Raw genomic sequence first — 230,686 nt, 5'->3', positions numbered from 1 at the left:
GAACCGAGTAGTGAAGTTGAAGCAGGTGGCAATTTCATATTGGCGATGCCCTCAGATCCTGTAACGTTAAATCCTCACGCAGCGACGGATATACCTTCAACCATCGTTTTTACGAACATTTATGAGAATCTTGTGATGAATGATGAGAACATGGAATTACAACCTGCGTTATCTGAATCTTATGACCAGATCGACGATTTGACATGGGAATTCAACTTACGTGAAGATGTTTCATTCCATGACGGGGAGCCATTTAACGCCGATGCCGTTGTCACAAATTTCGAGCGATTCCTAGATCCTGACACCGCATCACCACGCGCGTCTTTATTTGAACTCGTTGAAGACATTGAGGCGGTTGATGAGTACACCGTCCATTTCAAAACGTCGGCGCCATTTGCACCTCTTCCCGCTCACCTTGCTCACGGATCAGCTGGAATTGTTAGCCCAAAAGCAATAGAGCAAGATGAAGCAGGTGAATCAGATCTAACGATGAATCCAGTTGGGACAGGTCCTTTCGAATTCGATTCTTGGGAACAAGGAAATGAACTCGTATTATCCGCAAATGAATCCTATTACGGAGAAGTTCCTGCAATTGACCAAGCAACATTCAAAGTTGTACCTGAACAGTCAACTCGTATTGCCATGATGGAGCAAGGAGAAGCTCATTATATGCAACAAATAGAACCTGCAAATGTCGGTCAGTTTGAACATATGGATGACGTTTCTGTAATCACTCAAGAACAATTAGGCTACGAATACATCGGCTTTAATACCGAGGTGGAACCGTTTGACGATCCACTCGTTCGCCAAGCGTTAACAATGACCGTAAACCGTGAAACGTTACTTGAAGGCCTTTACGATGGGTATGGACTTGTCGCTGAATCACCACTTACTGAGAATACGTTTGGGTATTCAGACAACATTGAACCGTTAGAATACAACCCTGAAAAAGCAAAAGAGTTACTAGCAGAAGCAGGCTATGAAGATGGATTTGAAGCAACGATCTTAACGAACGATGCGAACCCATTACGTGTTCAAGTCGCAGAACTTGTACAAGATTACTTCCAAGAAGTTGGCGTAACGTTGTCCATTGAATTAATGGAATGGGGAGCTTACCTCGATGCAGTTGGTGAAGGGAATTCAGACATGTTCGTTCTAGGCTGGTCTTCAGCTACAGGGGATGCGGATTATGCATTGCACCCTAACTATCACTCTGACAACCTAGGTTCAGCTGGCAACCAGACATTCTATCAAAACGAAGAGGTTGACGAGTGGCTCATTCAAGCACGTGAAGAAACAGATGAAGATGCAAGACTCGCACTCTATGAACAAATTGAACAACAAATTGTAGATGATTCACCTGCAATTTTCACCGTTCACAACGACTATATCGTCGGCTTGTCTGACCACGTTGATGGCTTTATTCACTTGCCAAACGGAGTATTGCAATTAAAGAATGTAAGTCTTAGTGAAAGTGACAGTGGTTATTAAAAAAATCCAATTTAGGGTGAACTTTTAGTCACCCTAGATTGGATTTTTTGTTATTTATTACCTGAACTTATAATTACATCCCCGCAAGTAATGCAAGGATTCAATACACTTACCATTAATTAAAGCAAATATCACTTTTTTTCTCAATAGCTTCTAAATGTTCGTTACCAATCCCATCAATTCTTATCAAATCCTCAAATTCGTTAAACAGTTTTTGTTCTCTCAAATCTAGTATTTGCTCTGCTCGTTCTTCGCCGATTTGATAAATAGTCATAAGCTTATCTTTCTGGTCTTTATTTATGTAAATACTAGCAGCAGTACAATTATCGGTTTGCTCTTCTTTCGAGAATGTTATAGAAGTATTATTCTCTGAACCTAAGGTGCAACCAAATAATAAAACTATCATGATAAAAATCGGTGAAGACTTTAACAACCTATTATTAATTAATAACAAAGCACTACACACCACCCTATGATTGATTATTTAGAATATAAAATTTACTAAACTATACTATACAACATATTACCTAATAAATCCATAAAACAATGACTCGAGAATTAGACCTCAAGTCATTTTTAGATGATAATTAATTTTAACTACCATTATATTGATAATTCCACTACCGGCGCTTTTCGTTTTACGATGACTTCTCCGTTTCGAATTGAATAAAGGACAATTGCTTCTTTGCGTACAGCTTCGTATTCGTCTTCTGCATCAATGATGAGTAAATTCGCTGCATGCCCTTCTTCGATTCCGTATTGCTTAAGGTTCAACGCCTTTGCTCCGTTCAAAGTAATGAGTTCAAGTGATCGAACAATCTCGTTGTACCCAGTCAAATGAGCCACGTGAATGCCGGTATCGAGCACGCTCATTAAATTGCCATTACCAAGTGGATACCAGGGATCTTGGATCGAATCGAGTCCGAAAGCAACGTTCATATCTGCTTCGAGCAACTCCTTCACACGCGTTAGACCTCGCCGTTTCGGATACGTGTCAAACCGACCTTGCAAGTGTAAATTCGCTTTTGGTAGAGAAACGAAGTGAATGCCAGAGCGCTTTAATTTTTGAAATAACTTGTAGGCATACGCATCGTTATAAGAGCCCATGGCAGTCGTATGACTGGCAACAACACGCTCCCCCATCTGCCTGCGATCTGCCTCTCTTGCGATGACTTCGACAAAACGAGATTGTTCATCGTCAACTTCATCGCAGTGAAAATCGAGCAGTTTGTCATATTTCTCAGCAAGATCAAACGCTTTCTTAATGGATGCAACGCCTTCTTCATACGTCGGTTCGTAGTGTGGAATTCCACCTACAACGTCCGCACCGAGCTTTACTGCTTCTTCAACGAGCGCATCGCCACCACGATAACCGTACATTCCTTCTTGAGGAAAAGCGACAAGTTGTACATCCACCCATAGCTTCATTTCCTCTCGTAGCTCAAGTAATGCATGTAACCCGGTTAACGATGGGTCTGTCACATCAACGTGCGTTCTGACGTATTGGACACCATGTTCGATTTGCATGAACAACGCTTGTTTCGCCCGCAATTTTATATCTTCTTTCGTTTCATGAACAACTTGTTTACGTTCGGACCAGAGCTGTATCGCTTCAAACAACGTTCCTGATTCATTCCATCTTGGTGTGCCAGCGGCGAGTGCATAATCAAGGTGTATGTGAGGCTCCACGTATGGTGGAATGACCAACTTTCCTTGAGCATCAATCTCCCCTTCATTTAGCTCGCTAGAAGCAGGCGAAATCTTCTCAAAGATTCCGTTCGTCATCACAAGGTCAACTAGCCCACTTTGACCATACAATTTAGCATTTCTAATGATCATGACTTTGATCTCCTTTCGCTGGAAATAATAGATCTCGATTTGGTTGGTCCATAACTGGAAAAGACAATTCTCCTGCTTGCCATCTAAGCGCAATCTCATCAATGGTCGTAAACCAGACATGGGGCTTTGATTTCATATGTGTAATTAACTGGTCAAGCAATTGAGCGCGAGAGGCTCGTCCCATTAATTGAGGATGCATCGTTAAATGAAACATTCGCCCTTCTTCATAAAGTGCATCAAACTCCGCCTTCCACAATCGATACACTTTGTCAGGCTCCTCGATGTGAAACGAACTTCCCCAATCTCCTGAGAATGCAAACTGCTCCCAATCATCTAAGACCCATGTTCCAGGAACTTCGAGCAATTCCCCACCTTCTATCTGGACCTCGTAAGGGATGTCGTTTGCTTGCAAGCTTGCATCATATAAAAACCCATACTGCTTAAGAAGGGAAAGAGAACGGTCATGCATTTCCCAAAGTGGCGCACGATAACCAATCGGCTTTTTTCCCATCGTTTTCTCAAGCATTTCGATTCCTTTTATGAGTTCTGCTTCTTCTTGTTCCTTTGTCAACTGATCATTTGGCTTATGCAAATAACCGTGATGTCCAATAGCATGGCCTCCGCCAATGATCCGCTCTACGACTGTCGAATCCATTTCTGCGATTGCCCCCGGCACAAAAAAGGTTGCGAGAACGTCATGTTTACGAAGAATCAACAGTAAACGATCAAGTCCAATTCCACGACCATATGTGCCCATGGACAACAATGATGGACGATCTTGATTACGTGGCTCTGCTAAATGTGCCGTCTCTCCATCTACATCAAACGTCAAAACAGCAGCTACTGTTTGGCCACCTGGCCAACGGACCGATTCAATCACCATGACCACCTCCGATCGATTTACGTCTACTGTATACCATATTTTAAAATAAGTAAAATAAATATTTACTAATAATAAAATATAAATGTGATACACTCTCATTGAATGACTAGAAAGGGGTTGAAGCAATGGTTACCATTCGACCTGAACTTGCAAGCTATGTACCGATCGCGAACATGATTGCAGAGAACTTCGGTGATCAAGGAGAAGTTGTCATCCACGACTTTGCCGATGTAAGCGCATCTCTCGTTTATATAAAAGGAAACGTCACCAATCGAAAAGTTGGCGCACCGATGACCGATCGCATGTTTCAAGATTGGCGAAAGTACGGGAATGAAATTGAAGATAACTACGGATTTACGACCCGGACAAAAGATGGCCTTTGGCTAAAAGCTTCACTCTCTTACATCCGCAATTTAGAAGGACAGGTAATCGGTTGTCTCGGCATTAACCTTGATATCACAGCACTCATTTCAACCTCAAAGTTTCTTACTACACTTATCTCCTCAAGCGACGATCAAGCTCCAGTAGAACAAGAGTTTTACGGCAAAGATATTCAAGAAATGTTCCATGCCCTTCTTGAAGAAGCAAAGCAAACGATCGGTATTTCGATAACTTCAATGAAGCGTGATGACAAAATTGCGTTTGTTAAACATCTCGACCGTAAAGGCGCCTTTCTTATTCAAGGTTCTGCAGAGCAAATTGCTGATTACCTCCGTGTTACGAAACAAACGATTTATAATTATTTGGATGAAATTCGCAAGTAAGATGCCACGCCTATGTGGCATTTTTTTACTTTCACAAAGCTTTTTTGACAGATCAGTCACTAGAATGTGACTATAATTGGAACAATAACGATGAATAAGAGCTAAGGATTGTGAAAGTCTTCACATAAGAGATACACTAGAGCTAGAAAGAAACGTTTAGGAGGACTTCTGTTGAACGAACACTTGCGTCCTAGTCGTACACACCTTACTACGATGACACTACTTACCGTCATTACAGGGGTTGCGATCATAGTTCAAGCCTTTATGATTGTTTCAATTATTGATCGGTTATTTCTTCAATCACTTTCTTTTCAAGAAGTTATGCCCCAATTTGTCACGTTACTGATTGCGTTGTTCGTGCGCATTTTCAGTCGATTTCTGATTGATCGACTGGCGAACACCATGGCCACAAACGTTAAAATCACACTGCGTGAACGACTATTGCGTCACTTTTCAAATCGCACCCTTACCTCATCTAAGAAAACAAAAACAGGTGAGACGACGAGTTATTTTCTAGATACGGTCGATGAAACGGCTGCGTATTTTAATCAATACATTCCACAAATGATTCAATCAACCATTATCCCAATCATGCTTTTATTGGTGATTTTCTATGAACATTGGGCATCAGGTGTCATTATTCTCATTACAGCGCCGTTTATTTTCGTCTATATGATTATTATTGGTATGCGTACCGGTGATCAGTCGAAACAACAAGTTGAGAAAATGGCTGACTTTTCAAGTGTGTTTCTCGACACACTTCAAGGATTGTCCACGATTAAGTTCTTTGGACGGACAAAGCAGCAACATCAACGAATTAAAGATAAGAGTATTGAATTCCGTGACGCTACGATGAATGTCTTAAAAGTCGCGTTCACAAACTCCCTTGCACTTGAATTCATTTCAATGTTAAGCATCGGAATTATCGCTTTAGAAGTTGCCATTCGTATGATCATCGTCCAAGACACGACCTTTTATTCAGGGTTCTTAATGTTGATTCTGGCACCTGAACTGTTTAATAAGCTAAAAGACCTCGGCTCCGCATTTCATTCAGGAAAAGTGAGTAAAGGAGCTCTGGAAAAAACTGAAGCATTGCTCGAAGAATCCGATGAAGAGCAAACATTCGGTTCGAACGCACTTGATCCGACAGAACCACCGACACTTTTAATGGATGATGTACAGTTTTCTTATCCTGAAGGCTTCCAACTATCCCACATCAACTTAGTTGCCAAACCGTATGAAAAGATTGCTTTGATCGGTGCTACAGGGTCAGGAAAGACGACCCTTCTGCACATCTTAGCTGGATTGCTGCCCCACACAAAAGGAAGTTATCAGTTAGGGAACATGCATTTACATGAGATTGAAGCGTCTTCTTGGTACGACCAAATGACGTTGATCTCTCAAGATGGCTATTTGTTTGCAGGGACGATTGCGGAGAACATTACACTTGGTTCCAAAATGAAACCAACTGATGAAGCGGTTTTAAATGCGGCAACAGAAGCTGGAATTATCGAGTGGATCGAGCAATTGCCTGATGGCATCCACACCCTTGTTGGTGAAGGAGGACGAGGCCTGTCTGGCGGGGAACGTCAACGAGTGTTTATGGCTCGAGCGTTTTACAAAAAACCAAACGTCGTGTTTTTCGATGAACCTACAACGGGTCTTGATCTTCGAACGGAAGCGATGCTTCAAGCATCACTCAAAAAACTGAGCGAACAGTCGACCGTAATTATTGTCGCTCACCGACTTTACACGATTCGAGAAGCAGACCGCATCTACTTGTTAGAAAACGGAACCATTCGTGTAAGCGGCACCCATGAAACGCTTTGGAATGAAGATGATTTATACCGTAACATGATCACAACGCAGCAAGGAGGCACTCAGTCATGAAAGCACTCACACCTTTTATCAAACTCATTTTCGCTGAAAAAAGGGACCTCTTTCTTTCAATCCTTGCTGGTTTTATCGCAGGAATAACGGCCGTCGGTTTGTTTTCTGCTAGCGGGTATTTAATTTCTCACGCTGCACTAACTCCTCCCATTGCAACGTTGATGGTCATCGTTGCGATCGTAAAGTTACTCGGAATCACATCCGCTGTCAGTCGTTTCGGTGAACGCTATTATTCTCACCGAGCGACGTTTACGATGCTTAGCAACATTCGCTTACGTGTATACGAAAAACTAGAACCTGTCTCAAATCGAATTCTTAACCGCTATACGAGTGGAGATATTCTCTCCAGGATTGTCGGAGATGTTGACGCTCTTCAAAACGTCTTACTCCGTGTCGTCTATCCACCGATCGTAATGCTTTCAGTATTTCTTGCAACCATTGCATTTACGACATTGTTCTCAATCGGCACTGCTGTACTAATCATACTCGGTTTAACACTCTCATTACTCGTCATCCCTGCACTATTCTTTCTCAGCCAACGGCGAGTCAACGACCAGATTCGAGAAACACGTGGAGAGCTTTCTTCTATGTTTGCGGAATACGTTTACGGTTTTCGAGAACTGACCATTCACCAAGCCCGTCAACAACGGGAGCAACAGGTGCGTAACACGATTAAGCAATACGAACAGCAAAAGCAAAAATCACAATCAGTTCAAATGTGGAGCGATGCAACAATCGGCTTGCTCTCCTTTCTCGTTTCAGTTACCGTCTTGTTTTATGCTGGTTTCCAAGTGGCCGAAGGTAATTTGGCAGGCATTCTACTGGCGTTACTGCTCATGATTACGCTCACCGTCTTTGAACAGATTACACCGATGGCAACCTTACCGTATCATTTGCAAGAAAGCGCTCATGCAGCAAAGCGAATTGAGTCCCTTGAAGAGGAGAACAATCGCGTTGAACCCGATGTTGACGTTCAATTCAACGAAGCCTTAGGCATCCAGTTTCAAGACGTTACGCTTCAATTTGCGGACCAACTTCGCCCTGCAATCCAACGTGTGAACATCCAAATTCCATCAGGAAGCAAAACTGCGATTATCGGTGCAAGTGGCTCGGGTAAAACGACTATCGCGAATGTACTACTAAAAGCACTGCCTTATGATCAAGGCACTGTCAAAATCGATGGGCACGAGCTATCCACGATCTCAGAAGACACACTTTGGAAGAACACAAATGTCTCATTGCAATCAAATCATTTCTTTGTCGGTACCGTTCGAGATAATCTACTCGTTACAGAAGAGACGACAGACGACATTACTCTTCAAAAAGCGTTACACGCAGCGGAATTGCCCCACCTTAAACTCGATAGTCGTGTTGAGGAAAAAGGACAAAACCTCTCTGGTGGTGAGAAACAGCGACTCGCAATCGCTCGTCTGCTCCTTCGAGAAGCCCCGCTCTGGGTGCTCGACGAACCAACAACATCACTTGATGCACTTACAGAAGAACGTATGCTGCGCCTTCTTCTTGAGCGCGCAAAAGATGCCACTGTTATCCTAATTAGCCACCGCTTAACTGGACTTGATCAAATGGATCAGATTATCGTCGTAGATCATGGTCAAATTATTGAAAGTGGAACGTATGATGAGCTCATACAAAAGGACGGCTACTTCAAACAGATGAAGGCGCTAGAAGAGCAATTATTCATGAATGAATAAAGCGATCAGGCTACCCGAAGTAGCCTGATCGCTTTTACTTTTAGCTTCGCTCAATAAAAATAAACAATTTCCCAAATATGACCATCTAAGTCTTTAAAGTGACCTGAATAGCCCCACTCATAATCCTTCGGCTGACGAGGCAAAATTGTGCCTCCGAATTCCGAAACTCTCCTTAAAGTTTCATCGACCTCTTCTTTACGATCAGCAATACTACTCAAAATCACTTCAGAAGATCTCTCTGAATCAGCGCTCCTTTGATCAATTTCCTCAAGTTCAGTTCGAAGATTTAATACGAGTGTGATTCCATTTTCTAATTCAAACACGACTTGATCTGAACCTTGAACGAGCCCTTCTGCTGAAAATCCTAATCCATTTTGATAAAAGGCGGTTGATTTTTCTAAATCATCAACAGCAAGTGTGATGATCGTAATTCTTGGTTTCATAACAGCTTTGGCCTCCTTGTTTATACCAAAGTTACTAGGTTCAGTGCCTACTTCGATAACTAGACTTACCTACACAACAATGAACCTGCCTCATATAAATATACAAGAGGTGATACTATGTCAAAACATGGAAATTGCATTAACATTAACAACAACTTGATTAACGGACCTGGATTCATTGGTAACGGAGGCACTCCCACTATACCGACTGTCCCTACAGCGCCAACCGTTCCAACAGGCCCAGGAGAAGAAAACATCGGTATTTTCACAACAACCCCGTTCATAACTGCTCCAGGTGGATCTGGTGTTCCTCTTGAGACGAATCAAACGCTAATAGGCACTGCGATTACGCACACAGAAGGCGAAGCAGAGATTATCCTCGTCGAACCTGGTACGTATACGGTTTCTTATTCAGCAAATGCATTCGCTATGAACGGCTCTACAATTGCTCTACAAATCGAACAAGATGGCATCCTCGTACCAGGTACGTACGCTGAAGGTACAGAAGTTACTCTGTTAGCCGCTTCTGGAAGTCTGACGGTTACCACAACACCATCTGTCCTCACATTAGTACCTCCAGATTTCACGATTGGTACTGAGAATGTTGAAGTGACTGTCGTTAAGACTGCTTAGGAAATATGTAAACCTACTAGCCCGCAGCCTCATGCATGCGGGCATTCATATTGGCGTTATACCTTCAAATTGGGGACAGGCAGTTCATTTCCAAACTGTACATTAGTCGTCAACTGCTACTCTTTCACGCTGCGAAGCAGGTCCTTTCTCTTCATACCATCTAATCATTCTCCATACCCCGTCACATTCTTTCTTCCAGACCTCTAGCGACAGTGCCTTTACTTGCATATCTTGCTCTTTAAATAGAATTTCATAAGAAACCGCCGCTTGCCCACTCGCTTGAGGCATAATCGTTAATTCAGAGTACTCAAATTGAATGTCTTTCCCCTTATAGAAGTTCACAGCATTGCTATTTCCTTTGGTAATCGCTTCGTAATTCATCTGTTCAACGCCACCAGCTTTAGGCATATAAAGATATCCAATAAAATCCTTTGAATAATACGTATTTAATTCTTCAAACTCTCCTCTTGCCATTTGCTCATGCAATTCACGCATTTTTTGCACTTGAGCTGTGATTTCCTGCGTAATTTGATTCATCATAACCTCCTCTTCAATTGTTTCTAGTAGTGATATAACCATTCCATTAAAACTTTTCACTTTCCTGCTACATGTATTCGATTGACTCTCCCCTATAGGGGAGGCCTTACACTACAAGTAATCAATCAAAGGAGGCAATAACATGAACGTTGAGATTAGAGAAGTAAGAAAAGAAGATATTGAACCGATCAAAACGATTACCATCGAAGCTTTTGCTAAAGGGTTTATTGAGGATGAACAGTTATTGGATGCTGCTGTTACGATGATGTTTGTAAGTCCAATCTTAACTAAAAGCAGCTTCGGAAGAGTTGCGACATTAGACGGAGAAGTTGTTGGTGTGATTTTTGGTTCAAGAGTTGGCGAGGCACCGACATATCGCATGTTGCAAGAAGATTATACGAAGGAAATGCTACACTTACTCAACCAAGAAAACGACGACCGAGATTTGTTCGTTCAATTAACGAACTCAACGAATGAGGCCTACAAGAAATTAATACAAGGCAAAGAACATGAATTCCAAGGTTGTTTAGAATTCTTTGCTGTATCTGAACAAGCTCGAGGAAAAAAAGTTGGAAAGAAATTGCTGAATGAGCTCTTTTCATATTTCACCGAAACGAACACAGACAAGATCTATGTCTATACCGACACGATGAGTAACTACGGTTTTTATGATCATAACGGCTTTGTTTGTCTAGACGAAGAAGTCACCGTGTTTGATCTCCCTGATGGTGCATTTAAGAACACAAATTTCATTTATGAATATACGTTTTAAGCGCATCAAATTTAGTCCACCTCATGTCATGGGGTGGGCTTTACGTTTACTTGGAATTGAGCATGATAATTATCTTGATTAAATACGTCCGTCACTAAGTACAACATGTATAGATCATGGTATTCCAGATCGTTCGTCTTTAAATAGTCTACCAACAATTGTAGCACTTCTTCCTCAGATTCCTTCGTACAATTTACCGTTACGTACTGTCCGCTTGGCAATACTGAAACCGTTGCAGTTTCTTTTAGCAATTGATAATCTTCTACGTTGATGATTCGAAATACGTCACGAACGTTAAGATCGTCGTGCAAAAATGTATAAATTAACCCATACTCGAATGTATGATTCGTAAATTCAGCTAACTGCTCGTCTAACTGATCAAATGATAAAACCTCATTTAGTTCGCCTGCTTGTGTAGGTGAACGTAAAAGGTACCGCTCTTTAAATGTTTGTACGTGAATACCATCTTTTTTACGTTCAACTTCTGAAGAATGAATGGTGCGCTGCAATAAGCTTATTCGTTTTTGAAGCTGCTCTAGACTTACCATCTCTTCTTCAATTTCTTTACTCTTCTTTTCTAAGAAAAGCTTAAGTTCATTCGTATCTGCTTTTTCAAATAAAACTTTAATCTCTTTGATTGTGACATTGCTTTGTTGGCAAAGTTTTATAATGTCTATGTAAATGAATTGACCCATCGTATAATATCGATAACCATTGTCAGGGTTGACATAAACTGGACTAAGCAAACCAATCGTATGATAATAACGAAGCGCCTTAATGGTTACATTTTTTAATTTTGATACCTCACCAATGGAAAAATACCTACGTTGATCCATAACTTCCTCCATTCGAACTAAAAACACCCTTACTATATCCAAATATCGTACAAGTCATTACGATCATTCAAGTACGTAGGCATCTGAATCGTTCCTTGTTTATATCGAGTTATTTTATAACGCCTGCAAATAACCCCGTCATGACTTCAATGTGATCTTGATTGATACAACGAAATGAAGCCGTTATTGATCTACGACCATTGTCTTTCTTTGTATAGTGATCAATGGTCACCACACATGTAATCGTATCTCCGGTAATGACTGGCTTTAGAAAAGTAAAGTTCATCGTATGCGCAAGAACGTCATTTTCTCCCCCAATTTTCGTTGGTAGCGTTGCAGTTAATAGCCCTTGAACAATTACGTTCCCGTTTTCATCTGGATTTACATGATGAACACCTTCATCAAGAGAAAGCTTCGTGAACGTATCAACATCTTCTTTTGTAAATGTACGACTAAAACTAAGTGTGCTGCCAACTTCTAAGTTCATACTCAAATCTCCTTTTTAAGTCAGACTACTAAATAGAGACGTTCTTTTAGGTGAGGCTAATGAAATATGTAAAAATAGCGTCATATATAGCTGGCAGAACTGTTAAAACAACGATCCAAACGATCGTACTCAAAGTCGCCATAGAAGCGAATTGACGTTTAGAAATTTCTTTTCTTTGGTGTGCAATGAGTAATACTTTAATGATTGAACTTACTGTGATTGCAATAATTATTCCAGAAAAAAGTACCGCTAAGAAGATTTGCATCACTGAATTCCTTTCAGTCATTCCAAGTTGACGATCACGCATCGTTTCATCAACTGTTCCGACAAGTCTTTTTACTTCGTCCAAATGTCGAATACTAAAGTTCCTTCACAAACATTACCCGATCTTGACCAGGTCCATCGTAATCTGACTTAACGTGTACATGATCAATTTCTTTGTCGCCTTGTTCAATGTAGAATCCCATCGTTGTATGGTACGCAATCGATGTTTTATTTACAGGCGACGTAATACAGCGCACGATCGACCGCTCTTCTTTTAGGACGTAAGTAAAGAACGTATGGTAAAGCTCCTTGGCAACCCCTCGATTGCGATGATTTGGATTCACACCAACGAAATGAATGTACGCTTGATCCTTATGAGTCTGAGAAAGGAAACCTATTAGAAAGCCTATGACCTCCCCTTCAACTTCAGCAATAAAACTCGAATCATTAAAATGGTCAAAAAATAACTTCGGCAACATGTCCGACATTTGCCTGCCACCCCACCACTCATTTAATCGCGGCGATACGAGTTCATAATCTGAACGTATGACATTTCGAATGATCATCCTTTGTCCTCCGATGTATTTTTGTCTCTTTATACTAACATGTTCACCCATTGCTTCTGGTAAAACCTCATAGATCTTCTCATAAAAAATACTCTCTAAAAGCGTCTTCCTGACTTTGTAGAGAGCTTATCAACAATTAAACTAGAAATCTCTTTCAACCCAAAACATTCCTACTTTAAATGATTTTCATTATTTGACGATGCTAACACCTTGGCTTGTTGCTTAAGCTCTCGCTTTAATATTTTTCCTGCTCCACTCGTCGGTAATTCTTCTGTAATAACAAGTTCACGGATTTTTTTATAGGGTGTCACTTGTTCATTAACAAATGAAAGAAGTTCATTTGTTAAACACTCTCGCTCTTCTTCAAGGAAATCCTTTATAACAACAAAAGCTACAGGGAGCTCTCCATGCAGTTCATGTGGCACCCCAACTACCGCTGCTGAAGATACTCGCTCATAACGGTACAACCAATCTTCTAATTCACCAGGATATACATTATAACCTTTGTATAAGATCATATCTTTTTTCCGATCAACAATATACAAGTAACCATCTTCATCAAATGTTCCTAAATCGCCAGTACGAAGCCATCCGTCTCTTAAAGCGATTTCAGTTTCTTCAAGTCGATTTAAGTAACCTTGCATCACCTGAGGACCCTTTGCACAAACTTCTCCGACTTGACCCGTACTGACTTGTTGATTACTCTCATTCATCAAAATCACTTTAGTGTCATAAGTTGGTATGCCTACAGAACCAATTTTCCGTCGAGCCGAGCGTTCACATGGATTTGCCGTCAACATCATGGACGCTTCTGTTAAGCCATACCCCTCAGATATGATTGCATTTGGGAAGATCCGACCAAGTTTTGTTAACACCGATTGCGCGATTGGTGATGCACCTGAGATTACTTGTTTCACACAAGTGAAATCCATATCCTCAATGTTTGGAACCGTAACAAGAGCATGGAATAAAGGAGCTGCACCGCCTACTGTTGTCGCTTGATGCTGTTCGATCATTGATAAATATTGTCTAGGTTCAAACCACTTTAACAGTACAATCGTCGCTCCTTGAAATAGAATATTATTCAGGTAACCAATTGTACCCATTGCGTGGTACCAAGGCGTAACTGTCAACGTCACACCAGTTCCAAAGGGAATTAAATAATGGTCTTCGTCTGACGGATTCTGAGATAAAACAACGGTTTCATTCACTTCTTCTACCGTTCCACCGTTACGAAAACATGTCGCTTGGATGATATTTGCCACAACATTTGCATGTGTTAGCATGACCCCTTTGCTTCTCCCTGTCGTTCCACCCGTATAAGCAAGATGAGCAATGTCAACATCTGGGTCAAAGGTCAAATCAAGTTCTTTGGCTTCTTCTTCCTCCAATAGATCTTTAAACTGATACGTATGATCCGACAACTTACTTTCACCTGAAACAATAATTTCTGCCACTGCTGTTTCTTTGACGACACTTGTTACAAGTGATTCCGTTGCGCCCGTCGTCACAACGATTCTTGCCGAGCAGTCATTCAACTGATGAGTGAGCTCAGCTTCTGATAACAAAGGGTTTGCAGGAGAATACGTTGCACCACTCATTATAATTCCATAATATGCAACAAGATACTCGACCGAGTTCGTAAGATGTAAACAGACGACATCACCTTTTTCAATGCCAAGCCGATGAAGTGCTTGAGCAAATTTCAGGCTTTTTGAATATATTTCTTCATACGTATAGCTGTCCTCACCATCAACGAGTGCAACACGACTAGGGTAGATCCTAGCACTCCCTTTAAACAGCGCTTGTATTGGCACTTTTGGATAATTTATTTGAGTCACATTAATTCCCTCCATTTTCTATTGATATATAAGGTCTGGGAGCCACAAAGTGATTTGGGGGAAAATCATAACGAGAATCGTTAATAACACATACAAACCAACAAATGGCCATACAGCAGTATATAGTTCTTTCATCGAGACATCTGGGGCAACAGATCGCAAAACAAATAGGTTGAAACCAAATGGCGGTGTGAAATAAGCCATACACATATTGATGACAAAAAGCACACCAAACCAAATCGGATCAAAACCAAGTGCATGAACAACCGGTAAAAATAGTGGTGCAGTCATTAGAAGAATACCTGCAGGATCCAAAAACATTCCAAGCACGAAAAATACAATTAAAATCCCAGTGAGAATAACCCATCGATTCACATCAAAGCTCGTAACAAAACCTGCAAACCAAGAACCAACACCTGTTACCGTTACAATCTTTGAATACGCAATGGCACCGATAATAAGCCAGAAGACCATCCCAGTTATTTTCACTGTCATCATCATAATTTGCTTTATATTAGGTATATTTAATTTCTTTTTAATTCCGGCACTAACCAATGCTCCAACCACACCAACAGATGCTGCTTCTGTTGGTGTAGCAAAACCCGTATAAATTGATCCTAGAACGAGGATGATGACAAAAAGCGGTAATGCAATATTTTTTAATGAGATGATTTTTTCTTTTAAACTGTATCGGTCTTTTTTATCCACAGCAGGTCCTGCCCCTTGTTTGATATAACAATAAACAATGGCATAGGTCATAAACAAAATTGCTGCTAGAATGCCTGGTCCAATACCAGCCATGAACAAACGCCCTGTTGATACACCTGCTTCATTCGCGTATATAATCATAATGATACTTGGAGGAATTAATAGTCCTAGTGCCCCTCCTGCAACGATGACACCTGAAACGAGCTTACTATCATACCCACGTAACATCATTGACGGTCGAGCCGTTACTCCAAGTGTTGCTGTAGCTACTGTGGCAATCCCTACCATTGCGCCAAATATTGCAGAGATTAATGTTGTCCCTGCTGCCAATCCACCCTTTAAACCACCCATCCAACGGTAGATCACCTCATACAAATCATCAGCAATTTCACTATACCTAAGAATAGCTGCCATTAAGATATATAACGGTAACGCAGATAAAGTAAACTCGGTCACTTTACCATATGACCCAAATAAAAACGCATCCAAGCTGAGAAAGCCACCCCAAAAAAATATGCTAAAAACAATCGACAAACCACCTAATGCAAACGCAACTGGTACCCCTAAAAATATAAACAGAAGCAGAGACCCAAACAGTAATAAAGCGATTAAACTCACGTCCAATTTAGCCCTCCACCTCCCAAAGTTTATGTCCCTTCACGATCGTATGAATGTCATTAATTAAATCAACAATGGCTTGTAGTAACAGGAGTAAGCCTCCAATCGGTACCATGATCCATTTAATCCAAAGGCTAATGTTAAGTCCAGTTGAGGCGACAGCTCCAAGCTCAATAAGATGAATTACATAAGCGCCACCGTAAACAATAAACACACCAGAAATTAAAAAGATAAACAACGCAGTAAACAAATCAATAACGCTTCTCTTTCTCTCGGAGAACTTTTCATAAAAAATGTCTACACGAACATGTTCACGATGAAGCAGGCAGTAACCTCCGGCCAAAAATGCCGTTAATCCTGTAAACCAAGCAGTCAAATCATAGTTCCAAACGGAAGGGCTATTGAAGAAGTAACGTAAGATTACATCTGTAAATAAGAGAAGCGCCATAATAAATGCAATACTGCCTACAACCCATAACATTGAATTGTTAATCATGCGTATAAGAGCTACAAATCTCATCTTCGTCACTCCTTTTTACTCTCTTCTTTACAAATTGTTACTCCTCTAAAGGTAGCTCTTCTCTAATTACTTCAACCATTCTTTTCGTATCATCACTTATTGACGCGAATTCATCCCATACAACGTCGCTACTATCACGAAAGCGTTGCCATTCTTCATCTGAAAAATGGGTAACCGTGACATCTTTTTCTTCAGCAATTTGCAAAGAGTCCTTAGTTTGAGCTTTAGATGCTTCAATGGCTTTGCCTTCCATTTCTTCTCCCACATCGAGCATAATTTGTTGCAAATCTTCAGGTAATGTATTCCATTTATCTAAACTAATTGTCGTAAAGGTCATAACAGGATCAATAACAGGTGGATATGTAGCATAGTCTACAACTTCATGATAATTGTTCGTATCCAACGTGTAATATGGATAAATCGTCCCGTCCATCGTTCCCCTTTGTAACGCTTCATAAATCTCTGAAGCTGCTACATTCGCAGGTGCAATACCTAATTCTTGAAACCATGTTAACCAAAGTCCAGTTGGCAGTCTCATCATCGTCCCATTCAAATCTTCCGGTACACGAATTTCTTGATTCGTCATAAATGAATTTGCACTTGAGGGCCAGTAGAATAATGGTTTTACACCGTACTCCTCCAAATTCTGTTCAAAAATCTCTCCTACTTCTGTATCCCTCACAAGATGCATCAGTTCTTCTTCCCCGTCTGAAATATAAGGAAGCCAAAAAACATCATTGGTTGGAATCATATCTCCCCAATATGAACCATGTCCCCCCATATCAATTGTTCCCGACGCAATAGCGTCCAGTAAATTTCCTTGTGGAACCAACTGATTACTATAATAAATATCGAATTGAATTCGACCTTCGCTACGCTTTTCAACTTCTTCAGCAAATAGATCAATCCCGTAATACTTAGGTTCATATTCATTGGAGATGGGGCTGAAGGCACTACTAAATGTAAATGTAAAACTCTCCTCTTCTACCTCAGAAAATGTTGAAGCAGTTTCTGAAGTACAAGCGATCAACAAGGAACTCATCATTAAAAGTACGAATGCTCGACACCTCAATGTTTTTCCTCCCCATTCATCATAGTTAATAATTTCTCAAGTACTATAATGGTAAAACTCTAAAAATCCAAACGATAAAACGCCACACAATTGATAACGCTTTCAAAATTGATTAATGAGAATCTCAAAAGTTCCAATCTGTTACACTGCTACTCCTATGTGAATAAATCCTAAAGGTTCACTTTTTAAATGTCAAGTTAAATATTAGAAAATTTAATCACTTCAGGTGTTGTTTAATTTTTGACTCAAAGCATATAGATATTTACATGCTTTATTTTCCACAAACGTAAATTCTCACATATAGCAATAATTATATTACTTATACATGGCAGATTATATGCACTATATTAAAAAACCAACTTGGAGATCCAAATTGGTAAGGGTCACAATCTATTTATTATTTTGATTTATAAACGCAAGTCCGTGCTTTCGACTGTGAATGCTGTGCTTAATAGTGATGAACCACTGAGGACCTGGAGATAACACTATTAACAGTCCGACAATTAGTACAGTAAAGAACGTATCAATATTCACGATTTGCTCCTCTCGACAATATAACTACGTAATTACTTGACCACACCTATCATTATTCATTTAAAGCCTAATAAATCTCATTCACCTAAATATTTTGTTGGCATAATTTCTTCCACTAAACGATCTCCCATTACTACCCGATAAGACTTCGAATGTTTCCTTGAACTGACGATATCAAAAATCTCATTATCAATATAATGAATAGCTACTCCATCGTCGGTCGCAACACCAGGAGAAATAACACGTGACTCCACCATATCGTGATAAGCAGGGCGTCGATCCTTTTCTCCATCATAATGGGGGCAGTTGCTACCTTCAATGAACCCTAAACAACGGATGGATTCTAACTTTCCACCAAAAGAGTCTGTGACACCCTCTTCATACCAACATATTGAACCCGCACTAATTCCAGCCAGAACTTTGCCCTCTAGCCACGCTGTTCTTAAAATTTTATCCATACCCCAATCTTTCCAAATAGCTAACAAATTTTTTGTATTTCCACCACCCACATAAATAATGTCATTTTCCATTACAAAACTTTCTATATCTCTCATTGGGGGTTCGAATAAAGACAAATGGTTTGGACGACATTCATGCTGGTTGAAGAAGTTATAAAACCTAGAAATATAATTCTCTGCATCGCCACTCGCAGTGGGAAGAAAACAAATTTTAGGTGTATTTTTGTGAGCTTGGTCTAAAATATACTGGTCAAGAAGTGGATTTTCTGGTTCCATTGAAAACCCACCCCCGCCTAAAGCAATAATCTGCTTCATTAAAGCACCCCCTTATTCTTACAAAGAGATTGATTAACTCTATTTACAATACACTAGGCTCCACCAACCTGATTCGCTTCTCTTCACAGTTGACCTCAGTACGAATTCCAATTGGCAAAATGAACATCGGATCTGTGTGACCGAAATCAACATTCGTGATGATCGGCAACATATGGTTTTGAAATTCATCCCGAACGACGCTAATAATCGCATCATCTAATTGTTCCTTTTTTTGATCTGAATAGTCCCGAGCTCTCCCAATTAAGAGACCTTGAATTCGTTCCAGCATTCCTTGCATGCCATAGCTACGAATAATTCTTCTGATTTGCTCAACCGTTGTTGTTTCTTCAGCATTCTCTAGGAATAAAATCTTATCGTTAAAAAACTCAACGTCACAAAAGTACCTTGTCCCTTTTAACATTTCCAATACTTCAATACAGCCTCCATACAACTTCCCGCTGTTAATCCCTTCACCTTGTAACCAACGCCATCCCTCTGTATTGCGTTTATCTTCATTGATTTTACCTGTGTTGTTTGGATCTGCCCAATCAGGATAGCCTTCAGACCAGCGTGTATACGGTTGAAAATCATACGTATCACTTGGGTTAAATAACATATTAAGAATATGACGTTTATAATTATCTTCTAAACGACTAAGCTGCGAAATACCAGCCATTACCGTAGGCCCGTAATACGTCACCATCCCTAATTGATTCAAATACGTTAAAAACGTCGTATTATCCGACGCTCCCATGATAATCTTAGGGTTTTTCATTATTAAATCCGTGTTTAAATAGGGGAGAATTCTTATTGAATCATCGCCACCAATGGAACAAAAAATTGCTTTTATCTCTGGATCAGCAAATGCTCGATTGATATCTTCCGCTCTCTGTCTCGGGTTTCGATGTAGTTGTTCAGCAGCTGCACGGGCAGTATCCATTTCCTTAACTTTTAAATTGAGTTCCTGTTCTAGAATTTGTATTCCTTGATCAAAGATATGTGGGAATACGCTCGGCACCCCTGCTGATGGGGACAATACGGCAACCGTGTCACCCTTATTTAAACGTTGTGGCGTTATCATTTCCATATCCTTTTACCCCCATTTAAAATGTTAGGTCTATTCTATCACACTAATTTCACACAACATGGAACATTCGAACATCACGCCGTCTAGCATTTTATAAAGGAGTTTTTTCTACCCACTCTATAAAACTCTTTGGTATGATTAAAGACACAGCACGTATTTATAGAGGCAACATAAAGACACTCTCAGAAATTGCTGTAGCGACAATGACAAATCAAGATGTGACGTTGCACGTACACTCATTTTAAACACTTAATAAAACGAGCACTTAACCCTTACAAAATGGAGAAAAGGAGTGTCCAAGTTATGAAGAAGAAAATTCTCATGTTTTTATCTTTCGGTTATGGATTCTCTACTGCTGTTTTCTTCTAGAATTCATGATATTGGTGAAGTCTATCTTTTTTAAGAAATCGAGCAGAAAAACTCTAGAAGTGAGGGTATACAATGCAAAACATCAGTAGGAAAAATCCAGATTCAATGGCTAAGCCCGTGGGGAATTACAGTCATGTGACACGAGTTCCAAAAGGTGCCGATTTAATCGTCACATCAGGTCAAATCGGAACAGATTCACATGGCAATCTCCCACCTAAATTCAACGATCAAGTCACAAATACATTTTCAAACATACAGAAAATCCTAACATCAGAGACTTTAAGTGAAAAAAATATTATTAAAGTTAACATTTGGGCGACCGAACAAATCGATTGGAACTTCTTAGACGCTCAATGGGATGAACTGTTCCCATCAGCATACCCAGCCATGACTGTGGCTTACATCTCAGCATTAGGATTACCCGAGTTAAAAATTGAAATTGAGCTTTGGTGTGCTGAATTTTGATAGTAGCAACGATTCAAAGCATACAGCTTTTTATCAAATGAACGTTCCCTTGTTACGAAGACAGGGAAAGTAATAGATATCGTTTAAGGCATAGCTTATAGAGGCTATGCCTTTTTGCACGAGGCTAGAATTCAGGGGCATTGTGCAAAAGCTCGTGACCGCGGTGCAAGAGCTCAGGACCATGGTGCAAGAGAACGGGACCGTGGTGCAAGAGAACAGGACCGTGGTGCAAGAGGCCAGGACCGTGGTGCAAGAGACCAGGACCGCGGTGCAAGAGACCGGGACCGCGGTGCAAGAGAACAGGACCGCGGTGCAAGAGAACAGGATCGTGGTGCAAGAGAACAGGATCGTGGTGCAAGAGACGGGACCTCGGATTAAATCCATAAAATTTTAGTCCTCTTGACCAACAAAACGCCCTTCAAAGTTCACTTTGAAGGGCGTTTTCGAATTATAATGTCTCTTGTTTTTCAGCTTGGAACGAATCAAGGAGTGACCGTACTTCATCTGTTGAACTTGAGTTCATCAATTGATTTCTTAACTCACTCGCTCCACGGAAATCGCGTACATAGATTTTGAAGAAGCGGTGAAGCGGTTTAAACGCACGGGATTCAATCTCGTGATATTTGTCGTGTAGGTCAAGTTGCAACCGGAGCAGATCGAGTAACTCTTCACTGCTATGCTCTCTAGGTTCTTTTTCAAATGCAAATGGATTCGTAAAGATTCCTCGTCCAATCATGACACCGTCGACTCCGTACTTCTCAACGAGTTCTAAGCCGACTTGACGGTTAGGAATATCACCATTGATCGTCAACAGTGTGTCAGGTGCAATCTCATCTCGGAGTTTTTTGATCTCTGGAATGAGCTCCCAGTGCGCGTCGACTTTGCTCATTTCCTTCTTCGTACGTAAATGGATAGACAAGTTCGCAATGTCTTGCTTTAGTACATGTGTTAACCACTCACGCCATTCATCCACATACGTATAGCCAAGTCTCGTCTTCACACTTACAGGCAGTCCCCCAGCTTTGGCTGCTTGAATGAGTTCAGCAACAACGTCTGGGCGGCGAATTAATCCGCTTCCTTTTCCGTTCCCTGCCACATTTTGAACCGGGCAGCCCATATTAAGGTCGATTCCTTTAAATCCTTCTTTTGCCATGCCAATACTCATTTCCTCGAAGAATTCAGGCTTGTCACCCCAAATATGAGCAACCATCGGCTGTTCGTCTTCTGTAAACGTCAAACGACCGCGAACACTTTGCTTGCCATCTGGATGGCAATAACTTTCAGAATTCGTAAACTCCGTAAAAAATACATCTGGTCTCGCGGCTTCACTTACGACGTGACGAAACACAACGTCCGTAACGTCTTCCATCGGAGCTAATATAAAGAATGGACGTGGTAAATCACGCCAGAAATTTTCAGTCATCGTACTTCCCTACCTTTTCGTCTCTCGGTCTTTCTTATCCCACATATTCACGACACGATTTATAGCAACTACTCCATAATAATATAGGAAGTAGCACTATGACAATTGAATAAATTTCCCTCATGATCATAATCAAAAAAAAGAAAGGTCTCGCCCTTAGTACTTCAAGGCAAGTCCTTCCGAATAAAATAAGCACTCAAAATCTCAATTGATCTTCACTAGATAACTCCATCAAAAATGGATACAATGACATGAAAAGCAAAGAAACAGATAAGAAGATCATGATAATTGCTAAGAAGCCTAAATTTGTTAACAAACTTAATAATGGAACGAGCAACGGTAAAAATGCTAAAAATGACGTTTTTCTTTTCGCATTTCTAGATAAATACTGTACCTGACAATGAGGGCAACTCATCCCATAAATTGAGAATGACTTTTTGATGGATAACCTCCATCCCCACCCTTGCTTGCAGTTTGAGCACGTAGGCATGACATGACCTCCTTAACACTTTAATATCACAACAAACACACCATTCTATGGATTCATCCGCTTTTAAGAAGCTGTTTAACATTACCCCTAACTCTATCCGGCAATGGCTGTCTGCACGCTTCGATCAACAATTGCTTATTAGAAATGCCATGCGCCTGAAAATAACGAAATAAAAGCAATTCTTTCTCTTCTTTATTAGGCATCAAACTGTATAAGATGTACCAATCTTCTAACGTACAGAGTGGAATGCTTACACCGTTAATTTGTGTACACGAAACAATTGAATTTGGGGTTAGCGAGAGTATGTATACGCCATTTTCGTGTTCCAAGGAGAATCCACTCATAAGGTCAACTTCGACATCATTCATCGTGTATTTATAGAAATAACTGGTCCGAAAAGGTGAATACTTTTGAGCTTCCTTTTCATTCCCAATCGTATCAATGATTGTCTTCTTACGACCTACATCTTTCTCAGACACTAACACATCGATGTCATTCACTTTCTTTACAATCCCGTATTGCAAAAGGAGAAATGACCTCCAATCGCCCGAGTAATATTGTTTTCATTAAGCTGCTTAGCTAAGCGTGCTAATTGCTCACGCAATTGTGTATTGTGACTTTGATGTAACGTCATCCACTTTACTCCCTATCAACCAATAAAAAAAACAGACTCAAAGAGTCTGTTTTAATCGGGTATTAGCCTTCTTTTGAAACGTTTGCAGCTTGAGGTCCACGGTCACCTTGAGTGATTTCAAAGCTAACTTTTTGACCTTCATCTAAAGTTTTGAAGCCTTCAGTTTGGATTGCAGAGAAGTGTACGAATACGTCTTCGTTACCTTCACGCTCAATAAATCCAAAACCTTTGTCTGCGTTAAACCATTTTACTGTACCTTGTTCCATGATTGTTGCCTCCTAGTGCTTTGCACATGCATTACACGATATATTACTATTCTTGCTCAAAGTGAAACTCTAGATGAAAGTTGCTTGCTTTCTGTTTTCTTCGTAACAAAACTAGTTAATAGTAATCGTAACATATAAATAAGCACCTTCCAAGTTTTTTATGAAATTTTGGATTGTTAAGCGAATTAGATGATTCTTAAGTATCATCCTTTTCCTTTTTAATGAAGAACAGCAGCCAATTGATCGAACAGAGGTTCAAGCTGTCTTTTTCTATAACATAGCTTTGATTCGTATTCTTGATAACAAGATCAAATACCTCATGATAAGTATGCATAAATAATTCATATTGAATTCTTCGTTGGTTATGAGATTGCTTTAAATACTCAATATTCATACCTCTTTCGGACACATCTCGAATGCCCCTTCTCATAAACTCAGTTTCTCCATCTGTATAAAGGTAAATCTTCAAATCAAATAAACTTGGATCTACAAATGCAGTACTCATCCCTTCCACAATACTAACTTTGTTATCAGATGATACTAACGCACTTTCCATATAATGCGTTTTTATCGTATTAAAATCTAATCCCTCTCGAATCATCGTAAGATCTCTTTCTAAGGAGACGACATGGTGGGCTGCTGGATGGCACGCTGTCATTTTAGACGCATGTCGTTTTTGATCATATTCATACTCGATTGTTGTGTACTTTCTAAGCTCAGAGCCAATGATGTAAGGGTCCGTGTTCATATAATTGACATGTTGCTCCCCAATCAACTCTCGAAGACGATTCGCAAATGTTGTTTTCCCTGAAGCACCATGACCCGAAATTCCGATTACGATTTTTTTATCAAGATGATTAATATAGTTGGCAACTTTATTTGCTATGTTATCCATAACTTCTCCTTCAATAAGTAATGTCTATAAAAACGAATCTATATTCACTCTAAAGATTCAAGATGACTTGCTTTTGGAACTGCAAAATCGGGTAAACATATTAAAAAAGATCGGAGGTCCCCATGGCTAAAAAAGCTCTATTCATCGGGTTATGCCTATTTTTCATTATGATACTTACTGAACTGATTAGCCGTAACACCATAAATCTCACGACCCTGCTCGGTATGTTAACTGTGTGTACGATTATCTCATTAGTAATCTACGCTTCACTTAAGTATAAACAAACCAAAGATAAATAGCAGTGACTTACAGGAAGACATTAAAGAAGGAAGTCATTGTTTTATAGACCTGTGAAGAAACACCTTCATTTACTAAAAACTCTCACGCCTTACGCTTCGTGCCTTTGGTTTCTACGTTTTCGAGTTCCCCGCGCGCTAAGTACTACGTATTTCATAAGGATCCCTATAGGATAAAATACAATTACTACAGGAACAATCACTGTTAACAATATAAGTGATAAAAATAAATCGTTTGCCACAATAGAAAAATTCCCTGAATCCAATAGCGTCGTTCCTAGCACTAGATCAGAAAATGCTCTTATTAACGGATTCAAAAATGACACAACGATTGAGAATAAAATCGCCAATCCGATAGCCGCTAAATAATAAGAAAACTCTTTCAAAAAAACTCTCATGCCTTATAACGACTCCCCTAAGTTAAAAATACTGTTAGCAATTACACCATATTCACCGTAGTGTTTCAATAACGTTCGTTTTTAAGGACTATAAAGACGGGTACATGTACTGAAGAACACTAACGCCTCTGGAAATTGTATGAACGAACGTATTATAGGAGTGTTTCGAGATGACCAATAATTCAGATTATCATTCGAAGAGGAACGAACCGAAAGAAAAGATCGGTGAATCCGTTGATAAAGGGATCGTTGGAAGACCTGAAACGTTCGCTCAAGGAAGCTGCCTTTCAAGAGTCTTCACCCTCGCATTCATCATCGTGCTATGTATCATACTCTTTTACTTTTTCTTCTAGGCTTTTGCAGGTTGATATTTTGATTAAGAGGGGTTCGTATTAGATATGTCATGAAAACTTTATCGAGCATAGCTGCTTTTTTCTTACTTAATGGATGTAGCAATGCCACGGAAGAAATTGAAGGAAGAAGGACGTCATTCACTTTAAGAGAACGACGTCCATTTATTAATCTCTACTCAGTCTTTCTCTTCTTAAATAAAATCGTTGCGACAATAAACGAAATGATGAGCAATCCCCCGAACCAAGCAATGGATAACCACAGGTTCGTGCCAATCGGTGTACCGAGAAGAAGTCCGCGTAATGTCTCAATTAACGGGGTCATCGGTTGATTTTCTGCAAAGGTGTGGAGCCATGAAGGCATCGTTTCAGTAGGTACAAATGCGCTACTCACATAAGGCAGAAACAACATCGGAAATGTGATCGCGTTGGCTGTTTCTACATTTTTTACAAGCAATCCAAATACGACAAATAACCAATTAAGAGAAAGCATAAATAAGGTTAAGATACCAATAACTCCTAACCACTCTACTACCCCTGCCTCTGGCTGAAAACCAATCAGTAGTGCGACTAGAATGACGACAGTCGTAGCAATCGCATTCCGAACGAAGCCACCAATCACATGGCCGACCATTAACGAAGATGGATGAAGTGGCATGCTGCGTAGGCGCTCAAATAACCCACCAATCATGTCTTGTGTAACACTTACTGCGATAATCGAACTTCCAAAGCCTGCACACGTAATAATGACACCTGGAACAACGTAATTGACATAGTCCGTTCCCGTTTGAATTGCTCCTCCAAATACTGCAACGAACATAATCATAATAGCAACTGGTAATCCAATAGCCATCATTAGGGATTCCTTTTCTCGAACGATATGTTTTATGCTACGTCTCGTCATCGTCCACCCGTCCATCGCAGCCCAATACAATCTTGAATTAGTCATTTGACGAAACTCCTTTTGTTGATTTGCCTGTAATTTCAAGAAATACGTCGTCCAATGTCGGTTTACGGAAATGCATTGCAACGGGTTCTATTTGATTTTCATGCAACGTATTCAAAAGGCGACGTAAACTTTCCGTTGAACCTTCCGTCTCAACAGAAATGACCTTCTCACTTTCGTTTATTTGCCCTTTGATGACTTTACTCGCTTCATCGAAAGAAGCTTGGTCTTGGAACGTTAACTCCAGCTTTTCCTTTCCAATGATGCTTTTTAATTGTTCTGAGGTTCCCGTTTCAATGATTTTCCCGTTATTCATAACCGCAATTTTATCCGCAAGCTGATCTGCTTCTTCCAAATACTGCGTTGTTAAGAAGATCGTCACGCCACGATTAGCCAGCTTACGAATTAATTCCCACATGTTTTTGCGGCTACGAGGGTCCAGACCGGTAGTTGGCTCATCTAAGAAGATTACTTCAGGATTCGCAAACAAGCTGATTGCAATATCAAGTCGACGGCGCATTCCTCCTGAATACGTACTTACTCGTTTTTTTGCAGCACCACTCAAGTCAAATTGTTCGAGTAGCTCTACTGTGCGTGCTTTAACCGTACGGTGATCCAAGTGATTTAACCGGCCGATCATTTGCAAATTCTCTTCACCAGTGAGCAACTCATCAACTGCTGCGTATTGTCCAGTCAAACTTATTAATTTCTTTACAGACACGGATTCACTGTCGGTATCATATCCCCCGATTTTTGCAGAGCCGCTGTTAGCTTTGATCAACGTCGCTAAAATACGAACCATCGTCGTTTTCCCAGCGCCATTTTCGCCTAATAAAGCAAAGATTGAACCTCGTTCCACATGAAAACTCAGTCCGTCTAGCACGAGATGCTCACCATATCTTTTCTTAATGCCCTGTACCGAGATGACCTGATCAGTCATGAAAGATCTCTCCTTTTATGTTGATTGACTAATTCAGTCAATTTAACAACAAAATTTTTTTGACTGACTCATTCAGTCAATTTTATAATACGTACGCTTTATTTTTATGTCAATCTTTTTTATCACAATTACCTTTCCGAGATCATCCTAGTTAAAATGCCAACTTTTTGCTCTGTATTATCCTTCCAAAACGCTGGATCATCTGCCATTATGCCGGACAATACTGTCAAATAAATACCCAACAATTCTTCCGCATCACCCTTAATAATCTCTCCAGAATTCTGTCCTTCAACAAAAAGAGGATACAAAGATTCGATGTAGAATTGTCCTGCTTTTTCTACGAATTGCACTAAATGTTCAGGTAGGTCGTTCGTAGAACTTAAATTCTGGATAATCCGAAACACGCCATTGCTAATTTCTGTATCACTCTCTGTAAATGCAAATAAAGTGAACTGCTTAATTTGTTCAAGCGGACTAACCTCATGATCATTCAGTTCTTGAAAAAGCTTTGCAGATTTATGCTCTTCAACCGCCCAATCTAAACTTGCATACAAGATCTCATCTTTAGAAGTAAAATAATGATAGACGAGCCCGTGGCTCACTTTCGCTTCTTTTGCAATCATACTGATTTTTGTCAGTTTAATCCCGTTTTCAGCAAATACTTTAATCGCAGCACGCATAATTTGTGCTTTGCGTTCATGTTTCTTCTGATCGAGTTGTTCTTTATTTTGTGGTGCCATAGATCCCCAGTCCTTCTGTACTTATATGTAGTCTCGTTCATTTAGCTTCCTTGTCTTAAAGGTATGATTAACTCGTAGTTTTGTCAATTGACTTCAATCTTAATCGAAGATGTATACAAACAATATGTCCCCTTTGTTCGTAGCGAATAAACCCGTTGCAACTGCCAAACACTACAAAAAATCTTAAAACCAGACCTTGCCATTCATAATCCCCTCACTGCTATTCCCCAAATTATTGACCTTTCTTTTCAACAAGTGTTTATCAAAAAATGGTAATTCGCAACATCACACTTTACAAGATGACCTTTCGGATGTATAGTTGATTACACGACTAATCAACCACTCAACATAGAAGTGAGGAAGGAGCGTTTAGTGAAGTCTGTTCTAGATGAGTCAAAACCAATTTTCCAGCAAATCTTCGATATGATTGCTGATGATATCGTTGATGGCGAATTGCTTGAAGGAGAGCAAATTCCATCAACAACAGAGATCTCTAAGTTTTATCAAGTGAACCGGGCAACCGTACAAAAAGGACTATCCATGCTTGTTGAGGCCGGTTATGCCTATAAACAACGAGGTGTTGGGATGTTTGTCGCAGAAGGAGCCAAGAATGAGCTGCTAACGAAGCGTAAAGAAGAGTTTTATATTCAATACGTTAAGCCCACACTGAGCGAAGCTAAGCGACTTCAAATGTCGAAAGAAGAATTTATACAATTGATTGAGGAGGATTATGATGATTAAAATCGATAACGTATCGTTTTCATATGGGAATGCAAAAGCCTTGCAAAAGGTTTCGTTACACGAGAACGAACCGATGATCATCGGATTATGGGGGCGCAGTGGCTCCGGGAAAACAACGTTGATGAAGTTGCTTTCCGGTATGGAACAACCAAATCAAGGAACAATTAGCGTAAATGGGGTCAGCCCATACAACAATCCAGAAGCAATGAACCACGTAACCTTTATGCAAGAAGACCATCCATTTTCAGATTTATGGGATGTTGATGATGCACTCCGTTTCGGTTCTTATTTCAATGAAAATTGGGACCAATCATTTGCCGAACATTTATTGGATGTGTTTGAGTTACCGAGGAAAAAGAAGATCAGAAACTTTTCAAAAGGCATGAAAAGCATGATTAAAATCACGCTAGGACTTGCGAGCAAAGCGCCCGTTACGATTATGGATGAGCCAGCAAACGGGCTCGATGCGAGTATGCGTAAAACCTTTTATGATGTGTTGTTGGATACGTATGAAGACTCTCCACGCCTGATCATGTTGTCGACTCATCACATTGATGAAGTTGAGCCACTCTGTGAAAAAATCGCCTTGATCAATCAACACACCATCACTCGCTATGAAGATACAGAGAAATTAAAGCGGCAAGGAGTACTCCTAACAGGACCAGCGGAAGCTGTCAAATCGGTGATCGGAACGAGCATTGTTCTTGAGGAACGCAAAATCGGCAAACAACTTCACGTCATGATTGACGACGATTATGACGAAAGCTTAATCACGCGCACGGAAGCAACAGGTATTAAGATTGAAAAAGCACCACTTCAAGACTACCTCGTGAACCTAACAAAAAAGGGGACGATGAAAGCATGAATACACTCAAAGGACCATTCAAGATTATCATTAAAGAAATGAATCCAACGTTCTTCTGGAACGTTGGTATAACAATCGCTTTAATGGGGTTGTTTATTATTTTAAGCTTCTATACCGATGGCAATGAGCAGTTGGGAATCACGTTCGGCCCGTTCTATGTCATTTTTCTTGTGTATCCTTTTATCTTGATGAAAGCTTACAAATGCATACTCTCCTTGGGAGGCACGAGAAAGCAATATATGATCGCAACTTTTCTATCCATTGGAATCTATCTTGTACTAAGCGCAATCATATTAAATGGGCTCTATTCTTTAAGTCCATACGTACTAAATCAAGGATATATCTTTCACATGGGAGACCTTGTGAATGAATCAAATCCCTTCTTATATGTGTGGATTGACGTATTATGGATGTTCATTCTGTTCGGTATTGGAGTGCTCGCACAAACGGTTTACTTTAACCTCGGTACAGTACGAACGTTAAGTGTAGGTGCTGTTCTGTTAATTGGTTCGCTCGCGACGGTCTTTTTTGCGGACCTCGGTCCCCTCTTCGAATTCTTCATTACTGAACAACTCGCATTCGTTCACATCCTGGCAGGTATATCTGCACTATTTGTACTGCTTTCTTATCTGTTTATGAAAAACGGACCGCTAGAAAAAGGCGATCGCTATTTATTTAGCAGAGGCTGGAAAGAACCTAAACCAGAATAACACGATTGATAAAAGGCTACTTTAGGTCATGATTAGACCTGAAGTAGCCTTTGCTTTATTCTATGATACTGATTTGCATTAAGATTAATTTAAATTGAACCAACGATTAAGAAGTCCATCGGAGTCGATTTGAGAGTATATAAAATCTGCGCCAACAATTGAAAGCACAGCAAAAACAATCGCCCAAACGATGATACTTCCACCGATCCATAATGTTGTGGACTTTTTAGAGGCTCCTAATGAACGAGCAATTAAAGCCGTTGCATGACTACTTCCAACCGTCACAGGATGAATGGCTGCAAGACCAGGTAATCCGTATCGTTTCAAAAGTTTAACTGCTTTTTTCTTTTTATCGCTCTTTTCATTCTTTTTGTTTTTCGGTCGATTTTCTAACCATTTTATAAATTGCTCAGACAGGGTAATTGCGATTAAAAAGGTCATTAAATTCCCAATGATACTAATCATGGTAACACTCCATGGATTAAGGCCTGCCAATATCCCTATAGGAATAATTAACGTCGATTCTAAAAAGGGTGTAGCTGCAATAATGAAAACAATGATATACAAAACGATTGCTGACATAAAATTCTCCTTTCACAATCAAATAAACTGACCGTACGGTTTATTAACTTCGGGAAAAATAGCCTCACGATTATGAGGCATAGGGTTTATTTTTCAATCCCATTCAAAAAGATTTCGATCGCATTCTGATAAAGCAAATAGAACTTCTCCTCATCGTAACCAAGGAACTGTGTAATACTCATACCTGTGAGTGTACTATAAAGAATATGCGAGATATCTTCGACCGTTTTATTACTCACAAACTCTTGATTACGTATACCTTCATTTATAATTTCATAAAAAACATCATACTCCGGTTGAACAAGATGGATCAGCTTTTCTTTCACCATTTCTTCGATATTCTCCGAACCCATATATTCAGGTACAATTTTTGAAATTGGATTTTGCATATCCGAAGCATAAAATCGAGCGAGAAGGTATAGTTTCTCGGTTGCTGTAGCAAGTTGATTGGCTTCTTTCTCCCACTCCATTCTCCATGATTCAGACGCCTTCTCAACGGTATACAAAAAGAGCTCTTCCTTACTCTTAAAATGATAATAGATGCTGCCTTTGCTTATCTGAGAATACTCACGAATATCTTCCATCGAAGTTGCCGCGTACCCTTTACGTTCAAAAATCACCTTTGCTTTTTCCGCAATACGTTTCTTTGTCTGTTCTCCTTGTCCTACTGGTCGAGCCATAATGAATATTCCCCTTCAATGTTAATGACTAGCATAGTAAACTGACCGATCAGTTTATTAAATATTAATACATTATTTTAGAAAAAGCAACGATACCTAATTAAGCTCCCGGTGTCGTTGGCTTGTTTTAAAACAAGGGATGACCTTTACAGACGACTTCTTCTCGAGGTTATTCGGTAGCATCATCATGATTATTGGAGTTATTGTCATACTACTTCCACTACTCTTAGGTATAGAGAGCATGAACCTTTCAAATCGTCCCTTTCTAGATCACCGATAAAACACATAACCATATTCTTGTTTGTTACAATTATCTCAATGATTCGTTCGAAAGGAGAAGATAAAATCGAAGTATTAAGTACTGGCATTGACTGGGGAGCCGTCATTACTTCAGTGATCGCTTTCATAATTCTTATCCTAATTATCGTCCTCATCATTCGATTATATCGATATTATGTTAAGCAAAAGTAAGCAAGCTACTCCGTAATTTTCTTTGCACTCATACTTGGTCCTTTGCTGTTATCAGCCATAGACTTTGGAGGTGTTCCTATTCTTAGATCTCCTCTAAGATTTCTAGAAGATGACCGTAAAGCATTCGTCTTTGGCGTATTATCTTTACTCATCCCTTACATTGGAATCGTTTTTGGCATTAAAGCCATTACGTATTCTAACGGAAAGAAGACTTCAGCTGCGATCGGTGGGGAAATATTAGGGATTCTTGGTGTGGTTATGAATACGTTCTTACTTCTAATCATCACCCTCTATGTGAGCACCTTTTTTATTAATGTCGAATAGCCCTGCTAATGGACTAACAAAGAAGCAAGTCATTCAATAATGAATAACTTGCTTCTTTGCCTTACGTAGTTAACTTTTCTAAAGTTGCTTACGAACTATTATTATTCTCTAGGACCACTTCTGGATAATGCTTTTCAACCAGCAGATACAACTCATCTAGAAGCAACTCCAATTCTAAGATACTGTCTTCAAGTGGGCTGAAATTAATCCTTTCTAGTCGCTCTTCTAAGTTGTTAGGTTTGAGCCTGAATTGACTGGTTACCTGACTGTTCCATTTAAAGACCGGGTGTTGGATGTATTCTTGATTGATGGCATAGAACATATAGTTATAATTCAGTTGAACTGAACTGATGACTTGTTTCAATATGAACCAATCATCTCTTTTCATCAACGCTTCACGATGATTCCATTGATTCGTTAGTTTCATATACTTATGTATCATCGCCATCGTTAGTTCTCTAGGGTATGGGGTTACTTGTGCTACAAGTTCACTGTACAATTCATTCCCTAAGACTGGAATGCCACTTTTAATACTCGAGACTATTAATTGCTTATTTATTGAAGTGTCATATTCCTTTGTAACTTCGTGTACAATTTCTCGTACACGATAAGTTAAAAAGTTGCTAATTTCATACTTCACATGCGAACTCACATAACTTTCTGACCATTCATCTTCTTCAAAGGGGTGAAACTCGATTAATTCTCCTTGTAATTCTTTTATTGGCTTCTTTCGATCATCGTCTGTTGGAGCTTCATTCCAAAGCACATAGATCTCAATATCCGATAAGTGATCCGCCCAGCCTCGTGAAACCGAACCTGCAATCATGACTAAATCAACATTTTGATTGTTACGATAATACGCGCTGATTGCCTTACCTTTTTCAAGTAATTCCATGACATCACCCCTATTACATTATGCCGTTAAATCAATCAAATAATAAGCGCAACCAGGCTCTTAAGCCTTACTTGCGCTCAGTTGCTGAATGTGTTTAATTTACGGTCGCCTTTTCTTTTATTAAACGTCTAATTAATTTTATCTGACCTCTATGACTGATTTCATCTTCAATAACATGAAACCATAAATAATAGTTATTGTACGGTGTTCCATCTGGAAAATGCCTTTCTTCATAAAGCCATTGGTCATCTTGCTCTTTAAGGAAATCGTAAGTCACTTGCCTTACCTTACTCAGCTTTTCTAAATAGTACGGTTAATCATTAGAATGAATCTCTGTTCTTCCTTGCTCGCCCATCTGTAGGGCCGCTGTCCATTCTTTCTCTTCTTGCTCATTGAACATGCGATCTTCAAACGACATGACTTGGTGTAAATATTCAATCGATGCCATATGTGAAAGTAACATGCCAATTGAGTTACTATTTTGATCATGAAGAAAATCCAATTCATTCGTTGTTAACTCAGCAAGTTCAAATTCTGTCATCGTTCTTGTTAATTCGAGCATGTAAACGAGTTCTCCAATTGCTTGATCGTAACCTTCTTTTGAGTGAAATTTAGGGTTAAACATCGGATCATCCTTTTCATAAAATACACTACTATACTACCATTCATTGTTTACGCAATGAGAATAGTAGGATGAATCCGATTAACCAACTGCTTACCCGTAATGTTCCATATGTTGACGATAAAGCTTCCAGCCTGTCGTTTCTTTTTTGAATACCTCCACTGTCAACACAGTCGTTTGATTCTGACCTTCAAGATAGAAATCAATCGTTGCTGTCAGAATCAATTCATCGTGCTTACGTAGATTATATGTAAGGTCGTTATACTCGAATGTAGGATTTTTTCCTTGGTATCCTATAAATGTTTGTACATTGTCATCACGATACTCTTGCCCTCTATACACACGATAATCAACGTCATTGTAATATCCAAAATACCCAATAAAGTCATCTGAAACCCAACCATTAATTCTCTCCACATCTCCAAGATTCAAATCAGTACGGTAGTTCGTGATCGCGTCCCATACTTCCATTTTCACGTCTCCCTTTTATATGATGTTAAACATAATAAAAATCGCGCCAATAAAGTTGCCGACTGAATGGATTAACCAACTCGGTAAAATCGATCCTCCAGACTTCATTTCGTTCATCCAACCTAAAAGATAAGCACAAACGCCTGTTACAGTAATAATCATCATTGCTACTAAGAAGTTAGTGATAAAAATAAACATGATGCCGTGCACGACTCCAAAAATGAATGCTTGCACGAAGTTGCCTAAACGAAAACCTAGCTTGTTTATAAGCCTCTTCGCAACAAATCCACGAAAAAAGATCTCTTCGGATAAACCAGTTTGGATAAATGCATAAAACAACGCCGGGATGATTGCTACGATACCGTATCCTGCGAATTGTGCGATTGCAATGTCACTGGAGTCACTCAATCCACTGACTGCCATCAACCCGATAATAGCTAGCATAAGGAAAATCATTCCTATGAGGTACGCACTATATTTTAAAACAGACGTATTCATCTTTATTCGATGTAAGCCGATGTAGCCAAAGAACTTTACGTCTTTTCTTGCGGTTAACAGCCAAAAAATAAATGGAATAGAAGTAAAGAGCAACACTTGCAAGATGGAGCTTAAGATTAATGATGTTAAATCCATTTTTACCCCCTAACAAAATTGCTGAGACCTACAAGCATAGCTACATCGTTTTTTCGAACAACTTCCTTTCAAATAAAAATCACTGCAGTACTTTAAACAGTGATTTTCATTACGATTCGATTGTTACTTAAAGAAACCACGAATAAACATTCCAACATAAAAGGCCATTTCAGCAAATACAAAGAACCAATCCTTTTTTTAGCCTTTGCTTATTTGTTTGTTGCGTTACTCATCTGTTTATACCTCCATAACTAAAGGGTTATCTGAATAAAATTGACAGAACATTCTTTTATTTTATCTTAACATATGAAGCTAAGTAACTAAAGACTTAAGAGCCTACGCAGGAGTCTTACAGCTCGTTCCTTCATTAAAAACAGCTGTGAACAAACACAGCTGTTTCTAATACCTTTATAACCATTCAGTTGTGGTATTCGCTAATTCTTGCAATTGATTCATAAATGACGCTGCATGATAGCCATCACAAACCGCGTGATGCACTTGCAATGAAACCGGCAAGTACGTTGCTGTACCTTTAAAATAATATTTTCCCGCTGTAATAATTGGCAATAAAAAATCGCCACCATTACCGATATTCAAATTAAATCCACTAAAAGAGTTCCATGGAATCATTGATATCGGAAATGTATTAGCTGGAATTGGGCTTTTAGGAAATAGACCACCAATGTGGTTGTACTCGGCTACATCACGAGCATAGTCTTTTTGAAAAGTTAAAACGTTACCTGTTGATTCTGTCCAAAGATTAGAAAACGATTGCTTTTGTTCATCAAAAACAGTATAGAAAGGAATCAATTTCTCCCAATAACCGAGCTTACCTTCATTATTGAAGCTTATTCGAAAAGATTCATTTGCATTGATCACTTCTGTCACCATGTAAATAAATGTTGGGTAGAATTTGGATCCTTTTCTTTTAATTGCTGCTTTTAACGAACTAATCTCTATATCTGTTGTCATGCTAAATGTCGTTTGTTGATTTAAATAGTGATTAAAGTATTCTTTGCGTTCCCAATTCTCTAGGGTAATTGAATTAAATGTCATTTTATTTACCTCCTAAATTAGTGCTTTACAATGATTTAGGAGGCCGTTTCATCTGTTTTCTTCAAAATGGTTCACCCTTATATGAGTCGTACTCTTGATTGTATAGTAGGTTTCTTGTCAAAATCAACGCGTACCATGCCGTTACACCTGAATCATTTGTCGAATTGTTATGACATTGTTTCAGTGTACTCGGGTATTGGATAACAAGAGGTGATCGTATGAATCGTTTTCTGACCGTTCTTCTTTTTATTCTGATCCCAACAATTGCAATGCCACTACTGTATATGATTTGGTCTATGCTTTTTGGTGACGCACTATCTGTTACTTCGATTTTAGTATATGTACTGACAGGTGTTATTTTCGGTCTCATTTTTGTCGGTTTACGGTTTTTACTTGTCGGCAAGTTATGGGGTGAATAACAACGCTTTCTGAATTTATGAATCACACCAGAGAGATTGAATACACTAGCAAACTAGCTTTAATTGCTATTGATAGCATAATGAGTATCGATGATTGAAGTTTTGATATGTGCCACATTGCACCAAAGTCTCCCCAAGGATTCCTCGTTCTGATCGTCATAACAATGCTCATCCCTAAATAAACAAAGTAGATAACAAGTGCTGTTAGAAGTAAGGAGATGCTTAACGGAGGATAACCTATAACAACATTGAAGATAGGTACACAAACCAATATAAATACCAATTCCGCAATAAATCCCGCATTGATAAAACGAAATGAATAATGATCGTCTCGATCGTATTCGAAATAAGCCTCTTTATATGCTTCATACTGGACAGGTGAAATCCAATTCCCATGTTTCTTAATCGCTACATGAGGTAAAAGCGTTTTCATCTTAATACGTATCGCCTCTTTTGGAATTCCTATATACCTACCAAGAAGGTAATGCCCGGTTTCATGAACAAAAGTAAGTACGATACAAAACAAGCTATTGAAGATCAAATAAAAGACAAATGAGCCAATCTTTATCCACCCCCATAGTTCATAACGCTCTACTCATTGGACAACTGGGTAACTTTCAACATGATCATCTCTAACTCGTTAGGAAATTATTTATTGAAACGTACAATGAAAAGAGTGCTACTAGGAAGCAGAAAATCGCAAAAAATTACGATCTTTTTTAAATTCATCGACTCCCATTATGATAAACATAATCCCTAAAAGCCCTATTGTATACTTGCCAAAATCATAGTTTTCAGTAATGATACTAATTACCGATAATACGACAACTACGATGGCTATCACAAGTCTTAAAATCAGTAACAATGGTGTACCTCCAATCCTTATTTATGAAGATTTCCTTATAACTCATTGTAAAAATCAATTACGGAATTTGCTAACGATACCACTTTACTTTTCAAATCCTTTGGGGCAATAATCTTCATTTTATTCGCAAACCCTACGATATACTCAACGGCTTCTTGTTCTGCATTAAATCTTAACGTTGCCTCGATCCACTGATCTGGACTTGAACTTTCTTTTTTTATCACTTGAACAAACTTACTCGTAAAATATAGCCGCTTCATCACGGATGGATGAATTTCAACTTGGACGTCGTAGGCTGGTAAACGTTGAATGAATTCTTCCTTTGACTGTTCCCAGTACCCAGCCAATATGAAATTAGCTGGTCTTATAAAGGTTTCGTTTTCAACAATGGCCTTGTGTATGCGGGACACTCTGTAATTACGAAATTCCGAATCTCTTATTGCAACGAGATACCAAGTATCCCCCTTTGCTACGAGCCCTAATGGTTCAACCACTCGTTCATTTTGTTCCCCATCTGCTTGTTCATAGAGAATGGTTAACTTCTTACTTTCCCAAACCGCCTGTTGGACGGTCTTTAATGCATCAAGGTTCTCTTTGGACGCTCGCCACGTACTTGAATCGATATGAATTCTTTCCCAGATCGCTTCTGCTTCGCCTCGAAATGTTCCTGGGATCGCCGCTAATAACTTCTGGCGAGTGTCTAACGCTCCACTATGTAATCCTAAGTCTTCAAGTACTTTTCCTGAAGGGAAAAGAAATAACGATTTCAAGTCGTCCATTGTGAGCCCACTTAACTGACTACGAAAGTTATCTACTAAACGCCAACCTCCGTCTTTTCCCCGATCAGAGACAACAGGAATTCCTGCTGTGCTTAGTGCATCCATATCTCTTAGAATTGTTCGATCTGACACCTCTAGTTCTTCAGCCAATTCCTTTGCTGTCATTTTCCCTCTGTTTTGCAACAAAATCATAATTGTCATCAATCGATCTGCTCTCATACGATTAATCCCCTTAGGTAATACTATGAATAAGCCACTTAATATGACATAAGGTGTCATATTTTAATTGTATACTTAATCTACAACTAAAAGAAAGGTGATGATTATGAATCGAAAAGTCGTGGCATTTATTGCATCTAGTTTAGATGGATACATTGCTACAGAAAATGAATCTCTAGAATGGTTATTTAACGTAGAGGGCGAAGGGGATAATGGATTTTCGGAGTTCTACGAAACCATTGACACTGTTGTAATGGGGAAAAGAACGTACGACTGGGTCATGTATCAAGAAGCTGGAGAATTCCCATATAAAGATAAAAAGTGCTACGTATTCACACGCTCATCCGCTACTGATACTGAACATGTAACGTTTGTTAATGAAGATGTCTATCATTTTGTTCAAAAGCTAAACCAACATAAAGGCAAAAACATTTGGCTTGTTGGTGGAGGAGAATTACTATCTGGCTTTATTCAAGAGAAGTTAATTGATGAATTCATTATCACAATTGCACCGACGATTATCGGTAAAGGAATTCCATTATTCAAAGCTGGGGATTTTACGTTAGACCTTTCATTGAAAGGCACTCAACACTTTAATCAATTTGTGGAATTGCATTATGAAGTAAAATGAATTAGCAAACAACCTAAAAAAGCAGCTCATTTCATCAGAGCTGTTTTTATTTTTTAGGATTCACACTTGATGTCTTTCTTGCTTCTCTAAATGTACCTGTCGGAACAGGAGAAATAGGGGCAAGGCCAGGGAAACACCAACCGTGAGTGAAGCAATAATTGGAATCCAAAGATGCCTCATTCCCTTACGCTTTCCTTCGTAAATGATAAAACCGATAACGACAATAATTGAGATGATTACATCCCACCAAGCAAATGCTCCCATTCTCGATTGGTTCATTTCAGCAAAAAATTGCGTCAAATTAAAACCATAGTGATATAACCACGGTAACAACTGAGAATAAGGAAGTATTGTCCCAAGTACTGCTAATGCGCCATAAAAATACTTCATTTGTTCCCCTCTCTTCAAGGTCATTCACATTAATAGATTGATAAAAGTGTGCTACAACCCTCTTGCATTGTCCCGAAACTCTTTATCATCTGGCGAATAAAGAAAGACATGAAGACTGTAATGTTCCAACTTCTCTTTAGAAAGATTCTGTTCAAGATACTTTTCTACTTTTGCTATCTCTTCTTTATCAAAGATCGATACAGCAATTACAGAATCTGTGTCACCAACGTGTATACTCTGCACATGATGGTTTTCCCACAATGAATCCATAACAGCTTGCATGCTTGATGGTTCCTTATGTAGTAACGTTTGTAATGCGAATATAGAAACTACACAGACGATCCCAGTGATTGCTAATTTACTTTTTCTCATTTATATCACGCCCCATGCAAAGGTCACCTTAGACCAACATAATTTGCACATTATTCATTCAATTATTGATACAACCTTTGTTTCTTCACAACATTATATAAGCAAAGATTCAACATTGCTGCTAGTCCTATTAACATACCTGTTGCAATAATAAATGGAAATGCTCGTTCGATGATTCCTATGAGACTCATCAACTGCAATGCCACAAGTGTACAGCCTACGATTGTTAAAAGTATTGATAAACAAATCAGCCAAGGATTTTTTCTGCGCGTTTGCAATGTTCCTCACCCCTCTGTCAATTAGTTTAATCATACCATCGACGATGCACGTAAGATGACAACTTAATTTTCTTGTAAACCAAACAACGTTACCTAGCCATCATTCATTCCTATGCTCAAAATAATGTTCCATTTTTTGCTCAATTCCCTTTGGATCCAACTCACCAGAAATAGCATCAATAACAATGTGATCTTCGTCAATAAAATACGTCGTAGGAACCCCCGTTAAGTAAGGATAACTTTCTTCAAACAGCTCATTACTTTTTAAAAATGGTATAGTGTAGGGGTGCTCAAGTAAAAACGATAACACTCCATGATCATTAAATTCCAGACTATCCACATTAACTGCTAGAACCTTTAATTGTTCGTCACCATACTTGTTGTCCAATTCCTCTAATAACGGAAAGTTATCTTTGCACTGATCACACCATGAAGCCCATAAATTTACGATAATAAAGTTATCATCATAATCTTGAAGCGCTACGGTTTGCTCTTGATTTATCATAGTTAGTTGAAATTCAGGTGCTGCATAGCCCACTTGTGCGCTCTTTGGAGCGGAATATTGTACTATCAATACGATTACTACTACCATAAATAAACTTACAAAAACAGTGGTTACCGCTTTTTTCATAGAGAGTACCCCTTCAGTTAATTGGTTATACCAAAGCATCTATAACCATTGTAACGCTATCCGGTTTCTGAATTCACCATTTTTGGTATTTTTATGAAGTCAGCATGAGCGCGTTATAACATTGAAGGGAGGGAATGTTATACTGTCTGGTGGGGAAATGATTTCCGTAAAAGGAGTTGACGGGATGTTATGTTCAGTTATGAACTAATTTGTTACAGTTGCAAGCGAACGTTCCATGTCTATGAAGGATCTACTCTTTATAAGCTTGTCAAAGAACGAAAAGGCACTAAATTCACATGTGAGGATTGTCATCATAAAGCACGTCTTGAAGCGATTAAACGTTTTATGAATTAATTATTGACTCATAATTCTTTATATAACCTACGCGTAAAAAGGCGAAATCCCTTTTTGAACAGGGATTTCGCTCGGCACTCCAAATTAAACCCGTTTACTTTGGAGGGTCTGATTCTACGACTTCACCATTATTATAAACATCATAATATCCAACTGTTCCACTTCCACCATTATCAATCAATTCTTGGCTTTTTGCTTGAACTTTATAATAGCTTCTATTTTCTGGTATCACGTCTTTGTATCCAACGATTCCGAATCTAAGATCATCATTATCTAAAGCCTCTTCTGCAAAGGTAATAGCTTTCTCTTCCGTAAAGATCTTCTTTCCGTACTCTTCTTGCAGAATCATCCAAGTGTCAACGTCAACAATTCCACTTTGAGTAATTCCCTGATCTGCTTGCAAATTCTTCACTTGTTGTTCAGTATGTTCACCAAAAATCCCGTCAATGTCCGTTTCAAATCCGAAATGCGTTAACATGACTTGTAAAAACTCTTTTTCAAAGGACTCTCCAGGTCCCTTTGTGAGTATTGGTTGCTCTTCAGGAGTCCATTCGAAAATTGGACTATATCCTGGTGTAATTAAAGGATCAGATCCCTTTGATTGTTCAACTTCTAGTTCATTTCCTGATGATGCCTCTACAGATTGCACAGCGAATGGCATCGCTACAAGCGCAAACATGGGTACTAGGATTAACAGCTTCTTCATACGAATCTCCTCCTAAAAATTGAGTATCTTACTTCTTTCAGTACGGATCATCCAATGATTTTCACTGTTCGTCACGTCACATCTTTTTTTATTTGCGTCGCACCTCCTGGAAATCATTTCTGCAGCTGCGTTACTTATAGGTCGGGAATTAAACAGCGCGGTTACAAATAAATCATAATTAATTGTATATTCATTTATTAGTATCGAAACTGATCATTGAATAAGGTGCAATAAAAACAACTCCAAGATGCTCTCTTATCAATACATACCGATGATAAAAAAACTAAACATCAATTCGATTAAGTTAATCGATAAATTCTAACTAAACGCTTTCTTTAGTGCATTGATACGTTTCTTTTTGTTTGAAATGACGATCTTGCTATTCTCCACCATATCATAACCATGTACAGTACCTTTAGTGTCATTCAACTCAACTTGTTGTCCATTAGATATCAGTTTATTTGCATAGTTCAGCCCTTCATCATGCAAACAATCATATTGTGCAACCTCGATATAAGCATTAGGTAAGCCTGCTAAGGAGTCATTTTCCATCAGGGATGCATAATTTCTTAGATCTCCAACTCCATCCTGTAAATAGAGATCCCACATTTTTTTATTTAGCTTAGAATTCCACATAGGGGTGTCCACATAAACCTTCATTGAATTTGTATTCTGCCTCGCATCTGTAACCGGATAGATTAACATTTGAAAACAGAGATTTAGCGTCCCACGATCTCTAGCCATTAGAGTCACTCCAGTAGCCAAAGCACCACCAGCACTATCCCCACCAACTGCGATCTTATTCTTATTAACCCCTAAATCTTCGGTATGATTTCGCACCCAATCATACGCACTGTAGCAATCTTCTAAACCTATTGGGAAGGGACTCTTAGGCATTAACCTATAATTTACAAATACCACTTTACACTCTGCTTCAAGTGCATATTCAGTTACTAAATTTATATGATATGGGGCTTCTTTAATAGCAAAACCACCACCATGATAATAGATTAAACACGGTAAATCATCTTTAGGTGTTTCTAATAAAGGTTCATATACAGTCACAGTAATATCTTCTAATTGGTAACCGTCAATAATATAAGATGTTGTTTTGATTTGTTTTGGTAATTTAATTCTTTTATTTTTCCTGTCCACCAATCTATTCAAAGTTGGAAGTAGCTTTGGATATAAAGGTAACTTTTTATTTTTTAAAGAATCGAAATCGGTGTGTATATTGTATTTACTCATTGTCATTCTCCCATCCTTTTAATTATGTATAGTATACTAACAATGTGTTCGATAAAAAACATCAAGTTCGCTATATATGATACTTAACGAACGTTTATGCTATTTATGTTCGTTAATCACACAATGTTTACATTTATAGGAGGAAAAGATCTTGGTTAAACATGATGATAGACGTGTCAAATACACTAAACTAGTGCTAAAAGAAAGCTTATTACAGCTACTGAACGAAAAGTCTATTCTCGATATTACAGTTACAGAACTTTGTAAGAGAGCAGACATTAATCGCAACACTTTTTATACTCATTATCAATCCCCTCATGAATTATTACGAACGATTGATAACACATTTACGAATACATTTATTAGCAAAGTTGAAAAGTCTATGATCCACGGCAATTATCATCAGCTTTTTTATAACCTTTGTTTACACCTTCAAGATAATAAAGAATTATGCCTAACGCTCATATGTAATGGGAAGCGTGACCTTTTGACAAATATCATTAGCTACTTCAAAGAAGATATCGTAGAAAAATGGAAACAACAAAGTAGCATGGATCAATCAAAAGTTGAGTTATTGTATACTTTTGTTTCTGGTGGTAGCGTATCTGTGTTAGAAGAATGGATTCGCACTGACTTTCAAAAAAAACCTGAATTAGTAGCTGATGAAATCAAGGAGATATTAGTTGTTATTAATAAGAAGTTTATTAATAAAGTCTAAAATATTAGGCATTATTAAAGGAAGCATTCAATGAACGCTTCCCCAGTTTCTAGAATAGTCACTATTCGTTTACGATTTCTAAAAAGTAACTGGTAAAGAATTTAAACTTTGAGACGATAAGGCAATATCCCAATCCAACTCATCTCTTTTGACGTTCAATTCTATATTAGGAATACGCCTCAACATCGTAGTAAAAGCAATGTCTCCTTCAATTCTTGCTAATGGCGCTCCAAGACACATATGAATGCCTTGTCCAAATGCTAAATGCCTGTCAATCTCACGCATCACATTTAATTCATCCGGCTGATAAAACTTCTGCTCATCACGATTTGCCGATTTGACCAAAACCAATAACATGTCACCTTTGTTTATCTTTTGATTATTAATGATGATGTCTTCTTTGGCAAAGCGAGGACCTACACTTGTAGAAGGACCATTAAATCGTAATAACTCTTCTACAGCTGTAGGAACTAAACCTAAGTCTGATTTTAGATGCTCTAATTGTTTTGGGTGATCAAGTAGCATCATCGTCCCTGTGGCGATGAGATTTGAAGTCGTCTCGTGACCTGCAAAAATGAGTAATGTAATCATGGATATTAACTCTGATTCACTAAGACGATCGCCTTCTTCTTCAATTATTATTAATTGACTAATGAGATCATTCCCTGGATTTTTACGCTTCTCTTCGACGAGTTGTTTCGTGTAGTTTCCAAAGCTATTTAAACTATAAGCGATACTTGGGTCTTGTCTCCCCCACCCTAATCCTTTCGCAATTGCTGATGACCATGTTTGTAAGTCCTTACGATCTGATGTCGGTACTCCTAACATTTCACTAATCACATTAATTGGTAATGGATAAGCATAATCTTTGACGATATCCATTGCACCCTCTTCAATTACCTGATCTAATAACTCGTCTGCAATTTGCTGAACACGAGGTCGTAATTCTTCCATGTATTTAGGGGTAAAAGCTCTAGAAACTAATTTTCGCAGTCTTTTATGGTCTACCCCATCTACAAAAAGCATTGAATTACCCGTGAAAAATGTGTCAGGTGTTGAAGAGTCTAGATTATTCGCAAGATCTTCTCGTAAGTTGTTATCTTCTAGGCCCTTTGGATCTACTGTAAACCTTTTATTGTCTTTAAGCACATTCATTGCTTCGTCCATGTCCGTAATCATCCATGCTTGTTTATTGCTATCCATAGGATTAGGCACAGAAACTACAGATCCTATTGATCGAAGCTTAGCAAATAATGAAAAAGGATCTTCACTGCTTTTTCCACTCAGAAAATTTAATGTTTGTTCTTTTACTACTTCTTCAGTGTTTGTCATTATCTTACACTCCTCACTAAAAATAGCTTTTTAACTTGCGTCTTTAGATTACTGAAATTTCCTTGTAGTATGAACAGGACGTTTGAAGCAAAACACTATTTATCGAACAATTTCTGAAGAACTTGTTCGTTATTTTCTTAAAAAGAGATAATATAAGAATACTACTTTGCGGATACACGATACCTTTATAAATGTTATTTCCCCTTAATTCTTAACCAACTTAAGCTTCAGTAGTAAAAAACCCACACCACAAATAAGGCATGAGCTTTTCACTAATTACTGACGTCGATTTCATAGATAAAATGAGTACCATTCTAATTCAGCTCTTCGTATTCTTCTTTTCGATCTTCATGGAGCTGGAATGGCCTTTCACTAATTTGGTCTCCTATAAACAGCGGACCATCAAATTCTTCCCCGTTGATAAGAATTTGCCGACCTTATGGTCCGGGTCGCTTGCCCACGTATGAATCGCCGCCCAATACAATTCATCTTTACTAGCTGCATAGATCGTCGTATGTTCTTTGTACCTTTGGGCATCACTTGCTTCAGTGTTCTCTGTATAGTAAAGGTACACAGTTTCACTAACGGCATCCTCTTCATCAGAAGAAGCTTCCTCAGTGTCTAAATCACTTTCCGTTAGGTCTTCTCCTTCCACATCCAATGGCTCATCGTCGACATTATTCTCCTCGTCATCTTCAGGCAACTCTTGATCTTCCTCCAGATTGTTATCCGTACCGCTCTCTTGTGAATTCTCTTTTCCACCTTCGCAAGCAGGTAGGAATAAGAATCCAATTAAAGGAGTATATACAATAGGATGCTTCTTCATAACAGCCTCCTAGTTACACCTTATTTGATTTTTATTATTCGTAGCATTCACTATATAAGGAGCTTTTCTTGTCACCAAGAGTTGTGCCCTGCATACAGCTCTTACAGGCCGTTGACTTTATCGTTATATATTTCGCTCTTCTTCCAACTTCTTTAAGATCTGCTCTAACATCTTTTTGGTATCAGAATTATCAATCCCCCTTTGCGCTGCTGATTCTACAACAAAGTAAAGAATAAACAGAAAAATAACCAGTGCGGCTAATAAGATACCTAAGTTTATGTTCATAATTAAAACCTCTCCATCGTTGAATTTACGCCACTGACTGTCACACAGGCTCTACTATACAATTCCCTTAAAGATATCATTCAACTTATCTGGTCATGGAAAAAGGCACAAGCAGGCTGGTATGCCTGACTTGCACCCACATCCTGTCCAAAGGAATCCTAAAGGTTATACAAATCAAATCCTTGTAATTTCAGTAAACCTTCTACATGTGCAATCTCTTCGTCCACCATGTTCACGTACGGACAATCATCTGTAATTCGATGCTTTACTTTAATTCCCTTAAATTGCTCCAAACTAATGATTTTACACTGAGCTTCGCATTACGTTAAGGTCTTCATCATTCTTTGATCTTACTATTAGACCCCTAATGACGAGTGATAAAAACAGAATCGTATTTCATTAAACGCAATTGTAACTTACGTTACTACTCCAGTTTCTCAAGTGCAGTTTTGACGTCTTGATATACTTCTAAGTGTGCAAGCTTAACGCCAAGTTGAACTGTTGTTTGTGCCATATCAGGGCGGACTCCTGTAATAATTGTTCGAATTCCTAAAAGGCTTAGGGTACCCGTAACAGTGAAAAATCGTGATGCAGCATAGGTATCAAACATATGAATTGCGGATAAATCCAAGATTAACGTTTCAACTCCCTGTTCAGAAACCATTGGTACAACATTGTTTAGAATGTGCGTTGCACGATCATCACTCATTACACCTATAATAGGCATAATTGAAATGTTCTCTTTTACAGGTACAATAGGTGCGGATAAATCTAATAATTCCTCTTCCAATTTGACTAACCGTAATTGGTGACGGCTATTATAGTATTCCGTGGACTGAGCAATTGCTTGGTCAAAGATCTCAGTAATTTGATATAAAAACTGGAAAATTTGCTCTCCTTGATTACTTTCTTGAAAGGAATCCAACGAGCGTCTTAACTCATGTTCAACCTCTTGTAATGCATAAATACGAAACTTTGATAGCAATTGAATAATGTACTCTAACTCATAACCTTGCTGTGCTAGCTCATTCGTTGCATCGTAATCTAGATTCAATTCTTCAGTCGAATCCTGATTCAGCAACGCCTTTTTTACTTTTTGAAGAAGGCGGAGCAAAAGTTGACGGTGAAGTTCTTTTTCATTCTCAGTCAAGGCTTCTTCAGAGTTCTCTGAGGTTGCTTCAACAATCCCCTGTACCGTCTGTTCCAATCCTTCGAAAAAATGTTGATACAACAAACTAGTTTTGTCGGACATTTAAATACCCTCTTTCTAACTATTTAATCCAATACTCGCTATTGTTCAGTACGTGCTCATTTATTCAAAGCTCCCCATACCTGAATAAATATAAATTAAGTACTGTAGATTGGCTGTGTTACATTCTTTTTCAATTTGAACAAACGTGAATCGAATCTCACAATAAGTTGCAAATGTTTCTTGAAACTTTCTTGAAACTCATTATATCAAGTACTATTTATTATACCTGACAGCAACCTGTTCTAGTAAGAGAAAATGCTACACCGTTTAGACCATTATGTAGAAAGCACAAGAAAGTTCTTATGCCATATTTTTTATGCGCAATTCAATTTCCACGTTTCTGCTCAGTTTGTTTGAAACCATATAAACAGTGGAATGTGATTAGAACAATTCTTGGGGGTGTAGGGCATTAGATTTTTTCTTAATCGTATTTTTCCAGTAATCGCTATGGGGTCATTTCTGTTAGCTGTTTGGTTAAGATCTCTTCCAGCTTTTATAAACTCAATTGTGATTATGGTATTAGCTCTAGGACGTAACATGTTGAAAATGTTTAGGAGAGGTGAACGCGCCAAAGCTACCTTAGCATTATTCTTATTCATAGTTATTGTAGTGGTCTTCTTCCCAATCTTTCTTTAGATTAATAAAAAAAATTCAATTATGTATGTCAGCAACTTTGAAAACTATATATTGACCCAATCTGACATAACAACCTTTGTTTTATTCAGTCTCACCTTATTCAACTTCTTTCAGTCACATCTTCATTTTCCCCAGCTTCATTTCCTGATGCACTTTGTTCATCACTTCCACATGCCGTTAGCACCGCTATACTGAAAAAAAGTGTAGGCATCGTCTTACCAAACGCTTTCATGTAATCCACCTCCTAAATTAATGACGTATTTAAAATGGTTAATTGTGCAATCACATACTTTTACCCTAAGTCATTTGGGAGTAATCTGATATTTACTCAATGCCGCGTTTACATCTTTGTTTTCAATCGATATTCTAATAAAACCAACGTGTTTAACTGGTTACACCCATTTGATAACATGACATTCTTCATTGGTTTGTTTTTTATAGTCGTAATACCTACATACGTCTTAGCATGAAAATCAATTTGTAACCGATACAAACCTAATTTATGTAACAAAGCACCATAACCGATCCCTTTATAGTTTGGATGAACTCCGATCCAAAACATACGTCCCTCTTGATCTGTATTAGGTTCAATATGGGGTAAAACAATTCCCACTGGAATTCCGTCAACGATATAAACTGTAAACATCTCATGATATTGTGATGGGAGTTCAACTTTCATGCTCTGAAGAAATTTCTTTGACTCACCTTTATCGACGTCCATAATCGTTGCTAATAGCCTTATTGAACGATCTTCAAAAGGAAGCCACACCTCGTAGTGAGCTTTATCTATTGTAATTTCATTTATCAATTGGGATGTGTACAGGACTCTTTCTCCAATGATTCTCATTTTCTCTCGAGTTTTATTAAGCTGGTTAAAAAGTTGATTCGTGCATTCAAGTGTTACACGTTTATACCCATAAGTATGCGCAGTTGAGAATAGTTCAATGATCAAATGATCGACTTTGGAAATTTCTTTAGGTGCACCATGAAAAACTTCTAACATAATTTGTTCATCGTTTTTCAAAACATGAATATCATGTTCTTTTAACTCTTGAATCAGAGAATTCATACACTCCCCACCTCTATAACAGTAAAACTCTACTCTTATGCCCAATAAAAACTTGCAACGTATTACCGTCCAAATCATAGAAGTCAAAGAACTTCTTCACATCGTCACTTTCCAATTCACTAACCGTCACACCATTTTCTTTTAATACTTTATACGTCTTCTCAAGTCTTTAGAGAAAAATGGGATACACTTTATGATATGATTCGCTCACTTCACCTTCTTCAATCGTTACAGGCATCTCACTATGGCCAATCGATAAGATTCGATAGTTATCTCCTACTAAGCACTTGCCTTCTCAACATTACTAACACATAAACCAGTAGTGTCAATTCGTTCAAGTAAACTCATTGATTTTTCACACTCCAATTTTATTTGCTTCATCCTTTAATTACATAATAAAGCACAAGCAGGTTGCTATTCCTGACTTGTGCCCTTAAAGATGTTGCTCTAATTGTGGTTTGAATGAATCTTTCGGTCATTCACGAACGCTTGTAGAAAGAACGCTTCATTGAAATTCGGTTCTCTACGATATTCTTTCTTAAAAGAATCAAGAGCTTCCTCCATTGAAGTCGAGTCTACAACACGGCTTGTAGAGGTCAGTTCGTTCCAATATACATTCATTTCATTTTGGTCACATATGGATTCGTGTCCAAGTAATGAGTCGTTTGCTTCATACTTTGTAATGCTTTCAATCATAGGTAGTAAATGAGATTGTTTATAATGGAATAAAGAGTTTGTTGTCGTTCCATAAGCACAATCGCCTAAATAAATGACTTTATCATCGGGAACGTAAACAATCGTAGAATCATCGGTATGTGTCTCTTTGATCGTTTCAAGCAGACAAACTTTGTTTCCTAAATCAATTGTAAATTGATTCTGAAAAATGATATCCGGTGAAACTAATTTAAATGACTCCCGCTCAGGAATTTCATCCACAATTACTTCAACACACTGATCCGTAATCAAACTAGAATCTTTGTACCTTTGTAGAGATTCGTCGTCAAACGAATATCTTTGCCATTGTTTGATCGTTTCATTTGTCAGGCTATTTACGATTATGCTAGCATCTTCAAACTCATTCATCCCTAAAAAATGATCCCAATGACCGTGCGTAATCACAACATATTTCACTGGGGGAACATTTAATGCTCTTACTTCTAATAAAAATTCTCTTGCATGTTGAGCAGAATTTCCAGCATCAATAACCAGACTATACTTATCACCACAGACCAACCCTAACGCAGGTCTTTCTCTTGCGTCATCATTCGCTAAATAATAATTGCTTTGATTTATTTGGTTTAGCATCATAGATCTCCTCTATAATTTGATTTAATAGTTCGAATTATATTACGTTGTAGGTTTTCGTTTAGTTTCGTTTTGCCATTGGACTGTTACCTCCTAACTTTTGTAAAGTGATTTGGTCCTAGATGTGATATGATCATGAAAATAAATGAAAAACAGTTGAGAACATCTTGTTCTCAACTGCTTGGTACGTTATTCACTAATAAACATCTGAGTCCAATAATTGCCGTCTTCTTCATACCCAACACCGATATGAGTAAGCTCTGGGTCAAGGATGTTTTGACGATGTCCGTCTGAGTTCATCCAACCATCCATCACTTGTTCGGAAGTCTGCTGTCCCATTGCAATATTCTCAGCTGCACGCATGTACTCAATACCAAATTCACTCATCATCCCAAATGGCGAACCATAAACCGGGCTCACGTGGCTGAAGTAGTTGTTCTCATTCATATCCTCAGATTTCACTTGAGCAACTTCAGATAAATCTTCATCCAATTCCAAAGGGTCGAGACCTCTCTCTTCTCTCTCCTCATTAACAAGATCGGCTACCTCTTCTTGTTCAGCAGCATCGGCATCATTTATTCCAAATACACCGATCAGCGCCAAAGACGTAAACGAAAGTAAAAATTGTTTCATGCTTTAACACCTCCGTCTACGAATCTACCACATATAATTGTCACTAAAAATGAACCTAAGACTCAAGTTTAAAGGGGGAAAAATCACGAAAATAGACGTGTAATCCATAACTCAAGTCCAGGTTCCACACGTTCACAACCTTCTAACCCTTCCATTTTAATCCTGATGAGTAGGATGTATGAATGATATGACTGCCCATTCGCAAATTAAAACTAGTACATTCTGAAACAACTCACACTTAAGCATGATTTTATAACGAATAGCTTCTAAATTGTAAGTCATCATTTTCACCATAATAATTCCATTCGTTCCAAAGCCAACCTGTAGATCACTACAGGTTATACTTGAAGAACATTCAATGCTCTTATTTCTCTTAAAAACTCTCGTGCATTCTAAGTAGAATTTCCAGCATCACAACTTAATTCGCTTGCCTAAAAAAACGCAAAAAGTACTTTCACTTATTTTGCGTCCGTTCATTCTAACTTAGCAGGAATTCAATTCATTAAACTTCTTTAACGAATAACCTCATTATAAATTTGTCCTTCGCCATTCTCCCCAATGCTAATAATTTTCAAACGTTCTTCATCTAGAATATAGATTGATTTATATTCTGCATTCCCATCATTTTCGTAAAGGAGTACCCGACTGTTGCCTTTATCATTTTCCAGATTGACCTCTTCAAAATCCGAGCCAATTTGATTCTCGATCACAGTTAACTCAGGCCATTTATTTTTATTTTCTTCAAAAAAGCTTGTACCACCCTCATCATTGTTACCACAAGCGACTAACAATCCAACAAGTGCAATAAAAGCCGCTGTTACTGTCGCAACTCTTCTCATAAGCAACCTTCCTTACATTCACCATTTCTGTGTTCTAGTCCATTATGATATTTCACAAACACCCTCAACTTCACAGTGAGGTTCAAGCCAAATACCGTGCACAGTAAAAAAGATACCACAATTTCATAATTAAGATTCAAAAGTACAATCACATGTAAACTTAACTTGACATAATGTAAGGTTGAGTTTACATTGCAACTAAGGTGATCATTATGAAAATAAACAATCGAGTCAAAGAAATGCGGGCTAGACATAACCTCACACAAGAGAAGCTAGCTAAATCGGTAAACGTCACTAGGCAAACCATTGTTGCCTTAGAGAAAGGAAGTTACACACCATCTCTTTTACTCGCCATGCAAATTGCGAGCGTCTTTGAGTCTCAAGTAGAAGAAATCTTTACGATTGAGGAGGAATAACAATGAAATTGTTTTGGGGAGTTTTCAGCTCAGTGGGAATTATTATTTTGTTCGGTTGGTCATTAATTGAATTTTATCAATTCACTCAATTGATTGCCTCACAAGGGTTAAATCCACCTTGGTCTGCATCCTTAAACTTATTGCCCTTCTTGCTTTTTAGTTTATTTTCACTCATTACATTCATTATTTATAAAAAGAAAAAGAAATCCTTACTTTTTCCTGCAGAGATTGAAGAAAACGACGAGCGTGAACAGTTTATTACTTCTAAAGCAACACGATTCGCCTATATAAGTATCTTTTATAGCTTTCCTTTCATTACAATCCTAATGCTTTTGTATCCATTTATTTCTGAGTCTTTTCCGTACTACCCTATAGTGATTATGTTGCTTTTTCCAATTTCCCAAATTCTCGTCTATGCTTTTGCTTGGCAACGGGCGTATACTTCATAATATTACAGTCATTCGCAACAGCTTAACGAGTAATCTATATAAGCTGTTGTTTTATTTAAAACTTATACTTTTCTCTGATGAAGGCTTAATTTCTTTCACCTCAGCTTCTCAAACTTCGATCACCTGACTGGTCACTGTGTAAATTCAAATCTCTGCTCTTAACTTGTATAAAGCGAACATTCCTTTGAAACACTAACTTTTATAATTATATAAAGGAGTGTTTGGCTCACGTGGACGAAGAAAACAAGTTTAATGAAAACAGCAAAAACGAACAGATGGAACAGTTTCGCAGTGCAGATAACGAAGACAAGGCAATGACTACAAATCAAGGATTGAAGATCTCAGAAGACGAATTTTCACTCAAAGCTGGTGAACGTGGTCCGTCCTTGATAGAAGATTTTCATTTCCGAGAAAAAATGACACACTTTGATCATGAGAGAATTCCAGAGCGAGTTGTACATGCCCGCGGCTTTGCAGCTCATGGTGAATTTGAATTATATGAATCGATGAAGCCTTATACAAAGGCAAAATTTTTACAAAATCCGAAAGTGAAAACCCCAGTTTTCGTGCGCTTTTCAACCGTTGTTGGATCACGTGGTTCATTGGATACTCCTAGAGATGCCCGTGGTTTCGCTACAAAATTTTATACCGAGGAAGGGAACTATGATTTAGTAGCGAACAATATTCCGGTTTTCTTTATTCAAGATGGAATTAAATTCCCTGATGTTGTACATGCCATTAAGCCGGAACCTGATAGTGAGATGCCTCAGGCCAGTGCCGCCCATGATACATTCTGGGACTGGGTCTCTCAAAACCAAGAAAGTGCCAATATGATCATGTGGCTAATGAGTGATCGAGCGATTCCTAGAAGTTTTCGGATGATGGAAGGATTTGGTGTACATACGTTTCGCTTAGTGAATGATGAAGGAAAAGCTCATTTCGTGAAGTTTCACTGGAAACCAATCCTCGGTACACATTCACTGGTCTGGGATGAAGCACAAAAGTTAGGAGGCAAAGACCCTGATTTTATACGTAGAGATCTGTGGGATGCGATTAATCTAGGAAACCATGCTGAATATGAGCTTGGCGTTCAAATTATTGAAGAAAAAGACGAATTTGCCTTTGACTTTGATATACTCGATGCTACTAAAATCTGGCCTGAAGAAGACGTGCCTGTCCGCATTATTGGTAAGATGACATTGAATCGAAACGTCGATAATTTCTTTGCTGAAACAGAACAAGTCGCTTTTCATCCAGGAAATGTCGTTCCAGGAATCGATTTCACGAATGACCCTCTCTTGCAAGCCCGTTTGTTCTCTTACACTGATACACAGTTACTCCGTCTTGGGGGTCCGAATTTTCACGAGCTCCCTATTAACCGTCCTGTCTGTCCGTTTTATAATAATCAGCGTGATGGGTTCCATCGTCAAACGATTAACAAAGGGAAAGTTTCTTATCACAACAATTCACTCGCAAACAATTCACCACACACAGTAAATGAAGCAGAGGGCGGATACGTTCACTACCAAGAAAAAGTCGAAGGACGTAAAGTACGTGCTCGAAGTGAGAGCTTTAAAGACCATTTCTCTCATGCGACACTTTTTTGGAACAGCATGAGTGAATCAGAAAAACAACACATTGTCGATGCATTTCGCTTTGAACTTTCTAAAGTGAAAAGTAAAGATATTCAACAGAATGTGGTCGATATGTTTGCAAATGTTGATGTGGAAATGGCAACAAGCTTTGCGAAAACACTCAACGCCACTCCACCTTCATCACAAAAACCAACCGTGACGAAATCTTCCCCGGCACTTAGTCAAGAAAACACTCCGAAAAAAGCAACTACAAGGAAAGTCGCTGTGGTCATCGCTGACGGTTTTCATGGAGGCAATGTAAAAGAAATGGTTGAGGCTCTGCAAGGCGCTGGTGTACAAGTTGCCATTCTAAGCGATAAACTCGGACCGATTCATTCATCAGATGGAAAGGAAATCGAGTCCATGCATACCTTTCTTACCGATGGATCTGTCGCTTTTGACGCAGTTTATATCGCTGGAGGGGCAAATGCTGACAAACCGTTTAAAGAGAATGCAAAAATGTTTATGAAAGAAGCATTCACGCATTTTAAACCGATAGCTGTAACGAATGAGGGCAAACAATGGTTTGACGAACAGCAGCTCAGTGATGAGACCGGCATTATTTCAGACGTTGGCGAAACAACTGGTTTTGCATCTCAATTTGTTGATGCCATTGCCTCTCACCGATTCTGGAAAAGGAACATTTCATAATCGTAAAAGCAATTTAATCGATATTTGAAATAAAATGGTGAAATCCTGAATTAGGATTTCGCCATTTCATTTGTCACAATTGTGTAAGTAATGCTTCATCATCTAGCATTCTCTGTGTAGCCAACCTATAAGTTTAGCTATAGCCATGCTATTTTAATTTTCCCCTTCATTTTCATTTACTTCGATCCTCTCAACGCCATCTTGTGTCGGTGGTAACGAATCTTCTCTAAAAGCATCCGGATCATAATAGACAGAGACCTGATCTCCTACTTCGACGCTTTCATTTACATCATTTGGTACGGTAAAAATGATTGTGTCTTCATCTCCACCTATGGATCCTTCAATCGTTATACGTTCGTAACCATTATTACCGTTTGTTATTTCTGTTATCGTTCCGGAGTAACGGTTTAGCTCGCTGTTACTACAGCCTATCAATAAAATAATCAGTAGTATAAGGCTCAGCGACTTACGCATACGAAACCTCCCAATATTAACAGAATTTTTGGTGTTTAGTACTGTTTCTCATACCACAACTTAAATCTCTGAAGTAAGTGATGGTACTTGTAATTGTCCAGCACTTCTTCTGTTTCATAAAATAAGTGAAGCTCTTCAACGATTGCTTCATTCGTGAAATATAGAGATAGAATTTCTAAATTCTCATTTGTTCTTGTCGACCAGCTTTCATCTTGTACATTTACCGTTAGATATGCGCCCCGGATCAGTTTCTTTAGAACACTACGTTTTTCAAGTATTGATATCTCTTTATCACTTTTTAAATCCTGAATTTGTCCATTGATTGTTGGAACGAGGTCTTTATTAAGTGCACGACTAATCATGCGATTAGGTTTCATTGCAGGGAATTTTGTTGATAGATCTTTGCCGTAGATACAATAGCACATGTGCCTTAACCAAAATCCCCACTCATAATAATTATCTGAATCTACGACATCGATTAAATCTCCAATATCGTAATCAACTTTCTTTATTACATGGTTATCTTCAAGAAGTTTACTAGTTTTGTGCTCAATCCTATCTTTCTCTAGTGTAGTAACCGATGAATGTAAAATAACAGTTACGTCTACATCTGATTTAAAAGGAATCGCTTCACCTCTTGCGACACTTCCATAAACATAAATGCTGTGCAATTTATACTCAAATACACTTCGTAGCAATTGTACTATGATTTGAAGGATCGGTTTAAATTCATCTTGTAGTTTATTTTTAGTTGTTTGATTACTAATAAATCCCTGATTATCCGTACCTAACCTCGTTGGCACTTTCACTGCCTCAACCCCTTACGTATGAGTAACCGTAAAACGATCTTCAGTAATTGTCACAAAAGTAAACGTAATTACGCCTTTGCTACAACTATACTTCATTACTGTTTAACCTTTATTTGAATTTCTTCCCCTGTTAATCGTTTATTAATCTCTTCTATAGCTTCGCCTTCCCTGCCTGATTTGACAATTGGAGTCAATGTCAACTCTTCGATATGTTCCGATAATCGTCCATATTGCCAGAATGAATTTTCACTCAACGTCTGACCAGCCTCAGGTGGAATAAGATTCCCATCTTGATCAGACATTTCAAAGATGACATCATACTCCCAATCAAATGGTTTAGCTTCTTCATTATTGTACATTGTATAGTGTAGTGTCGAAGATCCTGGGCTAATTGCAAATGAATCCACGTCAACAACTTGTCCATTATCGAGTTTGATTGTTTCATTAATATCAATGACTTTCGTATCTTCAGATAGTTCTGCACCGGATGTTTTAAATGCAAATGACCACTCTCCTTCAATCACATGATCTGTCGTCTGATGAAGAAAATGAGAGTATGTAATTTCGATTGGTTTTTCATATAATATGGAAGAGAATTCTTCGTCAATATGGACCGAACTAATCATGGTCACTGTATGTTCATCAACAATGTCCCGCTGACCGGATGCACCCTGTGAAACTTCTTCGCCATTTACTTTAAGATGTGGCATTGGAAGCATATAGTCAGTTAAATCTACTTCTGTGGAATAGAATGTTGTGCTTACAATCAGACGATGGTTATCATACATCACCTCATTAAGTGAGACTTCTATGTCTTTGTCTTCCACGTGAGTGCCTACGACTGTCACATAATCATCAAGTACATGTTGTTCATCATCTTCATCTAATAAAAACCCACTGATTGTCGACCCAATCCACGGCACATTAGCGAGAACTCGCGGTTCAATGGTTCCAATTAGAATGATCGCAGCCATAAGAGATGTCACGGATAGCATCACTACATGTTTAGATTTACGAATCGGTTTTTTTGTTTCAATATGCTTTCTAATTCGTTCTTTCTCAGAAAGACTTAATGCTTCTTCATTTTGTAAGTTAGAAAAATTGGCTCGATTTAATTTCCTATACAGCTTGTTCATGGTTTCATCTCTTTTCTAATTTTTAAAAAGCTTGCGAAGTTGTTTTCTGCCTCGTGACAAGCGATTGTATATTACGGATGACGAGAGTCCCAACTTCTTTTCTAAAGCTCTTGTCTGTTCTCCCTCTAAATAATAATTACGAAAAAGATTCCGATCCTTTTCTGGTAAATGATTGAGTAACTCTTCAACTTCTTCCTGTAATGCTCTTTCTTGCTTTTTCAAGTCATCATAGTATGTTATTTTTCCATCATCATCTGTACTTGACTCCCTAGCAAGTAACCTTAACTTCTTACGCTTATAATCAATCGCTTTGTGGGAAGCGACTGCGGCAATCCAATTTTTTAGGCTGTTCTTCTTCGGATCAAATTCACTAATCTTATCCCAAACGACCCAGAACACATCATTTATACACTCTTCTCGTTCTTGAGGGTATTTGTAGAGGTACTTGTAGACGATATGTTTTACGAGGCCGCCGTAAGTATCAATCACATATTGCAGTGCCTTCTCATTCTTTTTCTTTAGCTGTTTGACTGCGTTTTTTTCACTGATCTCCACTTGCTCCCTCCTTATACCCTCTAATACGTTTTCACTTTTTAATTCCTATCATTTTTGTGATATAAACGCACAAAACAAAAAAAGCAGCATGAAATAGCTACTTAACGACTCTTAAAAGCGAAAGATCGTGAGTTATAAAGACTTCTCTTCTTCCTTTTGTTTATCCGCTCTATACTTACTCATTTTATAAATACAGCACCACTACCTGATGTTCAACCATACAATCATTTCAAAGATTCATATCCTAATGATAAAGGAGTGAGAATATGAAAAAGCGAATTACAATTAATAACAATTTAATCAATGGTCCAGGGAATATTTCTCCGATTCCTCCATTACCACCAACGTCTCCTACTTTTCCAACACAACCGACTCAGCCCACCCCACCAGTTCCGCCTCTTGAAGATTTATTATTTATTGGACGCTCTGGTGGAATTACTGTATATGATGTATCACGAAGACGTGTTATCACTGAAATTGAAAATGTAGGCACACCAAATGATATTTTTATCAATTCCGAAATGAATTTGCTTTATGTAACATCTTCATTAGGATTAAGCGTTTTAAATTTATCAGATTATCAATTAATTGCACAAACACCTGTACCATCGGGTATTAACGAAATTGGATATAATCCAACCAATAACACCGTCTATGCCGGTGCAGACTTTAGGGCTTTTGGATTTGATCCCGATAACAACTATCAGCTAAGTACGACGATTGATGTCACTCCAAGCGGTGCCAGTAGCGGAATGTTTGCACTAAACCCATTGACTAACAGAGGGTATTTACCGATTGGCCTAGCTGATAATGTGTATGTTCTTGACCTACTCACCAATACTTGGGTAGATACTGTCATTACTTCTCCTAGTGCATCAGGTTTAGTGGCTGTAAATTCAACAACAAATCGAATTTATACTTCAAACAGTTCAACACCAAGTCGAACTATTCTACTCGACATCATTGATGGCAATACCAACACTGTCACAACTACGATTGCCCTCGCCGAACCTGAGAATTTATCCACAGGTATAGCCATAGACGAGATCAACAATCGAATTTATGTTTCAAATCGAAACACGAATAACGCATCAAACGTTCTTGCCTATGTTGTAGATGGAAACACGAACACTTTACTAGACACGATTACGATTGACCGAAACGTAAATACTAGTTCAATCACCGTTAACCCAAGTGTACGTCGCGCGTATATCTCTGATGCTGGTAATGACATTATTTATGTAATTGACACCATTTCCAATACTGTAGTTGAAGAGCTTCCATTCCAAAGTTTTGTTCTAGCAGCCTATACACCTTAATCATCGAATTGGCACTTATATTTGATCTAAAAGGATAGAAAAGGAATAACAATCCTCAGGCTGTTGAGAAACTTAAACGGACCAAAAGCGTACTCGTAAATGAGTAAGCGGCTTCTGTGGCTACGCTTGCCGCGGGCGTCTTCGCCACGACAGCCGCTTTTATACAGCTTATTGAGTTTGTAAAAGCAAAAGTAAAATGTATAACTTCAATACTTTAAAATCTACAAGTTCATTAACTCTTTACTTCATTTATATAAGAACAGCACTTTTTCGACAATCTGAGGAATAACAATCCTTTTCTATCCTTTTAAAGCAAAATATGAAGTAATTACTTTGGGATTATTCAAGTGAAACAATTAACATTAACCTGCCAAGTATACTTTAAGAATCGCACCTTCACCAGCATTGTCGAAAACTTCAATCCAACTTTGACCCGAAGACTCGTCATATCTCGTTTCAAGTCGTTTCCCATGAATCATAATAGTTTGGCCAACTTCTTCATTTTCCAAAGCTTTCATAAACGCTTCTAAGTCCTCTTCGTCAGTAGTTGGCGGAGGTTCATTTGTCTTTGATGGTGAGGATTTCAACTCAATCTCTACGATACCATCCCACGTATGAAGACGAACTGTTTCAGACGTGATCCATTCTGCTGTATGCAAACCGAGAACCTCTTCAGCATCTATACCTGATGGGAAGTTTCTACTCATAATAGTCATAGATTGGTCCTCAAGAGATCTTCCTAAAATCCCGAATTTCGTCTCATAAAAGCTATAAAAATAGGTCGTTTCCCCAAGCGTGAAATCTCTATATTCGACGACGAGCGATTGTTGATCATGCGGAGAGTCTATACGCGCATAGCTACTCTCTGTGATCCAAACGATAAAACCATGTACTAGCAATACTACAAAACTAAGAACTAAACTTATAAAAACCCAACCATTATGTAGAGATTTAGAACAAATCCCTAACACAGATAGAACAACGATGTTGATGACAATCGGAATAATGTACCCCGTCGGTTTTATAAAAAGAACATGAAATTCTGAAAAATGGATGATGACAAGCAACACGTTCATTATCCCTAATACAACGAGAAGACCTTTAGTTTTTGTCATATAAAAATTCCTTCGTTCTCAACTTTCCAAAGAAGCATTTAATCTTTAATAATCAACATATTTGAATCATCAAATTCCCATAATGATCCGTAGGCGACTTCCCAATAATAGCCATCAGGATCGATGAAATATCCTCCATAACCGCCCCATGATAATTTCTGTGGTTCTTTTACAACGTTGGCACCAAGCTCTTTTATTTTATGAATAATTTCATCAACCTCGTTTTCAGACTTTGCATTATAAGCAAGAGTGAAACCGGAAAAGCCTCCATTTGATAATTCAGGTGGATTTTCTTCATTGATGTCTTTCGCTAATTCTTCAATTGGGAATAACTCTAGCTTCGAACCTTCATTTTTGAAAAATACAATAACAGGATTGTCTTCGCCTCCAGTGACGGATGCTTCAAAGCCGATCTTTCGGTAAAATTCAAGCGATTCCTTAATGTTTTTCACACCTAAAGTAATGAGGTTAATTCGATTCATACATCAACAACTCCTTAGGAAATTTCAACGACAATCCATCGTTAATTATCATTTAGTTAACCTCCCTGAATTCACTTCCGTCTGCCGATATAAAGCAAATGGGAAGAGATTCCTAACACATGAGGATCTTCGGCTCGTTCAATCAAGAGACCGATTAACTTCCTTACTTCTTCCTCTCCTTTACCTTCCCAATAATTCCAACTCTCTTGATTTAAAATTGCACCTACATTTGAGCCAATGAAATTAATCGTTTCAAATCCGTTGTTTTCCATGAATGGCTTTATATCCTTAACCTCGAAGTAATACGCACCGGTAAAACGACCCTCATTGGAATGATCGAAACAACCTGAACGTGAAAACGCATCGATTGCCTCCATGTTGTCATTCGGCTTCCAACTACGAGGATTTAAAAGAGAAGTAAGAATATGCCTCACTCGTGGCATAAAAGCGACAAACACCAGCCCATCACGCTTCGTCACCCTTCTTAATTCCGCTATCGCTTTTAAGCGATCTTCTTCTTGTTGTATGTGATACATCGGTCCAAGCATCAACGTAGCGTCAAATTGTTCAGAGTTAAACAAAGACAACGCTCTAGCATCCGCCTCGTAAAATCCATCAAACTGACCTTCTACGTTTCGTTCCTTGGCCTTGGACTTTGCCATATCCACAAATTTAGGAGTGAGGTCCGTTAATGTCATATGATAACCTTCTTGCGCAAGCGCTACCGAATATTTCCCTGGCCCTGCTCCGTTATCAAGAATACTGCCCGTTCGTGGTAAATACTTCTTTATGTAGTGACAATTTACTTGAAATTCGATCGGTTCACGATCAAGTCTTCCCCATTCGTCAAATTGGTTGTAATAGTTGATGACCTCACTCAAATCATTCACCTACATCCTTCGTCATTAGGCTCAAGAGATGAAACATTCCATGATGATCATTCTCTACAAAATCTTTAAGTCTAAGATGAGTTGCTCACCGATTTTGCCGATTTTTCTTCTTCCTGTATCTTGAAAGCCAACACTTTTGTACAGGTTCTGGGCAGGGATGTTTTTATGGTTAACTGCCAATACAACTTCATCGATCTTCTCAAAGGTCGATGTTATGAATGTTTCTAATTCCAGCATTGCTTTTTTCGCATACCCTTTTCCTTGTTGTTTATAATCGACTGATAAAGCGGTTAATAGTATCGCTTTAGGGTTCGGTGTATAGTCACTTACTCGGTTCGTCGTATGCAATAAGAAGAACCCTACTGGCTCCTGATTCGCAAGAATAACAATTCGATATTGTCCTTCTGATACATTCATTAGTTCTTCTGGTAAGGCAGTAAATTGCGCTTGCGCCTCTGGGAGTTCGAACTTTTCTAACAATTCAAGGTGCTCATTTTTGAAAAACGTTAACTGAATATCTTCGCTATGGTTCATGAATGTTCTCTCCTTTTCAGTTTATATCTTACCATGAGAACATATGTTTTTATACGATTTTCTAAAACAATCCATAAAAAACTAGAGCGACAACTGCCGCTCTAGTTTTGAAAGTTATTTCGTTTTATCTTTACTTGCTACGATAAAGGCAACGATGATCGCTCCGATGAGTACGAGAAACGGAGCTACTAAGATTAAGAAATCATCCAACATAAGCTCACTCCCTTTTTCCTTTTACGTACTTCGGATCGAATAAGAACAAGCGTAACAACAAGTACAAGGAAGGCAATAGTAACATCATACCGAGAATAAATACGACAATGAGACTAATCGCCATCGCTTCATTTGTAAAGCCGTCGTAAATGGTTAGATAAGGATACAGCAAGTACGGATAGTGCGAGATTCCATAACCGAAAAAGGCAAAGGCGAACTGACCGATCATGAGCCATACTGCAAGGCCATACTTTCGTTTGTTCCAGATTAACCAAAGCGTGACCGCCCATAACACGAATGAGAGGGCAAACATCCACCAAAGGTTTAGAATGCTATCAAAGTGAGCGGAGTTATGGTTTTGCAATTCAAAAATAATCCCGCCAGCTGCAACGATCAGTGGAACCGCCCAAATGAGTACGTACTTCCTCATGATGCCCGTCGCTTCTTGATCTTCAGTCTTACTCGCATACCACGTGAGGAACACCGACGAAATGTAGAGCACGGCAACGATACTCAAGACAACAATTGCCCACGTTAACGGACTTGTAAACAATAATTCATAACTTAGAACTGGTTGACCGTCATCCATGTAGACGAATCCACCTTCTGAGATGGTGAGCACGACCGATAAGGACGCCGGAATTAAGATCCCTGTTGCTCCGTACATAAATGCATAACCTCGGTGACCCTGAGAGCCGTAGGATTCAAACGCATAGTACGAACCCCGAAGTGCGAGTAAGATAATCGAAATACTCGCAGGTACTAATAGAACGCTACCGAATAAAAACGCACTGTCTGGAAAGAAACCAATAATCCCAACGAAGAAAAAGACGAAGAAGACGTTGGTCACTTCCCAAACGGGTGACAAGTAACGTTGAATGACCTTACTTAAAACGTGCTGCTTCCCATTTATAATACTGTGAGCGTTAAACACACCCGCTCCGAAATCAATTGATCCAACAATGATATAAAAGAAGAGAAAGAGCCACAACACCGTAATGCCGATGATTTCTAAACTCATTGCTCATCCCCTCCTGCATAAGACTCTAATTCTTTCTCTACGGGTTTGTCTTTGAACATCTTGCGAAGAACAACGATCGTACCAACTCCAAGAATCAGATACAACAACACGAAGAAAAAGAAGACTAAATCTACGTGACTGGCTGTAGTAGCCCCTTCATCAACCGTCATAATGCCTCTTAAAATCCACGGTTGGCGACCAACTTCAGACATCCACCAGCCGGCTTGAATTCCTAGGAATGATAGAGGTGCACCCATAACGATTAACCAGCGGTACCATTTCTTATCGACAAATGTCCAATTTCTCCAGCGAGCGACGAGGAAGACGAACGAGAGTGTCAGCATAAACATGCCGATCGTAATCATCGTGTCAAAAAAATAGTGAATAATGAGTGGTGGATGATGCTCTTCTGGGAATTGATCTAGACCAATCACTTCTGCATTTGGATCGCTATGTGCAAGAATGCTTAGCGCAAATGGAATTTCAATCCCATACTTCACTTCATTATTCTCATCTAAGATTCCCCAAAGAATAAGTGGGGCTTGTTCATCCGTTTCAAAATGCCACTCGGCAGCTGCCAATTTCTCAGGCTGATGTTCTGCAAGGTATTTCCCTGAGAAGTCTCCAATGATTGCTGCAGCAATCGCAAAGACGAAACCAACTTTCATCATGACGTTTAGTGATTTCTTGTAATACGCTTTGTGACTGCCTTTCATTAAGCGGAATGCAGCGATTGCCGCAAGCGTAAAGGCGATCGTCATATAAGCTGTTGCTAAGACGTGCGTCACCTTCGTTGGCATCGCAACAGTAAACATCGCAAGCAATGGGTTTACGTTGGCAAGTTCACCATTAATCATTTCAAACCCACCCGGCGCGTTCATGAACGAGTTGACGACAGTAATGAAAAATGCGGACATCGCACCACCAATCGCAACTGGGACGAGTAGTAAAAGATGCTTTTTCTGATTATCAAAGCGGTCCCACGTATATAAGTAAATACCGAGGAAGATCGCTTCAAAGAAAAACGCGAACACTTCCATGAAGAGTGGAAGGGCAATAATATGACCGGCAAGTTGCATAAAGTTCGGCCATAGTAACGCTAATTGAAGACCGATCGCAGTACCGGTTACTACACCAACTGCTACGGTAACGACAAACCCTTTCGCAAGTCTTCTTGCCATTAAGATGTAGTGAATGTCGTCTTTTTTGATCCCCAACCAGTGGAACAACATAATCATAAGTGGCAAACCGACACCTACGGTTGCGTAAAATATGTGAAACGAAAGCGTAAGCAACGTTAACAATCGACTCATCAATACGGGATCATCAATAAACATGTGCTACCCCCTTTTTGAACAACACAAATAAAGTATGTTCACTACTTCACAAACTTTCGACTTCATTATAACAACGATTAAAACCTATTGTAATACGTGCATGTTAACATTTTATGAAGAACGCTAACCTGTCACGTCTCGGTCACAATTCAGACAATGCAATGTCAAAATAAAATCAGTATTTTCTTACCATAACCACACAACAATGGGTTAGTTGAGGTCTTTCCCCTCCCCTTTAATGCACTAAAAAACATTTCTTTGACTTTCCGTTCCCGAAAATCATTTGCTTTACACTTGTACGTTACAAAAAGACACAGTACTTAGCACTGTGTCTTTAACTATTGGATTGAGAGACTTCAAAGTACTACTATGTACATAGATAATAAGCGGCTTCTATGGCTTCTGTGGCTTCGCTTGCCGCGGGCGTTGCCTCAGCTATCGTGCTACGCACGATGATCTTCAGCTAACGCTACTCCCGCAGGCGTCTTCGCCACTACAGCCGCTTGTCTGTCACATATTCCCTTAAATTATAATTCTAAATATTTAAAAATATTATCGTAGGAACTTAGTGTTTAAATGTAATATTAAATCTATATTTTACATTCTCTCAAGTTAATTTATAAATGAGTTCCGTTCGGTTTTTGACATCACACTTTTGATACATATTTTGTAGATGTTTTTTCACCGTATTCACACTGATCCAAAGCTGAAACGAGATTTCTTCATTTGTTTTCCCTTGCACAACGAGTTGAAAAATTTCCTTTTCTCTCGTTGATAATGTCACTGTTTCCTCATTACTTACAAGCATACGCTTTAGGTAAACTGATAGTGTTTGCAAAATCTCTTGATCTTTCTTTGAAAATGGCCGGTCTCCACCAAACCTTGAAAAACCGATTCCTCCTAAAATTCTATGTCTATCAATGAAGTAAAGTACCATTTGATCTTTCATTTGGTAAGACGAATAAAACGGATAATAATCGCTCTTTCTTAATGTGTCAAAACTTGCAATATCATTAATTGTAAATACCGTTTGTTGACACATAGACTCAACGAACAATAGTTTTTTAGGGTGCATTAAATCTTTTGACATATATACCGATTGATAAGCTTGATTAAATGGTGTAGCAGTGTTGTAAAACTTTAAATCATACATGTTTTGTTCTTGGTCACTACGCCAACACATTGAATAGTGAAGACCGAATTTCTCTGATAGCCCTTTCTGAATCGATTGTTCGAGTTGCTTACTATTCCAATCAAGATTAGTCATAAATTGAATCATACTCGTATAATCACGATTCGTTAACATGTTACAATCCCTCACTTAATAGATTGCATATTCACTACTTTCATTCCATTATACCGATTTCTTATATCCGCACAATTATAAGATTATCCTTTCGGGTAATTGTTACCATCATGTGAACCCGTAATAATACAAATACATAACATCTATAAGGAGGGTACATTTATGAAGAAATCAACAGGATTTATTTATGATGAAAGTTACTTTTGGCATGACAATGGTTCTGGTGCATTAAACATGCCATCTGGCGGCTGGGTACAGAGCCATACGTATGGAGAAGACCCGGAAACAAAGCGACGCTTCAAGAATTTGATGGATCGTTGCCAACTTACACCAAAGCTTACATCTATTCGCCCTAAACCAGCCACTCGTGAAGACCTAGAACGCTTTCATGATACTCATTACATTGATAGAGTAAAAGAATTAAGTGATCATAACGGTGGCGATGCAGGAGATCACGCAATAGTAGGACGAGGTTCTTATGAAATTGCCTTACTGTCGGCAGGTGGGGCAATAACTGCGGTTAATGCAGTCATGAATGGCCATGTTACCAATGTCTACGCCTTAACAAGACCACCTGGTCATCATGCAGAGGCTGATCAAGGTATGGGTTTTTGTCTTTTTAATAACGTAGCAATTGCTACAGATTATGCAAAAGAAAAATATAACTTAAAACGAATTCTCGTTCTAGACTGGGACGTTCATCACGGAAATGGAACTGAGCAAGCATTTTATTCTGATAATGAAGTTCTTTTTATTTCATTACATCAAGACCGTCTTTATCCCGCAGAGCGTGGTTACATCGAACATATAGGAGAGGGAGCCGGCAAAGGTTACACCGTAAATATCCCGCTTCCTGCAGGTACGGGGAACGCTGGTTACATGAATGCCTTTGAAAAAATTGTAGAGCCAATTGTTAATGAGTTTAAGCCTGAACTGATCATCATCTCTGCAGGACAAGATCCTAATTTCTTCGACCCACTTGCTAGGATGATGGTAACAACTACAGGGTTTTATCGATTTTCTGAATTTATGAAAAAGCTTGCAGAGAAACACTGCGACGGTAAGCTTGTTCTCTGTCACGAAGGCGGATATAGTGCTGCTTATGTTCCATTTTGCTCACTTGCCATTGTTGAAGCGATGAGTGGAATCTCAACTAGAGTCGATGACCCATTCACTAACAGTCTCGGAGCACCTGTGGACACACTATTTCCTCATGAAGAAGAAGCTGTTAATCGTGTTGTACAAGAGCAATCTCACTTCTGGTCGATGGAACAAAAATCGAGTCAAAGATAATAAGGCATATGAAAGAATGGGTCTCATTGTGGCTCATTCTTTCCTTTTCTCTCCATAAATTTGTAATCGTCCCTTCCAATTATCTATTTACATAGTGAATATACTGTACTCTGGATATAAACGCTCGAGCTTAATACTTTATAAGAAACGATACATCTACTCCTTTCTATTGTTATCATCCAAATATTAGAAAAAATCGATTGACATAGTTAAACAATAAGAATAGTATGATAAAAAAGAAAACCCTACGAGCTGACCGGACAACCGAAGGCCATTTGAGGAGAGGTTTTAGTTAAACCTTTGCTTTTTTTACTCGTTTAATTCAGAGTATTTACATTTGAATTATATCTTTTATAAGGAAGGATGATGATTGTGAAGTATTATTCTTACTTTCTTGGAGGAGTAACGGTTGTTTCGATTCTTTCTGCATGTAACGTAGGTGGATTTGATGAAGATCAAAGTGGTGAAGTCATCCAAGACAATCCAACGGCTGACGGAGATGTCATCGAATTGCTAAATGTCTCTTATGACCCTACTCGTGAGTTTTATGATGACTACAATGAAGCTTTTCGTGCGTATTGGCAAGAAGAAACCGGCGACACGGTCACTGTAAATCAGTCCCACGGAGGTTCAGGTAGTCAAGCACGTTCAGTATTAGATGGACTACAAGCTGATGTTGTGACGTTAGCGCTCGCTTACGATATCGATGTTTTGCAAGAACGCGAATTACTGGATTCCGAGTGGCAAAGTGACTTCCCAGACAATGCCTCGCCTTATACGTCAACGATTAACTTTCTAGTACGTGAAGGCAATCCAAAAGACATTCAAGATTGGGACGATCTCGTCCGAGAAGATGTAGAAGTTGTAACTCCAAACCCTAAAACATCTGGTGGTGCACGTTGGAATTACTTAGCCGCTTGGGGATATGCCGAAGATACATATGGCGAAGAAGAAGCGGAGGATTTCGTCACGAACATCTATGAGAACGTCACCGTATTGGATTCAGGAGCTCGTGGATCGACGACATCCTTTATTGAACGCGGCATCGGAGATGTGTTGCTCGCATGGGAAAACGAAGCATTACTTACTGTGCATGAATTGAATGCTGAAGATTTTGAGATTATCACGCCCTCGGTATCAATACTAACTGAGCCACCTGTCGCAATTGTCGACTCGAACGTACAACAGAAAGGCACAGAAGAAGTCGCTCATGCCTACTTGGATTATTTATATTCTGACGAAGGTCAAACGATTGCAGCTGACCATTATTACCGACCACGAAATGAAGACATCTTAGCTGATTACGATGACTACTTTCCAGACGTCGAGTTATTTACGATTGAAGAGAGATTCGGAAGCTGGGACGAAGCACAAGAAAGACATTTTTCGGATGGTGGCGTTTTTGATCAGATCTACGCGCCATAGTCAGGAGGAACTACGATGAAACGCACACTTCCAGGCTTCCCGCTTTCTTTCGGCTTTATGATGTTTTACATGAGCTTTATCGTCTTCATTCCTTTAATTGCATTGGTTTGGTACACGATGGGAAGCGGGTGGGAAGCGTTTTGGAATGCCATTACTGATCCTAGATTATTTGCAGCACTTCGACTAAGCTTTTCTGCTTCTTTTATTGCGGCAATAATTAACGGCGTCTTCGGTTTACTCATTGCCTGGGTACTCGTTCGGTACGACTTCTTTGGAAAACGTATTATGGACGGAATGATTGACCTCCCATTCGCTTTACCGACAGCAGTTGCAGGCATCGCACTCACGAGCCTTTATGCCGAGAATGGCTGGATCGGTTCATTGCTTGCACCACTTGGAATTCAAGTCGCATTCACACCGATTGGCGTGACGATTGCCCTTACGTTTATCGGCTTACCGTTTGTCGTCCGCATGGTTGAACCGGTATTGCGTTCACTCGATCAAGAAACAGAAGAGGCGGCAGGATTACTCGGCGCTTCTCCTTTTACAATTTTTAATACTGTATTATTACCACTTTTAACACCGGCAATTTTAGCGGGCATGACGCTTGCATTTGCACGGGCACTTGGTGAATACGGTTCCGTCGTCTTCATCGCTGGAAACATCCCGATGCAAACGGAAATTGTCCCTTTACTCATCATGAATAAGCTTGAACAATTTGATTACGCGGGAGCGACGGCGATTGCAACGGTAATGCTCGCTCTTTCATTTCTTTTGTTGCTTGGAGCGAATATCCTGCAATGGTGGCTTTCTAGAAAATTAGGGCAAAAGGTGGTGGATTCTTCCCGATGAACACAAAAACCTACAAGCCCCTCTTAATTTTCATTGCTTTTCTTTTTCTAACGCTGTTTTTGTTATTACCTTTACTTATTATTTTCATCGGTGCATTTAGCCAAGGATTTGAAGTGTTTTGGTATTCCATTACGGAGCCTGCGGCTAGGCACGCGATTTTTCTAACCTTGCTCGTTGTTGTCGTTACCGTCCCACTTCACACGTTGTTCGGGTTATCTGCTGCTTGGGCACTCACGAAATATCGCTTTCGTGGTCGACAATTGTTAATTACGTTAATTGAGATTCCTTTTGCCGTCTCCCCAGTTATTGCGGGCCTTGTGTTTATTATTCTTTACGGAGTAAATGGCTTTTTAGGGGAATGGTTACATGCAAATAATTTGCAAATCATCTTTGCCGTACCTGGAATTATTCTTGCGACGATGTTTGTCACGCTACCGTTTATTGCCAGGGAACTGATTCCTTTAATGGAGGCTCAAGGAAGCGATGCTGAAGAAGCTTCTCTCACACTTGGTGCAGGTGGTTTCAGAACGTTCTATCACGTGACCCTCCCTGCAATTAAATGGGGACTACTGTACGGAGTGATTCTTTGTAGTGCCCGTGCCATCGGAGAATTCGGGGCTGTCTCTGTCGTGTCTGGACGAATTCGCGGGGCGACAAACACGATGCCGCTTCACGTGGAAATCCTTTACAACGAGTATCAATTTGCTGCCGCTTTTTCCGTTGCATTGCTCATGTCGTTGTTCGCAATCTTTACCATTGTCATTAAGCAAGTCGTCGAACGAAAACAACAACTGGGGTGAATACGATGTCGATCACAATTACAGGTATTACAAAAGACTTCGGTAAAACTAAAGTGCTAAAAAACATTAATCTCACCGTGAAGGAAGGCGAATTATTAGCACTACTTGGCCCTTCTGGTTCTGGAAAAACGACTTTGCTTCGTATGATTGCAGGCCTTGAACACGCATCTAAAGGAGACATCTTCTTTGATGGCAATAACATGACCAACGTGAATGCCAAAGACCGAAATGTAGGTTTTGTGTTTCAACATTATGCCCTGTTCTCACATATGAAAGTCAAAGACAACATCGCCTACGGCTTACGTGTAAAAAAGAAAAAGGATCGACCAACAAAGTCACAAATCGATTCAAAAGTAAATGAGCTACTTGAACTTGTAAAGCTTGAAGGATTGGGCGAACGGTACCCTAGTCAACTTTCAGGCGGTCAAAAACAGCGCGTAGCCCTTGCTCGCTCACTGGCGATCGAGCCTTCGGTTTTATTACTTGATGAACCTTTTGGCGCTCTCGATGCCCAAGTTAGAAAAGAGTTACGTCGCTGGTTGCGAACGCTCCATAAACAAACCGGTGTGACGACCGTTTTTGTGACACACGACCAAGAAGAAGCGCTCGATGTTGCTGATCAAGTCATCGTCTTAAATGACGGAGAAATTATCCAAGAAGGAACTCCGTCCGATATATATGATTCACCTAACAGTCCATTTATGTACCGCTTTTTAGGAAATGCAAATGAATTAAAGGGAACCGCAACAAAAGAAGGAATTTCAATAGGAGGCGTAACACTTGCAAGTGGAGAACCACTTGCAGATGGCGAAAACGTAGTGAGCTATGTTCGACCTCATGAAATTTCGCTCGCGCACACTTCTGGAAATGATCATCGCTTAGAAGTCGAAATTACGAAAACTCATCCTGTCGGTCCGATCGTATTCATTGAAGCAAGACGACTAGATCGTGCTCAGGAGCACATTGAAATTGAGCTTTCTAAAGGTACGTTTGACAACTTGTCCATCAAAGTTGGCGACATCATGTACGCTCATGTAGAGCGTTTCAGAACATTTCAAGCTAATGAATATATGATTTAACTCGTACAGGAGGTTCAATCGTGAAACAAAACTATAGCTACTTTACACACCTCGAATGTCCAAAATGTAAGGAAGAGTATGACGGGTCCACCGCTACACATTTATGCGTATGTGGATCCCCGCTTCTAGCACGTTATGATTTGCAGCGTTTAAAAGAACATTGGTCAATAGAACAGCTCAAAACACGCGAACCAACGCTTTGGCGTTATCACGAAGTACTTCCTGTGTTGAGTCCAGCAAATCGTGTATCGCTCGGAGAAGGAATGACACCTCTCGTTCATATGGAGACACTCGGTAAAACGTACGAGTTACCGAACCTTTACATGAAAGACGAAGGTCTACTCCCTACAGGTTCCTTTAAAGCTAGAGGTGCTGCGGTCGGCGTTTCGAAAGCAAAGGAAGTCGGGGTCCAGACACTTGCAATGCCAACAAACGGGAATGCAGGAGCCGCTTGGGCGTTATACGCTTCTAGAGCGGGTATTCAAGCGCACATCGTGATGCCACTCCAAACGCCTGAAATTACTAAACGTGAAGTCATTGCAGCTGGAGGGACACTTTCTTTAATTGACGGACTCATCCATGATGCTGGACATGCCGTATCAGAAGCTTCTAAAGAACACGGTTGGTACAACGTAAGCACATTAAAAGAGCCTTACCGAATCGAAGGTAAGAAAACGATGGGCTATGAGATCTTTGAACAATATGGCTATCACCTCCCTGATGTGATCCTTTATCCAACAGGTGGAGGTGTCGGTTTAATTGGCATTTATAAAGCGTTTCTAGAACTCAAGACACTCGGATGGATCCCTAACGATGCCACTCTGCCACGCCTCGTCGCTGTTCAATCAGAAACGTGTGCACCCATCGTTAAAGCGTACGAACAAAGAAAAACACATGCTGAAGTTTGGGAAAACGCAGAAACGATTGCATTTGGCATTAATGTTCCGAAAGCGATAGGAGATTTCCTCGTGCTTGAAGCCATCTACGAAACGAATGGATGTGCCCTTGCCGTAACCGACGACGAGTTGTTAGCGGAACAAAAACAAGTCGCAGAGCGTGAAGGGAATTGGATATGCCCCGAAGGCGGTGCGACGTTTGCCGCAGCGAAAAAGCTTCGACAATCAGGATGGATCCAAGAAGATGAACACGTTCTTTGTTTGAATACTGGAATGGGAATTAAATACCCCGATACGGTCACGTATCACGATGAAGATTACCTAAAGCATTCAATTACTATAAAGCATTAATACCATAGGAGGGAGACTTGATGTCAGCCAGTCATCCACAAATTGAAGAAGTTAAAGAAACCGTAGAACAGATGTTAGCCACGCTTCAATATGGTTCTGTTACGATCATCGTCCAAGATGGCCATGTCGTACAAATTGACAAAAACGAAAAGCACCGAATAAAATGACACTGCCTTTCTGGCTGTCATTTTATTCGGTGCTTCACTTTATCCACACGTTTAGAACTCATCACTCCATTGTTTCGCGAGCAACTCGAACGCTTCCTTACGATTTGGATCGTTCAAAAAAGATTGTGCCGAAATTCTCTTTAGCAATTCCGAACGCATCGTTTGCGACATCGTTTGTTGCTTCAATTCCGTACGAGCTTCTTCCAAAAAAGCTAATTCTTCTTCTACTGCTCTTGGCAACATCTCACGGATTTCACGTTCCAAGCGTTTTGCATAATGAGGACTCGATCCATGCGTTGAAAGAGTGATCGTTAAATTTCCTCGTTGAATCGACGTAGGAAAATGAAAATCACTTTGCGCCATCTCTTCCGCTCGATAAATCAACTGACGTGGTGCTCGATTTCGCATTAACTCATCGTGTAGTTTTGGCACATTTGTACATAACACGAGTATACTCGCAAGAAAACATTCCGAATCTCTCACCCGGCGTTTTTCCCAACGCACCTTGCGCAAAAGGCTTTCTGGCAATTCCGGCGAGATCACGACAATGTCTGAATGGTAATCGAGCAATTGTTCAATTCTTCTCGTTCCAACCTTTCCTGCACCAACAACAACAACTTGTGCATCTTTTGGATGCATCATTATGGAATAACTCCTTGTCATACGTGACCACCCCAAGCTAATGCCCGAGAAACGATCACCGGCGCTAACTCATGATCCGCACCTAAAAACTCACACAACGTGTACGTTGTCCCACCTTTTCGGCATTGTAGTTTTTGTTCTAACTCATTCATAAGCACACCTGTAAATAGTAAGTAAGGCAACACTACCGTATGCTCGGATCGTAAACGTTCAACTTTCTCTAACCCTTCGTCAACAGTCGGTGTTGTTGCTGCTAAAAAGCAAGTCTCTACATAACGGCAGTCCACACGCTCATAGATAAGGCGAGCAATCTTCGCTACGTCACTCGGTTGGTACCCATCACTGGATCCTCTTCCAACGATTAAGACGTCTACATCTGTTCGTTTTGTCTTATCTGCTAACCTAGACACCCCCACTGCTTCTAAACGTTTGACCGCTAGTTCAACGACCTCCTCACACACCCCGATCGTTTCCCTGTAGTGGATACGTATCGTCGGATAATTTTTTATTGCTTCCTTCACTTGCTCAGGAATATCAACCCTTGCATGACCCGCTGTTAAAAGCAAAACCGGCACAACTGTAATCTCAGTTGCACCGTTTTGCACGCAGTGATTCATTGCCTCTTCAATCGTCGGGGAGGACAATTCTATAAACCCGTACGTCTGAAACACCTCGGGTTCAGGGTAAAGTGCCATGACTTCATGAATAAACCGCTCGAACTGTTCGATCCCTGCTTTCACCCGACTGCCATGACCGACGTACAAGATCGCTTTCATGTTCTTCCTCCTTAATCGCAAAATACGGCTTTACTACTGGCTCAACTTCCCGATCCTTACAAATGGCATCAATGTAGTCGGCCACCCACTCAATTCCTCCCTGCCTTAAACTATCCATGAAAAACGAAACCGATGCGACAGTCGGAAAATGGACGGTTTGTCGCTCACCACTCCCAAATTGTTTCGCGAGACAATCATGGCTCATTGGGTGATACGTATGAGTGGTCGTTCCAATCTGTTCAGTGCCTGGTAGACCAGAGAGCGAAACTTCCGCTTCTCTCGTATCATCCTGCATTGATGAAAGACCAAACTGTTCGAGTTGTTTAGCCGCAAGCTCTGTTCGAACAATCAACTCGGCACGTAGCTGTCTAATATCCACGTTACATTCACGAAGCCAGACAATCCAATGACGAACCGCTTGAGCATCTTCAAAACAAATACTCGTCACGTCGTGCCAATAGTTCGTTGGGGACGGCTTAGCGATTGACGTCACGTGAGGATATACGAGCACATTTGCTCCTGTTTCTTGTAACTCTTGTTGAATTCCTTCATTATAATGTTCATCATATGCAACGATATAGGATTGTCCAAAGCCACTCTTTCTCTCCCACCAGCTTTTCGTTTCGTATACGTGATTCACTCGACCGACTAATGTAATCGCTGGATTAGAAATACTAGCTTCTTTCGCAGTAAGCGCTAGCGTTGCTAGACTTGCCTGAACCGTTCGTTGCCTTCCTGTTGTCCCCCATTCGATGATGAGTGCAGGTTCATCATGAGACCTCCCGTGCGCGAGCAGTTGATCCGTAATTTGCTGTAAGTTGTTCACCCCCATATAAAAGGCGATTGTCTCAATTCCAGCTAACGATTGCCAATCTAATTCGCCTTCTGTTTCTTTCTTACGGTGACCTGCTGCGATTGCGAAGCTTGCTCCATAATCACGGTGAGTAACGGGAACACCCGCATAGAGAGGAGCTGCAATTCCCGCTGTAATACCAGGAACCAAATCATAGGCAATCCCTGCTTTATCTAACGCTTGCGTTTCTTCGCCAACTCGCCCGAACACACCTGGATCGCCACCTTTTAAGCGCACAACCGTTTGGCCATTTTTCGCATAACGAATGATTTCTTCTTGAATTAACTCTTGCCGTAACGTATGGTGCTTGGGGAACTTACCAACGTAGATAAACTCAGCAGTCGGTCGAGCATGAAGCAATAGCTTTGGATTGACGAGCCGATCGTATAGCACCGCATCGGCGCGCACTAGTGCTCTAATACCCTTTTCTGTAATTAACCCTTCATCTCCTGGGCCTGCACCGATAAAATACACCTGACCATTATTCATCGGCTTGCCTCGAAATGTAGTTGTGTTGATCTAAGTACTGAACGATCTTCAAGACGCCTTCTTCAACACTTAAAACGTCTGTATTGATTGTAATTTCGGGCTGTGTAGGCGGCTCATATGGCGAGCTAATTCCTGTGAAATTCGGGATCGTTCCCTCTCGTGCTTTTTTATATAACCCTTTCACATCTCGCTCTTCACATGCATGCAATGGGCATTCGACATAAATTTCAATAAATTCTTCTTCCTTAAAACGTTCACGAACGAGGTGACGATCCTCTCGAAACGGTGAGATAAACGCCGTAGATACGATAACTCCTGCATCCACGAACAACTTCGATACCTCTCCAATGCGTCGGATGTTCTCAACTCGGTCTTCATCACTAAATCCGAGATCAGCATTTAATCCATGCCGTACGTTATCCCCGTCTAACACATATCCCGCCAAGTTACGTCGAAAGAGTTCTAGATTAATCGCATTTGCAAGCGTAGATTTCCCAGAACCAGACAGACCGGTAAACCACAGCACACAGCTCTTCGCTCCGCTTCGCTGTTGACGCTCTTCCTTTGTAACACTCGCCTCATGCCATACGATGTTTTGGTCAGTCATGATCTCACCTCTTTGTTCGTTTCTCCTTTTATTAGTACTTCAATCACTTCTTTGCGACTGAATTCTTTAGGGGGCAGAACTTGGTTACTAAGCATTTCGCGAACTTTCGTACCCGATAGAATGACATGTTCTGAGCTGTCATGCGGGCATGTTTTGTGTGAAGCCATGTTATCGCATGCTTTGCAGTAAAAACTATGCTCGAAAAACAATGGAGTAATTCCTAATTCCCCTTCTTCAAATTCTTTGAAAATCTCTTGCGCATCATACGTTCCGTAATAATCACCGACTCCTGCATGATCACGACCGACAATAAAATGTGTGCATCCGTAATTTCTGCGAACGAGCGCGTGGAAAATGGCTTCTCTAGGGCCCGCATACCTCATGGCAGCCGGAAAAACAGACAAATGAACACGGTTTTGAGGATAATATCGTTCTAATAACACTTTGTAGCTTTCCATTCTTACGTTTGCTGGAATGTCCCCTTTTTTCGTTTCCCCAACGAGCGGATTTAAAAATAAGCCATCAATCGTCTCTAATGCGGCTTTTTGAATATATTCATGCGCACGATGAACCGGGTTCCTCGTTTGAAAGCCAACGACTGTTTTCCAACCGTACTCATGAAAAGCCTGCCGTGTTTCCTCAGGAGTCAAATAATCTTCCGCAAATTCGTCACGTTCGATTTTTTTCGTGAGGACGATTTCTCCTCCAACGTAAACATTCGGTCGAGCATATAATTTTGCAACACCAGGATGTGCATGCTCAGTCGTTCGATAGACTTGTTCTGCTTCTACTGTTTTATCAGGTTCATAGATTGATTCAACAGTGAGCACCCCATACGTCACATCGTTGTAGACGAGTCGCACCTCTTCTCCTACATGGATGGAAGAAGCGTTTGAAGCAGGAAGTGTAATTGGAACACTCCACGGTTCACCGGATGCAAGTCGCATTGATTGAACAACGGTTTCATAATCATCCTTATTAAGGAATCCTGTTAAAGGACTAAAGCCACCAATGCCAAGCAATTCTAAATCTGAAAGTGCAAAAGCGTCCAAATCAATTGTTTTTGTAATGTGCTGAACATCTTTATTCGGTTGATATCGATTTACTAACTTCACGTCTGACGTCCTCCTTCTGTATGCAAACCACATTCTGTCTTGCCAGTACCTGCCCATCGTCCTGCACGCTCATCTTCACCGGGTAACACGGGTCGAGTACAGTGAGTACACCCAATACTTGGGTAATGCTGATCATGAAGCTCGTTGTAAGGAAGTTGATGCAAACGGATGTACATCCAAATTTCTTCTTCTGTCCAATGAATGAGCGGACAGACTTTGATTTTCTGGAACTTGTGATCTGCATTTACATATTCCGTATTCGCACGCGTTGGCGATTGCTCACGTCTTAGACCAGATAACCAAGCGTCGTAGGGCTGTAAATGATGTTCAAGCACGTCTAATTTCCTCATTTGGCAACACAAGTCTGGGTTCGTCTCCCACAACCGTTCTCCATAGGCAGCCGCTTGCTCTACTGGTGTTAGCGCCGGCTTCGCTTGTGTGATCTCAAACGATGGGTAACGCTTTTCCACTCGTTCAATCAGTTGTTTCGTCTCTTTGAAATGAAAGTCCGTATCTAAAAACAAGATCCTTGCATCTTTTTGCACTTTAGAAAGTAAATCAAGGAGCACCATCGCTTCTGCACCAAAGCTACACGCATAGACGAGCCGGTTTCCAAATGAATGATCAGCCCATTTCAGCACATCTAGACTATCTTTGTTATGAAGCTTTCGATTCAACGTTTCATAGTCTTTATGTTGAGCGGTATGATAGCGAACACTCATGAACTTCCACTTCCTCACAATATTCTTAGTAAATGGATATGTTTTACAGTGATTCTACATTCCTAAGCAATCTTTGTCAAAATAAAATGTAAATTCAAACGAAAAGAATTTCTTAATTCTTCTCATAAAAAGGCTTATAACTATGAAATTCCCTACTATGATCACATCTTAATCTACTCCCATACTCATTTGTATGCCTGCTAAGTCGTCTTCACTCTCTTAATATTGCATAAAACCAACTTGACAACTTTGTTTAGTTAGCATAATATTGTGCTAAATTTCTAATTGTAAGAACATTCCATTTCATCTTCCGGAATTCGATCTCGATTAAGGGGGAACTTCATTGCATCTTAAGACAACTTCTAGTCCTTTTACAGATGAACAAGTACAACTGTTAAATCAATTGTTACCAACATTGTCAGCAGAACAGAAAATTTGGTTGAGTGGTTACATAAGCGGGCAATCTTTCCCGAGCGAAGCACTACCCACTCCTTTAACCGAAGCTGTGGTCAACGATCACAACCCAATCAATGCGACCGTTCTCTATGGATCACAAACGGGGAATTCACAAAGTGTTGCTGAAACACTTGCTCTCCAATTCAATCAAGCCGGAATTAATGCAGATCTACATTCAATGAGAGATTACAAAACGAAAGAACTTAAGTCTGCGGAGCGACTTTTCGTCATCATTAGTACCCACGGCGAAGGTGAACCTCCAGACAATGCGATTGGATTTTATGAACATGCATTTAGCCGCAAAATGCCGAAGCTAGACGGCGTGCAATTCTCCGTTCTATCACTTGGCGACGAGTCGTATGAGTTCTTTTGTCAAACAGGAAAAGAATTGGATGACTTATTCGAAAAACTCGGCGGAGAACGCGTCGTACCACGAGCAGACTGTGATGTCGATTTTGAAGAAGTGGCAAATGAATGGATCGATGAAGTCGTCACAAAAATGGCTGAGAATCGACAATCAGCTACAGCTCCTTTTGCTTCACCGACGTCAATAATCGGAGACTCACCGAGTCCATATTCTAGAAGCAACCCATACCATGCTGAAGTGCTTGAGAATATTAATCTAAATGGACGAGGATCGAACAAAGAAACACGACACATTGAGTTGTCCCTCGAAGGCTCTGGTTTTACATTCCTACCAGGCGATAGCATCGGTATTTTCCCAGAAAATGATGAGTTAATCGTTCAGCAATTACTGGAGCTTACGAATTGGGACGGTAATCTTGACGTGTCCATCAATAAAAATAACGATACTGTCCCGCTCAAAGAAGCATTACTTAAACACTATGAAATTACTGTGTTAACGAAGCCACTTCTTACAAAAACGAAACAGTGGATGAATGAAGAGGGCGTAGAGGAATTAATCCAAGAAGGGAATCAAGATCAATTGCGCGACTACCTAGAAGGTCGTGATCTTATTGATTACATCAAAGATTTCGGACCCATTCAAACGTCTGCAGAAGAATTCGTCGCCACACTTCGAAAAATTCCGCCTCGTCTTTATTCCATAGCAAGTAGTCATCTGGCGAATGAAGATGAAGTTCATTTGACGGTCTCTGCCGTTCGTTATGATTTTAATGAGCGAGCGCGAAGTGGCGTTTGTTCTGTTCAATGCGCAGAGCGTACAGAAGTAGGCGGTGTTCTTCCAATTTTCGTACAAAAGAATGATAATTTCCGTCTACCTAAAGACCCTGAAACCCCGATTATCATGGTAGGACCTGGGACTGGCGTGGCACCATACCGAAGCTTTCTTGAAGAACGCGAAGAACTTGATGCTTCAGGCAAATCGTGGTTATTTTTTGGTGATCAACACTTTGTGACTGACTTTCTATATCAAGTGGATTGGCAACGCTGGCTATCAAACGGGACGCTTACGAAAATGGATGTCGCATTCTCACGAGATACTGATAAAAAAGTGTATGTTCAACACCGTATGAAAGAAAAGGCAAAGGAATTGTATGAATGGATTGATGCGGGCGCAACAATTTATGTTTGCGGAGATGAAAAACAAATGGCACAAGACGTCCACGATACGTTGGCTGAGATTGTCGCTGCAGAAGGCAATTACACGACAGACGAAGCCGAAACCTTCTTAAAAGAGTTGCAACAAGAACAACGATATCAACGAGATGTCTATTAATTGAGGTGAAAAACAATGGCGAACGAGAAAAACGTACACATTCAAAATGGCCCTCCTAGTGATGTTGAAGAAATTAAGGAAAAGAGTAATTATTTACGAGGCACTCTTGAAGAGACGCTCGCCAATTCAATTACCGCTGGCATTCCCGACGAAGACAACCGCCTAATGAAGTTTCACGGCAGTTACTTACAAGACGACCGAGACCTCAGAAACGAACGTCGCAAACAAAAGCTTGAACCAGCTCACCAATTTATGGTGCGTGTTCGCGCCCCTGGTGGGGTTGCCACACCTAAACAATGGCTCGCCATGGATGAGTTAGCCACTCAATACGGAAATGGGACGCTAAAACTAACGACGCGTCAAGCGTTTCAAATTCACGGCATCATCAAGTGGAACATGAAAGAAACCGTTCATGCTATTAATAAATCGTTAATGGACACGTTAGCTGCCTGCGGTGATGTCAACCGCAATGTGATGTTGAACCCAAATCCAGACCTCTCTTCGGTTCATCAAGAAGTCTATGAATGGGCGAGCAAACTGAGTGAATACCTCTCTCCAAGAACGAGAGCTTACCATGAGATCTGGCTTGGAGAAGAAAAAATAACGAGCAGTAAAGAAGACGAGCAAGAACCGATGTATGGAAAACTGTACTTACCTCGTAAATTTAAAATGGGGATCGCGATTCCTCCTTCGAACGATGTGGATGTATTCTCGCAAGATATTGGTCTAATCGCCATTATTGAAAACGACAAGCTGACTGGATTTAACGTAAGCGTTGGCGGAGGAATGGGGATGACTCACGGAGATGATAACACGTACCCCCAACTGTCTCGAATGATTGGTTTTTGTACTCCTGAGCAAGTCACTGACGTCTCTGAGAAACTGATTACGATTCAACGAGATTACGGTAATCGCAACGAACGAAAATACGCACGGTTCAAATATACGATTGATGCTCGGGGACTTGATTGGTTAAAAACCGAATTGCACGAACGTCTCGGGTATGAACTCGCTGAATCCAAACCGTTTGATTTCACTCATAACGGCGATCGTTACGGCTGGGTTAAAGGCGCGAACAACCGCTGGAACTACACGCTGTTCATTCAAAATGGTCGTATTAAAGATGATGACGATTACCGTTTAATGACTGCTTTAAGAGACATTGCTCACATTCACACCGGGGAATTCCGATTATCTGCAAACCAAAATCTAGTCATCAGTAACATCACCGCTCCAAAGAAAAAAGCGATTCGTGACATCTTCGAGAATTACAACATTGTCGCCGAGGATCAGCTATCCGCTTTACGGAAAAGCTCCATGGCTTGCGTTTCTTTCCCTACTTGTGGACTCGCAATGGCAGAATCAGAACGCTACCTTCCTAGTCTCGTCGACAAACTCGAAGAGACAGTTAATGAAGCGGGGCTCAGGAATAAAGAGATTGTCATCCGGATGTCCGGTTGTCCAAACGGTTGCTCTCGAGCAGCTCTAGCTGAAATTGGCTTTATTGGTAAAGCACCGGGCAAATACAACTTATACCTTGGTGGAGGCTTCAAAGGAGAACGATTAAGCAAGATGTATAAAGAGAATATTGGCGAAGAAGAGATTCTCTCCATTCTTCGTCCCCTTCTCATCGACTATGGCAAAAACCGAGAAACTGAGGAACATTTCGGTGATTACGTGATTCGTGCCGGGTATATTAAAGAGACGAGTGACGGAACGAACTTTCATCAATAACCGAAAGAAACCGCCGAGCGAGCACGTATTCTCGTTCGGCGGTTATTCGTTTAACGCTTCCTCCACAATCTCTAACATCTCTTGTGATTCCACTTTATAAAGCGGATAGATATGATCGTTGTCTCGTTGATCTTGAAACGATCCACCACTCTCACTTAACCAGACATAATAGTTCAACTTACCAAATTCAATCTCATAATCAGGGTCAATCACATCGCTAATTGATGGTTGCCGAGAATTCTGTCCCTCACCAATAATTGATTGCATCGTTTCAACATCTTCTTGATCATCGATCACAACTGTTGAGTCTGGTACGCTCTCATTGAACGTTTTCATCTCAGTAATACTAATCGTTTCAAGGTCTTTTTCTAGCAAGCTAATGTCCTCTCGTACTTCTCCAACATCTTCACTTCCATTACAAGCAGTCAACATGATTAGAACGATCGCGCACGTCACAACGTATCGAATCGTTTCACCCCTCCACCATTCATTTCAAACGTAGACGTTACTCCACGAATTTTGTTTCAAAAGAAATTAACGCTAAGCTCTTGTATCCAACCGCAACAATTTCAGAGCGAGCTGAAGCTCAAAGGCTTCACGGACATTTCTAGGATTCAACTTCGTTTTCTCTTGAATGCTTTCGAGCCGGTATTTGAGCGTGTTGCGGTGGATTTTCAACCGTTTTGCCGTCTGTTCGCTACTACCGTTCTCAGCAAAAAACGCTTCAAGCGTCGCAACTTCTTTCTCTTTCAACGATGCAAATAGGCGATACGTAAAATGGTGAGCCCGTTCTTCGGTGACGTCTGCCAATAAGACGTCCATTTCATAATCTTCATAAGCAAGCATGCCCGGTACGTTCCTTTGATTCGCAAACACGATACAACAGTCATCAAAGAGACCTTTCGTCTCATCTAATCGGTGAAAGGTTGGACTATACATCATTCGTAGTTCAGGGTAATGCCGATGTAAATCTGTGTACAATTTTTTCGCACTCGTGACGAGCTTTTTAGATGAGATCGATGACGTTAACACAGCAAATCGATTAATCTCTGTGCACGTTACAAAGCTTTTTGTCGTATCGATAAACTGCTCAACATGTGTTAAAAAGTCTTTTCTATTTAGACCTGCGACATTCGGTTCAATCATGATCAGTAAATAAGGGGATTGAAGCTCGTATCCTAGAATTTCTAATTTACTCGTAATATCCGCTAATGAACCTTTATAAAGTAGAATTTCTTCTAGAATCGTTTGCTTAGAATTTTGCAACCACCCTTTATGCGAAATCAAGAAGTTCTGCTTGATTAACAGTTCAGTCGTTAACTTTGCCATTTCTGAGAGTTCCTTGATTTGTTCTGGTTCCCCAGTAATCCCAACAACCCCAACTAACTCATCTTGAAAGTAAATCGGCATATTGATGCCCGGCCGTACATCTTGGTAATGCACTACATCTTCGCTCGTTACGATGAGAGGAGTGCCTGTTTCCAGCACAGATTGTGCACCTTCATGAACGGTATAAAGACGGCGGTCATCAGTACTCGCAATGATGACACCGTTCACATCCATAATGTTCATATGATAATGCAATTTAGATGCTGTTTCTTTAATGATGGAATTGGCAATATCGACAGTAAGCATGTCTTCCCCTCCTCTTTTGTTCCTATTATACAATTTTGTTAATAATTTTGTGAGTATTTTGTGCATTCGTGCTGATTTATTTATGGACACCCTCTTGTATAATGACTGAAAACGCTCTCAAAAAAAACAAAGATGGGGGTTGCAAACATGCAAATCAAGAAGACGATTGAAAAAGTACCAGGGGGCTTAATGGTTATTCCACTGCTTCTCGGAGCAACGCTAAACACCGTTGACCAATTGCAAATTCCGTGGATTGTTGATTTCCTCCAAATGCTCGGAGCAGAACAACAAGAAAACGGGAACTATGAGTTTTTGAGACTTGGTGGTTTTTCTGAATGGCTCTTTAAAGACGGGGCTATGGTTTTAATTGCTTTGTTTCTTTTTTGTTGCGGTAGTCAAATGAACTTGAAAATTGGCGGAAAAGCGTTAAAAATCGGTACATTACTCCTCGTCGCGAAATACGGCTCTGGGGTAGCTGTAGGTTTTGCATTCGCTTCGATTTTCGGCGTAATGGATGGGTTACTAGGATTATCACTTATGACCATTGTTGCAGCCATGACAAATGGTAATGGTGGAATGTACGCTGCACTAACGTCTCAATATGGACGCCGTTCAGATGTTGGTGGTGTAGCCGTCCTTTCTTTAAATGACGGACCGTTCTTAACGATGGTTGCACTAGGTGTGATCGGTACTAGCTTTCCATTTATTGCATTTGTAGCCGTGCTTTTACCGATTCTTATTGGTATGATATTAGGTAACTTGGATGAAGACATCCGAGAATTTCTAAAACCAGGTGAGATTTTACCAGTACCATTCTTCGCCTTCGCACTCGGTGCAGGCATGAACTTAGCTTTATTCTTTAATCCAGAAGTTGTTGGAGCAGGTATTTTACTTGGGGTACTTACAACTGTAGTGACTGGTTTCGCAGGTATGCTCATATTTAAATTATTTAAAGAACGAAGTTATATTGCCCCATGGGCAGAAGCATCGACCGCAGGGAACGCCACAGCAACACCAATGGCAATTGCAGCGGCTGCTAGTTCTTCTGGTGCTGCAATGAGTGCTTCACAAGTGCAGGCCTATCAAGACTTAGTACCGCTGGCAACGGCGCAAATTTCACTTGCCGTTATCGTAACTGCCCTGCTCTGTCCAGTTGCCGTTATCATCGTTGATCGCTGGCAACGAAAACGCGGAATTGACGGTCGCCTTGAAGATGATGAGATGGACGAACTAGACGCTAACAAAAATGGCAAGGAGGCATCCTAATGAAACAAACCTTACTCTATGGACAAGAAAACCTTACGATTGATGTACCTGACCACGCCCATATTATTGAACCGAAACATATACCCGCCGTTGACGATCAAATGGGAGCTGTGCTGAAAAGCATGGCTTCTCCTATTGGTACAAAGCCGCTCAATGAGATGGTCAAAAAAGACGATACGGTAGCGATTGTGATTAGTGACATTACACGCCCAACACCGAATCATATTCTTGTTCCGGCAATCTTGGAAATGCTTGATCACGTGCCTCATGAACAATTTGTTATTATTAACGGAACGGGTACACACCGTGATCAAACGCGCGAAGAATTTGTAGGTATGCTTGGAGAATGGATCGTTGATAACATTCGAATTGTGAACAACCAATGCCACAACAACGATGAACTCGTTAAAGTTGGTGAAAGCAAATACGGCTGTGACGTCTATTTAAATAAGGATTACGTTGAAGCAGATTTTCGAATCGTAACAGGCTTTATTGAACCTCACTTCTTTGCAGGGTTCTCTGGAGGACCGAAAGGAATTATGCCCGGCATTGCTGGTATTGAAACGATTATGACGTTCCACAACGCCCGCATGATTGGAAACCCGAAAGCAACGTGGGGCAACATGGTCGATAACCCTGTTCAAGACATGACACGAGAAATTAATGCGATGTGCAAACCAGAATTCATGCTCAATGTCACATTGAATGGTGATAAAGACATTACTGCCGTTTTCTCAGGTGAGCTTTATGAAGCGCATGACGCTGGCTGCGCCTACGCCAAAGAGCATGCGATGGTAAAGTGTGACGATCGCTTCGATGTGGTCATCACATCCAATTCAGGCTACCCTCTTGATCAGAATTTATATCAAGCCGTCAAAGGGATGAGTGCTGCTCATAAGATTGTGAAAGAAGGCGGTACGATTATCGTCGCTTCTGAATGTTCCGATGGGCTACCAGGTCACGGCAACTATGCCGATATCTTGAAAATGGCAAGCACTCCGGCTGAACTCCTTCAAATGATTGAAGATCCTGAATTTAAAATGTTTGATCAGTGGCAAGTCCAAAAGCAAGCCGTCATTCAAGTATGGGCAGACGTTCATGTGTACTCCAAGTTGAGCGATGAGCAAGTGAACACGGCCATGCTAACACCGAGCCACTCTATTACAGATACGTTAGACAAACTTAACCATACGACCGATCGTGAATTAAGCGTAGCCGTCCTCCCTTTAGGACCACTGACGATCCCTTATGTAGAAGAAGATTAAAGGAGAGATACGATGCACAGTGACGAAAAGCTCTTGCAGTTAGAAGAGATCTTGCAAGAGATGGGCACCGTAGTTGTCGCATTTTCAGGAGGGGTCGATAGTTCGTTTTTGCTTGCTGTTGCCCTTAAAACACTCGGCCCAAAACACGTACTGGCAGTTACCGCCAATTCCGAGACACTTCCAGAGCGCGAACTCCAAGATGCGATTCGAATTGCAAGCGAACTCGGTGCACCTCATCATATTATTGAAACGTCTGAGCTTGCCGTTGAGGGGTTTGAAGACAATTTATCGAACCGCTGTTATCTTTGCCGTGACAACTTGTTCCATAACTTAAAGCCAATTCTCGAAGATCAAGGCTTTGAGAACATTGTCTTCGGCTTAATTGCTGATGATATGGGTGAACATCGCCCTGGTGTGATCGCGGCACGTGAGCACGGTGTTCGAGGACCTTTGCAAGAAGCGAATCTATTTAAAGAAGAAATTCGAAGCTTTGCACGAGAGATGGGAATCTCTGCTTGGAACAAACCATCGTATGCGTGTCTTGCTTCTCGTATTGCTTTTGAAGAGAAAATTACGATTGAAAAGTTAGAAAAAGTTGACGCTGCTGAACACTTTATTCAACACTTAGGCGTTCAACAAATTCGAGTTCGCTCCCACGACAACATCGCACGTATTGAAGTTGATCCTAATGAAATGGCCATTGTTTTACAACATCACAAAGTCATCCACGAAAAATTGCAAGAAATCGGTTTTCTCTACATTACGTTAGATCTTAAAGGATACAAAAGCGGAAGCATGAACGCAATGATTAAAGGAGTCCCATCATGAGCAATGAACATCACGTCGACTTTGACCGGGAAAACCGCACTGGTTTTCCCGAGATCATTTACGGAGAAGGCAAAACCTCCACACAAATCATCAACATTATTCACGAGCTTCTTCCACGACATCACAAAGCATTAATCACTCGTATCGATGAAACAAAAGCCACAGAAGTCTTGCATCACATCCCAGAAGGTCGCTATAACGTTGCTGCTAGAACGCTCGTCTACGGGCAGTGCGATCCAATTGAACTTGGGCATGTACTCGTCGTTAGCGCAGGTACATCTGACGTCCCTGTTCGAGAAGAAGCTGTAGAAACAGGCCAATGGCTAGGTTGTCGCGTTGAGACGATGACCGATGTTGGGGTTGCGGGCATCGATCGCTTATTATCCCAAAAAGAAACGTTGCAAAACGCAAGTATCGTCATTGTGATCGCAGGCATGGAAGGTGCCTTAAGTTCTGTTGTGGCTGGACTCGTCAAGCGGCCCGTACTTGCAGTTCCTACTTCAGTTGGATATGGAGCGAATCTTGAAGGGATTACACCGCTCCTCGCAATGGTAAGTAGTTGTGCGTCTGGAATGAGTGTTGTAAACATCAACAACGGTTTTGGAGCGATGTATCAAGCCGCACAAATCTTGAAGCTTGCAGCTGATTTAAGCGAAGAAAGGTAGTTACAGATGAACACGTTATATATTGATTGCGTTTCTGGCATCGCCGGTGACATGATGCTCTCTGCCCTTGTTGACGCTGGCGCTAATGAAGAAACGATTATTTCCCAACTTAACACATTACCTATTGATCATTTTCATATGTCCTTTGACAATGTTGTCAAAATGGGAATCTCTTCAAAGTACTTACAATTAGATGTTCATGATCACGGGCATGCCCACGACCATAGTCATTCCCACGACCACAATCATTCGCATGAACACGGTCATGATCACGTACACCGAACGGCAAAAGATATTTTCCATTTAATCGAACAGAGCGAGCTATCAGAACGAGTGAAAGAAAGAAGCATTGCTGTCTTTACTGCAATTGCTCATGCTGAAGGAACCATTCATGGCATGAACCCTGATGACGTTCACTTTCACGAAGTTGGAGCGATGGATTCGATTATTGATATTATCGGGATCTGTATTGCTCTTGAAGATCTGAATATTGATCAGATCATCTCGTCACCTGTTCCAACAGGATCAGGGAAGTTGCATATGGCACACGGATTGTACCCAATCCCTGCCCCAGCGACAACCGAATTGTTAAAAAGCATCCCACTCGCACCACTTGAAGCGAAAGGCGAACTCACAACACCAACCGGTGCGGGAATCTTAAAGGCACTGGCATCCTCCTTTGGCCAAGTTCCTGAAGGGATCATTTCAGCAATTGGATACGGCGCAGGCAAAAAAGATTTCCCGAAGCATCCCAATGTCATGCGCGTGCTCGTCATGAATGATGTCCCAAAGCACCGTGAGCGCCTCGTGATCTCACAATGTCAAGTTGATGATATGACTGGCGAAGCGCTCGGCTTTGCGTTAGAAAGATTGTTTGAGCATGAGATATTTGATGCTTACTACACACCCGTGTACATGAAGAAAAATCGCCCTGGCGTTTTAATTACCGTCATTTCAAAACCCGGGCAAGCACAAGTAGTCGAACAAACGCTACTTAAAGAAACGAGTACGCTTGGCGTCAGACAAAGTACAGCAACGCGTAACCCGATGAAGCGTACGATGGAAACGCTCGACACACCACTCGGTGCGATTAACGTAAAACACGCAAGCACAGAGGACGGAATTGTAAAAAAGTCGTATGAATACGAAGACCTTAAACGAGCAGCGAATGAACATCACTTGTCATTACAACAAGTAATTGAAGCAACTTACGATTGGGAACGCGAGAATTCAAAGAAGTAGTAGACTTCTGCTCTCAAATCTATTGTTTGAGAGCAGAACTTTAGAGCGTCTACTTTCTAATCAAGAAACCGTGCCACTACAGGTTGTCGCCCTAACTCTCTAGACCAAATGGAAAGCTGACCGCTATGATGAATCTCGTGGGCGACCATATGATGTAGAATATCATCGACGGTCTGAACAGAATTGTCCCAAGAAACACTTACTTCATTATCTAGATCTCGATTGGTTAGGGAATGCAATCCTTGCTTGATCTCTTGATGAAAGCGATTGGATAACGCTTGAATTTGATCCAAAGATTGATGATCCGCATACTTCACCACTATGTCCTCTCCACATCGGATTACACGCAACCAACTATATTCCACTTCAACGATATGAAACAATGTATATAGTATACTGCCAACGCCCCCAACTCGATCTATTGTTAATTCTTCATGAGGCACTTCACGGCACCAATCAAACCACGCTTCTCGAATTCTCCAGTTGTACTCAAACAGCTTTAGCATCATGATCCCCCTCTTTTGTAATCAAACTATACCTCTGTACGATCAACACGACCCCAAAACAACTCTGTTTCATATAAGAACGGAACTTTACCATCTTGCTCATATCGGTTAAAAAGGCGCTGTAACTCAGCCATCATTGGCTCATAGTTCTCATGTTCAGGCATCGGTGTGTACGATGATGACATAATCCTCCCACGTAACCCTTCAAAATCAAACGTTTGCTGCATCTGAAAACGTGTTTTATGCATCGTGTTATCAGTAAAAAATGCCCGCAAGTCTTCATCAGCAATGTTCTTATGATTAACTTTAAAGTAGTCAATACCATAATGGTGCCATAGCCTCTCTAACTCTTCCATAAAAGGCGTTCCTGTTACTTGGCGCTTATTCCATATGAGAGCGACAGTTCCACCAGGTTTTAGTATTCGGCTAAACTCTTCTTTTACGGCTACTCGATCGAACCAATGAAAAGACTGAGCACATGTAATTGCGTCAACGGACTGATCTTCTAAACCGGTCGTTTCAGCAGAGCCTGCTGTCGTGTTAAATGCTTGATCGCCTCCGATTGCTTTTATTGATGCGTTACGCATGACCGGGTCAGGCTCTACCGCAATAACATGCGTCCCTCGTTCAACGAGCAACTTAGAAAATATACCAGTTCCCGCTCCAATGTCGGCTACTGTTGAATGATCTGAAACAATTTGATGTTCATATAAATAATCAATTGCTTCACGTGGATAGGTTGGACGATACTTCACATAATCTTCTACTCGCTTTGAAAACTTGTGTTCCATGTTCAATTCCGCCTCTCTTGTTCAGTAATCGAAGTATTATTATGGTAGAATACTTATATAACTTATTATTTTTTATTTTCTATCTATTCAAAAGTTAAAGATCAATTAAACCGTTGCTCAAGTGCCTACGAATCTCTTTTAGAAATTGCTCATCTTGTTGAGGCGAGATCCGCACACTACCAAACCATCCATTAGAATAATAGATTTCAAATCCATCTCCTGCCAAATGAAGCTTGTATCCACCTGAAGTATATCCCATCCCTCGAAAGCGCTCAATGCGAGTGATCTTTTCATATGGAATCGTACTTGTAATAGGTCCTGCTTGTACGTTTAATTGTTGCGCTGTGATTACATACTTCACCGTCACCAACATCCAAAAGCAAAGTGCAACGACCACGACTAAAAAGATGAACGGCAACCATTCCCAAATTGTTGTTGCACTAAATAGCAATGTACCACCAGCAAAGCAGACGACACTCAACATTACTAGGATAATGAAAGAGACAAAACGTTTGTCAATTCTAGATTGAAATGTCATGTTTCACCCACTCTCTTGAAAACTAAATTAAAAGGAAGTCACGATGCACAATATCATCGCTACTTCAGTTATGTTTCTATTAGGCATGTTATTTATCGGTGTAAGCTTACCTCTCTATTACAAGAAGATTAAACCGAATTACTTTTATGGGATCGTCCCTAACATTTATGAGTGCGATACAGATTGGTATGCTAAAAGCAAGCGAGGCGCTAAGAAAGTGATTGTCCTTTCAACGGCGACCTGTGTCATTAGCTTTATTCCATTAGTAATTCCAGATTTCTCTGCAACTATAGCAGCCATTTGGATCGTCGGATCTTGTACTGCAATTGTTATATCATTGCTACATACGTCCATCTCTGAATGGAAATTCAAGCGTTCGCTTTAAATAATCCCAATTAACGGTGAGAACCCGCCTTCTGACATGAAGAATACAAAGCCTGTAAACACAATTAACACAAAACAAACCGATGCCGTTAGTAAGTTTTGCGATAACTTGAATGCGTTTTCTCCTTTTTTGAATGCCCACAATGACATCACTAAACCGCTTACCGATAGTGTTAAACATAAAATGAACGCGACCCAAGGTAGAACTTCGGCAAGAAATGCTAAACCTGTGGAAAAAAACATCACCAAATAAAGAAATGCAAATAATGTAGCGAGATTCGATACACGATTTACCTTGGAACTCATGCCGCTCTTCTCCCCTTCCCCCGTTAAATGTCTTTACGCCATTCAAGAACGTATTCACCCTCATTCGTAGGCTCGTCAATCGCTTCCTTCTTCACGAGAAAACCGTTCTTCTCGTAAAAACGAATCGCTGATTTGTTCTTCTTGTATACGTTTAGAGTCACGACATCGTTCTGTTGCTTGGCGAAGTTTAGTAGCTCTTTTCCATACCCTTTCTTTTGTTTCGTAACATCAACAAAAAGTGCTGCAATGACGTGATCGACCATTGATAAAAATCCGACAATGTGCGATTGATCCCTAATAACATACGTCTTTGATTGCGGCAAATACGTTTCTTTCATTGCTTGCTTTTGCGACTTCCAATATGACTCGTCAATAAAGTCATGTGCCTGTACTGAACCTTCGTACCAAATGTCGATGAGTGTATCTAATTCTTCTTGTTTCGCAACGTTAATCTCCATTTGAATGATCCTCACTATTTGATTTGTCTACATCAACAACCTCAACACCGATCGCTAACGCACCGTAAGCTTTCTCTTCTTCAGCAGTATACAATTTATACGTTGCTTTCATCATCTCGTCCATCGTCCAGCCGCTACAGTCCATTTGCTCAAATGCAATGTCTTCGTATAAAGCGAGAAATAATTCGTATGAATTAAGAGTCGTCACCTTGCACAAAACAGTTCTTGCCAGATCGCCTTCAAGAAAAAATCGAATGCAATCACCAACTTGAACTGTACTTACTTGCTGATCATTTAATCTTACTTCGACTGTTTTGGTCTGATACACAATGGATTGAAAAGGTACGTTAAGCTTAAGTTATGGTTCATTTAGGTTCCCCCTTTATCGCTTCTGTAAAATGATACCAAGGATTAAACGAACCACGCGCAATGTACTTAAATTCAAATTGCGGTTAGTGAACATTTAAACTCCGATCAGAAGCGTCTTACTGCCTATAAGAATAATCTTCCTGTTTCTAACAAAGCCTAACTGCATTAGGAAACGGGAGGATTATGATGACTCGAACATCGGCTACTTATAATTTATGGTCCGGGCTGCTATTTGGACTCGGTATGATTGCGTTTATTGACGAAGTTTTATTTCATCAACTGCTTCATTGGCATCACTTTTATGACAAGTCTACGACCGATGTTGGCCTCGTATCAGATGGGTTGTTTCACGCCTTTAGTTGGTTTTCAACGATCGCTTCGTTATTTATGCTCGCTGGTCTTAGAAAAAATCACAGCTTTTGGCTAAAACGATGGCTAGGTGGCGTTTTTCTAGGCGCTGGCGTCTTTCAGCTCTATGATGGGGTTGTTCAGCATAAATTGATGAGAATTCATCAAATACGTTACGTAGAAAATGTCGCTGTTTATGATTGGATCTGGGGAATTGTTGCCGTATCTATGATCATTCTAGGTGGCTTCCTCATACTACAAACACGACGAGGATCAAGATGATGCTTTTGCTCGTAACGGTCGTCTCAATCATGCTTTATTGTTGGTATGGAATACGGACAAGCCACTCCACGAGGCTACGTAACTGGCCAATTTCCCGTTATGTTTTGTTCGCAGCTGGCATTTGCTCAATCTCTGTCGCTTTATCCTTTCACGCGCAAAGCCATCATAACTTTCAAGTACACATGTTCGTCCATTTACTTCTTGGTATGCTTGCCCCACTACTCCTCGTCTTAAGTGCACCAGTCACTTTGCTGTTAAGGGCTTTACCAGTTTCCTTTGCCCGATTCTTAACACGACTGTTGAGGCTGCGTTTCGTCAGTATCGTTACAAATCCTTTTGTTGCCATGCTATTGAACTTCGGAGGGCTTTGGATCTTGTATCAAACGATCCTGTTTGAATGGATGCACACGTTCTTCATTGTTAATGTAGCCGTACATGTGCACCTATTCATTGCTGGCTTTGTTTTTACGTCTTCCGTCCTTTATATTGATCCTGTCCCTCATCGCTTTTCCTTTCGCTTTCGAGCACTCGTTATGATCATTGGTTTCACTTTGCACTCTATACTTTCGAAAATCATTTACTCAGCGTCACTTCCCGGAGTTCCATTAGCTGATGCAAAACAAGGTGCAGTTTTCATGTACTATGGAGGAGATCTCATTGATGCATGTCTCATCGGAGTATTTTGTTTTCAATGGTACCGGAAATCGATGGTTCACGTGCCTTTAAACGAGTCGCTTAGCAATACGTAAGTTTGTTCAACAGAATTAGCCAAAAATGTAGATGAACAAACGTAAAACAATAATGATGACCGACCAGATGAGTATGAATTCAATGATTTTTCTTTTTCTCGTTTTTCTCGCTTTCTTCTCTATCCATCGGCGCTCCAACTCTACGTTTCTTTCTTCTGACCTAAACATCCAACCGAGCGTTGTTCCGATGTATGTGAATACGAAAAAGAATAGTAAATATCGAAAAGGAGGTAATTGAAAATAAATTAGAAAATAACCAATCGCGACAACAATGATAGTGGATAGAGGTATAGTTAGAAACGTACGCTTCTTCGATATTCTTCTTAACTCTTCGTAAGAGAGATCCACATTCATCAATTAGTTCACCTCTATACAACAATATTCTAAATTATTATTTCAATCTTAATTTATAGATATATTAACGCATTTTAGGAATACATAAACCGTCTAAGACAACTCCCACTTAATAATTAGATCTGTAGGCGTCTGTTTATAAAAATCCCGATATTCTTGAATGACTAGTGTTAATTGAGATAAGTCATCTGGTAAGGCAGGTGTAACAATATATTCGTAATGTCGGTGTCCTTGCGTTCCACCCCCACCCTTTCTTCTAACTTTATAGCCCTTTCCAATGTCCAATTCCAAATGAGAAACTTTTGATGATATAAAGCCTCGCTCTTCATTACTCGTATCCCAGTCCACTGTTAACTTAATCACGCTGGCATTTGTGTATTGAGCCACATAAGTCGTCGAATACACATAATCATCTTTCTCGAACCACTTCATTAATGGTACGTATTTTCTAAACTCTTTAGGCTCAATTTGAGGGCGGTACCTTTCTTCGTCCCAAGCATCCTTAAACAACAATTCCAAAAAGCGTTGAGCTAGATGAAACCGGTCGGCCCATTCACGCACATCATTCAATGGAGGGCATCCAGGATTGTTATTGGTCATCGCCTTACGCTGATGCAATAGGGCACAGATCTGTTCATCAATGTGATAGATTCTTTCATCGTAATAATTAACCGGTGGGTAATGACTCATGTTTCCTCCTCCTTTATGATTAAACGAACTTTTTATAGATTATATTAAGATTTCATGTGTGATTGCGGTGACTCATGTAAAGTTATGGAAAGCATTGCCTTGCCGGTAAAACGCCCTTATACTAAGTCTAACATGAAACGCGTGATCCCAAAGGGGAGTAGCATAAAAGCAGCTGTCGTCATTACGGGAGAGATCCTCGGCACTGCTGGCAACGATTTTGTTGCTTGCGAGACCTTTGTCCATCCAACGGTGGGCAAAGGTCTCTTTTTGTATTCCTTTGCCGCCATTCGTAAAGGAGTCTGTTCAATGAGCAAGCTAATGAAGCTACTTAAGTCAAAAGCCGTTCGTCAAGGAATTAAAGAGGCACAAAAGCACGTCGTTCCCTTCGTTAAAAAGGAACTGGCAAAAAGAAATGGGACGAAGAAAAGATAATGGTGTGCCTAGCTATAGATTACGAGCAATACGCGAGTAGCGTCACTTTCAAACAACTAAGATCATCCTATATAGTGGCAAGCGCCCATCCAGATTTATCAATTTGTGGAATTGGAAGAAGTGCTGTCGTGTTTAAGATTAAAGAACAAAAACGTGTAATAAAAGTGTATTATCCACCGTATCAACATGTTGCAAAAAACGAACAGATAAATTATAAGAAAGTCGCAGGAGATCCTCGTTATCCTAAGCTCTATGAAGTAGGTGATGACTATATTGTTCTCGATTACATTGAGGGGAAAACGTTTTTTCAATGTTTACAAGAAGGGATTCCTATTCTCCCTGAGCATGTGAAACAAGTCGACGATGCACTGCTCTTCGCTCGTAACCGCGGGCTTAATCCATCGGATATTCACCTACACAACCTAATCATTACGAAACGTGGTGACGTCTGTATTATTGATATTGCGCGTTTCTCTCAGTCTAAACCATGTGAGCAGTGGAACGACCTAAAGTCAGGCTATTACAGGTACTATCATAAAGCTTATTTTCCTTCTAAATTACCAAAGTGGCTCATGGACGTTGTAGCTGCGCTATATCGAACACGTAAAGGAACAAGCAATCACACTTAATGTGACAGTCCTTACAAATGCAATCTCTACATTGCGTATTAAAACGACTATAAAAATATTTGAACCTTTTTCTGTTTCAAAACGTATGAACAATAAAGGGAGGAATGATTGTATGGAAATGAACGCATTTGAATCTTACGCCACACCATTTTTAGAAGCATTCAAAACACCTGGAACGATGGTTGCACTCTCGAACCCGAAGTATCAACAAAGTTTTGGTTACCGCAACGTAGAGGGACAACAGCCAATTGATGAAGATACGATCTTTGGCATCGGTAGCGTCACGAAGGTGATGACGTGCATGGCGATTATGAAGCTACAAGAAGAAGGAAAATTGTCTGTGCATGACACAGTCACTACTTACGCACCCGAATTCTCAGCTTCTGAAGACCAACGCTCGAAAGACATGACGATTCATCATATGATGACGCACACTTCTGGACTTCCGCCACTCGATACGCTTTTTTATGCGAATAAGAAGAGCGTTTCAAATGAAGAATTCAAAGCAATGAGCGATCATTTAGACGTAAATACGCCGAGTATTGATACAGAGGACGAGTTTTTCTCGTATTTGCGATCGAAATCTTATCGTCTACTCGCCGATCCTGGTGAAGTCTTTAGTTATTCCAACGATGGATACTCAATTCTCGGATACATTATTGAACGAGTAAGTGGTCTCTCTTACGCAGACTATATGCAAGATGAGATTTTTTCTCCAGCTGGTATGAAACGAACGTTCTTTTCTCCTAAGAAACTTGAAGACTATGAAAATGTTGCGATGTTATACACGATGGAACAAAAAGATAACGAAGCCTTTACTGAAGCATCGCCTACTTGGTGGGATGCACCAACAATGTGGTCCGCAGGGTATGTTAAATCAACTGCAAAGGATATGCTTTTATTCGGAAACCAATTAATTGAAAGCAAAGCTACTATTCTTTCTGCAGATAGTTTGAAACAACTCACCACGCAACACGTACAAATCGAACCTGATCTCTACTACGGTTATGGCATCATGATTCGTACCGATTTCTTCGGTCGACGAACACTTGAGCATGCTGGGGGTATTAAAGGGGTCTCTGCACAACTTACTGTGCTACCCGATGAGAAAACTGCTGGGGTTTGTTTAACAAACATTGCCGGAGCACCCGCTTCCTCTGTACTTGAGAGTGCTTTAAAAGTAGCCATCGGGGAGAGTCCCGATACACCAACAGTCACTTATGAAGATGTAGAACTATCAAACGAAAGCAAGCAATTTATGCTCGGTACCTATAAAGCAAACGAAGGACAATCATTAGAAATTGTTGAAAAAGACAATAAGATATTCATCGTCGTAGAAGGCCAAGAAGTCCCAGCACGAATGGTCGGCGAGCAAATGTTAACTCTTCACATGTATGGGATGGAGCATTTAATTCAATGGAACGGTAAGAACTTATTATTTGGCTTTCGACAGCTTGAGAGAGTGTAGCGGTCGCAGTCGTTTGGAAATAGAAGAAACTAGGATCGTATTCATTGTCCTGGTTTCTTTTTATTTTGGTTAGAATGAACGTGTTATTTCGTATTACTCTGTTCTTCTTTTAATTTCATATAATAATGTACTTAGAGAAAATAAAATACCTGCAGCGATAGACATAAAACCAGTCATTGCTACAAACACTTTTATGTAAAACCAATAAAAAGTGTGACCTTCAGTAACTTCAAGGTCACACTCTAAAATTTAACGAAACATTTAGTCGTTTACGGATACGTTCCACAAAATTGGGCCAGTAATATGCTGATACCCTTCAATCCCATCTCTCATCGAAACAATATCAATTTTATTACCAGGTTTTAGTACAGGAAGGTAATCCCAAAACGCTTCATGGAATTCATCAGCGTATGCCTGTGCATCTTCTGGCGTACCCGCATATAAAATATCCTCGGTCAATTGTGATAGCTCCTCGCTATCTGTCCACCCGTGGTACCCTGAATTTAAATAAAGATATTGAACTGGCATCGGGCGAAAGGCAAACGGTGAAAACGTAATATCCCATACTTCAGAGTCATCACGCACATCTAACACGGTTGCACGGTCGCTCACTTGTAAGTCGACATTCATTCCGATCGCTTCTAATTGTTGCTGAAGAACAATCGTCATATTATACTCATCCGGAACTTCACGCGACGCGAGAATAACGATCTCTTCTCCATCATACCCAGATTCCTCTAACAACTCTTCTGCTAGATCCAAATCAAACGTAGCGTGTACATCACTACCAGCCTCAGAGTACCAGCCTTCTTGTTCTTCTTGAACCAACGAATGGTCATTAATGTAGAATTCTTCACTTCCATAAGCTGCTAGTAACATATCTTCTGTATTCACTGCTGCATTAACCGCCTGACGAGCGGCTTGCTCTGTGAAAATGCCTTCCGCTTTATTGAATATGAGTGCTGGGTATGAACTCGAAATGAGTTCATTATGAAGGTCTGGATTGCTTTCTAGCATTTCAGCATTATCCTGTGGAATAGCTGTCGCGATATCATATTCTCCGGATTGAATACCTGAAACACGAGTTGATGCATCACCTACATGATGAAAATAGATGTCATCGACTTTAGGCTCTTTTGCTCCGGATAAACCGTCTGCTGGTTCTTCCCGAGATTGATAATCTTCGAATTTTTTAAAGTGTATAAATTGATCTTGTCGCCACTCTTCCAACTGAAATGGGCCCGTCCCAATAAGTTCATCAACGAGGTTCGTTCCAGCATTTGTAATAACTTCTTCAGGCATAATTGCAGCAAACTGAGTCATGTCCGCAAAGATAAACATATCAATCGTCGTATATTCTTCAAGGTGAGCAACAACCGTATAATCGTCTATTGCTTCATATTCTGTTCCATCTAAATATTCTTGTGCTTGCGAAGAGTAATCATGCCATCTTTCCATAGAGGCAATAACATCACGGGCTGTCATTTCATCACCGTTATGAAATTGAATCCCTTCACGGAGATAAAACGTAACGGTTTCCTCATCTTCATTAACTTCATAAGACTCAGCCAACATGGGTTCTACTTCTAGACTACTATTTAATGTTACGAGAGGCTCAAACATATGCTGAGAAATATCACGAGTAGATACATCCGTTACCGAATGCGGGTCAAGACTCGGTGGTTGTACACCATAAGCAACGTTAAGTTCCCCACCCTCTTCAATCGCTCCTTCTGATACCTCTTCTGAATCGGTGTCTAACGCACATCCCATAAGTAATCCGAATAGCATTAATGTAACTACTGAGCTCCCTACCTTCTTGACCATGAACTTACCTCCCTTAATTTGAACATGAATGGATTTTTCAATTCTAAATATTCTAATTTTTTAATACATAAATTCACTAGTTAAATTAGTGATTTCTAAACTTTCTTTGGCATTTCATCGTCCTGATCCTTTTTCTCTTCATAGTTTTTTTCAATCCATGCATAATTCGCAACCGCCCCCTCATCATGTCATGATTATTAATCTATAGTACCCTCTAGTATATGTTTTACACAATAAGAACTTATGAAAAATAGTAATTTGCTCCATAAATTTAAGGATAAAAGTTCGGTCATCAAGGAGTGATGACCCGAACTTTTTTGCCTCATTTGGCATACCAACAAATTAACGATAAGCCTCAATAACCCTTACGAAGTGTTGAATAAGAGCATTTACCTCTAGGTGCTTATCATCCCAATGATCGTTCACCTGACCGAGATAAGCCTGTCGAGCTAGGTCAAGTAGCACCCCATGTTCTATAGAGAGACGTGAAATCGCCCATTTTGCAGCGCCATCTTTCGATGAGATCATACCGTCCTCTAGTGTTTTCCACATGCGAGCGAGCGTTAATAGTACATTCCGCTCATCACCTTCGGGGTTTTCTATTAACGACGACAACGAATCGAGAATGGCTTTTTTTATATCTTCTATAGGAATTGGATCATGAATCGTTGACAGTTCAGGACCAAATAACGAAATGCCATCCTCCCTTGCTTGTGCAAGTACGATTGTCAAATCGGGATCATATATCGGTTCAGGAATTAGACCAGCTTCAAACTCTTGACGAAGCCATTCCCCATACAAAAATTCACTTCTTGGTGGGTATTGCAATTGTGTACCTTGTGTTTCTTGAATCACGGTCAACTCAAGATACCGCTTACCTTCTTCGTTGCCGATCTCACCTGAGATTTGCAACAATCGCTCAGTAAGTATTCTACGAGTCTGATCAGAGAGTAATCCACGAACAACAACAAGAACGTCAACATCACTATACTTTTTTAACCCACCACTAACAGCTGAACCGTAAAGCGTGACTGCAACGACGCCGTCACCGATTACTTCTTTTACGACCATTAATGCATCATAAGCTTCTTTAGGAATTTCTACGTTGGATAATCCGTTCATGATCGTAACACCTCAATCTCTCATTCATACTAGCATCGCATCCATTGATATCAAAAGCAATAATAACAAAAGCAGGCTGAGTCCAATATATTGAACCAAGCCTGCTTTACACTACGATTCACTTAACTCGCTGTTACCTCTGACTCTACGACTTTCCAAACGTCCCACTCACCCGATTCGCTTGGAATTTCATTAACTGTCCACCATTTTGCTTCGTACAACACGTCATCATACCAAACGCGATCACCCGCAACATAAATGGCGTTGTTTTGCCATGTTGGATACTCATCATCATTGTCTACATTCGATGCATTAAACTGTGGATTACCAATCGTATGGAACCATTCTGCAACTTGCTCCGTGTTATCTGGTGCGTATGTTAATCCGAGCGTGAGTAAAATTCTCGCTTTTTGAGGGATTAAATCGTTTGCCGCAATAATTTGATCACGACCACCATAGACATTCCCAGCACCTGTTCGACTTGATGTTGCAAAGACAACATCGTGGTTCTCAATCGCATCGTTTTGTGCTTCACGTTGCGCTGAAGAAATCCCACCAGCACCTGTACCTGCAGTAACAATTCCGTCTACACCCGCTTCAGCAAATGCTGTAATTGCTTCACCACCGGCATTTTGATACGTATAAACAATTTCAGTTCTTGCCAAATCGTCAGCTTCCACTTCAGTCATATCAAATGGGGTCATCCATTCATCGAGGTCTCCACAAGACTGAACACGTGCTGGTGCACGGTCGGTTGAAATATTCGTACCATCAATAAATCCGAGCGGACCGTTGTTCGGTGATTCAAACGTATCCATACGGTATGTATCAGCTTTCGTCACGTCTTTCGCCGCGTGAATTTCATCATTTAACATTAAAACTGTTCCAAAACAAAACGTTGATTGACTACCTGCAAGAAGAATCGAATTGTATAAGTTCGCAGGACCATCCGCTCCAAAAACCATTTCACCCTCAGAACTCCAAGGACGCATCGCACCGGTCATAACGACAGGCTTCTGACTTTGTACGGTGAGATCAAGCCAATATGCAAATTCCTCCATCGTGTCTGTTCCACTCGTAACAACGACACCGTCAGCTTCTTCAAGTGCATCTTCTACGACAAGTGTAAGTTCATGAAATTCTTCTAACGTATAACCGCCTGAACCGCTGTTCCCAAACTGAATAACATCAACATCAACGTGTTCACTAATCTCCGGTTGAATATACTCGAGCATCTCATCCATAGGAATTGAGCCAGCACGATAACTCGTAAAACTCGCACGCGACGATGCCTCACCGGCAATCGTACCACCAGTAGCCACAATCGTTACTTTAGGCTTCTCATTACTGTCGGCTTGTGCAATCGAAGCCGAAATACCAACGATGCTTAGAATAGCAAATACAAGTGCACTAATCGCGAAATAAAACGAACGTCTCTGTTTTAGTATCATAATCTACTCCCTTTCGATCGATTACGACAAACTTTATATAATTTTAATATAATTTACAACATTTCGTGTAAGATAAGTTGACATCCACCTAACCGCTATCAACTACGCTTTTGAGCCTTGTCCTAAAACGTTCTGCTATTTAATATTACATATTCTTCCTATTTATAGTTCACGAACACTCCTATAGACCTAATACTCAAGCAATACATCGACTCTTCTCTCTCGGCTAAATAGCTGTTTTATTAACAATTTTTGTCAGACTTTAGTGCTTTTCTTAACATCTGTTAACAAAGGCTTTGTACTATTCGTTCCAACAAGACCTAACATCGTTAGGAGAATACGCTGAGGACCAAGATAACTTTTTACAGGTTTGTACCATTCTTGAAGCGTATGGTATTTTCCAGCTTCACCTCCGCCACCAAGTGTTAATGACGGAATACCGAGGCTAATTGGATGATTCGCATCCGTACTAGATGCTTCTTCCAATGTCGGAGTTAATCCTAGTGCTCTTGTTGCAAGCGTTGCAACTTCTACGATTACAGAATCATCTTCTTGATCGCCTACAGGTCGGTCACCTGTCTTTTCAACTTTATAACCAATACCGTTTTCTTTCGTGTAACCCCAACGCTCATTTTCTTCATGGCAAGCTTTTTCAACGTAATCATAGACAGTGTTTGCCATCGATGTTAATTCTGATTGACCATTTGAACGAATATCAATTTGCATGATGCATTTCTCAGCAATTGCAGTTGGTATTGTTCCTCCCTCAATCACTCCAACATTAAATGTTGTTTTGGGTTTCGTACAAACGTCCATATCAGCAAACTTCACTGACGCTCTACTTGCTGCATGAACAGCACTTGGTGTCCCAAAAGCGTTATAACTATGCCCCCCTGGCCCCTCAAACGTAACCCTAAAGCGATTACTGCCAGTTCCCTTATATACAATCGCAGATGGTGATGCAAAATCGATCGAAATAAATCCATCAATCTCTTTCGGATGCTCCTCAAAAAAGGCTTTTACACCGCGTAAATCACCTGGTCCTTCTTCACCAACAGTCGCTCCAAAAATGATATCCCCGATCGTATCTATTGGCACTTCATTTAATGCTCGTACAAGTGTTAGCAAAGCTGCAAGGCCCCTTGCATCATCACAAATCCCCGCCCCATAATACACTCCATTTTTTTCGCTAACAGATACGTCCGTTTCAATAGAAAAGACACTATCAATATGAGCACATACAAATAATGCGGGGCCTTTGCCAATACCTTTCCTAGTTCCATAAACATTCCCTTCAGAGTCCTCAGTCACATTAGACAACCCTAATTCCTTTAAACGTTCCAACATGTAGTGAGCTCGATTCTCTTCTTGAAAAGGGGGGGCTGCAATTTCGGTAATCGTGATTTGCTCCTGCAAAGTTGTTGCATCGTCCCTTTCAAGAAATTCAAGTGCTTCTGCTACTCTTCTTTCACCTTTTAATACTTGTATAGTGTTTTCAAACTGCTTCATAAAAAGCTCCTCCAATCAATAATATTTCGTTTTATTGTGAGATGTTTCGCTCGAATGATTGATGACTCCTTAAACTGACACTAACAATAACGATTAAAGACACAATTGCACCGATTGGACCACCTAAGAATGGCGTTGGCATTGGTATGAACTGCAAACTGACCGTTACAATAAATCCACTAATCATACCTAGAAAGGCTGCATCTGCTGTTGCTCGTTTCCAAAATAGACCAAGTACTAACGGAACGAAAAATGCACCGATCATCAATGACTGCGCAAGTGCCATTACAAACATGATTAAATCGGGAGGATTCAGTGTAACTAGAATCGCTAGAATACCAATGACTAAAGCGACACAACGATTGACGAAAACAATTCGATTTTGAGAGATCGTTTTCCCTGTGAAAATTCGGTACAAATCATTTGTAATCGCAGATGTTGCACTTAATAACTGGGCATCAGTTGACGACATTGCCGCTGCAAGCACTGCAGCAATAAAAAGACCGATCAATACTGCAGGTAGCATATCAAGCACATAAAAGTACCCCATGTCTGAATTTTCCAAATTTGGATATGTTGCAATAATATAACTTCCAACAATGAGTAAGCTGAAATAAAAGACACTTAAGTACGAAGTCGCCAAAGCAGTTGTTTTCCGTGCTACTTTTTCAGTTTTTGTAAACATGAACATCATATAGACGTGAGGAGCACTCATAATCCCTAGGGTCATCATAAAACCTGAACTTAGCGCGTATAATGGTCCTTCTGTTCCAAAGATATGAAAAGCGCTTGTACCATGATTCGCTACGACAGTCGTTGCAGTCTCTGCCCAAGGTTGAGCTATAAATACAACAACTGCCACCGTTATCATCGCAACCATCATCATACAAAATTGAATAAAGCTAGCAATCACTGAAGAATGGCTTCCACCCATAATAACATACGTAATGAATACAACTCCGAGTACAATGACACCGATCCAATACTCCACCCCAAGTACAAACTGCATGGCTAATGCTCCGCCTTGAATTTGGGCCAGCATGTATACAAACATTGTAATCACTGTAACAAATGCTGCAAAACCACGTACTCGCTTATCAAATCGTTGTTCAAAGAACTGAGAGAAACTTAATGAACTAAAACTACGAAAGCGAGGTGCAATAAACACAGCGGCAACAGCAAATCCAATAATAACCCCTATATTCTGCCATAACCCAAAGCCAATGCCGAACACGTGCATCGCCCCTAAAGTACCTAAAAAACTTGACGTACTTGCGTAAGTAGAGGCTAGTGCCCCACCTCCAATCGTAATTCCCATACTTCGTCCTGCCACTAAAAAGTTCACTTCATCTTGAGAAGCTTTCTTTTTATAAATAAATCCAATCATGATCATGGCCAATAAGTAAAGGACAATGATTAGCATAGTGACATTCATTTTTTAATCCCCCTTATTCTTCGAGATTCACTTTCAGGATAAGAAACCACAGTAAAGGAATGACTAGTAACTTTCCGATCCATAGTACAAACAAATCGACTGGCAATTGAAAAATGACGTGTTGATCCCCGATTAGAAATATAGTTGCTAGCAACAAGCTAATACCAGCTAAATAAACGAGTAAACCTTGCATCTTCGTCAACTTCAATATCCTCCTATCATTTTAAGAAAATAGAAAACGCGCCAAACTGATAATATGGCACGTTTTCTGTTCGTTCATCCTTATAAATCGCCTTGAACACCATAAGAAGGTGCTGTTTCTGGCGTAATTGCTCTTGTCTCATAATCATCTGCTTGTGGTTCATAAATGGTCCATAGATCTTTCAAATCTTGTAATGGATTGTCACTGTAATCTACACGAAGATCGATATACGGAAAAATTTGGTCTTTATAAACAATTAACGCGATTGAACGTTCTTGGTCTAATTCACCGCCAAGATCAAATCCATTGGAAATCGCAGCTAGTAATCGATCAGGTAAAGCCCCCTCACTTTCTAGAAATGTTTTTGCCATTGATTGGGGAATACTTTCATTACTTAAGAGATTACCTAACGCGACAACATTTTCATTCGTATCGTGAGCATGCGTGCCTAATGCTTTTGAACCTGTATGAGCACTTGAATCACCTTTAGCGCTTAACGCCCCTAATTGACGGTACTCAGGATACGGGGTCGCGGAAGCCATAGCTTGAATAACTGATGTGGCAGTATAGCCGGCTTCAAAAGCTGTCAACCCGAGTGTTGCTAGACGTGGATCCGTTACATTTTGTGTTAAAACAACACCGGTATTGGCTTTTACAAAAGGGCAGCGCGCACCTACAGAAGGGCTACTAGAAGTAACAATTGCTCCTAACGCACCTGTCTTTTCACAACGACCTGCAACTGAAAATGTTGATGTTATTCTACTCATCTTTTTACACCTCACGATCTTGGACGACAGCTTGGACATCAATTTCCATGAGCATTTCAGGCATTGCAAAACCACTAACGATTAAGCCAGTACTACACGGGTAAACATCTGGGAAGTGTTCAGCAATAATGCCATAGACAGTGCTTCGATGATCTCGATCGAGAATATAAACCGTAAACTTGCAAATATCGTGAATCGTCCCTCCAGCTTCTTCAAGTAATTGTTTAACACATTTACATGCCATGTCTGTTTGCTTAGCAACATCATCGATTCCATGAAAATTACCTTCTAAATCAAAACCTGTCTGACCTCGCATAAAAATGTGATCTCCAGCTCGCACGACCATACTCAACTCATTTTTAATATGATGAGCATCTTCACCTAAATCTTTCGGATAATAACTTTCTGTCGAAAATTTTCTATACCTTTGAATAGTGGTCATTAACAGACACTCCTTTACTATTTGTGTGATCACTTACTCTGCCGAGCAACTGTGACGCCTTGTTACTATTTCCTTCTTTAAATAAGGAACGAATACGCGTAGATGAAATTCGTATCCCCTTCTCACACGTTAATTTTGAAAACAACTGAACATTGAACGATTGCTGTAATGTTTTAACATCCCCTTCACGATTTTTGCCAAAACGAAAATCATCACCCATCCAAAGTGATACTGGGTTCAACTTCTGAATGTATTGAATAAACTCATCGACGGTCCGTAACATGAACTGCTCATTAAACGTTGCTACGATTACCGTATCCACACCATATTGTTTAAGCAGTGTGATCTTTTGATCTAGTGATAATAATTGCAATTGCCCATGTAAAAACACTTTTGGAGGCGGGTCAAATGTATACACCACTAGAGGTACATTCATACGTCTTGCTTCACGTAACGACTGTGCAATAAGCTCTTGATGGCCTAGATGAAGACCATCGAATGCACCGATTGTAACAACACTTTTTTCACACGTAGGCGTATCGTTGTAAGAAACTTTCATATACTACACCATTTCTTTATGATTATTTGAAAGATTTGCCGCCTTCCTTACCATCTTTCTATTCTTCTCAAGATCAAAGTTGCTGAACGTTGCAAGGTATTGCGCGAATGGCGGACTTTGTGCGAATAACTCAAATGTAACTTTGTGTCCTGCATATGATGAATTTAATAAGTCCCTTGCAAAATAGAGTAGTTTCGTCCGATCCTCAGATTTCCACTCACCGAGTGAGTAATACTTATCCAAATACGCTTTGACATCTGGATGGTCAAAGTTATCCGCATCCGGTGTTACAGCAAGTTGCCCGCCAACAAGCTCCCTTGTAAGGTGCGCCATGGCTGGAAAATGCTTAAGTGCGTACACCCGACCCGCATAAAGTGTCGATTGTTTAGGCATCGCCAAATCACCAGGACTCGTTTCAGCATCAACCACCGCTGTCGTCAAATGTGAATGAATCGTCTCACGATAGATAATTAAATCAGCAATTTTCTCTTTTACTGCTGGTAAAGACGTGAGACCAGTTTGTTCAACATTTAATAATGCTGTACCAAGTAGCAAGTCTGCACGGCGTAGCAGTCGTAACACATAATTAAACGATGAATAGCGATGTAATGTATTACGAATATATTGAGCAGATTCTAACGAATTGTAAAACAACACATTTTCCCAAGGGATAAATACATTATCAAAAACGAGTAACGTATCAATTTCATCAAAACGTGTAGACAATGGATAATTTTTCTCGTCTCGATCTTTGCCTAATGAGCTGCGACAAATATGTTTCAATCCAGGCGAGCCCATATCACAAATAAATCCTAGGGCGAACTTCTTCATTTCTTCTTCTCCGTGACCCCAATTAGAGATCGTCGGTTTGACAAACGCTTGGTGTGCATAAGCTGCTGCCGTTTCAAATTTCGCCCCATTTACAACAATCCCAGCCTCATTTTCTTCCACTACATGAAGCAGTTTCGCACCGCCCTTTCCAGCGATTAATTCACTACGATCCCCTTTTGGGTCTGTATTAGCAGACACGTGAAATAAATCTTCTCGTGCGATACGATCAATATGATGTGCAATATTTTTCGCATATTTCGGGTCAATCGCATTTAACTGGTCTTGAGCGTCATACAGTGACCACATCTCTCCAATTGTTTCGTCACCTACGCGATAAACGACACCGTCAAGATCGTCAAGTACGGTTTCTACATACTTTCGAATAGCCTGCAAGTCGTCTTTTGTTTTCGGTAATTGATAAGCACGGCAAATCTCTTCACCGTCGGAAAGTGTAGTTGTGCATATATCCTTCAATGCTGGATCATGATTAAGATCATACATACGTGCTTTTGCTTCAACAATCGGTTTAAATGCAGGATGTTCAGCAACGTTATTTACTTTTTCCCCATCAATGTACACAGCCCGACCATCATTTAGTGATTGCTTGTATTGCTCACCTGTCATTAGAGCCATACGACCATCTCCTCTTTTGTTTAAATATGTCCACCGGCTTGTTCAATTACAGCATCACCCAATTGCTTCACCCCGTCAGCATGATGTTGTATCGTTTCTTTTGCTTTTTCACTGTTTTTTGTAAGAAAAGCTTGATACAACGTTTCATGATCGTGTGAAAGTGCATTTAATTGTGTTTTTACTTTCACATCATCAGCAAGCAACGATGCGTGTAGGGCATGTGTCATTACCGCTTCAGCTGTTAACTGTCTATACGTATGAAGCAACATGTCATTTTTAGCGAGTGAAACGATATAATCATGAAAGTCAGCATTTGCTTCAATATGTGATTCACTCACCTCTAGTTCGTTATGAAGTGTTCGTTGCAAATGATAGTTGAGCAATTGTAATTCATCTGTGGTCACACGTTTTATCGCCTTTTCAATTGCTGCGAACTCAAGTGCTGCTCTCGTATCAAGTGCTTCATGTAAACGAGTCTTCGTAAGCGGTGCTACGACAAAGCCACCATCATTTGTTTTCTCAAGAATTCCTTCTGACTCTAATTTTGCCAAGGCGTAATAAACGGTTTGCTTCGGAGCCTCCAATTGTTCATGAATGGCCTGAACATTCATGACTGATTTCACATCAAAATTACGTTCAACGACGAGCTTTCGAAGATTTCGATATACGATTTGATCTTGACTATTTTGAAAACGTCCAAATTGCCCACGATAATACGTCAAAGGGTCTCCATGGTTTGAAGATGCATGGATGACTTTTGCTAAAAAAACCGAATGGGTTCCACCATTCACCTCCTCATCAACTTCACATTCCAATACTGCTAATGCGTCAGACAAAACAGGCATATTTAATCGCCCATCACTAATTTGAACATTTTGAAATTTGTTGCTTTTAGGCTTAGCAAATTGTAATGCTAGATCCCCTTGTTCTTCCGCCAAAATATTTACGGCAAACGACTGCGATTCTGAAATTGCATGTTGAGTACCCGTATTTTTGTTCACACATACGAGAAGCTTTGGTGGTTCCATCGACAGTGATGAAACAGCACTTGCAGTAATTCCAAAATCTTGATCATTATGTCGTGTACTAATAACGGTTACCCCGCTCGTAAAATGACCGATCACATCTTTGTATACACTTTGGTCCAAGCTGAACACCTCCATTTATAAATAATTTCATTTAAGGAAAAGTTCTTTATATATTCTTTAAATGAATCTTAATGAACAAAAAGACAGATGTCAATACTTTTTATCCGAATTGTCAGATTAATTAACAAACAAATGTACAGCCTCTATGATAAAATATAGAAACTAAGATCTATAGGATAGGAATGAGGTGAAGCTGTCTATGAAAGCGATCGTAGGGATTGTTGGTCCAGAGGACAGCGTAGCGCTAATAAAAGAAACGGTGGAAGAATTTTCACATGAAATAAATGCTAATTATTTTATTTACAGAACCGCCGAAGAAACCATCGACATCGTAAAAAATCATCAGCATGAGATTGATTTCTGGTTATTTTCAGGACCTACCCCATATACTTGGGCGAAGAAAAGCGGCGTTCAACAAATATTTTTTTATTTACGACTAAATGGGCCTAGCTTAATGAAAGCTTTTTTCCAAGTCGCAAATGATAAGGCTATTAATTTAGAACGTGCTAGTATCGACTTGCTTGAAAAACAAGAAGTGTACGAAACCTATGAAGACAATCAATTATCAATGAAAAATGTTCACTTATTTGAATATGAAGGGTACACGCCAACTGAAGAAATTATCCGATTTCACGAACAACGATACAACAGCGGAGAGGTAACGATTTGCTTTACATGTTTGCAACACGTCTATGATTCTCTCACTAAACAAAACATTCCTGTTCATCGCCTTAGACCGGTACGAACCCACATCCGTGAAACGATTAAACTAGCACTAGAACAGCGAAAAACCTATGAATCAAAGCAAACACAAATCTCTGTAATCATGTTCCAGTTCAAGACGATCGATAAATTAACAAATCACAATAGCATTACTTATGACATTCACAAACTTCATTTAAGGATTCAAAGTATTCTTATTGATTTTGCAGAAACAATTGAAGGTTCTTTCGTAACATCTGGAATTGGTACGTATCATATCTTTTCAACACGAGGTTCATTAGATCAAGTAGACTATAAAACCTCCGAACTACTTCATCAAATTGAAACCATTACCGATCAACGAGCTAATATTGGAATCGGTTATGGAAACACTGCATTAACAGCAGAAGAACATGCGCGACTCGGTCTCGACCACGCAAACAAACATCCCAGCTTTCAAACGTTTCTCGTTGAAGAGGACAAAAAAATTGAAGCAATTCATCATGACCATACACCCCTTGCTTATGAGTCTCGAAACGTCAATCAATCGTTACTAGAGAAACTTAAACAAGCAGGTGTTAATTCAGCAACATTTAGCAAACTGCAATCACTACAAAGTCATACAGATACAAAAACATTAACTACTTTCTTTGTTTCACAACGTTTAAAAATGACACAACGTAATGCATCACGCATTTTAAAAAGCCTTGTTGATCAAAACCTTGCTAAAGTGGTTGGCGAAGAGGCTGCTACAGCGAAAGGGCGCCCAAGACAGTTATTTCAAATTCATTGAGCGTAGCGAGTTTAAAGAGACTTCATTTGGTTAATAAACAACAGCAAATAAGCCCAGTGAACATTTTATTGTTCTTTGGGCTTATTAATTTTCTCCTAGTTTAATCTACAACAAGTTAAAATTCCCTTACTGATTTCATTTAGACAAGAATCAACCAATTAGTTTTAGTAAAATCACGAAAACCATCATTTCTTCTTCAATCTCTAATTGCAAAATTAAACGGCGTCCGTTAACGTAGCTTGTAAGTGTCCTAATTAAAAAAAGAAGCGTTTCAGTCGAATTTCAGAAAGCCACAAAGCAATGCTAGAACCGTGCTACACGTTCAACAGAAAACATAAAGATCATTTACCTCAAACGTTGGTTACAAAAACAAACGATTCACAGTCCAACGATGACTAAACCTTTTAAACAGTTAGAAGGAGTCATTGAATACGCTCTAATTATTACAGAATCTTCATATATTGTAGCGAACATTATGCGTGACATGGAGAAGCTCATTAGTGAATTTACGTTTCGTTACGTAGACATGAACCAAAAAAGAGCAGAGTAGCTTAGGACTAGTCGTTCGACATTATGTAGGAAACTCAAACCTTAACTATGTGGAGAGATCAGTTTATGAATAAATCTCATGAGCTTGTTATCATTGCCGACGATTTAACAGGAGCAAACGATAGTGGCATCCAACTTGCCAAAAAAGGAAGGCGCGCAACGGTCTTCTTTAATGCAAAAGAAGCCATTGAACATGGTGAAGACGTCACAATTCTCGATACAGATTCAAGAGCAATCACTCCCTCCCAGGCTTATCAATGCATCGCATCATTAATGAATGGATTAAAAACCAAAAGCCCCCTTCCTCACATCTATAAAAAAATAGACTCAACATTACGGGGGAACTTAGGAGCAGAAATTCAGGCGCTCTACGATTCAAGAGCGTTTGATGTAGTGATTATCGCTCCTGCTTATCCAAAGGCCGGGCGTAAAACAAAAGCTGGATTTCATTACGTTCAAAATCAATTGCTTCATCATACTGAGGTTAGTCGCGATCCCAAAACACCCGTGTTAGAATCGCACATTCCAACCTTACTAACGCAACAATTAAGCCAGGCAGTCGGGCATATCCAACCTGCGTTATATAAAGATGAGTCCCAGTGGGAATTAGAAATTAATCGTCTACGAAATACGTCACCTTTTATTGTTAGTGACGCTAACGATGACGAAGAGCTCCAACGTCTGGCAATGCTTCAATCCTCACTACCACTCCGTACACTTTGGGTTGGTTCAGCAGGACTGATTGAAATGCTTTATGATCATCTCTTTAATCCGCTTGAGGTGACAAAAGTGGAAAGAAAACTACTTCCAACGGAAGGTCAAACGCTAATCGTTTCAGGTAGTGCTAGCACGAGTACTGCTAAGCAAATTGAACAACTCAAACGAGATAGTGACATTCAAACCCTTCCCATTAACATGACGCATATCACAACGAACACTGCTTCTATAAGCGATTATGTAAATGAACTTGATCGAATGTTATGGAATAAACAACATGTATTGCTCATAATTGAGGAAGTTCCAGAACAAACAAAAAATATTAGCAACATCATCGTAAAGACGCTTGCTGTTATTACGGCACATGGTGTAGCGTCCGGACAAGTAATCAACTTGATCTTAACTGGCGGCGATACCGCTAAAGCTGTTGTAACTGAACTCGGAGTAAAGGGAATAACTCTGCTCAAAGAAATTGAAGACGGAATCCCTCTTGGACAGCTAATCGGCGATCCTCCGTGTACGATTATTACGAAGGCTGGAGCATATGGCAATCAACACTCACTTGTACACGCATACAACTATTTGAAAAGTAGGGATAAAACATGCACAAACCAGTAATTGGCATTACGATGGGCGACGCAGCTGGCGTTGGTCCAGAAATTATCGTAAACGCACTACAACGACCTGAAGTATTAGAACACTGTCTACCACTTGTCATTGGCGACTTTAAATCTATTGAAAAAACAATGAAAAAAATAGACGCTAACTTAACATTTAAAAGCTATAAATCAGGGGTCCAAGATCTAAAAGATGGAATCCCTTTTCTAGATCTTAATTTGCTCCCCAATGACTGGGCTGTTGGTGAAGTTTCTGCTGCCTGTGGAAATGCTGCCTATCACTACGTAGCAACTGCAGTACAACTTGCACAAGATGGTGAAATTGACGCCATTTGCACTGCCCCGCTCAATAAAGAGGCCCTGCATTTAGGTGGACATTCGTATCCTGGTCATACAGAAATTCTAGCTACCTTAACAAAAACCGATAATTTTTCTATGATGCTAAGTTCTTCTAAATTAAACGTGATGCATGTGACTACACATGTGGGTCTCATCGATGCTATTCAACAGATTTCCCCAGAGCGTGTATTCACCACAATTGAACTCGCCCATCAAACACTTAAAGCGATGGATATTTTGTCACCAAAGATAGGTGTGTGTGGCATTAACCCCCATGCCGGAGAAAATGGCTTGTTTGGCTACGGCGAAGAAGAAGAGAAAATCAAACCGGCGATAAACAACGCCAACGAAATTGGAATCGACGCTGTCGGTCCACTGCCTGCTGATACACTTTTTTATTTAGCACAACGTGGTGATTATGATGGTGTTATTGCTATGTACCATGATCAAGGACACGCACCGATTAAAGTGCTTGGCATTGATGATGGAGTCAATATAACCATTGGATTACCAATCATTCGCACAAGTGTGGATCACGGGACCGCGTTTGATATCGCTGGAAAGAATATCGCAGATGAACAAAGCATGGTACAAGCATTAATGACTGCCACTAAGCTTGCTAATACAAAATCTCATAAACAAAAGAAATAAAACGACACTGCTCCGCTAGCAATTTTTACAGATCCTATATTAGCATTTGTATTTCATGATTATTCGAATAAATGTAAGAGTAACTAATACGATAAGTACTTCTTTGAAGTGATTGTATTTATGTATCCTGTTGCTTGGATGAACTTTGCATTTGCTTTTATTATATTTGCTAATCTCATTGTCCTCACAATGCTCAAAGGAACCATCACAAAGTACAGATTACGCGTTGTGTCTAGTGTCATTATTGCTCCTGCGATTTTTATGTATTGGGGAATGACTTCTACACATTCATCGCTCTTCTTATCATTCTATATGCCTCTCCTTGTTACGATTATTTGTATTGTAACTACCGTTTATAACATCTACAAAATGGCAAAGGTCGAACGGGCATAGCTTCGTTCGACCTTTGTCGTGTGTCCATTTATTTATATTACTCCATCCACTCTGGTTTTCCAAAACCTTCAAATTCTTCATCAATCGTTTCTTCAAATTGTTCGGATTGAATGACTTCAACGATATCATTCGCTAACGTACTTTCTTCATCCTCTGCACGAACAGCAACAACGTTTCGATACTGATCTGGCATGTCCTCTAACTCTAATGCCTCTAGCAGATCTAGATTGGCACTTAATGCAAAGTTCCCTGGCACAGCTGTAATTTCTGAACTTCCTACTTGTCTAGGCAACTGCGCGGCCTCAAGTTCCACGAACTGCAAATCTAAAGGATTGTCTGTAATATCACGAGCCGACGCCGTTAGTTCATCAATGCCATCTTCAAAACCAATAAGCCCAGCTTCTTCTAGAATCATAAATGCTCTAGCAGCATTGGTCGGATCGTTCGGGATTGCAATTTCATCACCATTCTCAATATCTTCAATCGTTTCATACGCCTCAGAATACAATCCCATCGGTGCTGTTGGCACCGCAATGAGTCCAACGAGATCTAGATTGTTTTGCTCTGTGAAGTTTTCTAAATAGACAGTATGCTGAAATAGGTTCGCATCGATTTCTTCATTCGCTAGCGCATTGTTCGGGTACACATAATCCGAAAACTCTTGGATATCAACATTGTAGCCTTTCTCTTCTAAGCCAGGGACGATGGCTGATGATAGCATGTCGCTATATGGTCCTGCTGTTGCACCGATTGTAATGTCTTGCTGATCATCCGTACCCCCTGCTTCCTCCTCACCACTACAAGCGGTTAAGATGAGTAGACCTCCTACAATTGCTCCTAACTGTTTTCTCATTTGATTTCTCTCCTTTTTCTTTATCTTCGATCTAATCGTTTTGCAACGACATCACCAATTTGTTGAATTAATTGGACGAGTACGATGAGTAGCACAACCGTCGAAATCATAATGGTCGTATCGTAGCGATAATGACCGTAACGGATTGCCAAATCACCAATACCGCCACCACCAACGACACCAGCCATTGCTGAGTAGGCAATGAGACTAATGATCGTAAGTGTGAGCCCTTGAATAATGGCTGAACGAGCTTCTGGAAATAGCACATCTTTCATAATCATCCACGGCGTTGCACCCGTGGCAATGGCGGCTTCAATCATGCCTTTATCAATGTCACGAAGTGCCGTTTCCACGATTCGTGCAAAGAACGGAATGGCTGCAACAGAAAGCGATACACTTGCAGCAATCGGTCCCGTCGTCGTCCCGACAAGTAATCCCGTAATTGGAAATAGTAAGACGAGTAAAATGATATAAGGAATGGAACGAACGACATTGACGATAAAACTTAAGATTTGTTGCACTACAAGATTTTGCCAAAACAATCCTCGATCTGTCACAAACAAAATCACGCCTAGTGGAAGTCCGATCAGTATCGCAACCGCTGTTGAAATCCCGATCATTTGCATCGTTTCTAAAAATGCCTCTGTCATTTCTGGTAGTAAATCAATAAGTTGTTCAATATCCATGGGAGATGACCTCCACTCGTACGTGACGTTTTTGGATGTAATCCATCGCTTGATTCACTTGTTCAGGATCACCCGTAAGCTCCAGAATGAAAATCCCAAGTGGTTTGCCCTCAATATACTCAATGGCACCGTGCAAGAAATTCCCTCTAACATCGACTTCTTGCAACATATCTCCAATAATTCCTTCACCTGCAGATGAACCTTGGAACATCACTTTAATAATCGTTCCTGTACACTTCGCAAGGGTTTCTTCTGGAACATCAAAGGAAACAACATTCGTGATAAATTCCTTCGTTAACGTGTTCTTTGGCTCTGCGAACAAATCGTACACATTTCCGTGTTCGACAACTTCACCATCTTGCATAATCGCCATCCGATTGCAGATCTCTTTTACGACACCCATTTCATGTGTGATAAGCACAATCGTTAAGCCAAGCTCTTTATTCAATGATTTTAGTAATCGTAAGATCGATTGCGTTGTTGTCGGGTCAAGCGCTGATGTTGCTTCATCACACAACAGCACAGTCGGATTATTGGATAATGCTCGAGCAATACCGACCCGTTGTTTCTGACCACCGCTTAATTGTGCAGGATACACATCACGCTTATCAGAAAGCTCAACGACTCGTAGTAGCTCTTCTACGCGACTAGGTATCTTATCAGACGATGCCCCCGCAGCACGCAGGGCAAACGCAATATTCTCATAGACCGTTTTCTGATTGATTAAGTAGAAATGCTGAAAGATCATGCCAATTTTAAGTCTCTGCTGACGAAGTGCCTCTCCCTTTAACTTCGTCATCTCCATACCGTCTACGCTGATCGTTCCACTAGAAGGTCTTTCAAGCATATTAATACAGCGAAGTAGCGAACTCTTACCAGCGCCAGAATACCCAACAATCCCAAAAACATCACCTTTATGAATCGTCAAGGAAACATTTTTGACACCAGTAACGGTTTTCTTTTTAGTATGGTATACCTTGGTGACTTGCTTAATGTCGATCATCTTCTTCCTCCAATCCAATAAAAAAAGACCTTTTTTCCATTGAAAAAAAGTCTATATGACCGATCTCGATCGGCTATCGACTTATCTTTCAGAATGGAATTCATTCTGTAGGATTTGGCACCTTCCTATTTCAGGAGGTTGCTGGACGTCATCGGGCCTTTCCCTCGGTCACTCTAGATAAGTAATCATTGTATTCAATTTTTGTAATACTCATTATCATAAGAGTTTGTAATGTTATTGTCAATCTGTTGATGAAATAAAAAACGACATAGCTTATTAAAAGCCATGCCGTTAAAAATAAAATTAGTGATTATCATTTAATATTTATAAGACTGTCCACCATCAATTGGTACAACAACGGCGTTAATAAAGTCGGCTTGGTTTGATAATAAGAAGGCTACGAGGTAACCAACTTCTTCTGGTTTACCAAATCGAAGCATCGGGTTTGCTTTTACGAACTCTCTCCCGGTTGCTTCCCAGTCTTCTCCACCCATTTGGCGGAGTGAGCCTTCGACCATTGCAGTCAAAATTGCTCCTGGTGCGATCGCTTTAACACTAATCCCGAACTGACCGTACTCAATTCCAGAGTTCTTCGTTAATCCAACAACCCCGTGCTTACTTGCGGCATACCCAGATTGATTCCCAACCCCGCGAATTCCACCAACTGATGCGGTATTCACGACGGAACCATGTCCTTGTTCTTTCATCACTTTAAGTACGTGCTTCATACCATAAAAGACACCGTTCAAGTTCACATCGACGACTCGTTGGAACTCTTCGATACCATAATCTTCAGTAAGGTTTTGTTTCCCTTCGATACCGGCGTTATTAAAGAAGCTATCAATTTGTCCAAATGTATCCAACGTGAATTGAACGTATTTCTCTACCTCTTCTTCTTTCGCTACATTTGCTTCTACGAGTTCAATTGTAGCTTCTGGAATGTCTTGTAGAATCTCTTGCTTACTTTCCTCAAGACCTTTCATATTTAAGTCAACGAGAACGAGCTTGGCTCCTTCAGATGCAAGTTGCTTTGCGGCAGCTCTCCCTAAACCAGAACCTCCACCTGTAATAATTGATACTTTTCCTTCAAAACGCTTCATAAAACCTTCTCCTTCCGTTGATGCTATACTAAGCGAAACGGTTTTTTAACGATTTAAGTGTAAACGGAGTCATGACCCTCAACAATCGTTAATCATCTCTGATTTGTCTATACAATCGACACCTTTACTTAATATGTTGATTTTTGGAGGAAACATACATGGTCTCAAGTGATCACCGATCATCAAAACAAAGCAAACGGACGAAGAAATCCTTTAAACAATCATTCATTGAGCTTATTCATGAAAAAGGTTTTAGTCACGTTACAGTGACCGATATTATTCGTAAGGCTGATTATAATCGATCAACTTTTTATCTGCATTATCAAGATAAATACTGTCTAGCCGATGAATTAAGAGCTGAAATGTTTCAACAGATAAAGCAAACGAGTATTAGTAATTATGAAGAAGGAAAAAGCATCATAACCTTATCGATGAGGCCGACTTCTTTTGAGCTAACTGAATTTATTTATGCAAATCAACCGTTCTTTAACTTGTACTTAGTAGAAGATACGTTGCCAAGTCTTCTCAGGGATTTACCGCAAGCGATCTACGAAGTATTAAAAGAACAATTTCATCTATACGCATTAAATCAAGACCATGACATTAACCACAACGCTCATAAATTGTATATGGCTCATGGCACCGCTGGACTCCTTCTAGATTGGATTGAAAAACAGTATCCCATCCCACCATCAGAAATGTCGCAACAACTGATCGACATTCTTGAGTCCTTTACTAAAACATTTACGATCACACGAAAAAGCTGAACGATAGAGGAACCCTCACCGTTCAGCTTTTTTACTTCGGTTATTTACTTGCTATAACGATTAACACGTAACGTTGCTTGAGCTTTATGCCCCATGAATCCTTCGAGTTCACATAGGCGCTCCGCATAACGACCAATTTCCACACTCGCTTCTTCTGTACATCGTTGATACGTACAGTTTTTCAGGAATTTACCGACCCATAGTCCACCTGTATAACGAGCGGCTTTTTGCGTTGGTAGCGTATGATTTGTACCGATCACTTTATCTCCGTATGCGACATTCGTTTCTGGCCCGAGGAACAACGCGCCGTAGTTCGTCATATTGTCTAAATAATAGTTCGGATCTTCAGTGAGAATCTGCACATGCTCATAAGCCAACTTATCTGCTTCGATAACCGCTTCTTCATGTGAATCAACGAGAATGATCGATCCGTTGTCTTCCCAAGCAACTCGCGCAATGTCTGCTGTTGATAGTGTCTCAAGTTGTTTCTCAATTTCTTTTACCGTTTCTTCTGCAAGCGCTCGAGATGTCGTAATTAAAGCGCCTGGAGACGTTGGTCCATGTTCCGCTTGACCGAGAATATCCGTAGCCACCATTTCAGCGTCTGCCGTTTCATCCGCAACGATTAACACTTCTGTTGGTCCGGCTAACAAGTCAATTCCTGCTTTTCCGAAAAGTTGACGCTTCGTCTCCGCAACAAACGCATTCCCTGGTCCGACGATCATATCGACAGAATCCATATTTTCTGTACCAAGCGCCATCGAAGCCATCGCCTGAACGCCACCTAAAATATAAATCTCATCCGCACCTGCAAAATGCATCGCCGTTACCGTCGCTGCTGGAATCTCTCCATTCAGTGGTGGTGTACACCCAATCACCCGTTTCACACCTGCCACTTTCGCAGTTAAAATGCTCATATGTGAAGAAGCAACCATCGGATAACGCCCACCCGGAACGTAACAACCTACACTGTTGACTGGAATGTTCTTATGACCGAGGAAAACGCCTGGACGAGTTTCGACCTCAATATCTTGAATCGATTCTCGTTGTTTTTGAGCAAAATTACGGATTTGCTCTTGCGCAAACCGAATATCGTCTTTCACTTCATCTGAAACGGAAGCCACAACGTCTTCAATTTGCTCTTTTGATAAGCGAAATTCCGCCGGGCTCCACTTGTCAAATTGTTCAGAAAGCTCGCGCACTGCTTTTTCACCATCAGTCTTAATTCGATCAATTAATCCTGCTACCGTTTCTTGAACCTTTGCACTCGTTTCTTGAATCTCTGATTCACTCTTACCGAGCTTAAGTACCTCTGCCATGAGTTATGCCTCCTAATTTTATGAATACGTATTCATAAAAGAGAAAAGAAATCCGTGAATACGTATTCATTATCGCTTAGCGTTAGTATATCTTCATAACGCTTTCTTGTAAACACTTACAAACGCAATTATTAGAATTTTAGTTTTTCACACCACTTGAATGCCTTGCAATGAGCCTAGGTCTCAATGTAACTTGCATATCCTCTTTCACTTCTTTCGATGAGTTGATTAAATGCAAGAGATGCTCAACTGCATATTGACCCATCGGTTTCGAAGCTTCATGAGTCACGGTCGTTAGCTGAATCGCGGCGTGACGGCTCATCGGAATGTCGTCCATACCACAAATGCTCATGTCTTCAGGAATGCGATACCCTTTGTTCATAAGGTAACTTTGACAACTCAAAGCCATCGCATCCGTCGCAGCAAAAATCGCCGTAGGTGGTTCATCTAAAGCGAGTAATTGATCAACCGCATCGATCACAGCTTCTTCGGTCGTGTTCGTTTCTTTAATCCAGTTCCCTTTCACAATTCCTCCTAATGCTTTCTTATAACCGAGTAATCGACCATGAAACGTTGAACAATTCGTCGGTCCACCAATCCAAGCAACCTTAGAATGCCCAAGCTCTAGCAAATGATTGGTGGCGAGTACTCCCGCCTTTTCATTGTCAATTTCAACAAAGTTTCCACCTAACTGATGACGGCGATTGAACATAACAAATGGAATTTTCGAGTGTTCCAATTCTCTATAGACCGGATCATCAATAAAAATCGACGATAATACGATGCCATCGACTTGTTGCTTTAAGACCTCTTCGTAAACCGCCTCATTGTTTCCTTGTTCCTCAAAGTAAACCAGCGTCCGATATCCGTGAGCCTTAGCCACATTTACGATTGTTGTTGTCGAGTCAACAAAAAAAGGATTGTGCAACGCACCTGAAATTAACGCGATCGACTTCGTCTTTTGTTGTTTCAAACTACGAGCAATTAAATTCGGACGATAGTTCAGCTCTTCCATCGCTCGTTGAACTTTTTCAATTGTTTCTTTGTTCACGTTCGTCGAACCATTAATTACACGCGATACCGTCGGTTGCGACACCCCCGCTCGCTTTGCTACATCTTTTGAAGAAGCCATGAAGATCCCCCCTTTTTATCATGGATTTAAATCTTTACAAATTAACCAATCACATCTATGAAGAACGGAGGCAACATTTTTTAAACTTTTTGCCACTACCGCATGGACACGGATCATTTCTAACGACTTTCGTACCCGATGCAAAAGAAACGACATTTGTTTGATCGTCTGAAGGTGTTTCATTTAAGAGCTCTGTTCTTCTACTCAATTCGTTTGGGCTATGACCTTTTAGCATCCATGACCTTGTATGATTGTAAACCTCGACTAATCGATCAATGAGCCCGCGCAAAACCTCAATTGAAGGAAATTCAATAACTTCTTCCAGATATTTCCCGACAACATTTACATCTCTAGAGATTCTCACAATTAACGTAACTTCTATTCCAAGGTCGTCTAATTCTTGTTTTGATAAATCATAATTTCTATTTAAATAAGCAAGAAACTCTCTCATTTGTGGTGTTCGGTCAAAGTAGTTTTCAGCTGAAGCTTTTAGTAGTTGTTGTTTAGTAAATTTGTAGTAATCAATTTCCGGCCGCATCTCTTGTTCTTCGATCAATTCGTCCATGTCCTCTACATCTACGTGAGAGAAATAAAATCGCTCTGACTCTATCCGATCTTCCAATTGCATATACAAATTCATTACATCAAAATAACGTTCAGTGTCTTTTTTGTGATTGAACGTAGAATACTCTTCAATAAAAATTACTAATGTAGGCATGTACAATACACCGTAGTAATGCAACATGCCATTCGTTAAACGGATCCACTCCGTATTCAATTGTATTCTTTTTTGAAGCTCCTTTCCATCTATCTCAAAAAAGATCTGCTTTACTTCTTCTGGCATGAAGATGATTCTGCCTCGATCATCCTCACCAGGGAAAATCATGCCAAAATCTAATAGTGATAAAACCTCATAGTGAGTTATGTCCGCAGAAATTCCATTTCGACTGTTTGCCACTCGTTGAATTAATGAATAGCGTTCTTCGTCCAAAATCGAAAAATAATATGCGATTGAATCAAGAATTGGACTGCTCAATGCATCAACTAAATTAGTTTTATTTAGCTGACTCACTCCTGTAATTTGATACATATTTCGAAGGTAATCCATTTCTGACTTCGTTAACCTAAATAGCGATTCCTTAAAAGTAATCGGAAACTCGACTTGCTTGTACATTCGTTGTTCCGCCTGCATCATTAAAATTTCTTGATGTTCTCTCACATTAATTAAAGCTTCCTCCAACTGCTTACTTGTCTTCTTATCCACACGATCGATCCTTTCAAGCTTTCAAAGTATAACGGGCTAATATATCTTTTATTCATTTTAATATAACTGTTATAAAAATACGAATCTCCTTAGGAGAAGGTCATGACAAGAAACTTGATAATGTTTAGCCTAGATACACTCGACACAGTATACGATTATAGCTCTTGCTACACCACCTGCTCCGCTTGCTACACCACTTGCTCCGCTTGCTACACTACCCGCTTCGATTGCTACACTACCCGCTCCGCTTGCTACACTACCCGTCCCGCTTGCTACACCGCCCGTCCCGCTTGCTACACCACCGCCTCCGCTTGCTACACTACCCGCTCCGCTTGCTACACTACCCGTCCCGCTTGCTATACCACCTGCTCCGCTTGCTACACCACTTGCTCCGCTTGCTACACCACCCGCTCCGCTTGCTACACTACCCGCTTCGCTTGCTACACTACCCGCTTCGCTTGCTACACCCCTCTCCACTCCACGTAAAATCCAAAAAGAAGAGCCACTCCCTGCTCTCGAAAGAGGCAGGAAATGGCTCAAAAACCGCTTATGCCGTTGCTGTTTTATTCACTGGGTTAAGCTTGCGCTCGATTTTACCCATGACGAGGTCTGCGACGATCGCCATCAAAGCGGTTGGAATGGCACCCGCGAGGATAATCGCTGTTCCGTCGGTTGCGTTCGTACCGCGGACGATGATGGCGCCGAGTCCGCCGGCACCGACGAACGTACCGATCGCGACAATTCCGATTCCGACGACGAGTGCGGTACGGATTCCTGCCATGATGACGCTCACAGCAAGGGGAAGCTCGACTTTGGTGAGCAATTGCAGTCTTGTCATCCCTGAGGCGTAGGCTGCACTCGTTACTGTGGAATCAACGCCTTTGATGCCGACGTATGTGTTCTGGATGATCGGAAGTAATGAGTAGAAGAACACGGTCGTAATGACGGTTGTTGTTCCTAATCCCATCGCAACCATCGTAATCGCCATGAACCCGAGTACGGGGATCGTTTGAATAATACTCCCGAAGGTGAGTACCCATGAGCTTAGTTTTCCGTATCTAGCAATGAGGATACCGACGGGAATGGAGATGATGGAGGCGAAGAGAACGCCGTATGCTGCCATTAGAAAATGACGATAAAACTCTTCCCAAATGTAAAAGCCGTTTTGTGAAACATACGTGATAAACGTTTCCATTACTCATCCTCCCCATCTTCAAAGTAATTGTGTTCTTCTAGAAAATCTCGGGCAATCGTTGAAGGACCAACGAGTTCAACATCTCCCATATAGTTCATTTCTTGCATGTCTTCGGTTGTGACTGTATCACTTAATTTCGCTAGGATCTCTTCGATTTCAGGATGATCATCAAGTACTTCATTTCGTACGACAGGTGAAGCGTCATATGGCGGAAAGAAATCATCTTCTAATACAGTTAAGTCGTACGCTGCAATTCGGCCGTCGGAAGAATAACCGAGTACGGCATCCATGTTTCCAGAAGCGGCGGCTTCATAGACAAGACCAATTGCCATCGGGTACACATCACCAAAGGCAAAATGCGTTTCTGTAAATGCTGCGTAGCCATCACCGGAACGGTTGACCCACGCATTATCGACTCCGAAATTCAATTCATCTGCAAATGGTTCTAAATCGTCGACGTGCTCAATGCCTTCACGTTCAGCGAACTCTTCTGTAACAGAGACGGTATAGCTGTTATCAAATCCGTAGGATTCTGCCCACGTTTGGTCGAACTTCTCTTCGAACTCCTGTTGGACGATTTCCATCGCTTCATCTGGATCTGTAATATCTTCATAATTTAAGACACCTGCAATGTCGGTTCCGGTATACCTTGTTGCTGTAATATCAACTTCTTCTTGCATCATCGCTTGGTGTAAGACCATCGTTGATCCGAGGTTCGTGACGAGTTCTGTTTCAAGATCGGTATAATGTTCGATCATATGTGATAGGGTGTATCCCCATATTTCTGACTCAATAGTATCCAACGTTGCGATTCTGATCGTTTGTTCAGAGGGTCCACTAAGACCTGGCAATGAACAACCCGAAAGAACGAGCGCTGATGCCATCGCTGTCGGTATCATTTTTTTCATGCAGTCTCACCTCTCATGGCAACCGGCGTCAGTTTCTTTTCTAGGAGTGAAAGGCCACCATTTGCGAGCAATGCAAGGAGCGTTGCTGGAATGGTACCTAATATAATTAATTCTGGTTGATACAAGTTTAATCCGTCGAAAATGAGGTCACCTAAACCTCCACCACCAATAAATGCTGCGAGCGTAGCCCAACCAATTAAGTACACCGTCGCAAAGCGAATCCCTGACATAATGACAGGTAAAGCAAGGGGCAATTCAATCTTACGAACGGTTTCCCAATTGCTCATTCCCATACCTCTTCCGGCTTCTTTCAAACTACTGTCCACTTCCATTACACCGGTATACGTATTTCTTAGGATCGGAAGTACTGAATAGATAAAAAGAGCAATGATTGCTGGCAATATACCAACACCTAAAAACGGCATCAAAAATGCAAGAATGGCTAGACTCGGAACCGTCTGCAACACGCCGACAAATGAGATGATCCGGTCTGCCACTTTCGGTATTCTCGTGAGTAAAATGCCTGCCGGGATGGCAACACTCACGCCTAATAAAATCGCTGCTAATGAGATGAACATGTGCTCGCCTGTTTTCTCAAGCAAGTCCCATCCGTAAGCAGATAACGTCGTAATAATCGCTTCCATCGTCTTATCCCTCCTTAATCCGCTGCGGCCACTTCAGCTGTTTCGTCACCCCAGATCGTGTCATAAACCATATTGGCAAGTGCGGCTCTCGTCACAATACCAACGAGTCGATCGTTTTCTTCGATAACTGGAACGTACGCACTTCCACGTCGTAACATGCGGTACATTGTGTCGCGGAGTAAGTCACTTTTATGAACAGAATATTCTTCGGTATCCATCGCTTCATAGACATAGGAGCGTTTCTTATACTGCGCGTCAATCATTTCGATATCGATATACCCTTTAAGCGTACCGATTTCATCAATAACAAGGAGCGAATCGACTCGATTGTCACGCATCACTTGTATTGCTTCTTTTAATGTGCGTTCTTCTTTTACCGTAATTGGGTTTGCATTCATGATTTGTTCGACGCGTGTCACATCTGGTCTACTTTGAAGCAAACGGTCTTTCCCGATGAAATCTTCCACAAACTCATTGGCCGGATGTTTTAGAATCTCATCTGGACTTCCGACTTGGACAATCTCACCGGCATTCATAATGACGATCTTGTCCGCAAGCTTGATCGCTTCATCCATATCATGAGTGACAAATACGATTGTTTTGTCGACTTCTTTTTGTAGCTTCTTGAATTCCTCTTGTAGTCCGTCACGCGTAATTGGGTCAAGCGCTCCGAACGGCTCATCCATTAAGATGAGTGGTGGATCGGCAGCAAGTGCACGAAGAACACCAATTCGTTGTTGCTGTCCCCCACTCAATTCATGGGGATAGCGGTTTAAGTATTCTTCAGGCAAATCAACTAAGGAGATCAGTTCTTTTGCTCGCTCTCGTTGTTTCTCTTTACTCCATTTCAATAAAGAACCGACGAGTGAAATGTTCTCTCCTACTGTCATATGTGGCATTAATCCGATTTGTTGAATGACGTAACCGATTGATCGGCGTAACTGAACAGAATCTTGCTCTAAAACGTTCGTACCCTCTACGAGAATTTGACCGTCAGTCGGTTCAACAAGACGATTAATCATTTTCATCGTTGTTGTCTTCCCACAACCACTCGGCCCGATAAAGACAACAAACTCTCCCTTTTCAATAGATAGATTCAGTTTATTAACAGCAGGCTTTTTACTGCCTTCAAAAGTTTTCGTAACTTCCTTAAATTCTAGCAAATCAAGCACCTCCATCGATTGTTGCGCTTCGTTAGCAACTTTCTCAGTATAATAATAAGTACCTAAAAAACTAAAGTCTGAAAAAAGCGATACAGTTTGTATAATCTGTGCAATTTAAACTTTACAAAGTTTACACAAGGTTATATCTTAGAATTGCTAGCAATTGCTCTTTTTTTCTACCTTACTTGTTTTTTTGCAAATGATTTGTGGAATGTTACAGTTAGTCACAGTGATAAAAGGAGGCATGTCCGTGGAATCATTATCAAATGATCGACTACTTGAAGAATTACAATCTGCGGAAGATCAAATTACAGACCGCATTGCGGATAACATGGAAACATTCGGCGTGTCATCAACCGTCGGAAGACTGCTTGGCATCATCTATATGAATCGTGAAGCGATGACGCTCGATTCATTAGCCGAAGAAACTGGCATGAGTAAAACACGGATGAGCCAAGTGATGCGCCAAATGCTTGCATTAAATATTGCTGAAAAAGAATTCGTCAAAGGAAGTCGCAAAGAACATTACAATGTGGAAAGCGACTATGCGCAAACGTTCATCTCTTTGTTTACGACGAATTGGAAAGACGTTGTTTCACGCAACATGACACTTGAACGACGATTGCGAGAGCGTGTCGATCAGATGAGTCACTCTGTTACGGACGCTACCCCAACGGAAATCGTCGAACGAATAGAAACGCTATCCAATGAACTTGATGCATGGCAAGCGTATTACAACTGGATCGACCGTCTCGTAGATTTCTTCGAAAGTGGCAAGATCTTTGATCACGTTCCGATTCACGGCAACCAAAAGGAGGACAATCATCATGAAAAATAAACGAATTATTACGGCTGCCCTTACCGGTGCAGGAGATACAGCGGATAAAAGCAAGCACGTACCGGTAACACCGAAAGAAATCGCAGACTCTGCCATTGAGTCTGCCAAAGCTGGTGCTGCAATCGCACACCTTCACGTTCGCGACCCTAAAACAGGCAAACTAAGCCATGACGTCGAATTGTTTCGAGAAACAGTAGAGCGTATCCGTGAAGCGGACACTGACGTCATCATTAACATTACCGCTGGTGGCGGTGGCGATTTCGTTCCAAGCCTTGAAACTCCTAGCGCTGGTGGTCCTGGAACGGATATCCAAACGCCAAAAGAACGCCACGAGCCGGTTGGCAAGCTACTTCCAGAGATTTGTACACTCGACTGTGGAAGCTTGAACTTTGGTGATGAGGTGTATTTCGGACCTGCAGGATGGCTTCGTGAGCACGCACAGCTCATAAAAGATAGCGGCGTTAAACCAGAGATGGAGATCTTTGATACAGGTCACATTCGTTTAGCGAATCAACTAATCTCAGAAGGATTGATTGCAGGAACGCCAATGTACCAATTCTGCTTAGGGATTCCTTGGGGCGCCGATGCTGATGCAGAAACCGTAGACTACATGAGAAAACGCATCGTGGAAGGCGCTCACTGGTCTGCCTTTGGAATCGGTCGTATGCAACTTCCTATGGTTGCGCAATCTGCATTGCTTGGCGGAAATGTTCGTGTTGGTCTTGAAGACAACCTATACCTCGAAAAAGGTGTACTCGGTTCGAACGAACAACTCGTCGACAAAGCCGTATCGGTTCTAAACAGCGTGAACCTGGAACCAATGACACCAGCAGAAGCACGTCAACATCTAAACTTAACAGCATTTAATCAATAGAGGTGGAAGTATGAAGACATTTGCAGTAATCGGAACTGGTGTAATTGGTAACGGCTGGATTGCTCGCTTTCTAGCTAATGGACACCGCGTACACGCATTTGATCCAGCACCAGGTGCCGAAGAGAAAACGAGAACACTCTTAAACGATATTTGGCCAACACTCGCTGAATATGGAACTTCCGAGGAAGCGACGCTCGACAATCTAACGTTCTTTGAAACATTGGAAGAAGCGGTTGAGTCTGCGGATCTTATTCAAGAAAACGTCCCTGAGCGCGAAGATGTAAAGAAATCCGTACTAAAACAAGTCGATGCGGCAACAAAACCGGATGCCATCATTGCATCAAGCACGTCAGGGTACATGCCTTCTGTTCTTCAAGAAGCCTGCGAGCACCATCCAGAACGCGTCATTGTTGCACATCCGTTTAACCCGGTTTATTTGATCCCCCTCGTTGAGATTGCTGGCGGGAAACAGACAGACCGTGCTTACATGGAGAAAGCCCAAAAACTATATGATCATATGAATATGAAACCACTGATGATGAGTGGCGAAATTGATGGGCATATCGGTGACCGGTTGATGGAAGCTCTCTGGAGAGAAAGCCTGCACATCGTCAACGACGGTGTAGCAACGACCGAAGAAGTCGACAAAGCGATCGTTTATGGACCCGGTCTTCGTTGGGCACTGATGGGACCTTTCATGACCTTGCACCTCGCTGGAGGAAATGAAGGCATGCGTCACATGTTGGAGCAGTTCGGCCCAGCACTAAAGCTTCCATGGACGCGACTTGTTGCCCCAGAATTAACGGAAGAATTAAGTGAAAAAGTTATCCAAGGAACGAGTGAGCAATGCGGCACCGTACCTGTACAAGACCTCGAACATCGTCGTGACCGCTTTTTGATCAAATTGATGGACCTACTCGAAGAAGAAGGGTTCTGGCCATCAGAAAGGTTGATTGCTTATGAGCGAAAGTAAGACAGTTTGGAATGGCAGTGTGCTCACTGAATGGGTCGATTACAACGGTCACATGACCGATGCTGCCTATGCCACAGTGTTTAGCCATAGCTTAGACGCCCTTATGGAGACGATCGGGCTTGATGCAGCTGGACGCAAGAAGCAAACGTACACGATTTTTACATTAGAAGCGCACATTAAGTATTTGCAAGAAGCTCATGATCAAGATCCTTTGGAAACAGCCGTCACGATCTTAGATCGAGATGCCAAACGGATGCACCTCTGGTTTGAGATGAAGAATGCAAACAGTGATGTGATTGCAACGAGTGAACAAATGGTGATGGGGATGGATGAATCAACTGGCCGACCAGGACCATTTCCAGAAGAAGTAAAAGCAGCAATTGAACAATTACCCGCATTAGATCAAGCCGACTGGCCAAAAGGTGCTAACGTGCCGATGGGCATTCGCAGGAAATAAAAAAAGCAAGTCCCGCTCTATTCACGAGAATGGTGGGACTTGCTTTTTTTAGCTATTTAATAGGATTCATCATCTGTCAGCGTCGTTACAAACAGACGATACAAGTTATCGGGCATCTTAATCAGACCTTCAACATTCTCTGCTTTCGCGTAGATGTTATCTTGGTGAGCGAGGTACACCATCGGCGCTTCTTCTACGATAATGGCTTGCGCATCATGATACATTTGTTCACGCGTGTTCACGTCTGTTTCTTGACGAGCGTGAAAGAGCAATTCATCAACTTCGTCATTCTCGTAGTACGTCCGGTTTCCTGAACCGCCCCAGTTATCCGAGTGGAACGGGTTGTACAATCCGTTATCACTATCCCCAGAAACGGCGGTCCAAGACATGATCATCGCTTCATGACTGCCATTTGCCGTCCCATCAAGCAATGTCCCCCACTCCAACGATTCGATCTCGACGTGGACACCGACTTCAGATAGTTGATCTTGAATAATAACCGCCATCTGCTGCGTCACTTCATCCGCATCACCGACCCATAGTGTAAACTGAAGGTCAGTTTGACCGATGTCTTGTAATAGTGCTGCAGCAGCATCTGGATTGTAATCGATGCCTTCTAATTCTTCATCATAGCCGAAGATGAGATCACTGATCGGGGCGGTTGCTAACTTCCCATTCCCTTGCAAGATCCCTTCAAGTAAGACTTCCTTATCAATCGCCATTGAAATCGCTCGTCGAACGTCAGCATCTGCAAATGTTTCATGTTGATTATTGAACCCGAGGTAGGTCATGCCTAAGCTCGGTCCACTCACGAGTTCAACACCGTCTGTGCTTTCCACTTGGTTCGTATTGAGCGGACTAATCGTATCGGCAACATGAGCTTCGCCATTTGCGACCATACCAATTCGCGTTAATTCTTCTGGTACGACTTTGAACGTCACTGTCTCAATGGAAACGTCGTCGCCCCAATAATCAGCATTTCTTGTAAGAACCGCTTCATTTCCTTGATACCAATGCGTTAGTGTAAAGGGTCCTGTACCCGCTGTCTCTGTATCAAGGTTAAATTCCTCATTCTCAACCGCATCTAACGCCTTCGGGCTAATGATACTCCCGCCATTATGGGCTAAATGCGCCGGTAAAGGAGCAAATGGATACGACGTCGTAATCGTCACTTCATCATCACTTTCCACCTCAATTGACTCAATCATATCAAACAAAAACGCACGCGGTGAGGCAACATCAGGGTCGATCACACGCTCAAGTGAACGCTTCACGGCTTCCGCTGTTAACGCTTCTCCATCGTGAAATGTCACACCTTCTCGAAGTTCAAAAGACCACGTATGCTCATCGATTTGTTCAAACGATTGTGCCAAATGCGGTTGCACGTCCATGTTCTCATCCATAATCGTGAGACTTTCATAAATTTGACTTCTCACTTGCGTCGATGCCGTATCGTTTGATCCGTGCGGACTCAAATCGACCGCATCACTAGACATGGCAAAGATGAGATCTTCACCAGATTCCTCGGTCGTCGTTGAAGAACTTGCATCGTCTTGATTCTCTACATCGTCGCTGCATGCACCGATGAGCCCAATCACACTGATGAGTGCGCCAACCTTCCACAGTGTCCTCATCACTTTACACCTTGAAGTGACGCTTCAAGTACAAACCCTTTGACCAATTCCATAAACCGCTCGTACTCATCGAACATGACGCGATGACTGCTTTGTTCAAACAACACATACTTTGAGCCTGGAATCGAGGCTGCGACCGCTTCATTTGCGACAGGTGGTGTAATCCAATCATGGGCACCGGCAATGACAAGCGTCGGCACCGTAATCGCCGCATTGCTCTTCGTATAGTCCATCGTCTTCATAAAACCGCCGAACCCTTGATTTAACGCACGGAAATTCCGCTTCGTCTTCGGTCTTGGACTCGATCCTTCACTTTGCTCACGAACGGAATAAAACGAACCCATCAATTCGTAGAATCGACTCAACTCTTCATCCGATTGAAAATCCCCCGCCCATAACTTCTCACAAATTGCCACTTGTTCAGGTGTTCCTTTCTCTTCAACAATCGCTTTTGCATCCGATAAAAACGTCGAATTCGGAGCCGTCGTGACGAGCAACAACCCAGCAAGATTCTCCCCGTGCTCTTTCGCATACGCTTGGGCGACCATGCCACCATACGAATGCCCTAGAATCCAGACTTTCTCCAACCCGAGAAGTTGCCTAAGCGCTTCCAAGTCTTCCACATTATTATCAATATGTAACGTATCCTCAGGAGCATCGTCGGAAAATCCACAGCCCCGTTGATCTACGTAAATCAGTTGCATTGTACCCGTCAACGCCTCAAACGTCGGTTTGAAACTGATATGATTTCCCCCCGGACCACCGTGAAGAACAAAGCATACCGGCTTTTTTACCAATTCCCCTTCTCTAACCTCAACCTCTGCACCATCCACATCAAAATACAACCTTGTCCCATTTACCGCTGCATACATTCTCTCTACCTTCTTTCGCGTTAATTTTCTGAATATAATTATTAGGATACTGAATTGTAGATACTTTGTAAATCTAGTTGAGAGAATTATTCGTAGAATGTTTGTGGTACTATATTTTACAAATTGAACGATGATGTCCTTTCAAAAGACATTCTTTGCTATCAATAACTAGATCAATCATAAAATTGGCTTTGATGAGCATAAATTAAAGAACTAAGCATATAAAGTCTAATTAGAAACTATCCAAATGATAGAATTTAATAACTTCAAGTTTCTGAGATAAGCTCTATATAAACAACTACTTGGTTGATCATTCACTGCGACGACGTATTCACCGTTCTAGGTTCATTACGATATGTGTAAACAAAAAAACATAATTCTATGAATCAACAATTTATGAAGAATGAAAGTGACGCTTTCACACAAATACTTCAAAACGGTTATAGTCTATATGAATATTGTAACTAATGTTTATTAAGCATAATGTCTTTAGTAAAAAATAAACACGAAAAACGACCGCCGCTTAAGCAGTCGTTTTTCAATTAAATAGGCCTTCACAAAAAAGCGCAACTCTTATTACAGGATTACGCCCTATGCAAATATAAGTCATCCTTATTTACAGTATTGCGCCCGATAGTTGAAGAAGTAAAATATTGATTTGTTAGAGATTTGTCTCATAATACACTTTCTTTAATTCGTTTTTATAAGTCAGCATATAATAAATAATAACCTTTAGCAAAGAAGCTTCTTAAGTGTTTTGAACCCTCTTTTGCTCCCATTCTTCTCTTAAGATTCCCATTTTAATAGCGTCGTACCTTTTACTATTGACAGTCCTCGCCTGCCTAATTCTAGCCTCTTCTATCATACCTGCTTTTTTTGCAACAATTATCATTCGTTCGTTCCCAGACCACGTGGAAATGCCAACACGATGTAAAGGTGTATTTTCAAAAATATAATTCACCCACAATTTAAAAATTTCTGTCCCGAAGCCACCGTTCCAAAAGTTTGGGTTATAAATTACAATACCTATTTCAAGCCAGTCTGTATTCTTATCAACCCAATAAGAATTTAATGTACCTATAAATTCATCATTAACTATGATTGCTAATAAACCTGGTATTTCTTCATTTTCAGTACCTTTGAATGAGTTCAAAAATTCATCTTTACTCATGTAGGGCTCTTCTATGTAGGGACCATTCCATTTCTTTGCATCTTGCTTATCCTCTTCGTATTTCCAAAAGTACAGATTTTCTAAATCCGTATGGTTTGGCTTTCTTAGTAAAATTGCTGCATCTTGTACTTTACTCATAATAATCACCTCAAAACAAATTAACTTTATATCTCATTATTATACCATGCTAAGGCGCAATCCTTTTTACAGGATCGCGGCTGGATAGTTATAGAAAAATTTGTCTTCGTTCAAAAATATGCTTAGCTTCTTTTCTTCTTTTCACGATAGCAAAACACTGTAACCTCTACATTGCCATCATTGTACGCAAATTCACGTCTACTTACATGATAGCCCCAACCATTGAGAATAAACACATCATTACTCTCAGGAATAAAAATCTGTTGCTCAGATTCAACGATATGTAATTTTTCTTCTTTACCTTCATCCAGATTATAAATTATCTTAGTTCTCACCTAATCACCTCATTTTATATACGAATAAAATAAATAAAGGATTCATTATATTACTTATAAATACCTACCTTAATAGTTTAAGAGCACTCTTCAACAATCGGGCCCGATTGTTGAAGACTTCTCCAGTAAATGAGACCCCATCCTTAAAGTAAAATTCATATAAATTATCCTTGTTTGAAACCATAAAATTGCCAAAAGTAAAAAGAACCATAAGCTTGCCGTTTTGGCAAAGACGCCAGCCTTAGAAAGGCTGGCGTCTTATCATTCAGATAGTAAACAACAATACCGTCAATCATGTGATACTTCTCTTTTTACTCTCCCATTCCTTCTCACAATATTAATAATGAGACTCACAATCACAATGAATCCAATGTAGCCTAATAACGGGTAGACCGTATTCACAAGATCAACAAAGCCGATAAACCCAAAGCTTAAACCGAGAATACATGTAACCACGACCGCTCCTCTATAACCATTCGTTTTCGGCTCAAAAAAGCGTACTAGGAACGTGTAAAAAGAAGTCGCTGCTGTACTATAAATCATCATGAGTAAGCCAAGTGCCATGAAGAACCCTACAACTGGGTTGAATTCATTAGCCAATAAGAGAATTGGCATTTCAGCTTGGTGAACGCGGTCTAAGTTCAAGTACACCCCTAAGGCTACAATAATCGCAATGACCCCTAGGGCAACCCCACCTAAGATGGCACCATTACGAACGCCTTGCTTATCTTTTTCAACTGAACCAACGACAACCATAATGGCAAACCCGACCATAAAGTTAAAGGATACGCTAATTAACGTACTCAGCGTCCAATGCGGGGAAACCGTCAATTGTTGACTTGCTAAGCTTTCGAGAGTCGTAAAATTGGCTTGGCTCGCAAAGATTGAATAAATAACGATAATAAACAATAGTACGAGTATGTATGGACTTAACGAACTAATAATGGTAATGATTTTATTCGTATCAAGCACGAGAGTTAAGATGAGCACAAGACTCATAAATAGGTAACCCCAAATTGGCGCAAGACCGAACGATTGCTCAAATAGTGAACCACTCCCAGCAATCATAATGGCACCTAGTCCAAACAAGAAAAAGGTTAATACAAGGTCAATCACCGGTCCAAGATACTTTCCACACAGATGATAAAGGACCTTCTTATGATTCTTCACATTTAACTGATCACCGAGTCGAACGAGGTGGTAACCGAGAAGCGGCAACAGAATCATCGTAACGGCCGTACCGACAATTCCCCACACACCATGACTAACAAAGAATTGCAACATTTCTTGCCCTGAAGCATAGCCCGCACCAACAACCGCGCCTACATACACCCCAGCAACACGTAGTGTCGTCTTCACTATCCAAGACCTCCTTGCGCACACAATACATTGAGCATACACATTCAATTATAATTCTCTATATAATAAATATTTAAATAATACTTTACTATTATATAATTCAAAGTCAAATAATAAACTATTATGATAATTATCCGCTCGATCAATATAAAAAAGAGCCACATATGTATGAGGCTCTTCTGGAATCTATACACAGTCTGTTTATCCAACATCGATCAAATAACGATACAGATGGTGTTCAACAGGTTCTTCTAGCTGGATGTTTACGTGGACAATTGGCTTTTGATCCGCACCTTCGCCTATTGTCGTCTGGATTGCAGTTTCTTCTTGGCAGGTCCCCTTACCAAGGTAATAGAAATCAGTGCCTTCCGCTTTATCTTTTTTCACAAAGATATGAAGATCAATGCCAATTTGATCAGCGTTTAATATCGTACTCACTTCCGGTGAGGTCTTTTTCCTGTTGCGCTTCGTACTCCACTGAAAAATATCTCTACTTATAAATTCTTCTTGATAATTTATACTGTCCTCGTCATCTTCTGCCTTATGATAATCAACAAAAATCGGGCAAGTTCCATGCTTTGTTTTGTATCCATACACCGTTGATGATTCATCATTATCCCAGTTCAACAATTTACACGCATCTCTTCTAGAATACTTTTGATTAATTGTAAGTGGTCGCTCTTTATCGTAACGGCCACTTTTCGCTTTTGCACTGTACACGATATCTAGCAACATCTCTTTGAAAAACGAGTTGTTTCGTAAGCTAGTCGCTATACTTTCATTAAATGAATAACTATCATCATTCATCTCAACAATTGGCTTGTTGCCATATTTCAATGTATCTCGATCAACAAAAAACGATAAATCGAATATCCTCTCCACTGAGCGTAAGGTCTCTTCATCAACATAAATTCCAAGCTCGGTTAACAACGTTTCATATCCTTGTTTCGTAACAGCGAAACGATCTAGCAACAGATCTAATAAATAAATTTCATGTTTTCGCTTTCCATTTAACACTTCTGCTGAAAGCATTGTTAAAACAGCTTGTTCATATGCTGACAACACCGGAATGTCTTCTTTCATCTTCAATAGAAAGTGGTAGTAGTTATCATTTTTATTCGCAATCACATACGGGTCTACTGAACGATGGTCAACAAAGTCCTTTAACCAAGGTGCCCTACCTAATCTGTTTTTTAGCTCCTCAAACGCATTCTTTAATATCGTTTGTTTTGTAAGGTTCGTCGCATCAATTGCATTGTAAATTCTTTGCTTGGCTATATATTCAAAGTTAATTGTAGAGACTCCACTTATATAGCTCGTATCTTTTACACTCCTACGGACATTATCTTTATTCTGTGAGCGATCCCCAGATAAGGCAATCGGGATTAAATAATTATTTTGGTAATTACCTATAAAATCAATAACCGTCACATACTCTTTTGATTCATGTTTTCTTAAACCTCTACCTAGTTGTTGAATAAAAATGATACTAGACTTCGTCTGTCTTAACATGACAACTTGATTAATGCTTGGGATATCGATACCTTCGTTGAAAATATCTACTGTGATTAGGTAGTTGATGTCACCATCTTCTAATCTTTTCACTTGTTTTTCTCTTTCAAGAGCGCTCGTCTCTCCTGTTAATGCGACACTAAGATATCCCATCGTTGTAAGAGCTGATGCCAATTCTTTAGCCTCTTCTTTTTGACTACAGAAAATTAACCCTCGCAATTTCTGACCTGAGTATCCGTAGTAAAATATTTTCTCTATAATATGTTTTACTCGTTCTTTAGTGACTAGCTTAGCTGCTAATGTTGCATCTTCAAGTACATGACCATCAACCTCTATATCAGTCACACCGAAATAGTGAAATGGGCAAAGCATATCTTCTTCTAAAGCTTCCTGTAGTCGAATTTCATAGGCAATATTATAGTCAAAGAGTTCGTACAGGTTGTAATGATCGGTTCGATCAGGAGTTGCTGTCATGCCTAACATAAATTTAGGAGTAAAATAATTGATTACGTTTAAATAAGACTGGGCACCAGCTTTATGTACTTCATCAATTAAAATATAATCAAACTCACCCGGCTCGAAACCTCGTAAATTCTCATCTTTTGAAAGAGTCTGAATCATAGCAAACACATACTTTGCGTTAGATTGTTTTACAGAACCACCTATGATTTCAAAGTCTTCATCTTTGCCACCAAGTACCTTTTTATAATCACTCATCGCTTTCTTCAAAATTTGCTCACGATGAACGACGAAAAGCATCCGCTTTGGCTTAAATGCTCTTACATCAAATGCAGATAAATAGGTTTTCCCCGTACCTGTTGCTGATACAACTAACGATCTGCTATTATCTGCCTCACGAACCGATTGGATTTCAGCCAAAGCTCGCTCTTGCATTTTATTTGGTGTAATCACAAATTGAATATCTAATTGACTATACGTATTTTTTGCTTCCGCTAAATGCAAAATTGGGTCTGTTTGCTTTCTTAAATCGTATTCCCTTTTATAGCTTTGAATCCATGCCTCGTTTAAGGGCGTTGATTGCTCCCAAATATTCACGAACTCATTAACAAACTGATCAACAATATCCCCGTTTTTAAGAGAGTGGAGCTTAATATTCCACTCATGGTTAACTTTTAATGCTTTTGCAGTTAAATTAGAGCTACCAACAATCAGCGTATAATGAGAGTTATGCTGAAAGATATAGCCTTTCGCATGAAACCCTTCGACGTTAGTAATCCTAACTTCCACATTCGTTAGTTTCATAAGTTCCTTAAATGTTTCGGGCTTGTTAAAATATAGATAGTTAGATGTAAGAATCCTACCTTTAATGCCCTTTGCTTTCAGATCCAGCAGATGAGATTTCAACATCGCTAAACCGCTCTCTGTGATAAAAGCAACAGAGAACATAAACGATTGACTTTTTTCAAGCTCTTCAAGAATACTAGTGAGAACACGCCGCTGACCTCTGTTCACTAGAAACTGAGGATCATAATTCGCTGCTTTTTCATATTCTTTATCTATAAAGCCCTTATGTAACGAAGCCTCTAAGTTATTCGTAAAATCCCCCACGTATCAATCAGTCCTCTTTACCATGCAGAGTAATTTTTTCTATTGCTGGTATGTCCGCAGGCGCCCAATCTAAATCACTTAATTCACTACGATCTAACCACTTTATATCGATATGCTCAGTTAATACTGGTGATCCCTTTTTTAATGAACAATAAAATGTTGTTAAATGTACGATGCCAAAGTCGTATTCGTAAACTGTCGTATCAATCTCAGCTCCAATTTCCACTTCACATTTCATTTCTTCTTGGATTTCACGATACAAAGCTTCTTTAGGCGTTTCCCCTTTTTCAATTTTGCCTCCAGGGAATTCCCATTTCATTGCAAGCGTTTTTGAGTTACCACGTTGTGCACACAATATCTTGTTGTCTTCTTCTATTACCGCTCCTACGACATGGATGTTTTTCTTCATTTTGTAATACCACCTAGTTTATATTGTAGTTTTAGTTTTATAGTAATGAATCTATATTATAAACTCAATACATAACGATTATCATATAAGGCCTTAGATAAAGATTATTGTACAAAAAAGTGAACTGCCATGACTTCATAGCAGCTCACTTTTATCGACTAAACCTTTTCCAACCAAGCAACGCTCTCCACATGTGTCGTCTGCGGGAACATATCCACAGGTGTGATCTCTTTCACTACATACCCTCCGTCTTCAGCGAGGACTTTCAAGTCACGAGCGAGTGTCGCTGGGTTGCATGATACATAGACAATGCGCTCGGGCTTCATTTGGATCATCGTCTCTAGTAGGGCGGGGTCGCAGCCTTTTCTTGGTGGGTCGACGACGAAGACGTCGGCTTGGATGCCGTGGGCTGCTTGCCACCATGGGACGACTTCTTCGGCTTTACCGACGACGAAGTCGACGTTTTTCATGTTGTTCAGTTCTGCGTTATTCTTCGCGTCGCGGATTGCGTCTCCGACGACTTCGACGCCATAGACGTGTTTCGCTTGTTGTGCAAGGAACAACGAGATGGAGCCGATTCCGCAGTATGCGTCGATCACCGTTTCTTTTCCTGTCAGCTGTGCATACTCCATCACTTTGTTGTAAAGCACTTCGGTTTGCATTGGGTTCACTTGGAAGAACGATCGTGGCGAGATGAGAAAACGTACGTCACCAATCTTATCTTCAATTGTCCGCTCGCCCCATAGCACTTCGGTTTCTTCACCGAAAATGACGTTCGTATCTTCGCGATTGACGTTCTTTACGACGGAGCGTAGCTTCGGAATTTGTGCTTGCATCTCTTCAATGATCTCATTGATATGTGGCAAGTGCTTTTTGTTAATGACAAAAACGACCATTACTTCACCAGTATGGTGAGAGCTACGGGCAACGATGTGGCGGACATTGCCTTCACCGGTTTTCTCATCATAAGGTGGGATGTTAAATTTCTTGAGCAATCCTTTTACGACTTGGACAGCTTGATCATTCTGCTCACCCGTAATAAGGCAATGATCCATATCAACAATTTGGTGAGAGCGCTTGGCGTAGAAGCCTGCGATTAGCTCACCGTCTCGGTTCACACCGACAGGCACTTGCGCTTTATTGCGGTAGCTCCACGGCTCGTCCATCGTGAGCGTCGAATGGACCGGAATGTCACTGTTACCCATATACTTGTGTAGTGCATTGACGATTTGTTGGCGTTTAAAATTGCTTTGCGCGTCAAGAGACAAGTGCTGCAACTGGCAGCCCCCACATCGATCATAGATCGGGCATGGCGGTTCAACACGGTCATCACTCGTCGTATGTCGTTCAATGAGCCGACCGATGCCAAAGCCTTTGCCTGCTTTAATGACTTTAATCTTTGCCTCTTCACCAGGCAATCCGTTCGGTACGAAGAGTGGGTATCCATCGACCTTGGCGACACCTGCCCCTTCATGGGTAAGATCTTCAAAGGTGACATGATGGTATTCATTTTTCGTTACAGGTGCTTTAATTTTTTTTGCCAAATCAGGTTCACTCCACTGTCTTCATATAGTCTTAGAGTCTTATTGTACACAATGCGAAGGGAAAATTCTATGTCAATCGCCGGAACGAACGATGGACGTGGACATAAATGAAAAACCGGACTCATACTAGAGCCCGATTTCTTGTGCGCTTAAAACCTATGTACATGAATCTCGATTCCATTCACAACTGCATAATCGTGCAGCTGTGTTTGCAGTTCACGTAAATTCTGGACTGAGGACGATGTGACAGACTCACGATCAAGCTCCTCACCGATTGTTGTAAACCATTCTTCAGCATTGACATTCACTTCCTTGATCGCTTCAGCACCGCTTAGCTCATCTGAACTCAACGTAATCCCTTCAATCGCTTGCATCATGTAGGCGACAAGCGTCATATCTCCTGCGATATGATTCGCAAGCTCATCCGTTGGTCGTTGCTCAAAGTCCTCTACAAGCATTTGCAGATCTTCTAAATGATAGGTTACTTCATAAAGTAAATGTTCCACTTCGCTGATGGCATCAACTTCTGATCCGTTCGCAACCGTTAAGTGATAATCCTCATAAAGCGCATAAGAGTTCGGCAAGTAACCGAATTCAACCACTTCATTCTCTGTATCAATATTCGTTAATCCAGAACATGTATTGCCGAATTCATTCGACATTGCTTCAAAACTTGATAAACAAGATAAATACGCTTTTACTGTATACTCACCATCTGGAACATCCGAGAACACTGCAAAGAATCCATCCGCTGTATCCTCAGAGTTAACCCCAAACGTTACGTCGACCAAACGTTCTTCACTATCATAAAGAAGGATATAAGGATCAAGCTGCGCAGACGGAACATCATCGATTGTCATCGTCCCATGTACACTAACGAGATCAGAAAAACTATCTTGTAACTCATCATATTCAATCGTCATCGATTGCATCGCTACGTCCTCATTCGCTGAACGTTCTTGTTCTTCACTATTATCAGGTTCTTCTGCTGCACTCGCCTCTTCTGCCGATCCATCATCTTCCGCCATTTCCTCTTCATCGATCGATGAGAACATGCCAATGACTAAAAATGCGACAATCGCAAAAAACCACCACCGTTTATAAAACGGCTTCTTCACTTTCTTGTTTTGTTCCATGTTAAAACTACCCCTTACCCTTATTCAATTTTCAATCCTCTATGTAACAAGTATGGAAAATTATAGTATAAATTTCCCAACACAATTATTAAAAGTAAGGGATTAAGTATTATAAAGCAAGGTTTTTTTTTCATAACAACAAAACTCTGCACACCCTGTATGTACTAAATCTTTTTATTTAAAAGGATGAATCACGATTTTCAATTGACCGAATATTTAATTTGTCTTACAATAAAACTAACAAACATAAGGAGTTGAATGCATGGATATTTCGGTAACGACAACGGCATTTCACTTATCTGATAATGACTTAAAACAAATGGTACAGTTAGGTGTGGATTATATTGATTTTGGGACTGGCGCTTCATTCCCAGGAGTTAAAGAAGAAGGATTCCCAGACCTTGATGCACTACTTAAAGAGAGACGACGCATTCAATCGTTTGGTCTAGACATTAATCGGGTTACATTGCCGGATTTATCCGAGGCCTATATAAACGGTCAAGATGAGACTGGGTTGGAGCATTCTGTCAAAGCGGTGAAAGTCTTCGGGGAAGCAGGGGTCAATATTGTTCGTCAGCGTTTTGCTGGAGATACGTTTAATCATCTAACAAAGAGCTATAAAGCTAGGCAACGAGGAGGCGCCTTAGCTCGAGGTGAAAGTCTCGTATTCAGTGAAGAGCCTTATCATGTACATTCGTTAGACGACCATGAGCACTATTGGAAGCGCTTTACGCATGCATACTCACAGCTAGTACCTGCGTGTGAAGAAGCCAATGTACAGCTTGGGATGCATCCTTCAGATTCCCCGTTACAAGGCACGCCTTTTGGAGGGCTTGGCTATCGAAGAATTATCGACGAGTTTCCAAGTAAAAAAGTGGGCTACATTTATTGTACAGGTACACGCGCCGAAGAAGGTGGCAGTTCTTTAGTGCTTGATGAGCTCAATCAATATGGAAGGAAGAAGCGTTTGTTCCTGATCCATTTCAGAAACGTTCGGGGTGCACTTCCGACTGCCGGGGCTTTTGAAGAAGCTTTATTAGACGATGGCGATATGAACATGTATAAAGTTCTCTATGAATTAAAGAAAACTGGATTCACAGGCTGCTTAAATCCAGATCATGTGCCCGTTATGCAAGGAGACGTTCCAGACCTTGATGGAAATTGGCAATACTCAAACATTGGCTGGAGTTATCAAAGCGTCGGCTTTGCTTATTCCATCGGCTACATTCGTGCACTTCTTAACGCCATGACAGAAGTTCATGGCTCATAAGAAAATTCCCCGTCTCAGAGCTGAGGCGGGGAATTTTCTTATGACTGGATTTATGACTCATCTTCTTCTAATGTTTGGATCAATTCGGTATAGTATTCTCTTACACCTTCCATATGCTCAAATGCTTCTTCCCCATCTAAATATTCTGGAATTGTGTAGTAAGACTCTGCCCGACTTTGGTATTCTTCGTTGTTTTCGACAACTTCTTTTACTGCTTGAGAGAACGTTTCTACAATTTCATCTGGTGTTTCTTTTGGAAAAGCAAAGAAGAAGAACTTCTCGAATTCTATGTCGATCCCTTGCTCAACCATGGATGGTGTGTTGTCGTATAACTCTCTGCTTTCCTCAGCCAATACGCCTACTGAGCTGAAATCACCATTCGCAATATAATCTGTCGTTACGCCGTAAGCAATCGGAATGACATCGACTTGATCTCCTAAGAGAGCAACAATCTTATCTGACGCACCCCCAACATCAATTAACCGAAATGAAGCACCTGTCTCACGTTCAAATGCCATCATTTGCAAATGGGTGTACCCACCCACTTCTGTGCCAAAATATAGCTCATCAGGATTCTCTACTGCATAGTCCGCGAGTTCAGTGGCATCTTGATATGGTGCATCTGCATTAATGATAAACGTGTCGCCCATATCAAACGTAGAGATAGCGGCAATCTTATAATCACGATGATCAAAATCAGAGACACCAAATAGTTTATTAATCAATAGATTGTTGTGAAAAAACAACACTTGATGTCCATCTGGTCTTGCATCTAAGATTTCTCGTGAACCAACACTTCCTCCTGCCCCTGCAATATTGGAGACGACCATGCTCACACCTAACTCTTCTCCGACGTATTGACTTAGTAATCTAGCACCTAAATCCGTATCTCCCCCAGCACCTGCTGGCACAACGACTTCGATCGTTTGATTTGGATACGATTCAACGGACGCTTCGGATACGGTCGCCTGACTTTCCCCAAAAGTTGGTGTCGCTATGTTTGTCGTGAACACAATCGTCAGAACCGATGCAACTAGTAACGTGATACATGTCCACTTTACTGAAGTTTTCATTATTGATCACCTACGATCCTTCTTCGCTTCATATTATTACGAACAGCAACAATCACCGAAATTAATGCCACAGTAAGAAACACAAATGCGATTGGTGACGTTATAAATGGCGTCCAATCTCCGTTTGAATGCATTAACCCTCGTCTAAGATTGAGTTCTAAGATTGGAGCGAGAATAAACGCCAAGACGACAGGCATGATTGGAATTTTCAGTTTAATAAGCACATAGCCTAAGAGTCCACATGCTACAAGAATGACTGCATCAAAGAGGCGGTTGTTAACACCAAAGGCACCAACGACACACAATACGATAATGATCGGTAGCAACAAATGTTGTGGTACATTTAAGATTCGTATGAAAAAACGCATACCGATAATTAACAGCAACGCCATAAATGCATTTGCAATTAATAACGCTGCGAAAATGCCATACATGACATCTCCATGTTGCTCAAATAACAATGGACCTGGGTTTAAACCATGAAGCATTAATCCCCCAATGAGTAAGGCCGTAACACCATCACCAGGTATACCAATCGAAAGTAATGGAACTAATGCCCCTCCGATCGAAGCGTTGTTCGACGATTCCGTCGCTACTACTCCATAAGGTGTACCTTTCCCGAATTTTTCTGGTGTTTTAGATTGGTTCTTCGCAGTGGCGTACGCGATGATGTTTGCTGTTGATCCCCCTAAACCTGGTAATATCCCAACACCAACACCGATGAGCGTTGATCGCAGCCAATTCCATTTTTGTTGAAACACTTCTCGAAATGAAATACCAATATCTCTTAGCTTATAAGCGATTTCAATTCGTTTTTTATTCTGATCGTCTTTGTTTTCTGCAGCCTTCAATATCTCTGAAATTGCAAATAAACCAATTAAAACAGGCAGGACATCCAAACCAGCATCTAGATCACTAAATCCAAATGTAAACCGTGGATAAGAATCTATTGGGGCCATTCCAATCATTGCTAGTACGATCCCTAAACAACCTGCCAGTACACCTTTTAACATGGAATTACCTGACAAACTTGTGATCATCGTTAGCGCAAAGATTGTGACCGCAAAGTACTCAAAAGGTGAGAATTCAATAGCAATCGATGCCAATAGGGGCGAGACAAAGATTAAAATAGCAAAACTTAACAACCCTGCAAGGAATGAAAAGATGATCGTTAACGTGAACGCTTTCCCCGCTTCACCATTTTGCGCCATTGGATACCCATCAAACGTGGTTGCAATACTGGATGGGGTTCCTGGTATATTAAGCAACATGGCCGGTATAAATCCCCCAGACACTCCGCCGATGTAGAGGCCAAGTAATAACGCCATTCCATTTAATGGCTCCATGCCAAACGTAATCGGTAAACATATGGCAATCGCCATCACTGCCGTTAAACCTGGTATGGCCCCGAAGACGAGCCCTAATGCAACACCAATTAAAATGATTAGTAATGTTTCTAGGTTAAGTACACTTACAAACCCGTTCAAAAACAAATCAACCATCGGTTTCCTCCTATCCCAGTATTCCAACTGGCAACATTAAGTCAAATCCACTACGAAATACGTGGTAAATGACAACCGAGGCAGTCAGTGACAAACTGCTAAACATAAGAAGATTACGCTTTTCTTTCGTTGCCAATAAATAACTTTGAACGACCAAATATAACGTTGTCGCGAGAATAAACCCTATGATCGGAAGGAAAAGTAAATACAGCAAGATCAGGACAAACGTGATCCCAACATTGACTTGCTTCGACTTCACGTTGCCTTCATCATGTTCTTTAGTTGAAGCAACTTCTTCATTACCGGTTTGTTTTCTAGAAAGGTATAACAAAACAATACTTATTAGAAACATAATTATTGAAGCAACAACCGGAAAGAAACTTGAGCTTACGCCTATCGATAGTATTGAAAGCGTATTCATATTTATTGATAAGAAAAACACACCTACGGCCAACACCAAAAAACTTAACCCTGTAACTACATTGCTTCTTCGTTCTGAAAGCATTGAATCACTTCCTCTACAAGATTAGAAGAGGGGGACAAGTCCCCCACTCTATGCTTTAACGAATACTGTCTTAATGTTCGTAAAGAACTCTTTGGCTGCTTCTCCTTGCTCTCTTGAATGAGAACTTGAATTCTTCATGCCTCCAAATGGCGCTTGTAGTTCAACCCCCGCACTCTCTGCATTGATTCTAACAAGACCTGCATTCATGTCATCGATAAATGACATCATTCCACCGATATTGCTAGTAAAAATTGACGCACTTAATCCGTAATCACTATCATTAGCTAGCTCAATGGCTTCTGACAAATCGTCCACCTTGAATAAGGTAATAACAGGACCGAAGATTTCTTCTTGAGCCAAACTACTTGAATGCGCAAGATTTTCAAAAATCGTCGGTTGCATGTAAAATCCGCGCTCTTCGTATAATTGAGATCCTCCTGTTAGAAGACTTCCACCTTCAGCCACGCCACTTTCAATATAAGCGAGACTTTTTCTAAGTTGTTGTTCAGAAGCAAACGGTCCCATCCACGTCGATTCATCGAGGCTATCTCCGACAATGATCTCTTCTGTTTGTGCAACAAGTTCCTTCTTGAATTGTTCATACACGTTTTCATGTACAATCACACGGCTCGTTGCCGTACACTTTTGACCTGTCGTTTTGAACGCACCAGAGATGGTTGCTGAAACAGCAAGCTCGAGATCTGCATCGTCACACACAATGACTGGGTTTTTCCCACCCATCTCTAATTGATACTTCGCTCCACGTGCAAGTGCTGTTGCACCAATCTCTTTCCCTGCAGTATTCGATCCGGTGAACGTAATTCCAGATACGTCTTGATGTTCAGTAAGTAGACTTCCAACTTCCCTACCTCCACTCACCATGTTAAGAACACCTTCAGGTAAGTCAGCTTGTGAAAAACACTCCATAATCTTCGCGCACGTAATACTCGTTTCAAGCGCAGGCTTAATGACAACTGTATTTCCATAAATAAGTGCTGGCGCTAATTTCCAAAGTGGAATTGCCACAGGAAAATTCCACGGCGTGATCACACCTACAACACCAAGTGGTGCTCGCGTAGTAAACATGAGTGCGTTTGAATCCGTTGCCGGAATCACGTCGCCCACTGCCCTCATGCCTTCATTCGCATAGTAACGTAAGATCGCAACGCCACGCTGTACTTCGCCTTTCGTCTCTGCAATGGTCTTGCCCATCTCACGACTGGCAATTTGTGCAATCTCTTCTGCTCGTGAACTCAACTCGCTCGCTGCTTTATACAAATATTCTCCCCGCGCTGCCCCTGCAAGTGATGCCCAATGGGCTTGGGCGTTTTTCGCAGCACGTACGGCTCCGTTCACCTCTACTTCTGTTGCGATCGTTACTTGACCGACTGTATCCGTTACGTTTCCAGGATTTATGACCGTATGTTCCGGTTGTTGCTTGGTCTCCCACTTAGCATTAATGTAAGGTGTTACTGTAATCATTGCTTCACTTCCTTTATGCATTGATTTTTGGATACTTGTCGTAAACGTGAGTAATAATGGCTTCTAACTCACGATAATGTTCCGGTTCAACTGGGCTAATTGGTGGTCTGACTTTTCCTTGTACTGGTAAACCGATAATTTCCATTCCCGCTTTGATTAGAGATACCGCATACCCTGGTTTTTTCTTCCGAATGGCGTTGATCGGTAAAATAACATCACGGTAAAGCTCCCGAACTTTTGCATCATCTCCTTCAAGCAAGGCGTTATAAAACATTCTAGAGATGTGAGGGATATAGTTTGAAATGGCGGACGAATACGTATCAAAACCAAGTGGCAAATACGCAGGCATCGTTACTTCTGCCATCGGCATGCCGTTTAACCAGCCAAGTCGATCACCAAATGTTTGCGTAAGTTCAATATTTAAGTCCATATTCCCAATGCCGTCTTTCAATCCTACAAGGTGCGGATAATCAAGTAATGCTTCTAGTGCGTCTTTTTGTAAAACCGCATTCGCCCGTTGATAAACAATAGCATTTAAGTTCGTCCACTCGAGTAACTCTTGAACATAATGTTTTACTCCTTCTTGATTGCCTTCAATTAAATAAGGAGGTAAAACTAAGTAACCGCTTGCACCTAGCTCTTCAGAAATACGAGCGCATGATTTCGCATGTGCAATATTCCCTCCTACACCGGTATACACAGGCACAGCACCTTTCGTAGCACTCATCGCTACTTCTACCATGCGACGATATTCATCGGTTGATAACGCATGAAATTCCCCAGAACCACAAGCAATAAAAATAGCGTCTAATTTCTCATCGATTAAATATTCAATATTTTTAAATAGTGCTTGTTCATCTAACTCATTATCTTTCGTTAATGGCGCCACTGGAAACCCTAGAATTCCCTTGCTGATTTCAGACATTTCATCACCTCTTTGATATTTTGTTCAATTGTAAGACAAATAAACTTGTAAGTCAATTTAATAATAAAATTTCATAAAAAAATAGCATGTATCCATAGATACACACTACTGTTGATTTAACACCTTATCGCGTACAAACGTTAGATGTCGATACATCGCTTCAAATGTTACTTGTGGATTTCTCTCTTTAAGTCCATTGTAAATTGCACGATGATGAGCAGCCGTCTTCTCTTTCTCACGATATTGAATCTGCTTATTCACTTTTTCATGCGCTAACAATAAAGAATCCATCATTCCTTGCATGATGGGGTTATCGACGCTTGACGCAATAATGTGATGAAACTCTAAATCATATCGACCGTAATCATTGTCTTCTTTTGTTTCGATTGCGACGATCGTCTCGTGTAAAGCTTCCAATTGTTCATCGGTAATCTTCTCAGCAGCTAACGTAACAAGCCCTAATTCTAACGTCATTCGCGCTTCAATAATGCCTTCGATGTTATCATTCATCAATGAAAGCATTGTTTTAAAGGGCTTACTGCTAATACGCTCAGTGAAATACGTGCCATCTCTCGTTTTCCGTTTTACAATACCGAGTGATTCTAAAGATGTAATTGCTTCTCGTAAAACCGGTCGACTTACGCCAAGCATATCGATTAATTCCATCTCAGGAGGTAATTTATCTCCTGGCTTTAATTTGTTTGTCATTAACAAATCGACGATGCTTTCTTCAACATGTTGCGCTAATGTCGTTCGCTTTACTTTCTTATCAATCAAGTTCGCCTCAAAATCTCTCATCTACTTCACCCCTGCTTATACCTTGAGTGTAGCATAGGAACTATTTGTAAAACAAATAGCTGATTTTACAAATATAACTTATCGAAGATGGCAGAATGCCTTAGAACATGGAATCATCAGCCACCTTCAATAAGGAAGACTTTTACAGTTCTACTTCTTCCACACACGCGCAATATTCTCAGCGGCTTCTTCTAAATACTGTTCGCCGTTTGCTAGTGCGTCTTCAAGGTCGATTGCGCCTGGGACGATGCTAAACACCGCGTCGATGCCGTGTTCGTAAACCGCTTTATACCCTTCGCCAAGTGCACCACAGACAGCGATGACAGGCTTGTCCACTTCTTTAGCGGCAAGGGCGACTCCGACGGGAGTCTTCCCATAGATGGATTGACCGTCGATTTTACCTTCGCCAGTGAGGACGAGATCGGCGTCTTTGACGCGCTCTTTGAAGTTCGTTTCTTCTAAGACGAGTTCGATGCCAGGGACGAGCTTCGCATCTAAGTAGGCGAGTAGCCCCGCCCCAAGTCCGCCAGCCGCTCCTGCGCCTTGGATGTTTTTGACGTCGTTCCCGGTCGCTAAGACAGTACAATTGTGATAGTTGGCTAATGCCGCATCGAGTTGCTCTACGTCTTCGTCTGTTGCCCCTTTTTGTGGGCCGTAAATCGCACTTGCACCTTCGGGTCCGAGGAGTGGGTTCTTCACATCACAGGCGACAACGACGTCTACGTTTTGTAACCGTGAGTCCAACCCTTCCGTGTCAATGTGAACAAGCTGCTGTAAAGCTGCACCGCCGCGGTTAATCGGTGCATCGTTCTGATCGAGTAGCGTTGCGCCGAGCGCTTCAATCATGCCCGCGCCACCGTCATTCGTCGCACTGCCACCAATTCCGATAATCAGTTTCTTAATGTCTTGATCAAGGGCGTGGCGAATAAGTTCACCAGTCCCGTATGTAGACGCTTCCAATACATTTCGGTTCTCTTTCGTGTTGTAATGGATGCCACTCGCAGATGCCATGTCCATGATTGCTGTTTCGCCGTCTTTTGAAAGGGCGTATGTCGCAGTGACTGTCTGTTTGTTAGGGCCTTCAACCTCAACGTTGATTGTCGTTCCTTCAAGACTTGCGGTGAGTGCTTCCATCGTGCCTTCACCGCCGTCCCCCATCGGAATAAGGTCTGTCGTTAGATTAGGATGAATGTTGCGAAAACCGCGAGCGAGCGCATGGGCTACCGTTTCAGCGGTCATACTTTCCTTGAACGAATCCGGTGCAATAACGAGGTGTACCATTTGTTCCTCCTTTAGAGACTTGTCCAGTTTATTCTCTTGACGTGATTGTGGAAAACTCGTATGATTTTAGTAAGAGTGTTACCCTTCTTCTACGTTGCAGCGCAGTACATAGGCTGTTGCTTATAGGAATCTAACAGTATAAGGAAGGATGAAGTGCACGATGCATTGGTTTGCTATTTTTTCTGCAGTATTTGCTGCAGGCGTGGTCGCATGGTCGATCTTCAATATTGTAGTTGCCAAAAACTAGAACTTCTTTTGAAAACACGATGGTCTGAGCACCATCGTGTTTTTTATTCGTTTTCCTCTGGCTTTGGTACGAGCATTTCAAAGTGGTGATGCAAGTTGACGAATTCTTTCGGAATCGTGCCACCATGTTCACCGTCTAGATTCAGTTGCATCTCGCCTTCAATTTCAATTTTAATTCGATTTGCCTGAATGTAAATCACTTTGTCTTCGTAAATGTGCTGACCGGTCAGTGCTAGACTACCAATTCGAACGAAATCAGCAAGGTTGGTTTTTTTCAATAAAATCATATCAAATAGACCATCATCAAGCTTCGCATCAGGACTTAGCTTCTCAAAACCACCAACAGAGTTGGAGTTCGCGATTAAGAACAGCATGATCTTACCTTCAAACAGCCTGCCATCGTACTCGATCCGCGCTTCACGTGGCTTTAAGAAAAACAATTTCTCAAAACCTTTCACATAGTATGCCATCTGTCCCATCATCGTCTTCAAACGACTCGGTGTGTCATACGTTAACTCAGTGAGGCTTCCACCTGCGGCAATGTTCACAAAATATTGATCTCCCGCTTTGCCGACATCAAGTGGTGATACGTGATCTCCCGTTAACACGTCGCAAATGCCTTCCATATCTAAATCATGCAACTTGAACGCCCGACCGAGATCGTTCGTTGTGCCTGCAGGAATTAGACCGAGTCGAGGGCGATTCTCGAGTTCCGCAAGACCATTGATCACTTCAAAAATCGTCCCGTCACCACCTGCAGCAATGACAAGATCATAACCACGAAGTCCAGCATCATGTGCCGCTTCTTTTGCACATCCTTCTTGTTTCGTTTGATGCGCAGATGCTTCGTAACCAGCTTGCTCAAGCCGATCTAGGATATATGGTAAGTTCTTTTTCATTTGTTCTCGCCCAGAAGTTGGGTTGTAAATTAATCTCGCTTTTTTCATGATACTCTTCTCCTATTATCGTGAAGTTATTCTTTCTATGACGTATCATGCATAATTCATTGTCTTCTCTAGTATAGTGTACCGAAGTTGGAAAGGACAGGCAAAGATTCCCTCACAGTTCCTTCACAATCACCTCACACGTTCTTCCTTGCTTGCAGTACCTTTGTCACGTAAACTAACTATGGTTGTACTTATTCTATTGATATTTCTAGTAGGAGGATTTTATGAAAAAAACAAAACAACTACTCGCAGGTCTGCTTGTCGTTATGGGATCAGCGGCAATGGCTACTACTACTTATGCGCACTCTTACGTGGATGAAAGTATCCCCGCAGACGGCGAAACGGTCGAAGAACCTGTCGAGACGTTAACGCTTCATTTTGACGCAGGAATTGAACCTGCAACAACGGTCACAATTACCGACCAAGACGGTGAAGAATTCGCGGTTCAAGAAGAAAACGTTGAAGGTGACGACTTTATCGTTGAACTTGAAGAGTCTCTTCCAAGTGGTGATTACAATGTCTTCTGGCAAGCACTCGGAGCTGACGGTCACGGCACTGAAGGTGAATTTAATTTTACAGTAGACGCTCCTGAAGAGGAAGTCGTTGAAGAAGAAGAAGTCACAGAAGAAGATGCAACTGATGAAGACGCAATTGAAGAAGCCGTTGAAGAAGACGATGGTGCAGAAGAAAACGTCTCTGAAACGGCTGATGAAGACACATCTGACAACAACACAGGTCTAATTGTCGGCATTGTCGCGGGTATTGTTGTACTAGGTGCTGTAGTGTTCTTAATTTCTCGTCGTAACCGCTCATAATGACACTCGTTATTTTCTCTAACATTGTGATCTTTATCGCACTTACCTTGTGGGCAGGACTCCACTTAAGTGAAGCGATTGGGACAAAACGACGGCCACCCATCAAAGTGCCGTCGTTTTTAGCACCAGCTTTAGGCGTAATCATTATCGTCTTCAGCTTTATCCCAGTCGGATTAATCGTGGAGTCGACGTCACAAATGTTCGGAGAACCGTTCCAAGTCGTCTTATGGGACGTATTATTTAACTTTCGAATCGGTCAAAGCTTCGTCGCAACCGTCGCACTCGTGTTGGTCGCCTTAATTTGGCGCTATGCTGTACGTAACGACAACTTGTTAGCATGGCTTCAGATGATTCCTACTGTCGGATTATTCATTGCAGCAAGCTGGAGTTCCCACGCCGCATCACTTGCTGACACTGGGTTTTATTTGAACACCTTGCACTTTCTTGCCGCAGCGTTTTGGGCAGGAACGTTACTCATTGTCGGATTCTTTTCAGTAAAAGAACATGACGGATGGCATTCCTTTTTCAATTGGTTCACCCCATTTGCAATCGGTGTCGTCCTCACCATGATTGGTACAGGCATTGGCATGATGCTACTTATCACACCAGAATACACGAATAGCTGGCTCATGACCTACGGTCAGATGCAACTGCTCAAGCATATGCTCTTCATCCCGCTCGTCTTTTATGGCTTCGCACACGGTTTCTTAATGAAGCGAAGAATCAACAACGGGTTAAGTGACAACAAAGTCCGCGCATCGATGCGCATGGAAAGTGTGCTACTCGTAGCGATTTTCCTCGTAACCGCTGGTATGGTCGAACAAGAGCCACCGCACGAAGTCGCTCAAACATTATACTTCGAAGAAAAGTCAGAGCTCGGCATGTACTGGATTACAGATGAATTCTGGGGCGACGACCAAATCGTCTGGAGCCTCTCCATTCCAACCGCCCTGCTACTCGCAGCCGGACTGTTCGTGCTTACACTATTCGTCGTCCACGTCGGAAACGGCCAAAGTGTGTGGGCAGTGCCTGTGTATTTACTCATGTTCGTCCTTTGTTTATACCTTGCACTCATGATTGGCGCAGAGAAAGTTGTGACCTAGCTATCGATGAAAAAAGAGCAGCCTGCGGGCTGCTCTTTTTTTGTGTAATCAGGTTGGGGGCGGTAAGTTTTAGTCTTGCTCCACGCTCTCTCACTCTTGATCCGCGCTCACTCGCCTTGATCCGCGCTCTTTCACTCTTGATCCACGCTCTCTCACTCTTGATCCACGCTCTCTCACTCTTGCTCCGCGCTCTCTCACACTTGCTCCACGCTCTCTCGCTCTTGCTCCGCGCTCTCTCACCCTTGCTCCGCGCTCTCTCACCCTTGCTCCGCGCTCTCTCACCCTTGCTCCGCGCTCTCTCACCCTTGCTCCGCGCTCTCTCACCCTTGCTCCGCGCTCTCTCACCCTTGATCCACGCTCTCTCACTCTTGATCCACGTCTACTTTTTAGCGATTCATTCCTACCTTCACAAACTGCTTACTCGCAGGTGTTTCACTTCCTTACCCTCATCTGGATGTCCCTTTCCCTAAAAAAAATTACGATTTAAATGATCCAAACGTGTATCCATTTCGTTAGCTACGGTATATGCATTTCTCAATCCTTATGAGATTGATAACTAAATAATTGAGGCGATATCTATGAAAGTGATGACGCTTTTTACTCTCACTGGTTTTCTTATCATTCTAGTTACTTTTTCGTTCGTTACAACAAACGACCCTGCTTCAGACTCCAGAGAGCCTCAAGACAGTCAGGTTGTACACGAGCAATTAGCTGAAGGTGACTCAACTGATGACGCACTCGATGAGTCAGAATCACGGGAACAAACTCCGCCAGCACCAGAACAAGTGGAGATTACGGGTACATTTCTTACTTGGCACGCCGTTCGTGATGACGATATCGACAGTTATCGAATCTACAAAGTGGGTGAAGATGGCGACGAACATGTTGCCAGCATTGCACAAAATGAAAGAAAAACGTATACCGTTGAAGAGCTTACTCAATTTGACTATTATGTAACATCTGTGACCGAGGGTGGCACTGAATCTGAGCCATCTGAAATCGTCTCTCCATAATTCTTTTAAAAAAAATTACGGAAAAAGTGATCCAAATCATTTTAGGAAACGTTAGCTTGGCAACTAGGCTTTGAAACATCACATAAAAAAACAAACGCAACGGTTTGCAAGTCAGAGCCTGTACTCTAGTTGAGGAGGTGTTTTCCATCTTAGATGTAACGCAACTTCTAAATGATGTATTAAACGAGAGTGGAAATGAATCTGGGAATGTAACAATTTCTCTTAGTATTCTGTAAGAAGAAAATAGAGTAAGCGATGGAGGTGATGATTCTCATGTTTGATATCACACAAATTTTGAACGAGATGCTTAATGAGAGTGGCACCGACTCAGCTACTTTCGATCTAGATTACAAAGTTTTCTAGTTGAAATAAAAATCTATCCTGACAAAGGAGGTGCTTTCCATGAATGATCTTACACAAATCCTTAATGATGTGCTAAACGGAAGCGGAAACGACTCCGGCAACATTGGCCTTGATTTGAACATCCTTTAACTAATAATTGAATTTCAATAAGGAGGTGCTTTCCATGAACGATATTACACAAATTCTTAATGACGTGCTAAACGGGAGCGGGAACGACTCTGGCAACATTGGCCTTGATTTGAACATCCTTTAAATACTAATTGAATTTCAATAAGGAGGTATTTTCCATGAACGACATTACACAGATTCTTAACGATGTGCTGAACGGGAGCGGAAACGACTCCGGCAACATTGATTCTGACTTGAACATTCTTTAACGAATGATCAATTCTTAAATAAGGAGGTGTTTTCCATGAACGACATTACGCAAATTCTTAATGACGTGCTAAACGGGAGCGGGAACGACTCGTTGAATACTGGTCTTGACCTAAACATCTTGTAAACTAACTTTATTCTTTCACTTAGGAGGTATGTGACATGTTAGATCTTACTCAGATTCTTAACGATGTGCTGAACGGAAGCGGAAACGACTCTGGCAATATCGATACTGACTTGAACATTCTTTAAATAATGATCGATTCTTCAACAAGGAGGTGTCTTCCATGAACGACATTACACAAATTCTTAATGACGTGCTCAACGATAGCGGGAACGACTCGTTGAATACTGGTCTTGACCTAAACATCTTGTAAACTAACTTTATTCTTTCACTTAGGAGGTATGTGACATGTTAGATCTTACTCAGATTCTTAACGATGTGCTCAACGGGAGCGGAAACGACTCTGGCAACATTGATTCTGACTTGAACAACCTTTAAATAATGATGAATTCTTCAAATAAGGAGGTGTCTTCCATGAACGACATTACACAAATTCTTAATGACGTGCTCAACGATAGCGGGAACGGCTCGCTAAATACTGGTCTTGACCTGAACATCTTGTAATCCTAACCTTATTCTTTCACTTAGGAGGTATGTAACATGTTAGATGTTACACAGATTCTTAATGATGTGCTTAATGAGAGTGCGAACGATTCGTTAAACACGGATATTGATTTTAATCTCCTTTAAATGATTCAACGAAACTGCCGGGAGTTCGCTCTCGGCGGTTTTTTACATTAAATTGAAGTGGTGAAACCCGATGCTGGACTTAATGAAAATCTATCTAAAACCTTATCGATCCAAGCTGGTGCTGATTGCTTTTTTGGTGTTTTTACAAGCGCTTCTTCAACTTACATTGCCGACCCTTCTCGCTGAGCTTGTCGATGTAGGCATTGCAAATGCCGATGTGTCTTATATTGTTCAAGTCGGACTTTGGATGCTACTAATCACGGTAGTGACCGTGGCGGTAACCGTATGTTCAGGCTATCAGACTGCGAAATTAACATCTTCAGTCGCTTTAACAATAAGGGAAAGATTATATGCCAGTGTCCAAGGTTTTTCTCTTCAAGAATACCGCCAATTCGGTCATTCAACATTATTAACCCGCACGACCAATGATGTTCAACAAGTGCAGACAATCTTGTCGCTTCTGTTAAAAACGATGTTGCTCGCACCGATGATGTTCATTGGCGCATTTATCCTTTCGGTTACTAAAAACCTAACGCTTTCATTCATTCTTATCGCGCCATTACCGATCATTATTCTTATCGTCATCTGGTTCGCAAAAAAAGGAGGTACGTTGTTTGCCTCCTTACAAAAAAGAGTCGACCAATTGAACCTGACACTTCGTGAAGGCATTACCGGTATTCGTGACATTCGTTCTTTCAATCAAGTCGATCGAGAACGAGAGCGTTTTTCAGAAGCAAACGAGTCTTATAGGAATTCAGCGATCCATGTCCATCAGCTCATGATCTATCTAACACCAATCATGATGTTCATCTTGAACTTCTCGATTGTTGCTCTTTTATGGTTTGGCTCGCTCCAACTGAATACCGGGGAGCTCCAAGTGGGAGACTTAATGGCCTTTATTCAGTACGCCATGTACATTCTGTTCTCCATCATGCTGACGTCGGTATTGTTTGTAAGTTTTCCACGTGCATCTGTATCAGCAAAACGCATCCTAGAAGTGCTGAATGCTGAACCGACCATCAAGAGCCCAACCTATTCATTAACGCCTGAACAGCAATCCAGCCTTCGCTTTGCAAATGTCTCTTTCCAATATCCTTAGCGCAGAAAAGTCCGTCCTCAAGAACGTGACCTGTACGATACCTGATCGTAAACTCGCTGTGATTGTCGGAGGAACAGGCTCAGGAAAGTCCACCTTGCTGCAACTGATTCCAAGACTGTTAGATGTTAGTGCAGGGAACATTGTGATGGGTGGCATTGATCTACGAAATGTAAATCAAGAAGCGTTGCGTAACGCCGTGACATTTTCCCCTCAAAACACGCAACTTTTCTCAGGGACGATTGAAAATAACCTTCGCTTTGGTTCTGAAGATGTTTCAATGCAACAAATCGATCGAGCGTTATCCATCGCCCAAAGCGAATCTTTTATTAAAGAACTACCCGAAGGAATTAATACGACGTTAACCCAAAATGGAAAGAACTTGTCTGGTGGACAACGGCAACGAATTGCGATTGCCCGTGCTCTCATTAGAGAGGCCGACATGTATCTATTTGATGAAAGCTTTTCTGCGATCGATGCCGGAACGAAGAGACAGATCCTAGATGAGCTATTACACGAGTTAAACGAATCCACTGTAGTAATCGCAACGCAAGACGTCGGGATTGCCAAACGAGCGGACCACATCCTCGTTCTTGATGAAGGAGAAATTACTGGGGAAGGGACCCATCACGAGTTATTACAAACGAGTGCGATTTATCACGAACTGGCCACTACGCAATTGGAGGAGGGTACCTCATGAAAAACCAAGATTCAAAAATCCAATGGGGTACGTTGAAACGACTTCTCAGCTATCTATTGCCTTATCGATTCCGACTATTGACGGTCGCAATGACATCCGTGCTGAGCACGTTGTTTCTTATCCTCGGTCCATTCGTTCTCGGACTAGTAATCACAACACTATTTGAAGGTATGGTGAACAATGGAGGCATTGATTTTTATCGGATCAGTCAACTATTGTTAGGGCTAGCTGCACTCTACCTGTTTAGTGTTTATCTCTCTTATATCCAAGAATACTTGATGGTCGGTGTTGCACAACATGTCACCTATACACTCCGGCATGAATTGCATCATCAACTCATGAAACTACCGATTGCATTCTTTGATCGCGTGAGTACGGGTGACCTGATGAGTCGAGGCGTTAACGATATTGATAAGATTAGTAGCACGTTGCAACAAACGCTAACACAGACGATTACGTCTTTGATGACGATGATTGGCGTTGTCGTCATGATGCTGATTATTAGTCCTCTGCTCACGCTAATCGTGTGCATCACTTTACCGTTAAGCATTCTCATTACGAAGCGAATTATTAAGTACTCACAAGTACAATTTCGACAGCAACAACAAGCGCTAGGCGCTTTGAATGGCTATATTGAAGAAAGCTACACGAACCACCCATTAATTCAATCCTATCACCAGGGCGAGGACATGAAATCTAAGTTCACCCCCTACAACGCCTCTCTATTTGAAGCTAATTGGCGTTCTCAATTCCTTTCAGGGTTAATCGTGCCGTTGCTCAACCTTTTGAACAATGTCATCTATGTTGTTGTTGCCATTATTGGAGGCATCTTCGTCGTCCAACGAACCATTGCCATCGGTGATGTGCAAGCGTTAATTATGTATATTCGTATATTCACCCAACCCATTAACCGGGTGGCCAACATTACGAATACGATTCAAGCTACTATTGCATCTGCAGAACGGTTGTTTCAAGTACTTGATATTTCCATGCCCACAAGCGACTACGGCTCCAAAGTTCCAGAAGGTCGTGGGGAGATCTCGTTTGAGCGTGTGTCGTTTCAATATGATGCAAACAAACCGATCTTAAAGGATATTAACGTAAAGCTAAAAGCCGGTGAAGATGTTGCTATTGTTGGTTCATCTGGAGCTGGAAAGACGACACTAGCTCTTTTACTCTTACGGTTCTACGAAGCCAATGAAGGTTCGGTGTCTATTGACGGTTTGGATATAACGTCAATAGATGATGAGGTCCTCCGAAGAATGACTAGCATTGTAATGCAAGATACGTGGCTATTTAGCGGAACCATTCGAGAGAATATCACCTTTGGATTGCCGTTGGCAACAGAGGATGAAGTGATCACTGCAGCAATAAAGGCACGGGCGGATGCCTTTATTCGCAAACTTCCGAATGGATATGATACGCACCTTGATGAGCAGGCATCTGGGTTGTCTGAGGGCGAGAAACAATTGTTATCCATCGCTCGCGTTATGCTGAGTGATCCTCGAATCCTAATCTTGGATGAAGCAACGAGCAACGTGGACAGTCGAACAGAATTACAAATCCAAAAAGGGTTGCAACAATTGAAGCAAGGTCGCACGACGGTCACTGTCGCTCACCGCTTGCATACGGTCCGTCATGCAGATCGAATTCTCGTGATGCACGACGGTCAAATTGTAGAAGATGGCTCACACGAATCGCTAATTGAAAATGGAGCTTATTATCGACATCTTTTCTTGAAAGAGCAGCAAAACGGTATGTAACTAAGCTTCGGTTAAGGAAAGTTGTAGCTCAACTATGCTCCAACGCACAAAAATCCCCCTGCTTGATGAGTAGGGGGATTTTAAGCTTAGCGTGATTCTAAGCCTTCTTTGATTAGTTTGTTGATGACTTGCGGGTTGGCTTTTCCTTTGGTTTCTTTCATCGCTTGACCGACGAGGAAGCCGAAGGCTTTGTCTTTGCCGTTTTTGAAGTCGTCGATTGACTGTTGATTATTGTCTAAGATGTTATCAACGATCGCTTTTAGTTGACCTTCGTCGGAGATTTGGACGAGTCCTTTGTCTTCGACGATTTGTTTTGCTTCGCCGCCGTTCTTCATCATTTCGTTGAAGACTTTTTTGGCGATTTTGCCTGAGATTGTGCCATCTTCGATGAGCTTAATCATGCCTGCGAGGCCTTTTGGTGTCATCTTGATTTCTTCAATCTCAATGCCTTCTGAGTTCAGATAGGCGTTTACTTCACCCATAAGCCAGTTGGCCGCTTGTTTTGCATCGGCACCAACTTCTACGCTTTCTTCGAAGAAATCTGCCATTGCTTTCGTTTGCGTTAAGACACCAGCATCATACGCTGGAATATTCCAGTCGTTGATGTAGCGTTGTTTACGTGCATCCGGAAGCTCTGGAATTCCACCTCTAATGCGATCGATCCATTCGTGATCAATGTACAAGTTCACGAGGTCAGGCTCTGGGAAGTAACGATAATCATCCGATCCTTCTTTAATACGCATGAGAATCGTTTCTTTCTTGTCTTCGTTCCAGCGGCGTGTTTCTTGAAGAATTTCGCCACCTGAAAGTAGCACTTCAGCTTGGCGCTTTTCTTCAAACGCAAGTCCTTTTTGGACGTTGGTGAATGAGTTTAAGTTTTTAAGCTCCGCTTTCGTTCCGAACTCTTCTTGTCCTGCAGGACGAAGTGAGATGTTCGCGTCACAACGCAATGAACCTTCTTCCATCTTACAGTCCGACACTTCTGTGTACTGTAGAATGGCTTTTAATTTCTCAAGGTATGCGTACGCTTCGTTTGGCGTGCGAATGTCCGGCTCAGATACGATCTCGATCAATGGTGTTCCAACACGGTTGAAGTCAACGAGTGATGCATCGTCGTAGTCGTCGTGCGTGAGCTTCCCTGCGTCTTCTTCTAAGTGAATACGGGTAATCCCGATTCTCTTCTTGTAGCCGTCCACTTCAATTTCAATCCAGCCGTTCTCACCTACTGGCTTATCAAACTGTGAAATTTGGTAGGCTTTCGGGTTGTCTGGGTAAAAGTAGTTTTTACGGTCAAACTTCGTTTCTTCTGCAATCTCACAGTTAAGTGCTACGGCAGCTTTAATTGCGTAATCAACGGCACGTTGGTTTAAAACCGGCAACACACCTGGGTGACCGAGGCAAATCGGACACGTGTGTGTGTTTGGCGGTGCACCAAAGGCTGTTGAACATCCGCAAAAGATTTTTGAGTTCGTTTTTAATTCTGAGTGTACTTCAAGTCCGATAATCGTCTCAAATTTCATCTTCGTGTCCCCCCTATAGTTCCGGCTTGACTTTTGTATGTTCAGTCGCGCGCTCGTAAGCGTGTGCCACTTTGTATAATGTGCGCTCTTCAAACGGCTTTGCGATGAGTTGCAGTCCGACAGGCAATCCGTCAGAGAATCCACATGGCACGGAAATGGCAGGGTTACCTGCTAAGTTCACAGGGATCGTTAAGATGTCTTTTAGGTACATCGTTAATGGATCGTTACTATTCTCGCCCACTTTGAACGCAGTCGTTGGCACAGTTGGTCCCAAAATAACGTCAAAGCTGTTTAACACATGTTCAAAGTCTTCACGAATGAGCGTACGTACTTTTTGTGCTTTTTTGTAATACGCATCGTAATAGCCTGAGCTAAGCGCAAACGTTCCGAGCATAATACGACGCTTCACTTCATCGCCAAAACCTTCACTACGGCTCTTCTTATAAAGGTCAAGAAGATCTTCACCTTCTTTTCGTACTCCGTAACGAACGCCGTCAAAACGAGCAAGGTTCGCTGAAGCCTCAGAAGAAGCGAGCAAGTAATACGCAGCTACAGCGTATTTAGAGTTTGGAAGAGAAACTTCTTCCCACGTTGCACCAAGCTCTTCAAGCTTTGCTAGCGCTTCTTGAATACGTGCTTTAACGCCTTCATCTACACCTTCACCGAGGTATTCTTTCGGCACTGCAATGCGCAGTCCAGCAATGTCTTGGTTCAACGCAGACGTGTAATCTGCAACTTCCATATTTGCTGACGTCGAGTCGAGTTGGTCGTGACCTGCAATTTGTTGAAGAACATAGGCGTTGTCTTCAACCGTACGTGTGATTGGACCAATTTGGTCGAGTGATGATGCAAACGCAACGAGACCAAAACGAGATACACGACCATACGTTGGCTTCAATCCTACGACACCACAAAACGATGCCGGTTGACGGATTGAACCACCTGTATCCGATCCAAGGGTAAATGGAACTTGTCCAGCTGCAACGGCTGCGGCCGATCCACCACTAGAACCACCTGGTACGTGGTCTGTGTTCCACGGGTTTCGTGCTGTAGCATAACTTGAGTTCTCATTTGATGAACCCATCGCGAACTCATCCATGTTTAACTTTCCGACCGTCACGACATTCTTTTCATTTAAACGGTTCATAACCGTTGCATCGTGAACAGGCTCAAAGTTGTCGAGCAACTGGCTACCACACGTCGTACGAAGTCCTTTTGTCACGATGTTATCTTTAATTCCTGCTGGAATTCCGAAGAACAAGTTGTCCGCTTCTTGCTCATCAAGCTCGCGAGCTTTCGCAAGTGCACGCTCTTCATCAAGCGTTAAAAACGCATGGATTTTGTCATCTGTTTCTTTGATTCGTTTGAATGACTGCTCCGTCAATTCAGTGATCGTCACTTCTTTGTTCTTAATCTTCGTATGTAATGAAGACAAAGTTTCATCGTAAAAACTCATCCGCAATTCACTCCCTTAATCGAGAACCGAAGGAACTTCAAACTGCCCATCTTTTTGTTTCGGGGCGTTTTTAAGCGCTTCTTCTCGTTGTAATGATGGCTTAACGTTGTCTTCACGCAACACGTTTCGTACGTCCATGACGTGTGTTGTTGGCTCAACGTTTTCTGTATCAAGTTCATTTAGAACTTCAGCGTAATCAATGACTTTACTCATTTGATTCGTAAAATCTTCGATTTCTGCTTCTGTAAATGAAAGTCTAGCAAGGTCTGCAACATGCTCTACTTGTTCTTTTGTAATTTTTGACACGGTTTCACCCCCATAATAACTGACAACCAAACATTCTTAAAGTATAGCAAAAACCGATGCCTGCGGGCAATTAGCACCGCAGGCTTTTCGGATTAATCATAAATGTACACATCTACTTCTTCGGTTCCTGCCGGTCGTTGAATGAGTGCTTCTTGTTGATCGTTACTCTCAACCTTAGCGACAATATCAACGTTCGTTGGGAATCGGTCTTCTACAAGCTCTGCAACTTGTTGTGTAATCGCGATCGTTTCCATCTTACTTTGGAATCGGATCGGCACCGTAATCGTCAACTCTTGCAACTCACCATTCTGATAGTAACCGAGCGCAGTAGCACCAATATGATCACTAAAGTAACTATTAAGCTGCATATGGAACTCATTAAAACGATCGGCATCCGCCGGCGCATTGTTGGAAGCTGAACTTGATGGGAAGAAGTGATGTGTCTCATCAAGTTCTGTCCATCCACCTAAATCACTACCTGGTTCAGCAACAGCATAAGAGACGAACTCTCCAGGCGTCGTTGATTCTCTCGTCGTTTCATGATAAACCGCCACAACAATTGGCACGTCGTCTAAATTAACGTTGTCCTCTCCACCGCTGTGAATTGTTCGAAGTCTCGACACGATTTCATTAGAAATCTCATCACGAGCTGTATCTAACTGCTCTTCAGAAATCTCCGTATTAAACGGTCCGTGTTGCAACCCATCATCATCGGTCACTCGGTAGGTATACGTCGTATTTAGCGACACTGCAATTGCGACACCGCCTACTGCTAAATCCCCTTCACTCGTCTGTCTCATGAAGTTGTGTTCAGTAATGTGCGACAACACTCGGGGAGCATTTGCTTCACGTTCAATGAGCGTCTCACCTTCACCGAGTTGTGGATTTAAACCGTTCGGGTTCTCAGGATTCCCCTCATCATCTTCCGTGTTGTCTTGACGACTTAACCAAGAATTTAAATCGTTACGGGTAATAAAACGTCCCTCTTGGATGTAATAATCTTCTGGTGAAAATTCATTGGATGCAATTTCACTTAATCCAACTTCCAATCGCTCGAGATCGTGACGGTTGTACACCATCGCCGATCCAAAACCGCGTGCATGTCCAGGAACGTACGTCCCATCTTGGAATACGGTTCGATAATAATTGGAAAGGCTCGGAATTTCAGCACTCACTTGTGCTGTCGCTCCTTGCTCTTCTGCTTCTACATCCGCCTCTTCTTCAGGTTCAAGAAAAGACATACAGCCTGCTAAAAGAATGAGCATCATCATAAGACTTGGGATGATGAGCGCGTTTCTCATACTTAGCAGCTCCTCTCCGGCTTGCTTTTTTTAGTCGTTCACAAAGTCTGCAGTTTGTTGCTCGTCCCAAACAGTAATTCCAAGACTTTCAGCTTTTGCAAGCTTTGAACCAGCTTCAGCCCCTGCAATCACCAAATCTGTCTTCTTACTAACACTAGACGTCACTTTACCGCCATTCGTTTCAACAATTTCTTTCAATTCATCTCGTGTCCAACGCTCTAACTTTCCAGTGAGCACGACAGTCTGTCCTTCAAAAAGACTTCCGACCGTCTCTGTCGTTACACCGAGGTAATTCATATTCACGCCCGCTTGTTTTAACTTATCAAGAAGTTGTTCCGCTTCTGGCTGTTCGAAATACTGGGCGACAGCATCCGCCATTTTCGTACCAATCTCAGGAACCGCCGCTAACTGTTCTGACGAAGCAACTTTAAGGTCGTCCATCGTCTTATAATGTTTCGCCAGTGTATCCGCGGCTTTCGCACCAATAAAGCGAATCCCAAGTCCAAATAAAAGTCGTTCGAGAGAATTCTCTTTTGACGTTTGAATCGCCTGCATTAAATTGTTAACGGACTTCTCACCCATCCGCTCAAGTTCAATTAGCTGCTCATACGTTAAGTAGTACAAGTCACCCACATCTTGAATGAGCTCATGAGAGAACAATTGTGTAACGACCTTTTCTCCAAGCCCATCAATGTTCATTGCAGTGCGCGATACAAAGTGAATCAACCCTTCTCGGACTTGCGCCGGACACGTTGGATTAATGCAACGAAGAGCGACTTCCTCTTCTAAGTGCACAAGTTCACTTTCACACTCCGGACAATGCGTTGGCATGGAGAAATCCTGTTCGCTTCCGTCTCGCTCTTCTTCTAACACACGGACAACTTCTGGAATAATGTCGCCAGCTTTTTTGATGACAACTTTGTCGCCGATTTTGATGTCTTTTTCACGGATTAAGTCTTCATTGTGAAGTGACGCACGGCGCACCGTCGTCCCAGCCACCGTTACGGGCTCCAAGTGAGCGGTCGGTGTCACAGCACCCGTTCGCCCGATTGAAAGTTCAATCCCGATGAGTGTCGTCATTTTCTCTTCAGCAGGGAACTTATACGCAATCGCCCACCGGGGACTTTTCGCAGTATACCCAAGCTCTTGTTGAAGTGGCAGACTGTCGACTTTAATCACAATGCCGTCGGTTTCATAGTTCAAATTCTTTCGTTCTTCCGCCCAGTGATTCACATAAGCAATCACGTCTTCAATCGACGCACATTTCTTCGTTTCTTTGTTCACTTTAAGGTTGAGCGACTTCATGTATTCAAGTGCCTCGTGGTGGGATTCTAATCCCTTCCCACGATCGTTCGCTATGCTATAAAGAAAAATATCTAAGTTCCGGCGTGCTGCAATTTTCGGGTCTAATTGTCGAAGCGACCCCGCAGCTGCATTTCGCGGGTTTGCAAACAACGCTTCGCCATTTTCTTCTTTCGCCGCATTTAACTTCTGAAACGAGCCGTGTGGCATGAACACTTCGCCACGAACTTCAAGGTTCGCGTCCTCTGGGAGACGAAGCGGGATTGAACCGACGGTTTTTAGATTCACGGTAATGTCTTCACCTGTCGTCCCGTCTCCACGAGTCGCACCACGAACGAAGCGCCCGTTCTCATACGTAAGTGAAACGGCGAGACCGTCAATTTTCAACTCACACACATACGACACGTCTTCACGACCGGTGCCGTTTTTCACACGCTGATCCCAATCTCGTAAGTCTTGATCATGAAAAGCATTACCAAGACTTAGCATCGGTGTTTCGTGTTGAACTTTCACGAAATTCGACAACGGCTCTCCACCGATTCGTACGGTTGGAGAGTCGTCGGATTGATATTCTGGATGGTTTTCTTCTAATTCAATGAGCTCATGTAGCATCGCATCATAATCCGCATCCGGGATCACTGGATTGTCTAACACATGATATTGATAGTTGTAATGATGAAGCTTGTCTCGAAGTGCTTCAATGGTTTCTTGAATGGAAGCCATGTACGTCTCCCTTTCTACACTTTAGTGATCGGTGCGAACTTCGCAACGAGGCGTTTGATCCCTTCATTTGGGAAGGCAATGTCTAGCTCTTGGTTCTCACCTTCGCCTTTTACAGAAACGATCGTACCGGTTCCCCATTTTTTGTGCTCGGCTTTATCGCCTACACGCCATTCTTCTGATCCACCGCCAGTATTAGTCGTTACCCGACGTGCACCACCAGTGCCACGTCCTGCACGGGTACGTACACTTTGGCTCTTCGGCTTTTCTTGAACCGCTTGTTGCTCAAACAATTCCGTTGGTACTTCGACGATAAATCGAGAACTCGGGTTCATATTCGTCTTCCCATAGAGCGTTCTCGTTTGCGCCCGTGATAAATAGAGTTCTTCTTCGGCACGGGTGATGCCAACATAGGCTAGTCGGCGCTCTTCTTCCATCTCTTCTACTTCAAAAAGTGAACGGCTATGCGGGAAAATCCCTTCTTCCATTCCAATAAGGAAGACGACTGGAAATTCTAGACCCTTTGCAGCATGCAACGTCATCATCGTGACAAGTCCCTTTTCATTCACTTCAGGGTCATCTAGTCGATCAATATCAGCAACGAGGGCAAGGTCTGTTAGAAAAGAAATCAGTGATTTGTCATCACTTGCTTTTTCAAACTCTTGTGCGACCGTTACGAACTCATCAATGTTCTCTAAACGACTTTGAGATTCAAGTGTGTTCTCGGTTTTAAGTGATTGACGATACTCTGACTTCTCGAGGACCTCTTCAACGAGTTCAACGACCGACAAATAGTCTTGTTGTTTCATCCAACCGTCTAGTAGTTTCGCGAAGTTTTGAAGCTTTGTAGTTACAGCTTTTGATAAACCGATGTGCTCAGCTTCCATTAAAGCTTGGTGCATACTCATTTCTTGGCTGACCGCATAGTTCGCCACTTTATCAACCGTCGTCGCACCAATGCCTCGTTTTGGTACATTAATGATCCTTATTAAACTAATATCGTCATCTGGATTGGCAATTACACGTAAATACGCAAGAACGTCTTTAATTTCTTTTCGATCGTAGAATTTCGTTCCGCCGATCATCTGATAATTTACGTTTGATTTCACGAACATTTCCTCGATCACACGGGATTGCGCGTTCGTTCGATAAAGAATCGCAAAGTCTTGATAAGACCGACCTTTTTCACGCATGGATTCTTTAATCTTGTCGACAATAAAAAACGCTTCTTCACGCTCGTCCATCGCTTCATGAAGTTGCAACTTCATGCCATCGTCATTTTCAGTCCAAAGTTTCTTCGGACGACGGCCAGAGTTGTTTTTGATCACTTCGTTTGCGGCTGAAAGAATCGTTTTCGAGGATCGATAGTTTTGCTCGAGAAGGATGACCTTGGCATCTTTATAATCTTCTTCAAACGACAAGATATTACCGATATCCGCGCCACGCCATTTGTAAATCGACTGGTCAGAATCCCCGACAACACAAAGGTTACGGTAACGATCCGCTAGTAAATTGACGAGTACATATTGCGCACGGTTCGTATCTTGATACTCGTCCACATGAATGTATTGGAACTTGCGTTGGTAATGCTGCAACACTTCTGGCACTTGTTCAAACAGACGAATCGTCATCATGATCAAGTCATCAAAATCAAGCGAGTGATTAATCCGAAGTCGCTTGCTGTACTCTTCATATACATCTGCTGCCACTTCTTCTAGGGGCCCACTTGCTTTTTTACGATATTGCTTACTCGTAACCAGCTCGTTTTTTGCACCACTAATCATCCCGAGTAGTGTACGTGGCGGGAATTTTTTGCTATCTAAGTTGCGATCTTTCAAAATCTGCTTAATGACAGATTGTTGATCCGTGCTATCTAAAATGGAGAAATTGCGGTTAAATCCGATCCGATCAATATCCTTGCGTAAAATTCGCACACAGAGGGAGTGGAACGTTGACATCCAAATGCTATCCGCAACACCACTGACAAGGTCACCCACTCGTGATTGCATCTCACGCGCCGCTTTATTCGTAAACGTAATCGCCAAGATGTTCCACGGTGCAACGCCTTTTTCACGGATTAAATACGCGATGCGGTGCGTGAGCACTCGCGTCTTCCCACTACCTGCACCTGCCATAATTAAAAGAGGTCCTTCCGTTGTTTTGACGGCCTCTGCTTGCTCAGTATTTAATCCTGATAACAGTTGCTCAACCATCTTTTTTTGCATGTTTGACACCTCACGTTTTCGTTACACTTTAACTTCTTTAACCGCTTGCACCGTTGCTAGTGCAGCTTTTTTGTCTTCATAAATGGCATTCCCTACAACGACCGTATCTGCATATTTTGCCATTTCTTTTGCATCATCAGCAGTTTTAATACCACCACCGTAGAAAAGTTGAGCGTTTTCTAGCGTTTCACTCACCTTTTTTACCACTTTAGGATCGCCGTACCTCCCGCTGTACTCCAAGTAAAATACGGGCATACGTAAAACTTGATCCGAAAAACGTGCATACGCTTCGACATCATCAATATCAAGGGCGGTGTCCGAATTCGTCCGGACGGCAGCGCTTGAGTCACGATTTAAAATGCAGTACCCTTCGCCAATGACATCAGCCATATCAAGCAATTGACCATGAGCTTTTAATGCTTGTTGATGCAAACCACTAATAAACGCTGGATTGTGAGAGTTTAGGACAACCGGAATAAAATACGCATCAAATCCTGGTGTGAGCGCCTCTAATTCCGTCACTTCCAATACACAAGGAACAGAATATCGACGAATCGCCGCCAAACATTCCGTCACATTGTCAATGGTAATCCCGTCACTTCCCCCTACAATAATAGCGTCAGTTCCCGACTCACAAATATCTGCAAGCCATTCTTCTGTAAACGAACGCGCTGGGTCTACCTTAAATACGTGCTTCCATGTTTTCATCTCTTGTTGAATCATTCGAGAGCCTCCGCTTCGAGCTTCGCTACTCCGCCCTAAATGGATCGTTGTAAAAGAATTGATTTTCTTAAAACGCGAGTAACCGATCTATCGTAAATTTGTATAGTTATAAAGACATTTCTCGACCTTCAATTATAGCAGAACTACTCGATATTCTTAACTAAATGACGAAAAAAAGTTCTTCCTAATGTTCCCGTTTCTTGAACTGGAAAATTTTGCAGGATCTTGGAGGAGTATGTCGAACTATTTACATATATCATTCTTACGTACTTTTCACTGACAGAGAGGGGTCAAAGCTATGCAAATCATATCCATCGATGCATCAGTAGGCAAAGAAACGACAATTGAAGACTCCACCTTTTTACTAACACCACTTATTAGAAATGCAGGCCACATTCGCATGGTTTCTATTTTTCTTGAAGAAGAACAAACCATTCCATATCGCGAGGCATCTGTTGATCAACTCGTTATCATCGTTCGAGGAAACGGCTGGGTTCAAGTAGAAGACAGCGAACAAACTCCACTCGCCCCCGGACAAGCTGCGTTTTTTCCAGAAGGAGAATACCACGTGATCGGAACTGAAGAAGAACTTGTCGCTTTCATTATTGAAGGCGTAGATCTTTACGACACAATTCCCCTTCTGTACAGCCGTTAACCATGTATTCAGGTCTGTACTTAAGTGAAAGTATCTTCCAATCGAGATATTTCATTGGATTTTTGCCGACGATGAGCGTATAATTCCAATTTGGATTACAATCATCATTGGAGGATTACAACTATGAACATCGTCGCAATCGTAGGAAGCACACGTAAAGATTCTTACAACATGCAAATTGCTAAATTTATGCAACAACGCTATACAGAAGAAATGAACCTTGAAATTCTAGATATTGGTTCATTACCACTTTACAACCAAGATACAGAAAACGAACCAAACGAAGCTGTTACAACACTTCGCGCAAAAGTAAAAGCAGCTGACGCTGTGCTTTGGGTAACACCTGAACACAACGCAACGATCTCGACGGCACACAAAAACGCCCTCGACTGGTTATCACGTGTTGAACAAGTCATGATCGGCAAACCATCATGGATTATCGGCGCATCCATGGGTAACCTCGGTTCAGTGAAAGCCCAAGCACACTTGCGCGACATCCTCTTCGCACCAGGACTCTCATCACCAGTACTACCTGGCAACGAAGTCTACATCGGCGCAGTCCACACAAAGCTCGATGAGAATGGTGTGCTCACAGACGAAGGAACAGTCAAGTACCTTGACGTTGTCGTGAACAACGTACTCAGCTGGATTAAAAAAATGCATACAGACCAAGCGTAATGTTGGTTGAAAGGGCGGAGAATTCTCCGCCCTTTTTTGATTAGTGTGGGTGGACTAGTTGAATATGTATGCTCAACTTGCTCTTGCTACACTGTGCCGTGCTCTTGCTACACCACACCCTGCTCTTGCTACACTATGCACCCCGCTCGCTACACCCCACCTCGCCTCGCGCTTGCTACACCACACACCGCGCTTGCTACACCTCACCTTGCTCTTGCTACACCACGCACTGCTCTTGCTACACCCCACCTTGCTCTTGCTACACCACACCTCGCGCTTGCTACACCACACACCGCGCTTGCTACACCACACACCGCGCTTGCTACACCACACACCGCTCTTGCTACACCACACCCTGCTCTTGCTACACCACACCCTGCTCTTGCTACACCACACCTCGCGCTTGCTACACCACACACCGCTCTTGCTACACCACACACCGCGCTTGCTACACCACACACTGCGCTTGCTACACCACACACCGCGCTTGCTACACCACACACCGCGCTTGCTACACCACACCTCGCCCGATCTAAACTTCTTGAAATCAAGGTTTACTTTTCTGAATTTAGTGTTAAATAATAACTATACAGGAGGGATTTTATGGAAGCTCACGCGGTTGGTTTTTGGAAACGTTTCTTGGCTTTATTTTTGGATGGCATACTGTTTTCACTCATATTTATTCCCACGATGCTTTTGTTGGGGTTAGATCTTTTGGAACCGGGACTTACATTTGAAGTGATTGAAATTATCCTACAACTAGGTTATCAAATTGTGTTACCTGTGCTTTGGGTCGGTTATACGGTCGGGAAACGAATGCTCGGCATTCGGATCGTTCGGATGGACGGTAGTGATGTAACCTTCGGTACGATGTTCATGCGTCAAGCGGTCGGTATGATTATTTATGCGCTTACTCTTGGAATTGGTGTAATCGTATCTGCCATTATGATTGCCTCAAGAACGGACCGCAGGGCGATTCATGACTTGATTGCTCGCACTTACGTAACCACTGAACTACCAAATGAAGCGACCGATCACGATGCATAACGTGATCGGTTTTTCGCATGCTAATGAACAAGGGCTTGGAACGATTTTCTTGTGTCGTCGATAAACGCTTGCAACGGTTTCGATAAGTGTTTGTCTTCATGCCAAGCGATGTGCGTATACACAGGTGTCGTAAAAAAACGAGCGTCTAGCTGAATGACTCGACCTTCTTTTAAATCATTCTCCACCGCCATTGTTGGAAGTAAGGCGACACCTAAGTTAGCGATCACACATTGCTTAATCGCTTCAATGCTAACAAATTCAATCTTGTTTGCAGGTGCAATGTTCGATGCAAAAAAAGAATGCTCCAAAATGTTTCGGTAAGAACAACCTGCTTCTGTGAGGAGTAGGGTCTCATCTATTAAATCTTCTGCATTGATTTTCTTTTTTTGATGCAATGAGTGTTCTGGGGACGCGATGAGCGCAATGCCCTCCTCTACTAATCGCTCAACAATGAGCGATTTGCACGGCTTCGCGGTGTCCATAATAAACGCAACGTCTAATGTGCCATCTAACAGTTGTTCACGCGCCATATCTTCAGAGTGTGCCGGGCGGAAAATGAGTTCGACGTTCGGATACTTCGCTTTAAACGTTTTTAGTATAGGCGTCAGTCGGTACGTGCATTGACTTTCTTGTGCTCCAACAACGAGTGTGCCTGAGCTTTCTTCTTCTCCTTGTAACGCTGTTCGTGACGCTTTGTCCAAATCGAGCATTTGCTCGGCGAAGTGCTTGTATCGTTTGCCTTCTTCAGTAAGGATCAGTCGCTTACCTAGTCGTTCGAACAAAGGCATTCCTACATGCTCTTCAATCGCACGGATGTGTGCAGTCACACTCGATTGGGCGAAGTTTAGTTTCTTCGCTGTCTTCGTAAAATTCAAGCTCTCTGCCGCTTCTTTAAACGTAAGTAATTGCTTCATTTCCATCTCGAAGATCCCCTTCCATCGGATTATCCGATTGCTCCAATCATTATTATTCGTTTTTCAGATCGTTTCTTTTAGCTTATCGTATAGAGGAGAGGCAAGCAATTACGAGACAGGGGCGTTTTTTTGTGAGAAGTTATGAATCTTTGAATGACCACACGAGCGACACTCACATTCGCATTGTTTTTATCATCGGAATTTTACTAATTGCAGCGAATTTGCGAGCGCCGATGATTGCCATTGGGCCGTTATTGCCGACGATCCAAGATCAGCTATTGTTGTCCAATGCGATGCTCGGCAGTGTGACGACTATTCCCTTGTTGTTATTTGCTTTATTATCCCCGTTCGCACCACGCCTTGCCGTTCGCTTTGGGATGGAGCGGGTCGTGCTTGCTGCGTTATGTATGATCGCAATCGGTACATTCCTTCGAATCGCTCCGAGCTTCACGTTTTTAATAAGTGGAACAGCATTCATTGGTATTGGAATTGCGATTGGTAATGTTTTATTACCTGGAATAATTAAGCAACACTTCCCACATTCCATCGGTCTTATGACAGGCATTTATGCCATTACGATGAATCTTGCCGCTGCGGTTGCTTCAGGTATTGCGGAACCGCTCGCTTCACGCTCACTTAATTGGAATGGAGCACTTGGGGTATTCGGTTTGTTGGCAGTGCTTGCTGCAGCAATGTGGGGACTCTATATGTGGCAAAACAAATCCAGTCACAGCGTTGCAAGACAGCCGTCTTCATTTAGAAGTAACGGAATGCTTCGTTCTCCCCTTACTTGGTGCGTGACGATTTTTATGGGGATTCAGTCGCTTCAATACTACACAACGATGACGTGGTTGCCACAGATGCTTCAAGAAAGTGGTTACTCACCTGCCTCAGCTGGCGTAATGCTTGCACTGATGCAGACAGCCATCGTGCCAATGACATTTATCATTCCAGTGCTTGCTGGCAAATTAAAGGACCAACGATGGTTAGGTGCTTTTGTTGGAATTACTTTTCTTTTGGCGATCTCATTGTTCTACCTAGAGCTTTGGTTGCCACTTGCCGCTATCATCATGGGAATTGCTTGTGGAAGTGGCTTTGGGTTAGCGATGATGCTCTTTGCACTTCGTACCCATTCAGGAAACGAAGCCTCGACGTTATCTGGACTTGCTCAATCGGTCGGGTACTTGCTTGCGGCGTTTGGACCAATTGCCTTTGGCATGCTCTACGACATTGCAGGACAATGGCAATCTCCATTAATTGTCTTATTACTACTCTCCATCATGCTCACAATTGTCGGGTACATTTCAGGAAAAGGTTATGTTACGAAGGAGGACAACTCATGAAATTAGCAGTTATTCACGGTAGCAGTCGTGAAATTAGCAACACGTCATACCTTGCCAATGAAGTCACAAAAGGGATTGAAACGGCAAATATCTATTTAAAAGATTTAACGATTCACCAAATCATCGATCAGCGCCATGACGCTGATGGATTTGATCGCGTTCATGATGATTATGACAAAATCGTTGAGGTCTTTCTCACTCACGACGTTGTTGTGTTTGCAACGCCACTTTATTGGTACGGCATGAGCGGACTCATGAAAACGATGTTCGATCGTTTTAGCCAAGCCGTACGTGATCCAGAGTATGGCGATGAACTAAAAGATAAGCTTGCACAGATTGAACCGATCGTGCTGATCGTCGGTGGTGACCACCCACGCATGAAAGCATTGCCACTTCTCCAACAGTTCGGACATGCATTGACGTTTTTGAACTTCCAGCCACTTTCTTATTACATTGTTGGAGATGCCGGAAAGCCTGAGACAATGAAAGACGACTCCTTTGCGATCGCTCAAGCGAACGCTTTAAATCAATACCTTTCTAATAAGTGAGTTCTTTAGTAAACGTAGACGAGCGCTAACGCACCTCGTCTACGTTTATTTGACGATTTAAAATTATTTGATTTAAACTGTAAACGAAGATCAATGACTCGATTCATCTACAAAAAGGAGTGTCTACAATGGAGAAACTGCACGGGATTTGTACCATTACGATTACACCATTTACTGAGGATGGACAAGTGGACTTACCTAGCCTTCGGAACCTAACAAACTTCTATCTGGACAATGGCGTCGATGGGTTGACGATTTTAGGTATTATGGGTGAATCGAACAAATTGACAGAAGCTGAACGCATGCAAGTGATCGAAGAGACCGTAACTACGGTGCAAGGACGAGTGCCAATCATTGTTGGTTGTACCGCGCCAGGTACCGACGTTGCCATTCATTACGCGAAAACGGCAGAACAATTAGGTGCGAGTGCCATTATGGTTGCGCCTCCTTTAAACCTCCGCAACGAACAAGCAATCATTCACCATTACCAGATGATCGGTGATGCGATATCAATTCCGATTGTCGTTCAAGATGAGCCTGTTACGACAAATGTAACGATGTCAGCCAAACTTCTCGCACAACTCGAACGAGACGTTTCCAACGTCGAATATATAAAACTCGAAGAAGCTCCTTCTCCGATTAAAATTACACAAATACTAAATGAATCCGATTCACTGACTATTTTAGGTGGACTCGGTGGTGTTTATTTCTATGAAGAGTTAGAACGCGGTGCAAACGGTACGATGACCGGTTTTGCTTATCCTGATGTGCTCAAAGAGATCTATCAAACGTACACGTCGGGAGAAAAAGAAAAAGCACAACGACTGTTTTTTCATTATTTACCTCTCATCCGTTTCGAAGCCCAACTCGGCATGGGCGGTGTGACCATTCGAAAAGAAATTTTCAAGATGCGGAACATTATTGAATCTGCCCACGTTCGCTTCCCAAGGAAAGCAATTGATGATCAAACGCTTAGTGAAGCAAAACAGCTCATTGAGCAACTCGAAAGAGAAAAGTCCAACTAACGGCTTCTTTCTTTGAAACGATCCACGCTCTTCGCTATAGTAAACAGCAAGAGAGGTGTACAAACGATGGAACGTAAACAACTTTTACTCGATGCAGCACATTTTCGTCATGCGACGAAAGCGTTTGATCCAGATCAAAAGATTTCTGAGGAAGACTTTTCTTTTCTATTAGAGATTGCTAGACTTTCACCCAGTTCAATTGGACTTGAACCGTGGAAGTTTGTCGTCGTTCAAAATGAAGCGATTCGAAAAGAACTCTCAACGTACTCTTCTGGTGCGGTGAAACAACTTGAAACAGCTAGTCATTTTGTGATCATTCTCGCTAGAAATGATGCGCGTTATGATTCAGCGTATGCAAAGCATATGATGACCAACGTCAAGGACATGCCAGAAGAAACGTTCGAACAACATATTATCCCTGCGTATCGCACATTTCAAGATGTGAATATCAACATTTTAGATGGTGATCGCACTCTCTTTGATTGGGCCTCGAAACAGACGTACATTGCCCTTGGCAACATGATGAGTGCAGCAGCCGGTATTGGCATTGATTCTTGCCCAATTGAAGGCTTTCATTATGAAAAAGTCACGTCCTACCTGCAACAAAAAGGAATTCTTAAACAAGATGACCCTTACGACGTATCCGTGATGGTTGCATTTGGTTATCGGGCGAGCGAACCTAAATACCCAAAGGTGAGACAATCACAACAAGAGATCATTGAATGGATTGAATAATAACCTAAGATCCTCTCGGAAACGTTCACTTTTATATAAACAAGCGACTCTTGAGAGTTTTCTTGATGACTTTTGACCAAGTTCTTTTTGAGCTCGGTCTTTTTTTAGGCATGTTCTTGTAAGCGATTGCATACTAATCTATGGAAATGATGATTATTTTACTAATTGAATACTATGAATCCGTTTACAATTACTAGATATCGTTATATACTTACCTTAAGTTAACCAATCAGCTGATGAGCTTATGAGAGCAGCTTTTTTGACGGAGTCCTATGCGACCTGTGAAAAAAGCTGCTCTTTTTTTATACCGATAAGCTAAAAAACAACTCATTAAGGGGGTTTTTGCAATGTTAGAATACGTTGCGGAGTTTGTTGGCACGATGATTTTAATTATCTTCGGTGCCGGTGTTGTGGCTGCGGTCAGTTTGAAAGGATCTAAAGCGGAAGGGGCAGGTTGGATTGCCATTTCCATCGGTTGGGGTTTCGCCGTTGCTCTTGGTGTCTATGTATCTGGAACAATTAGTGACGCCCACCTAAATCCGGCTGTAACGCTAGGTTTTGCGGCAATCGGTGAATTTCCTTGGAATCAAGTCCCAGGATACATCATCGGGCAAATTCTCGGTGCGATTGCAGGAGCAGTCGTTGTGTTCTTCCATTACTATCCACATTGGAAGGTAACACCAGACCCAGCGACGAAACTTGGTGTGTTTGCGACAGCGCCAGCGATTCGTCATACACCGTCGAATTTCATTGCTGAATTTATTGGTACTGCAGTTCTTGTGTTTGGTTTACTGGCAATTGGGGCAAATACCTTTAGTGAAGGTTTAAATCCGCTTGTCGTCGGTTTATTAATTATCGCGATCGGTCTTTCACTTGGTGGTCCGACAGGTTATGCAATCAACCCTGCTCGTGACTTAGGTCCAAGAATTGCACATGCTATTTTACCAATTGATAAAAAAGGTCCATCTGATTGGGCGTATGCATGGGTTCCAATTCTAGGTCCAATTGCTGGTGGTATTGTTGGTGCAATCCTTTATACACTCATGTTCTAATTATTGATTAAGGGAGGAAACGAAGATGACGAAAAAGCATATTCTCGCTATTGATCAAGGCACTACGAGTTCTAGAGCCATTCTATTTAATGACAAAGGGGAAATGTTGCAAACCGCACAGCGGGAGTTCAAACAACACTTTCCTAAGCCAGGTTGGGTAGAACACAATGCCAATGAAATCTGGACATCAGTTCTTGCGGTCATTGCTGAAGTCTTTTCAGAATCAGATGTTACACCAGCTGATATTGCAGGGATTGGAATTACGAACCAGCGTGAGACGACAGTCGTTTGGGATAAAAATACAGGAAAACCTGTTTACCACGCGCTTGTATGGCAATCAAGACAGACGGCAGACATTTGCCGTGAGCTTCGTGAAGAAGGATTGAATGAGAAGTTCCGCAAAAAGACAGGACTTCTTCTCGATCCATACTTCTCAGGAACGAAAGTGAAATGGATTTTAGACAACGTTGATGGCGCCCGTGAAAAAGCCGAAAACGGCGACTTATTGTTCGGAACAATTGATACGTGGCTCATTTGGAAGTTGAGCGGTGGCAAAGCACACGTAACCGACTATACAAATGCTGCTCGTACACTCATGTACAACATTCACGATCTCAAATGGGACGATGAATTACTTGAACACCTTGACGTACCAAAGCAAATGCTACCAGAAGTTCGTTCATCTTCTGAAGTCTATGCAGAGACGATTGATTATCACTTCTTCGGTGAGAATGTACCAATCGCTGGCGTTGCTGGTGACCAACACGCTGCTCTCTTCGGTCAAGGTTGCTTTGAAGAAGGCATGGTGAAAAACACGTACGGTACAGGTTGCTTTATTCTCATGAATACCGGCGAGAAAGCGGTCGAATCGAAAAATGGCCTTCTTACAACACTTGCTTGGGGTATTGATGGCAAAGTCGAGTACGCGTTAGAAGGTAGCATCTTCGTTGCCGGGTCAGCCATTCAATGGTTACGTGACGGATTACAAATCATTGAGGATTCGCCGCAAAGCGAAGAGCTCGCAACACGCATCACTTCTTCTGACGGTGTATACCTCGTGCCTGCTTTCGTTGGACTTGGCACACCGTATTGGGATAGTGAAGCACGTGGCGCGATGTTCGGACTTACTCGCGGAACAGAACGTTCACACATTGCACGAGCAACGCTAGAGTCTCTTGCTTACCAGACGAAAGACGTAATGACTGCGATGGAAAGTGATTCAGGAATTGAGCTTAAACAATTGCGTGCAGACGGCGGTGCTGTTGCCAATAACTTCTTAATGCAGTTCCAAAGTGATCTACTCAATGCACCTGTTGAAATTCCTTCTGTCACTGAGACAACGGCACTCGGAGCGGCGTACCTTGCAGGGCTTGCCGTTGGGGTATGGGATAGCAAAGATGAAATCGCCAAAAATTGGAATATGGATCGTTCGTTCAAGCCAAATATGGACGGTAACGAGCGGGATGACCTTTATAACGGATGGAAAAAAGCAGTCGATGCGACGATGACGTTCAAACCTTAATGCTTTACGAAACGAATCATTTGTCGTAAACTTAACGTAACAAGTTAATGACTGAATCTTTGAGACGATGAGGGGATTGCAGCACTTCAAGTAAACGACTACGTTTACTTGAGCGTTGTAATCCCTTTTTTTATAACCCTAGGAGGGAAATCAGCTATGGAATTCTCACTTAATGGACGCAAAACAGCACTTGCAACCATGCAATCACAAACGTTAGACCTACTCGTCATTGGTGGCGGGATTACCGGGAGCGGAATTGCTCTTGATGCACAGTCACGAGGCCTTGATACAGGGCTCATTGAAATGCAAGACTTTGCGGCAGGTACGTCAAGCCGTTCAACGAAGCTTATTCACGGTGGTTTACGTTATTTGAAACAATTTGAAGTGAAGCTTGTCGCCGAAGTCGGCAAAGAACGAGCGATTGTTTACGAAAACGCCCCTCACGTGACAGAGCCAGTCCGAATGATGCTTCCCTTTTATAAAGGCGGAACGTTTAATGCACTTACCACATCGGTAGGATTATCGGTTTATGACCGTCTCGCCGGTGTTAAGAAGGCCGAACGCCGAACGATGATGAGCTCTAAAGAAGCACTCAAACATGAGTCGATCCTTTCAAAGAAGGACTTGAAAGGTGCAGGAATGTACGTTGAGTACCGTACTGATGATGCGAGGCTTACGATGGAAGTTGCGAAAAGTGCAGCTGAACGCGGAGCAAAGCTTGCCAATTACGTGCGTGCTGAGTCGTTTATTTATGACAACAAGAAGCTCGTCGGTGTTACTGCCGTTGACTTAATCTCTGGTGAGAGCATAAAAATTTATGCCAAAAAAATTATTAATGCCACAGGTCCTTGGGTCGATACGCTACGTGAACAAGATCGCTCACGTGAAGGTAAGTCGATTCATTTAACGAAAGGTGTTCACCTCGTCGTTTCAAAAGAACGGTTACCGTTGCAACAAGCACTCTACTTTGACACTCCATTCGGTGACGGTCGAATGATGTTTGCAATTCCTCGCGGTGAGAAAGTATACATCGGTACGACCGATACAAACTTTGACGCTGACCAAAAAGAACCTGGAGTAACCGTCGATGATGTTCATTACATCTTGGATGCGGCAAACGGGCTATTCCCAGGCTATCACTTAACGAAAACCGATGTAGAATCAAGCTGGTCTGGTCTGCGCCCGCTTATTCATGAAGACGGAAAAGACCCTTCAGAGATCTCTAGAAAAGACGAGATCTTTCACTCTGAAAGTGGCTTAATGACCATTGCTGGTGGAAAATTAACAGGATACCGGAAGATGGCCGATACGATCGTATCAATTGCCGCTGAGGAAATCTCGAAAGAAACCGGGCAAAGCTTCCCTGAATGCCAGACGAAACACCTCGTCTTATCTGGTGGAAATGTTGGCGGTTCAGAAGGCTATCAAGCGTTTAAAGAGAAATCAATTCAAGATGGCATCAACCGTGGACTTGATAAGAAGATGAGTGAAGAAATTGCAGAGCGATACGGTTCCAACGCTTCAGTCGTTCATCAATACTTGAACGATGAACAGCAATACGGATTACCTGCACCACTTTATGCGATGTTGCGCTACAGCATCGAACATGAGATGGCCGCAACACCGGTCGACTTCTTCTTACGTCGTACATCGTACTTGTTGTTCGATATCGAAAGTGTGTACCGTTATAAATTACAGATCGTGCAAGCGATGAGTGAGCTGATCGGTTGGTCTGACGATGAGAAGAGTGAATACAAAGCAGAATTGGATGCACAAGAAGATCTCGCCACGCTAAGGAGCGTACTGTAATGTTCGGGAGTCAGTCTATTCTTCCTGCTGTGAACACAATGAAAGATTTTGAACAGGTGATGGAGCGTGACGACGATTTCTTCGTCGTCCTCGACATCCACTTATCGATGCTAACTACTATGCGGAAATTCGCGAATGAAGCGAACAAGAAAATGTTGTTACATGCGGACCTCGTTCAAGGTTTGAAAAGTGATCGTTATGCAGCAGAATTCATTTGCCAATCGATTCGCCCTGCCGGGGTAATCTCCACGCGAGCGAACATGTTGAAAACGGCTAAAAAGAGCAACCTTTTAGCGATCCAACGAGTATTTCTACTCGATACGATGGCACTGAATACGAGCTACCAACAAATTAAAACCGTCGAACCAGATGTACTCGAAGTACTTCCTGGCATTTTGCCAAACTACATTCATAAAGTGCGGACAGAAACTGGAATTGACGTTATTGCTGGTGGACTAATCACTTCAGAACAAGACGTACAAGGCGCACTTGATGCGGGTGCAAAAGCTGTGACAACTTCTAGAAAAGACTTATGGAACGTGTAACCGGACCACCGAAATGAAACGGTGATCCGGTTTTTTTATAAATGATATAACTTAGTGTACTTATCCTTCAAGTAGCTTAATAGTGGCTCAGCATTTACGTCTTCGCCTGTCGCATCATAAATGATCTCTCGTGGCTCTTTCATCGCCCCATGTTCATGAACGTTCATCGTCATCCACGCGGTGATTGCTTTGATATCTCCGTTTTGAATCCGTTCTTCAAAATCAGGAATGTCGTGGACTAACTGTTGTTTTAGTTGGGCTGCATAAATGTAGCCTAACGCGTACGATGGGAAATATCCGAACATCCCACTTGGCCAATGAACATCTTGTAGCACACCTTCGGAATCGGTATTAGGAACAATGCCAAAGTATTCTTCCATCTTCTCGTTCCATTTGGTTGGCAATTCTTCGACTTGGATTTCATTACTAAATAACGCTTTCTCTAACTCATAACGCAAGATCACGTGCAAACAATACGTTAACTCGTCCGCTTCAATTCGAATAAATGATGGTTTTGCTTCGTTTAATGCAAAGTAAAAATCATCGAATGAAACATCGTCAAACGATCCTCCAGCATACTTCTTTAAAACTGGATAATTTGTTTTCCAAAACCCTTCGTTTTGACCAACAAACTTCTCCATAAACAAGGATTGTGATTCATGAATGCCAAACGAGCTTGCTGCACTTGCAGGAGTTCCGATTAGATGTTCACCGATGTTCTGCTCATACAACGCATGGCCTCCTTCATGAATCGTCCCAAGAAGGGCAACACGGAAATCCGTTTCATTGTATTTCGTCGTCACACGTACATCGTTGCGGTTAATGCCTGTCGCAAACGGATGAACCGTTTCATCAAGTCTTCCTGCTTCAAAATCATAGCCAATTGTCTCCAAAAACGCATGACTTAACTTCTCTTGTTCTGCTTTAGGAAAATGATGGAACAACACATTTGCATCTGGTTGTCGATCGGCTTGTACGACGTCTTGAATAAGTGGAATAAGCACCTCTTTTAATTGTTCGAAAATAACGTCTAATTTCTCAACTGTCATTCCTGGTTCAAAATCATCGAGTAAGCAATTGTACGGATGACCTTCATAACCTAAGTATTCAATCGTCTTCTTCTTATACGCAACAATTTTCTCTAAATAAGGTTTAAAGCTTTCAAAGTCATTCGACTCTTTCGCTTGTTCCCAAGCAAGTTCAGAGCGAGAAGAAAGCATAATGTATTCTTTGTATTCTTCTGCTGGGATCTTCGTAAATTCATCGTACTTCTTCTGAACGAGAATTGCTGAACGCTTCGTAACATCACTGACCGTTTCGTCCTTTTGGACACCTTCAAGCAAATGCTTCAACTCATCCGACGTTGTAAGGTGGTGAATTTGTTGTGATACGGTTCCAATTACATTAGAGCGCTCTTCTTGCCCTTTTTTAGGGAGCTTCGTTCTTGCATCCCAATAAAGCAACTGTAAGGTTTGGATATAATGGTTGATTGATTTTACATAATCTAAAAACTGCTGTTCAACTGACATCGTATTCCTCCATTTCTAGAAACCTAGTTTAATTCTACAATTTATCTGTAGTATTGTCTTATTTTTTTCAATCATTGGCGGTTTGTCCATTCGTTTCGAGCCATCTAGCATAAACTGTTACGAATCATTGAAACCGAAAGTGAGGGGACAACGATGAACGTAGGTGTAATCGGAACTGGAAATATGGGTGAAAACCATTTACGCACATATGCAACACTTCGAAACCATTGTACACTGGTTGGTGTTTATGACGTCGATCAATTGAGATGCGCAGATGCCGCTAACCTCTACGGTGCAGTCGCATACAATTCGCTAGACGCACTGTTAGATGATGTTGACGCCGTCAGCATTACCGTACCAACCCCGTTTCATTATGAAGTTGGAATGGCTTGCATTCGAAAAGGAGTTCATGTGCTCATGGAAAAACCAATCGCTGCCACTGAACTTGAAGCGATTGCTTTGAAACATGCTGCAAATAAAGCCAACATCATTTTACAAGTTGGACACATTGAACTGTTTAATCCGCTCATTAAAACACTACGAACCATTGTCAAACAGGAGAAAATCTTAGCGATTGAAACGCATCGGATGGCACCGTTTCATGAACAGATGCGAAACATCGATGTCGTGCACGACCTGATGATTCATGACCTTTATCTTGTGCACGCATTAAGTGGCAAACATTTTGAAGAGCTTCATACGTTTGGAATTACGGATGAAAACCCTTCGCATGCCTCCGTCATAGCCCGTTCAAAAGAAGGTATGATCGTTGAACTAACCGCAAGTTTTCGTTCAACGAAAAAAGTACGCTCCATTATCATTCTTGCAGAAGATGCGTACATTTCAGCCGACTTATTAAGCAATCAGATTACGATTACGAAACGACTAGATCAATTGACGTATGGCTATCCTAGAACTTCGACAGAAACCATTTATATTCCTTCGTATTTACAGCCATTAACACTTGAATTGAAAGACTTTCTTGACTGCATTAAAACAAAGCGCACACCGTCTGTGAGTGCAGATGAAGGGATCAAAGCGTTACAACTCTCTAGCATGATTAGCGATGCAATAAAAAAGAAGTAAGGCGAGTCTATCATGTGATAGCCGCCTTACTTCTTTTTTACACTTCGCTGATTCGTAGAAAATTAATATCGGAAACGCTTATATAGTGTCTAGTCACTCCATATCCATCATCGGTCTCTAACGCGACAACGCTAAACGATGCATCAAGAATCGTTCCCTCAAAATATTGGTTTGAGGTGGCTAGTTGAACGCTTGTCCCGATTCTTGATTGCAACTCTAGAGCAAATAAAAATTCAAACATGATTTAGTCTCCTTTCTTTACGAAACGGATTCAGTAACGACTTCAATCTGGTCTAAGCGTATCAATAGAAACGTACCGTCTATTTCTTGTAACACTACATAATCTGGATATACAACCTGAACAACACCACTGACAACACCAAATGGAACGCTTACTTCGACCTCTTGGTCGATCATACTTTGAAATAAGTTATATAATGAAGCAATGTTCACGGTCTACTCCTCCAATCCTCTAATATCTATATAGTAGATGCATGAACAAGTAAGTTTGCGTGTGCACTCTTCCTACAAGTTGAACCTATTTTGAGGTGGTGTTATGGATCACATCGTCGTTTGGTCTTATGACGAAGAGCCGCCAGTTAAGACGAGCGCGACGTACGGGTTAGTATTGTTTCAAAAACATGTCTCTTACGAGCTACAAACACTCATTGAAGCGCTTAGTGATCAACATGCTCTCCTTGCCTCTTACAAAGACTCGTATATCTATCTCTTCATTAGAATGGATGCGCTACAAAGCACACCTTTGCCGCTCGCTACAGAAGCTCCTTTTGCAGAAGCGCGTTATTTCATATGGTTATCACGATTACATCCAGAAAACATCGAATACATGCAATTACATTCCACCTCGAGGCTCTCAAAGACAAAAGCATCTCGTGAAAAAGCGCTGCTTTGTAAAAAATACATCGAACCGTCACTCATCCAAAACGACGATCCATCAATTTCAATTATGATTGCTTCCTATAATGCAGAGCGATTTATAAGCAGTTGTCTTCGTTCAATCGCAGAACAATCTGTAAGCGTAGAACAGACCGTCCTTGTTGATGATGCTTCCACAGACAACACCGTCGCTCTTGTTCAACAAACGAATCTCCCAACACTCACGACACATCAATTGCCAGTGAATGTAGGGAAAAGCAAAGCTTTAAATCAAGTGATTCCCTTCATCACGAGTGAGTGGGTGCTTGAATTAGATGCAGACGATTGGCTTGACCCTAATGCAATCGCAACGATAAAAACGCTAATAAACACTACTTCCATCAAAGAAGGATTGCTATACGGAAACTTTCGTCATTGGAAGCAAGAACAAAAGACCGTTACCTTCAAAAAGATTGCGAAGGGTCGAGCGGTGCGTAATCAGCAAGACCTTTTACGCTACCCTTTTCCACTTGGTCCACGTCTGTACCATACATCGTCCTTACAAGCATTAGGTGGATACCCTGCTTCTTCATTTCATGACGGGCGGTTGTTTGAAGACGTCCTCCTGTTACGAGAATGGCTAAACCACTATCCGTTCCATTACGCCGATTTCACCGTATACAACGTTCGAAAACACGATGAATCCATCACGAAAAAAAACCATTCCAAATGGAATGATTTTCTTCGTTACTTGTGAAAGTCTTTGACTGCTTGAATAATCATTTCTTGGTCCGTCATTGATAGTTCTGGTGAAATCGGTAATCCAACAATGTGCTTTGCAGCGTTCTCTGATACGTTGAAGTCACCTTCTTTGTATCCTAAATGCGTAAAGGCTTCTTGCAAGTGGAGAGGGATTGGATAATACACAGCTGAAGAGATGCCACGCTTTTGTAAATAAGACATGAGCGCATCCCGTTCTTCCACTTCAAAACAAAATTGATGAAAGGTGTGTCCTTTCATCTCTGGCATCTGCGTTACAGTAGATAGTGCCTCACAATAACGTTTTGCGATCACTTGGCGTTTATGCAAAAACAAATCCAAATAATTAAGCTTTACGAGCAAAATGGCAGCCTGAATCTCATCCAGACGACTATTTATGCCGATGCTCGCATGTTCATATTTCTTCACACTACCATGATTGCGTAGTTCGCACAGTTTGTCGTATACCTTAAAGTCTTTCGTAACGACCATCCCACCATCGCCAAAGGCACCTAAATTTTTGGAAGGAAAAAATGAAAAGCAACCAACATCACCAATTGTCCCTGCAAACTGTCCTTTAGCATCTTTCGTTCCAACTGCTTGGCAGGCATCTTCAATAACATAAAGATTATGCTTCTTCGCTAGCTGCATAATGTGGTCCATGTCACACAGTTTTCCGAACAGATGAACGACGAGCAATGCTTTCGTTTTCGAAGTGATTTTCTCTTCAATTTTATGGTGATCCATGTTATACGTCTTCGGATCAATATCGACAAATACCGGTGTTGCCCCTGCTTCTGCGATTGCTTCACCACTTGCGAAAAACGTAAATGGTGTCGTAATGACTTCATCTCCTGGACCAATCCCTAACGCTTTTACAGCGAGGTATAACGCATCTGTACCGTTGGCAACACCAACAGCATGCTTTGTTTTGTTGTATTGAACAAATTGGTGTTCCAACTCTGCGCACTTCGGTCCAAGAATATAAATGCCGCTTTCTAACACTTCATTTATTTCCTTTTGAATGGCTTCTTTTAACAATTCGTACTCTTTTTTTAGATCCACCATAGGAATCACGACTTCGCACCCCCGATCGCATCGTAGCGAAGCCCAGCAGAGATAATATCATCGCGATGGAACGCATTTCTACCGTCAAAGAATAGTGCATCCTTTTGGAACATGTTGAAATTTACTTTTTTGTATTCTTGATGGTTTGCTTGCAAGATGATCACATCAACATCTTTCACTGCTTCGGGCGATAGATCGTTATTCTTTACACCATAACTTAAAAACTCTTGTGCATCGTAGTGCGGATCGTTTACGGATACGTTTGCACCTTTCGATTCTAGTTGGTCGATTAAGAGCCACGTTGTAGATTTCTCCGTTTCTTTAACGTTCTCTCGGTACGATAATCCTAAAATGAGTACTTGTGAATCCTTTAGGGAACCTTGTTGTTTTTCAATTCTTGAAAGAGCATAACTCGCCATGTTGTCATTCGTTTTACGTGATTCTTGAATAATTCCATTCTGCAAACCACGGGAGATGAAAAAGTACGGATAGATCGGTATACAATGACCTCCTACCCCAATACCAGCAGCGTGAATGTGTGAGAATGGTTGGGTATTACTCGCATTTGCTGCTTCTTTTAGATTTACACCACACGCATCTGCATAGACGGCCAATTCGTTTGCGAGTGCAATGTTCACATCGCGGTACACGCATTCGGCTACTTTAGCAAATTCAGCAGTTTCTGTGCTTTCCACAGGAAGTACTTCACATTGGAGAGCAGCACGATAAAATGCACTTGCGTAAATCAGACTATCTTCATTAACGCCTCCAACGATCTTAGGATATAGCTTTAAGTCACGAATAATTGTATTTGAATACACACGCTCTGGACTGTATGCAAGATAGAAATCGCTTCCCATCTTCAATTGTGACAATTCTTCCAGCTTGCGACCGAAACGCTCACGTGTATCTCCTGTTGGTAATGTCGTCTCATAAATGACCGTAGTACCTTTTTTCAGGCCTTTGCCAATTGCTTCTGTTGCACTGTCAATGTAGGTGTAGCTCACATCGTTACTAGAATCAATGAGCACCGGGACAATGACCACAACAATAGAAGACTTTGAAACGGCTTCAGATGTGTTCGTTGTTGCACGTAACGTTTGGGTATCATGTGCCTTCTTTACAAGTTCTGGAAGACCTGGTTCATTATCAATGTGGCTTTTGCCTGCATTCACTGCTTGAACGACGTCTTTATTCACGTCACATCCTATGACGTTATAATTATTGGTTGCGTATACTGCGGCTAATGTAAGTCCAATCTTTCCAAGACCGATCACCGCAACGGTTTGTTTGTTCATATCTTCACCTTCAATCCTAGAATTAACATATATTTCTAGAATTACAATATGTGAGTACGAAGGAAAACGATTGGACAATCTGGCAGTTACGATTGCTCAAATAACGCACTGTACAATTCAATTAAACGAATCTCCATTTTCTCCCATGAAGCAGTCGTCTCCATGACGTTCCGGGCATTGCGACTAAATGTCGAAAGGTTGCCTTCCATTAAAGCAAGTTGCTTCAAATAATCTTGAGCATTCGCCACTGACTTTGGCACACTTGCCCCACATGAATAACGCTCAATAAAATTGCGCATATCTTTACAGCGATTCACGAGGACAGGAACACCTGCGTCCAAGTAGCTAAAAAACTTATTCGGAAGTGCATAGTCCCGATTTAATGCGGTTGAAAGGTCCATATCAATCCAACCAACATCGACATCTTGTAATTCGGCAGCGATGTTACGATACGGAACCCACCCACGTAAGTGAATTCGATTTTGAAGTTTTTTAGGAATGCCTAGCGGTTCCATAAATTTCGAGGCACCACCGATTACTTTAACGTGATAATTGCTCTCTGAGGCGAGTTCAAGTAATTTGTGCCAATTCCCTTTTTCTTTCGTTACCGTTCCAACATAACCGATCGTACGGATTGATTGTTTTAGTTTTGGAGGTGAACTTAGTCGAGGCGCATTGTAGATCAGCTCAGATGGACCTTTGTATCCATGGTCGTAACAGTCTTTTGCAATGGATGGTGACACAGTGATGAGCGCGTCAACGTCTTTTAACAGTTCACGAAACACGTTTTCATATTGTCGTTGCCGACGATTAGACGTTTTTGCACGAGCATCAATGACCAATTCATGACTATCGAAGATCACCTTTACATGTGGCTTAGTACGTTTTATTTGAACAGCTGCAACGAGTGAAGACGGCTCATGAGCATGATAGACGTCTGCGTCAATTTCTGCACCACGAATGGCAAGTGTTCGACTATATTCTTTCGTTTGATCAAGAGTGAACTGTGATTGAATACTTGTTGCTTCATAAGGAATAATCGTCACCCCTGCCTCACAAAACGGTTCGACTTTTTTCTTTAAAGGGGTCCCATCGATTCCGAGTAACGTTCCTTTATACTGCGGTACGAGCATCGTCACGTTATACCCCGCACCTACAAGGCTTTTTGCTTCCCGTTCAAAGATACGCGCATCTTCGTACGGATGTTCACTAATGAGCATACACACGCTTCTCTTTTTCATAGAATTCCACCTCCTCCATATGAATAGTAGTATGCGAATGTAACTTGGAGGGGACATATGAAAATTGCAACGGTCGTTGGTGCGAGACCTCAATTTATGAAAGCGGCTATGGTATCAAAACAACTTCGACAACATGAAACGCTCATTCATACAGGTCAACATTACGATGCAGCCATGTCAGATGTCTTTTTTTCACAACTTCAATTAAAGAAGCCCGATGTTCAATTGCATCATCGTGATGATGACTTAGGATCAATGATCGTTGGGTTAGAAGAGACTTTTGACCAACTTAAACCTGATATCGTAATCGTATACGGTGATACAGCCAGCACACTTGCTGGCAGTCTTGCCGCGTCTAAATTACAACTTCCACTTGCTCATGTCGAAGCGGGTTTACGTAGCTTTAATCGACGTATGCCTGAAGAATACAACCGCGTTGTGAGCGACCATCTCGCAACGTGGTGCTTTTGTCCGACCGAGCAGTCAGCAATCCAATTAACAAAAGAAAACATAAACGGTTCGATTATCGTGAGTGGTGACTTAATGGTTGATGCATGCCTTCATTACAAGACAGTCGCTTTAAAAGAATCAACGATTCTCGAAGAACACCAGCTACGAGCAAAACCTTACTATGTAGCGACGTTGCATCGCGCAGAACTGATTGATGATGCCAAGCGACTTCAAACGTACTTAAATCACTTGCAAACGCTAGACTACCCTGTCTACCTACCGCTACACCCAAGAACAAAAAAGGCAATTGAACAATTGAATGTTGATCCGTATGATATACTTCGGTTTTTACCGCCCTTGCCTTACTTTGATATGCTCACTCTACTTAGCCATAGCCAAGCAATCCTGACCGATTCTGGCGGGATTCAAAAAGAAGCTTATGTACTTTCTGTTCCGTGTTTTACATTACGTGAAGAAACCGAGTGGCACGAAACCGTTGCGACGCGTTGGAATACACTCGTAAAAGAAAAAGACCTTCCATTACTCCCACAGCTTGTGAAACAACGAAAGCGACCAACAGAACATCCCTCACTTTTCGGTGAAGGGGATGCAGCAACCCTTATTGTTGAGACGCTAAAGCGAGAATTCTCTCGCTCATAGCGTCCCTTTCTTACGACAACTCTTTCGCTGGTACACCTGCCACGGTTACTTGATCCTTCGTGTTTTTCGTTACAACTGCACCTGCACCAACGATCGTTTCAACCCCGATCACAACGCCAGGTAACAGTGTTGCGTTGTTACCGATTTTTGCTCCTCGCTTAATGTGGGGACCTTTCATTTCAAACGGTCTTGCCCCCATGTACTTATCGTTCGACATCGAGACACATGGACCAATAAACACGTCATCCTCAACGATTGAATCACCCGTTACGTATGCACCGGTTTGTACGGTGCAGCGAGAGCCAATGGTTGTATTAAGTTCAACGATTGCTGACCTGCCAATTACTGTACGATCTCCAATCGTGACATTTTCTCGCACACTACTTAAATCTCCAAAAAAACAACTCTGACCGATAGTCGTTCCTGTATAGAGAGCAACGAGACTGCCTGTCTTCGTTCCAGATTTAATGACAAGAGGGGTAATGCTTTGATTTTCTTTACGCATACGGTCATTTCCACCGGCCACAATTCCAATAACATTGTTTGGACCAATGGTGACGTTGTCTTCAAGAATTACATCGCTATACACGACCGTATTGTCGCCAATGGTGACATTTTCTCCAACAGTTGCTCCGTCATGAATGACGACGTTTTTACCGATCTTTGCCATACTTATTCACTTCCTTTTTAATAATCGTTAGCAATTGGTTTACTCTCTTTTTTAATGAATGTTGTTCATACACAAATTGAGAACCAGCTCGTGCCACTTCTTTTCGCTTTTGTTCATCTTCTAACCACAAATATGCTTGCTCAGCAACCGTTTTATGATCCGCCTCCACAAAATGCTTTCCAGGTACAAATCCGAGTCGAAGCAATTCCTCACATACTGGTGCAAGAAGTAACGTCTGGCTCGCAAGAATCTCGTAATATTTCTTAACTGGATACTCATAGATCGATGGACAAGCAAAGCTAATCTTCGCTTCACGTAACCGCTTTGCATAACCTGCACCTGCCACATCATTAGTAGTAGATTGATAGCCTGGGTGAGGTAGATAGTGAAAACGTTGATCATGCTCAAGTTGACGCTTTACCGCTTGGCGAAATGGATACGTCTCGTTTACTGCACCTGTTAACAAGAGATCATATCGCTTCATTTCCCCAGGATAAAACAAGTTCGTATTCACAAAGTGTGGCAACCAATGAAACGTGTCCGCATAGCTTGGGTATCGTTTTTGGAATGCATCGTGGACGACTGAAAATATCGCTGTATACTGCTCGCTTTGCAAGTGGCTTTCACGTAGTTTTGTGTGGCGATGAACATCGTTAACAATTAAACCTGTAGGGATCTGACATTGCCGAAGCCCACGTACTCTCGGGAAAAAAGATCCACCAAGATCATTAACAACAAGAATGAAATCTGGCCGAAACGTTAAACCGTTTAAGATGTGGGCAATGTGACCAGAAGTTCTGTGGGTCGCAAATTGATCACAGTGAAGTCGCAAGGCCTTTTCTAAATAATGATAGTTGCGATCAATATATGAAGATGTGTCCCGCGCAATAAACAATAGCTTCACTCGACTCCCTCCCCTTGTACGATATGATTACTCAAACAGTTCGGTTTGGACGAATCACTGGTGACCATCTCTAATCTGAATTTGTATGTTTCAAAGAATGCTTATTTGCAAAGGCTAGGCGAAACTAGACGATCACTAGTGAAGAAAGCTAAAAAGAACAAAATAAAGAATACGGTCGCCAAGGCAAGCATGCAAATGAAATTAAACGAATCATAAAGAGTAAAACAAGAAGCAATCAAAGTTGCTCCCTTTTATTTATTGAGGCTGGGACATAACTAAATAATCAACTTTTAAAACCGAATAATGCACGTTACTCAATGCGAGAAAATAATAAAAACCGAACTACCTAGAAGCTCTCCGTTAGAGTTTCAAATAGTAGTTCGGTTTTTTCATTGGTTGAAAACCTTTTGTCCCAGCCTCTCTTTAGCGTGACTAAACGATCTTCATTCCTTTAGATTCGTTAATAAAAAATTAAGAATTCGGTTAGAGAATGCTTAGAAGTGCTGATTAAACTGAAGGAAGAAATCGTCGATCTAAAGGAGGACATCACATGGTGGAAAACGCGCTTAAGCAATTAGGAAAATGGGTGGTTACACACAAATGGAAAGTGATTAGTTTCTGGCTAATTCTTCTTACATTTAGTGGATATTACGGTTCACAGATCGGTGAGCACCTCACTGGAGGTGGGTGGGGTGTTCCAGGTTCTGATTCTAACCTCGCGTCTGAGCGACTATCTGAAGAATTCGAGTCAAGAGATGAAACATCACTAACACTCGTTATCAATCACGAAACAGAGCAAGTCGGTACAGACGTGTATACAGAGGCAATTGAGCAAGCCTCCATGTCATTACAACGCGAAGCAGAGATTGATCGTGTCTATACATGGATCGATGCCCCAGATCATCTACAAGATCAATTCGTTTCAAGCGACGGTCATACAAGCATTGGTTTTATTGAAATGAACATCGATGAAGGCTTCGCACAAAACGTGTTAGCAGCGATTCAAGAGCGCTTATCAAGTTCTGTTCAAATGGATGGTTTTGAAGCCACAGTTCTAGGTGCGCCAGCATTTTGGGCCGAGATGAATGAGTTAAGCCAACAAGGATTAGAGAATGCTCATTTATACGCCTTGCCTATCATTCTGATCGTCTTATTGGTTGTCTTTCGTTCCGTCGTTTCTTCACTAACGCCGTTAGTATTATCGAGCTTTTCAATTGTTGCATCACTTGGCGTGCTGTATTGGTTCTCTCAATGGATGGAGTTATCAATCTTTGTTCTTGATGCAGCCCTCATGTTAGGCATCGGTGTCGGCATTGATTTTGCTCTAATTTTCATCAAACGATATCGAGAACAGTTAGAACAATCGTCTAATCAAGTCGCCGAAGCTGTCGCACAAACAATAGGTACAGCTGGCCACGCCATACTTTTTTCAGCCTTAACGATTATCGGTGCAATGTCTGCAATTCTACTCGTTGATATTGCCGCTGTTCGTTCAATTGCTTTAGGCGTAATCGTTGTCGTCTTCTTTCTTATGGTGACGAGCCTTACGTTGTTACCTGCTTGTCTGGCCTTAATCGGTACACGAATTAATGCATGGAAAGTTCCCTTTATGTCCATTCGAAACGAATCCACTAGTACAGGCAAATGGTATCGACTTGCACATCAAGTGATGAAGCGCCCGGTTGTTTATCTCGCCTGTTCAGTGATGGTACTTATTGCGATGGCTATACCCGCACTTGAATTAGAAGTGTCCACTCCTGATTCGCGTATGCTTCCTAAACAGACACACGTTCGTCATGGGTTAGCCCATCTAGAAGAAGGCTTTGGTGTAGGATTCGCTTCTCCAATTCAAGTCGTTGTTGCAGTAGAACATGAAGAGATTACCGAACCACAACTACTGGAGAAACTCTCTATGTTACACGAAGAATTAGAACAGATTCCAGACGTTGAAGAAGTCAGTTCACTATTTTCATTCTTCCCGAACTTAGAAACACCTGACATTCATTCACTGTTAACCGAGCATCAGCAAGAATTACATGAAGATGACTGGATGCTGATTAATCGGCACGTAAGCAAAGATAATCATGCCGCTGTCTTTGATGTCATCACAACCGATCACTCTTCTAGCGACACGAACCGCACCATTGTTCATGACATTCGTGATCGACTCGCAACGACTGAAGACTTTGAAATATACGTTGGTGGAGAAACGGCCGAAGGAATGGATACGAGCCAATCCTTAAATGATCGTTTGCCGATGGTTTTAACATTTACCTTGTTGCTTTTATTTTTCGTTTTAGTTGTTACATTTAGAAGCTTATTATTACCTTTAAAAGCCATTGTCTTAAACATCCTTTCTTTGGGAGCAACGTATGGGATACTCGTCATTGTTTTCCAATGGGGGTTCGGTTCAACGATCTTCGGGTTTGGGGATTTTGGATTTATTCAGAGCTTTATACCGATTTTATTACTCGGTCTTTTGTTTAGCCTGAGCACCGATTACGAAGTTTTCTTGTTAAGTCGAGTGCAAGAAGAGTATCAAAAGGGCATGTCTAACGAAGAAAGTGTCGCAATTGGCTTAGAAAAAACCGCACCTATGATTTCTGGAGCAGCACTTATTATGATCGTTGTTTTCGGTTCATTCGCCTTTGCAGGTGTATTACCGATGCAACAGTTAGGGCTTGGAATGGCAGTTGCGATTGCCCTGGATGCAACGATCGTTCGACTATTTTTAGTACCTGCAACAATGAAGCTACTTGGAAATTGGAATTGGTGGTTGCCTTTCACTAATAAATAATGCCGAAATAGTAAATGTTTATGCTTCAATTGAATTACAATGGAAAAGCAAGCAGAGTGAAGGGAGAGCACGACATGTCCATACGCATTAAGCTACTTTTATCTTACGTACTCATGACGATTGTACCGATCGGATTATTCATACTCTTTCTTCATCTTCTTTTTCAATTATTTCTTACAAACATTGATGATATGAAACAGTTCTATAGCATTGAGAATGGTACTGTAGAGGATTTCTTCTATGATGAACTAGCAACTGTGTCTTCCTTACAACAAATCGCCTCTACAGACCCTGATGCTTTATTAAATGAATCGGTTATTACTGAGTTTGAAGATATGCTTAACCATCGCCAAATCGACATTGTTGTACGAAGAGATGATCAAATTATCCATACGACGTCCAACGAAGCTCAACCCAATTTGCCTCAGCTTCCCACCCATCAATCACCCAACCGTGATGGTCTACTAAATGACCAAGGTTACTTGCGTAATGGTGATCATTCTTGGGCTTACGTAAGTTCAGATTTTTATTTTGATGATGATCGTCACGGTTCACTTTTTATAACACTGGATCTATCACCTGTAGACGCCTTTCTAACACAAGTTGTCCCTCTCGTTATCGCGGGTTTCATCTTTGTTTATTTACTAACAAATGCCGTCATTACTTACGTCTTTTCAAAGCATATTATTCTACCTTTGAAAAAACTTAACACTTCAGCTCAAGCGATTGCCCATGGGGATTTAAATCAGCAAACAGCCATCACCCGTCAAGATGAAGTTGGCGAACTGGCAGCTGCATTTGAGAATATGAGAACTCAATTGCAACAGTCTAAAGCAATTCAAGAAAGCTATGAAGTCAATCGAAAAGCACTCATTAACAACATTTCTCATGATTTAAAAACGCCAATTACATCGATTCAAGGTCACGTGCAAGGCATACTCGATGGCGTTGCAGAAGATCAGAATAAATTAGAGAAGTACATGCAAATCATTCATTCTAAATCATCAGAAATGGATAAATTAATCGATGAACTGTTTCTCTATTCAAAATTAGATATGAACAGCATTCCTTTTCAATTTGAGAACGTTAACCTTACTCATTATCTACATGATATAAAAGAAACATTTGAGTTAGAGTATGATGACATTGCGTTTTCAACAGAACTGGCAATTGATCCTACAACGATGGTCGTTGCTGATCGTGACCAACTTTATAAAGTGTTCGCAAATATCACATCCAATAGCGTGAAGTTCATGAACAAAGCAAATAAAACAATCAAACTGTCTGCCATGTTAGACGGTTCGTATGTATCAATTGCAATGACTGATAACGGATCCGGAGTTGAGAAACAAGAAATCCCATATTTATTTGATCGCTTTTATCGTACTGAAGCATCTCAAAGTTCTGAACGTATTGGAAGTGGCATTGGCTTAGCGATTGTAAAGCAAATCATTGATGCTCATGGTGGAAGCGTTCATGTTCACAGTGTCATAAACGAAGGAACGACCATTACGTTTGCATTGCCCATCGCTCAACAGATTGAGACAGAGGAGAATGAGGATGAAGCGAATTCTAATTATTGAAGATGACAAAAGTATCTCTGAACTACAAAAAGATTACCTAGAAATTAACGGCTTCACGGTTGAGATGAAGCACTCTGGAACAGACGGACTGGAACTTGCCTTAACTAATGACTACGACCTTATTGTGTTAGACGTCATGTTACCGGGGGTCGATGGTTTTTCAATTTGCAAATCGATTCGCAATGTGAAAGAAGTGCCCATTCTTATGGTCACCGCACGATCTGAAGATATTGATGTTATTCGAGGTCTTGGCTTAGGAGCGGATGACTATATCGTTAAACCGTTTAACCCTAATCAATTAGTCGCCAAAGTAAAAGCACATGTCGCAAGATACGAACGACTTACGTCCATGCACGAATCTTCAAGCGATCAAACGACAATTGGACGGCTCTTTATCGATCATAGCTCACGCACGGTCGAGGTGGATGGCACTGAAGTTGCGCTCCGTGCCAAAGAGTTTGATTTACTTAGCTTTCTTGCTATAAACGTTGGCCAAGTATTTTCTAAAGAACATCTTTACGAACGAATCTGGAAAATGGATGCGATTAATGATCCTACGACGATCACCGTGCACGTGAAAAAAATTCGCGACAAGCTATCGATTAATAATAGTGACTTTGATGAAATCGAAACGGTTTGGGGTGTTGGGTACCGCTTTAAAAAAGAAAGACCCCCAAAGCGACCTTAAACAAATCGAACGGAGGCACAACGATGAACCACTACGTGAAGCTTGCACGCAAATCAAGTGTTTACTTACTAGCCACCATTGGCGCATTCGCTCTATTGCTATTTATTAGTGGGTTAATTTTAGATCTCAGGTCGTTCGATGAAACGAAGGGTGGTTATGAACCGCCCTTCGAAAACTTCACAGGCGAACCGATTAATTTCAATGAGCTAGATCAATCTGCTGAAGGCATTGTCGGTCGTGGATACACTGTAAACATTCTCTTGAATTGTACAACTGGTATGGTTACGTTTGAGTTTTTTAAGCTTCGTTTTGATGTCTTAACAGTCTCCGAACGTGCAATCGCTGTCCATAAACCACAAGATGCTTGTATAAAGAGAGGATTCGATCCACAATTCTTATCGTAGGATCAACGCTCCCCTAATACGTGATCCAGACGTAGGTCCTCACCATTGACCCAGTCAGTAAAGATAAAGTCCAACACATCGATTCTGCCAGCCGGACACGTAACAACACGCGAAGTCGTAAACTCATAGGCAAATGTATGTAATGTTCCAAATAACTGCTCATAATCCGTATAAAATAAAGGCGAACCTTTCAATGAAAACAATCGAAATGCATCGGCAAACGATACCTTCTTCTCTATAAGTTGTTGGATATATTCGTTTCGCTTTTTTGAGCCTTCAATGTTTGTTCGATTGGCGGTTTGAAGTGGTTCAGTTTGAAAGTGATTTACACAAGCTAATGCGTTTGTTGAATGCCGTACGTTCACGGTCGTTGGCGTTGCTTCAACGGCTACTTGCTTACCAGAAGCATCTGCAATCGAGAAATTGTAACAAGCTGCATGCGGAATCGTCTTCAATAAACGAACGGCATCTTCTGTGGATGTACACGTATCCAGTACCATTCGAATTGCGGTCCACGCAGAGATTCCAGTTTGGTAATCAGCGTTACTTACGAAATGAAAGCCAGCGACAAGGCCATGCTCGTTTACCCCATCGTGCCTTCCAAGTAGTTGCAATGGATAACCTGCCGTTGCGAACCCTTCTTTCGGATCGCTCAATGCGAATCGATGATCATACAATTCAGGAGAGAAATCATAGTTGCGAACATAATACGAATCTGACATCATCGTTGAACATCCCATTGCCTCTACTTTCGGAATATCATACCCACTGAAACAAGTTGCCACCTTGGCAAAAGACCATGTTAATGCTTCTGCTAACCCTTCCATTTCATCAAGTAAATGAGGAGCAAACGTCTTAAACAATGCTTCCATTTCATCAACATCGATTTGTTCGCGAGTGATCGATTCATAAACATTAACAATCTGCTTCCCTTTCACTCGTTGCCCTGAATGCATACCAACTTCATACGACGATCCCCGATGTTGGCTAACCTCTACTTTAAATGGTTCAATCATGCCAGTACCCCCAACTTTACGTGATGATTAGTACAGAATTTTTTGTCTTTATTAGTATACATCAACAGCTTTAAAGCCGGCGAACACTCTTCAAAACATCTGCTATTCATTGAAAAAGAAAACTGCCAATCTACTTAGATTGACAGTTTTTTCATTAGAAAAATGGCCTTCTCCGAGGGTGAGGCGGATGGGGCTGAGGATGGGGAGACCAATTCGTATGAATGACTTGTTGATCGTATTCTTCGCTATATGTCTTTGGGTAGACAGGAACGTGCTTGAATACGTGATTTTTTACGTGTTGATGTTGGACCGTAAACACTTCAGGAATAATCACTTCTTGACCTGGTTTCATTGGACCAGGTAACGGAAACGGATGGTGCCATTTTGGTGGTCGTCTTGGAAACATGCGAACCCTCCTAAAACATCAATTACTCATAATCTATGTTTCGGGTGGGTGAATCGCTCGTAGCAGATGCCCATTTTTGTTTAATTGCATCGTCAACTTGTTTCCTAAGCGACTGAATAGACACCTGTCTTCCAAAGTGGACACGGTTCGTTAACAAAACTGCACGAAGGTCAAGGGAATCATCACCCCACATGTGTACCCCGGTAAATCCAGTATGTCGATACGTCGTACCTGACACTTCAAAGCCTAATCCAGCTTTTGCTTCCCGTACAAGTGCAGCATCAAAACGCTTTGCTCCGTCATTTTTGATCATCGATAAAAACGTTAGTAAATCTGATGCCGTCGAGAACAACCCTGCATGGGCGCTCACACCACCCATTCTTTCTGCCTTCTCATCGTGCACAATCCCGTGCTTGTAACCTCCACGAACGAAATCATACTCTGTAGCCGCGATTGGTTCCAATCGGTTTGGTAAAAACGTAGTGGCCTTTAAGCCGAGTGGCCTTGCCACATGGTGTATGAAATAGTCTTCATAAGATATATCCATCACACTACTACAGACGTAATACAAGAGGATCATGCCAAGATCTGAATAGACCCTCTCTGTTCCCGGGGTCGTTTGTAACGGTGATTGCATCAGATCTTTGTAGATCGCTTCAGGATTAAAACCTTCATACTTCGCTGGATGATCCGCTTTTAAACCTGACGTATGTTGCAACAAATGCCGGATTGTAACACGAGGTTCTGTCCAATCCGGTAACACCTCAGCAACGGGCTGATCTAACTGCAATCGCCCACGTTCAATTAAATGAAAAACAATCGTCAAACCTGCGACAACTTTCGTTAAAGATGCAATGTCAAATTGCGTATCGCGTCTCATCAGCTCGTCATTAATACGAGGGTGTTTCTTCCCAAAAACTTCAATGGTACGATCACTGCCCTTTTCAACTGCAACGACTGCTCCAGGGATAATTTTGTCATGGATCGCACGATGAATTGATTCAAACAATTGAATCCCACCTTCTTCAAAGCTCTTGTGCACGTAACTCCCCTAAGTCATCATGAAGATTTAAGATCAGATGCTTTAAGTCATGAATGGATTGATCCATAATAAGGCGATCGTTCCGTTCTTTCTCTGAAACGACAGCACTTTCATTAATCGTCTGACGATACTGCTCTGTCACGCTCGTCATACTCTCGACGTTTTCTAATGCTTTTTCGGTTTCCGAATGAATCGTGTTCGAATGATGCAACGATTGTAGCAAATGTTCATGCACTTCTTCCGCTTTAAGCGCAATGCTTTCAAATAATTGTTTCGTTTGTTCGGATTGGCTAAGTCCAGTCGTACTATCTTTTTGTGCTTTCGTTATACGTTCATTTAGCTTGCTCGTCTCAGATTGAATTTGGGAAATGATCTTCACAATGATCTGCGCATTCTCATTTGATTGTTCAGACAAACGGCGCATTTCTTTAGCAACGACCGAGAAGCCTTTACCTTCCTTACCCGCTCTCGCCGCTTCAATTGATGCATTAAGTGATAACAGGTTTGTCTGTTTTCCAATCGTCGTAATAAACTCCGTTATCCTTCCAATTTCCTTCATTTTCTCGTTCAGACTCGTCATTTGCTCATACATGTAATTCATATGATTCGCAATCCCAGCCATATGCATCATTGAATCACTCATATACGTAGAACCTGCAGTCGCTGAGTGACTCGCATCTCTTGCAATTGCCTCTGATTCTTTGCCTGTTTGTACTATTTGACTTACGAGGTCTTCCACATTCTTTAATGCTGATTGGCTAAGCACAGCATTCTCCACTTGAATGGAAGCGCCCGCTTCCATTTGTGAGAATGACTCTTTATTTTTTAGTGATGTTTCTGTTGAACGCTTTGAAGCGTTGTCCAATTTCTCAACATTCGACGTTACAACTTCTGACGTTCTTGCTACGCGTTCTACGAGAGATTTGATCATCTTCTGTTGGCGGTCATCTGTCTCTTGAACATCTGCAATAAACTGACTACGTACCCGAATTTGAGTCAATAATACACCTGAAGTTACAAGTAAAAATACAGCGTGAATCATCAGCAAGGAAAATGGATAATCTCCAGTTCCACATATTAATTCTGGGAATGCAAAATAACCGACAAAATGTTGCAATGCAAAGATCATCGTACTCACAATTAACAACCGCATATGCTCATAATAAGCAAGAGCTGCGAGTACCATAAATATCGAAAAATGATATTCTACAAGTCCATCGCCAACAGCGATTAACGCTATACTTCCGAATGTAAGAGAAAGCATAACAAACCATTCAATAAGGTCATGCTCTTTTGATCGAATATAATTCAATACAGCGACAATAAAAAACACAACAGGTAGGATTAACAAAAAGGTTATGACTAGCGTGAAATCTCCATTGCCTGCTCTCCCTGTTATCATGAGGTAACGATCGAGCCAACCGACCCCTCGATGTAAAATCATGACAAGTAATAGAAGACCAATGAAAAAACCTGTAAAAAAGAGCATGACCTTATTTTTCTTCGCTTTCAATAGTTCTTATCTCCTTTATTTCTGGATCATTAATAATCCTTTATACCCATAAATGCATTATCACTAAACCACAACTAAAGTGCAATAAAAAAAAGCATGAATCACCGCATTTATTGCGTGACGTTCATGCTTTTTAATGCACTCTCCAACGAATGTTGAAACACTAAATTCCATTTCTGAACTTCAAATTGTTGAAAAGAAGCTGCGACTGAGCGATCAACACCTGCAATCGTTACATTCATCCCCATCACGGAAAGTGATTGGAGCAAATTTTTAAGGCCGACCATTCCGTAATCCGATATCTTTCCAACAGCAGTAAAGTCAAAAATAATATCATCTGCACTATCCTCGTATATTTGCTTTAACAGTTTGTCTTCAACTGAGCGAATCTTCTTATCGTCAAGATCTCCGAACATCGGAACGAGTGCTACGTCATCATTTAACGTAATGAATGGCGCAGACAACTGACGGTTCTCTTCCATCGTTACTTCTAACCGTTCTTTCTCGACCATCAGCTGCATGTTCGTATCTTGTAACCTTGATCGCAATTGGGCGAGTTGATTCATGACTCTTGAAAACGCTTCGTCTTTTTTAACGACGAGAACTTCTGCATGCAATTCGCTAATCCAACCAACATAAAGATCTACGAGAATGAGTTCTTCATCAATGGTGAACACATTCACCTCAATCCTCATCTGATCATGCTCAGGCTGCAACCAATGCTTCACTTTATTCACGCTATCCTCATCAACAATCGCTAAAAAAGAACGCTCTGCCTTAAAATGCTTAACAGCTTCAGTAGAGCGCTCCAAAATATCGTAATTTTTATCAATTTTAAAAGATGGAAGAGGAAGGTGGTTATTACTTTGTTCCTGCATGTACACTTCCTACCTTCCCAGTTTCAATCCATTGATCGAGATCATCTAACCCAACCAGTACGAATACGTTGTTGTACTCTGAAAATGTCGACTGTAGCTTCGGAGCCACTCGCCCTCCAATTAAGATTGTCGGTTGGTGCTCAAACTTTGAGAACGTATCAACATATTCGATGACTGACGGCAGACGGTAGGCAAGAGCAACAGAGAGCACAATTACATCTGGTTTCCACATTTGTGCCATCGTATGAAGGTGACTCAGTGGTAAGTTCGGTCCTAAATATCGAACGTTCCATCGATAATCTTTGAACCTTGAACTAACCATCTTAAGTCCTAAATAGTGCTCCTCGGCCTCAACGCCCCCAAGTAAAACTTTACCCGTGTCAGGGAGTGCTTCTTCTTGAGGTTCTTTTTGATCAAGAGACGTAATGATCATATCGACAACTGCCGTCGCTAAATGCTCATCCGCTACCGATATTTTGTTCTCCTCCCAAAGTGTGCCAACTCTATACATTGCAGGTGTAATCAGTTGCTCGAACACTTCGGTTTTCGTGTATTGAGCCATCGCTGAGTCAACGAGACGACTAGCTTGATTATCATCGCCAGCTAATACATATTCAGTAAATTTCTCTACATACTCATGCAATTGGTCAACACCTCTTTTGCAATTAATCTTGTAGTTGCTCAATAGCGCTTCTTAAATAACCTGTATACGCCTTCTGTTCTTCTTCCGACCCGTAATGACGCAAATGTCGAATCAATCGTTCAAAGTTATCAATAATGAGGTGTGTACCTACATTTCGACTCGTAAGGACTCGGTTTAACCACTCCGTATAATCAAGAAAGTATGATTCATCATTCATTTTCATTGTCGTTTCTAAATGATTAAGATGATGCATGTTATCTTCCTCTGTACGAAAACGGCCGTTCTCACCAAACTTCGCCCATAAATCAGGGAAGTCGCGATATATTTCTTTCGTGATCTCAAGTGCAACCCGCTTTTTCGTCACTTCATTCATGTTGCTACCACTGAGAACATGCCGACCTTAGCTGAGATTGAAGCGAGCTCTTGATCAGGGTATTTTTTCTCAAGCTCATGAATTTCTTTGTATTCATCACTACTTACCCAACGAATATAATCTTCTTTAGAATCCCATATTAAATGAACGGTTAGTTCTTCTGGTTTTTTGTCATTTTGAAGCAGGTGAAACGATTGGAAGCCCGCTGCTTGATCGACTTTTCTAGAGCGATGTTTATAAATATCAATAACCTCTTCAGTCTTCTCACGAGGCACAGTTACAGTTGATGTTACGATATACATACGTTCACCCATTATCATTTGACGTATGATAAGTTTACAATAGAAGCTTATGTGACTCAACAATTCCATCACCACACTTTAGAGGGAACACCATCCAGCTGTTTCATTATACAAGCTTTCACTCAAAAAAAGCCTCCTCAGTGCTTTTGCACTAAGAAGACTTTCATTACATTTCCTGCTTTTTTATATCATAAAAGTATAGTTCAATCGGTGGTTCTTTTTCTGTTGTAATGTCACCAGAGTAAACCACTTCGTTTGTTATAGGATCAATCACATACAGATGTGTAACATTCAATGTCTCATAATGGTTGAAAAGTAAATAAAGATACTCCCCAACAAACGAATGATGATATAAATAGTTGTTATTCATTGAATCAATGTCTACGAGCGGTTTATATTCTCCATTGTCATCATACATTAAGCTCTCCCGCTCGTGATCATAATAATAGAGACGCTCATTGCTTAGTATATATGAGTAAAACGTATACGAATTCGCTCCTTCTGGCGCTTCAAACGATTGGACAACTTCTTGATTAATCATATCATACACAACTAACTCTTCTTCCAATTGAATTAGTACTTGTTGCTCTAATTCAGTTGCAGACGGTTGAATTAAACCCTCGAAGGACGTACGATCGACAACTTGTGATTGTTTTACATCAATAACGAGATGTTCGCTTCTTGAAGCGGTCTCATTATGCTCCTCCCATTCTTCTTTCGCAACGATCACATGAACGTCTGTCTGATCTAAATAAATGCTCTCAACCCATCCCCAAGATGCATCTTCGAACGGAATTTCAAGCTCCCATTGTTCTTCGGACTGTTTATCTAAAAACTTGAGCGTAATGTGGTAATCCATTAAATCATTACTAACAATCTGGTAACTTGCTGAGACGATGAAATTCTCATCTTCATGATACGGACCGTGCAAATTCCGGGCAAATGCCGGATGACGCTCTGCCAGTTCTGGATGCACACTCCCTGCTGTTCCTAAATTCTTAAACAATGAACTTGTACTTTCATAATTCGTCTCTCCATCGATCGCATAAGCGACCTCTTCATCAAAGTGTCCTGCATATCCTGTGAAGACAAGATCTTCTAAGACACTACGATCGCCTTCCTCATTCTCAAGCTCTAAATTCGGGCGTTCAGAAAGAGCGGTACTCATTTGGATGGCATATGAACTAAAACCAACGACAATAAGAACAATAATGATTAGCGTTGGGATTGTTTTTTTCACGATTATCACTCCCTTAAGCACTCATCCGCTTCGTCAATAACAAGCTCGATACAACAAGTGAAACTGTGAGTAAAATAACAATTATCCCACTGATCATCCACATCATTTCATGACTATAAAAACTCATCGAAGCTTCAATTAACTGAATATAAAGTACAAACAACACAATAACTATACTTGCATTCATTACGAGTCCAACATAACGATACGCTCTCTCAATTAAAACACCTGTAAACATGAGACTAATGAGTGTAATGCTAATTAAAAATACGTAAATAAAGTCTATAAGGTTATGCCAATAGAACACTTCTAAAAAAGACATTTGGATCAGTGTAATTACATTTGCATTCCCTGAATAAAACTGGTCAGGCAACATTGCTGCAAACGTCAGCTGTTGAAGTGGCAACAACAACGAATGCAGTGCAATAAATAATAACGCAACCAAAACAATCGTCGTAAGTTTCGCATAAAAGATGATCATCCGTCTGATCGGTAACGTAAGCAACCGTTGCATATACGTCCCCTTGCCTAACCAATCTCGGTACCAAATAATCGCAACGTAAACAAAAATGACAATCGTTGGGATTAATACTGTAAATAAATAATAATCGGATGCAAGTACAATGGAAAAATTGTACGTTTCGTATGCAGAAATGCGATCCAATTGAATATCTCGAACGAGCCGCCCCGGTGTGATCATTGAAAGGAAGAACTGAGCACCAAAAACGACGATGACTAACATGAGCAAAAACCATTTCATGCGGTTAAATTCAATAAATAACAATTGCAAAAAATTCACACATATACCTCCCGCATTTTATCAAGTAATGACTTTTGTTCTTGTTCTCTTAACGTTTCCACGTAATAATCGCTTACGATCATGCCGTCTTTCATAAATACTGCACGATCAATAATTGTCTCAATCTCAGCAATTTCATGTGTCGTAAATAATATCGCTTTTTTGTCCACATATTCACTCGTTAACAACTCGCTAATGCGTTCTCTTGTTAGAATGTCGATGCCAGAAAGAGGCTCATCCATAAGTAAGTATTTACAACCAGAAGCAATACCAAGTAACAAATTCACCCTCATTAAATACCCTTTTGACAAGCCTCGAAGGCGTTCTTCTTTCTTTAACTGAAAGAACTGTAGGAGTTCATTTGCAGCCTTTTCATCCCACTTCTTATAAAAATGATTCATAAAATCTAAACACTCTTGAATCGACATATTCCTTGGCATCGGAAGCACGTCGGGTACGAACACCATGTCTTGATATGTTTTTGACGTCACCTTCTTACCATCTACTGTAATTCTTCCTTGAGATGGTGTTAGATTCATTATCGCTTTTAATAACGTCGTTTTACCGGCACCGTTCAATCCAATTAAACAAGTGATTTCACCCGCATCAACTGTGAACGAGATGTCATTCATGACACGTTTTCGACCGTACCGCTTCGTTACGTTTTTCAGCTCAATCATCTTCATTCTCCCTTCGAACCGACGAGTATTCTTCTTCAACGAGACTCATTAACTCTTCCATTGAAAGTTGAAGCGGAGCAATCTCTTCTAAAAATTGATGAACTGATTCTCGTAACAATTCACGTCGAACATTCGATAATATCGCTTGATCCGACGTAATTGTACTCGGCTTGTTCCGTTCCGTATGAATCAATTGTGCTTCCTCCATTTCTTTATACGCCCGTTGAACTGTATTTGGATTAATCTTTAACGATGTCGCCAATTCCCTACGTGATGGGATCGTATCTCCACCCTCAAGCTCCCCACGTGCAATTAGCAACTTCACATGCCGAATGACTTGCAAATATACCGGATCTCTCGTATTAAACGAAATGTTCATTAGAGTAACTCCTTCTATACTATCAATGCTTACTAACCTGTATGTATTAATCGACTCATACACTTAATCTATCTGTACTATACCCTTGATACACTTAATCGTCAATAATTTTTTGAAAATAAAAAACTTGAGCTTTTATTCAATAAGAATAAAAGCTCAAGTTCGATCGTTTGATTGATTAAACTTCAGTACCATGAACACGATTTAGCGTCATTTGATAACTATCGTTTCCATAGTTCAAGCAACGTTTCACACGACTGATTGTCGCAGTACTTGCTCCTGTTTCAACTTCGATCTTATGATACGTATTGCCTGATTGCAGCATACGAGCGACTTCTAATCGCTGTGCAAGCGACTGCACTTCATTTACTGTACAAAGGTCATCAAAAAACTGATAGCATTCCTCTAAATCTTTGAGTGACAACACCGCTTGGAATAATTGATCTAGTTCTTTACCTCGTAATTTATCGATCTGCACATAATCACTCTCTTTCTAAATCACTATATATTGTTACCGATTGCAATGAAGGTACGATATTAACCCATGTGTTTCCTAATGCTAATGATTCGTCTACCGGAACGATTTGGTTGTTCTCATTTTTCCATTGGATCTCTTGAGATTTACCATTTCGAATGAGTAGTCCATCTCCACCATTAAGAAAATCAATGTGGCGGCGTCCTGCATCGTCAATGACTGCATGAGGCGCTTCAACAATTAAGAGATTGTCTACCTCATAAGCGTCCAGCGTATCACCGTCAACGAGAGGTTCGCCATTATTATAACGCACGTACACATCTTCGTTCTCATTAAATCGATATTCCGCATAATTAGCATCTTGATACGAAACGACAATCTGTTCGGCAACTTCCCCTTGGAAGTCATCTTCTGCATATGAAAATGGAATATCAACTGTCATTTCAGTATTCATCCCATGATCACTCGCTGTTGCTAACAGTTCATCAACCCGAACGAAGGAATTGTGTGGCGCAACCCGTTCACTGTCACGAGCAAACAACGTCCCATCATAATCCATTCCATTCAATTGGTCAATCTCTTGACTATACAACCTTGCCTCAGCACCTGGACTAAATCCGTGTGCGATAAACAATGGATCATATCCGAGAGCGACATCAATAAATGCTTCACGGGCACTACGAATCGGACCAAATCGCTCTGGATATTCACTTTGATACACAGCAACAAACCGTGTAATAGACGCCTCCGACAATACTTCATAAACGACATCAGCCTCTTGTAACCCGACTAAGGGTAGTGCTGCCCGATCGTTACTTACAACGACTGCAACTGGACGTGCAGTGGATGGTTCTAAGGTCACTTCTTCAGTTGACTCAGATTCCTCGCTTGAAACGTCTACATCTTGTTGTTCGTCTTGATGCATATCTTTAGGGTCTAGCTCATTGGTGTCGTCTCTAGGCTCATCTTCACCAAGCCCTACAGTACAGGCGGTGAGCATAGAGACCATTAGCAACCCCATCGTGGCTACTTGTCTAACAGCAATCTTCTCCCCATCCCCTTTGCATCAGAATTAATGTCTCTATTCCTTTACCATTTTAACGCATTATCGTTGGAAATAGCACGCTTTTCTTATGAACATCATAAATTCCTTTGGAAGTCATCCTTACATACGGAAGATGTGTCGACGAGAAAAAGAAAATGCTATACAGCGGATCCTCAAACGGATACCCCGCCTCTTTTAAAACACTTTCAAACTGCTTGTGCTCTTCAATGACTTCTTCCATCGGTTTATCACTCATCACACCGAAATGAGGAAACGCCCATTGAAATTGAACTTCATCATCTTGAACGATGACAATACCGCCACCTTGTTCTTTGAGTACTGCAAAGGCTTTCTTCATAGCTGATTTCTTTTTACCGATTAATGTAACATCGCCTGTAATTGAGAACGATGTCGCCAATCCATCGATGTTCGATGAGAACCCTTTAATGATTGTATTCATGCGCCATTTGCCTTCTTTATCAAACATCGCAAAGAAACTCTCATCATGGGACGCATTTAAATAGTCAACGGCTCCGTCCACTTCAATATGGTACGGTTTGAGCAGAACAGAACTCACGAGGTGAATTCCCATCGGCATTGAAAAGTGCAAATCATCGTCACTTAAATCCCAAGACACCGGCTGCCATTTCTCGGTATAGTTCTCCCAAGGAAACGGCTTCGCTTCATAAACGCGCTCACCTTCACGTACGATCCACTCCCCTTTCGCAATAACCGATACAGGTTCAGGCGTATCGACAGCTTCTAAGAAATTCAAATGCGCAAGTCGACCCGGTGCAATCATGCCGTGATGTGCATCAATCCCATAGTGTCTCGCTACGTTATAAGAGCTCATCTCATAAACCGCAATCGGATCGACACCTGCCTCAATACAGATGCGTATTAATTGATCCATTACGCCAGGCTCATGAAAACGCGGTGTACTACCGTCCGTAGTAAGCAAGAAACGGTTAAAATTCGTCACACCTTCTTCAACAATTTCACTGATGAGCATTGGCAAATCTGGGCGTAACGAAGAATGGCGTAACGTTGTCGTATATCCAGCATCTAACCGCTTTAATATCTCTTCACTTGAGATCGCTTCGTGATCACTTGTAACCCCTAAAATTGCAAGCTGAGCGAGTGTTCGCTCTGAAGCTCCAGGCAAGTGACCTTCAATTCGTTTGTTGCGCTTTAGCACTTCTTCCATCCAATGAAGAAGCGTATCATCACCAGAAATGACCTTCGGCCATCCCGTTAACTCCCCCCCTTGCACGACAAGGGGGTGATTCAACCAATCTTCTAACGCTTGTGGTGTGAAGACTTGATGCTCATCTTTCGTTTCCGTTTGCGGATCAATTCGGCAAGACCAATAAAGGGAAGACGGCCCTTCGTTCATTTCCGAAATTAAAGTAAGCGCTTTCTTTTTATCAACATTCATCATTACAATTAAGTTGTCATTAAAGACTGTGCTCGTTCCTCTTTCTAGAGCATAATCTGCAAAAGTGGATGGGTTATAAGCAATAAATGGGTGAGCATGATGCTCAATGTAACCTGGTACGATGTACCGTTCACTCGCGTCAATCCATTCCGTATTCTCATCACTTGATGGAAGCGCTTTCCCGACATAGACAATTCGATCTCCATAAATCCAAATGTTCCCTTTTGTCCAAGCTTTACGCCCACTATTTAGAAATGTCGCATTTGTTATGACTTTCGATGGTGCAAGTTCTCCACGCACGACACTGATCTGATTTCTTTTCTCTCTTTTGTTCCACAATGAATGATGGGGGTGGATAACAATCACCTGCTTTGTAATATTGATGTAGATTCTAAATGTTGTCTACGATTAGTTTCCTTTAGTTTACCATAGTTTCATACTTTCCATTATAAAAGAGCGTGACAACAATGTAACAATCTTCGGAAGGACATCTCTCATAGAAATTATCAGCGTACCCCTCCCTTAATTTTGGAAGTTTTCGTATTATTTGTCAAAACAAAACTTTTGTAGCACCGCACACACTCCGCCTATGTTGACGTACAATATCGTATTCTTTTAATGAAGGAAGGCTCAATATGGATATCGTAGCGTCTCATTGGATCTACTTTGCAGGGATTTTACTCATCATTTTAACGATGCTTCTTCGAAGAAACGTCGTCGTTCCTGCCATTATGATGACCTTTATCATCGGTCTCGTTTTTACCGGTTCTGTATCAATGGGACTGCAGACGATTTTCACTGCCAGTCTCGCCGCCGCCGGTGAGCTGTTTAGCATCTTTTTAATTATCGCCATTATGACCGCCTTACTGCAAGGACTCGAGGTCGTTGGTGCCAATGAACAAATGATCAAACCGTTTGGTAAAATCATGACAAATGGTCACATTTCTTACTATGTCATCATTATTGTCACGTACTGTATTTCATTGTTCTTCTGGCCAACACCCGCGGTCCCACTCGTCGGTGCGCTCTTATTACCTGTTGCGATTCGAGCAGGCTTACCACCTATTGCGGGCGCCGCTGCGATTGCGATTGCTGGGCAAGGGATGGCATTATCGAGTGACTACATCATTCAAATTGCACCGATGCTTAGTGCAACCGCCGCTGGTGTCGACATTCAAGCTGTCGCTGACCGTGCATTTGTTTTATCCATAATTACAGGTGTCGTAGCCATCGGAGTTGCCTATCTTATGCTTCGAAAATCAATTCAAAAACCGAGTGCAACTCACTTAAATAAGTGGATGGGTGAAAAACGGATCGAACATCGTGAATCCATCGGTTGGAAAGGGAAACTATTTGCAATTGTCGTCCCAGTTACATTCCTCATCGTCATTCTCTATATGCTTTATACGACATTCTTTACAGACATTAGCTTAGAAGGAGGTTCAGGTGCTGCATTAATTGGAGGTGCCGCCCTCATCCTGCTCATCCTTGCCAGCGTGTTTTACAAACCGAAGCAAGTATTCGACAACGTTAGTGACTGTATGGTCGATGGATTCCTTTTCGCTTTTAAAGCGATGGGTCCAGTCATCCCGATTGCCGGCTTCTTTTTCCTCGGAAGTGACGAATTTAGCGGAAGTATTTTACAAACAGAGACTGCTCCCGCATTCCTATTCGATCTCGTTCAATCGGGGCAACAGTTCATCCCAGAACATGGCATCTTTGCCGCCTTTGGAATCTTACTCATCGGAATGATCACGGGTCTAGATGGTTCAGGATTCTCTGGTTTACCACTCACCGGTGCCTTATCCGGTGCACTTGGTACCGTCACTGGCGTCGACGCTGCAACCCTTGCAGCAATCGGACAAATGGGAGCCATTTGGGTCGGTGGCGGTACACTCATTGCCTGGTCTTCCCTCGTTGCCGTTGCAGGAGTAGCGAGAGTGAACGTACAGACACTCGTGCGCGTTTGCTTCCTACCCGTCATCCTCGGGCTATTGCTTAGTACGTTGTTTGCCGTGTTTTTCATGTAAAAGCGTTTGGTGGAGAAGGTCAGTGGCTTTCTCCTTTTTTCGTGTGGGGAGGGGGCTTTGCGTGAGTCTTGATCCGCGCTTCTGCTCTCTTGTTCCACGCTCTCCCTCTCTCTTGTTCCGCGCTCCTGCTCTTGAACTTATCGCACAAGAAAAGACCCGCCCTATGGACAAGTCTCTTTTACTAGTAAAGCCAATCTGTCTTTTTCATATAAAGTACGCTCATCCAAGCGACGAGAGCGATACTAAAGATTGTGCTTGCAATCGGGAGCACGATCTCTTCTGTTGCCATTGCAACGGCAAGGTTTGGCAACGCACCTGGGGTCCAGGATGCAATTGATGTAAACATAGAAGCAAACATTTGCATGCCAAAGACAACAATAAGCGAACAAACGGCCACGACAGTTTGTCGTTTAATAAGTGTGCTAAAGGTGGTCGTTACAGCAATGATGAACAACATCCAAAGCCAATACATCGCGAGCGAGCCGTACAACGCTGGCATGAGAATGGGCTCAAACAACAGTTGAATGTAAAAGAGTGCGATTCCAATTCCGAGTAAAAAGCTGACTGTCATGACAGTTGAACTTACGATAAATTTCCCAAACCAATACGATGCATAACTGACCGGTCGGAGTAACAACATCTTTACTTCGCCGCTCCGTCGTTCTTCGCTAATGCTTCCCATGAAGGCGAGTACGAGAACGATCGTCCCTAATTGCGTGAACTGTCCAAGGGTTGCTCCATACACTTCTTCAGACGATGGTGCAGGGATTTCTATGACTGCCCCTTCTGGCAATCCTCCGAATTGTTCAAGAATGTCCGAGAGAAAATTCGACGTAAGTGGTTGCATCAAGCCTAGAAGGAGAAAGAAAACAGGTAACCAAAGCCAGCGGTGAATTCTGAAAGTCTCTAAACACTCTTTTTTGATGATCATCACTAGTTTCATCGGCTTGTGACCTCCTTAAAATAGGAATCTAAGGTTGGTCGGTCTTTTTGAAAACGAACGAGCTCAAGTTGGTGATCGAGTAGACTTCGGACAACGTTACGTTCTGCATCCTTCCCTTCCACCCTGGCAATATTGCCGTCTGCTTCAATCGTTGCGCTCGGAAATTGTTGTTGAAAATGCTGTGCCCACGTCTCAAGGGATTTGCTCGTTTCGATAATAACCCCTTGTGAAGGGAGATTACCTAGAAGTTCGTGCAACGGTCGATGCGCAATAACGTTGCCATCTTGCATCATTAATACATCTTCAGCTAGCTGTTCTGCATCGTGTAAAATATGGGTTGAATAAAGAATCGTCATCGTTTCTTTAAACTTTTGTAATAACGTTTGCACATCGCTTCTTCCCTCTGGATCAAGCGCACTCATCGGCTCATCGAGCAACAACACATCTGGCTCGTGAACGACTGCCTGAGCTAAGCCTAGTCGCTGCTTCATCCCGCCTGAAAATTTCGAAATTGATTCATCTTTTGCTTTTTCTAACCCTACAATTCCCAAAAATTTTTGGCTTTTCTCCACTGCTTGTTGCTTGGATAACCCGGAGAGCTGTGCGCTGTACACGACGTATTCCGAAGCTGTCATCCAATCTGGGAAAACGGGATATTGGGGCAAGAACCCTATTCTTGTACGTTCTCGCCCTGTAATCATTCCGTCACTTGGACTCATAATGCCTGCAAGAAGGTGCAAGATCGTCGTTTTGCCTGCACCGTTTTTTCCGAGCAATGCTGTAATTTGGTTTGTTTTTAAAGTGAAACTCACATCTTGAACAATGGTCTTATTCCCGATGCGTTTATTAATCTTATTCATAGCAATCATGTGATCTGCCTCCGTTGCTTTCCTAACACGAGGTAAAGAATCGGACCGATCGTATTCACGAATAATATAATAAGCGCCCACAGCCACTTCGGTAACGATGTTGATTCGCGTCGATACAAATCAATAAACGCAATGATCTTTAATATAAATTCAATAATAATCAATGGTAAAACGAGCATAAATAAATCAGGCATTGCTATTCCTCCTCTGTCGGTAAGGGATAAATACTTTTGTATAGATAAGGTAAACGAGAATAGGCATAGGACCGCTAATCATTCCCCAGATCCCCCAAAACCAATACATCCGTCCGTTTCGTCTTGCATGTATAAATAAAAAGGTTGCTTGTGCAAATAACAGGACAAAGATAACGATCAACAACCAATATGGCAACTCATTTAAGTTATAGTGCACGACCGTACACCTTCCTTCTCGAAAGGAACCCAACCAATGCCATAACCACCACTACGGTTTGAAGCAGAATAAACCAGACCGGAGCTTTTACCATAAGAAGGACAGTGCTCGCCACAACGATGAATGCAACAACGAAAAAGAAGATTAGTTCGTTCCGTTGCCTTTTTCTCGTCGCTTGAATCGTAAGCATCATTTCAATTTGTGATGGCTTGTTCTTAGGTTCGAGTTGATCTAATTTCTTTAAGTCAAGTTTAAATCGCTGTTCATTCATGTGTGAGCTCCTTTCTTAATCGATTCATCCCACTGTGAAGTCTTGATTTAATTGTTCCTGACGGTGTACTTGTGATCGATGCAATCTCATCGTATCCATAACCATAATAATGCTTTAAAATAACGGGAATACGTTCTTCGGGTTTTAGTTTCTCTAGTTCGGTCGTGACGGCAATCCAATCGGTTGTAGGCTCATGACGCATTTCCCATTCCAACTGCTGAAGACTTTGATAGTGTTGTTTTCTTTTTTCTTTACGTAGTTCATCACGCCAAAGGTTTGTTCCAATTTGAATGAGCCATGTAGATAGTTTTGCCTTTTTGGCATTATATTGAGTGAATCGCTCGATAGCTTTGACCATTGTATCTTGCGTCAAGTCTTCCGCCATCGACGGATGGAGGGTGAGCTTGAGTAAATAATGAAAAACGAAGTCGTATTCGTGAAGGAGCACGCGCGCAAGAGCTGCTTCATCGCCCTTCTTCGCCTTTTTCAGATCATTCATTTTCACCTCTCCTCTCGAGCTGTTCATAACTACTACGTTTAGCATCGGCATTTTGTTCGTTTAGTTTGCAAAAAAGTTTTTCTCACATAAAAAACCGCCCGTTCCATTAGGAACAGACGGTAAATACTATGCGCTTACTTATAGGTTATTCTCGTCTTCATCTTCGTCTTCGTCATCTGCATCGATGTCAGCGTCGTTAAAGAATTCAACTTCAACTTCGATCTCATCATAATCTTCGTCAAGTTCGAAAGCCATAATCGCTTCTTCAATTAATTCTTCTTCTGTTGCTTGATCATCAATGTTCATCTCTGGAAGAATTGTTGCGAGTTCATCAAGTGCGTCTTCGCCTTGAATCTCTCCCGCTTCATCATCACGGTTGTCTTCGATGACTGCTTGTGGCTCACCATCATTGTAGTCATAATCAACCATAAATGTTTGTTCACCGTACTCAGCGTCTAATTGGAATTGCTCAAAGTTAAGCTCTTCAAACCAGTCTTCAGCAGCTGCTTCTTGTGAATCTGTGTCTTCCGTTGTATCATCATCCATGTCTGTATCATCTTCATCTGTATCTAGATCGTCATCCATTTCATCTTCTGCAGGTACTTCTACTGTATCTTGTCCTTCATCATCTGTTGTATCTCCACATGCTACAAGTCCTGTTGCAAATACTGCTGTTAGTGCTGCCATTCCAAATTTTTTCATGATGTAAATCCTCCTGTGATGTTAAGTAATACAAAGGACTAGTTCCCTCGTTGTATATTCTTAAACATTCAGGAAGAAATTCTTTTTATTGTAAAAAAATGAGATTATTATTAGGCCTTATGCCATTTTACAATTCCACGCGCGAAATTGTCTTCTTTAAACCAAGAAAACCAGACACTCACATGTGTCTGGTTCAAATATAATTTATACCGTTTTTTCTACGCGGTCGAAGCAACGGTTGTAAATCCACTCATACGCTGGGATCGTCAAGTCTCTTGGATTTCCTACAGTTTGTGGGTCATCCATAGCAGCTTTTGCCCAACGCTCAACTTGGCTCGGGTCAACACCTTGTTCTTCAAGTGTCGGTACTTCAAGCTCCTCAACGAGTTCGTACATGTAGTTTACAGCAGCTTTGGCAGCTTCTTCTGTCGTCATGTCCGCTGTGTTAATACCAAACGCTTGTGCAATACGAGCAAAACGTCCAGGTGCACCTTTCCAGTTATACTCCATCACAGGTCCCATCATTGCAGCCACACATTGACCGTGTGCAACTGGAACGATTCCACCAAGTGATTGACTCATAGCGTGTGCTGCACCGGCTGATTCACTACCATAAGAAAGTCCAGCAAGCATCGCTGCTTGTGCCATTCCGTAACGAGCTTCAAGGTCTTCACCATCAGAGAACGCGCGACGGATATACGTTGCCGCATATTCAATCGCAAGAAGTGCTACGGCATCTGTAACTGGTTGAGCATACTTCATTGTGTAACATTCTACTGCGTGAGCGATCGCATCAATCCCTGTCATTGCCGTTACGTGTGGAGGCATAGAAACGTGAAGTTTCGGGTCAATAATCGTGACGTGCGCAGCAATTAAAGGACCACCAGTATTGAACTTGTACTCGCGCTTTTCATCCGTAATTACTGCCCACTGCGTAACTTCTGAACCTGTACCTGCTGTTGTAGGAATCGTTGCAAGTGGTGGAACGCGGTTTTCCAAAGGTTTCTTTCCTTCAGCTGCTTCATAATCAAGGACTGATCCTTCGTGTGTTACCTCAACACCAACTGCTTTAGCCGTATCCATCGAAGAACCACCGCCGACTGCGACTAAACCGTTACAACCGTTTTCTTCATAAAACTTCGATCCTTCAGCAATCAATCTTGTTGGAGGGTTTGGCTCAACTTTGTTAAAGACTGCTACTTCAACGCCTGCGCTTTTCAAGCTTTCTTCAACCGGCTTAGTTACGCCAGCATTGTAAATACCAGGGTCAGTAACGAGCATTACTTTTGTAGAACCTAAATTCTTTACTTCTTCTCCTAAATATTGAATCGAGTCGATTCCGTGCTTAATTGCTGTTGGTACTTCAAACGTGTGATACCCTAACATCGCTTCTACTTTCATGTGCATACTCATCAATAATCTCTCCTTTATTATGACTGGAACCAGTTAACGGCTGCCGGTTTTTTATTTCTAAAAATGTGTTTGACTTCGGTATATTCTTCGAGTCCAACCTTTCCTAATTCACGACCAAATCCTGATTGCTTGTAACCACCCCAAGGGGCTTGTGCAAAGTAGGGGTGGAAATCGTTAATCCAGACCGTCCCCATTCGAAGGCGCTCAGCTACTTCTTCACCGCGATCAATGTCGTTTGTAAAGACCGCACCTGCAAGACCGTAAATCGTGTCATTTGCTTTTTCTATTGCTTCTTCAGTCGTTGTAAACGTCTCGACTGTAATGACAGGACCGAAGATTTCTTCTTGAACGATTCTCATTTCAGACGTACAGTTTGTGAAAATTGTCGGCTCAAAGAAGAATCCATTCTGAAACGCTTCACCTTCTGGACGCTTTCCACCAAGTGCAAGCGTTGCACCTTCGTTTACACCTACTTCAATGTAGGCTTCCACTTTTTCACGGTGTTCTTTTGAAATTAGTGGTCCTGACTCTGTTGCCTCATCAAAGCCATTTCCAAGCGTAATGTTACTCGCACGCTTAATTAGTTCTTCAACAAATTGGTCATGCAATGATTCTTCTATTAGTAAGCGTGATCCTGCTGAACAAACTTGGCCACCGTGGAAAAAGGCAGCGTTCAATGCTTGATCAACCGCTGTGTCAAAGTCTGCATCTGCAAATACGATGTTCGGGTTCTTACCACCGAGCTCCAACGCGATTTTCTTTACGTTGTCACTTGCTGATTTCATAATCGTTTTTCCTGTTTCAATTCCGCCTGTAAAGGACACTAGGTCAACATCATGACTTTCTGATAGTGGCGCTCCTACTTCTTGACCTGTTCCAAGAACGAGGTTAGCAACACCTTTTGGTACTCCTGCTTCTTCAAACAGTTCAAAGACACGAACCGTTGTTAGCGGAGTAATTTCACTCGGCTTCATGACGAGTGTATTTCCTGCTGCTAATGCTGGAGCAAGCTTCCACGCTGCTTGGAGCAATGGATAATTCCATGGTGTAATTTGACCACATACACCAATAGGTTCGCGTACAACCTTGCTCGTCGAGTCAGGAATTGGACTTTCAATGACTTCGCCGCCATCTTTGTCGGCCAGTCCACTAAAGAATTCAAAGACATTCGCAATGTCTTCCATATCTCCCTTACTCTCTTCAAGCGTCTTTCCTGTATCAAGCGTCTCTAGTCGCGCTAGTTCCAACGCATTCTCTCTAATTAGACGACCGATGTGACCGACAATCTTGCCACGATCACTCGCTGGTGTCGTACTCCAACTTCCTTTATCAAATGCTACTCGAGCAGCACGAATTGCTTTCTCTGTATCTTCACGTGTTCCTTCTGTAGCCGTTGCAATCACTTCTTGATTAAACGGATTAATAATGTCCCTCGTTGCGCCATGCACCGATTCGGTCCATTCGCCATTAATGTACATTTTTAATTCCAAGGAACTCACTCTCCTTCAATTCATTTAATATATATTAAACGTTCTATGTATAATAATTTACCACCGTTCAAAATAACTGTCAAAGGAAATGATTATAATTTATAAGATTGGCAGTCTGAGGGCATTCCTAGCCTAAGCACAATATAAAAAGAACGAGTCCCTCTATAGGTACTCGCTCTTTATGCGTTACGATTCAGATGCTTGTCTTTTGTTATGACGTTCAAGAAGCTTTTGAGCCAAGTCGCCTTCTTCAAATTCTTCAACGAGAATATCAAGAAAACGGTAGTATTGTAGTGAATCATTAATCTTATTGAAATGTCGTTCTGCTTCTGCACGGACATCTTCTGGTGTGTCTGGGTCTTCCATTAATGCTTGATAACGTGGCTGTGCCTGCTTAACAGCATACAAGTTCACGTTCTTTTCCCTTTCCCAACGACGAGTAAAGAAAGAAATAAAAAACTGGAAAAAATCTTGTTCTGCTTGATACAGGTCTTTACGTTCGCCTTTTCGATAGACTCTATGAATAATCTTTTCTTCAAGAAGTTTTCTTACACCTAGGCTCATGCTACCTTTACTCATGCCAAGTTCGTCTCTTAATTGATCGAGTGTCATCGGTTCATCACTTAGATACAGCGTTGCATAAAGTTGGCCTACAGAGCGATTCACTCCGTAAATATCCATTGTATCGGCAATACCGTTTTTAATAAGAGCATGAATTTGTTCTAGTTCTTCTTGAGCTGCTGAATGATCAGACATCGCTAGCACCCCTTTTGTTTAAAACATATAAAACATTTTCAAAACTAGTATAGCTTTGAGGTTTCGTCTTTGCAAGTTTACTTTTTGTGACAAACACCTTATTGTTTGACTTCACTCATATTTATGATAACCTATAAGCAACGTTTAAATAATATTAAACAAACGAAATTCTTTGAAGGAGAGTGTTTATGAAGTATTGGAAGCATTCTTTATTAGGGATCAGCGCAGTCATGCTCGCAGCTTGCGGGAATGGAGATGAAGATGCCGCAAATGATGATGCCGGCGCAACCGAGGAAGAAGAAACAACAGAATCGGCTACAGAAGGTGGCGAGCTTGAACTCGTATACGTAACGTGGGATTCTGAAGTTGCATCAAATAACGTAATGAAACTCGTCCTAGAAGAAGCGGGTTACGACACGACCATTACGACGGTCGAGCAAGGAGTCATGTGGGCAAGTGTTGCTTCTGGTGACGCAGACGCTCACGTCGCAGGTTGGTTACCAGATGATATGAAATACGACTACGAACAGTTTGGCGATGAAGTCGTTGATCTTGGACCGAATCTTGAAAACGCTCAAACGGGTCTTGCTGTACCAACGTACATGGACATCGATTCAATTGAAGAACTTGATGGTTCTGTCGTAAGTCAAATTACAGGTATTGATGCAGGTGCTGGGGTCGTATCAACAACTGAAGAAGCTCTAGAAGAATACGGCATTGATGATGTAACCGTACAGACAAGCTTCGACGCTGCAATGACTCAAGAACTAGCAACACATATTGCAAATGAAGAACCGATTGTTGTCACTGCTTGGCAACCACACTGGAAATTTAATACGCACGATTTAAAGTTTCTTGAAGATCCAAAAGGAATTTTCCAAGAAGACGGTGAAATTCGTACAATCGTACGCGAAGGCTTAGAAGAAGACGACCCAGTCGCTTTCCAAATTCTTGATAACTTCTATTGGACAACAGATGATATGAACGCAGTCATGCTCTACATCTCTGAAGAGGGTATGGGAGAAGAAGAAGCTGCTCAAAAATGGATCGACGACAATCGTGAAACGGTTGACGAATGGCTAGACGTTCAATAATTAGGTGTCCCTTTCGGGGCACTTTTTATTATGCTTATTTGTAAGGCAGTGTTTTGAACCAACGATGGCGCCTGTTTGAAACAAATCGGTAAACCGGTTGCCCTATAAGACGCGCACCAGGTACATATAGAACGATTCCAATTGGCCTTGTAATCGGTATTGTAATCAAAAGCTTTCGAATGGCATTATACCCGATATACACAGTCTTCGCATTACTTAACAAGTAAATTTCTTTTTCCATATCCTTAAATTGCGCTGCCAGTCTTTTCGTCTTATTACTAACTTCTTGAACAGGGTACCAATCGACGTTTTGATTGCAATCCAACTTCTTCATCGTTCGTTTTAGCCCTTGGCATAGTGTACACGTAGCATCATAGAAAACGACGTGCCGCTTCACTTTTCCACCTCGCTTAGAAACAACCGAAGGGATGACCTTCGGTTGTTCGTTTACACTCCCATAATTGCTTTTTCTTCTAGATACTCTTCAATACCAAAGTCGCCCCACTCACGACCAATTCCAGATTGTTTGAAACCACCAAATGGCGCTAGATGATCCGTTTTGGCATCATTTACTGTAATTTGACCGGCGCGAATGTTGCTTGCGACATATTTCAAGGATTTCTCATCTTCACCAATAACATATCCTGCTAAGCCATACGGAGTATCGTTAGCAATTCGAAGACCTTCTTCAATGTCGTCATACGTAATAATCGCCGTTACAGGACCGAAGATCTCTTCTCGAGCGATAACCATATCATTCGATACATCTGAGAAAATCGTCGGTTTTACATAATAGCCTGTTTCTAGACCATCAGGCTTTCCTTCCCCACCTTCTACGAGGCGAGCACCTTCTTCTTGTCCCTTTTTGATATAAGACTGAACCGTATCGTATTGTTTCTTTGAAATGAGAGGTCCAGTAAAGTTGGCTGTATCTTGTGGATCACCCATCTTAAACTTGTCTAACGCTTGGACTAACGCCGTTTCAAAGTCTGATTGCATTTCTTTTGGAACTAGAATTCGCGTTCCAGCTGAACAAACTTGTCCACTATTGAGCATCATGTGTTGAGCGGCGGACTTTGCAGCTTTTTGAAGGTCGGCATCTTTCAAAACGAAGAGTGGAGACTTTCCGCCAAGTTCAAGTGCGACATTCTTAATCGTTTGTGATGCATTTTCCATTACTTTCGTTCCTACTGCTCCAGAACCGGTAAACGACACGAAATCGATGTCTGGGTGAGAACTAATGCCATCACCGATCGTATCTCCTGTTCCATTTACGAGGTTAAAGACACCTTTTGGTGCTCCTGCCTTTTCAATAATTTCTGCAAGCATAATCGCTGCATACGGAGTCTCTTCTGATGGCTTTAAGACAATCGTACTTCCCGCTGCAATTGCCCCAGCAATCTTCGTTGACGTCTGATTCGTCGGGAAATTCCACGGTGTAATCAACCCGCTAACACCGACTGATTCCTTAACGACCGTATGACCTCCACGCTCTTCTTCAAACGAATAGTCTTCTAATGCTTTTGCGACCGTTCGAAAATGAGCGAGTCCCATTTCATAATGAACGTTTTCAGAGATTGTCCGTGGCGCACCAAGTTCTAGTGTCATCACATCAATAAACTCATCTTTGCGCTTCTCATATTCATCTGCAATTCGATTTAATAAATCAATACGTTCTTTCTTAATCGTTCTAGAAAATGCGGGTAAAGCATCCCGCGCTGCTTGAACAGCTTTATCTAAATCTTCGCTAGTACTCGCTGAAATTGTACCGATCACTTCTTCAGTCGCAGGGTTAATTACGTTAATTGTTTCATCATTTGTTGAGTCAATCCATTCACCGTTAATAAACAACTTGTTTTCGTGTTTAAACATGATTGCTTCACTCCCTTTGATTGTACAGAGGGTGTTCCCGCTGTCCATAAATTTAAACCTATCGAACGATCAACCTGTTCACGTGTAAACGGTTGATCTCGCGTCGTTACTAGCCAAAAATTCTTGTCGCGATGTGATTTAAGACTTAGTCTTCGGATACAAAAGCGTGCCTTACAAACATAAAAAACCACCCTCAAAAGGGTGGTTTCTTCACGATCATTATAGCGCTCGGTACGCAATATCGGTTCGGTAATGATAACCTGTTGTATCTAACGAGTCTACATTTTCATAGGCTTTTGCTTGTGCTTCTTTCAATGATGAACCTTTGCCAATGGCAATATACACACGACCCCCGCTACTTGTAAGCCCCTTGGAACCTCTCTCAACTCCTGCGTAGAACACCTCTCCGCTCGGTCGCTTTGGCACGGGTAATCCTTTCGTATAGCTACTCGGGTAACCGTCTGCTGCGAGTACAACACCAACAACGGCTTCTTCTGACCAATGGACCGCTGGCTCTTCGTCATTTAATACAGCTTGAATAATATCAACAAGGTCGCTTTCCATACGAGAAAGAACGACTTGCGCTTCTGGGTCTCCAAATCGAGCATTAAACTCAATTGTTTTTGGGCCTTCTGCGGTCATCATCAATCCTGCATACAAGACGCCAGTAAATGGTGTCCCTTCTTTAATCATCGCTTGTGCAGTTGGCTTTACGATCGTCTCGATCGCTTTAGAAATGTCACTACGATCAATGTGTGGTACCGGCGAATAAGCTCCCATTCCACCTGTGTTAGGGCCTTGATCAGCATCAAACGCTCGCTTATGGTCTTGGGACTCTGCAAGTGGAACGACAGTGTCACCATTAACAAGTGCTAAGATCGACAGTTCCTCACCTTCAAGATACTCTTCTAACACGACTTTCGCGCCCGTGCCAAATGCATCATCAAGTAAAATGTCGCGAAGAGCTAACTCCGCTTCGTCTAGAGTCATGGCAACCGTTACACCTTTACCCGCAGCAAGACCGTCTGCCTTTACGACAATTGGTGCGCCTTGTGTTTTTGTATAGTGAAGTGCTTCTTCAAAGTCAGTAAACACTTCGTAGTCTGCAGTAGGGATGTTGTACTGTTTCATCAAATCTTTGGCAAACGCTTTGCTACCCTCGATTTGTGCTGCTTTTTTACTTGGTCCAAACACGGCTAATCCAGCTTCCGTGAACGCATCAACAACCCCTGCAGCAAGCGGCGCTTCCGGACCAATCACGGTAAGTTCTACGTTGAGTTCTTTTGCGTTTTGGATTAGCTCATCGTGATTTGCAATATCCACGTCTAAACTCGTTGCAACGTCTTCCATACCAGGATTCCCTGGTGCAACGTAGACCGTTTCTACGCGCTTACTTTGTGCAAGCTTCCAAGCAAGCACATGCTCGCGACCACCGTTACCTACAACTAAAACGTTCATCATCATTCCTCCTAGGCGTGTCTAAAGTGGCGCATACCAGTGAAAACCATTGCAATACCTGCTTCATTAGCAGCTTGAATCGACTCTTCATCACGAATGGAACCGCCAGGTTGAATGATAACTTTTATACCTGCTTCAGCTGCTTTTTCAACCGTATCTTTCATCGGGAAAAATGCGTCTGATGCGAGTGCACTGCCTTTTGCTAATTCTCCTGCTTGCTTAACAGCGATTTCACAAGCGCCAACACGGTTCATTTGTCCTGCGCCAACGCCAACAGTACGGTTTCCATTCACGAGTACAATGGCGTTTGATTTCACATGTTTTACAACGCTCCAAGAGAGTTTCAAGCTTTTCCACTCATCTTCAGTTGGCTTACGTTCTGTTACAACTTCTACCGTTGCCTCATCTAAGCCAGAACGGTCTTCGTCTTGAACGAGTAAGCCGCCTTGAACTGATGTAATCGTTTGAACGTCGTTTTTCTTCGTCGTGTTGTTCACTTTTAAGAGACGGATATTCTTTTTCTTCTTTAAAATTGCGAGAGCATCTTCGCTATAGTCTGGAGCAATAATCACTTCTAAGAATATGTCTGCCAACTTTGTAGCGGTCGCTTTATCGATCGTTTCATTTACAGCGACAATTCCTCCGAAAATCGATACAGGATCTGCTTCATACGCTTCATCAAATGCGCCTTCAAGCGTGTCAGCGATTCCTACACCACAAGGGTTCGTATGCTTCACAGCAACTGCTGCAACCGTATCTTTGAACTCGGATACGAGTGCAAGTGCTGCATCTGCGTCATTAATATTGTTGTACGAAAGTTCTTTCCCATGAAGTTGTTCCGCATTTGCAAGAGATGGACTAGCTGGAAGTGCCGTCTCATAGAACGCTGCTTCTTGATGAGGGTTTTCCCCGTAGCGAAGCGTTTGTTTACGTTCATATGTAAGCGTTAAGCTTTCCGGGTATTTCTCATTACTTTCTTTCGTTAAGTATTCAGCAATCAACGCATCATAGCTTGCGGTATGACGGAACACTTTCGCTGCGAGGCGACGTCGCGTCGTGCCACTCACTTCTCCTTTTGAAAGCTCTTCAAGAACAACGTCGTAATCAGTTGGGTCCGTTACAACCGTAACACTTTCATGGTTTTTGGCTGATGCGCGTAACATCGCAGGACCACCAATATCAATGTTTTCAATTGCATCTTCAAATGTTGTACCATTCTTTTTTATTGTTTCTTTAAATGGATACAAATTAACGACAACGAGGTGAATTGGAGAGATTCCTTGTTCTTCAAGAGCTTTCATATGGTTCTGATCACTTTGTTTTGCAAGAAGTCCACCGTGAATGGCTGGGTGCAATGTCTTCACACGACCTTCAAGAATTTCAGGGAAATCTGTGACGTTTGAAATGCCAATTACGTCGATTCCAGCATCTTGCAACGCCTTCTTCGTACCCCCTGTTGAGATAATCTCAAAACCTAGTTCAATGAGTTGCTTAGCAAATGAAGCGACTCCTGTTTTATCACTTACGGAAATGATTGCGCGTTTCATTGGTATGCTTCCCCTTCCTTAAAAACCCTTTGTAGCGTTTTTGGATACAGTTGATGTTCGAGTTGCTGAATGCGCGTTGTGAGTTGTTCCTTCGTTTCTCCTCGTTCAATGGAAAGTGATTGTTGTGCAATAATTGGTCCTGTGTCCATTCCACGATCAACATAGTGAATGGTTACTCCACTTTTCGTTGCTCCGTCATCAATCGCTTGACCGATTGCATCAAGTCCAGGATAACTTGGCAGCAATGATGGATGAATATTGACCATTCTTCCTTCATAATGACGAAGTAGCACATCGCCAATCAACCTCATATACCCTGCAAGTACAACCCATTCCACACGATGTTCTTTTAGAAGCTTAAGTAAAGCTTCTTCATACTCTTCCTTGGATTCATACTCTTTTGGAGAAAATTGATACGCCGTAACGTTGTATTGCTCTACTTTAAAAAGAACACCGGCATCTTTACGATCACTAAAAACAAATTGTGGTACACCTTCTAAGTCACCGCTTTGTACCGCTTGAAGAATGCGTGCTGCATTGCTTCCAGAACCCGATGCAAATATGGCGAACCTCACGACGTCACTCCCTTAACCGTAAGACCTTTGTTGGTTGTTACTTTTCCAATTGTCACGGATCCGTCGATGCGCTCAAGCACTGTTGCTTCATCTACAGGTCGCACTGCAAGCACAAAACCGATGCCCATATTAAACGTTCCATACATATCACGATCTGACAACTGTCCAAGTTGTTGCAAGAACGCAAAGATTGGAAGTCGATGCCACGTTGATGGATCTACCGTTGCACCAAGACTATCCGGCAACATACGTGGAATGTTCTCATACAAACCTCCACCAGTGATGTGAGCCATTCCTTTTACAGCATCGGTGTCCTTTAAGAGTGGCAAAACATCTTTGACATAAATACGAGTAGGTGTGAGTAGCTCTTCAATGAGCGAACGCTTAAATGGTTCGTAGATCTCATGGTAATTGAGCTCACCGTCATCTACGAGTTTTCGTACGAGAGAAAATCCGTTACTATGAACACCCAAAGACGGGATCGCAATGAGAAGATCTCCTTCTTGAACATTCTCATTCGTGACGATTTTCGCCTTTTCAACAGCACCAACAGCAAACCCAGCAAGATCATATTCATCTTCTGCATACATCCCTGGCATTTCAGCGGTTTCCCCACCGATGAGTGCACTTCCTGCTTCTACACAGCCGTCACTAATTCCTTTTACAATTTGCTCAATGCGGTCAGGATCCGCTTTACCTGTTGCAATGTAATCTAGGAAATACAACGGTTCGGCCCCTTGAGCTAGAATGTCATTTACACACATTGCAACCGCATCAATTCCAATTGTATCGTGACGATCCGCTTGAAACGCAAGCATAAGTTTCGTTCCGACACCATCTGTACCTGACACGAGAACGGGTTCATTCATCGCTAATTGCGAGAGATCAAACATGCCACCAAAACCGCCAAACGCCCCCATAATCCCTTGTCGCTCTGTGCGTGTAATATGCTTTTTCATTCGTTTCACAGCTTCGTAACCGGCCTCTACATCAACACCGGCTTGCTTATATGCCTCGCTCAACGCAATTCCCCCTAATCCATGCCTACGGTGACAAGTTCTTTTTTCGTGTTGAAAATGGCAGTCGGATATTGATCGGTAAAACAAGCTAAACATTGACCACAGTTTGGTTGTGACTCGTCACGGCCGATGCCAGACTTTAATCCTTCTACGGATAAGAAGCTTAATGAGTCTGCCCCCATCATTTCGCGCATTTCTTCAATGCTTAAGTTCGCCGCAACAAGTTCACCACGACTAGACGTATCAATACCGTAAAAACAAGGGCGAATAATTGGTGGAGCGCTAATACGTACATGTACTTCCGTAGCTCCTGCCTCTTTTAGAAGGCGAACAATTCGTTTACTCGTCGTACCGCGAACGATTGAATCATCGACCATCACGACCCGTTTTCCTTCAACGACCCCGCGCACGGCAGATAACTTCATTTTCACGCCTTGCTCACGAAGCTCTTGAGACGGTTGAATAAACGTACGACCAACATAACGGTTTTTAATTAAGCCGAGCTCATACGGAATCCCAGTTTTTTCAGCGTAGCCAATTGCGGCTGAGATTGAAGAATCCGGAACACCTGTAACGACATCTGCTTCAATTGGCGCTTCTACTGCCAATTGCTTTCCGAGCTGCTTTCTTGCTGTGTGGACGTTGATTTCGTCTAAGTTCGAATCAGGACGAGCAAAGTATACGTACTCCATGCTACATAACGCTCGGTCTTCTGCTTCTGAGAAGCGTGACGAGTGCATGCCACTTTCATCGAAAATAATCATTTCACCTGGAGCGACTTCTCGTTCATACGTCGCACCGATAATATCAAACGCACACGTTTCAGAAGCAACGACGTACGCGTCACCGAGGCGACCGAGTGAAAGCGGGCGTAAGCCGTGTGGATCTTGAGCGACAATAAGCTCTGTTTCAGTCATTACAGCAAATGCATAGGCACCGATCAATTGCGGTAGTGCTGCGTGCAGCTGTTTACGGAGTTTCGTAGAACTTTGACGCTTAAGAAGATGCGCCAACACTTCAGTATCCGTTGTCGTCTGAAAGATACTGCCTTTACGCTCAAGGTCACCTTTTAAAATTTGATAGTTTACGAGGTTACCATTATGAGCGATGGCCATGCCACCGTCTTCGGAGCGAAAGTGGAGCGGCTGAACGTTTTCAATTCCGCCTCCACCTGCTGTTGCATACCGAACGTGACCGATCGCATGATTGCCTTTTAATCCTTCTATATCGCCAGGTCCAAACGCCTCTGTGAGTAGTCCGACTCCTTTATGTGCATACAGTTGTTCTTTATCACTCGTAACAATGCCTGCACCTTCTTGACCACGATGTTGCAGACTGTGAAGACCATAGTAAGCCAGTTGAGCGGCTTCATTATGTCCCCAAATCGCGAACAATCCACACTCTTCATTTAAGCCTTTGATTTCAGCAAACATGGGATGGCTCCCTTCCAAATGCGAGTTAGTTCTTCTGTAGACTCGTTTACAAATGGCTGCCCGTTTTCATCTTCAATCGTGACGTGTTGGTCAGCTGTAACCGTACCAACAGCGACAGCTTCTGGGATCAACGCTTCAAATTGCTTAGCGTCTGTTGCTTTTACTGTAAACACATAGCGAGAAGGTGCTTCTGAGAACAGCGTTTCCACGTCTTTTGACAGTGTCACTTTCAAACCGAGTTCTGTTCCCATTACTTTCTCTGCAAGTGCAACAGCCAATCCACCTTCTGCTAAATCGTGAGCAGATTGAACGACGCCTGCTTGAATCGCAGTTAACACTTGTTCTTGACGCTTGCCTTCAAGCGCTAGATCAATCTTCGGTACAATGCCAGACAAGTCGTCGTCTTGCATAAGCTGAAGTTCACTTCCACCGAAGTGTTCAGAACCTTCACCAAGAACATACACCACGTCACCAGCAGCTTTTGCTTGTTGCGTCGTAATGTGGTCTGTGTCTTCAACTAAACCGACCATACCGATAATTGGCGTTGGGTAAATGGCTTCCCCAGATGTTTCGTTGTACAACGAAACGTTTCCACTAATGACTGGGGTAGAGAGGGTGCGACAAGCCTCACTCATGCCTTTTGTCGACTCTTTCATTTGCCAGTAAATGTTCGGTTGCTCTGGACTCCCGTAATTTAAGCAATCAGTCAGTGCGAGTGGCTTTGCACCTGAACAGACGATGTTTCTTGCCGCTTCCGCTACAGCAAGCTTCCCACCATTTTCAGGGTCTAGCTTAATGTAACGACTGTTACCATCCATCGTCATGGCAAGTGCTTTTTTCGTACCACGAATGCGTAGAACAGCAGCGTCCGAACCTGGAACAACAACGGTATTCGTTTGAACCATATGATCGTATTGATCGTATACCCATTCTTTGGATGCAATTGTAGGTCGTCTTAACAATTCACGAAGTGTCTCGTTGTAGTCAGTAATCGTTTCTGGTTGCCACTGCTTTGCTTGATTCTCTTTAAAAGACTGTGGTTCCGTTGAAGTTACTTCATAGACTGGAGCATCGTCAGTGAGTGCTGTGACCGGAACATCCGCAACAACTTCACCGTCAAAATAAAGCGTTAAATTGCGGTCATCCGTAACCTCACCGATTGAAGCATAATCAAGGTCCCACTTTTCACAAATCGCTTCGATTTCTGACTCGTGTCCCTTCTTGACGACAAGGAGCATACGCTCTTGGGATTCAGACAACATCATTTCGTATGGTGTCATGTTCTTCTCTCGTTGTGGTACGTGATTTAGGTTCATGTTAATACCAGAACCGGCTTTACTCGCCATCTCTGCTGATGAACTCGTAAGACCTGCTGCACCCATATCTTGAATTCCAACAAGAGATTCTAATTGAACGAGCTCCAAGCAAGCTTCTAAGACACGCTTTTCTGTAAACGGATCTCCAACTTGAACAGACGGTCGTTTCGCTTGTGATTCTTCATTAAGTTCTTCTGAAGCGAAAGTAGCACCGTGAATACCGTCACGTCCAGTGCTTGCACCTACGTACATGACCGTGTTCCCAACACCTGCGGCTACACCTTTTTGTAAATTTTTGTGGTCAATGAGTCCAACACACATCGCATTCACGAGAGGATTCCCGTCATAAGAGCGGTCAAATTGGACTTCACCACCAACAGTAGGTACGCCTACACAGTTGCCGTAACCCGCAATCCCAGCGACAACTTCTTCAAACAAATAACGTACACGAGGTGTGTCTAGTGGACCGAAACGTAGCGAGTTAAGTAGCGCAATGGGACGCGCGCCCATTGAAAATACATCACGCAAAATCCCGCCTACACCAGTAGCTGCCCCCTGATATGGCTCTACTGCTGACGGGTGGTTATGACTTTCAACTTTGAAGACGACTGCTTGCTCATCTCCAATGTCAACGACACCTGCGCCTTCTCCCGGTCCTTGTAATACGTGAGGACCGTCGACAGGAAATTGGCGAAGTAATGGTTTGGAATGTTTGTAGCTACAATGCTCTGACCAGAGTACGCTGAACATGCCAATCTCTGTATAGTTTGGCTCGCGTCCAATTAACTCAACGATTCTCTCATACTCATGATCTTTAACGCCCATCTCTTGATAGATTTTCTCTTCTTTAATCGTTGCTGATGATGGTTCAGTTTGTAACAACATTCGATTCCCTCCAATTGCGATAAACACTCGTAAACAATTTCCGTCCATCTTCACTACCAAGCCAAGCTTCCATCGCTCGCTCAGGGTGTGGCATCATGCCAAGAACGTTACCTGCTTCGTTCTGAACGCCTGCAATTTGACCTTTTGAACCATTCACATCATCTACGTATGTGAATACAATTTGCCCCTTTTGTTGCAATTGATCGTACGTCTTGTCATCACATTCAAAGTTTCCTTCACCGTGGGCAACAGGAATGCGAAGAACGTCACCTTTGTCATAACTTGAAGTAAAACGCGTCTTACTGTTCTCAACTTTCAGATCAACCGTTCGGCAAATGAACTTTAAATCTTTGTTTCGCTTCATTGCCCCTGGTAGTAAGCCGGCTTCTTGAAGAATCTGAAAACCATTACACACACCTACGATCGTCTTGCCCTTTGCCGCTTCCTCACTCACGCTTTTCATAACGGGCGCAAATCGTGCAATGGCTCCTGTACGAAGGTAATCACCGTAAGAAAACCCACCAGGAATAAAAATCGCGTCATAGGCTGCTACACTATTTGCAGTATGTGGAACAAATTCTACCACTTCTGCTTCCGTGAAATCCTTTACTGCATGAAACATGTCAGTGTCGCAGTTCGAACCCGGAAAAACGATGACTGCGGCTCTCATACCGTTGCCTCCCGCTCCACTTTGTAACTGTAGTTCTCAATGACTGGATTGGCTAAAAGTTGTTCACACATCGCTGTAATTCGTGCATCTAATCCTTCTCCATCTTCTACTTTAAGTTGAATCCATTTCCCAACGTTAACTTCTTCTACACCTTCATACCCAAGTGCCGTTAACGAATGTTCAACTGCTTTCCCTTGAGGATCCAATACGCCTTCTTTAAGTGTGATGTATACGTGCACGTTAACCATGAACAACGCCTCCAATGCGCTCTAATATTGTCTCGTACCCTGCTGTAAGTGAACCAAGTTCAAAGCGATACAAATCTTTATCCAATTTTTGCAATGTGTCTCGATCCCAAAAGCGACACGTGTCTGGAGAGACCTCATCTGCA

General features: G+C 41.5%; 248 protein-coding genes and 1 riboswitch (2 of these 249 cut by a window edge). Of the genes, 77 read left to right on the top strand and 171 right to left on the bottom strand.

Annotated elements, in window-relative coordinates; all coding sequences use genetic code 11:
- Positions 1 to 1,491: the 3' portion of a glutathione ABC transporter substrate-binding protein gene (locus JOD17_RS07275; protein WP_204696607.1), read on the top strand. The gene continues 102 nt to the left of window position 1, outside the view; only the last 1,491 of its 1,593 coding nucleotides appear in the window; its start codon lies off the left edge, out of view; it ends in the stop codon at positions 1,489 to 1,491.
- A 115-nt stretch (positions 1,492 to 1,606) separates the two neighbouring features.
- Here JOD17_RS07275 and JOD17_RS07270 read toward each other — a convergent pair whose 3' ends face one another.
- The 3 genes from JOD17_RS07270 to JOD17_RS07260 form a co-directional block, all read right to left on the bottom strand.
- Positions 1,607 to 1,945, bottom strand: coding sequence for a helix-hairpin-helix domain-containing protein (locus JOD17_RS07270; RefSeq protein ID WP_204696605.1), 339 nt, complete (start codon positions 1,943 to 1,945; stop codon positions 1,607 to 1,609).
- Positions 1,946 to 2,094: 149 nt separating this feature from the next.
- Positions 2,095 to 3,330 carry a cytosine deaminase gene (codA, locus tag JOD17_RS07265; protein WP_204696603.1) on the bottom strand — a complete coding sequence of 412 codons (1,236 nt, stop codon included), beginning with the start codon at positions 3,328 to 3,330 and terminating at the stop codon, positions 2,095 to 2,097.
- Positions 3,320 to 4,213: a polysaccharide deacetylase family protein gene (locus JOD17_RS07260; RefSeq protein ID WP_204696601.1), complete on the bottom strand. Its 894-nt coding sequence runs from the start codon at positions 4,211 to 4,213 to the stop codon at positions 3,320 to 3,322. Before JOD17_RS07260 ends, codA begins: the two co-directional genes overlap by 11 nt.
- Positions 4,214 to 4,338: 125 nt before the next feature.
- On the opposite strand from JOD17_RS07260, the gene JOD17_RS07255 reads away from it, so the two are divergent.
- From JOD17_RS07255 to cydC, 3 genes are all read left to right on the top strand, one after another.
- The gene (locus JOD17_RS07255) at positions 4,339 to 4,977 is read left to right on the top strand and encodes a helix-turn-helix transcriptional regulator (protein WP_204696600.1); all 639 of its coding nucleotides are present in this window, start codon (positions 4,339 to 4,341) and stop codon (positions 4,975 to 4,977) included.
- A gap of 171 nt (positions 4,978 to 5,148) precedes the next feature.
- Positions 5,149 to 6,867, top strand: coding sequence for a thiol reductant ABC exporter subunit CydD (gene cydD, locus JOD17_RS07250; RefSeq protein ID WP_239575295.1), 1,719 nt, complete (start codon positions 5,149 to 5,151; stop codon positions 6,865 to 6,867).
- Positions 6,864 to 8,579 (top strand): thiol reductant ABC exporter subunit CydC, encoded by a 1,716-nt coding sequence (cydC, locus tag JOD17_RS07245; protein ID WP_204696599.1) that lies wholly within the window; start codon positions 6,864 to 6,866, stop codon positions 8,577 to 8,579. The genes cydD and cydC overlap by 4 nt, the downstream gene beginning before the upstream one ends.
- A gap of 50 nt (positions 8,580 to 8,629) precedes the next feature.
- Here the strand turns inward: cydC and JOD17_RS07240 are convergent, their stop codons facing one another.
- Positions 8,630 to 9,022: a VOC family protein gene (locus tag JOD17_RS07240; RefSeq protein ID WP_204696597.1), complete on the bottom strand. Its 393-nt coding sequence runs from the start codon at positions 9,020 to 9,022 to the stop codon at positions 8,630 to 8,632.
- 117 nt (positions 9,023 to 9,139) lie between these two features.
- Here JOD17_RS07240 and JOD17_RS07235 point away from each other — a divergent pair, with 117 nt between their 5' ends.
- Entirely contained in the window at positions 9,140 to 9,655 is a 516-nt protein-coding gene (locus JOD17_RS07235; protein WP_204696593.1) for a hypothetical protein, read from the top strand.
- A gap of 102 nt (positions 9,656 to 9,757) precedes the next feature.
- On the opposite strand, the gene JOD17_RS07230 is transcribed toward JOD17_RS07235, so the two are convergent.
- Positions 9,758 to 10,192: a DUF4440 domain-containing protein gene (locus tag JOD17_RS07230; protein ID WP_204696592.1), complete on the bottom strand. Its 435-nt coding sequence runs from the start codon at positions 10,190 to 10,192 to the stop codon at positions 9,758 to 9,760.
- A gap of 142 nt (positions 10,193 to 10,334) precedes the next feature.
- Here JOD17_RS07230 and JOD17_RS07225 point away from each other — a divergent pair, with 142 nt between their 5' ends.
- Positions 10,335 to 10,964, top strand: a complete 630-nt coding sequence (locus JOD17_RS07225; RefSeq protein WP_204696591.1) for a GNAT family N-acetyltransferase — start codon at positions 10,335 to 10,337, stop codon at positions 10,962 to 10,964.
- Positions 10,965 to 10,990: 26 nt separating this feature from the next.
- Here JOD17_RS07225 and JOD17_RS07220 read toward each other — a convergent pair whose 3' ends face one another.
- From JOD17_RS07220 to JOD17_RS07170, 11 genes are all read right to left on the bottom strand, one after another.
- Positions 10,991 to 11,800 (bottom strand): MerR family DNA-binding transcriptional regulator, encoded by an 810-nt coding sequence (locus tag JOD17_RS07220; protein ID WP_204696590.1) that lies wholly within the window; start codon positions 11,798 to 11,800, stop codon positions 10,991 to 10,993.
- A 109-nt stretch (positions 11,801 to 11,909) separates the two neighbouring features.
- A complete protein-coding gene (locus JOD17_RS07215) occupies positions 11,910 to 12,287 on the bottom strand; it encodes an FAS1-like dehydratase domain-containing protein (protein ID WP_204696589.1) in 378 nt (125 codons plus the stop codon).
- Between the two features lie 46 nt (positions 12,288 to 12,333).
- Positions 12,334 to 12,636 carry a hypothetical protein gene (locus JOD17_RS07210; protein ID WP_204696588.1) on the bottom strand — a complete coding sequence of 101 codons (303 nt, stop codon included), beginning with the start codon at positions 12,634 to 12,636 and terminating at the stop codon, positions 12,334 to 12,336.
- Positions 12,637 to 12,646: 10 nt separating this feature from the next.
- Positions 12,647 to 13,117, bottom strand: a complete 471-nt coding sequence (locus tag JOD17_RS07205; protein ID WP_204696586.1) for a GNAT family N-acetyltransferase — start codon at positions 13,115 to 13,117, stop codon at positions 12,647 to 12,649.
- A gap of 170 nt (positions 13,118 to 13,287) precedes the next feature.
- Positions 13,288 to 14,958: an AMP-binding protein gene (locus tag JOD17_RS07200; protein WP_204696585.1), complete on the bottom strand. Its 1,671-nt coding sequence runs from the start codon at positions 14,956 to 14,958 to the stop codon at positions 13,288 to 13,290.
- Between the two features lie 18 nt (positions 14,959 to 14,976).
- Positions 14,977 to 16,284 carry a TRAP transporter large permease gene (locus tag JOD17_RS07195; RefSeq protein WP_338028768.1) on the bottom strand — a complete coding sequence of 436 codons (1,308 nt, stop codon included), beginning with the start codon at positions 16,282 to 16,284 and terminating at the stop codon, positions 14,977 to 14,979.
- A gap of 7 nt (positions 16,285 to 16,291) precedes the next feature.
- On the bottom strand, positions 16,292 to 16,804 hold the full coding sequence (locus JOD17_RS07190) for a TRAP transporter small permease subunit (RefSeq protein WP_204696582.1): 513 nt from the start codon (positions 16,802 to 16,804) through the stop codon (positions 16,292 to 16,294).
- Between the two features lie 37 nt (positions 16,805 to 16,841).
- Positions 16,842 to 17,876 (bottom strand): TRAP transporter substrate-binding protein, encoded by a 1,035-nt coding sequence (locus JOD17_RS07185; RefSeq protein WP_204696581.1) that lies wholly within the window; start codon positions 17,874 to 17,876, stop codon positions 16,842 to 16,844.
- A gap of 390 nt (positions 17,877 to 18,266) precedes the next feature.
- On the bottom strand, positions 18,267 to 18,410 hold the full coding sequence (locus JOD17_RS07180) for a hypothetical protein (protein WP_204696580.1): 144 nt from the start codon (positions 18,408 to 18,410) through the stop codon (positions 18,267 to 18,269).
- A gap of 77 nt (positions 18,411 to 18,487) precedes the next feature.
- Positions 18,488 to 19,183: a Type 1 glutamine amidotransferase-like domain-containing protein gene (locus JOD17_RS07175; protein ID WP_204696579.1), complete on the bottom strand. Its 696-nt coding sequence runs from the start codon at positions 19,181 to 19,183 to the stop codon at positions 18,488 to 18,490.
- A 43-nt stretch (positions 19,184 to 19,226) separates the two neighbouring features.
- Positions 19,227 to 20,270 (bottom strand): S66 peptidase family protein, encoded by a 1,044-nt coding sequence (locus JOD17_RS07170; RefSeq protein ID WP_204696578.1) that lies wholly within the window; start codon positions 20,268 to 20,270, stop codon positions 19,227 to 19,229.
- A 441-nt stretch (positions 20,271 to 20,711) separates the two neighbouring features.
- On the opposite strand from JOD17_RS07170, the gene JOD17_RS07165 reads away from it, so the two are divergent.
- On the top strand, positions 20,712 to 21,104 hold the full coding sequence (locus tag JOD17_RS07165; RefSeq protein ID WP_204696577.1) for a RidA family protein: 393 nt from the start codon (positions 20,712 to 20,714) through the stop codon (positions 21,102 to 21,104).
- A 114-nt stretch (positions 21,105 to 21,218) separates the two neighbouring features.
- On the top strand, positions 21,219 to 21,482 hold the full coding sequence (locus tag JOD17_RS07160; RefSeq protein ID WP_204696574.1) for a hypothetical protein: 264 nt from the start codon (positions 21,219 to 21,221) through the stop codon (positions 21,480 to 21,482).
- A 70-nt stretch (positions 21,483 to 21,552) separates the two neighbouring features.
- On the opposite strand, the gene JOD17_RS07155 is transcribed toward JOD17_RS07160, so the two are convergent.
- From JOD17_RS07155 to JOD17_RS07135, 6 genes are all read right to left on the bottom strand, one after another.
- Positions 21,553 to 22,527 carry a tRNA dihydrouridine synthase gene (locus tag JOD17_RS07155; protein ID WP_204696572.1) on the bottom strand — a complete coding sequence of 325 codons (975 nt, stop codon included), beginning with the start codon at positions 22,525 to 22,527 and terminating at the stop codon, positions 21,553 to 21,555.
- A 196-nt stretch (positions 22,528 to 22,723) separates the two neighbouring features.
- Complete coding sequence (locus JOD17_RS07150) at positions 22,724 to 23,017, bottom strand: TIGR04104 family putative zinc finger protein (protein ID WP_204696570.1); 294 nt, start codon at positions 23,015 to 23,017, stop codon at positions 22,724 to 22,726.
- 53 nt (positions 23,018 to 23,070) lie between these two features.
- The gene (locus tag JOD17_RS07145; RefSeq protein ID WP_204696568.1) at positions 23,071 to 23,541 is read right to left on the bottom strand and encodes a hypothetical protein; all 471 of its coding nucleotides are present in this window, start codon (positions 23,539 to 23,541) and stop codon (positions 23,071 to 23,073) included.
- Entirely contained in the window at positions 23,523 to 23,651 is a 129-nt protein-coding gene (locus JOD17_RS21525) for a hypothetical protein (RefSeq protein ID WP_275581703.1), read from the bottom strand. Before JOD17_RS21525 ends, JOD17_RS07145 begins: the two co-directional genes overlap by 19 nt.
- 62 nt (positions 23,652 to 23,713) lie before the next feature.
- Positions 23,714 to 23,917, bottom strand: coding sequence for a cold-shock protein (locus tag JOD17_RS07140; RefSeq protein ID WP_204696565.1), 204 nt, complete (start codon positions 23,915 to 23,917; stop codon positions 23,714 to 23,716).
- Between the two features lie 196 nt (positions 23,918 to 24,113).
- A complete protein-coding gene (locus JOD17_RS07135; RefSeq protein WP_204696564.1) occupies positions 24,114 to 24,812 on the bottom strand; it encodes a uridine kinase family protein in 699 nt (232 codons plus the stop codon).
- Positions 24,813 to 25,676: 864 nt separating this feature from the next.
- Here JOD17_RS07135 and JOD17_RS07130 point away from each other — a divergent pair.
- Positions 25,677 to 25,859 carry a hypothetical protein gene (locus JOD17_RS07130; protein ID WP_204696562.1) on the top strand — a complete coding sequence of 61 codons (183 nt, stop codon included), beginning with the start codon at positions 25,677 to 25,679 and terminating at the stop codon, positions 25,857 to 25,859.
- A 172-nt stretch (positions 25,860 to 26,031) separates the two neighbouring features.
- Here the strand turns inward: JOD17_RS07130 and JOD17_RS07125 are convergent, their stop codons facing one another.
- The 3 genes from JOD17_RS07125 to JOD17_RS07115 form a co-directional block, all read right to left on the bottom strand.
- Complete coding sequence (locus JOD17_RS07125) at positions 26,032 to 26,805, bottom strand: ABC transporter permease (protein ID WP_204696560.1); 774 nt, start codon at positions 26,803 to 26,805, stop codon at positions 26,032 to 26,034.
- A complete protein-coding gene (locus JOD17_RS07120) occupies positions 26,798 to 27,742 on the bottom strand; it encodes an ATP-binding cassette domain-containing protein (protein WP_204696558.1) in 945 nt (314 codons plus the stop codon). Before JOD17_RS07120 ends, JOD17_RS07125 begins: the two co-directional genes overlap by 8 nt.
- Before the next feature lie 128 nt (positions 27,743 to 27,870).
- Positions 27,871 to 28,482: a TetR/AcrR family transcriptional regulator gene (locus JOD17_RS07115; RefSeq protein ID WP_204696556.1), complete on the bottom strand. Its 612-nt coding sequence runs from the start codon at positions 28,480 to 28,482 to the stop codon at positions 27,871 to 27,873.
- A gap of 372 nt (positions 28,483 to 28,854) precedes the next feature.
- On the opposite strand from JOD17_RS07115, the gene JOD17_RS07110 reads away from it, so the two are divergent.
- The 3 genes from JOD17_RS07110 to JOD17_RS07100 are packed head-to-tail and all read left to right on the top strand — an operon-like array spanning position 28,855 to position 30,798.
- Positions 28,855 to 29,223: a GntR family transcriptional regulator gene (locus JOD17_RS07110; RefSeq protein ID WP_204696555.1), complete on the top strand. Its 369-nt coding sequence runs from the start codon at positions 28,855 to 28,857 to the stop codon at positions 29,221 to 29,223.
- Complete coding sequence (locus JOD17_RS07105; RefSeq protein ID WP_204696554.1) at positions 29,216 to 30,088, top strand: ATP-binding cassette domain-containing protein; 873 nt, start codon at positions 29,216 to 29,218, stop codon at positions 30,086 to 30,088. Before JOD17_RS07110 ends, JOD17_RS07105 begins: the two co-directional genes overlap by 8 nt.
- A complete protein-coding gene (locus tag JOD17_RS07100; protein ID WP_204696553.1) occupies positions 30,085 to 30,798 on the top strand; it encodes a hypothetical protein in 714 nt (237 codons plus the stop codon). Before JOD17_RS07105 ends, JOD17_RS07100 begins: the two co-directional genes overlap by 4 nt.
- 84 nt (positions 30,799 to 30,882) lie before the next feature.
- Here JOD17_RS07100 and JOD17_RS07095 read toward each other — a convergent pair whose 3' ends face one another.
- The 7 genes from JOD17_RS07095 to catA all read right to left on the bottom strand — a co-directional run bounded on the left by JOD17_RS07095 (position 30,883) and on the right by catA (position 36,532).
- The gene (locus tag JOD17_RS07095) at positions 30,883 to 31,380 is read right to left on the bottom strand and encodes a small multi-drug export protein (RefSeq protein ID WP_204696552.1); all 498 of its coding nucleotides are present in this window, start codon (positions 31,378 to 31,380) and stop codon (positions 30,883 to 30,885) included.
- A gap of 86 nt (positions 31,381 to 31,466) precedes the next feature.
- Complete coding sequence (locus JOD17_RS07090; RefSeq protein ID WP_204696550.1) at positions 31,467 to 32,060, bottom strand: TetR/AcrR family transcriptional regulator; 594 nt, start codon at positions 32,058 to 32,060, stop codon at positions 31,467 to 31,469.
- An 883-nt stretch (positions 32,061 to 32,943) separates the two neighbouring features.
- Positions 32,944 to 33,750 carry a DUF4037 domain-containing protein gene (locus JOD17_RS07085; protein WP_204696548.1) on the bottom strand — a complete coding sequence of 269 codons (807 nt, stop codon included), beginning with the start codon at positions 33,748 to 33,750 and terminating at the stop codon, positions 32,944 to 32,946.
- A gap of 313 nt (positions 33,751 to 34,063) precedes the next feature.
- Positions 34,064 to 34,375 carry a hypothetical protein gene (locus tag JOD17_RS21700; protein ID WP_338028766.1) on the bottom strand — a complete coding sequence of 104 codons (312 nt, stop codon included), beginning with the start codon at positions 34,373 to 34,375 and terminating at the stop codon, positions 34,064 to 34,066.
- Between the two features lie 90 nt (positions 34,376 to 34,465).
- Positions 34,466 to 34,843 carry a DUF4440 domain-containing protein gene (locus JOD17_RS07075; RefSeq protein ID WP_204696546.1) on the bottom strand — a complete coding sequence of 126 codons (378 nt, stop codon included), beginning with the start codon at positions 34,841 to 34,843 and terminating at the stop codon, positions 34,466 to 34,468.
- Between the two features lie 15 nt (positions 34,844 to 34,858).
- Entirely contained in the window at positions 34,859 to 35,476 is a 618-nt protein-coding gene (locus JOD17_RS07070; protein ID WP_169967008.1) for a CPBP family intramembrane glutamic endopeptidase, read from the bottom strand.
- Positions 35,477 to 35,884: 408 nt separating this feature from the next.
- The gene (gene catA / locus JOD17_RS07065) at positions 35,885 to 36,532 is read right to left on the bottom strand and encodes a type A chloramphenicol O-acetyltransferase (protein ID WP_204696544.1); all 648 of its coding nucleotides are present in this window, start codon (positions 36,530 to 36,532) and stop codon (positions 35,885 to 35,887) included.
- A 218-nt stretch (positions 36,533 to 36,750) separates the two neighbouring features.
- Here catA and JOD17_RS07060 point away from each other — a divergent pair, with 218 nt between their 5' ends.
- A complete protein-coding gene (locus JOD17_RS07060; RefSeq protein WP_204696542.1) occupies positions 36,751 to 36,951 on the top strand; it encodes a hypothetical protein in 201 nt (66 codons plus the stop codon).
- A 22-nt stretch (positions 36,952 to 36,973) separates the two neighbouring features.
- On the opposite strand, the gene JOD17_RS07055 is transcribed toward JOD17_RS07060, so the two are convergent.
- From JOD17_RS07055 to JOD17_RS07045, 3 genes are all read right to left on the bottom strand, one after another.
- Complete coding sequence (locus JOD17_RS07055) at positions 36,974 to 37,384, bottom strand: hypothetical protein (RefSeq protein ID WP_204696540.1); 411 nt, start codon at positions 37,382 to 37,384, stop codon at positions 36,974 to 36,976.
- 249 nt (positions 37,385 to 37,633) lie between these two features.
- On the bottom strand, positions 37,634 to 37,795 hold the full coding sequence (locus JOD17_RS21825; RefSeq protein ID WP_420827932.1) for a DUF3953 domain-containing protein: 162 nt from the start codon (positions 37,793 to 37,795) through the stop codon (positions 37,634 to 37,636).
- 56 nt (positions 37,796 to 37,851) lie between these two features.
- Positions 37,852 to 38,814: a helix-turn-helix transcriptional regulator gene (locus JOD17_RS07045; RefSeq protein ID WP_204696536.1), complete on the bottom strand. Its 963-nt coding sequence runs from the start codon at positions 38,812 to 38,814 to the stop codon at positions 37,852 to 37,854.
- Positions 38,815 to 38,914: 100 nt separating this feature from the next.
- Between JOD17_RS07045 and JOD17_RS07040 the strand changes: the two genes are divergently transcribed.
- Positions 38,915 to 39,445, top strand: coding sequence for a dihydrofolate reductase family protein (locus JOD17_RS07040; protein WP_204696534.1), 531 nt, complete (start codon positions 38,915 to 38,917; stop codon positions 39,443 to 39,445).
- Positions 39,446 to 39,505: 60 nt separating this feature from the next.
- Here JOD17_RS07040 and JOD17_RS07035 read toward each other — a convergent pair whose 3' ends face one another.
- The 6 genes from JOD17_RS07035 to JOD17_RS07010 form a co-directional block, all read right to left on the bottom strand.
- A complete protein-coding gene (locus JOD17_RS07035; RefSeq protein ID WP_204696532.1) occupies positions 39,506 to 39,835 on the bottom strand; it encodes a DUF2834 domain-containing protein in 330 nt (109 codons plus the stop codon).
- Between the two features lie 51 nt (positions 39,836 to 39,886).
- A complete protein-coding gene (locus JOD17_RS07030; protein WP_204696530.1) occupies positions 39,887 to 40,207 on the bottom strand; it encodes a YolC/YozM family protein in 321 nt (106 codons plus the stop codon).
- Between the two features lie 62 nt (positions 40,208 to 40,269).
- The gene (locus tag JOD17_RS07025) at positions 40,270 to 40,485 is read right to left on the bottom strand and encodes a hypothetical protein (protein WP_204696529.1); all 216 of its coding nucleotides are present in this window, start codon (positions 40,483 to 40,485) and stop codon (positions 40,270 to 40,272) included.
- A gap of 100 nt (positions 40,486 to 40,585) precedes the next feature.
- On the bottom strand, positions 40,586 to 41,116 hold the full coding sequence (locus JOD17_RS07020; RefSeq protein WP_204696528.1) for a TlpA family protein disulfide reductase: 531 nt from the start codon (positions 41,114 to 41,116) through the stop codon (positions 40,586 to 40,588).
- Positions 41,117 to 41,564: 448 nt separating this feature from the next.
- The gene (locus tag JOD17_RS07015) at positions 41,565 to 42,176 is read right to left on the bottom strand and encodes a peptidoglycan-binding domain-containing protein (protein WP_204696527.1); all 612 of its coding nucleotides are present in this window, start codon (positions 42,174 to 42,176) and stop codon (positions 41,565 to 41,567) included.
- 318 nt (positions 42,177 to 42,494) lie between these two features.
- On the bottom strand, positions 42,495 to 43,424 hold the full coding sequence (locus JOD17_RS07010) for an alpha/beta hydrolase (RefSeq protein ID WP_204696526.1): 930 nt from the start codon (positions 43,422 to 43,424) through the stop codon (positions 42,495 to 42,497).
- A 151-nt stretch (positions 43,425 to 43,575) separates the two neighbouring features.
- On the opposite strand from JOD17_RS07010, the gene JOD17_RS07005 reads away from it, so the two are divergent.
- Complete coding sequence (locus tag JOD17_RS07005; protein ID WP_204696525.1) at positions 43,576 to 44,142, top strand: TetR/AcrR family transcriptional regulator; 567 nt, start codon at positions 43,576 to 43,578, stop codon at positions 44,140 to 44,142.
- 78 nt (positions 44,143 to 44,220) lie between these two features.
- Here JOD17_RS07005 and JOD17_RS07000 read toward each other — a convergent pair whose 3' ends face one another.
- The 9 genes from JOD17_RS07000 to JOD17_RS06965 all read right to left on the bottom strand — a co-directional run bounded on the left by JOD17_RS07000 (position 44,221) and on the right by JOD17_RS06965 (position 52,319).
- A complete protein-coding gene (locus JOD17_RS07000; RefSeq protein WP_204696524.1) occupies positions 44,221 to 45,474 on the bottom strand; it encodes a cytochrome P450 family protein in 1,254 nt (417 codons plus the stop codon).
- A 385-nt stretch (positions 45,475 to 45,859) separates the two neighbouring features.
- Positions 45,860 to 46,300 (bottom strand): hypothetical protein, encoded by a 441-nt coding sequence (locus JOD17_RS06995; protein ID WP_204696522.1) that lies wholly within the window; start codon positions 46,298 to 46,300, stop codon positions 45,860 to 45,862.
- Positions 46,301 to 46,423: 123 nt separating this feature from the next.
- Positions 46,424 to 46,585 (bottom strand): hypothetical protein, encoded by a 162-nt coding sequence (locus JOD17_RS06990; protein ID WP_204696521.1) that lies wholly within the window; start codon positions 46,583 to 46,585, stop codon positions 46,424 to 46,426.
- A 424-nt stretch (positions 46,586 to 47,009) separates the two neighbouring features.
- Complete coding sequence (locus JOD17_RS06985; RefSeq protein ID WP_204696520.1) at positions 47,010 to 47,837, bottom strand: STAS domain-containing protein; 828 nt, start codon at positions 47,835 to 47,837, stop codon at positions 47,010 to 47,012.
- Between the two features lie 736 nt (positions 47,838 to 48,573).
- Positions 48,574 to 48,705: a hypothetical protein gene (locus tag JOD17_RS21520; protein WP_275581700.1), complete on the bottom strand. Its 132-nt coding sequence runs from the start codon at positions 48,703 to 48,705 to the stop codon at positions 48,574 to 48,576.
- Positions 48,706 to 48,813: 108 nt separating this feature from the next.
- A complete protein-coding gene (locus JOD17_RS06980) occupies positions 48,814 to 49,542 on the bottom strand; it encodes a GNAT family N-acetyltransferase (RefSeq protein WP_204696519.1) in 729 nt (242 codons plus the stop codon).
- 447 nt (positions 49,543 to 49,989) lie between these two features.
- Positions 49,990 to 50,847 (bottom strand): MBL fold metallo-hydrolase, encoded by an 858-nt coding sequence (locus JOD17_RS06975; RefSeq protein ID WP_204696518.1) that lies wholly within the window; start codon positions 50,845 to 50,847, stop codon positions 49,990 to 49,992.
- Between the two features lie 189 nt (positions 50,848 to 51,036).
- Positions 51,037 to 51,480, bottom strand: coding sequence for a CAP domain-containing protein (locus JOD17_RS06970; RefSeq protein ID WP_204696516.1), 444 nt, complete (start codon positions 51,478 to 51,480; stop codon positions 51,037 to 51,039).
- A 512-nt stretch (positions 51,481 to 51,992) separates the two neighbouring features.
- Positions 51,993 to 52,319 carry a hypothetical protein gene (locus tag JOD17_RS06965; RefSeq protein ID WP_204696515.1) on the bottom strand — a complete coding sequence of 109 codons (327 nt, stop codon included), beginning with the start codon at positions 52,317 to 52,319 and terminating at the stop codon, positions 51,993 to 51,995.
- Between the two features lie 212 nt (positions 52,320 to 52,531).
- On the opposite strand from JOD17_RS06965, the gene JOD17_RS06960 reads away from it, so the two are divergent.
- The 3 genes from JOD17_RS06960 (at position 52,532) to JOD17_RS06950 (ending at position 55,469) form a co-directional block, all read left to right on the top strand.
- Positions 52,532 to 52,735 (top strand): helix-turn-helix transcriptional regulator, encoded by a 204-nt coding sequence (locus JOD17_RS06960; protein WP_204696513.1) that lies wholly within the window; start codon positions 52,532 to 52,534, stop codon positions 52,733 to 52,735.
- Positions 52,736 to 52,737: 2 nt separating this feature from the next.
- Positions 52,738 to 53,184: a hypothetical protein gene (locus JOD17_RS06955; RefSeq protein WP_204696512.1), complete on the top strand. Its 447-nt coding sequence runs from the start codon at positions 52,738 to 52,740 to the stop codon at positions 53,182 to 53,184.
- A 275-nt stretch (positions 53,185 to 53,459) separates the two neighbouring features.
- Positions 53,460 to 55,469, top strand: coding sequence for a catalase (locus JOD17_RS06950; RefSeq protein WP_239575320.1), 2,010 nt, complete (start codon positions 53,460 to 53,462; stop codon positions 55,467 to 55,469).
- A 153-nt stretch (positions 55,470 to 55,622) separates the two neighbouring features.
- Here the strand turns inward: JOD17_RS06950 and JOD17_RS06945 are convergent, their stop codons facing one another.
- The 4 genes from JOD17_RS06945 to JOD17_RS06930 all read right to left on the bottom strand — a co-directional run bounded on the left by JOD17_RS06945 (position 55,623) and on the right by JOD17_RS06930 (position 58,443).
- Positions 55,623 to 55,943, bottom strand: a complete 321-nt coding sequence (locus tag JOD17_RS06945) for a hypothetical protein (RefSeq protein ID WP_204696510.1) — start codon at positions 55,941 to 55,943, stop codon at positions 55,623 to 55,625.
- 35 nt (positions 55,944 to 55,978) lie between these two features.
- Positions 55,979 to 56,752 (bottom strand): nucleotidyltransferase domain-containing protein, encoded by a 774-nt coding sequence (locus JOD17_RS06940; protein ID WP_204696509.1) that lies wholly within the window; start codon positions 56,750 to 56,752, stop codon positions 55,979 to 55,981.
- 95 nt (positions 56,753 to 56,847) lie between these two features.
- Positions 56,848 to 57,888 carry a DUF4179 domain-containing protein gene (locus tag JOD17_RS06935; RefSeq protein WP_204696508.1) on the bottom strand — a complete coding sequence of 347 codons (1,041 nt, stop codon included), beginning with the start codon at positions 57,886 to 57,888 and terminating at the stop codon, positions 56,848 to 56,850.
- A gap of 15 nt (positions 57,889 to 57,903) precedes the next feature.
- Entirely contained in the window at positions 57,904 to 58,443 is a 540-nt protein-coding gene (locus JOD17_RS06930; protein ID WP_204696507.1) for a sigma-70 family RNA polymerase sigma factor, read from the bottom strand.
- A 266-nt stretch (positions 58,444 to 58,709) separates the two neighbouring features.
- On the opposite strand from JOD17_RS06930, the gene JOD17_RS06925 reads away from it, so the two are divergent.
- The gene (locus JOD17_RS06925) at positions 58,710 to 59,762 is read left to right on the top strand and encodes a YncE family protein (protein WP_204696505.1); all 1,053 of its coding nucleotides are present in this window, start codon (positions 58,710 to 58,712) and stop codon (positions 59,760 to 59,762) included.
- 362 nt (positions 59,763 to 60,124) lie between these two features.
- On the opposite strand, the gene JOD17_RS06920 is transcribed toward JOD17_RS06925, so the two are convergent.
- From JOD17_RS06920 to JOD17_RS06890, 8 genes are all read right to left on the bottom strand, one after another.
- Positions 60,125 to 60,877, bottom strand: a complete 753-nt coding sequence (locus tag JOD17_RS06920; RefSeq protein ID WP_204696503.1) for a hypothetical protein — start codon at positions 60,875 to 60,877, stop codon at positions 60,125 to 60,127.
- Between the two features lie 38 nt (positions 60,878 to 60,915).
- Entirely contained in the window at positions 60,916 to 61,359 is a 444-nt protein-coding gene (locus JOD17_RS06915; RefSeq protein ID WP_204696502.1) for a VOC family protein, read from the bottom strand.
- 71 nt (positions 61,360 to 61,430) lie between these two features.
- Complete coding sequence (locus tag JOD17_RS06910; RefSeq protein WP_204696499.1) at positions 61,431 to 62,240, bottom strand: class I SAM-dependent methyltransferase; 810 nt, start codon at positions 62,238 to 62,240, stop codon at positions 61,431 to 61,433.
- 63 nt (positions 62,241 to 62,303) lie between these two features.
- Positions 62,304 to 62,783, bottom strand: coding sequence for a GNAT family N-acetyltransferase (locus tag JOD17_RS06905; protein ID WP_204696497.1), 480 nt, complete (start codon positions 62,781 to 62,783; stop codon positions 62,304 to 62,306).
- A 114-nt stretch (positions 62,784 to 62,897) separates the two neighbouring features.
- Complete coding sequence (cydS, locus tag JOD17_RS21820) at positions 62,898 to 62,996, bottom strand: cytochrome bd oxidase small subunit CydS family protein (RefSeq protein ID WP_373903035.1); 99 nt, start codon at positions 62,994 to 62,996, stop codon at positions 62,898 to 62,900.
- Positions 62,997 to 63,000: 4 nt separating this feature from the next.
- Positions 63,001 to 64,017 (bottom strand): cytochrome d ubiquinol oxidase subunit II, encoded by a 1,017-nt coding sequence (locus tag JOD17_RS06900; protein WP_204696495.1) that lies wholly within the window; start codon positions 64,015 to 64,017, stop codon positions 63,001 to 63,003.
- Positions 64,014 to 65,354, bottom strand: coding sequence for a cytochrome ubiquinol oxidase subunit I (locus tag JOD17_RS06895; RefSeq protein WP_204696493.1), 1,341 nt, complete (start codon positions 65,352 to 65,354; stop codon positions 64,014 to 64,016). The genes JOD17_RS06900 and JOD17_RS06895 overlap by 4 nt, the downstream gene beginning before the upstream one ends.
- A gap of 607 nt (positions 65,355 to 65,961) precedes the next feature.
- Positions 65,962 to 66,660 (bottom strand): helix-turn-helix transcriptional regulator, encoded by a 699-nt coding sequence (locus JOD17_RS06890; RefSeq protein ID WP_204696491.1) that lies wholly within the window; start codon positions 66,658 to 66,660, stop codon positions 65,962 to 65,964.
- A 162-nt stretch (positions 66,661 to 66,822) separates the two neighbouring features.
- Between JOD17_RS06890 and JOD17_RS06885 the strand changes: the two genes are divergently transcribed.
- From JOD17_RS06885 to JOD17_RS06855, 7 genes are all read left to right on the top strand, one after another.
- Positions 66,823 to 67,953: a class II histone deacetylase gene (locus JOD17_RS06885; RefSeq protein ID WP_204696488.1), complete on the top strand. Its 1,131-nt coding sequence runs from the start codon at positions 66,823 to 66,825 to the stop codon at positions 67,951 to 67,953.
- A gap of 366 nt (positions 67,954 to 68,319) precedes the next feature.
- On the top strand, positions 68,320 to 69,378 hold the full coding sequence (locus JOD17_RS06880; protein ID WP_204696486.1) for a sulfate ABC transporter substrate-binding protein: 1,059 nt from the start codon (positions 68,320 to 68,322) through the stop codon (positions 69,376 to 69,378).
- Positions 69,379 to 69,393: 15 nt separating this feature from the next.
- Entirely contained in the window at positions 69,394 to 70,230 is an 837-nt protein-coding gene (gene cysT / locus JOD17_RS06875; protein WP_204696484.1) for a sulfate ABC transporter permease subunit CysT, read from the top strand.
- On the top strand, positions 70,227 to 71,030 hold the full coding sequence (cysW, locus tag JOD17_RS06870) for a sulfate ABC transporter permease subunit CysW (protein WP_204696482.1): 804 nt from the start codon (positions 70,227 to 70,229) through the stop codon (positions 71,028 to 71,030). Before cysT ends, cysW begins: the two co-directional genes overlap by 4 nt.
- Positions 71,031 to 71,035: 5 nt before the next feature.
- Positions 71,036 to 72,109, top strand: coding sequence for a sulfate/molybdate ABC transporter ATP-binding protein (locus tag JOD17_RS06865; protein WP_204696480.1), 1,074 nt, complete (start codon positions 71,036 to 71,038; stop codon positions 72,107 to 72,109).
- A gap of 20 nt (positions 72,110 to 72,129) precedes the next feature.
- Positions 72,130 to 73,356 (top strand): threonine synthase, encoded by a 1,227-nt coding sequence (locus tag JOD17_RS06860; RefSeq protein ID WP_204696479.1) that lies wholly within the window; start codon positions 72,130 to 72,132, stop codon positions 73,354 to 73,356.
- Between the two features lie 20 nt (positions 73,357 to 73,376).
- Entirely contained in the window at positions 73,377 to 73,523 is a 147-nt protein-coding gene (locus JOD17_RS06855; RefSeq protein ID WP_081833716.1) for a YezD family protein, read from the top strand.
- 51 nt (positions 73,524 to 73,574) lie between these two features.
- On the opposite strand, the gene JOD17_RS06850 is transcribed toward JOD17_RS06855, so the two are convergent.
- The 6 genes from JOD17_RS06850 to JOD17_RS06825 are packed head-to-tail and all read right to left on the bottom strand — an operon-like array spanning position 73,575 to position 78,727.
- Entirely contained in the window at positions 73,575 to 74,165 is a 591-nt protein-coding gene (locus JOD17_RS06850; protein ID WP_204696478.1) for an NAD(P)-dependent oxidoreductase, read from the bottom strand.
- 17 nt (positions 74,166 to 74,182) lie between these two features.
- Entirely contained in the window at positions 74,183 to 74,941 is a 759-nt protein-coding gene (locus tag JOD17_RS06845) for a sirohydrochlorin chelatase (protein ID WP_204696477.1), read from the bottom strand.
- A complete protein-coding gene (cobA, locus tag JOD17_RS06840; protein ID WP_204696476.1) occupies positions 74,865 to 76,283 on the bottom strand; it encodes a uroporphyrinogen-III C-methyltransferase in 1,419 nt (472 codons plus the stop codon). Before cobA ends, JOD17_RS06845 begins: the two co-directional genes overlap by 77 nt.
- Positions 76,276 to 76,890: an adenylyl-sulfate kinase gene (cysC, locus tag JOD17_RS06835; protein WP_204696475.1), complete on the bottom strand. Its 615-nt coding sequence runs from the start codon at positions 76,888 to 76,890 to the stop codon at positions 76,276 to 76,278. Before cysC ends, cobA begins: the two co-directional genes overlap by 8 nt.
- Positions 76,887 to 78,038, bottom strand: coding sequence for a sulfate adenylyltransferase (sat, locus tag JOD17_RS06830; RefSeq protein WP_204696735.1), 1,152 nt, complete (start codon positions 78,036 to 78,038; stop codon positions 76,887 to 76,889). Before sat ends, cysC begins: the two co-directional genes overlap by 4 nt.
- On the bottom strand, positions 78,002 to 78,727 hold the full coding sequence (locus JOD17_RS06825; RefSeq protein WP_204696474.1) for a phosphoadenylyl-sulfate reductase: 726 nt from the start codon (positions 78,725 to 78,727) through the stop codon (positions 78,002 to 78,004). The genes sat and JOD17_RS06825 overlap by 37 nt, the downstream gene beginning before the upstream one ends.
- Before the next feature lie 343 nt (positions 78,728 to 79,070).
- Here JOD17_RS06825 and JOD17_RS06820 point away from each other — a divergent pair, with 343 nt between their 5' ends.
- Positions 79,071 to 80,882, top strand: a complete 1,812-nt coding sequence (locus JOD17_RS06820; RefSeq protein ID WP_204696472.1) for an assimilatory sulfite reductase (NADPH) flavoprotein subunit — start codon at positions 79,071 to 79,073, stop codon at positions 80,880 to 80,882.
- A gap of 15 nt (positions 80,883 to 80,897) precedes the next feature.
- Entirely contained in the window at positions 80,898 to 82,616 is a 1,719-nt protein-coding gene (gene cysI / locus JOD17_RS06815; RefSeq protein WP_204696464.1) for an assimilatory sulfite reductase (NADPH) hemoprotein subunit, read from the top strand.
- 42 nt (positions 82,617 to 82,658) lie between these two features.
- On the opposite strand, the gene JOD17_RS06810 is transcribed toward cysI, so the two are convergent.
- A complete protein-coding gene (locus tag JOD17_RS06810) occupies positions 82,659 to 83,072 on the bottom strand; it encodes a YhfM domain-containing protein (protein ID WP_204696457.1) in 414 nt (137 codons plus the stop codon).
- A gap of 84 nt (positions 83,073 to 83,156) precedes the next feature.
- A complete protein-coding gene (locus JOD17_RS06805) occupies positions 83,157 to 84,251 on the bottom strand; it encodes a CdaR family transcriptional regulator (protein ID WP_204696456.1) in 1,095 nt (364 codons plus the stop codon).
- Between the two features lie 147 nt (positions 84,252 to 84,398).
- On the opposite strand from JOD17_RS06805, the gene JOD17_RS06800 reads away from it, so the two are divergent.
- From JOD17_RS06800 to larC, 5 genes are read left to right on the top strand one after another with little or no spacing between them, the layout of a single operon-like run.
- Positions 84,399 to 85,517, top strand: a complete 1,119-nt coding sequence (locus JOD17_RS06800) for a 2-keto-3-deoxygluconate permease (protein ID WP_204696455.1) — start codon at positions 84,399 to 84,401, stop codon at positions 85,515 to 85,517.
- The gene (gene larA, locus JOD17_RS06795; RefSeq protein WP_204696454.1) at positions 85,517 to 86,782 is read left to right on the top strand and encodes a nickel-dependent lactate racemase; all 1,266 of its coding nucleotides are present in this window, start codon (positions 85,517 to 85,519) and stop codon (positions 86,780 to 86,782) included. The genes JOD17_RS06800 and larA overlap by 1 nt, the downstream gene beginning before the upstream one ends.
- 12 nt (positions 86,783 to 86,794) lie before the next feature.
- Positions 86,795 to 87,610, top strand: a complete 816-nt coding sequence (larE, locus tag JOD17_RS06790; RefSeq protein WP_204696453.1) for an ATP-dependent sacrificial sulfur transferase LarE — start codon at positions 86,795 to 86,797, stop codon at positions 87,608 to 87,610.
- Positions 87,607 to 88,275 (top strand): nickel pincer cofactor biosynthesis protein LarB, encoded by a 669-nt coding sequence (gene larB, locus JOD17_RS06785; protein WP_204696451.1) that lies wholly within the window; start codon positions 87,607 to 87,609, stop codon positions 88,273 to 88,275. The genes larE and larB overlap by 4 nt, the downstream gene beginning before the upstream one ends.
- Before the next feature lie 6 nt (positions 88,276 to 88,281).
- Positions 88,282 to 89,517, top strand: coding sequence for a nickel pincer cofactor biosynthesis protein LarC (larC, locus tag JOD17_RS06780; RefSeq protein ID WP_204696446.1), 1,236 nt, complete (start codon positions 88,282 to 88,284; stop codon positions 89,515 to 89,517).
- Between the two features lie 56 nt (positions 89,518 to 89,573).
- On the opposite strand, the gene JOD17_RS06775 is transcribed toward larC, so the two are convergent.
- The 3 genes from JOD17_RS06775 to JOD17_RS06765 all read right to left on the bottom strand — a co-directional run bounded on the left by JOD17_RS06775 (position 89,574) and on the right by JOD17_RS06765 (position 91,352).
- Positions 89,574 to 90,023: a DinB family protein gene (locus JOD17_RS06775; RefSeq protein WP_204696444.1), complete on the bottom strand. Its 450-nt coding sequence runs from the start codon at positions 90,021 to 90,023 to the stop codon at positions 89,574 to 89,576.
- A gap of 26 nt (positions 90,024 to 90,049) precedes the next feature.
- Complete coding sequence (locus JOD17_RS06770; RefSeq protein WP_338028765.1) at positions 90,050 to 90,814, bottom strand: class I SAM-dependent methyltransferase; 765 nt, start codon at positions 90,812 to 90,814, stop codon at positions 90,050 to 90,052.
- 94 nt (positions 90,815 to 90,908) lie between these two features.
- On the bottom strand, positions 90,909 to 91,352 hold the full coding sequence (locus tag JOD17_RS06765) for a PH domain-containing protein (protein WP_204696442.1): 444 nt from the start codon (positions 91,350 to 91,352) through the stop codon (positions 90,909 to 90,911).
- A gap of 43 nt (positions 91,353 to 91,395) precedes the next feature.
- Between JOD17_RS06765 and JOD17_RS06760 the strand changes: the two genes are divergently transcribed.
- Positions 91,396 to 91,737: a hypothetical protein gene (locus tag JOD17_RS06760; RefSeq protein ID WP_204696441.1), complete on the top strand. Its 342-nt coding sequence runs from the start codon at positions 91,396 to 91,398 to the stop codon at positions 91,735 to 91,737.
- Here the strand turns inward: JOD17_RS06760 and JOD17_RS06755 are convergent.
- From JOD17_RS06755 to JOD17_RS06745, 3 genes are read right to left on the bottom strand one after another with little or no spacing between them, the layout of a single operon-like run.
- Positions 91,734 to 92,042, bottom strand: a complete 309-nt coding sequence (locus JOD17_RS06755) for a hypothetical protein (RefSeq protein WP_204696440.1) — start codon at positions 92,040 to 92,042, stop codon at positions 91,734 to 91,736. The genes JOD17_RS06760 and JOD17_RS06755 overlap by 4 nt on opposite strands.
- 23 nt (positions 92,043 to 92,065) lie before the next feature.
- Positions 92,066 to 92,500 carry an N-acetyltransferase gene (locus JOD17_RS06750; RefSeq protein WP_204696438.1) on the bottom strand — a complete coding sequence of 145 codons (435 nt, stop codon included), beginning with the start codon at positions 92,498 to 92,500 and terminating at the stop codon, positions 92,066 to 92,068.
- Complete coding sequence (locus tag JOD17_RS06745; RefSeq protein WP_338028764.1) at positions 92,490 to 92,828, bottom strand: ASCH domain-containing protein; 339 nt, start codon at positions 92,826 to 92,828, stop codon at positions 92,490 to 92,492. Before JOD17_RS06745 ends, JOD17_RS06750 begins: the two co-directional genes overlap by 11 nt.
- 227 nt (positions 92,829 to 93,055) lie before the next feature.
- Here JOD17_RS06745 and JOD17_RS06740 point away from each other — a divergent pair, with 227 nt between their 5' ends.
- Both JOD17_RS06740 and JOD17_RS06735 read left to right on the top strand, forming a co-directional pair.
- The gene (locus JOD17_RS06740) at positions 93,056 to 93,499 is read left to right on the top strand and encodes a DUF2243 domain-containing protein (RefSeq protein WP_420827930.1); all 444 of its coding nucleotides are present in this window, start codon (positions 93,056 to 93,058) and stop codon (positions 93,497 to 93,499) included.
- A complete protein-coding gene (locus tag JOD17_RS06735) occupies positions 93,496 to 94,248 on the top strand; it encodes a cytochrome c oxidase assembly protein (protein WP_204696434.1) in 753 nt (250 codons plus the stop codon). Before JOD17_RS06740 ends, JOD17_RS06735 begins: the two co-directional genes overlap by 4 nt.
- Before the next feature lie 15 nt (positions 94,249 to 94,263).
- On the opposite strand, the gene JOD17_RS06730 is transcribed toward JOD17_RS06735, so the two are convergent.
- Entirely contained in the window at positions 94,264 to 94,602 is a 339-nt protein-coding gene (locus JOD17_RS06730; RefSeq protein WP_204696433.1) for a hypothetical protein, read from the bottom strand.
- A gap of 93 nt (positions 94,603 to 94,695) precedes the next feature.
- On the bottom strand, positions 94,696 to 95,292 hold the full coding sequence (locus JOD17_RS06725) for a hypothetical protein (RefSeq protein WP_204696431.1): 597 nt from the start codon (positions 95,290 to 95,292) through the stop codon (positions 94,696 to 94,698).
- Positions 95,293 to 95,376: 84 nt separating this feature from the next.
- Between JOD17_RS06725 and JOD17_RS06720 the strand changes: the two genes are divergently transcribed.
- The 3 genes from JOD17_RS06720 to JOD17_RS06710 all read left to right on the top strand — a co-directional run bounded on the left by JOD17_RS06720 (position 95,377) and on the right by JOD17_RS06710 (position 97,821).
- Complete coding sequence (locus JOD17_RS06720; protein ID WP_204696429.1) at positions 95,377 to 95,724, top strand: hypothetical protein; 348 nt, start codon at positions 95,377 to 95,379, stop codon at positions 95,722 to 95,724.
- Positions 95,725 to 95,852: 128 nt separating this feature from the next.
- Complete coding sequence (locus tag JOD17_RS06715) at positions 95,853 to 96,353, top strand: protein kinase family protein (RefSeq protein WP_338028763.1); 501 nt, start codon at positions 95,853 to 95,855, stop codon at positions 96,351 to 96,353.
- A gap of 112 nt (positions 96,354 to 96,465) precedes the next feature.
- Complete coding sequence (locus tag JOD17_RS06710) at positions 96,466 to 97,821, top strand: serine hydrolase domain-containing protein (RefSeq protein WP_204696426.1); 1,356 nt, start codon at positions 96,466 to 96,468, stop codon at positions 97,819 to 97,821.
- 261 nt (positions 97,822 to 98,082) lie between these two features.
- On the opposite strand, the gene JOD17_RS06705 is transcribed toward JOD17_RS06710, so the two are convergent.
- The 11 genes from JOD17_RS06705 to JOD17_RS06655 form a co-directional block, all read right to left on the bottom strand.
- The gene (locus JOD17_RS06705; RefSeq protein WP_204696424.1) at positions 98,083 to 99,648 is read right to left on the bottom strand and encodes an ABC transporter substrate-binding protein; all 1,566 of its coding nucleotides are present in this window, start codon (positions 99,646 to 99,648) and stop codon (positions 98,083 to 98,085) included.
- Positions 99,649 to 99,990: 342 nt separating this feature from the next.
- Positions 99,991 to 100,770 (bottom strand): aminoglycoside adenylyltransferase family protein, encoded by a 780-nt coding sequence (locus JOD17_RS06700; protein ID WP_204696423.1) that lies wholly within the window; start codon positions 100,768 to 100,770, stop codon positions 99,991 to 99,993.
- A gap of 122 nt (positions 100,771 to 100,892) precedes the next feature.
- A complete protein-coding gene (locus JOD17_RS06695) occupies positions 100,893 to 102,221 on the bottom strand; it encodes an asparaginase domain-containing protein (protein ID WP_204696422.1) in 1,329 nt (442 codons plus the stop codon).
- A gap of 255 nt (positions 102,222 to 102,476) precedes the next feature.
- Positions 102,477 to 103,730, bottom strand: a complete 1,254-nt coding sequence (locus tag JOD17_RS06690) for a M20/M25/M40 family metallo-hydrolase (protein ID WP_204696421.1) — start codon at positions 103,728 to 103,730, stop codon at positions 102,477 to 102,479.
- Between the two features lie 31 nt (positions 103,731 to 103,761).
- Positions 103,762 to 105,165 carry a sodium:solute symporter family protein gene (locus JOD17_RS06685; protein ID WP_204696420.1) on the bottom strand — a complete coding sequence of 468 codons (1,404 nt, stop codon included), beginning with the start codon at positions 105,163 to 105,165 and terminating at the stop codon, positions 103,762 to 103,764.
- A 13-nt stretch (positions 105,166 to 105,178) separates the two neighbouring features.
- The gene (locus tag JOD17_RS06680; RefSeq protein WP_204696419.1) at positions 105,179 to 105,367 is read right to left on the bottom strand and encodes a hypothetical protein; all 189 of its coding nucleotides are present in this window, start codon (positions 105,365 to 105,367) and stop codon (positions 105,179 to 105,181) included.
- An 80-nt stretch (positions 105,368 to 105,447) separates the two neighbouring features.
- Positions 105,448 to 106,134 carry a DUF1028 domain-containing protein gene (locus JOD17_RS06675; RefSeq protein ID WP_204696418.1) on the bottom strand — a complete coding sequence of 229 codons (687 nt, stop codon included), beginning with the start codon at positions 106,132 to 106,134 and terminating at the stop codon, positions 105,448 to 105,450.
- A 4-nt stretch (positions 106,135 to 106,138) separates the two neighbouring features.
- On the bottom strand, positions 106,139 to 106,576 hold the full coding sequence (locus tag JOD17_RS06670) for a RidA family protein (RefSeq protein WP_204696416.1): 438 nt from the start codon (positions 106,574 to 106,576) through the stop codon (positions 106,139 to 106,141).
- Positions 106,554 to 107,135 carry an adenylyltransferase/cytidyltransferase family protein gene (locus JOD17_RS06665; RefSeq protein WP_204696414.1) on the bottom strand — a complete coding sequence of 194 codons (582 nt, stop codon included), beginning with the start codon at positions 107,133 to 107,135 and terminating at the stop codon, positions 106,554 to 106,556. Before JOD17_RS06665 ends, JOD17_RS06670 begins: the two co-directional genes overlap by 23 nt.
- A 3-nt stretch (positions 107,136 to 107,138) precedes the next feature.
- Positions 107,139 to 108,599: a 4-hydroxyphenylacetate 3-hydroxylase family protein gene (locus tag JOD17_RS06660; protein WP_204696412.1), complete on the bottom strand. Its 1,461-nt coding sequence runs from the start codon at positions 108,597 to 108,599 to the stop codon at positions 107,139 to 107,141.
- Between the two features lie 20 nt (positions 108,600 to 108,619).
- Positions 108,620 to 109,747 (bottom strand): flavin reductase, encoded by a 1,128-nt coding sequence (locus JOD17_RS06655; protein WP_204696410.1) that lies wholly within the window; start codon positions 109,745 to 109,747, stop codon positions 108,620 to 108,622.
- 199 nt (positions 109,748 to 109,946) lie between these two features.
- Here JOD17_RS06655 and JOD17_RS06650 point away from each other — a divergent pair, with 199 nt between their 5' ends.
- The 5 genes from JOD17_RS06650 (at position 109,947) to JOD17_RS06630 (ending at position 114,508) form a co-directional block, all read left to right on the top strand.
- Complete coding sequence (locus tag JOD17_RS06650) at positions 109,947 to 111,242, top strand: hypothetical protein (protein WP_204696409.1); 1,296 nt, start codon at positions 109,947 to 109,949, stop codon at positions 111,240 to 111,242.
- Between the two features lie 391 nt (positions 111,243 to 111,633).
- A complete protein-coding gene (locus JOD17_RS06645) occupies positions 111,634 to 111,792 on the top strand; it encodes a hypothetical protein (protein WP_204696408.1) in 159 nt (52 codons plus the stop codon).
- A 65-nt stretch (positions 111,793 to 111,857) separates the two neighbouring features.
- A complete protein-coding gene (locus tag JOD17_RS06640; protein ID WP_204696407.1) occupies positions 111,858 to 113,126 on the top strand; it encodes a four-carbon acid sugar kinase family protein in 1,269 nt (422 codons plus the stop codon).
- Positions 113,111 to 114,115 carry a 4-hydroxythreonine-4-phosphate dehydrogenase PdxA gene (pdxA, locus tag JOD17_RS06635; protein WP_204696406.1) on the top strand — a complete coding sequence of 335 codons (1,005 nt, stop codon included), beginning with the start codon at positions 113,111 to 113,113 and terminating at the stop codon, positions 114,113 to 114,115. Before JOD17_RS06640 ends, pdxA begins: the two co-directional genes overlap by 16 nt.
- Positions 114,116 to 114,235: 120 nt before the next feature.
- Positions 114,236 to 114,508 (top strand): hypothetical protein, encoded by a 273-nt coding sequence (locus JOD17_RS06630; protein ID WP_204696405.1) that lies wholly within the window; start codon positions 114,236 to 114,238, stop codon positions 114,506 to 114,508.
- A gap of 37 nt (positions 114,509 to 114,545) precedes the next feature.
- Here JOD17_RS06630 and JOD17_RS06625 read toward each other — a convergent pair whose 3' ends face one another.
- From JOD17_RS06625 to JOD17_RS06610, 4 genes are all read right to left on the bottom strand, one after another.
- A complete protein-coding gene (locus JOD17_RS06625) occupies positions 114,546 to 115,361 on the bottom strand; it encodes a MetQ/NlpA family ABC transporter substrate-binding protein (protein WP_204696404.1) in 816 nt (271 codons plus the stop codon).
- A 20-nt stretch (positions 115,362 to 115,381) separates the two neighbouring features.
- Entirely contained in the window at positions 115,382 to 116,047 is a 666-nt protein-coding gene (locus JOD17_RS06620; protein WP_169966929.1) for a methionine ABC transporter permease, read from the bottom strand.
- Positions 116,037 to 117,050 (bottom strand): methionine ABC transporter ATP-binding protein, encoded by a 1,014-nt coding sequence (locus JOD17_RS06615; protein ID WP_204696403.1) that lies wholly within the window; start codon positions 117,048 to 117,050, stop codon positions 116,037 to 116,039. Before JOD17_RS06615 ends, JOD17_RS06620 begins: the two co-directional genes overlap by 11 nt.
- A gap of 78 nt (positions 117,051 to 117,128) precedes the next feature.
- Positions 117,129 to 117,234, bottom strand: a riboswitch (SAM riboswitch).
- Between the two features lie 133 nt (positions 117,235 to 117,367).
- Entirely contained in the window at positions 117,368 to 118,150 is a 783-nt protein-coding gene (locus JOD17_RS06610; protein ID WP_169966927.1) for an SDR family oxidoreductase, read from the bottom strand.
- A gap of 158 nt (positions 118,151 to 118,308) precedes the next feature.
- On the opposite strand from JOD17_RS06610, the gene JOD17_RS06605 reads away from it, so the two are divergent.
- Entirely contained in the window at positions 118,309 to 118,917 is a 609-nt protein-coding gene (locus tag JOD17_RS06605) for a TetR/AcrR family transcriptional regulator C-terminal domain-containing protein (protein ID WP_204696402.1), read from the top strand.
- Positions 118,918 to 118,961: 44 nt separating this feature from the next.
- Here JOD17_RS06605 and hisD read toward each other — a convergent pair whose 3' ends face one another.
- From hisD to JOD17_RS06565, 8 genes are all read right to left on the bottom strand, one after another.
- Positions 118,962 to 120,236 carry a histidinol dehydrogenase gene (gene hisD, locus JOD17_RS06600; RefSeq protein WP_204696400.1) on the bottom strand — a complete coding sequence of 425 codons (1,275 nt, stop codon included), beginning with the start codon at positions 120,234 to 120,236 and terminating at the stop codon, positions 118,962 to 118,964.
- A 139-nt stretch (positions 120,237 to 120,375) separates the two neighbouring features.
- On the bottom strand, positions 120,376 to 121,368 hold the full coding sequence (locus tag JOD17_RS06595; protein ID WP_204696398.1) for a LacI family DNA-binding transcriptional regulator: 993 nt from the start codon (positions 121,366 to 121,368) through the stop codon (positions 120,376 to 120,378).
- A gap of 55 nt (positions 121,369 to 121,423) precedes the next feature.
- Positions 121,424 to 122,632, bottom strand: coding sequence for an SEC-C metal-binding domain-containing protein (locus JOD17_RS21695; protein WP_204696396.1), 1,209 nt, complete (start codon positions 122,630 to 122,632; stop codon positions 121,424 to 121,426).
- A gap of 129 nt (positions 122,633 to 122,761) precedes the next feature.
- Positions 122,762 to 123,109: a hypothetical protein gene (locus tag JOD17_RS06585; protein WP_204696394.1), complete on the bottom strand. Its 348-nt coding sequence runs from the start codon at positions 123,107 to 123,109 to the stop codon at positions 122,762 to 122,764.
- A 70-nt stretch (positions 123,110 to 123,179) separates the two neighbouring features.
- A complete protein-coding gene (locus JOD17_RS06580; RefSeq protein WP_204696393.1) occupies positions 123,180 to 123,827 on the bottom strand; it encodes an ABC transporter permease in 648 nt (215 codons plus the stop codon).
- Positions 123,827 to 124,735 (bottom strand): osmoprotectant ABC transporter substrate-binding protein, encoded by a 909-nt coding sequence (locus JOD17_RS06575; RefSeq protein ID WP_204696392.1) that lies wholly within the window; start codon positions 124,733 to 124,735, stop codon positions 123,827 to 123,829. The genes JOD17_RS06580 and JOD17_RS06575 overlap by 1 nt, the downstream gene beginning before the upstream one ends.
- Positions 124,732 to 125,379 (bottom strand): ABC transporter permease, encoded by a 648-nt coding sequence (locus JOD17_RS06570; RefSeq protein WP_204696391.1) that lies wholly within the window; start codon positions 125,377 to 125,379, stop codon positions 124,732 to 124,734. Before JOD17_RS06570 ends, JOD17_RS06575 begins: the two co-directional genes overlap by 4 nt.
- A 14-nt stretch (positions 125,380 to 125,393) precedes the next feature.
- Positions 125,394 to 126,542, bottom strand: coding sequence for a betaine/proline/choline family ABC transporter ATP-binding protein (locus JOD17_RS06565; protein ID WP_204696390.1), 1,149 nt, complete (start codon positions 126,540 to 126,542; stop codon positions 125,394 to 125,396).
- Positions 126,543 to 126,786: 244 nt separating this feature from the next.
- On the opposite strand from JOD17_RS06565, the gene JOD17_RS06560 reads away from it, so the two are divergent.
- From JOD17_RS06560 to JOD17_RS06545, 4 genes are read left to right on the top strand one after another with little or no spacing between them, the layout of a single operon-like run.
- A complete protein-coding gene (locus JOD17_RS06560; protein ID WP_042360126.1) occupies positions 126,787 to 127,380 on the top strand; it encodes a GbsR/MarR family transcriptional regulator in 594 nt (197 codons plus the stop codon).
- Positions 127,370 to 128,254: a beta-keto acid cleavage family enzyme gene (locus JOD17_RS06555; protein WP_204696389.1), complete on the top strand. Its 885-nt coding sequence runs from the start codon at positions 127,370 to 127,372 to the stop codon at positions 128,252 to 128,254. The genes JOD17_RS06560 and JOD17_RS06555 overlap by 11 nt, the downstream gene beginning before the upstream one ends.
- 10 nt (positions 128,255 to 128,264) lie before the next feature.
- A complete protein-coding gene (locus JOD17_RS06550; RefSeq protein WP_204696387.1) occupies positions 128,265 to 129,227 on the top strand; it encodes a 3-hydroxyacyl-CoA dehydrogenase NAD-binding domain-containing protein in 963 nt (320 codons plus the stop codon).
- Positions 129,214 to 129,684, top strand: a complete 471-nt coding sequence (locus JOD17_RS06545) for a thioesterase family protein (protein ID WP_204696385.1) — start codon at positions 129,214 to 129,216, stop codon at positions 129,682 to 129,684. The genes JOD17_RS06550 and JOD17_RS06545 overlap by 14 nt, the downstream gene beginning before the upstream one ends.
- A gap of 56 nt (positions 129,685 to 129,740) precedes the next feature.
- On the opposite strand, the gene JOD17_RS06540 is transcribed toward JOD17_RS06545, so the two are convergent.
- The 10 genes from JOD17_RS06540 to JOD17_RS06500 all read right to left on the bottom strand — a co-directional run bounded on the left by JOD17_RS06540 (position 129,741) and on the right by JOD17_RS06500 (position 141,363).
- Complete coding sequence (locus tag JOD17_RS06540; protein WP_204696384.1) at positions 129,741 to 131,318, bottom strand: glutathione ABC transporter substrate-binding protein; 1,578 nt, start codon at positions 131,316 to 131,318, stop codon at positions 129,741 to 129,743.
- Positions 131,318 to 132,190 carry an alpha/beta fold hydrolase gene (locus JOD17_RS06535; protein WP_204696382.1) on the bottom strand — a complete coding sequence of 291 codons (873 nt, stop codon included), beginning with the start codon at positions 132,188 to 132,190 and terminating at the stop codon, positions 131,318 to 131,320. Before JOD17_RS06535 ends, JOD17_RS06540 begins: the two co-directional genes overlap by 1 nt.
- A 748-nt stretch (positions 132,191 to 132,938) precedes the next feature.
- The gene (locus JOD17_RS06530; RefSeq protein ID WP_204696380.1) at positions 132,939 to 133,499 is read right to left on the bottom strand and encodes a GNAT family N-acetyltransferase; all 561 of its coding nucleotides are present in this window, start codon (positions 133,497 to 133,499) and stop codon (positions 132,939 to 132,941) included.
- Between the two features lie 122 nt (positions 133,500 to 133,621).
- Positions 133,622 to 133,834 (bottom strand): hypothetical protein, encoded by a 213-nt coding sequence (locus JOD17_RS06525; RefSeq protein WP_204696379.1) that lies wholly within the window; start codon positions 133,832 to 133,834, stop codon positions 133,622 to 133,624.
- Between the two features lie 164 nt (positions 133,835 to 133,998).
- Complete coding sequence (locus JOD17_RS21515) at positions 133,999 to 134,130, bottom strand: hypothetical protein (protein ID WP_275581695.1); 132 nt, start codon at positions 134,128 to 134,130, stop codon at positions 133,999 to 134,001.
- Positions 134,123 to 135,193: a YkvI family membrane protein gene (locus JOD17_RS06520; RefSeq protein WP_204696378.1), complete on the bottom strand. Its 1,071-nt coding sequence runs from the start codon at positions 135,191 to 135,193 to the stop codon at positions 134,123 to 134,125. Before JOD17_RS06520 ends, JOD17_RS21515 begins: the two co-directional genes overlap by 8 nt.
- 201 nt (positions 135,194 to 135,394) lie before the next feature.
- Positions 135,395 to 138,274, bottom strand: a complete 2,880-nt coding sequence (locus JOD17_RS06515; protein ID WP_204696377.1) for a DUF3427 domain-containing protein — start codon at positions 138,272 to 138,274, stop codon at positions 135,395 to 135,397.
- 7 nt (positions 138,275 to 138,281) lie between these two features.
- A complete protein-coding gene (locus tag JOD17_RS06510; protein ID WP_204696376.1) occupies positions 138,282 to 138,683 on the bottom strand; it encodes a (deoxy)nucleoside triphosphate pyrophosphohydrolase in 402 nt (133 codons plus the stop codon).
- A 158-nt stretch (positions 138,684 to 138,841) separates the two neighbouring features.
- The gene (gene rlmD / locus JOD17_RS06505; protein ID WP_239575292.1) at positions 138,842 to 140,227 is read right to left on the bottom strand and encodes a 23S rRNA (uracil(1939)-C(5))-methyltransferase RlmD; all 1,386 of its coding nucleotides are present in this window, start codon (positions 140,225 to 140,227) and stop codon (positions 138,842 to 138,844) included.
- 149 nt (positions 140,228 to 140,376) lie between these two features.
- Entirely contained in the window at positions 140,377 to 141,363 is a 987-nt protein-coding gene (locus JOD17_RS06500; protein ID WP_204696375.1) for a hypothetical protein, read from the bottom strand.
- 262 nt (positions 141,364 to 141,625) lie between these two features.
- Here JOD17_RS06500 and JOD17_RS06495 point away from each other — a divergent pair, with 262 nt between their 5' ends.
- Positions 141,626 to 142,633 (top strand): mannonate dehydratase, encoded by a 1,008-nt coding sequence (locus JOD17_RS06495; RefSeq protein WP_204696374.1) that lies wholly within the window; start codon positions 141,626 to 141,628, stop codon positions 142,631 to 142,633.
- Between the two features lie 50 nt (positions 142,634 to 142,683).
- On the opposite strand, the gene JOD17_RS06490 is transcribed toward JOD17_RS06495, so the two are convergent.
- From JOD17_RS06490 to JOD17_RS06455, 8 genes are all read right to left on the bottom strand, one after another.
- Positions 142,684 to 143,706, bottom strand: a complete 1,023-nt coding sequence (locus JOD17_RS06490; RefSeq protein WP_204696373.1) for a tripartite tricarboxylate transporter substrate binding protein — start codon at positions 143,704 to 143,706, stop codon at positions 142,684 to 142,686.
- The gene (locus JOD17_RS06485) at positions 143,706 to 145,208 is read right to left on the bottom strand and encodes a tripartite tricarboxylate transporter permease (protein WP_204696371.1); all 1,503 of its coding nucleotides are present in this window, start codon (positions 145,206 to 145,208) and stop codon (positions 143,706 to 143,708) included. Before JOD17_RS06485 ends, JOD17_RS06490 begins: the two co-directional genes overlap by 1 nt.
- A gap of 10 nt (positions 145,209 to 145,218) precedes the next feature.
- The gene (locus tag JOD17_RS06480; RefSeq protein ID WP_204696369.1) at positions 145,219 to 145,713 is read right to left on the bottom strand and encodes a tripartite tricarboxylate transporter TctB family protein; all 495 of its coding nucleotides are present in this window, start codon (positions 145,711 to 145,713) and stop codon (positions 145,219 to 145,221) included.
- A 48-nt stretch (positions 145,714 to 145,761) separates the two neighbouring features.
- The gene (gucD, locus tag JOD17_RS06475; RefSeq protein WP_239575291.1) at positions 145,762 to 147,195 is read right to left on the bottom strand and encodes an alpha-ketoglutaric semialdehyde dehydrogenase GucD; all 1,434 of its coding nucleotides are present in this window, start codon (positions 147,193 to 147,195) and stop codon (positions 145,762 to 145,764) included.
- Positions 147,196 to 147,208: 13 nt separating this feature from the next.
- Entirely contained in the window at positions 147,209 to 148,120 is a 912-nt protein-coding gene (gene kdgD / locus JOD17_RS06470; protein WP_204696365.1) for a 5-dehydro-4-deoxyglucarate dehydratase, read from the bottom strand.
- 105 nt (positions 148,121 to 148,225) lie between these two features.
- Positions 148,226 to 148,918 (bottom strand): FadR/GntR family transcriptional regulator, encoded by a 693-nt coding sequence (locus JOD17_RS06465; protein WP_204696363.1) that lies wholly within the window; start codon positions 148,916 to 148,918, stop codon positions 148,226 to 148,228.
- Positions 148,919 to 149,068: 150 nt separating this feature from the next.
- The gene (locus JOD17_RS06460; protein ID WP_204696361.1) at positions 149,069 to 150,199 is read right to left on the bottom strand and encodes a glycerate kinase; all 1,131 of its coding nucleotides are present in this window, start codon (positions 150,197 to 150,199) and stop codon (positions 149,069 to 149,071) included.
- Between the two features lie 290 nt (positions 150,200 to 150,489).
- Complete coding sequence (locus tag JOD17_RS06455) at positions 150,490 to 151,392, bottom strand: diacylglycerol kinase (protein ID WP_204696360.1); 903 nt, start codon at positions 151,390 to 151,392, stop codon at positions 150,490 to 150,492.
- Between the two features lie 224 nt (positions 151,393 to 151,616).
- On the opposite strand from JOD17_RS06455, the gene JOD17_RS06450 reads away from it, so the two are divergent.
- Together JOD17_RS06450 and JOD17_RS06445 are read left to right on the top strand one after the other, a co-directional pair.
- The gene (locus JOD17_RS06450; RefSeq protein ID WP_204696359.1) at positions 151,617 to 152,207 is read left to right on the top strand and encodes a copper resistance CopC family protein; all 591 of its coding nucleotides are present in this window, start codon (positions 151,617 to 151,619) and stop codon (positions 152,205 to 152,207) included.
- Positions 152,207 to 153,310: a copper resistance D family protein gene (locus JOD17_RS06445; protein WP_204696358.1), complete on the top strand. Its 1,104-nt coding sequence runs from the start codon at positions 152,207 to 152,209 to the stop codon at positions 153,308 to 153,310. Before JOD17_RS06450 ends, JOD17_RS06445 begins: the two co-directional genes overlap by 1 nt.
- A 90-nt stretch (positions 153,311 to 153,400) precedes the next feature.
- Here JOD17_RS06445 and JOD17_RS06440 read toward each other — a convergent pair whose 3' ends face one another.
- A complete protein-coding gene (locus JOD17_RS06440) occupies positions 153,401 to 153,676 on the bottom strand; it encodes a hypothetical protein (protein WP_204696357.1) in 276 nt (91 codons plus the stop codon).
- Between the two features lie 212 nt (positions 153,677 to 153,888).
- Between JOD17_RS06440 and JOD17_RS06435 the strand changes: the two genes are divergently transcribed.
- The 4 genes from JOD17_RS06435 (at position 153,889) to JOD17_RS06420 (ending at position 159,374) form a co-directional block, all read left to right on the top strand.
- The gene (locus JOD17_RS06435) at positions 153,889 to 154,323 is read left to right on the top strand and encodes a hypothetical protein (RefSeq protein ID WP_204696356.1); all 435 of its coding nucleotides are present in this window, start codon (positions 153,889 to 153,891) and stop codon (positions 154,321 to 154,323) included.
- Positions 154,324 to 155,885: 1,562 nt separating this feature from the next.
- Positions 155,886 to 156,914: an ABC transporter permease gene (locus JOD17_RS06430; protein ID WP_204696355.1), complete on the top strand. Its 1,029-nt coding sequence runs from the start codon at positions 155,886 to 155,888 to the stop codon at positions 156,912 to 156,914.
- The gene (locus JOD17_RS06425) at positions 156,892 to 157,611 is read left to right on the top strand and encodes an ATP-binding cassette domain-containing protein (RefSeq protein WP_239575290.1); all 720 of its coding nucleotides are present in this window, start codon (positions 156,892 to 156,894) and stop codon (positions 157,609 to 157,611) included. Before JOD17_RS06430 ends, JOD17_RS06425 begins: the two co-directional genes overlap by 23 nt.
- Positions 157,608 to 159,374, top strand: coding sequence for an ABC transporter ATP-binding protein (locus JOD17_RS06420; RefSeq protein WP_204696353.1), 1,767 nt, complete (start codon positions 157,608 to 157,610; stop codon positions 159,372 to 159,374). The genes JOD17_RS06425 and JOD17_RS06420 overlap by 4 nt, the downstream gene beginning before the upstream one ends.
- Positions 159,375 to 159,460: 86 nt before the next feature.
- Here JOD17_RS06420 and gatB read toward each other — a convergent pair whose 3' ends face one another.
- The 7 genes from gatB to pcrB form a co-directional block, all read right to left on the bottom strand.
- Positions 159,461 to 160,894 carry an Asp-tRNA(Asn)/Glu-tRNA(Gln) amidotransferase subunit GatB gene (gatB, locus tag JOD17_RS06415; RefSeq protein ID WP_204696351.1) on the bottom strand — a complete coding sequence of 478 codons (1,434 nt, stop codon included), beginning with the start codon at positions 160,892 to 160,894 and terminating at the stop codon, positions 159,461 to 159,463.
- Between the two features lie 13 nt (positions 160,895 to 160,907).
- Positions 160,908 to 162,350, bottom strand: coding sequence for an Asp-tRNA(Asn)/Glu-tRNA(Gln) amidotransferase subunit GatA (gene gatA / locus JOD17_RS06410; RefSeq protein WP_204696350.1), 1,443 nt, complete (start codon positions 162,348 to 162,350; stop codon positions 160,908 to 160,910).
- A 15-nt stretch (positions 162,351 to 162,365) separates the two neighbouring features.
- Complete coding sequence (gene gatC, locus JOD17_RS06405) at positions 162,366 to 162,656, bottom strand: Asp-tRNA(Asn)/Glu-tRNA(Gln) amidotransferase subunit GatC (RefSeq protein WP_042358907.1); 291 nt, start codon at positions 162,654 to 162,656, stop codon at positions 162,366 to 162,368.
- 92 nt (positions 162,657 to 162,748) lie between these two features.
- The gene (locus JOD17_RS06400) at positions 162,749 to 163,957 is read right to left on the bottom strand and encodes a CamS family sex pheromone protein (RefSeq protein WP_204696349.1); all 1,209 of its coding nucleotides are present in this window, start codon (positions 163,955 to 163,957) and stop codon (positions 162,749 to 162,751) included.
- 30 nt (positions 163,958 to 163,987) lie between these two features.
- A complete protein-coding gene (gene ligA, locus JOD17_RS06395; RefSeq protein ID WP_204696348.1) occupies positions 163,988 to 165,982 on the bottom strand; it encodes an NAD-dependent DNA ligase LigA in 1,995 nt (664 codons plus the stop codon).
- A 14-nt stretch (positions 165,983 to 165,996) separates the two neighbouring features.
- Positions 165,997 to 168,204, bottom strand: a complete 2,208-nt coding sequence (gene pcrA, locus JOD17_RS06390) for a DNA helicase PcrA (RefSeq protein WP_204696347.1) — start codon at positions 168,202 to 168,204, stop codon at positions 165,997 to 165,999.
- Positions 168,205 to 168,225: 21 nt separating this feature from the next.
- Positions 168,226 to 168,927 carry a heptaprenylglyceryl phosphate synthase gene (gene pcrB / locus JOD17_RS06385; RefSeq protein WP_204696346.1) on the bottom strand — a complete coding sequence of 234 codons (702 nt, stop codon included), beginning with the start codon at positions 168,925 to 168,927 and terminating at the stop codon, positions 168,226 to 168,228.
- Between the two features lie 298 nt (positions 168,928 to 169,225).
- Here pcrB and JOD17_RS06380 point away from each other — a divergent pair, with 298 nt between their 5' ends.
- The 4 genes from JOD17_RS06380 (at position 169,226) to JOD17_RS06365 (ending at position 171,307) form a co-directional block, all read left to right on the top strand.
- Positions 169,226 to 169,582: a cupin domain-containing protein gene (locus tag JOD17_RS06380; RefSeq protein WP_204696345.1), complete on the top strand. Its 357-nt coding sequence runs from the start codon at positions 169,226 to 169,228 to the stop codon at positions 169,580 to 169,582.
- A 123-nt stretch (positions 169,583 to 169,705) separates the two neighbouring features.
- On the top strand, positions 169,706 to 170,260 hold the full coding sequence (locus JOD17_RS06375; RefSeq protein WP_204696343.1) for an NADPH-dependent FMN reductase: 555 nt from the start codon (positions 169,706 to 169,708) through the stop codon (positions 170,258 to 170,260).
- A gap of 135 nt (positions 170,261 to 170,395) precedes the next feature.
- On the top strand, positions 170,396 to 170,842 hold the full coding sequence (locus tag JOD17_RS06370; protein WP_204696341.1) for a ribosomal eL19 family protein: 447 nt from the start codon (positions 170,396 to 170,398) through the stop codon (positions 170,840 to 170,842).
- Positions 170,843 to 170,863: 21 nt separating this feature from the next.
- Entirely contained in the window at positions 170,864 to 171,307 is a 444-nt protein-coding gene (locus JOD17_RS06365) for an RDD family protein (protein ID WP_204696339.1), read from the top strand.
- 20 nt (positions 171,308 to 171,327) lie between these two features.
- Here the strand turns inward: JOD17_RS06365 and JOD17_RS06360 are convergent, their stop codons facing one another.
- Positions 171,328 to 172,227: a LysR family transcriptional regulator gene (locus tag JOD17_RS06360; RefSeq protein WP_204696337.1), complete on the bottom strand. Its 900-nt coding sequence runs from the start codon at positions 172,225 to 172,227 to the stop codon at positions 171,328 to 171,330.
- A 125-nt stretch (positions 172,228 to 172,352) separates the two neighbouring features.
- On the opposite strand from JOD17_RS06360, the gene JOD17_RS06355 reads away from it, so the two are divergent.
- The 8 genes from JOD17_RS06355 to JOD17_RS06320 all read left to right on the top strand — a co-directional run bounded on the left by JOD17_RS06355 (position 172,353) and on the right by JOD17_RS06320 (position 180,800).
- On the top strand, positions 172,353 to 173,564 hold the full coding sequence (locus JOD17_RS06355; RefSeq protein ID WP_338028762.1) for a CynX/NimT family MFS transporter: 1,212 nt from the start codon (positions 172,353 to 172,355) through the stop codon (positions 173,562 to 173,564).
- Positions 173,561 to 174,112 (top strand): flavodoxin family protein, encoded by a 552-nt coding sequence (locus JOD17_RS06350; protein ID WP_204696335.1) that lies wholly within the window; start codon positions 173,561 to 173,563, stop codon positions 174,110 to 174,112. Before JOD17_RS06355 ends, JOD17_RS06350 begins: the two co-directional genes overlap by 4 nt.
- 128 nt (positions 174,113 to 174,240) lie before the next feature.
- Positions 174,241 to 175,137, top strand: coding sequence for a dihydrodipicolinate synthase family protein (locus JOD17_RS06345; RefSeq protein ID WP_204696334.1), 897 nt, complete (start codon positions 174,241 to 174,243; stop codon positions 175,135 to 175,137).
- A 66-nt stretch (positions 175,138 to 175,203) separates the two neighbouring features.
- Complete coding sequence (locus JOD17_RS06340; protein ID WP_204696333.1) at positions 175,204 to 175,872, top strand: NAD(P)H-dependent oxidoreductase; 669 nt, start codon at positions 175,204 to 175,206, stop codon at positions 175,870 to 175,872.
- 347 nt (positions 175,873 to 176,219) lie between these two features.
- Positions 176,220 to 176,924: an MIP/aquaporin family protein gene (locus tag JOD17_RS06335; protein ID WP_042358914.1), complete on the top strand. Its 705-nt coding sequence runs from the start codon at positions 176,220 to 176,222 to the stop codon at positions 176,922 to 176,924.
- A gap of 25 nt (positions 176,925 to 176,949) precedes the next feature.
- On the top strand, positions 176,950 to 178,446 hold the full coding sequence (gene glpK, locus JOD17_RS06330; RefSeq protein ID WP_204696332.1) for a glycerol kinase GlpK: 1,497 nt from the start codon (positions 176,950 to 176,952) through the stop codon (positions 178,444 to 178,446).
- 156 nt (positions 178,447 to 178,602) lie between these two features.
- The gene (locus JOD17_RS06325; protein ID WP_204696331.1) at positions 178,603 to 180,255 is read left to right on the top strand and encodes a glycerol-3-phosphate dehydrogenase/oxidase; all 1,653 of its coding nucleotides are present in this window, start codon (positions 178,603 to 178,605) and stop codon (positions 180,253 to 180,255) included.
- Positions 180,255 to 180,800, top strand: a complete 546-nt coding sequence (locus JOD17_RS06320; RefSeq protein WP_204696330.1) for a glycerol-3-phosphate responsive antiterminator — start codon at positions 180,255 to 180,257, stop codon at positions 180,798 to 180,800. The genes JOD17_RS06325 and JOD17_RS06320 overlap by 1 nt, the downstream gene beginning before the upstream one ends.
- A gap of 35 nt (positions 180,801 to 180,835) precedes the next feature.
- Here JOD17_RS06320 and JOD17_RS06315 read toward each other — a convergent pair whose 3' ends face one another.
- Positions 180,836 to 182,329, bottom strand: a complete 1,494-nt coding sequence (locus JOD17_RS06315) for a carboxypeptidase M32 (RefSeq protein ID WP_204696329.1) — start codon at positions 182,327 to 182,329, stop codon at positions 180,836 to 180,838.
- 153 nt (positions 182,330 to 182,482) lie between these two features.
- On the opposite strand from JOD17_RS06315, the gene JOD17_RS06310 reads away from it, so the two are divergent.
- Complete coding sequence (locus JOD17_RS06310; RefSeq protein ID WP_204696328.1) at positions 182,483 to 183,415, top strand: Gfo/Idh/MocA family protein; 933 nt, start codon at positions 182,483 to 182,485, stop codon at positions 183,413 to 183,415.
- Positions 183,416 to 183,452: 37 nt separating this feature from the next.
- Here JOD17_RS06310 and JOD17_RS06305 read toward each other — a convergent pair whose 3' ends face one another.
- Positions 183,453 to 183,656 (bottom strand): hypothetical protein, encoded by a 204-nt coding sequence (locus JOD17_RS06305; RefSeq protein WP_204696327.1) that lies wholly within the window; start codon positions 183,654 to 183,656, stop codon positions 183,453 to 183,455.
- 17 nt (positions 183,657 to 183,673) lie between these two features.
- Positions 183,674 to 183,868 carry a DUF2642 domain-containing protein gene (locus JOD17_RS06300; RefSeq protein WP_204696326.1) on the bottom strand — a complete coding sequence of 65 codons (195 nt, stop codon included), beginning with the start codon at positions 183,866 to 183,868 and terminating at the stop codon, positions 183,674 to 183,676.
- A gap of 103 nt (positions 183,869 to 183,971) precedes the next feature.
- On the opposite strand from JOD17_RS06300, the gene JOD17_RS06295 reads away from it, so the two are divergent.
- Positions 183,972 to 185,048, top strand: coding sequence for a glycosyltransferase family 2 protein (locus JOD17_RS06295; protein ID WP_204696325.1), 1,077 nt, complete (start codon positions 183,972 to 183,974; stop codon positions 185,046 to 185,048).
- On the opposite strand, the gene JOD17_RS06290 is transcribed toward JOD17_RS06295, so the two are convergent.
- The 3 genes from JOD17_RS06290 to JOD17_RS06280 form a co-directional block, all read right to left on the bottom strand.
- Entirely contained in the window at positions 185,039 to 186,118 is a 1,080-nt protein-coding gene (locus tag JOD17_RS06290; protein ID WP_204696727.1) for a DegT/DnrJ/EryC1/StrS family aminotransferase, read from the bottom strand. The genes JOD17_RS06295 and JOD17_RS06290 overlap by 10 nt on opposite strands.
- Before the next feature lie 5 nt (positions 186,119 to 186,123).
- Positions 186,124 to 187,416 (bottom strand): nucleotide sugar dehydrogenase, encoded by a 1,293-nt coding sequence (locus JOD17_RS06285; protein WP_204696324.1) that lies wholly within the window; start codon positions 187,414 to 187,416, stop codon positions 186,124 to 186,126.
- An 86-nt stretch (positions 187,417 to 187,502) separates the two neighbouring features.
- On the bottom strand, positions 187,503 to 188,657 hold the full coding sequence (locus JOD17_RS06280) for a glycosyltransferase (protein WP_204696321.1): 1,155 nt from the start codon (positions 188,655 to 188,657) through the stop codon (positions 187,503 to 187,505).
- A 57-nt stretch (positions 188,658 to 188,714) separates the two neighbouring features.
- Between JOD17_RS06280 and wecB the strand changes: the two genes are divergently transcribed.
- The gene (gene wecB, locus JOD17_RS06275; protein WP_204696319.1) at positions 188,715 to 189,767 is read left to right on the top strand and encodes a non-hydrolyzing UDP-N-acetylglucosamine 2-epimerase; all 1,053 of its coding nucleotides are present in this window, start codon (positions 188,715 to 188,717) and stop codon (positions 189,765 to 189,767) included.
- Between the two features lie 10 nt (positions 189,768 to 189,777).
- On the opposite strand, the gene JOD17_RS06270 is transcribed toward wecB, so the two are convergent.
- Together JOD17_RS06270 and JOD17_RS06265 are read right to left on the bottom strand one after the other, a co-directional pair.
- Positions 189,778 to 190,437: an acyltransferase gene (locus JOD17_RS06270; RefSeq protein WP_204696317.1), complete on the bottom strand. Its 660-nt coding sequence runs from the start codon at positions 190,435 to 190,437 to the stop codon at positions 189,778 to 189,780.
- Complete coding sequence (locus tag JOD17_RS06265) at positions 190,421 to 191,341, bottom strand: glycosyltransferase family protein (RefSeq protein WP_204696315.1); 921 nt, start codon at positions 191,339 to 191,341, stop codon at positions 190,421 to 190,423. The genes JOD17_RS06270 and JOD17_RS06265 overlap by 17 nt, the downstream gene beginning before the upstream one ends.
- Positions 191,342 to 191,891: 550 nt before the next feature.
- On the opposite strand from JOD17_RS06265, the gene JOD17_RS06260 reads away from it, so the two are divergent.
- From JOD17_RS06260 to JOD17_RS06245, 4 genes are all read left to right on the top strand, one after another.
- Complete coding sequence (locus JOD17_RS06260) at positions 191,892 to 194,138, top strand: MMPL family transporter (protein WP_204696314.1); 2,247 nt, start codon at positions 191,892 to 191,894, stop codon at positions 194,136 to 194,138.
- 74 nt (positions 194,139 to 194,212) lie between these two features.
- The gene (locus JOD17_RS06255) at positions 194,213 to 195,721 is read left to right on the top strand and encodes a sensor histidine kinase (protein WP_204696313.1); all 1,509 of its coding nucleotides are present in this window, start codon (positions 194,213 to 194,215) and stop codon (positions 195,719 to 195,721) included.
- Complete coding sequence (locus JOD17_RS06250; RefSeq protein ID WP_204696312.1) at positions 195,699 to 196,409, top strand: response regulator transcription factor; 711 nt, start codon at positions 195,699 to 195,701, stop codon at positions 196,407 to 196,409. Before JOD17_RS06255 ends, JOD17_RS06250 begins: the two co-directional genes overlap by 23 nt.
- Before the next feature lie 23 nt (positions 196,410 to 196,432).
- Positions 196,433 to 196,813, top strand: a complete 381-nt coding sequence (locus JOD17_RS06245) for a hypothetical protein (protein ID WP_204696311.1) — start codon at positions 196,433 to 196,435, stop codon at positions 196,811 to 196,813.
- A gap of 2 nt (positions 196,814 to 196,815) precedes the next feature.
- Here JOD17_RS06245 and JOD17_RS06240 read toward each other — a convergent pair whose 3' ends face one another.
- The 15 genes from JOD17_RS06240 to JOD17_RS06170 form a co-directional block, all read right to left on the bottom strand.
- Positions 196,816 to 197,829, bottom strand: a complete 1,014-nt coding sequence (locus JOD17_RS06240) for a C45 family autoproteolytic acyltransferase/hydrolase (protein WP_239575286.1) — start codon at positions 197,827 to 197,829, stop codon at positions 196,816 to 196,818.
- 154 nt (positions 197,830 to 197,983) lie between these two features.
- Positions 197,984 to 198,235 carry a hypothetical protein gene (locus JOD17_RS06235; RefSeq protein WP_204696310.1) on the bottom strand — a complete coding sequence of 84 codons (252 nt, stop codon included), beginning with the start codon at positions 198,233 to 198,235 and terminating at the stop codon, positions 197,984 to 197,986.
- A gap of 22 nt (positions 198,236 to 198,257) precedes the next feature.
- Positions 198,258 to 199,277 (bottom strand): serine hydrolase, encoded by a 1,020-nt coding sequence (locus JOD17_RS06230; RefSeq protein WP_204696309.1) that lies wholly within the window; start codon positions 199,275 to 199,277, stop codon positions 198,258 to 198,260.
- Complete coding sequence (locus tag JOD17_RS06225) at positions 199,261 to 200,790, bottom strand: methyl-accepting chemotaxis protein (RefSeq protein ID WP_204696308.1); 1,530 nt, start codon at positions 200,788 to 200,790, stop codon at positions 199,261 to 199,263. The genes JOD17_RS06230 and JOD17_RS06225 overlap by 17 nt, the downstream gene beginning before the upstream one ends.
- A 110-nt stretch (positions 200,791 to 200,900) precedes the next feature.
- On the bottom strand, positions 200,901 to 201,668 hold the full coding sequence (locus tag JOD17_RS06220; protein ID WP_204696306.1) for an STAS domain-containing protein: 768 nt from the start codon (positions 201,666 to 201,668) through the stop codon (positions 200,901 to 200,903).
- Positions 201,652 to 202,311, bottom strand: coding sequence for a cobalamin B12-binding domain-containing protein (locus tag JOD17_RS06215; protein WP_204696303.1), 660 nt, complete (start codon positions 202,309 to 202,311; stop codon positions 201,652 to 201,654). The genes JOD17_RS06220 and JOD17_RS06215 overlap by 17 nt, the downstream gene beginning before the upstream one ends.
- Before the next feature lie 22 nt (positions 202,312 to 202,333).
- A complete protein-coding gene (locus JOD17_RS06210; protein ID WP_042358942.1) occupies positions 202,334 to 202,684 on the bottom strand; it encodes a hypothetical protein in 351 nt (116 codons plus the stop codon).
- Complete coding sequence (locus JOD17_RS06205; RefSeq protein WP_042358943.1) at positions 202,681 to 202,986, bottom strand: antibiotic biosynthesis monooxygenase family protein; 306 nt, start codon at positions 202,984 to 202,986, stop codon at positions 202,681 to 202,683. The genes JOD17_RS06210 and JOD17_RS06205 overlap by 4 nt, the downstream gene beginning before the upstream one ends.
- Before the next feature lie 166 nt (positions 202,987 to 203,152).
- On the bottom strand, positions 203,153 to 204,226 hold the full coding sequence (locus tag JOD17_RS06200) for a hypothetical protein (protein ID WP_204696302.1): 1,074 nt from the start codon (positions 204,224 to 204,226) through the stop codon (positions 203,153 to 203,155).
- 13 nt (positions 204,227 to 204,239) lie between these two features.
- Complete coding sequence (locus JOD17_RS06195) at positions 204,240 to 205,025, bottom strand: hypothetical protein (protein WP_204696301.1); 786 nt, start codon at positions 205,023 to 205,025, stop codon at positions 204,240 to 204,242.
- Complete coding sequence (locus JOD17_RS06190; protein ID WP_204696300.1) at positions 205,022 to 205,705, bottom strand: ABC transporter ATP-binding protein; 684 nt, start codon at positions 205,703 to 205,705, stop codon at positions 205,022 to 205,024. The genes JOD17_RS06195 and JOD17_RS06190 overlap by 4 nt, the downstream gene beginning before the upstream one ends.
- Complete coding sequence (locus JOD17_RS06185) at positions 205,698 to 206,084, bottom strand: GntR family transcriptional regulator (protein ID WP_204696298.1); 387 nt, start codon at positions 206,082 to 206,084, stop codon at positions 205,698 to 205,700. Before JOD17_RS06185 ends, JOD17_RS06190 begins: the two co-directional genes overlap by 8 nt.
- A 178-nt stretch (positions 206,085 to 206,262) precedes the next feature.
- Complete coding sequence (locus tag JOD17_RS06180; RefSeq protein ID WP_042418506.1) at positions 206,263 to 206,562, bottom strand: YerC/YecD family TrpR-related protein; 300 nt, start codon at positions 206,560 to 206,562, stop codon at positions 206,263 to 206,265.
- 4 nt (positions 206,563 to 206,566) lie between these two features.
- The gene (locus JOD17_RS06175) at positions 206,567 to 207,568 is read right to left on the bottom strand and encodes a DUF3048 domain-containing protein (protein ID WP_204696296.1); all 1,002 of its coding nucleotides are present in this window, start codon (positions 207,566 to 207,568) and stop codon (positions 206,567 to 206,569) included.
- A gap of 88 nt (positions 207,569 to 207,656) precedes the next feature.
- Positions 207,657 to 209,342, bottom strand: a complete 1,686-nt coding sequence (locus JOD17_RS06170; RefSeq protein WP_338028761.1) for an adenine deaminase C-terminal domain-containing protein — start codon at positions 209,340 to 209,342, stop codon at positions 207,657 to 207,659.
- A 335-nt stretch (positions 209,343 to 209,677) separates the two neighbouring features.
- Here JOD17_RS06170 and JOD17_RS06165 point away from each other — a divergent pair, with 335 nt between their 5' ends.
- Complete coding sequence (locus JOD17_RS06165; RefSeq protein WP_204696294.1) at positions 209,678 to 211,072, top strand: hypothetical protein; 1,395 nt, start codon at positions 209,678 to 209,680, stop codon at positions 211,070 to 211,072.
- A gap of 181 nt (positions 211,073 to 211,253) precedes the next feature.
- On the opposite strand, the gene JOD17_RS06160 is transcribed toward JOD17_RS06165, so the two are convergent.
- The 9 genes from JOD17_RS06160 to JOD17_RS06120 form a co-directional block, all read right to left on the bottom strand.
- On the bottom strand, positions 211,254 to 212,015 hold the full coding sequence (locus JOD17_RS06160; protein ID WP_204696292.1) for an ABC transporter permease: 762 nt from the start codon (positions 212,013 to 212,015) through the stop codon (positions 211,254 to 211,256).
- Positions 212,012 to 212,884, bottom strand: a complete 873-nt coding sequence (locus JOD17_RS06155) for an ABC transporter ATP-binding protein (protein ID WP_204696291.1) — start codon at positions 212,882 to 212,884, stop codon at positions 212,012 to 212,014. The genes JOD17_RS06160 and JOD17_RS06155 overlap by 4 nt, the downstream gene beginning before the upstream one ends.
- Positions 212,881 to 213,078 (bottom strand): PLD nuclease N-terminal domain-containing protein, encoded by a 198-nt coding sequence (locus JOD17_RS06150; protein WP_042418496.1) that lies wholly within the window; start codon positions 213,076 to 213,078, stop codon positions 212,881 to 212,883. The genes JOD17_RS06155 and JOD17_RS06150 overlap by 4 nt, the downstream gene beginning before the upstream one ends.
- 206 nt (positions 213,079 to 213,284) lie before the next feature.
- A complete protein-coding gene (locus JOD17_RS06145; RefSeq protein ID WP_204696290.1) occupies positions 213,285 to 213,566 on the bottom strand; it encodes a DUF5345 family protein in 282 nt (93 codons plus the stop codon).
- Entirely contained in the window at positions 213,559 to 214,065 is a 507-nt protein-coding gene (locus JOD17_RS06140; RefSeq protein WP_204696289.1) for a sigma-70 family RNA polymerase sigma factor, read from the bottom strand. Before JOD17_RS06140 ends, JOD17_RS06145 begins: the two co-directional genes overlap by 8 nt.
- A 138-nt stretch (positions 214,066 to 214,203) precedes the next feature.
- Positions 214,204 to 214,767, bottom strand: coding sequence for a YusW family protein (locus tag JOD17_RS06135; RefSeq protein ID WP_204696288.1), 564 nt, complete (start codon positions 214,765 to 214,767; stop codon positions 214,204 to 214,206).
- Positions 214,768 to 214,971: 204 nt separating this feature from the next.
- Positions 214,972 to 216,180, bottom strand: coding sequence for an iron-containing alcohol dehydrogenase (locus tag JOD17_RS06130; RefSeq protein WP_042358959.1), 1,209 nt, complete (start codon positions 216,178 to 216,180; stop codon positions 214,972 to 214,974).
- A gap of 17 nt (positions 216,181 to 216,197) precedes the next feature.
- Entirely contained in the window at positions 216,198 to 217,670 is a 1,473-nt protein-coding gene (gene betB / locus JOD17_RS06125) for a betaine-aldehyde dehydrogenase (protein WP_204696287.1), read from the bottom strand.
- Between the two features lie 186 nt (positions 217,671 to 217,856).
- Positions 217,857 to 218,426, bottom strand: coding sequence for a GbsR/MarR family transcriptional regulator (locus JOD17_RS06120; RefSeq protein ID WP_204696280.1), 570 nt, complete (start codon positions 218,424 to 218,426; stop codon positions 217,857 to 217,859).
- A gap of 188 nt (positions 218,427 to 218,614) precedes the next feature.
- On the opposite strand from JOD17_RS06120, the gene JOD17_RS06115 reads away from it, so the two are divergent.
- Positions 218,615 to 219,520 (top strand): glycine betaine ABC transporter substrate-binding protein, encoded by a 906-nt coding sequence (locus JOD17_RS06115; RefSeq protein ID WP_204696278.1) that lies wholly within the window; start codon positions 218,615 to 218,617, stop codon positions 219,518 to 219,520.
- Positions 219,521 to 219,554: 34 nt separating this feature from the next.
- Here JOD17_RS06115 and JOD17_RS06110 read toward each other — a convergent pair whose 3' ends face one another.
- The 11 genes from JOD17_RS06110 to purC all read right to left on the bottom strand — a co-directional run.
- Positions 219,555 to 219,917 (bottom strand): DCC1-like thiol-disulfide oxidoreductase family protein, encoded by a 363-nt coding sequence (locus JOD17_RS06110; protein WP_204696276.1) that lies wholly within the window; start codon positions 219,915 to 219,917, stop codon positions 219,555 to 219,557.
- 50 nt (positions 219,918 to 219,967) lie between these two features.
- Positions 219,968 to 221,392, bottom strand: coding sequence for an aldehyde dehydrogenase family protein (locus JOD17_RS06105; RefSeq protein ID WP_204696274.1), 1,425 nt, complete (start codon positions 221,390 to 221,392; stop codon positions 219,968 to 219,970).
- Between the two features lie 219 nt (positions 221,393 to 221,611).
- Entirely contained in the window at positions 221,612 to 222,850 is a 1,239-nt protein-coding gene (gene purD / locus JOD17_RS06100) for a phosphoribosylamine--glycine ligase (protein WP_204696272.1), read from the bottom strand.
- Positions 222,851 to 222,861: 11 nt separating this feature from the next.
- A complete protein-coding gene (gene purH, locus JOD17_RS06095; protein WP_204696270.1) occupies positions 222,862 to 224,397 on the bottom strand; it encodes a bifunctional phosphoribosylaminoimidazolecarboxamide formyltransferase/IMP cyclohydrolase in 1,536 nt (511 codons plus the stop codon).
- Complete coding sequence (purN, locus tag JOD17_RS06090) at positions 224,394 to 224,972, bottom strand: phosphoribosylglycinamide formyltransferase (RefSeq protein WP_204696268.1); 579 nt, start codon at positions 224,970 to 224,972, stop codon at positions 224,394 to 224,396. The genes purH and purN overlap by 4 nt, the downstream gene beginning before the upstream one ends.
- Positions 224,969 to 225,994 carry a phosphoribosylformylglycinamidine cyclo-ligase gene (purM, locus tag JOD17_RS06085; protein WP_204696266.1) on the bottom strand — a complete coding sequence of 342 codons (1,026 nt, stop codon included), beginning with the start codon at positions 225,992 to 225,994 and terminating at the stop codon, positions 224,969 to 224,971. Before purM ends, purN begins: the two co-directional genes overlap by 4 nt.
- 11 nt (positions 225,995 to 226,005) lie before the next feature.
- Positions 226,006 to 227,424, bottom strand: a complete 1,419-nt coding sequence (purF, locus tag JOD17_RS06080) for an amidophosphoribosyltransferase (protein ID WP_204696263.1) — start codon at positions 227,422 to 227,424, stop codon at positions 226,006 to 226,008.
- Complete coding sequence (gene purL, locus JOD17_RS06075) at positions 227,400 to 229,625, bottom strand: phosphoribosylformylglycinamidine synthase subunit PurL (protein WP_204696261.1); 2,226 nt, start codon at positions 229,623 to 229,625, stop codon at positions 227,400 to 227,402. Before purL ends, purF begins: the two co-directional genes overlap by 25 nt.
- The gene (gene purQ / locus JOD17_RS06070) at positions 229,609 to 230,295 is read right to left on the bottom strand and encodes a phosphoribosylformylglycinamidine synthase subunit PurQ (protein ID WP_204696259.1); all 687 of its coding nucleotides are present in this window, start codon (positions 230,293 to 230,295) and stop codon (positions 229,609 to 229,611) included. Before purQ ends, purL begins: the two co-directional genes overlap by 17 nt.
- Positions 230,292 to 230,543: a phosphoribosylformylglycinamidine synthase subunit PurS gene (gene purS / locus JOD17_RS06065; RefSeq protein ID WP_042358968.1), complete on the bottom strand. Its 252-nt coding sequence runs from the start codon at positions 230,541 to 230,543 to the stop codon at positions 230,292 to 230,294. Before purS ends, purQ begins: the two co-directional genes overlap by 4 nt.
- Positions 230,536 to 230,686, bottom strand: the 3' portion of a protein-coding gene (gene purC / locus JOD17_RS06060; protein ID WP_042358969.1) for a phosphoribosylaminoimidazolesuccinocarboxamide synthase. Its footprint extends 560 nt past the window's final position; the window shows 151 of its 711 coding nt (coding positions 561–711); its start codon lies off the right edge, out of view; it ends in the stop codon at positions 230,536 to 230,538. The genes purS and purC overlap by 8 nt, the downstream gene beginning before the upstream one ends.

The organism is Geomicrobium sediminis, from assembly GCF_016908595.1.
GTDB classification, from domain to species: domain Bacteria; phylum Bacillota; class Bacilli; order Bacillales; family Marinococcaceae; genus Geomicrobium_A; species Geomicrobium_A sediminis.
The sequence above is the reverse complement of the archived record's forward strand: the minus strand, read 5'-3'. Positions and strand labels throughout refer to the sequence as shown.

Excerpts from the sequence above, each read along its gene's own strand:
- JOD17_RS06280 (WP_204696321.1), bottom strand. The coding sequence starts at position 188,657 with ATGAAAAAGAGAAGCGTGTGTATGCTCATTAGTGAACATCCGTACGAA.
- JOD17_RS06165 (WP_204696294.1), top strand. The coding sequence starts at position 209,678 with ATGGATATCGTAGCGTCTCATTGGATCTACTTTGCAGGGATTTTACTC.
- JOD17_RS06350 (WP_204696335.1), top strand. The coding sequence starts at position 173,561 with ATGAAATTAGCAGTTATTCACGGTAGCAGTCGTGAAATTAGCAACACG.
- JOD17_RS07150 (WP_204696570.1), bottom strand. The coding sequence starts at position 23,017 with ATGCCTACGTGCTCAAACTGCAAGCAAGGGTGGGGATGGAGGTTATCC.
- JOD17_RS06325 (WP_204696331.1), top strand. The coding sequence starts at position 178,603 with ATGGAATTCTCACTTAATGGACGCAAAACAGCACTTGCAACCATGCAA.
- JOD17_RS07155 (WP_204696572.1), bottom strand. The coding sequence starts at position 22,527 with ATGACTGAAAATTTCTGGCGTGATTTACCACGTCCATTCTTTATATTA.
- JOD17_RS06595 (WP_204696398.1), bottom strand. The coding sequence starts at position 121,368 with ATGGCTTCTTCAAAAGATGTAGCAAAGCGAGCGGGGGTGTCGCAACCG.
- JOD17_RS06210 (WP_042358942.1), bottom strand. The coding sequence starts at position 202,684 with ATGAATGAAGTGACGAAAAAGCGGGTTGCACTTGAGATCACGAAAGAA.
- JOD17_RS06675 (WP_204696418.1), bottom strand. The coding sequence starts at position 106,134 with ATGAGTAGAATAACATCAACATTTTCAGTTGCAGGTCGTTGTGAAAAG.
- JOD17_RS06320 (WP_204696330.1), top strand. The coding sequence starts at position 180,255 with ATGTTCGGGAGTCAGTCTATTCTTCCTGCTGTGAACACAATGAAAGAT.
- JOD17_RS06465 (WP_204696363.1), bottom strand. The coding sequence starts at position 148,918 with ATGAGAGATTTTGAGGCGAACTTGATTGATAAGAAAGTAAAGCGAACG.
- JOD17_RS06705 (WP_204696424.1), bottom strand. The coding sequence starts at position 99,648 with ATGGTCAAGAAGGTAGGGAGCTCAGTAGTTACATTAATGCTATTCGGA.
- JOD17_RS06455 (WP_204696360.1), bottom strand. The coding sequence starts at position 151,392 with ATGAAAAAAGCGAGATTAATTTACAACCCAACTTCTGGGCGAGAACAA.
- glpK (WP_204696332.1), top strand. The coding sequence starts at position 176,950 with ATGACGAAAAAGCATATTCTCGCTATTGATCAAGGCACTACGAGTTCT.
- JOD17_RS07020 (WP_204696528.1), bottom strand. The coding sequence starts at position 41,116 with ATGAAAAAAGCGGTAACCACTGTTTTTGTAAGTTTATTTATGGTAGTA.
- JOD17_RS06765 (WP_204696442.1), bottom strand. The coding sequence starts at position 91,352 with ATGACATTTCAATCTAGAATTGACAAACGTTTTGTCTCTTTCATTATC.
- JOD17_RS07090 (WP_204696550.1), bottom strand. The coding sequence starts at position 32,060 with ATGGCTCGACCAGTAGGACAAGGAGAACAGACAAAGAAACGTATTGCG.
- JOD17_RS06750 (WP_204696438.1), bottom strand. The coding sequence starts at position 92,500 with ATGGAGATTAACGTTGCGAAACAAGAAGAATTAGATACACTCATCGAC.
- JOD17_RS06945 (WP_204696510.1), bottom strand. The coding sequence starts at position 55,943 with ATGCGTAAGTCGCTGAGCCTTATACTACTGATTATTTTATTGATAGGC.
- JOD17_RS06120 (WP_204696280.1), bottom strand. The coding sequence starts at position 218,426 with ATGTCTGATCATTCAGCAGCTCAAGAAGAACTAGAACAAATTCATGCT.
- JOD17_RS06985 (WP_204696520.1), bottom strand. The coding sequence starts at position 47,837 with ATGTCCGACAAAACTAGTTTGTTGTATCAACATTTTTTCGAAGGATTG.
- JOD17_RS07060 (WP_204696542.1), top strand. The coding sequence starts at position 36,751 with ATGAATCGTTTTCTGACCGTTCTTCTTTTTATTCTGATCCCAACAATT.
- JOD17_RS06575 (WP_204696392.1), bottom strand. The coding sequence starts at position 124,735 with ATGAAAAAAATGATACCGACAGCGATGGCATCAGCGCTCGTTCTTTCG.
- JOD17_RS06580 (WP_204696393.1), bottom strand. The coding sequence starts at position 123,827 with ATGGAAACGTTTATCACGTATGTTTCACAAAACGGCTTTTACATTTGG.
- JOD17_RS06955 (WP_204696512.1), top strand. The coding sequence starts at position 52,738 with ATGAAATTGTTTTGGGGAGTTTTCAGCTCAGTGGGAATTATTATTTTG.
- JOD17_RS06510 (WP_204696376.1), bottom strand. The coding sequence starts at position 138,683 with ATGAAGAAAAACATCCATGTCGTAGGAGCGGTAATAGAAGAAGACAAC.
- pcrB (WP_204696346.1), bottom strand. The coding sequence starts at position 168,927 with ATGATTCAACAAGAGATGAAAACATGGAAGCACGTATTTAAGGTAGAC.
- JOD17_RS06305 (WP_204696327.1), bottom strand. The coding sequence starts at position 183,656 with ATGTTTGAATTTTTATTTGCTCTAGAGTTGCAATCAAGAATCGGGACA.
- JOD17_RS06380 (WP_204696345.1), top strand. The coding sequence starts at position 169,226 with ATGCAAATCATATCCATCGATGCATCAGTAGGCAAAGAAACGACAATT.
- JOD17_RS06980 (WP_204696519.1), bottom strand. The coding sequence starts at position 49,542 with ATGAATTCTCTGATTCAAGAGTTAAAAGAACATGATATTCATGTTTTG.
- JOD17_RS06695 (WP_204696422.1), bottom strand. The coding sequence starts at position 102,221 with ATGATACTAAAACAGAGACGTTCGTTTTATTTCGCGATTAGTGCACTT.
- JOD17_RS07105 (WP_204696554.1), top strand. The coding sequence starts at position 29,216 with ATGATTAAAATCGATAACGTATCGTTTTCATATGGGAATGCAAAAGCC.
- JOD17_RS06895 (WP_204696493.1), bottom strand. The coding sequence starts at position 65,354 with ATGTTTATTGATGATCCCGTATTGATGAGTCGATTGTTAACGTTGCTT.
- larB (WP_204696451.1), top strand. The coding sequence starts at position 87,607 with ATGAGCAATGAACATCACGTCGACTTTGACCGGGAAAACCGCACTGGT.
- JOD17_RS06880 (WP_204696486.1), top strand. The coding sequence starts at position 68,320 with ATGATTGTGAAGTATTATTCTTACTTTCTTGGAGGAGTAACGGTTGTT.
- JOD17_RS06640 (WP_204696407.1), top strand. The coding sequence starts at position 111,858 with ATGAATAAATCTCATGAGCTTGTTATCATTGCCGACGATTTAACAGGA.
- JOD17_RS06260 (WP_204696314.1), top strand. The coding sequence starts at position 191,892 with ATGGTGGAAAACGCGCTTAAGCAATTAGGAAAATGGGTGGTTACACAC.
- JOD17_RS06605 (WP_204696402.1), top strand. The coding sequence starts at position 118,309 with ATGGTCTCAAGTGATCACCGATCATCAAAACAAAGCAAACGGACGAAG.
- JOD17_RS06290 (WP_204696727.1), bottom strand. The coding sequence starts at position 186,118 with ATGGTGGATCTAAAAAAAGAGTACGAATTGTTAAAAGAAGCCATTCAA.
- JOD17_RS07040 (WP_204696534.1), top strand. The coding sequence starts at position 38,915 with ATGATTATGAATCGAAAAGTCGTGGCATTTATTGCATCTAGTTTAGAT.
- JOD17_RS06950 (WP_239575320.1), top strand. The coding sequence starts at position 53,460 with ATGGAACAGTTTCGCAGTGCAGATAACGAAGACAAGGCAATGACTACA.
- JOD17_RS06665 (WP_204696414.1), bottom strand. The coding sequence starts at position 107,135 with ATGAAAGTTTCTTACAACGATACGCCTACGTGTGAAAAAAGTGTTGTT.
- JOD17_RS06935 (WP_204696508.1), bottom strand. The coding sequence starts at position 57,888 with ATGAACAAGCTGTATAGGAAATTAAATCGAGCCAATTTTTCTAACTTA.
- purF (WP_204696263.1), bottom strand. The coding sequence starts at position 227,424 with ATGTTTGCTGAAATCAAAGGCTTAAATGAAGAGTGTGGATTGTTCGCG.
- JOD17_RS06625 (WP_204696404.1), bottom strand. The coding sequence starts at position 115,361 with ATGAGAAAACAGTTAGGAGCAATTGTAGGAGGTCTACTCATCTTAACC.
- JOD17_RS06245 (WP_204696311.1), top strand. The coding sequence starts at position 196,433 with ATGAACCACTACGTGAAGCTTGCACGCAAATCAAGTGTTTACTTACTA.
- cysC (WP_204696475.1), bottom strand. The coding sequence starts at position 76,890 with ATGACTGACCAAAACATCGTATGGCATGAGGCGAGTGTTACAAAGGAA.
- JOD17_RS06615 (WP_204696403.1), bottom strand. The coding sequence starts at position 117,050 with ATGATCGACATTAAGCAAGTCACCAAGGTATACCATACTAAAAAGAAA.
- JOD17_RS06285 (WP_204696324.1), bottom strand. The coding sequence starts at position 187,416 with ATGAACAAACAAACCGTTGCGGTGATCGGTCTTGGAAAGATTGGACTT.
- JOD17_RS21525 (WP_275581703.1), bottom strand. The coding sequence starts at position 23,651 with ATGACGTTACATCAAAGTCACAATACACAATTGCGTGAGCAATTAGCA.
- JOD17_RS06925 (WP_204696505.1), top strand. The coding sequence starts at position 58,710 with ATGAAAAAGCGAATTACAATTAATAACAATTTAATCAATGGTCCAGGG.
- JOD17_RS06145 (WP_204696290.1), bottom strand. The coding sequence starts at position 213,566 with ATGAATGAACAGCGATTTAAACTTGACTTAAAGAAATTAGATCAACTC.
- JOD17_RS06740 (WP_420827930.1), top strand. The coding sequence starts at position 93,056 with ATGACTCGAACATCGGCTACTTATAATTTATGGTCCGGGCTGCTATTT.
- JOD17_RS06420 (WP_204696353.1), top strand. The coding sequence starts at position 157,608 with ATGAAAAACCAAGATTCAAAAATCCAATGGGGTACGTTGAAACGACTT.
- purQ (WP_204696259.1), bottom strand. The coding sequence starts at position 230,295 with ATGAGAGCCGCAGTCATCGTTTTTCCGGGTTCGAACTGCGACACTGAC.
- JOD17_RS06310 (WP_204696328.1), top strand. The coding sequence starts at position 182,483 with ATGAACGTAGGTGTAATCGGAACTGGAAATATGGGTGAAAACCATTTA.
- JOD17_RS06530 (WP_204696380.1), bottom strand. The coding sequence starts at position 133,499 with ATGAGTAAAGTACAAGATGCAGCAATTTTACTAAGAAAGCCAAACCAT.
- codA (WP_204696603.1), bottom strand. The coding sequence starts at position 3,330 with ATGATCATTAGAAATGCTAAATTGTATGGTCAAAGTGGGCTAGTTGAC.
- kdgD (WP_204696365.1), bottom strand. The coding sequence starts at position 148,120 with ATGTCTGAAATCAGCAAGGGAATTCTAGGGTTTCCAGTGGCGCCATTA.
- JOD17_RS06430 (WP_204696355.1), top strand. The coding sequence starts at position 155,886 with ATGCTGGACTTAATGAAAATCTATCTAAAACCTTATCGATCCAAGCTG.
- JOD17_RS06630 (WP_204696405.1), top strand. The coding sequence starts at position 114,236 with ATGTATCCTGTTGCTTGGATGAACTTTGCATTTGCTTTTATTATATTT.
- JOD17_RS07030 (WP_204696530.1), bottom strand. The coding sequence starts at position 40,207 with ATGAGAAAAAGTAAATTAGCAATCACTGGGATCGTCTGTGTAGTTTCT.
- gatA (WP_204696350.1), bottom strand. The coding sequence starts at position 162,350 with ATGAGTTTTTACGATGAAACTTTGTCTTCATTACATACGAAGATTAAG.
- JOD17_RS07135 (WP_204696564.1), bottom strand. The coding sequence starts at position 24,812 with ATGGATAACATAGCAAATAAAGTTGCCAACTATATTAATCATCTTGAT.
- JOD17_RS07075 (WP_204696546.1), bottom strand. The coding sequence starts at position 34,843 with ATGGAAGTATGGGACGCGATCACGAACTACCGTACTGATTTGAATCTT.
- JOD17_RS07235 (WP_204696593.1), top strand. The coding sequence starts at position 9,140 with ATGTCAAAACATGGAAATTGCATTAACATTAACAACAACTTGATTAAC.
- JOD17_RS06890 (WP_204696491.1), bottom strand. The coding sequence starts at position 66,660 with ATGTTAACGAATCGTGATTATACGAGTATGATTCAATTTATGACTAAT.
- JOD17_RS06770 (WP_338028765.1), bottom strand. The coding sequence starts at position 90,814 with ATGGAACACAAGTTTTCAAAGCGAGTAGAAGATTATGTGAAGTATCGT.
- JOD17_RS06670 (WP_204696416.1), bottom strand. The coding sequence starts at position 106,576 with ATGACCACTATTCAAAGGTATAGAAAATTTTCGACAGAAAGTTATTAT.
- JOD17_RS06725 (WP_204696431.1), bottom strand. The coding sequence starts at position 95,292 with ATGAGTCATTACCCACCGGTTAATTATTACGATGAAAGAATCTATCAC.
- catA (WP_204696544.1), bottom strand. The coding sequence starts at position 36,532 with ATGACATTTAATTCAATTACCCTAGAGAATTGGGAACGCAAAGAATAC.
- JOD17_RS06220 (WP_204696306.1), bottom strand. The coding sequence starts at position 201,668 with ATGCAGGAACAAAGTAATAACCACCTTCCTCTTCCATCTTTTAAAATT.
- JOD17_RS06545 (WP_204696385.1), top strand. The coding sequence starts at position 129,214 with ATGAGCGAAAGTAAGACAGTTTGGAATGGCAGTGTGCTCACTGAATGG.
- JOD17_RS06865 (WP_204696480.1), top strand. The coding sequence starts at position 71,036 with ATGTCGATCACAATTACAGGTATTACAAAAGACTTCGGTAAAACTAAA.
- JOD17_RS06570 (WP_204696391.1), bottom strand. The coding sequence starts at position 125,379 with ATGGAAGCGATTATTACGACGTTATCTGCTTACGGATGGGACTTGCTT.
- JOD17_RS06445 (WP_204696358.1), top strand. The coding sequence starts at position 152,207 with ATGACACTCGTTATTTTCTCTAACATTGTGATCTTTATCGCACTTACC.
- JOD17_RS06995 (WP_204696522.1), bottom strand. The coding sequence starts at position 46,300 with ATGAAGAAGCATCCTATTGTATATACTCCTTTAATTGGATTCTTATTC.
- JOD17_RS06335 (WP_042358914.1), top strand. The coding sequence starts at position 176,220 with ATGTTAGAATACGTTGCGGAGTTTGTTGGCACGATGATTTTAATTATC.
- JOD17_RS06710 (WP_204696426.1), top strand. The coding sequence starts at position 96,466 with ATGGAAATGAACGCATTTGAATCTTACGCCACACCATTTTTAGAAGCA.
- JOD17_RS06480 (WP_204696369.1), bottom strand. The coding sequence starts at position 145,713 with ATGCTTTCAGAACGAAGAAGCAATGTAGTTACAGGGTTAAGTTTTTTG.
- JOD17_RS06540 (WP_204696384.1), bottom strand. The coding sequence starts at position 131,318 with ATGAGGACACTGTGGAAGGTTGGCGCACTCATCAGTGTGATTGGGCTC.
- JOD17_RS06905 (WP_204696497.1), bottom strand. The coding sequence starts at position 62,783 with ATGAACCATAGCGAAGATATTCAGTTAACGTTTTTCAAAAATGAGCAC.
- JOD17_RS06175 (WP_204696296.1), bottom strand. The coding sequence starts at position 207,568 with ATGGTCTCTATGCTCACCGCCTGTACTGTAGGGCTTGGTGAAGATGAG.
- JOD17_RS06645 (WP_204696408.1), top strand. The coding sequence starts at position 111,634 with ATGACTAAACCTTTTAAACAGTTAGAAGGAGTCATTGAATACGCTCTA.
- JOD17_RS06115 (WP_204696278.1), top strand. The coding sequence starts at position 218,615 with ATGAAGTATTGGAAGCATTCTTTATTAGGGATCAGCGCAGTCATGCTC.
- JOD17_RS06650 (WP_204696409.1), top strand. The coding sequence starts at position 109,947 with ATGAAAGCGATCGTAGGGATTGTTGGTCCAGAGGACAGCGTAGCGCTA.
- JOD17_RS06315 (WP_204696329.1), bottom strand. The coding sequence starts at position 182,329 with ATGTCAGTTGAACAGCAGTTTTTAGATTATGTAAAATCAATCAACCAT.
- JOD17_RS06130 (WP_042358959.1), bottom strand. The coding sequence starts at position 216,180 with ATGAGTATGCACATGAAAGTAGAAGCGATGTTAGGGTATCACACGTTT.
- JOD17_RS07045 (WP_204696536.1), bottom strand. The coding sequence starts at position 38,814 with ATGAGAGCAGATCGATTGATGACAATTATGATTTTGTTGCAAAACAGA.
- cysW (WP_204696482.1), top strand. The coding sequence starts at position 70,227 with ATGAACACAAAAACCTACAAGCCCCTCTTAATTTTCATTGCTTTTCTT.
- JOD17_RS06400 (WP_204696349.1), bottom strand. The coding sequence starts at position 163,957 with ATGAGAAACGCGCTCATCATCCCAAGTCTTATGATGATGCTCATTCTT.
- purD (WP_204696272.1), bottom strand. The coding sequence starts at position 222,850 with ATGAACGTTTTAGTTGTAGGTAACGGTGGTCGCGAGCATGTGCTTGCT.
- purH (WP_204696270.1), bottom strand. The coding sequence starts at position 224,397 with ATGAAACGCGCAATCATTTCCGTAAGTGATAAAACAGGAGTCGCTTCA.
- JOD17_RS07095 (WP_204696552.1), bottom strand. The coding sequence starts at position 31,380 with ATGTCAGCAATCGTTTTGTATATCATTGTTTTCATTATTGCAGCTACA.
- JOD17_RS07255 (WP_204696600.1), top strand. The coding sequence starts at position 4,339 with ATGGTTACCATTCGACCTGAACTTGCAAGCTATGTACCGATCGCGAAC.
- cysT (WP_204696484.1), top strand. The coding sequence starts at position 69,394 with ATGAAACGCACACTTCCAGGCTTCCCGCTTTCTTTCGGCTTTATGATG.
- JOD17_RS07130 (WP_204696562.1), top strand. The coding sequence starts at position 25,677 with ATGACCAATAATTCAGATTATCATTCGAAGAGGAACGAACCGAAAGAA.
- JOD17_RS06450 (WP_204696359.1), top strand. The coding sequence starts at position 151,617 with ATGAAAAAAACAAAACAACTACTCGCAGGTCTGCTTGTCGTTATGGGA.
- JOD17_RS06500 (WP_204696375.1), bottom strand. The coding sequence starts at position 141,363 with ATGGAACAAAACAAGAAAGTGAAGAAGCCGTTTTATAAACGGTGGTGG.
- JOD17_RS06855 (WP_081833716.1), top strand. The coding sequence starts at position 73,377 with ATGTCAGCCAGTCATCCACAAATTGAAGAAGTTAAAGAAACCGTAGAA.
- JOD17_RS06425 (WP_239575290.1), top strand. The coding sequence starts at position 156,892 with ATGTCTCTTTCCAATATCCTTAGCGCAGAAAAGTCCGTCCTCAAGAAC.
- ligA (WP_204696348.1), bottom strand. The coding sequence starts at position 165,982 with ATGGCTTCCATTCAAGAAACCATTGAAGCACTTCGAGACAAGCTTCAT.
- JOD17_RS06915 (WP_204696502.1), bottom strand. The coding sequence starts at position 61,359 with ATGAATCGAATTAACCTCATTACTTTAGGTGTGAAAAACATTAAGGAA.
- sat (WP_204696735.1), bottom strand. The coding sequence starts at position 78,038 with ATGTGGTTTGCATACAGAAGGAGGACGTCAGACGTGAAGTTAGTAAAT.
- JOD17_RS06970 (WP_204696516.1), bottom strand. The coding sequence starts at position 51,480 with ATGAAACAATTTTTACTTTCGTTTACGTCTTTGGCGCTGATCGGTGTA.
- cysI (WP_204696464.1), top strand. The coding sequence starts at position 80,898 with ATGGCGAACGAGAAAAACGTACACATTCAAAATGGCCCTCCTAGTGAT.
- JOD17_RS06825 (WP_204696474.1), bottom strand. The coding sequence starts at position 78,727 with ATGAGTGTTCGCTATCATACCGCTCAACATAAAGACTATGAAACGTTG.
- JOD17_RS07085 (WP_204696548.1), bottom strand. The coding sequence starts at position 33,750 with ATGGAATTACTTGAAAAAGGTAAGGCAATCAGCGCGTATTATCGTAAC.
- JOD17_RS06250 (WP_204696312.1), top strand. The coding sequence starts at position 195,699 with ATGAAGCGAATTCTAATTATTGAAGATGACAAAAGTATCTCTGAACTA.
- JOD17_RS06150 (WP_042418496.1), bottom strand. The coding sequence starts at position 213,078 with ATGCCTGATTTATTTATGCTCGTTTTACCATTGATTATTATTGAATTT.
- JOD17_RS06735 (WP_204696434.1), top strand. The coding sequence starts at position 93,496 with ATGATGCTTTTGCTCGTAACGGTCGTCTCAATCATGCTTTATTGTTGG.
- JOD17_RS06700 (WP_204696423.1), bottom strand. The coding sequence starts at position 100,770 with ATGAACGGATTATCCAACGTAGAAATTCCTAAAGAAGCTTATGATGCA.
- JOD17_RS06760 (WP_204696441.1), top strand. The coding sequence starts at position 91,396 with ATGCACAATATCATCGCTACTTCAGTTATGTTTCTATTAGGCATGTTA.
- larC (WP_204696446.1), top strand. The coding sequence starts at position 88,282 with ATGAACACGTTATATATTGATTGCGTTTCTGGCATCGCCGGTGACATG.
- JOD17_RS07230 (WP_204696592.1), bottom strand. The coding sequence starts at position 10,192 with ATGAATCAAATTACGCAGGAAATCACAGCTCAAGTGCAAAAAATGCGT.
- JOD17_RS06920 (WP_204696503.1), bottom strand. The coding sequence starts at position 60,877 with ATGACAAAAACTAAAGGTCTTCTCGTTGTATTAGGGATAATGAACGTG.
- JOD17_RS07100 (WP_204696553.1), top strand. The coding sequence starts at position 30,085 with ATGAATACACTCAAAGGACCATTCAAGATTATCATTAAAGAAATGAAT.
- JOD17_RS21700 (WP_338028766.1), bottom strand. The coding sequence starts at position 34,375 with ATGTTTAACCCTAAATTTCACTCAAAAGAAGGTTACGATCAAGCAATT.
- JOD17_RS07000 (WP_204696524.1), bottom strand. The coding sequence starts at position 45,474 with ATGACAAACACTGAAGAAGTAGTAAAAGAACAAACATTAAATTTTCTG.
- JOD17_RS06495 (WP_204696374.1), top strand. The coding sequence starts at position 141,626 with ATGGATATTTCGGTAACGACAACGGCATTTCACTTATCTGATAATGAC.
- JOD17_RS06690 (WP_204696421.1), bottom strand. The coding sequence starts at position 103,730 with ATGAAGCAGTTTGAAAACACTATACAAGTATTAAAAGGTGAAAGAAGA.
- JOD17_RS06720 (WP_204696429.1), top strand. The coding sequence starts at position 95,377 with ATGGAAAGCATTGCCTTGCCGGTAAAACGCCCTTATACTAAGTCTAAC.
- JOD17_RS06235 (WP_204696310.1), bottom strand. The coding sequence starts at position 198,235 with ATGTTTCCAAGACGACCACCAAAATGGCACCATCCGTTTCCGTTACCT.
- wecB (WP_204696319.1), top strand. The coding sequence starts at position 188,715 with ATGAAAATTGCAACGGTCGTTGGTGCGAGACCTCAATTTATGAAAGCG.
- JOD17_RS06490 (WP_204696373.1), bottom strand. The coding sequence starts at position 143,706 with ATGAAAACTTCAGTAAAGTGGACATGTATCACGTTACTAGTTGCATCG.
- cobA (WP_204696476.1), bottom strand. The coding sequence starts at position 76,283 with ATGAATAATGGTCAGGTGTATTTTATCGGTGCAGGCCCAGGAGATGAA.
- pdxA (WP_204696406.1), top strand. The coding sequence starts at position 113,111 with ATGCACAAACCAGTAATTGGCATTACGATGGGCGACGCAGCTGGCGTT.
- JOD17_RS06340 (WP_204696333.1), top strand. The coding sequence starts at position 175,204 with ATGGAACGTAAACAACTTTTACTCGATGCAGCACATTTTCGTCATGCG.
- JOD17_RS06775 (WP_204696444.1), bottom strand. The coding sequence starts at position 90,023 with ATGCTAAAGCTGTTTGAGTACAACTGGAGAATTCGAGAAGCGTGGTTT.
- JOD17_RS07225 (WP_204696591.1), top strand. The coding sequence starts at position 10,335 with ATGAACGTTGAGATTAGAGAAGTAAGAAAAGAAGATATTGAACCGATC.
- JOD17_RS06965 (WP_204696515.1), bottom strand. The coding sequence starts at position 52,319 with ATGAGAAGAGTTGCGACAGTAACAGCGGCTTTTATTGCACTTGTTGGA.
- JOD17_RS07170 (WP_204696578.1), bottom strand. The coding sequence starts at position 20,270 with ATGGAAATGATAACGCCACAACGTTTAAATAAGGGTGACACGGTTGCC.
- cydS (WP_373903035.1), bottom strand. The coding sequence starts at position 62,996 with ATGTTGGATGATTTCTTAATCTTAGTAGCTCCGTTTCTCGTACTCATC.
- JOD17_RS06560 (WP_042360126.1), top strand. The coding sequence starts at position 126,787 with ATGTCCGTGGAATCATTATCAAATGATCGACTACTTGAAGAATTACAA.
- JOD17_RS06620 (WP_169966929.1), bottom strand. The coding sequence starts at position 116,047 with ATGGATATTGAACAACTTATTGATTTACTACCAGAAATGACAGAGGCA.
- JOD17_RS06535 (WP_204696382.1), bottom strand. The coding sequence starts at position 132,190 with ATGTATGCAGCGGTAAATGGGACAAGGTTGTATTTTGATGTGGATGGT.
- JOD17_RS06990 (WP_204696521.1), bottom strand. The coding sequence starts at position 46,585 with ATGAACATAAACTTAGGTATCTTATTAGCCGCACTGGTTATTTTTCTG.
- larA (WP_204696454.1), top strand. The coding sequence starts at position 85,517 with ATGAAACAAACCTTACTCTATGGACAAGAAAACCTTACGATTGATGTA.
- JOD17_RS07035 (WP_204696532.1), bottom strand. The coding sequence starts at position 39,835 with ATGAAGTATTTTTATGGCGCATTAGCAGTACTTGGGACAATACTTCCT.
- JOD17_RS06485 (WP_204696371.1), bottom strand. The coding sequence starts at position 145,208 with ATGGTTGATTTGTTTTTGAACGGGTTTGTAAGTGTACTTAACCTAGAA.
- JOD17_RS06155 (WP_204696291.1), bottom strand. The coding sequence starts at position 212,884 with ATGATTGCTATGAATAAGATTAATAAACGCATCGGGAATAAGACCATT.
- JOD17_RS06295 (WP_204696325.1), top strand. The coding sequence starts at position 183,972 with ATGGATCACATCGTCGTTTGGTCTTATGACGAAGAGCCGCCAGTTAAG.
- JOD17_RS06205 (WP_042358943.1), bottom strand. The coding sequence starts at position 202,986 with ATGTATATCGTAACATCAACTGTAACTGTGCCTCGTGAGAAGACTGAA.
- JOD17_RS06140 (WP_204696289.1), bottom strand. The coding sequence starts at position 214,065 with ATGAATGATCTGAAAAAGGCGAAGAAGGGCGATGAAGCAGCTCTTGCG.
- JOD17_RS07120 (WP_204696558.1), bottom strand. The coding sequence starts at position 27,742 with ATGACTGATCAGGTCATCTCGGTACAGGGCATTAAGAAAAGATATGGT.
- JOD17_RS07115 (WP_204696556.1), bottom strand. The coding sequence starts at position 28,482 with ATGGCACCACAAAATAAAGAACAACTCGATCAGAAGAAACATGAACGC.
- JOD17_RS06960 (WP_204696513.1), top strand. The coding sequence starts at position 52,532 with ATGAAAATAAACAATCGAGTCAAAGAAATGCGGGCTAGACATAACCTC.
- JOD17_RS06850 (WP_204696478.1), bottom strand. The coding sequence starts at position 74,165 with ATGATGCATCCAAAAGATGCACAAGTTGTTGTTGTTGGTGCAGGAAAG.
- JOD17_RS06360 (WP_204696337.1), bottom strand. The coding sequence starts at position 172,227 with ATGGAAATGAAGCAATTACTTACGTTTAAAGAAGCGGCAGAGAGCTTG.
- JOD17_RS06805 (WP_204696456.1), bottom strand. The coding sequence starts at position 84,251 with ATGCTTACTGTCGATATTGCCAATTCCATCATTAAAGAAACAGCATCT.
- JOD17_RS07010 (WP_204696526.1), bottom strand. The coding sequence starts at position 43,424 with ATGAGTAAATACAATATACACACCGATTTCGATTCTTTAAAAAATAAA.
- JOD17_RS06460 (WP_204696361.1), bottom strand. The coding sequence starts at position 150,199 with ATGGTACACCTCGTTATTGCACCGGATTCGTTCAAGGAAAGTATGACC.
- JOD17_RS06685 (WP_204696420.1), bottom strand. The coding sequence starts at position 105,165 with ATGAATGTCACTATGCTAATCATTGTCCTTTACTTATTGGCCATGATC.
- JOD17_RS06730 (WP_204696433.1), bottom strand. The coding sequence starts at position 94,602 with ATGAATGTGGATCTCTCTTACGAAGAGTTAAGAAGAATATCGAAGAAG.
- JOD17_RS06660 (WP_204696412.1), bottom strand. The coding sequence starts at position 108,599 with ATGGCTCTAATGACAGGTGAGCAATACAAGCAATCACTAAATGATGGT.
- JOD17_RS06255 (WP_204696313.1), top strand. The coding sequence starts at position 194,213 with ATGTCCATACGCATTAAGCTACTTTTATCTTACGTACTCATGACGATT.
- JOD17_RS06240 (WP_239575286.1), bottom strand. The coding sequence starts at position 197,829 with ATGATTGAACCATTTAAAGTAGAGGTTAGCCAACATCGGGGATCGTCG.
- JOD17_RS06365 (WP_204696339.1), top strand. The coding sequence starts at position 170,864 with ATGGAAGCTCACGCGGTTGGTTTTTGGAAACGTTTCTTGGCTTTATTT.
- JOD17_RS06885 (WP_204696488.1), top strand. The coding sequence starts at position 66,823 with ATGAAGAAATCAACAGGATTTATTTATGATGAAAGTTACTTTTGGCAT.
- JOD17_RS07175 (WP_204696579.1), bottom strand. The coding sequence starts at position 19,183 with ATGAAGCAGATTATTGCTTTAGGCGGGGGTGGGTTTTCAATGGAACCA.
- gatB (WP_204696351.1), bottom strand. The coding sequence starts at position 160,894 with ATGAAATTTGAGACGATTATCGGACTTGAAGTACACTCAGAATTAAAA.
- JOD17_RS06190 (WP_204696300.1), bottom strand. The coding sequence starts at position 205,705 with ATGATTGAGCTGAAAAACGTAACGAAGCGGTACGGTCGAAAACGTGTC.
- JOD17_RS06160 (WP_204696292.1), bottom strand. The coding sequence starts at position 212,015 with ATGAAACTAGTGATGATCATCAAAAAAGAGTGTTTAGAGACTTTCAGA.
- JOD17_RS07015 (WP_204696527.1), bottom strand. The coding sequence starts at position 42,176 with ATGAAGAAGCTGTTAATCCTAGTACCCATGTTTGCGCTTGTAGCGATG.
- JOD17_RS21520 (WP_275581700.1), bottom strand. The coding sequence starts at position 48,705 with ATGAAAGCGTTTGGTAAGACGATGCCTACACTTTTTTTCAGTATAGCG.
- JOD17_RS06755 (WP_204696440.1), bottom strand. The coding sequence starts at position 92,042 with ATGAGTTCCAAGGTAAATCGTGTATCGAATCTCGCTACATTATTTGCA.
- pcrA (WP_204696347.1), bottom strand. The coding sequence starts at position 168,204 with ATGCAAAAAAAGATGGTTGAGCAACTGTTATCAGGATTAAATACTGAG.
- JOD17_RS06610 (WP_169966927.1), bottom strand. The coding sequence starts at position 118,150 with ATGAAGCGTTTTGAAGGAAAAGTATCAATTATTACAGGTGGAGGTTCT.
- JOD17_RS06555 (WP_204696389.1), top strand. The coding sequence starts at position 127,370 with ATGAAAAATAAACGAATTATTACGGCTGCCCTTACCGGTGCAGGAGAT.
- JOD17_RS07240 (WP_204696597.1), bottom strand. The coding sequence starts at position 9,022 with ATGAAACCAAGAATTACGATCATCACACTTGCTGTTGATGATTTAGAA.
- JOD17_RS06550 (WP_204696387.1), top strand. The coding sequence starts at position 128,265 with ATGAAGACATTTGCAGTAATCGGAACTGGTGTAATTGGTAACGGCTGG.
- purS (WP_042358968.1), bottom strand. The coding sequence starts at position 230,543 with ATGGTTAACGTGCACGTATACATCACACTTAAAGAAGGCGTATTGGAT.
- purL (WP_204696261.1), bottom strand. The coding sequence starts at position 229,625 with ATGTTGTTACAAACTGAACCATCATCAGCAACGATTAAAGAAGAGAAA.
- JOD17_RS06270 (WP_204696317.1), bottom strand. The coding sequence starts at position 190,437 with ATGGCAAAGATCGGTAAAAACGTCGTCATTCATGACGGAGCAACTGTT.
- JOD17_RS06185 (WP_204696298.1), bottom strand. The coding sequence starts at position 206,084 with ATGAACATTTCGTTTAATACGAGAGATCCGGTATATTTGCAAGTCATT.
- JOD17_RS07165 (WP_204696577.1), top strand. The coding sequence starts at position 20,712 with ATGCAAAACATCAGTAGGAAAAATCCAGATTCAATGGCTAAGCCCGTG.
- JOD17_RS07260 (WP_204696601.1), bottom strand. The coding sequence starts at position 4,213 with ATGGTGATTGAATCGGTCCGTTGGCCAGGTGGCCAAACAGTAGCTGCT.
- JOD17_RS06370 (WP_204696341.1), top strand. The coding sequence starts at position 170,396 with ATGCACCCCGCTCGCTACACCCCACCTCGCCTCGCGCTTGCTACACCA.
- JOD17_RS07190 (WP_204696582.1), bottom strand. The coding sequence starts at position 16,804 with ATGAGATTTGTAGCTCTTATACGCATGATTAACAATTCAATGTTATGG.
- JOD17_RS21515 (WP_275581695.1), bottom strand. The coding sequence starts at position 134,130 with ATGATTGACGGTATTGTTGTTTACTATCTGAATGATAAGACGCCAGCC.
- JOD17_RS07205 (WP_204696586.1), bottom strand. The coding sequence starts at position 13,117 with ATGATCATTCGAAATGTCATACGTTCAGATTATGAACTCGTATCGCCG.
- hisD (WP_204696400.1), bottom strand. The coding sequence starts at position 120,236 with ATGGCAGAGGTACTTAAGCTCGGTAAGAGTGAATCAGAGATTCAAGAA.
- JOD17_RS06105 (WP_204696274.1), bottom strand. The coding sequence starts at position 221,392 with ATGTTTAAACACGAAAACAAGTTGTTTATTAACGGTGAATGGATTGAC.
- JOD17_RS06435 (WP_204696356.1), top strand. The coding sequence starts at position 153,889 with ATGAAAGTGATGACGCTTTTTACTCTCACTGGTTTTCTTATCATTCTA.
- JOD17_RS06845 (WP_204696477.1), bottom strand. The coding sequence starts at position 74,941 with ATGAAAGCGATCTTGTACGTCGGTCATGGCAGTCGGGTGAAAGCAGGG.
- JOD17_RS07055 (WP_204696540.1), bottom strand. The coding sequence starts at position 37,384 with ATGAAAACGCTTTTACCTCATGTAGCGATTAAGAAACATGGGAATTGG.
- JOD17_RS07215 (WP_204696589.1), bottom strand. The coding sequence starts at position 12,287 with ATGAACTTAGAAGTTGGCAGCACACTTAGTTTTAGTCGTACATTTACA.
- JOD17_RS07125 (WP_204696560.1), bottom strand. The coding sequence starts at position 26,805 with ATGACTAATTCAAGATTGTATTGGGCTGCGATGGACGGGTGGACGATG.
- JOD17_RS06800 (WP_204696455.1), top strand. The coding sequence starts at position 84,399 with ATGCAAATCAAGAAGACGATTGAAAAAGTACCAGGGGGCTTAATGGTT.
- larE (WP_204696453.1), top strand. The coding sequence starts at position 86,795 with ATGCACAGTGACGAAAAGCTCTTGCAGTTAGAAGAGATCTTGCAAGAG.
- JOD17_RS06135 (WP_204696288.1), bottom strand. The coding sequence starts at position 214,767 with ATGAAAAAATTTGGAATGGCAGCACTAACAGCAGTATTTGCAACAGGA.
- JOD17_RS07140 (WP_204696565.1), bottom strand. The coding sequence starts at position 23,917 with ATGGAACAAGGTACAGTAAAATGGTTTAACGCAGACAAAGGTTTTGGA.
- JOD17_RS07070 (WP_169967008.1), bottom strand. The coding sequence starts at position 35,476 with ATGGATTTAACATCATTAATCTTAAGCTCCATCTTGCAAGTGTTGCTC.
- JOD17_RS07220 (WP_204696590.1), bottom strand. The coding sequence starts at position 11,800 with ATGGATCAACGTAGGTATTTTTCCATTGGTGAGGTATCAAAATTAAAA.
- JOD17_RS06375 (WP_204696343.1), top strand. The coding sequence starts at position 169,706 with ATGAACATCGTCGCAATCGTAGGAAGCACACGTAAAGATTCTTACAAC.
- JOD17_RS06900 (WP_204696495.1), bottom strand. The coding sequence starts at position 64,017 with ATGAGTTTAGAAATCATCGGCATTACGGTGTTGTGGCTCTTTCTCTTC.
- cydC (WP_204696599.1), top strand. The coding sequence starts at position 6,864 with ATGAAAGCACTCACACCTTTTATCAAACTCATTTTCGCTGAAAAAAGG.
- JOD17_RS06975 (WP_204696518.1), bottom strand. The coding sequence starts at position 50,847 with ATGCTAAACCAAATAAATCAAAGCAATTATTATTTAGCGAATGATGAC.
- gucD (WP_239575291.1), bottom strand. The coding sequence starts at position 147,195 with ATGATTACAGTAACACCTTACATTAATGCTAAGTGGGAGACCAAGCAA.
- JOD17_RS06345 (WP_204696334.1), top strand. The coding sequence starts at position 174,241 with ATGGAGAAACTGCACGGGATTTGTACCATTACGATTACACCATTTACT.